A 229154-nucleotide genomic window follows, 5' to 3' on the forward strand; every position below is an offset into this window, starting at 1 on the left:
ATGACGGATCCTCGTCGTCGGCGGGACGTGGGCTACACCACGGTCAGTCTGCGGTCGGGAAGATGGCCGGTGAGTGCGACGGTCGGGCCGTGGGACAGCACGGACGGGTCCGGTACGAGAGAGGGCATCGGAATGTCCGCCGCGATCGCCCGGTCCTGCGCGCCGGGCGGCGGCGGGAAGGGAGCCGCCGTCTCGATCAGGTGCCGGTAGTAGTCGAGCGACTTGGCCATGTCGACGGTGACAGCGGCGGTGACCCGCCCCTGGTAGCCGTAGACCATGGCCAGGCGACGTGCCTCCAGGGAGCCCTGGGCGATGACCACGTGGTCGGAGTAGGTGGGTACGCCCACGGACTTGATGTTGAGTCCGAACTGGGTCGACCAGAACGACGGGACGGCCAGGTGCGGTCGCTGCAGCGGCCCGGGATTGACCATGTTGTGGGCCGCCACCCCGGCCTGCTCCACCGCGTTTCCCCAGTGCTCCAGGGACAGCATCTGATAGCCGAACAGCGGGTGGGGGAATCGGGAGACGTCGCCGGCCACGAAGACGTCGTCGGTGACGATCCCGTACATGTTGAAGGCCCGGCACCCGGCGTCGCAGGCGATCCCGCGCGGGCCTGCCGCAAGGCCGGAGTCCGCCAGCCATTCGACATTGCGGATCGCACCCAGCGCGACGACGCACACGTCCGCGTCCACGCGGCTGCCGTCGGACAGCTCCGCGCCGGTGAAGCCGCCGTTCCCGCGCAGGGCGGTGACCGTCACCCCGGTGCGCAGGTCCACGCCGTGGTTGCGCTGCATCACCGCGGCGAGTTTCGACAAGGTGCCGCCGAGAGCGCCGACCAGGGGCGCGGGGCCGCGTTCGGTGACCGTGACCTCGAGCTCCAGCTCCCGGCAGGCCGAGGCGATCTCCGAGCCGGTGAAGCCGCCGCCGATCACCAGCACCCGCCCCGGCCTCGCATCCAGCCGTTCGGCCAGCCCGGCGGCGTCCTCCCGGGTGCGCAGGGTGAACACCCCGTCCAGGTCGGCTTCCTCCCGGTTGGGCCAGGGCCGCGCCCGGGTGCCGGTGGCGATCAGCAGCCGGTCGTACGGCAGTGACTCCCCGTCCTCCAGCTGCACCTGTTTCGCCAGCAGATCAACACCTGTGGCGCGGACGCCGAGGCGCCACTCGGCGTCCGGGTCCCGGCGCATGGGCAGCTCGGTGGTATCGGCCGTCGCCTGGCCGAGGAGCACCTGCTTGGACAATGGCGGCCGGTCGTAGGGCGCATGGGGTTCGTCGCCGACCACGGTCAGTGAACCGGTGAAGCCCTCCTCGCGCAGCGCCTCGGCTGCCCGCAACCCGGCCAGCGACGCGCCGACGATGACGATACGGCCGTGCTTCAGCTCATCGTGCACCAGTGCTCACCTCTTCCCCGAGCAGGATCGCCTGGACCGGGCACGCCGCCGCGGCCTGACGCACGCGTTCGACCTGGTCGTCGGGGACGGCCGTGGCGTACAGCAGTCCCTCCTCGCCGTGCAGCTCGAACATCTCCGGGGCGAGGAACACGCACTGTGCATAGCCCTGGCAGCGCGTGAGGTCGACAACGGTCCGCATATCCACCACTTCCTCCGTTGTCTCCCCCCTCGTTTCCAGCATGGGCCTGGAATCACAGGCCCGCACGTCGCGGCTGCGGAACGCACACTCCGGCGCACCGATGAGGCGAGCATCGCCAACTCTCCTGAGAAAAGCGTCCGTTGTCGCCCCCGGTCAGCTCCGGCCAGCTCCGTGACCCATGCCACTTCGACCATTCCATACAACGTATGGTATTAATGAAAGAGAGGTTCCGTACAACGTATGGAAACTCTGACCCGGACCACGCCAGGCGTCACATCGCCTGCCTGTACGACCGGTCGGCACACCTCACGCCGGCCGGGAAGGAAAGATCATGAAGAAGCTCACGAAGCGCATCGCTGTCACCGCTTCCTCCATGGCGGTCGCGGGTGCCGCCGTGCTCGGTGCCGGGGGCACCGCTTCGGCCGCGACTCCTGCGTCCGCACACGCCCACCGCCCGCCCGTCAGCGTCAAGGCCGCCGACCACCGGTGGGACCACGGAGTCGGCTACCTGCTCGAACAGGGCTACTCCTGCGACGCGATCCGCGGCCGGCACCAGGAATACAGCCGGAACCACGGTGAGTGGTGAGGCAGGATCCGCTCGCGGCCAGGGGCCCAGGCCGTTTCCGCCGCCTTGAAGTCCGTCGGCGACAGGGACCGCTCGCCGGTCAGGGATCAGCGGTCCCTGACCCCCGCCCGGGCCCTGCTGCAACACCCCTTCCTCCGCCGCCTCTTCGTCGCCGGCCGGGCGGCGCGGCGGCCGAGGCGGAGGGGCCTAGGAGTGAATGCCGATGACATCCTTGAAGACCGTCGTGCGGGATGTGGCCGCGCGGCTTGTCGTCTCACACGAGCACTCCCTGCCCCTGTGTATGCGCCTGTGCTACGAACCCACCGACCCCTATGTCGTCCGTGCCCTCTTCTTCGTCCACGGTGATGAGCCGGTCGAATGGGTCCTCGGTCGCGACCTTCTGAGCAACGGTCTGACGGGTTCCGCAGGCGAGGGAGATGTCCGGGCCCGGCCGGCCGTTGATCACGGCCTCGAGGCGATGCACATCACCCTCGGGTCTTCCGCGGGTACCGCCTTGCTCGAGGTTCCCGCGCAGGACATCAGGTCCTTCCTGGAGAACACGGAGGCGCTGGTGCCACGAGGCACCGAGTCCGGACGCATCGACTGGGACACCGAACTGGCGTTCCTCCTCTCGCAAGGCTGACCGCCATCCATCCACGCCCCGAAGAAAAGGAACGAAGATTCATGTCCCAGTACCAGCTTCGTGTCTACACCTTGCGCAGCCCTGAGTCGCTCGCCGCCTACGAGAACATCTGGGCCAAGCACATTCCCGGTATGGCAAAGCACCGGATCACCACTCACGGCGTCTGGACGGTGCCCGCAGCGCCCGCGAGCGAGGCTCCCCAGCTGTACGCCCTCGTTTCCTACAGGGACGCCGACGACATGCAGGAGCGACTGGAGGCGTACTTGTCGAGCCCTGAATTCCGCGCGGACATGGAAGGCTTCGACATCACCCAGATCGTCGGCATCGCCGAGTCCGTGCTGACGCCCACCGCCGACTCGCCCTTGCGATGACCGAGGCGATCAGCTGCGTGCCCAGCCGGGGCCCTGGCTGTCATGTCCGGCGGCAAGCCGGCTTTCCAGGCCCGCGATGAGCGTGTCCATCACCATGCGAAACCTGCGGTCCTGGACAGACCCTGACGGGTCCGCGTCGGTGGACTCGTCTTCGCCGGCGGCGAGACCGGGGGGCTTGAGGCTCGCCCACTGGTGAAGCGAGCCGTTGAGTTCGGCGGTGAGGACACCGACGACGACGGCGACCACCAGAGCGGCGGCCTCCGAGACCTCCGGCTCCGGCACTCCCGCGGCGGCCACGATCGCCGTGAGCGCGGTCCAGAACGGATCGTCGGACTGGATGAAGTCCGGCTGGTGGCTGAACGAGTAGGCCATCAGGTTGGGATGACGGTGCGCCAGGGTCCGGAAATCCGTGGCGAGCAGGCGAATGCGCTCCTGCCAGGGAGCATCCTGAAGCGTCACGGTGCGGAACTGGGCGCCGACCATTCTCGCCACGCCGCGCAGCACGGCTTCCTTGTTCGGCACGTGGTGGTACAGCGACATCGGGTTCGCATCGAGCACGGTGGCGAGTTTGCGCATGGTGAGCGCCTCGACCCCCTCCTCGTCGATGAGCCGCAGCGCGGCGGCATGGATCCCGGCCTCGGTCAGCGGCACGTCCCTCTTCCTCGTTCCCCGCGGGGGACGCCTCACCTTCTTTTCCATACCTCGTACGGTACCAGTTTCGTACGTCGTACGGAAATGACCTTGATCACAGCGGTCGGCCGCGCCGACCAGGGTTGCACCGAGTTTCCATACGACGTACGGTACCAATTCCATACGGCGTATGTTTCCGTGCGGCGCCACGGCATCGACCAGCGCACCGCGCCCTTGCCCACCCCCTCCCACACAGGAGCGAGCCATGACCACGAACTCCGCGAACGACCTCCGCCCCATCCGGTCCCCGCGCGGGGTACCCCTGCTCGGCCACACACCGCAGATCCCCGACACCAACCCCGTCGAGTACTTCAACGAGCTGTCCAAGCAGTTCCCCGAGGGCATCTACGGCATGGACATCGCCGGCATCGAGCAGGTCTTCGTCTACGACCCGGACCTGGTGGCCGAGGTCTGCGACGAGACGCGGTTCTTCAAGCAGATCGAGAAGACGCCGCTGACCCATGTGCGGGACTACACCGGGGCGGGGCTGTTCACGGCCCACCAGCACGAAGAGGAATGGGCCATGGCCCACCGGATCCTCCTGCCGGCCTTCAGCCAGCGAGCCATGAAGACCTACTACGGGCAGATGCTGGAGATCGCCCAGAACCTGGTCGGCAAATGGGAGAGCCGGGAGGGTCAGCCGGTCGCCATCACCGACGACTACACGCGGCTCACCCTCGACACCATCGCCCTTTCCGGGTTCGGCTACCGCTTCCAGTCCTTCGGCAAGGAGGAGCTGCACCCCTTCCTCAACGCGCTGCTGGAGGCGCTGACCGAGTCGATGCGGCGCTCCCAGGAGCTGCCGGTGATGACCAGGCTCCGGAAGGCGGACGACAGGAAGTACCGCGAGAACATCCGGCTGATGCGTGACCTGGTCGAGAGCGTGATCAAGGAGCGCCGTGAGGGGAAGGGCAGCGGCGAGGAGGACCTGCTCGGCCTCATGCTGGAGGCCACCGACCCGGAGACCGGCGAGCTGCTGGCGGACGACAACGTCCGCGACCAGGTGGTGACCTTCCTGATCGCCGGTCACGAGACCACCAGCGGCCTGCTGTCGTTCGCCACGTACTCGCTGATGCGCAACCCGCACGTCCTGGCGCAGGCGTACGCCGAGGTGGACCGCCTGCTGCCCGGTGACACGGTCCCGGACTACGACACCATCATGCAGCTCGACGTCATCCCGCGGATCCTGGAGGAGACCCTGCGCCTGTGGGCCCCCATCCCGATGATCGCCAAGGCGCCCATCGACGGCACCGTCATCGGTGACCGGTACGAGCTGAAGAAGGGGACCAGGGCCAACATCCTCATGGGCGCACTGCACTCCCACCCCAAGGCGTGGGACCGCCCGGAGGAGTTCGACATCGACCGGTGGCTGCCGGAGAACCGCGCCGAGCAGCACCCGCACGCCTACAAGCCGTTCGGCAACGGTGTACGTGCCTGCATCGGCCGGCAGTTCGCGCTCACCGAGGCCCGCCTGGCGCTCGCGCTGGTACTGCAGAAGTTCCGGTTCTCCGACACCACCGACTACCGGATGGACGTCCGCGAGGCGCTGACCCGCAAGCCCGGCGACTTCCAGCTGGTCGTCCGCAGGCGTCAGGAGCACCAGCGGACCGTCTTCGGCGCCGCCGACCTGCAGGCCGGCGACACACAGGCGCAGACAGCGGTCAGCGGCGTCGGGGTGAACCTGACCGTCGCCTACGGCTCCAGCCTCGGCTCCTGCGAGGACCTGGCGCGGACCATCGCCGACCGCGGTGAGCGCTCCGGGTTCGGCACCACGCTGACGAGCCTGGACGACCTCGGCGACAACCTGCCCACCGAGGGCCTGCTCGTCGTCGTCGCCGCCAGCTACAACGGCAAGGCCCCCGACAACGCCCAGCGCTTCGACGACCTGCTCGCCGCCGGCCTGCCCGAGGGTTCACTGTCCGACGTGCGGTTCGCGCTGCTCGGTGCCGGCAACACCCAGTGGGTGGCCACCTTCCAGGCATTCCCCAAGCGGATCGAGGAAGGTCTGCTGGCCGCCGGCGCCACGCCCGTCGTCGAGCGCGGCATCGCGGACGCCGCCGGTGACTTCGACGGCATGGCCAGTCGCTGGATGGACACGCTGTGGGCCACCCTGGCCGAGGAGTACGCCGCCGACACCTCCGCGGCGAGCGGCCCGCGTTACCAGGTCCAGTTGCTCACCGAGTCCGACGTGCGCCCCGCCATCGTCTCCGAGCAGGCATACCCGCTCACGGTGGTCGCCAACGAGGAGCTCGTGGCCGACGCGACCGGCTTGTGGGACTTCCGGATCGAGCCGCCGCGCCCGTCCGCGAAGTCCATCACCGTCGAGCTGCCCGAGGGCGTCACCTACGACACCGGCAACCACCTGGCCGTCTTCGCCAAGAACGAAGCCGCCCTGGTGGAGCGCGCACTGCGGCGGCTCGGTGTCGAGTACGGCCAGGTGCTCCGGCTCGACCAGCCCGGCGGCGGCCGCACGCACCTGCCGGTCGGTGTGCCCGTCACCGCCGGCATCCTGCTCACCGAGTTCCTGGAGCTGCAGGACGTGGCCACCCGCTCCCAGATCCAGACCCTGGCCGAGTACACCCAGTGCCCGTGGACCCGTCCGCAGCTCCAGGCGTACGCGGCCGACACCCAGGAGGCCGAGGAGCACTACCAGAAGGAGATCCTCGGCAAGCGGGTCTCGGTGCTGGGCCTGCTGGAGCGCTTCCCCGCGGTCGAGCTGCCGCTGGCGGTGTTCCTGGAGATGATGGGGCCGATCCGTCCGCGCTTCTACTCCATCTCCTCCGCCCCGTCGGCCAACCCGCGCCATGTGCGCCTGACCGTCGGCCTGCTGGAGGGTCCGGCCCTGTCCGGCGACGGCCAGTACCGCGGCACCTGCTCCTCCTACATCGCCGGCCTCGAGCCCGGTGACGTCGTCTACGGGTATGTCCGCGTGCCCTCCCCCACGTTCGCCCCGCCGGCCGACCCCGCCACTGCGCTGATCCTGATCGGCCCCGGCACCGGCATCGCGCCGCTGCGCGGCTTCCTGGAGGAGCGGGCCTGGCAGCACGCCAACGGCACCGAGGTCGGCCTGTCGCAGGTCTTCGTCGGCTGCCGCCACCCGGAGCACGACTACTTCTACCAGCAGGAGATGCAGGACTGGGAGCAGACCGGGATCGCACGGATCCACACCGCCTTCTCCGCGGTGACCGGCCACCCGGCCCGGTTCGTGCAGAACGCCATCGCCCATGCCGCCGACACGGTGTGGCAGGCCATCGAGGACGGCGCGTACATCTACGTCTGCGGTGACGGCCGCCGTATGGCCCCCGCCGTCCGCGAGGCCCTCGCCGCCATCCACCGTCAGAAGACCGGAAGCGACGACGCGGTCGCCCAGCAGTGGCTCGCCCAGCTCGAGGCCGACGAGCGCTACCAGCAGGACGTCTTCGCCTGACCGTCGCATGCCGTCAAGGCGTGCGACGCCCAGCCGCCGGGAGGCGTGCGGCATCCCCGCTGCCGGCCGTACGCCTCCCGGCCACCACAAGCCCCTCGGACACCCCGTGGCACCCATCGGCCCGAACCGCCGAGTGCCGCTCACAGAAAGCAGCTACTCATGGACACCATGCTCGCCGGACGCTTCCACCTGGACAGCAAGAAGTTCGCCGTGGAGGAGGTCCCCATCCCCGTACCCGGCCCGGGCGAGGTACTCATCGAGGTCAAGGCCGCCGGCGTCTGCCTCTCCGACGTCCACCTCCTCGACGGCTCCCTCGTCCCGCTGTTCGCCACCTCCGACACGGTCACCGTCGGCCACGAGGTCTCCGGTGTGATCCACACCCTCGGCCCCGACCTCCGGCGCGGCCTGACCCCCGGCACCCGCGTCACCCTGGAGGCCGGCAAGACCTGCGGTAGGTGCGCCGGCTGCGTGCGCCGCCGCCCCTGCACCCAGATGCTCACCGCCGGCATCGACTACGACGGCGGCTGGGCCGAGTACGTGACAGCCCGCGAGGACACCCTCATCCCCATCCCGGACAGCCTGCCCTTCGACCAGGCCGCGATCATCCCCGACGCGGTGTCCACCCCCTACGCCGCCGTCGTCGCCACCGCGGGCGTCCGTCCCGCGCAGTCGGTCGGCATCTGGGGCGTGGGCGGAGTCGGCGCGCACAACGTGCGCCTCGCCCGCCTGGTCGGCGCCGCACCCATCATCGCCGTCGACCCGCTGCCCAGCGCCCGTGAGCGCGCCCTGGCCTTCGGCGCGGACCACGCCCTGGACCCGGCCGCCCCCGACTTCGCCGAGCAGGTCCGCGCGGCCACCGACGGACGGGGCCTGGACTTCGCCTTCGACTGCGCCGGCGTACCCGCCGTCCGCGAGCAGGCCGCCTCCGTGCTCGGCCTGGGCGGCTCCCTGATCCTGGTGGGCATCACGCCCAGGCCGCTCACCATCACCGAGGGCCTGACCTTCAACTACCTGCAGAAGCAGGTGCGCGGTCACTACGGCGGCTTCCCGGAGTCGGTCTCCGAGCTGGTGCGGCTGGCCGCAGCCGGACGCCTCGACCTGGCCCCCTCCATCACGGACCACATCCCGCTCGTCGACGCGGCCGACGCGGTCAGCCGCCTGGAGAACAAGATCGGCGACCCGATCCGCCTCATCCTCGTCCCCTGACACCCGTCAGCAGGACACCAAGCCACCTCGGGCAGGGGTGAGTGGGCGCCGGTGCGTGAGGGAGCACCGGCGCCCACGGTTTTCCGGCAGCAGAACCGTGCAGGGACGGCGCCATGCGGACGAACGACACCCCGGGCAGCACTCCGCAGCGCAGGGACGCTCACTGGAACCGCAGACGGATCCTCGCGGCCGCTCGCCGGAAAGGTGAGGCCGCCGCCACCGCGTTCCCCGTCGCCGCCGGCGTGGCACCGCAGGCGGCTGCGCTCCAGGTGCAGGACGTTGTCAGGCGAGGTCCGGCAGCGGGCGTCGGGTGACCTCATGGGCGTCGTCCGGAGGGACGCCGAGCATGCGCAGGACCATCTCGGCCAGGTCGGAGGCGGCCTCGTCCCCGTCGAGGTCGGGGCGGGCCAGTCGTAGCGCCACCAGGGACATCAGGGTGCCGCCCACGGCGGACAGGGCGGTGGTCGCGTTGCCGCAGGTGAAACGGCCCGACGCGATGCCGATCTCCAGGTCGCGCAAGGCACGCGGGGAGAGACCGCTGTCCGAGTGGATGTGGGACAGGCCGCGGTCGCGCAGGATCCGCATGAGTTCCGGATGGGAGTCGGCCATCCGGGCGGTGAGCCGGAAACCGGCGGCGACCAGCTCGGCCGGGTCGTCGATGCCTTCCACGCGCTCGTCGATGACCTGCCCGAACTCCTCCAGGGCGTCCGTCACCGCGGCGTCGAACAGCTCCGTCTTGGACTCGAAATGGTTGTAGAAGGAGCCGAAACCGACATCGGCGCGCTCGGCGATGGCCTGGATGCTGGCGCTGGTGTCCCCGGTCTCCGCGAGGATCTGCCGGGCCGCACGGACGAGCGCCTGACGGGTCTCGGCGCGGCGCCGCTCGAATCGGTTCTTGGGTGGGGCTGACGTCGGCATACGGCTGAGTGTAACCGCCGCGACGATGACCCCGCCATTACTGATGAGATCCTCAATTATTTGGGCTGCACCTATTGACGATGAGAAACAGCAGAGTTGATGATTTCCTCATTACAGCAGTGTTGCCTGGAGGACACCATGTCCCACATCCCCGTTGACAAGGGCGGTCCTCTGACGCCCCACCAAGACCTCCACAGCGAGCAGGGCGCCCTGCGCGGAGAGCATCCCGGACGAGCCCGCAACCCCGTGGTCAAGGTCGCGGACCTGGCCTGGCTGGAGTTCGAGAAGCCGGACCTGGACCGGGCCGAGGTGTTCGCCCGTGACTTCGGGTTCGCGATCGCCGCCCGCACCCGGCACGAACTGTGGCTGCGCGGCACATTCGCGGGTTCTCCCTGCATGGTCATCCGGCGTGGGAGTGCCTCCCGCTTCCTCGGACCGGCGTTCCGTGCGGCCGAGCCGTCCGATGTGGACCGGCTGGCCGCGGCCGTCGGGCACACCGTCCGGGACATCGACGTACCGGGTGGCGGCCGGTCGGTCGCCCTGTTCGATCCGTCGGGCCTGCCGGTCCGGGTGGTGCACTGTGCCGAGCCGCTGCCCGCACTGCCCGGGCAGGAGCCGCTGGTCCTCAACTTCGGTTCCGGTCACCGTCGTACGAACGCCACCCAGCGTCCGCCCCGCGAGCCGTCCCGCATCCAGCGTCTCGGCCATGTGGTGCTGGAGACACGGACGTTCACCCGCACCCTGGACTGGTACCTGGACACCCTCGGCATGATCGTGTCCGACTTCCTGTTCCTGGACGGGCAGCGCGAGCGCGGTCCCACCATGGCGTTCATCCGCTGCGACCAGGGCAGCACGCCCGTGGACCACCACACCCTCGCCCTGCACCTCGGACCAGGCACCGGCTACGTCCACTCCGCCTACCAGGTCACCGACCTCGACGCCATCGCCGCCGGCGGGGAGTACCTGGCCGAGCGCGGCTACCGGCGCAGCTGGGGCATCGGCCGGCACATCCAGGGCAGCCAGCTCTTCGACTACTGGCGCGACCCCGACCGCTTCATGCTGGAGCACTTCGCCGACGGCGACCTGTTCTCCCGCGACCTCGAACCCGGATGGGCGCCGATGTCGGCGAGCGGTCTGGCCCAGTGGGGCCCGCCCGTCACCCGCGACTTCCTGGGCACCAACCCCTCCCCCGCCAAGCTCCGCGAGGTCATGACGGCCCTGCGCGACGACAACGAACTCGACCCCGCACGCCTGCTGGGCCTGATGAAAGCGATGAGCTCATGAGCACCAACGTTCTGCGCACCACCGACGGCTGGTGGGTCGTCCTTCCCCAAGCTCCCGACTCCGCTCGACCAGGGGAGACCCCGACCGGGTGCGCCGTCCGCATCGACACCAAGGCGGTCACCACCGCCGACCTGCTCGCCGACCGGGACGCGGTCCGCGAGGCCGCCGCCTCCGCCGAGAGCGGCACGCCCGTCGCCGACCTGGTGGCACTGCCCCCTGTCACGACCCCGTGCCGTGTGGTTGCCCAGATGGTCAACTACCGCAGTCACGCAAAGGATTCCGGGTTCACCGGGGACATCCCGCCCACCTTCTTCCGCAAGGCGTCCGGCTCGGTCAGCGGCCCGCACGAGGCGATCGTCCGCCCGGCGCACGTGAGGTTCCTCGACTACGAGGTGGAACTCGGCCTCGTCATGGGTGCGCCGCTGCCGGTGGGCACCGTCGTGGAAGAGCGGGACCTGCCTTCGTATGTCGCCGGTCTGGTCCTGACCAACGACGTCAGCGCCCGCGACGTGCAGCTGACCAAGACGCAGTTCTACGAGAGCAAGTCCTACCCGACCTTCACACCGACCGGCCCGTACCTGGCCCTGCTGGAGCCCGAGGACTTCGACCGTCTGCTCGACCTGAGGCTGCGGCTGTCGGTCAACGGCGTGCCGCGTCAGGACCGCACACTCGCGGACATGATCGTACGGCCGGCGCAGGCGCTCACCCTGCTCGCCCGCTTCCAGACCCTCGACCCGGGTGACCTGCTGCTCACCGGCACTCCCGGCGGCACAGCCCTGAAGGCCCCACCCAAGCCGGTCGAGAAGATCGCCGCTCTGCTACCGCCCGCGCTGAAGTGGAAGGCGTTCTTCAACGGCCAGGCCAAGAACCCCCGGTACCTGCGCAACGGCGACCTCGTCACGGCCACGATCTCCACCCCCGACGGCCACATCGACCTGGGCGAGCAGCGGACCACCGTGGCGGACGCGACGTGAGCGCCACGTCCCGGCGACCGGTGGTGATCATCGGTGCGGGGCCCGTCGGCGTCACGGCCGCGCTCCTGCTCGCCCGGCACGGGGTGCCCAGCCTCGTCCTGGAACGCCACCAGGACGTCTACCCCCTGCCGCGCGCCGTCGTCGTGGACGACGAGGTGCGCCGGATCCTGCAGAGTGCCGGCATCCACGAGGAGTTCGCCGCCCTCGCCCGACCGGCACGCGGCCTGCGGCTGCTGGACTCCCGGCACCGCGTGATCGCCGAGTTCGCGCGGTCGCAGCACGGTCACCACGGCTTCCCCCAGACGAGCATGTTCGACCAGCCGGAGCTGGAGCGCCTGCTGCGCGCCGCTCTTGCCCGCCGCCCGCAGTGCGAGCTGTGGGGCGGGGTGGAGGTCTTGTCCGTCACCCAGGACACCGGCGGTACGGCTCCGGTCCGGGTGACCTTCCGACGGGAGGGCGGCACCGACGAGGAGCACGTATGGGCCGACGCCGTCCTCGGCTGTGACGGCGCCGGCAGTCTCACCCGTGACGCCATCGGCGCCGTGTGGGAGGACCTGCACTTCGAGGAGAGCTGGCGGGTCATCGACGTACGCACCAGCCGCCCGGTGCGCACCTGGGAGGGCGTCGACCAGATCTGCTGCCCCACCCAGCCCGCCACTTTCATGCGCCTCGGCGAGGACCGCTACCGCTGGGAGTTCCGGCTGCCCGCCGACGTACACCTGGACGGCCCGGACGGCCGGGGACTCCTGCGGGAGCTGGTCGCCCCCTGGGTGGACGTGCCGTCCGACGCCTCGGGGGGCGACGACTTCGAGGTGATCCGGCAGGCGCAGTACACCTTCCGGGCCCGCCTCGCCGACCGGTGGCGCCGGGGGCGCGTCTTCCTGCTCGGCGACGCCGCCCACCTCACCCCGCCCTTCATCGGGCAGGGCCTGTGCGCGGGCCTGCGCGACGCCCGCAACCTGACCTGGAAACTCGCCCGCGTTCTCCGGCAGGGCGCGGACGACAGGCTGCTGGACACATACGAGGGCGAGCGCAAACCGCACGCCCGCCATGTGATCCGGCTCGCGGTGGCCATGGGCTGGGCCATGACGGGTGGACAGGACCACGCCGCGGCGCTCCGCCGGGCCGCCGTGGGCATGGCCTGCCGCGTGCCCGGAGTGACCTCTGCGGTGAGCCGTGACCTCAGCCCGGCGCTGACCGCCGGCCCGCTCGTCCGGCACCGCCCCGGGCTCATCGGACGCGGGCCGGCCGGCACCCTCTGCCCACAGCCCTGGGTGATCACCGACGGCAGGCGAGTCCGCCTGGACGACGTACTGGGAGACTCCTTCACCGTCCTGACCGCCGTCCCGCCCACCCCGCAGATGACGGCCGTGGCCATGGCGCTGGACGCACCGACGGTCCACGTCGACGACCTCGACGACGGCACCCTGGCCGACTGGCTGCTTCGGGGCCGGGCGGATGCGGTTCTGCTGCGGCCCGACCGCGTCGTGATGAGCACCGTCCCTGCCGGCACCGGTGCCTTCCCTGACTCCACCGCCTGGGCCTCCCTGCTGCACCCGGCCCGCCGTACCACCGAAGCCCGGACCGTCCCCCTGCCGAGGAGCACCGCGCCATGACCACCCAGCACCCCACGCCGTATCCGGAACCGTTCCTGTCGCCCGACCCGAAACGGGCCGCCGGCAGCCGCATCGCGGACTTCGCCCGCTGGGCCGCCGGGCAACAGCGTGCCGAAGGGATCCAGGACCCCACCGACTACCGGGCCCTGCACCATTGGTCCGTCACCGACCTGGAGGGCTTCTGGGCCGCGGTGTGGGAGTACTTCGACGTCGACGCGACCACCCCGTACGAGCGGGTACTGGCCGAGGAGACCATGCCCGGCGCGCGCTGGTTCCCCGGCGCCACCCTCAACTACGCCCACCACGCGCTGCGCAACCTGCACCCGGACGCTCCCGCGATCACCGCGCTGGACGAGAACGGCTCCGGCTACGAGATCACGGGCCGACAGCTGCGTGCCCGGGTCGCCTCCGTCGCGGCCACCCTGCGTGACCTGGGGGTGGGGACGGGCGACCGGGTGGTCGGCTACCTGCCGAACACCCCGCATGCCGTCATCGCCTTCCTCGCCACCGCCAGCCTGGGCGCCGTGTGGTCGGTGTGCGGCCAGGACTACGCACCCAGGGCCGCCGCCGACCGCTTCGCCCAGCTCGAACCCACGGTGCTCATCACGGCGGACGGCTACCTCTTCAACGGCACCCGGCACGACCGCCGCGCCGCCTCACTCGACCTCGCCGGAGCCCTTCCCACGCTGAAGGCCACGGTGCTCGTGGACCACCTGGGTCTCGGCCGGCCCGAGACCCGGCACACGGGCCTGACGGTCCCATGGGACGACGCCGCCACCCGCACCGAGTACCTCACCGTCACCCCGGTGCCGTTCGACCACCCCCTGTGGATCGTCTTCTCCTCCGGCACCACGGGCTTGCCGAAGGGCATCGTCCACGGGCACGGCGGCGTCCTGCTCGAACACCTCAAGATCCTCGGCCTGCACTGCGACCTGGGCGTCGGGGACCGCCTGCTGTGGTACACCACCACCCACTGGATGATGTGGAACCTGGTCGTCTCCACCCTGCTGACCGGCGCCACCACCTGCACCTACGACGGCAGCCCCGCCCCGGTGGCACGCCCCGACGTCCTGTGGGAGCTGGCGGCCCGCCACAAGGTCACCGTCTTCGGCACCAGCCCCCAGTACCTGCTGGCCATGAACAAACTGGGCCTCGAACCCACCGTGCACGACCTGTCGGCCGTCCGCGCCATCGGCAGCACCGGCTCCGCCCTGCCCGCCTCCGCCTACCCCTGGGTCCGAGACCACGTGGGCGCGGGAATCCAGCTGGCCTCCACCAGCGGCGGCACCGACGTCGTCTCGGCCTTCGCCGGCAGCGCCCCCACGACCCCCGTCTGGGCCGGCGAACTGTCCGCCCCCAACCTCGGCGTCGCGCTCGCGGCGTACGACGACACGGGACGGCCGGTCGTCGACCAGGTGGGCGAACTGGTCGTCACCCGTCCCATGCCCTCCATGCCGCTGTACTTCTGGAACGACCCCGACGGCAGTCGCTACCGCGACACCTACTTCGGCGCGTACCCGGGCGTGTGGCGGCACGGCGACTGGATCACCCTCACCTCCCACGGCTCGGTGATCGTCCACGGCCGCTCCGACGCCACCCTCAACCGCAACGGCGTGCGCCTGGGCAGCGCCGACATCCACGACATCGTCGAACGCCTCCCCGAGATCACCGAGGCTCTCGTCATCGGCACGGAGGAACCCGGCGGCGGCTACTGGATGCCGCTGTTCGTGGTCCTTGCCGACGGGGTCGGACTGGACGAGTCCCTGCGCGACCGGATCCGCGACGCCATCCGCACCGGCGCCTCCCCCCGTCACGTCCCCGACGAGATCATCGCGGTGCCGGCCATCCCGCACACCAGGACCGGCAAGAAACTCGAAGTCCCGGTCAAGCGCCTCCTCCAGGGCGCGCCCGCCGAGAAGGTCCTCAATCCCTCGGCGGTCGACAACCCGGACCTCGTCGCCTACTTCGCCCGCCTGGGAACAGAACGCCGCCAGGCCCGCCACCCGCACACCGCCAAGGACGCCTCATGAGCCTCTCCGCCACCCTGGCCTGTCTCATCGTGCTGATCTTCGCCCTGCTCGGCGGGGCCAAGATCATGGCGCTCGGCCCGATGCCCGGGCTGGCCGCCCACGCCGGCTTCACCCCCGCGGGCTACCGGGTGGTCGGTGCGCTGGAGCTGGCAGGCGCCGTCGGCGTGGCCCTCGGACCGGTCCTGCCGCTGTTCGGAGAGCTGGCCGGCGCCGGGCTCCTGATACTTCTCGCCGGGGCTGTGACCACGCATGTGCGCAAGCAAGACAGGCTGCCGAAACTCGTACCCGCGGTGGTGTGCGCCGCACTGGTCGCCTGGCATCTCGTGCTCCTGGTCGGTATCCACTCATGACATGAACCCGCGCCGGAGGTCCCTGAGTCCTATGAGCGTGCCCACGCCGGGGCTGGCACACTGAATCTGTGGTTCCGCTGATGACCGCGGCCGATCAGGCCGCGTTCTCATCACTCACAGGCGCCGGCGTGGTGTCGGTCTGCGCACTGCTCTTCACCGTCGCGTCGTTCTGGTGGCTCAACGCCAGACAGGGGCGCCTGAAGACATGGGAGCCTCATGCCTTCGCAGCGATCGTCCACTCGTCCACGGCCCGCCTGCGGCTCCCTCTCGTCCTTCACAACACCGGCCCCAAGCCGATAGTCGTCCAGGACCTCATCCTGACGTTCCCCGACGAGCCCGCTTCCCACCTGCCGCTTCTGTGGGTGTCCTCACCCTCGCGCCTCCAGCCGGGGCCGGACGAGGATGCGAAGCTGCCGGCCGGCTTCGTCGTGCGCGGCAGAGAAGCGCAACAACTCTTCGTCGAGTTCGAGGCACCGTTCTCCGGGTTCATGCCGGAGGCTCGTGACTACAAGGTCCAGCTGCAAGCCCGGGTCGGTCACCGCAAGGGGTGGCGCCGCCTGCTGACGTTCACCCTGCGGGCCGCCAACATCATCGATCCGAGTCGCTACACCGTCTACAACAACGCGCCGGTCGAGCTGACGAAGGAAGACCAGAAGAGGGCGGATGCCGCGCTCCTCGAACTGTTGGAGGAGAAGGGCGACGACTCCGCTCCGGGCGGCGGGAGACAGCGGAATTCTCCACATGACGATGGCGACACCGGCACGAGCCGCTGACGCAACACCCGCCGGCCGAGCGCGGATCGCGACTCTGCCCAGCCGAAGAGGCGCACCGGGGACACAGCAGCGGCGTGCCGGCGTCCGCTTCCGCCGCCGCCCCGGGGCGGGGTGGCTTTGTCCACGAGAATGGGCAGCACACTGTGTGCAGCCGGCGGGCAAGCCGGCAAGGGTTGCTTGCGTCCGGGGACGGGAGCCGTCACGCTCATCTCCGAACTGGAGGCGCAGGGGTGAACCGCCCCGAAGAAGGTCGGCGCAGCCCGATTGCGGTGACTGCCGTGGCTGCCCGTCAGGCGCGGCTCGGGGTCGGCACCGGTTCGAGTTGCGGAGCGGGGGGTGCCGGGCCGAGAGCAGGTAGCCGGCCGCCGGCGCCGCCCCGGCCCTCGGGCTGCTCTCGGATCCGCGCCCCAGTTCGTCCTGCCCCTCGCCGGCGGTTAGTCGCGCACGTGCAGCCCGAAACCCGTGCGGCCCGCGGGCTCCAGTCCCTCCTTCAGGTGCAGCGAGGGGATCTCGTAGTCGCCGAAGTTCTGCCGCCGGAACGCGATCGGCTCGGTCGACTCCAGGGTGAGCAGGCGCTGCTCCCAGGCCTTGGCGACGTCCGGGTAGTCCTCGCCGGTCATCCGGTCGGTGCCGTACAGCACGAACGGCGGCAGCACCTCGATGCCCGGGTAGTAGAGGATGCCGTGGTGGATCGGGAACAGCAGGTCGTCGATGGGGCCGTTGATCCCGCGAGCGGCGTAATGCGACTCCGGGCCGCCGGCGGTCACCGACAGCAGGGCCTTCCTGCCCGCGAGGGTGCCTTCGCCGAACCGCTCACCGTACTTAGTGTCGCTGTGCTCGCCGACGCCGTACGCGAAGTGGAAGGTGAACACCCGGTCCACCCAACCCTTGAGGATGGCGGGCATCGTGTACCACCACAGCGGGAACTGGAAAATGATCGTGTCGGCCCACAGCAGCTTCTCCTGCTCGGCGCGGACGTCCGGGGTGAGCGTCCCGGCGTCGAAGGCCCGGCCCGAGTCCCGGGCGACCTTCAGCGGAGCCGAGGCGTCGGGGCCGTAGTCCGCGGCATCTACGATCGCCTTCCAGTTCATCGCGTACAGATCGCTCACCCGTACCTCGTACCCGGCGTTCTCCAATGTGGACACCGCGAGGTCCTTCAGCGAGCCGTTGAGCGACTTCGGCTCCGGGTGGGCGTAGACGATCAGCGTCTTCACGGGAACTCCTTCGGATCGGATGCCTTCGATCCTGGGCGTCGCGGCGCCCGTTGTTCAGGGGCGCCTCTTCCGTCGGACGGGACTTCCTGGTACCGGCAGGGCCACCTTCATGGGCTCCACCGAGGCGATACTGGGGGCATGGACGATCTTGCGGGCTTCCTGCGGACCCGGCGTTCCCGGGTCGACCCGGCGGCCGTCGGCATCCCCACCGACAGCCGCCGCCGGGTCGAAGGGCTGCGCCGCGAAGAGGTCGCGCACCTGTCCGGCGTCAGCGTCGACTACTACGTACGCCTTGAGCAGGGCCGCGCGACCCAGCCCTCCGAGCAGGTCCTTGACGCGCTCGCCCGCGTCCTCGGCCTCGACGAGACCGAACGCGGGCACCTCGACCGGCTCGCCCGGCAGCGCCGGTGCCGCGCGAAGGCGCCGGGCGGGCGGGTTCGGCCGGAGCTGCTGCGCGTCCTCGGCCTGGTCGCCGACGCACCCGCGCTGATCATGGACCACCGCTTGGACGTGCTCGCCGGGAACCGGCTCGCCGGGCTCCTCTTCGGCCGTCCGATGCCGGGTCTGAACACCGCCCGGCACATCTTCCTCGAGGAGGCTGAGCGCGGCCTTTACGCGGACTGGGAGAAATGCACCCTCGACGTGGTCGGGCACCTGCGCCTGGCCGCCGGGAAATACCCCGAGGACCCCCGACTGGCCTCGCTCATCGGCGAGCTGGCGATGGGCAGCGAGCGCTTTCGCCGCCTCTGGGCCCGCGCGGACGTGCGCGCCCGCACGCATGGACGCAAGGCGTACCGGCACCCGCTGGTCGGACTGCTGGAACTGCACCAGGAGAACTTCGCACTACCGGACGAATCAGGCATGGAGCTGCTGGTGCTGTCCGCGGCCCCCGGCAGCCCCGCCGAGGACGGGCTGCGCCTGCTCGCGGGCCTGGGCGCGCCCAGCGGTGACGCACACCCCACAGTGCACGCTCAGGTCCGCGAGCAACGCAACGACACCCGCCCACCGCCGGGAGCGCCTCAACGCTGACCACTTTCCGGCCCCCGGACTACGGGAGACCGCTCTGGGATGTGATCATGATGGAAGACTCTCGAAACGGCACCCGGCTCGAGGGGCACTTGGTTCCGGGAGGGACACCGCTCCTGAACAGGATCAGCGAGTTCCAAGTGCTACGAGAGGTCTCACAGCACACCGATACGAAAATGCGGCAGGTCTCCGAACTGATCGTGAACTGGGTCCACGGCGAACAGCTGCCCGACGAGATCCGCACCGCTCTACGCAAGGCACTGGCCAGCGCACGGTTCGTCTGGAACACAGCACAGCCCTGCCGCCCGCGATCTGAGCCGGACGGCAGGGCGGGCGGACGAATTGAATGCCAGCTCACTTCCGAACCCGCACGCGACGCGGCCTCCGCCCCACGTGTCCCCGAACCCATCTGACCGAAACGTCTCGCACGCCGGACTTCCGGCGGTCGCTGATCACGCCTGGAGCTTTCCAGCAGGTTCTCAAAGCCTGTTCCCCCGACGAGGTCGTTCCGTGAAGCGGACCGCATCCCGCAAGGCCCTTGCCACCGGGAAACCCCTGTCCGTCTCGGGAAGATCCGCCGTGGCAGGCTCAGCGCATGGCTGATCCACCTTGAGCGCTGTCCTCCAGCAGCGCCGCGAAAGCAGCCGCCTCTGCGGTGTCGCCGTCGGCGTCGGTCGGGTCGGGCTGCTGCCCGGTACCGCGCATCACCGCAGGGCCGCCAGGAAGGTACGGATGGCCTGGTTGGTGGCCTCGGGCGCGGACAGGTGCGGGCAGTGCCCGGTCGCATCGAGAGTCACCAGGGTCGAGCCGGGGATCGCCTGGTGGACGAAGGCGCCGACTTCCCGGGGGGCGATGACGTCCTGGGTGCATTCCAGCACCAGCGTCGGCACCTGCACGCTCTTCAAGTCGTCCCGGGAGTCCGACAGGAAGGTGGTGCGGGCGAAGACGCGCGCCATGTCCGGGTCGGTGGCGCAGAAGCTGTTCTTCAGTTCCTCCCCCAGCTCCGGCCGCTCCGCATTGCCCATGATCACCGGAGCCATCGCCACCGACCAGCCCAGATAATTCGACTCCAGCGAGGCCAGCAGCTCGTCGATGTCCTCGGCGCTGAACCCGCCCCGGTAGCCGTCATCGTCGATGTACCGCGGCGACGGAGCGACCATCACCAGCGCACCGATCCGCTCCGGAGCCGTGTCCGCGGCCAGCACGCCGATCATCGCGCTGACCGAATGCCCCACGAACACTGCATCGCGCAGGTCGAGCGCTTCACACACCTCCACCACGTCCCGGGCGTACCCGTCCAGCGAGGCGTAACGATCCTCCGAGAAGGCGGACGGATCCGCACGGCCCGAACCCACGTAGTCGAACAGCACCACCCGATAATTTTCGACCAGAGTCGGCACCGTCAGCCGCCACATGTTCTGATCACAGCCGAAGCCGTGCGCCAGTACCACCGTCCGCCCCTGCGGGTTGCCCACGACGCTGACGTTGTTCCTGCGGCTGATATCCATCCGGCCAGTCTCGCAGGCCCCGCTCATCGACAGGCCACGGCAGCGGGCTCACTTCCCCCCGGTCCACACGCCGCCTCCACAGACACCACCGGCCGGCTGGTCTCAGACCACCGCATTCCTGACCGGCCACCCCGGCCTGCGCGGTGATGCAGCTCACCCGACCACCGATCTCCAAGGCGGCACCGTGTCTGCGTGCGCGGAGAGCATGAAGCTCAGGCTGCGCGGAGGGTAGTCGCTTGGCGGATGCCTGGCCTCGATCTTGCGTGAGGGTCCGTGGACGGAGTCGGTGGACCGAGTCGGAGCACCCGAACAGCACGGCGAAGGGCTGTTGGGACGGTGCGATCTCGGCACGACGGCTGGCGTCCTGATCGGGGTGTTCGGGGCGCCGCCGACCTCTTGGTGCTTCTCGGTGCTCGCTGTTCGTCGTCGGCTGATGCGGCGGGCGAGGTCGGCTTCGGGTCGGACCGTCGGCTCAGGGCGGGGTGAGGGAGTCCAGTTGCGCGGCGAGGTCGGGATGAGTGGTGGCCAGGTGGGGGCGGGTGGCGTTGAGGGGGTGGATGAGCTCGGCGGGGTCGTCGTGGGCGAGGGCTTCGTTGAGCTGGCTGAGCGGGTTGCGGGCCGCGGTGGGCAGGTCGGTGAGGGCGGTGATCTGGCCGGCGATGCGGCGCAGATCGGCTGCGTTGTCGCGGGCCCAGGTGACCGTGGTGCGTTCGGCGGCGCGGCGTTCGCGGGTGGCCTGGACGCGTTGTTCGCCGGTGGTTCCGGCGGGGCCGGGCCGGCCTCGCAGGTAGCGGCGTTCGGCGGCCTGGCGGCTGGCGACCCCGAGCGGGCGAGCGAGGTCCGCCCAGCTGGCGCCTGCCTGGCGGGCGGTTTCGATCAGGCCGGTTTCCCAGCCGGCGAGCTGCTCGCGCACCTGCCGCAGCAGCAGAAGCGAGGCCAGGGCCTGCTCGGCGTCGACGTCGTGTGTCTCGGCGTCGACGTCGTGTGTCTCGGCAGTGCCGGGGGCTTGGCGCCGGGCGGCACGCAGGGCGTCGTCTATGGCGTGCAGAGCTGTCGCGGCGGCGAGGAACGACGCCGGGCTGGGTGCGTCGGCGCTGGACGCTGCCGGCGGGTCGGCCGGGGTCATGGGCACCTCCCTTGAGCGGTCATCTTCTGGATGACATCGAGTTTGTCATCCAATGGATGACATGTTACAACGGTGTCAGTGAGGCGCATTGGCAGCAACTGCCTGAACCTGCTGGAGGTGTTTTCACGATGTTGATGCGCACCGACCCCTTCCGTGAGCTGGACCGGCTGGCGCAGCAGCTGATGGGCCCGGGCACCTGGTCCCGGCCGTCCCCGATGCCGATGGACGCCTACCGCGAGGGCGACGAGTACGTGGTGGCCTTCGACCTTCCCGGCGTGAGCGCGGACGCGATCGACATCGACGTCGAGCGCAACATGCTGACCGTCAAGGCCGAGCGGCGGCCCATGGCGAAGGCCGACGACGTGCAGATGGAACTGTCCGAGCGGCCGCTGGGCGTCTTCTCCCGCCAGATCGTGCTCGCCGACACCCTCGACACCGAGCACATCCAGGCCGACTACGACGCAGGCGTGCTCACCCTGCGCATCCCGATCGCCGAGCGAGCCAAGCCCCGCAAGATCTCCATCGGCGTCGGATCCGGCCGCAAGGAAATCTCCGGCTGAGCCGGACAGACGAGGGCTGAACAGCGGCGGAGGACGGGTACCTGACCCCCCTCACCCGTCCTTCGCACTCCCAGTACTCGGAATCGGAAGGCGTGACGGCCGACAGGACCTGGCCTGGGACGTCAGCGCCGCCCTCTCCACGGTCGCCGGCATTGTCGGGCGACGACAGGGCTGTCGCCCGCTCGCGTCGACGTGCCGTCGGTCCCCGCATGAGATCCCGGCCGCTCGTTGCAACGAAATGACACATCACGCAGAAAGAACCGGCTGACCAGTGGCATCAGGTGCTTGATGCCCGGGTGCAGCCGGTCAGGAGGCGAGCATGCCGGAGCAGGGGCAGGACGATTCTTCACAGTTCGACGCCGACCACCCGGGGCCGGAAGAGCTTGCTCGAAAGATCGGCCAGTTGCAGCGGGAAATCGGCCAGCTCCAAACAGCCGTGGTCTCGCATGCGGTGATTGACCAGGCCATCGGCGTGATCGTATCTGTCGGCGGCCTTCCTCCCGATCAGGGCTTCGGTGTTCTGCGGTCGGTTTCCCAGACAACGAACATCAAGCTGCGGGAGGTCGCGGAGCAAATTGTCAGCTGGCCCGCCAGCAAAGAGCTGTCCGAGGACATCCGGCAGGCCCTGAAGGCTGCTCTCTCCAAGCCGGGCTCTGCCTGAACACGTGCACGAGCCAGTTTCGGCAGCGGCTCTTCCGTGTACAGCGACCGCCCGCCGGGTGTGCAGCGACTCCCCCGGCTCGTTGGACTGAACCGGAGGAGCCTGAGTCGAGCCAGCCCCATGGATACGCTGCTGAACGCGGCCTACACCCCGGGTCCCCCTTCACGAGTTCCCCACACCGAAATGCCGCTCCCCCACCGGGAAAAGCGCAGGTCCTTGCCCGCCCGCGGCGCACGGCCCGGCCGGCCGACCCGGAGCGGCCCGCGGCCACACCAGCCTTTTCACGGTCCGACGATGCGCATCGACGCGGCTGCCGACCTCGTCAGGCAACGGCCTCCCTCTCGGCCCCATGCCTCGTGCTCTCGACCCCATGCCTCGTCGGCGGTACGACCAGGACGAGCCATCCGGCAGGTATCCAGCATCATGTTCTCGGTCGGAGCCTCGGCGCGGAGGCGGGGAAGTGACAAATCCCCTCTGTCGTCGCTGCCGCCGTTCCCACAGGCGAGACCCCCGGCTACGCCTGGCCCGCAACGTGCACAGGGGTCTGCGCACGTTGCGGGCCACTGCACGGGGCGCGCGAGTGATCAGCGCTCAGAGTGCTGCGAAGCGGCCGGATCTCGGGACTGACCGACTCAGCCGCCGCTCTTGCGCCTGAACGACCGCTGGCTCGCAGCCGGGCCGTGCGCCGCACGCACCTTCGACGCATCGGAGTTGGCGGCGACATCAGCGGCGTCCGCCTGCGCACCGCGCTTGCGCGCCAGGGCTTCCCGGAACTTGCGTTTGAGGTCGTAGTTGCCGTCGCTGTCCGGCGCCAGAGGGGACGTCTCCGGGGCAGCCGGCTCCGAACCTTCCGTGGATACGGGCTCTGCGGTCATGGTGACCTCCTGGGTTCGGGGGGGGTGGGCAAGCACAGCTTGTCATGCCGGGCGCAGTGCGGGCGCCGGCAACATCATCCTCCTCCGTTTCGACGGGCATCCTCTCGCGGTCGAGGGCTTCGCTCCGTAGGTGGATGCGCAGGACGGCCCTCGAGCCGGGCCGGGGATCGTCGAGCCCGTCGCCAGGACATTCACTGCCAGGGCAACGGCTCTCAGCTGTTGCGACGCACGAGGGCGGCCTTGCGGGCCTCGGCGAGCTTGCGGGCCTCGCCGGCCTTTCGTGACTTGCCGCCGGCGCCCCGGGAGGTGTCCTTGCTGGTGCCGAGGCCACGGAAGGGAGCGTTGGTGTTCTTGGGCCGGGGCGCGGCGGGCCCGCCGTCGAGCGGGATCCCGGAGGGAGTTTTGGCGCCGGTGATCCGGCTCAGCTCCGCCTCGCCCGAGCGCACCTTGGTGACGGTCGGCTCGATGCCGGCCCCGGCCATCATGCGGCTCGTCTCGCGGCGCCGGCCTGCCGACACGAGCGTGACCACGCTGCCGGACTCACCGGCGCGGGCGGTGCGGCCCGCCCGGTGCACATAGTCCTTGGCGTCGGTGGGCGGGTCGACGTTGACCACGAGATCGAGGTCGTCCACGTGCAGGCCACGGGCCGCGACATCGGTCGCCACCAGAGCGGTGATCTGGCCGTTCTTGAACTGCGCCAGGGTCCGTGTGCGCTGTGGCTGGGACTTGCCGCTGTGCAGGGCCCCGGCGTTCACCCCACTGGCCCGCAGATGCCGGGTCAGCTGGTCGACGGCGTGCTTGGTGTCGAGGAACAGCAGTACGCGGCCGTCGCGGGCGGCGATCTCCGTGGTGACGGCGTAGCGGTCAGGGCCGTGGACGACCAGAACGTGGTGCTCCATCGTCGAGACCGTGCCCGCGGGCGGGTCGACGGAGTGGACGACGGGGTCGTGGAGGTAGCGGCGCACCAGCTGATCGACGTCGCGATCCAGAGTGGCCGAGAACAGCATCCGCTGACCGTCGGGGTGCACCTGGTCGAGCGCGTCGACCACCTGCGGCAGGAATCCCAGGTCGCACATCTGGTCGGCCTCGTCCAGCACGGTGATCCTCACCCGGCCCAGGCGGCAGGCGTTGCGCTCGATCAGGTCGTGCAGGCGTCCGGGGGTGGCGACGACCACCTCGGCTCCTTGGCGCAGCGCGCCGATCTGCCGGCCGATCGACGTGCCGCCGACGACCGTGGCCATCCGCAGCCGCAGTGCCTCGGCATACGGCGCCAGCGCCTCGGTGACCTGTTGGGCCAGCTCCCGGGTGGGCACGAGGATCAGGGCGAGGGGCTGCTTCGGTTCGGCGCGTCGCCCGGCCGTACGTGTCAGCAGCGGCAGGCCGAAGGCGAGCGTCTTGCCCGATCCGGTACGCCCGCGTCCCAGGACGTCGCGCCCCTGCAGGGCATCGGGCAGCGTGGCCGCCTGGATCGGAAAGGGTTCGCGCACCCCGAGTCCGCTCAGTGTCCGCAGCACCTCCACCGGCAGTTCCAGACCGGCGAAGGAGACGGCCGGGGGCAGCGCCGCGGTCGCGGCCGCGGGCTGGGCGGAACCGCCGTGAGCGGTGCCGGAGTCATCGGGATGCTTCATGGACAGCCTTCCGCAGGGAAACGTACCGAGGAAGGCCCGGCAGGATGGAACGGCCCGCACAAGCGGAACCGAACAGGCAGAATCGCCCACCGCGACGACCACGCAAACGAGTGATACTAACACAAGGCACAACAACGCGCCGTGGTACCGATCACCCCTCCCGCATCGACAACCCGTCGCGATCCGACACCCCTTCCGGCATACCTGGTCCAGGCTCCCAACTCACCGAGATCCGCCGACGCATCACCGGGGTGACCGCCTCACACACCTCCCAGCAACAGGGGCATACTCACGGCGAGATCGCGACCGTCCGAGGCGGCATCGCGTCCGAGGGCGGCGTCCTCGGCGCCGATGAACTCCAATTCGCTGGACAGTCCGACTGTTACGCCTGGCGCCTGGTGTTCATCACGCGCGGCCCCGTCCGTTTCCGGCACGGCACCGAACGGCTCAGACCTTCGCGGGAGTGAAGGCGATCTGCTTGATCACCGTGGGGTCCTTGGACGTGGGGCTGGGGTCGGCGTGGCCGAAGGTGAACGACACGACGGCCAGACCCGGCGGCGCCTGATAGGTGAGCTGGGTGGCGGCACCGGCCTGGGACCTGCCGTCGGCAGCGGCCTTGCTGCCGTCGGAGAGCTGGGCGACCAGGGCGTACTGGGCGCCCTTGCCCGAGAAGGTGACGCGCACGGTGCCGGCGGGCTTGGCGAGGTCGACCTCGACGGGGATGGTGTTGCAGAGGTCGACCCCGACAGGGCGCGCGCTGGTGAGGAAGCTGCCGAGACCGGTGACCGTCCGCAGGGCCAGCGCGGAGGCGTCTGCGCACTGCTCGGGGGCCTGCTCCAGAACCGTGGAGAGGGTGATGCCCTGCTTGGTGTAGCGGTCGGCGGGGACGAGCTGGTCCCCGCGCTCCTTGCTGAAGTCGACGATCGTGGCCCTGCCCGCGGGCGTCGACGGAGTCGGCGGACGGGACACCGGGGGCGAGGGCGTGGGGGTGGGCAGGGCCGCCGGTCTGCCGCCTCGGACCAGGAGCGCGGCGCCGAGCACGGAGCCGGCCGTGATCAGCACGCCGGCGGCCAGTCCGGCGGCCTTGAGCAGTCCGCCCCTGATCCTGGGGCTCTGTACGAAAGTGGCCTGCTGCTCGGCCCTGGCCTCGGCCGCGGCGGCGGTGATCTTGAGCGTCCGGCGCAGCTGGGTACCGGACCAGGGCGCCGCGGCCTCCACGGCCATGTCCACGGGGACCCCGGCTCCGGGGGGCACGCTGACGGCGCGCGGGGTGAAGGTGAAGGTGACCTTGTTCTCCGGATCACTCGCGCTCAGCGTCACCGGCAGCGCGGTGTTCCCCGTGTTGCGGACGTCCACCGTGAAGCGGGCGGACGGGCCCCCCTCCGCGATCTCGGGGCGTACCGCGGCGGTCAGGGCGGGAACGGGCGGCACGGTCAGGGCCAGTTCCTCGCACCGGGAAGCGGGCTGGTCCCCGACCGCGCGCACCAGGATCCCCAGCACGTGCCGCCCCGCGAACGGCTCTCCCTGAGCAGGCACCACGATCCGCACGGAGACGGTACCGGTCTGCTTGGGGTTGAGCTCCACCTGCGGCGGCTCGGCCCGGAAGTGTTCCGTGCCGGGAAGTCCCACGACGGTGGTCTCGTAGTGGCTGACCAGGCTGCCGGTGTTGACGACGCTCACGGAGACGTCGACGGACTCCCCCGGCCGCACCGTGATCTCCGCCGGTGCCACGGTCACCGTCGGCGTGCCGGCCATCGGGCCGGCGCCTCCTTCCGGGATCTTTCCGGCCACCGCGCTAGCCCTCGATCCTCGGGTTCACCCAGGAGCACCAGTCCTGGTCCGCCTTCGCGCCCGCCTCGGCCCGCAGGCGGATCTTGGTCGCACCGGCCGCTCCGCTCAGATCGACGTCCAGGGGGCGCATGGTCCCGTCGTCACCACGGTCGTGGGTGCGGCTGACCTCCAGCACGGAACCGTTGGGGAACACCGCCTGCACGACGAAGTCGGCCTCGCCCGCCGACGGCGGGTCGGCCACCGCCATGAAACCGAGCGTGGTCCGGAACCTGTCGCCCGGGACCACCGGCACGGGCAGGGTGAAGTCGCCCTCGATCCAGCCGTTGTTCACCCATTGCGGATGCGTCTCCATGTATTCGGGGTTGGTGTTGTCCTCGAGCAGGAAGCTGCCGGCCGGACGCAGCAGCGCGAAGCCGTCGGGGTTGGCGTCCGGGCCGCCGTTGACGTCGGAGGTGCCGCTCCAGGGGATGGTGCCCGCCCCCGTTCGCCACGCGGCCGTGGGCGCGAGCGGGATCAGCGCCAGAGAGTTCCTCGCGAACCGGACCGACACCGTCTTGTCGGCGTCCATCGTCACCGCGCAGGTGGCCGCCGTACCCGAGCAGGCGCCACCCCAGCCGAGGACCCGGAATCCGGCGGACGGCTGGGCGGTGAGCGTGATCGTCTGCCCCGGCTCGGCGGCCTTGGTGCACGTAGGTGCGCAGTCGATGCCGCCGCCGGTGACCTTGCCGCCGAGGGGCGTCTGCACGGTCAGCACCGGGCGCTCCGTGATCTGGACCGAGGCGGCGGCCACCGCCGTCCGGCCACCGGGGAACGTCGCGGTCACATTGATCTGGAAGGTGCCCGGTGTCGTCCACGCGTGGCTGGTGCGCACTCCGGAGCCGGTCTTGCCGTCACCGAAGGTCCACGCGGCGCCGGTCGGGGCCGGTTTGCCGGCCGGGGCGGTCGCCTGCAGCGTCACCGGTTCGTCCGTCTTCGCGGTCGGTTCGGACAGGGAGACGGATACGGTCGGCGGGCCCGACGGCGGTGGGGTCGTCGGCGGGGGTGAGGTCGTCGGCGGCGGGGTGGACGGGCCCGACGGACCGGTCGACGGCAGGGGGTTGGACGGCCCGGGGTAGGGGCCTGCGGTGGACGGTTGTGACGAGGGTGTCCCGCCGGAGTGCGGCGGCGGCGAGCCGCCGGGGGGCATGGTCGAGTTGGAGGACGGTGTCGGGGCCGGTTCCGACTCCGGGTCGTCGGGCCGCTCGGTGGGCGGTTCGGACGAGGAGCCGCCTTCGTCGTCGGGTCGCTCGGTGAGGCCCTTGTCCTGGTTTTCGGGGTCGTACTTCGGCACCTTCAGGACATCGCCGTCCAGCCGGATGACGCCCGCCCGTTCGCTGGCGGGATCGTTGAAGAAGACCATGCCGTCACGAGTGAGCAACTGGAACCGGGTCGGCGGGTCGAGCACCTGCGGCTGGGCCATCACCTTCGAGGTGGCGAGGTCGACGATCCAGACCCGGCCGGTGGCGTAGTTGGGTACGAACAATCGCTCACCGCTCTCCACCGCCGCCCCGAATCCGTCACCGGAGCGGCCCAGCGTGATCGCACGGCCGCAGTGGGAGGACCGCAGCTCGCAGATCGACAGCACGCCCCGGGACACCACGTACAGACGTGTGGAGTGCGGCGAGCCGCTGATCGCCACCTCGTCCCCGTCGCGCAGCTCCAGGGGCACGGTCGAGGCCCGCGCACCGGACTCCCGGTCCAGCATCGACGCCGTACGTGTGGCCATGTCGACCAGTACCGGCACACCGTCCGCCGCCACCAGCCGGCCCGGACCCGGCGCCTTCACCCCGCGCCGGGTCACCCGGTGCCCGGCCTCGACGATGTTCAGGTCGCCCGTCCTGACGTCCAGGGCCCACAGCGCGCCGTCCTCGTCGAGCATCGTGGACTCCGGGGCCGCATCGGCCGCCAGGGGCTGCAGATCACCGCGACGAGCCAGGGTCACCGGGTCGGTCCGGGCGAGAACGCCGTGCTCGGTGTCCACCGCGTACACCGCGTTCGGGGCCGCGAAGACGCGCAGTCCCCTGCCCGCGTCGGGAACGGGCCTGGCGCCCGCTGCGCCACGGGTGAGGGCGGGGGTGACCGCCAGCGTGGCGCCGTCGACGCGCCGTACGAACCCCTGCGAGGTGTTCACCACGTAGGCGTGGGAACCCTGCTGGACGACGTCCAGGTCGTCGCCGCCCGAGGAGACCTTCACCTGCGCGGCGACCTCTGCCGTCGAGCCGTCCAGGAGTGCGAGCTGGCCCGCCTTCGTGGACGGCAGCCATGCCGCGCCGGACAGCAGCCGGGGCCGCTTGGCGGCGTAGCCGTCGTCGGCGCCCGCGACGGCCACCACGCCCAGGGCGAGTGCCCCGGCGAGCGTCCAGGCGATCATGACCGCGTGCCGGCCGCGCAGCAGCGACCGGGCTCCCTTACCCCGCCATGCCCTCGTAATCCGTGCCCTGGCCATGTCCTATCCCCCTTGGAGTCTCTTCAGCGCCTGTCGTGACCGCCGGTTCCCCTGCCGTCCGACGATGAGTGGGCGTGGGTCGAACCACGCCGCCACCGTGGCCGCCGTACCCCGCTTGCGGCGCAGCGCGTCCCGTAGCGCGGTGTCCGCCTGCCAGGCCAGGGCGACCGCCTCGGGCGAGGGTTCCGACGGGCTGAACACCGCCTCGGTGACGAGTGGTGCGAGCACGGCGACCGGTGCGGCGGTGTCGCCGAGCCTGCGTTCCGCCCGGCCTGCCACCTCCAGGGCGGTCAGCGACGGGGGCACCGCCATGCCGGTCTCCCTCAGCCGGTCCGTGCTGTTGCGCCACGCCCCGACGATCTGCCGCGACGGCGGACCGGTGCGCCGTCCCCGCCGTCTGCGCCATTTCTCCAGGGCGATCAGCGTGGGCAGCGTGATCGCGAGGGCGATCAGAACCCCGACGACGATCAGCGCCCAGTCCCGCGCCGACCGTCCGCCACCGGTGACGGGGATGTTCGGGATCGTCCCCTGGTCGTTCGCCGCGCTGTCCGAGGGGTCGGGCGTCCGGCCGCCGGCGCGGTCGGGCTTTTTCTCGTCCCGCTTGTCGGTCGGCTTGCGGGTGGGGTCGGTCGGGTCGAAAGCCATCCAGCCGTAGCCGGTCATACAGACCTCGGCCCAGGCGTAGGCATCGCTGGAGCGGACCGTGTACGTGTGGCCCTTGCGCTCGTCGGGGCGCAGCAGATAGCCGGTGGCGACGCGGGCCGGGAAACCCTGGGACCGGGCCAGCACCGCGAACGCGGCGGCGTACTGCTCCGCGTACCCGACCGCGTCCTCCGGCTTGTCGCCGAACAGTCTGCGCAGGGCGTCCAGGGAGTGTCCGGGCCGGGCAGACAGACTGTACGGGGAGGAGCGCAGCCGTTTCTCCAGCGCGACCAGTTTGGCGTACGGCTCGTCGGCGCGGCCGGTGATCTCGACCGCGGCCCGGGTCAGTTCGGGGGGCAGCTCGGCGGGCACGGCGGTGTACCGCGTGGTGTCGGGCGTCAGACGGGGCGTCGCCAGCCTGGCACCGCTGTCGCGCGGCCGCACCGCGCCGACCAGGTCGTAGGTGAGGCGGTTGCGCGTGCGCGCTCCCGCCGCGAGCACGCCCGAGTCGGCGCTGAAGCCGATTCCACCGGTGGTGACCTGCTCGGGCCAGCCGACGGCGGGCAGATACGGATGGTCGAGCTGCTTGATCTCGACATGCAGCGCGACCCGTGCCGCGGGGGTGAGCCCGGGGTCGGGCGCCAGGGTGTGCCCGGCGACCAGGAACTGGTCCGTGGAGGTCCACAGAGCGCCGTCATAGGTGTCCAGTGCCGCGGTGCGTACCCGGTCGAGCCGTCCGCCCAAGGGGTTGCTGTCGACCCGGACGGTGAACAGCTCGCGCGGTTTCTTCTCCTCGAGCTGGCTCTTGAGGGTGGCCAGGGGGGTGAGGGTGTCCTCCACCTCCACCGGCAGGGGCACCGCGTCCCGGGGGTCGAACCGGTTCTGCCCGGTGGCCAGCGGCACCGCCTGGGCCAGCGCGACACCCACCACGGCGACGATCACCACGACGGGCAGACCGAACAGGGCCCGTCCCGCGCTGCCGCGCACCGAGCCGCCGCTTTCGGGCCCGGTCATGACGTCGGCCTGGTCCAGGCGTACCGCCCGGATGAGCAGGAGCAGCAGCAGGAGCAGCAGGAGGACGCCGGTCAGTGTCAGTTCGTCGTCGGGGCGTGCCGCGGTCAGCAGCAGCGCGACGACCAGTGAGAGGACCGGCGCTCCCAGGGGGCCGAGCAGCGAACGGGTACGCAGGGTCACGCTCACCGTGACGAACGCCGCGGTGAACAGCACCAGCGCCGGGGTCATCAGCAGCTCGCCGCTGACATCGGCGGGCAGGCCCACGCTCAGCATCCGTGCCCAGCCGCGCAGTACGCCGGAACGCAGGGTGTCCAGGGTGTCGAGGGTGGGGATGCCGTGCCGGAGGGTGGGCGTCAGTACCGCGTAGACCGCCACCACGACGAACCCGACGACCGCGACCAGCACGGTTGTCGGGGTCCGACGGCGCAGCAGCGCCGTGACGGTGGCCAGCACCGCGGCGCTCGCCGTGGTGGCCAGGAGCGGGACCAGATGACCCTTGGTGGCGAACAGTTCGCCGTAGACCAGTGCGGTGGCCGCGACCGAGAGGGTCACCAGGGTGAGTTCGGCGTAGTGCAGGGCGGTGACCGGCTCGCCGGTCCTCACGGTGGCCTTCATCGTCGTACCAGCTCGTTCCACGTGGCGGCGAACTCCTCGCGGCTGCGGACGTTCATCGACACCACGCCGTGCAGCGCGCTCGGGGGCGCCGCATAGGTGTCGGCGAACTGCACCAGACTGATCATCATGAACCGGGAGCGCACCTGTGGCAGCGCGGTGAGCAGCGCGGGTTCGGGCTGTCCCGTGATCACACCGAGCGATACGGCGCCCTGCTCGGGCACCATCGAGGGCAGCGCGGCCAGCCCCGGGTCCTGGCGGCCGCGCTCGACACCGGCCAGCAGATCGAGGGTGGGTGTGAGGCCCTCGCCGGTCTGGTCGGCGGCGGTCGTTCCGCCGCCGGTGGTGCGCAGTTCGAGCGGGAACCCGGAGCGGATCGCCGCCACGCAGAGCGAGGCGGCGGCGCTCACCGCGTCCTCGAAGGACTTCTCCGTGTACGGGCTCTCGCTGGTGTCCAGCACGATCATCAGCCGCGGTTCGTTCGGGACGACGTTGTGACGGACCATCAACTGACCGGTGCGGGCGCTGGACTTCCAGTGGATCAGCCGCCAGTCGTCGCCGGCGACATAGTCCCGCAGGCTGTGGAAGGCGATGCCGCCCTGCGGGGCGAGGCTGGAGGTGGGGCCGTCCTGATCGCGGCTCTGACCCGTGGGCACCGGCTGCACCGGATCGGTGTGCGGATGCACGTACAGAGTCGACTCGGTCGCGTACTGCTTGGCGACCGCCATCAGCCGCAGCGGATCGGTGTGCCCGATGGTGAGCGGGCCCACCCGGTAGACCCCGCGCCGGGACGTGGGCAGTTCATAGGTCATGGTGTGGCTCGCCCGGGGGGCGAGGCTGGGGACCGGCACACCGATGCTTCGGCCGGCCACCCGTTCGGCCGCCGTGATCGGCGGGCAGCGCCGGGACATCTCGTTGGTCACGGTGATGACGCCGACCGCAGCCTCCCCCTCGGTCACCCGGTTGGGACGGATCTGCCGGCGCACCAGCAGATCCGGTTTGGCGAGCATCCACAGGGCGGCGGCGAGGATCGCGATCAGGCCGGCGAACCCGAGCAGCGCCAGTTCCGGGTAGTCCAGCAGGGCGCCCGCGGCCAGCAGAAGGACGGCCGCGAGCGAGACCGTGAGCCCGGATCGGGTCAGCATCGTGGCCTCACAGACCTGCGGACGCCTGCGGCACCGGAACCGAGGCGAGGATCTCGTCCACGACCGAGGACGTGGTCACACCCTTGATCGAAGCCTCCGGGGTGAGGATGATCCGGTGGCACAGCACCGGGTGAGCCATCGCCTTCACATCGTCGGCGGTGACGTACGAGCGGCCGTCCACCGTGGCCCTGGCCTGGGCGGCCACCGCAAGGGCGTTGCTGGCTCGGGGACTTGCGCCGAGGCGCACCTTCTCCCTGAGGGCGCGGGTGCCGCCGACGACCGTGACGATGTACGAGCGGACCGCGTCGGCGACATGCGTGCTGCGGACGACCTGGATCATCTTCGTCAGCTCGGCGACATTGGTCACCGCGGTGAGCTGCTCGGGCAGCCGCCGTGCGATGGCGTCGCCGATGACTCTGGCCTCCTGCTCCGGGCTGGGATAGCCGAGGTGCAACTGCATCATGAAGCGGTCGAGTTGCGCCTCGGGCAGGGTGTACGTGCCCTGATGGTCGTGCGGGTTCTGGGTGGCGATCACGAAGTGCGGCGAATTGAGTTCGTAGGTCTCGCCGTCCACGGTGACCTGTCGTTCGCCCATCGCCTCCAGCAGTGCCGACTGTGTCTTCGGCGAGGCCCGGTTGATCTCGTCGCCGAGCACGATATTGGCGAATACCGGCCCGGCATGGAATTCGAACTTCTGCTTGCTGTTGTCGAAGATGTTCACGCCGACAACGTCCGAGGGCAGCAGGTCCGGAGTGAACTGGATCCGGCGCAACTGCCCGCTGATCGAATGCGCTATCGCCTTGGCCAGCGTGGTTTTCGCGACGCCGGGCACCCCCTCGATGAGCAAGTGACCCTCGGCCAGCAGACAGACGACGGCATTGCGCACGACCTGTGCATTGCCATGGACGACTTGCTCGATGTTACGGATCAGGTCGTCGACCCGACGCTGAACCCAGGAGGCGTCGATCGCCCCCGGGTCAACGGGCATTGACATAGGTGCCCCTTTTGACTTGCGGACTGTGCAAGCAGTGATGACAGGGTTTTTCCGAGAAGCCGACCGCGGCCGCCCGCAGGCTACTTCACTACTGAGCCAACTGTGGGAGTTTCAGGCGGACTTGCTGGTTATCCACCGGATTGTCATGTTCCAGTTGGAGCTGTCGGGACGGCCGTCACCGCAGTCGGTGCCCCAGGCGGCCAGGGGGAGACCAACCGTCGACGTGACCGCGCCCCTGCCCCACCGTTCCTGTTCCATGAGAGCCGTCCCCCAAGTGCTCTGAGCCCGCCTGTCCGCGCCGCGGTTGCCCCGTGGCGAGAAGTAGGGCGCGGTCGGAGTTCCCGGCCGCCGTCACGGTCCTCCGAACTCCGCCCATACCCCCTGGTCACAGCCAATATGATGGCAGTTCAGGCTGTATACCGATTCATCTTAGCCATTTACGCAGGGCTCAGGAAAGGTCGGAATGTTTCCTCTCGGAATTGATCTTGGCACCACCTTCACCGGCGCCGCGCTGTGGCGCAGCGGTCGTGCCGAGACGGTGCCGCTCGGCCAGCATTCGCACGGCTCCGACCTCGTACCGTCGGTGCTGTACCGGGCCGCGGACGGCACACTCCTCGTCGGGGAGAGCGCCCGGTTCAAGGGCGCCACCGACCCGCAGCGCATGGCCCAGCGCTTCAAACCGCTGATGGGTGAGGACTATCCGGTACTCATGGGCGGGGCGGGATATCCGCCCCATGAACTCACCGGCCACCTGTTGCGCTGGGTACTGGACACCGTGTCCGGCCTCGAAGGCGCCCGGCCCGGCCATGTGGTGCTCACCCACCCCGCCGGGTGGGAAGGGCACCGGCGTCAGGCGCTGGTCGACGCGGCCTCCATCGCGGGGCTCAGCGATGTCGGCCTGCTGCCCGAGCCCATCGCCGCCGGTACGTTCTACGTGTCCCAGCAGCGCATAGTGCCGGTGCGCCCCGGCGCCCTGATCGGCATCTACGACCTCGGCGGTGGCACCTTCGACGCCACCCTGGTGCGCAAGTCGGAGACCGGTGTGGAGATCAACGGCGAACCGGCCGGTGACGACCATGTGGGCGGCATCCACTTCGACGCGCTGCTGATGGACCATGTCGAGGAGATCGCCGGAGCCGCCGGCCGCTTCGACCCGGACGACCCCGCCGTCGAAGCCGACCTGTTGCGGCTGCAGGCCGAGGTGATCGCGGCCAAGGAGATGCTGTCCGTCGTGCCGGAGGCGGTGGTGCATGTCCGGCTGCCGGGTGTGTCCCGGGACGTGGAGGTCACCCGCAGCGGGTTCGAGGCGCTGATCCGGCCGATGCTCATGGGCACGATCGGCATGTTCGCCGATGTGCTCGACCAGGCGGGCGTTCGGCCGGATCAGCTCGACGCCGTGCTGCTGGTCGGCGGGTCCAGCCGCATCCCCCTGGTCGCCCGGCTGCTGGAGACCGAGCTGGGAGTCTCCGTCAAGACCGACGCGCACTCCAAGCACGTGGTGAGCCTGGGTGCTGCGATCGCCGCGGCGCCCCGGCAGACGGTGACGGAGCCGAAGGTACTCATCCCTCCGGTACGCCCGCCCCAACCCCAGGGCACGCCCGAACAGGGCCCGGAGCTGACCGTCGTCACCGACCTGGAGCGCACCGGCCTGACGACGGCCACCGACACCAAGGTGCACGTACCCGAGTCTCCGCTCCGCAACGTTCCATGGATCATCCCCGGGAACGAGACCGTCACGGTCCGGACGGTGGACGGCGGGACCGGACGCGGCGGGCTCGGCGTACTCGTCGTGGTCCTGCTGGTGTTGGCGGTGCTGGTACTGATCGCGCTGTTCGCCTTCCGGGCCCGCACGGCGTGAGAGGTCCGGCGTCGTCGTCGCCCCGCACCTCCCGTCCGGCGGTGAGGACCGGGACGCCGTCCTCACTGACCGCTCGGTCGCCGAGGGAGGAATCCGAGCCACCGGCGGCCGTGGGTGTGCACGCCCACGGCCGTCACGACGCCCGGGCCCGGTGCGGAGACATGGGTCCATACGACTCCCGTCGCCCGTCGCCCCTTGAGCGAGGACCGGATACCGGCCCCCTGTGCGGTCCTCGTCATGACTCGTCCTCGTGCCGCGCGGCCAGCACCTCGCAGCTGCGGACCGCGACCCTGGCCGCGCGGGCGAGGTCCGGCTTGGTGAGGGGGTGGCGGGCCAGCCGCCCCCAGTAGGCGTGTTCGACGCCGATGGCCTCACGGATCCGGTCCCCGGCGGCGGCGGCCGGGAGGTTCAGACGGGCGGTGACGCCGGTGCCCTCGCCTCCCAGCAGCCGTTCCACCCTGGCCAGTTGGGCGGGCTTGGCCGGGATACGGGCGGTGCGCAGATACGTCAGCATCCGGATCTCCGTCAGCTCATGGGCGTTCACCCGGACATGCTCCATGCGCCTGCGCAGCGCGGCCGCCTCCGGAACAGGATCGGCGCCGGTCACCGCGTCGATCACGCGCAGCGCGGACTCCGCCTTGAGCACGTCGCGCCGCTCGGCGAACTGGGACGACAACAGGGCGCGCAGTCCGGTCAGTCCGCTGTGCTCGGCGAGCGCCACGCACAGCTCGTCCCGGGTCAGGCGCGGGTTGTCCGACAGCAGGCGCAGGCCGAAGCGGATCCCGTACAGGCCGAGGCGGCGCAGCAACGCCTCCCGGTCGGCGCCGGAAAGGACGGCGCGTCTGGCGGGGTCGAGGAAACGCGAGGTGGAGACCAGCAGCGGCACGGTGACCGAGGGGCCCGCCGCGGCCAGCGCGGTCAGTCCGGCGAACTCCTTGGGCTCCATCGTCCCGGACGCCTCCGCGAGCAGTCCGGCCAACGGGACGACGGTGTGCACCAGTGAGCGTACGCGGCTGTTGCCGCGGTAGTCGGCCGCGACGCGGTCGGCGTGGGCGAGGGCGTCATCGTCGCCGCCGCCCATTTCGTCGGCCCGGGACAGGATGCCCATCGCGGTCACCGGACTGCCGCCGTTGGCTCCGGCCTCGGCCGTCATACGGAGGAAGTCGACGTCGGACGAGTGCAGTTGGCGCATGAGATACAGCACCGCGTCCACCGTGCCGCCGTCGGAGGGCCGGCTGAAGAACCGTTCGGTGCGAGCGCCCGCGGTCAGGGTCAGGGACCCTGTGCCGGGGGTGTCGATCAGCGTCATCGACGTCAGCCACGGTGCCGGCAACTGCACCCGCAGCCGGTCCAGTTCCTCGATCCGGGTGCGCGGCGGCAGCATGACCGGCGCCGTCGCCGTCAGCGGAATCGGCTCACCCGTCCTCGGATCGGCCCAGGCCGCGGGGTGGTCGCCGTGGCTGTACCAGGTGACGATCCGCGTGCACTCGCCGGCGTCGGTCGCCGCGACCCGTTGTCCCACCAGCGCGTTGAGCAGGGTCGACTTACCGGCCTTCACCCGCCCGGCGATCGCCACCTTCAGCGGTTCCGCCAGATGCGCGGTCACCGCCTCGACGGCCGGCTCCCCGGGTCGGCCCCGGTACACCAGTCGTGCCTCCCTGAGCAGCTCGCCCACGGCGGTGATCAGGTTCATGGGTGCCGCCTCCTCGGGAACCCGGAGTGGGCCGCCGCCGCGGTCGCGGAGTCGAGCAGCGTCCGTACCCGGCTCAGGTCCGCAGGCGGGGGCGGGGTGGCGGAGGTGGCCGCACGGTAGCTGCGTTCGGTGGTTTCACGGAGTTCGGCGGCGCGGTCCAGGTAGTAGTCACGCAGTCGGACCTGGCAGGTGCGGATCAGGTCGGCGCCCGCGTTGGCGGCGAAACTGTGCTGCTGGCGGAGGTAGTTGACCACCGCGGCGACACCCTCACGCCGGGACTGTTCCATGCGTGCCGTCTTCTGGTCTCGTACGGACTTCAAGGCGAACACCGTTCCGAACGTCGCGGTGATGGGCAGCAGCACCCACAGCGCCGGATGCATGGTGGTGATCAGCAAGGTGGTGATCACGGAACTGCTCAGCGACCAGCCGCGGGCGGCCTGCATGCCCACCTCGATCCGGCCGGCGGCCTTCGTGGTCGGGGTGCCGAGCTGGACGCTGGCGCTGGCTCCGACCAGTCCAGGGCGGTGGGCGCGCAGGATCTCACCGGACTCGTCGGTGAACGCCTGGGCCACGTCCGCTCCCAGGTCCTCGATCGCCGCGAGAGTGCGCTGGTGGCAGTCGGTCAGTTCCTCGTTCGTGCGCTGGTAGAGCCAGGGCACGAACTCGTCCCACTCCCGCAGCGGGTCCAGGGCGTTGACCCGGGCGACCGCCTGCTGTTCCAGCCGGAGCATCCGGTCCTGCAGCTCGTTGCGGGTACGGGCGTTGACGTCGGCGAACCGGTCGTTGACCAGGTTCATCCACCGTGCCGTCGGGGCGGCCAGTTGCACGGCCTTCTGTCTGGCCTGCTCGGCCCGGGAGCGGTCCTCTCCCCGCTGTCCGGCCGACAGCGTGTGCGCGATCTGCCCGAGGGTGTCGGCGACGACCGCCACCGCCCGCCCGGACGCCGAGGCCCTGCTGCCGGCCAGCCGTGAGCGCAGCCGCTCCACCAGGACGGGGAAACCGGATTCGGCGTTGAGCCCGGCGTCCCCGGAGTCCAGGGCGAGCTCCCGCAGCCGGGCGGACACCGGAACGATCTCCACGCTCAGCCCGGCCGTTGCGAGATGCCTGCGGTTGATCTCCAGGATGCGCCGCCAGTCCAGGTACAGATCGGTTTTGGTCAGCACGCAGAGGGTGTTGGGGCACGTCTCGATCACGTGCCGGAGGAAGTCGACCTCGGCCGCGGTGAACTCCTGGCTCGCGTCGGTGACCACGAGCACGGCGTCGGCCAGCGACACGGCCCGCATCGCGGCGGACGCCTGCGCCGAGGCGAACCCGCCCCCCATACCGGGGCTGTCCACGAGAGTGAGGCCGGTCGACAGCAGGGCGCGCGGCAGCCCGACCTCGATCGCCGCCAGCCGGCGCCCGGCGCCGTCGAGCCCCGAAGTGGAGTACCCGGCCACCTCGCGAGGGTCGACCGGGGTGGTCCGCTCGGCGTCCACCGAGGTGACCAGCTCGGCACGGGCGGTGGCGGCGTGACCGACCAGCACCGGCACCGTGGTGAACCCGGTCGGGTCGGTACCGCAGACCGGAACCCCGACCAGCCCGTTGACCAGGCTGCTCTTGCCTTTCTTGAACTCGCCGGCGACCAGCACCTGGAACGGCCCCGCGCTCAGCTCGCGGGCCTCGGCGGTGAGCCGGGCCGCGAGGTCGGGCCTGCCGTTGCGGTGTGCCTCGCCGATGGCCTCGGCCAGCAGCCGGTGGGCTTGCTGATCGGTCGTCGTCACGGTGCGGTCAGTGCCCTCCGTGCGTGACGTCATGGCCGGGGTCCGGATCGGCTCCATGGTGGTGGGTGCCGAGATCGACGTGGATGACGGTGGGCTGCGGTACGTCGTGGAAGCCGCCCGTCTCGTCGAACCCGCCGGCCCCCGCGTCATCCGTGAACGACGCGTCGGCCAGGGCCGCATGGTGCGGGTCCGGCGCCGCCGGCGCATCGTGCAGGCCCGGGACGACCGCAGGCGCCGTCGGGCCGGTGAACTCCAGGCTGGCCGGGAGCGTGTGCTGGTCCAGGGAGAAGGGGTCGGCGGCCAGCCGGCGATCGAAGTCGTCGGGCTCCGCGGCCGCGGGCCCGGCGCTGAACTCGTGGCCGTCCGCCTGCACATCGGACGACGCGGCGGCGGCGGTGGGCTCGGCGGCCGGGGCGGGCGCGTCGAGCCCCGCCGTGTGAGCGGGCTCGGCCGGCTCCGCTGCCCGGTGCTCCTCCTGTGCCGCCACGGCGGTTGCGTGATCGGCCGGTGCGGCGGTGTGTGAGCCACCGCCCGCCGTGCCGGGAATCATGCCGGCGTAGTTGAAGCGTCTGGTGCCGGCCTCGAAAATGCGCACGCCGTCACGGGGGTTGGCCGCCTCGATGGTCCGTCCGTCGCCGAGGCTGATCGCCACGTGCTGACCCGAGGGCTCGCCGGTCAGCGGGTCGCTGGAGAACTTGAAGAGCAGTGCCCCCCGGGTGTGGATGGCGTCCTCGACCGACATCTCGGTGCCCGCCCGGTGGAGTTGCCGGTACTGCGCCGACGAGCCGTCGGTGATCTGCAGTCCGGCCTGGTGCGCCGCCCATTCCACGAGTTCGGAGCAGTCGAAGGCGTTCGGGTTCGGATCGCCCGGGCGTGTCTCGGCACCGTAGATGTACTGGTCCCCGTTCTGGGCGAGCGCCGCCTCGACGAACCGGTCCAGCTTGCCGTCGTCCGCGTGTGCTGCCGGTTGCACCGTCCCGGTCTCGGTCGCGCCGCCCGGCCGGCCGGCCGGAGACCCACCCGGCCGGCCGGCCGGAGGCACACCCGGCTGCGCGGTTGCGGCATCGTGGCCATCCGCCGCCCGGAGGGGCAGCCCGTACTCCCGGCCGGTGTCCGGCACGCCGCTCTCCAGCGGGATGCCGTACTCGGCGCCCAGGCGGCCGGCCGGCACAGCCTGCTCCGGGGCGGCGCCGGCTCCGGTGTCCGCCGGGGTGGCGTGGTCCACGGCCGGGGTCACCGCGGGCTGCGCGGTGCCGGCGTCCGCAGGCATCGCCTGCTGCCCGTCGTCGGACCCGGCGCTCCGGCGGTCGCCATAGCCGGAGGTGCCGGTCCACACGCCGAGCCCGGCTCCGTCGCCGTGGGCGACCGCGGCCGCCTGGGCCTCCTCCTGGAAGCGCAGATAACGCGCGGACGGGCCATGGTGCGTGGTCGTCCACGGCGAGAAGTCGCCGCCGTGCCGGGAGATCTGGAAGGCGGCCCTCGCGTTGCCCACCGGGTCGTAGAGGTCGAACCGCTCGGCCAGGTCCGGATGGGCGCGTGCGTTGATCTGCCACAGCCCTCTGCTGTCCTCACCGACCGGGTTGTGCGCCCGGCTGTCACCGCCCGACTCCGCGAGGGCGACGGCGGTCATGGTGGTGGCCTGGTCGGGTGAGAAGCCTGCCTGACGGGCAAAAGCGTAGATCTGCTCTGCGGAGAAGCGGGGCATGCCGCCAGAGTACGGCCGTGACGGACACTCCGCCCATGAGTCCGTCTTTCTCACGATAACCGTCGATGGCCGACGCTAGGATGACGGCCCCACGGCGGACGTGACGAGCTCACGTGCGACGGGGTACGGGCTGGGGACGGACTCAGGAGAGTGGTTCCGGCGGACGAGACGGACGAGGCTGAGGACGCGGCGCACGAGGCGCACAAGGCGCACGAGTCCGAGGCCGTGGCGCCCTGGAAGGTGCTGGCGGACACGCTGTTGCAGCGAGAGGCGCTGATCTGCCGGGTGGGCGAGGGTGCGGTACCACACGACTTCGCCGGGCTCTATGTCGCCCGCGAGGACCTCGACCGTGTGCTGCGTACGCTGCCCGGCCTCGACGGCCCCGACCGTTCGGCGGTGCGCGGCGTACGCGACCACCTGGCGCCCGGACTGGCCGCTGCCAGGAAGCTGTTCGCCGCGTCACTGGACGGGGACGGCGGCGACACCTTCACCGCCCTGGTACGCCGCGCCGGGCTGACGGCCCCTCAGGCGGAGTTGCTCGCCGTGGTCTGTGCGGTGGACGTGTCCCCGGCCCGGATGAAGCTGCTGTCCTATGTCCAGGACAGTGTGCAGCTGCCGAGGCTGACCCTGTCCACGGTGACGCGCATGTTCGGCTCGGCGTGCGCCGCGGCGCACGGCTCCCGGCTGCTCACGGCCGCGCTCGTCGGAGTCGGCGCCGAAGGACCGTGGGCCACCCGGATGCTCGTCCCGGCGGACCGGGTGATCTGGGCACTGGCCGGGGACGAAACACCCGATCCCGGCCTGCCGCCCGGCGCCCGGCGCCTTCCCGGTACCGCTCCCCGGTCCGCAGCGCCGGAACTGCTCCTGGTGTCGGGCCCGGACACGGCCAGCCGGCTGCGCGCGGTGACCGGTCACCGCCCGGGCCAGGGCCTGCTGATCAGTCCCGTACCGGGCAGCCCCGCCGCCTGGGAGGCGCTGGTGCGTGAGGCCACGATCGGTGAACTGGCGGTGGTGCTGGAGCTGACCGGGCCGCCGGACGGGGAGATCTGTGACCGGATCGACCGCGCGGGCCATCTGACCTGGGTGCTGAGCTCCGGTACGGAGCTGCCGCTGGACGTGCTGCCGCACCGCGCCTTCACGGAGCTGCCGGTCGACTCCGGAGCCGCCGACGCCGCCGACTGGGCGGCCGCGTTCGGCACCGGCCCGGAAGCGGGCGTACGTCTGACCCGTGACCAGCTCGGGCTGGTCGCGGCGGCGGCCGGGGGCCGGGTCGCCGAGCTGCCCGCCGGTATCCGCCGGCTGGCAGGCGGACACCTGGACCGGCTCGCGGTCCGGGTGAGTCCGCAGCGCGGCTGGGACGACCTGGTGCTGCCCTCCGACCAGACTCGCCGGCTGCGCGAGATCGTGACCCGGCACCAGCAACGCTCCCTGGTCTACCAGGAGTGGGGTTTCTCGCCACTGCCGTCGAGCGGTGTCGTCGCGCTGTTCTCCGGGCCGTCGGGGACCGGCAAGACACTGGCCGCCGAGATCATCGCGCGCGAGCTCCAGCTGGATCTGTACAAGGTCAGTCTGTCGTCGGTGGTCAGCAAGTACATCGGGGAGACCGAGAAGAACCTGGAGCGGATCTTCGGGGCGGCGGCCGCGGGCGACCTCGTGCTGTTCTTCGACGAGGCCGACGCGCTGTTCGGCAAGCGCTCCGAGGTCAGCGACTCGCGTGACCGTTACGCCAATATCGAGGTGGCGTACCTGCTGCAGCGGCTGGAGTCGTACGACGGCATCGTGGTGCTGGCGACGAACCTGCAGCGCAACATCGACGACGCCTTTCTGCGGCGCATCTCGGTCGGGGTGGACTTCGAGGCTCCCGACGAGGCCGATCGGCGCCGTATCTGGCAGCGGGCGTTCCCGGGCTCCGCCCCGGTGTCGGAACTGGATCTGGACTTCCTGGCCGGGCAGTTCCGGATCACGGGCGGCATCATCCGCAACGCCGCGCTCGGGGCGGCGTTCCGGGCCGCCGGGGACGACGGGCCGATCACCATGGAACGGGTGGTCCTCGCCCTGCGCAGGGAGTTCCAGAAGATCGGACGGCTGTGCACGGAGGCGGAGTTCGGCAGGTACTTCGATCTGGTGGACGCCGCACATGAATGAGGGGGAGGGATCCGTTGCTCGATCTGCTCGACCGGGCCCTGGAGTCGTTTCTCCGGGCCACGGTGCCGCTGGGCAAGGACATCGCGATCGCGTTCGAGGCGCCGGACCGGGAATGGGCGGCCAGGACATCCGGCAGGCCGACGATCGATCTGTATCTCTGGGACGTCCGCCGCAACCTCGGACAGCGCGAGGGCGGAATGGACATCGTCGTCGACGACGAAGGACGCAAGCACCGCCGCCGGCCGCTGCCCAGGGTCGACTGCCGGTATCTCATCACGGCTTTCACCAGTGACGTACGCGACGAACACTCGCTGCTCGGCCGGGTGATGACGGCGCTGCTGACGCACCACGAGATCGGTGCCGAGCATCTGCCCGGGGCGCTGTCACAGCTGCGGCCGCTGCCGTCGGTCGAGATCGCGGCCGGCGACGGCCAGGACAACTCGGATTTCTGGTCCGCGCTCGGCGGCCAGCTCAAGCCGGGACTCGACGTGTTGGTCACCGCCACCGTCGATGCCGCCGTACTGGCCGAAGCCGCACCCGATGTGCACCGTTACGTCATCCGCACCGCGCAGGACGGTGTCCCCGCGGAGGAACGGGAGTTGGTCGCCGGCTGTACCGACGAGCCCGAGGGCACGCTGATCACCACACCGCGCGGCACCGCCAGGGTGAGCGACAAGCAGACGTTCCTCGTGCCGGGCCATCCCGGTGACGAGGTGTCGACCGAGCGGGGGCAAGGCGTGGTCCCGGAGCGGGGACCGGTCATCTGGACCCGGGATCCGGGGGATTCCGACGACTGATCCCAAAGCCGGGAGCCGGTGCTCACGCGCCCCGTTCAACCGGTGCTCACGCGTCCCGTTCAAACGGACGAAAACGCACCTTGCATGAAGTCCTGCGAAGAGTCAGGAGACATGGTCATACTGGCCCTGTGCCGGTTGGACGCCGTTTGTCTTTAACACCTGATTGTGTCGCTGATGAGCGGTCGGCAGGTGCGCGTTCGCGCGTGAGCAGTACGCCGGTGGTGTCGATGCGGGCGGTGGGCCGACTGCTGTCCGGGGGCGCCCCGGCCGGTGCGGCCCACGTCGTGCTGCCGGCGTCGGGGAGCGGCAACGCGATGGTCGCGCGGCTGCTGGAATCCGGCGAATCCGCACCCGCCTCGAGCCCCGACGTCGCGGCGCGGATCACCGCGCTGAAGGGCGGCGGCAAGCCGCTCCCCGCCGAGTTGCGTGCGGAGGCCGAGAGCGGATTCGGACAACCGCTCGGGGACGTACGCCTGCACGACGACGCCGAGGCCGCCGAACTGGCGAGTCTGCTGGGAGCCCGCGCGTTCACCAGCGGCAGCGACATCTTCTTCAACACCGGCGAGTACAAGCCGTCCACGCCGGACGGGTACGAACTGCTGGCGCACGAGCTGACCCACACCCTCCAGCAGTCGTCGGGCCCCGTGCAGGGGCGGGCGGCGGCTCCCGGGCTGCTGGTCAGCGAGCCGCAGGACCGTGACGAGCAGGTCGCGTACGCCACCGCGCGGGTGCTGCGCAGCGCACGGGAGTCGGCGGACGCGGGGCTGAGTGCGAGTGCGGGTCCGGGTGCGGCCGTCGGGCCGGGCGCGGGCCGGGTGGTCGACCGGGCGGTCGCGCCCGGGACTTCGGCTCCTGCGGCACCCGTGGTCCAGCGGGCGGCCGAGGGACCGGTGACAGCACCGGTGACAGGGCTGGTGGAGGTCGCGCGGGAGGGCAGCGGCGACACATCACTGCTCGACGACCTCATACCGGACTTCGTCGTGGACGGCGTGAAGTCGGCGGTCTCCGCGATCCCCGGCTACACCATGCTCACCCAGGTCATCGGCAGCGACCCGATCACTCACCAGCCGGTGCAGGCCGGTCCCGAGCAACTGGTCGAGTCCGTACTGACCTTCGGGCCCTTCGGCGAGGCGACCGGGCGGCTGCTGCGCACCGTCGGCGTCGTCGACGAGGTGCTCGACGCGGTCCAGGCCCGGCTGGCCGCACACCGTCTGACTCTGAGCAGGATCGTCGCCGAGGTCGAGAAGGCCTGGGACGAGCTCTCGGTCACCGCGGGCATCCACGGCAACGTCGCGGTCGTCCGCCGCCATCTCGACGCCGTCCTCGCCGACGCACGCGCGGCGGTCTCCGAGCTCGTGGACCAGGTCATCGAGGCGGTGCGGTCGGTCATCGCCGAGGTGGCCGAACCACTGCTGCAGCGGCCCGAGGTGCGGCCGGTGTGGGACCTGGTCAAGAAGGTGCTGCACTACGACCCGTTACGTGGCACCGAGGTCAACGCGCCGACGGTGGAGATCCTCGCCGACTTCCTGAAGCTCATCGGCAAGGAACAGACGCTCGGGCAACTGCGCGAACGCGGCACTCTCCAGCAGGCCGCCGACTGGCTGGACACACAGTTCGCGACCTTCATCGGCATCAAGAACGACCTGGTGCAGCTGTTCGCCGACGCCTGGCAGGCGATCCAGCCGCAGAACCTGCCACGACTGCTGGACACCCTGCCCGGCCTGGCCGGGCGGGCCGTCGCCCTCGCCCGCCGGATCCTCGGCTTCGGCGCCACGATCATGGCCAAGGCCCTGGAACTGGTCAAGCAGGCCCTCCTCGGCCCGCTCGGCGCACACGCCCGGCTCATCCACGGCTTCCCCCTGCTCACCGTGATCATCGGCCAGGACCCGTTCACCGGCGAGGCGGTGCCGCGCAACGCGGAGAACCTGATCCGGGGCTTCATCAGCCTGCTCCCCGACGGCGACGCCACCTACAGCCGGCTCGCCGAGTCCGGGGTGATCGGCCAGGCCGCCGCCCGCATCGAGGGCGAGCTGGCACGGCTCGGCATCTCCGCCGACCTGATCGTCAACACCTTCCGCGGCATCTGGAACACCCTGACCCTGGAGGATCTGCTCGACCCCGTCGGGGCGTTCCAGCGGATCCTGCACCAGTTCGGCGAACCGCTCTCGCGGATCGTCGAGTTCGTCGGCGTCGTCCTCGAAGTCGTCGTCACGATGATCATCAAGTCGATGAACTTCCCGGCCGAGCTGGTCGGGCACATCATCGGCAACGCCATGCAGGCGATCGAGGACATCAAGAAAGACCCGGTCCAGTTCCTGCTCAACATGCTGCAGGCGCTCAAGACCGGCTTCCTGGGCTTCATCGACGGGATCGGCACGTACCTGCTGCAGGGCCTGGGCACGTGGCTGACGCGCGGCCTCGGCCAGATGGGCATCGCCGTTCCCGCCGAACTCAATGCCTCCGCCATGCTCGACGTGGCGCTCCGGGTGCTCGGGGTGAGCCCGGAGACCCTGTGGCAGAAGCTCGGCGCCCGCATCGGCGAGGAGAAGGTCCGGCAACTGCGCGCCGGCATCGACGCGTTGACCGGGGCCTGGGCCTTCGTCAAGGACGTCCAGGACAGGGGCGTCCCGGCGCTCTACGACTACGTCGCCGACAAGCTCGGCGACCTGTGGAAGACCGTGCTGGACATGGCCGTGGAGTGGGTCACCAAGCAGGTGATCGAGAAGGCCGTGACCCGGCTCGTCTCCATGCTGGACCCGACCGGCATCATGGCGGTCATCCGCAGCTGCCAGGCCTTCTTCAACGCGGTGCAGTCCGCGGTCGAGTACATCCGCGAGATCCTCCAGATCGTCGACCAGTACACGCAGACCGTCGCGCAGGTGGCGAAGGGCAACATCCAGCCGGGCGCCGAAAAGATCACCAAGGGCTTCGCAGAGGCCGTCCCGGTGGCGATCGGCTTCCTGGCCAACCAGGTGGGGCTGGGGAACGTCCCGGAACAGGTCGTGGAGATCATCAAGGGCCTGCGGAAACTGGTGGACGAGGCGCTGGAGTGGTTGTTCGACAAGGCGATGCGGCTGGGCCAGGCCGCACTCAATGCGCTGGGAGTCGGCGTTGGTGCGAGCGGACAGCGCGAGGAGATCCGAGTCGATGACATCGTGCAGAACGAGGGCTTCGACCTGGGCCCTGAGCACCACACATTGGTCGCGGGGGTCGACCCGGCCCAGCTCACTGTCCACTCGAGCCCGGTGCTCATCACCGTGTTGATCACGCAGTATGCGTCAGCGGAGCTACAGACGAAATACACGGAGTACTGCACGGCGGTCGTGGACTTCAAGACAGCGGTACAGCAGCGCGAGGCAGCGCAAGTAGGCCCGGCGCCAGTAGGGCCAGCGCAGGAAGCACTGACAGCCCAGGCAAGACAGAAGAAAAAGCAGGTCAATGAGTCACTCAAGGCCGTGATCCGCACGATCATGACCTTGAAGGGCTTCGATCCGAACCGTCCGGGAGCCAGTGCGCCGGGGATCGGCACCATAGACAGGCACGGCGACCAGCAGCTCAGGCTGACCAAATCAGTCGACGGTAAGAAGGGATCGCCGAACGCACCAGAAGTACCGCTGTGGGCGATGGAGTCCGAGCACGTCCTGCCGTTCTCAACGATCTTCAAGGTGTACGCCGCCGCCGGTTTCGACGTCAAAGAACGTGACGATCACCCCGACGAAGACAAGTACATGACCACAATCCTGATGTACGAGGGCGCCTCGGACAAGAAGACCCACGGCAGCGCGGGCGACCTGGCGGAAATCGAGAAGTTCAAACAGCGCATCGACGCCGACGCAGCCAAGCGCCGAGCCATCGAAGGGTTTTCCGGTCCAGTATCGAAGTTCGGCGGACGGCTCGATAACCAGGCCGACAACATCCTCGTGGAAATGCAGGAGGAAGTCTTCGAACAGCTCATGACCATGAGCAGGCAGGCCCTGCACCGGGCCAGAGCGGGCGTCGCCGCCGAAAACGCCCTCAACGGAGCTGCCCGTGGACAGGCGTCGCCCGAGCCGCCGACCCCATCGGGCGCGGATCTGCGCCGCGCTCTCGACCTGCAGTTGCAGGACATCGGAGTGATCACCCGCAGATTGCCGAGAAAAAGGGACGACGACTGACAGCCAGTCGCAGGATGCAACGACCAGTAGTACGAGACAGGAGTGGATTAAATGGCAGTTGGGGGGGCTCCCGGCGTCTACGTCGAGGAGCAGGTCAGCGGTTCCATGCCGTTGCAAGGTGTCGGTACCGCCGTCGCCGCGTTCGTCGGGTTCACCGAGACGTACGACCAGGAGAACGGTGACGCCACCGATCCCGAGGGTGTCAAGCCGCAGTTGGTGACCAGCTGGCCGCAGTACGAGCGGGTCTACGGCGGTTTCGCGCCGGACATCGTGCTGCCGCACGCCGTGAAGGGGTTCTTCGAGAACGGCGGCAGCAGCTGCTACATCGTCCGTATTCCGACCGGCTCCTCCGGCACCGCCCAGCGCGCGCTCCCCGCCGCCGGGCGGCCCGAGGTCGAGTCGATGGTGGTGGCGGCCCGGAAGGCCGGCGGCGTGCTGGACGTCGTCGTGGAGTCCGAACCCCCCGCCGAGGGCGAGCAGCCGCAGAGCTTCGCCCTCAAGGTCAACCGGGACGGCACGACGAAGGAGCATTTTCCCAGCCTCACCCTCGGCAAGGGAACCCAGAATGTCGTGAGGGTCGTCAACGACCAGTCCGAGCTGATCCGTGTAGAGACCCGCACCATTCCCGGCCTCACCCCCGCCGACCGCATCCCCGCCCCCGGCGTCTACGCCATCGAACCGAGCGCCCCCACCGTCATCACCGCCACCCCGGCGGATCTGGCCGGCTCGGAGACGACCCGCACCGGGTACGAGGGGCTGGCCATCGCCGAGGACGTGTCCATCGTGGCGGTCCCGGACCTGATCACGGTGTGCCGCCGGGACGACGGGACCCTCGACGAGGAGCTCTACCTCGCGGCCCAGCGCAAGCTGGTCGACTGGTGCGAGCTGAAGCGCTCCATGATGGCGATCGTCGATGCACCGCCCGGCCTCAACGCCCAGCAGGCCCTGGCCTGGCGGCAACGGCTGGGAGTGGACAGCGCGTTCGGCGCCGCCTACTACCCGCACGTCGTGGTCGCCAATCCGAAGGCCCGGCCCGGCGCGACCAACGGTGAGCGGTTCCTGACCATCCCGCCGAGCGGTCACGTGGCCGGCGTGTGGGCGCGCACCGACGGGGCGCGGGGTGTCTGGAAGGCGCCGGCCAACGAGGTCATCCGGGGCATCGCCCGCCTGGAGACCGAGGTGACCACCGGAGAGCAGGACGCCCTCAATCCCGAGCAGGTCAACTGCCTGCGCTCGTTCGGCGCGAACGGCATGCGCATCTGGGGGGCGCGGACCCTGGCGTCGCAGGACCAGAGCTGGCGCTACGTCAACGTACGGCGGCTGTTCATCTACATCGAGGAGACCATCCGCCGGGGCACCCAGTGGGTGGTCTTCGAGCCCAACGACAGCGACCTGTGGGGCCGGGTCAACCGCACCATCGGTGCGTTCCTGCACAACCTCTGGATGCGCGGCGCGCTCGTAGGCGCCACCCCGGAGCAGGCGTTCTTCGTGCTGTGCGACGAGACCAACAACCCGCAGAGCTCCATCGACGAGGGCAAGCTGATCGTCGACGTCGGCATCGCGCCGGTCAAACCCGCCGAGTACGTGATCTTCAGGATCAGCCAGTGGCAGGGCGGCGCCACCACCAGCGAATGACCGGCACGGGATCCCCGGTAGAAGAAGGCCAGTAGACACCAGTGGACAAAGGACTGCGGCATGTCTGATCTGCTCACCACGTTCACGTTCGTCCTCGAGATCGACAGCGTCGAGGTCGGCAGCTTCCGCAAGGTCTCCGGTATCGAGTCCGAGACCGAGACGATCGAGTACAAGGAAGTCAACAAGGACGGCAAGATGATCATCCGGAAGCAGCCGGGTGCGATGAAGTGGTCCGACATCACCCTGGAGCGCCGGATCGATGTCTCCCAGGTGCTGTGGAACTGGCGCAAGGAGATCATCCAGGGCGATGTCGACAAGGGCCGCCGCAACGGCGCGATCCTGGCCAAGGACTCCAAGGGCGAGACCGTGGCGCGCTGGGAGTTCGTCGCGGGATGGCCGTCGAAGTGGAGCGGCGCGGACTTCGACGCGGGTGCCAACGACATCGCCACCGAGAAGGTCGTCATCACCCACGAGGGTCTGGTCCGCGTCAAATGAGCCTGCACACCGAGTACCCGTTCATGCTGCCCAAGGGGTACGTCGACGAGGAGGGCACCCTCCACCGCACCGGCATCATGCGGCTGGCCTGCGCGCGCGACGAGATCGAGCCGCTGCGTGACCCCCGGGTCAAGGAGAACGAGTCCTACGGCACGGTCATCGTGCTCGCCCGGGTGATCACCGAGCTGGGCACGCTGCCCCGGGTGAACACCAGCGTGGTGGAGCGCATGTTCGCCAGCGATTTCGCCTATCTCCAGGACTTCTACCGCGTGATCAATTTCGGTGATCCCTCCGTGCTGGAGGAGCTGGAGCCGGGCGCCCCTTTCCCCCCGGCATCGCTGGAGGCGGGCTAGGCAGATACGCGCAGGACGAGCTCTGGCAGGAGATCACGTACCTCGCGTACCACCTGCACTGGAGCCTCGACGAACTGCTCGGACTCGAACACGGCGACCGGATCCGGTTTCTCCGGCAGGTCGCCGTGCTGAACGAACGATCCTGGGAGGGGGTCATCAATGGGTAGCGAGGACCGGACCATGGATCCGCCCTGGAGCGGCCGGTTCGTGTTCACCGTCGACGACTTGGACATCGGGACCTTCACGGAGGTCGGCGGGCTGACCGTGTCGATCGAGGTGGAGGAGTACGCCGAGGGCGGGCAGAACCAGTACACGCACAAGCTGCCGGGGCGTATGAAATGGCCCAACCTGGTGTTCAAACGCGGAATGACCAACGCGGACAACCTGTTCGCCTGGTTCGCCGCCAGCTCGGGCGAGGGGTTCGCCAAGGCGGGCAACAAGCTGACGCACCGCAATGGCGCGATCACCCTGAAGGACGCCAAGGGGCGGTCCGTCGCGACGTGGAAGTTCACTGGCGCCTACCCGGTGAAGTGGACCGGACCGCGGCTCGCCGCGACCTCCAAGGACCTCGCTGTCGAGGAGTTGGAGGTGGCTCACTGTGGATTCCGCATGGAGGGGCACCGATAGCGGCCTACCGGACCGACGAGCCTCCCTGGTCCGGCGCCCGGTACGGACCGCCCGGTGGTTCACGCTGAGGCCGGCCGGACCGGTGCCGACCGGGCAGGACGTGCCCGGTCTGCCGGTGCGCTCCCCGTGGTGGCTACGCGTCCGCCGGGTGCTCCTCCTCCGCAGGCGGCCCGGCCTCACGGCGGGCGCCGGGGCTCATACGGCCACCCGGTACGCCGTCGCGCCACGCGCGCTGCCCCGGCTCGGGGACAGCACGCGCAGGAGTCCGACAGGTCTGGGCCGGGGGCGCAGGTGGGCGCCGACGACCGCGAAGGGCCCGGCCAGGGTCGCGTTGATCAGGACCGGAGGATCGGGTCCGGGGCCCGTGGTCGGCGGGGTCAGCGATGTGGCGTATCTGCGGGTACTGGGCGGGGGTGCGGTCTCGCCCGCCCACGGCGGCTTCCACCCGGAGATCGTGCCGACACCGCCGTCACGTGGCCCGATCTCACCCTCCTCAGTACCAGGACCACCGCAGAGCAGGCCGCCTGCCATCGCCTCGGCCGGTCCCGTGGCAGTGGCGCGGCATCCCCTGACCGAGCGTCAGCAAGGCATGACGGGTTTGCGGCCGGACAGAGCCGGGCCGCCTGCCACCGTGCCACGCGTGCAGCCGCTGTCGCGGGCTGCACGCTCCGGGGACCGCGGCTCCGCCGCACGATGGGCCCCACCGGTGCCCGCCGCACGATGGGGCCCGTCGATGTCCACGGTGTCCACGGGGCCCGCGGCGGCCGAGCGACGGATGACCGGGCGCGGGTCCGCGTCCGGCACGGGCCACGCCGCGCCGGGTACGGACCACGCCGCGTCGGGTGCGGGAGGGTGGCCGGGACGAGCGGCCCCGGCCACGCTCCTGGGACTCGGATCGCAGTCTGTGCCGGTACGGTTCTCGGGCCCAGCCCGAGGTCCGGCCCGGGGGGCGTCCCCTGGGCCTTCGACGATCCACCCATCAGCGATCCACCCATCGGCCGTGCACCCGTTGCCGATGCACCCGCACACACGCTCGTACGCCTCCCGGCATGCGGCGGAGCCGATGACCGGCCCGGCCTCGGCGGCGTCCTCCGCGTCCTCCTCGTCCTCCCCGGGCGCCGCCCGGCCGTCCGCGGCCGGCATCCCGGAAGCACGCTGGAAGGCGGCAGTGGCCCGCTCACCACTGGAGTCCCCGCGGGCCTTCCCCGGCAGGCTGCTTCCACTGGTCCAGGCGGTCACCGGCGCGACCACCGCCACCTACACCACCGGCCCGGCGACACGGCTGGCCCTGGCGGCGGCCGGGGCGCACGGTGCGACCACACGGACGACCGTGCACCTGCCCGCCGAGCCCGGCCGGACCGATCCCGCCCTGCTCGCCCATGAGCTGAGCCACGCGCGGAGCGCTCTGGTCAGGCCCAGGTTCTCGTTGCGGGCCCCCGTCGGCGCCGCCGACGCGGACGAACGCACCGCGCAGGCGGCGGGGTTCGCTGTGCGGCGTGCCGTCGACGACGGGCTCGGGGGCCTGGCCGGCACGTTGCCGGTCGGCGGGGCCTCCGCGGGCGCGACGGCGCTGGTGGACGCGGCGACCCGGGTGGCGCGGGACGCGGTGCGCGAGGAGGTGGAGCGGGTGCTGTCCGTGGCGGACCGGGCGGGGACGGGGGCGGCCGCGGGGATGCCGGCCCTCGGTGGCGCCGACGGGTATGCGGGCGGTGTGCCCGACGGCCGCACGGCGCCTCAGGGCGCGCCCACGGCCGCGGTCACCACGGGACCAGGCGTTGCACCCGGCACGGCGGGCGGCTCCGCCGGCCCCGCCGGACAGCCGTCGCTGGAGGAGATCGTGCGGGCGGTCGAGGAACGGGTGCTGCTTCAGCTCGAACGGCGCGGCGGCCGGTACGCGGGAACATTCTGAGGGGGCAGGTCCATGAGTGAGATGAACGAGCAGCCGTCCAAGGCCTATCTCGAGGTCGAGGGCAGCGGTGAGAAGATCGAGTGTCTGTTCAACCCGGCGGAGCTGACGATCAGCAAGTCCAACTCCTGGCAGGCGGGCGACGCCAAAGGCGTCAACGCGCCGGCACTGCGGTTCCAGGCCGGTCAGTCCGCGACACTGGCGCTCACCTTGATGTTCGACACCACCCGGGACGGAAAGGACGTCACGTTCCACACCTCCAGGCTGCTCGATCTGCTAAAGGTCGACGAGGACCTGCCCGCCTCCGACCGCAGCCGGGGATCCGGACGGCCGCCGTGGGTGAAGTTCCACTGGGGTGACCTGCACTCCTTCAAAGCGGTCGTGGACCGGCTCCAGGTGCGGTTCACATACTTCGCCAGCACCGGGAAGCCCTTGCGGGCGAAGGCGGACCTGACCCTCAAACAGTGGCAGGACGAGGGCATTCAGCCGTTGCAGAACCCCACTTCCTCCACGCCGACGCTGCACTCCGTCCATGTCGTACGCCCGGGTGAGACCCTGGACCGGATCGCCGCCGCGCGCTACCGCGACCCCACGCGGTGGCGGCTGATCGCGGAGGCCAATGACATCCTCGACCCGCTGGCCCTGACCGCGGGTACTCCCCTGATCATCCCCGAGCAGCCGGTGCGCCGCCGTGCCTGAGCCGCGGAGCCTCGACAGTGTCGTGATCACGGTGGACGGCGCGCCGCTCACGGCGGCGTTGTATCCGAGGATCACCCAGGTGCGGGTGGAGGAGTCGGTGCATCTGCCGGACGCCTTCACCATCCGTTTCGAGGACGCCCACTTCGAGCTGTTCGACGAGGACCGCTTCCGGCTGGGCACCCGTATCGAGATCGCCTTCCGCGCCGACGGCGATCCGGTCGTGGTGACGGCGGGCGAGGTGACCGCGGTATCGGTGACGCCCGGAGTCTCCGGCCGCCATGAACTGGTGCTCAACGGGCTCGATCTGACTCACCGGCTGGCCCGGGGGCCGAAGACGAGGAGCTTTCTGCGGATGTCGGAGGCGGACATCGCCATCCGTATCGCCGGTGAGTACGGGCTGGACACCGACGTGGACTCCACGAACGACACCAGGGAATACGTGCTGCAGGCCGCCGAGACCGACTACGCGTTTCTGCGCGGGCTGGCCGATCGAATCGGTTTCGACCTGTGGGTGAGCGACCGGAAGCTGCACTTCAAGCGGCGTCCGTCCAGCAGGACTTCGCCTCCGGCCCTGCGCTGGGGCGAGAACCTGCTGGATTTCACCGTGCGCTGTGCCTCGGCGGAACACTGCGACGAGGTGATCGTCACCGCCTGGGACCCCGTCGACAAGCGCACCATCACCGGTCGTGCCACCGAGCCCGACCACGGCACCGACGCCCCCGTCGCCACCGGCATGGCCGAGGCGGCGCGCCGGGCCTTCGGGCGGGTGTCCCGGCGCGCCGGTCATGTCCCGGCGTCGAGCCAGGCGGAGGCCGACGCCTTCGCGCGTTCGCTGCTGCTGCGCGCCTCCGGTGCGGAGGTGGTGCTGCGGGGCGAGGCAGCCGGCAATCCGCTGATCGCCGCCGGAGCGGACATCACTCTGGAACGGGTGGGCAACCGGCTGGCCGGCACGTACCGGGTGACCAGCGTCGAACACGACTACGGCAGCGGCCGCCCGTACACCAGCCGGTTCGTCTGCGGCGCCAAGGACGCCGGTGAACTGGCCGATCTCCTCGGCGGGAGGGGCCCGGGGGCTGCCGGGCAGCCCGGCGGCGGGCAGCCCGGCGGCGCGGGTCTGATCGTCGGAATCGTCACCGGCAACGACGACCTGGAGCAACTGGGGCGGGTGCGGGTGAAGTTTCCGACGCTGTCCGCGGAGGACGAGAGCGCCTGGGCCCGGGTGGCCGCTCCCGGGGCGGGCCCTGAGCGCGGAGTGCAATGGCTGCCAGAGGTCGGCGACGAGGTGCTGGTCGGCTTCGAATTCGGCGACCGGACACGCCCGTTCGTCCTGGGCGGCCTGTGGAACCGCGGGGAGACCCCGCCCGAGCCCGCTCCCACCCGGGGCGGGCAGGTGACCCAGCGGCTGCTGGCCAGCCGCAAGGACCACCGTCTGGTGTTCACCGACGACCCGGCAAGCGCGATCGAGCTGTCGCTGGGCGACGCCGACTGCGCGCTGACGCTGGAGAAGTCGGAGTCCTCGCTCGCCGCGGAGCAGAAACTGACCGTCAGCGCGCAGCAGATCGAGATCTCGGCGACACGGAAGCTGGTGCTCAGCGCGCCGCAGATCGAGATTTCCGCACAGTCCGAGCTCAAGGCCAGCGGTAGACCGATCCGGCTCAACTAGGTCCCGTCCGGCCGGATCCGGCCGGACCGGAATCCGCCACAGACGAGAAAGGCGCGCCGCATGCCACAGCCTGCCGCCCGGCAGGGTGACCCGGTGACCGGGACCGATATGCACCTGGTGTGGGTGCCGACGCCCGGTGGGGCACCGGCCCAGGTGCCCCAGCCGCTGCGGTTCAGCGGAACACTGGTGTCGAATCTGTCCACCGACGTCCTCATCAACGACAAACCGGCGGCCACCGTGGGCAGCGTCGCCCGGAACCAGGCTCCGCATCTGCCGATCCCGCCGGGCACCAGCCTCGTGGTCCCGCCCACCGACCAGGGGCAGGTGCAGATGGGCGCCCCCACGGTGCTCGTCAACGGCAAACCGCTGGCCCGGGTCGGCGACCAGGTGCTGAGCTGCTTCGACCTGCCGGGTCCGCCGTCCCTGATCACCGCCGGCTCGCCGAATGTGGTGGTCGCGTGACCGACCTCATCGGCTCAGGCTGGTCGTTCCCGGCGGCGCTGACCCCGGCCGGCACGGTGCGGCTGGTCGGTGGGGGTGAGGAGATCGACGCGGCCGTGCGGATGATCCTGGCCACTGCACCCGGGGAACGGGTGATGCGGCCCGATTTCGGGTGTGCGATGTGGGAGCAGGTCTTCGCCCCGATGAACTCCGCCACGCTCGGCCTGATCGAGCAGTGCGTCCGGGAGGCGCTGGCCCGGTGGGAGCCGCGCATCGTCCTGGAGGACGTGTCCGCCATGAGCGACGGCGACTCCATGGTCCGGATCGAGGTCGCGTACCGCGTGCGGGCCACCAACGACCACCGCAATCTCGTGTACCCCTTCTATGTGATTCCCGGTGAGGAGCAAGCTCCGTGACCCTGCCCGCGCCCCATCTCGACGACCGGCGCTTCCAGGACATCGTCGACGAGGCGAAGCGGCGGATCGCCCTGCGCTGCCCCGACTGGACCGCCCACAACGTGTCGGACCCGGGCGTGGCTCTGATCGAGTTGTTCGCCTGGATGACCGAGATGATCCTGTATCGCCTCAACCAGGTGCCCGACCGGCTCTATCTGAAGTTCCTGGAGCTGGTGGGCGTCTCCCTCTACTCGGCCGCTCCCGCCCGCACCGATCTGCTCTTCGAACTGACCGGCCCGGCGAAGGACACGATCGTGGTGCGCAAGGGCACCCGCGTCGGCACCGAACGGGACCAGACCGGGGACCAGGTCGTCTTCATGACCGAGGCCGATCTGGGGATCGTCCCGCCGGAGCTCGTGGCCTGCCGGACCAGGGGCGGCGGCAGCGACGAGGACCGCACGTCCGCGCTGGGCAGCGGGGCGGAGATCGCGGTGTTCCCGGCGGTGACCGAGGGCGACGCCCTGTATCTGGGCTTCCGGCAGGGCCTGGCCGGCAATCTGGTGAGGCTCGACGTCACGGTGGCCGACGCCCACGGCGCGGGCATCGACCCGGACCGTCCGCCCCGGGTGTGGCAGACCTGGGACGGCAAGGCGTGGCGGGACACACGGGTGCTGACCGACACCAGCGGCGGCTTCAACAGCACGGGCCAGGTGAGCCTGTTGCTGCCTGAGGCGCACGAGCAGCTCGCGGTCGGTGGCGTGACGGCGTACTGGCTGCGATGTGTGCTGAGACGGGACGACGGGCAGCCGGCCTACCACGCCTCCCCGCTGTTGCAGTCGCTGACCGTGAGCAGTCATGGCGGCGTGGTGAAGGCCCATCACGCCGAGACCGCGCCCGCGGAACTTCTCGGCATCAGCACCGGCCGTCCGGGCCAGCACTTCGTCGTCCGCCGGGCTCCGGTGCTGCCGCGCACGCCCGACGAGACGGTGCAGGTGATCGCCGGCCGGTCCGACGGGGCGGCGCAGATCTGGTACGAGGTCAGGGACTTCACCGGCGCCGGCGAGGAGGACCGGGTCTTCACCTGGTCCGGGGCGACCGGCGAGATCCGGTTCGGCCCGCGGGTCACGGCCAAGAACGGCGAGACACGCCAGTACGGCGCCGTCCCTCCCGAGAACGCGCAGATCACGGTCACCGGCTATCGCTACGGCGGCGGCAGCCGCGGCAATGTCGGCGTCGGCAAGCTCACCGTCCTGCTGACCTCGGTCCCGCAGGTCGGATCCGTGCGCAACGTCGATCCGGCGACCGGCGGCGTCGACGCGGAGACCGTGGAGAACGCGAAGCTCCGCGGGCCCCTGGAGCTTCGGGGCGGTCAACGGGCCGTGACCGCGGATGATTTCGAGCGGCTGACCCTGGAGGGCGCGCCGGGGGTGGCGCGCGCCCGCTGTCTGCCTCCGGAGAGGGCAGGTGAGCCGGTGCGGCTGCTCGTCGTGCCCAAGGTCTTCGACTCTCCGCGCTCTCTGAACATCGATCAGCTGGAGCCCGGGCCGGACGTCTGCGAGGACATCAAGCGCCATCTGGACGGCCGGCGGCTGCTGACCACCCAGGTCCGTATCAAGGCGCCGTTCTACCAGGGCATCTCGGTCAAGGCCGTGGTACGGGCCGCGGCCACGGTACAGCCGGACTGGCTCCGGTCGGCGGCGGAGGAGGAGCTGTACCGGTTCATCAACCCGGTCAGCGGCGGCCCGGACGGCAGCGGCTGGCCGTTCGGCCAAGGGCTGTCCATCGGCGACGTCTACGCGGTTCTCAGGGCGGTGCAGGGGGTCAGGAGCGTGGGGTCGGTGGAGATGCTCAAGACCGATCTGTGGGGTGAGCGGGCACCGGTGAACGCCGGGCAGGAGGCCCAGCTCCCTCCGGGCGCGCTGTTCATGTCCGACCGGCATGAGGTGGAGGTGAGCCAGTGAGCGGCTGGCTGCTGGCCCAGCTCCCGCAGGCGATGGTCCGCGACCAGGTGCTCGCGGGATTCGTGCTGGGGTGCGAGGAGACCGTGGACTCGGTCGTGCAGCACCTCGACGACCTGGAGTACAAACTGGACATCGAGCTGGCGTCGCCGGAGATGATCGCCTACCTGGCCGGCTGGCTGGGCATCGAGCTGCAGGCCCTGAGCGTGGCGGCCGACAGCGAGGAGGGTCGCGTCGGCCAGCGGCGGCTGATCCGCGCGGTCGGCGAGAGCCTGGGCCGGCGGGGCACGGCCATCGGGCTCGAGACGCTGCTCGCCGCGCTGACCGGGGGCCGGGCCGAGGTGTCGGACTCGGGTGGGATCTTCGGTCCCGACGACCCCGTCCCCGCACCGGACTCCACGGTACGGATCAGGCTCGACCACGTCGGCCGGCTGTCGGAACGGCAGATCCGGGCCGTCATCGAGAACGAGCTGCCGATCGGCGTCGGCTACAGCCTGTCCATTCGCGACGGAGGCACGTGATGAGCGACCCGTACGACGGAGCGTTGCGCCGTCCTCGTGGCGGCCCGGGTGGCGGAGAGTCCGACGGCCCCGGCACCGGAAGAGCGCAGCCGGTCCCGAAGAGGCAGGTGCCCGGTCCGCGTTGTCCGGCCTGCCACCATGGCAACCCCACCACCCGGGTGCGCTGCGAGATCTGCGGCCACGAGCTCTGGCGCGGCGGCGCCAGTACGCTGGCCCCGGCTCCGGCTCCGCCGCCCCTGCCACCGGAACCGGAGCCCCGCGGTGGGTCGGGACGCCTCCTGGCCCTGGTCCTGGCACCGGTCGTGGTGATGGCCGCCCTGATCGCGCTGCTCCGTCTCCTCGGCTGACCGACGGCCCGGGAGGGCCGTGCGGACGACACCGCGGGCGGGAGCCGGCTGCGGGTCGAAGGGTGCGAGGCGGCGCACGACGGCGAGGCCGACGCGTCCGGCAGCAACTGAGCCGTGCGCCCGGGCACACCCCGAGCACCGGCACCTCGGCCTCCGGCGCCGCCCGTGGCAGCGCCGGCTCACCAGAACGCGACCTCGGCCCGGTGCTGGGGCCGGGCGAGAAGGTCGGGCAGCCTCAGCCGGGCCGGACGGGCGGGGTCGCCGGTGGGGACGAGTTCCGCCACCTGTCCGGCGGCCGTACCGGCGGCTGCGAGGGACTGACTCACGGGCCACCACCTCCCCGGACGACCGTACCCGTACGCCCGTCATGTACAAACGCATATGCCATGCCAGTGGATGAATGGTTCGGCTCATGCGAAGCGACAAGAGACTTTCCCCTTGCATCTGCGGCAGTATTCTCGGCGTATGCACACCTACCGGATCGGGGACGCGGCCGTCTTACTCGGCGTCAGCGCCGACACCGTGAGGCGCCTGGTCGACGGCGGAAAACCGACCGCCGAACGCGACGGGCTGGGCCGCCGGATCATCCCGGGGCCGGCCCTCGCGGCCTACGCCCGGCAGCTGCACCGGGCGGAACGGGAGTCCACCGGCTCCTCGGCCCGCAACCGGTTCACCGGCATCGTCACCGACGTGATCCTCGGGGACGTGTCGGCGCAGGTGGAGATCCAGGCCGGCCCGTTCCGGGTGGTGGCGACGGTCAGCCGCGAGTCGGCTGAGGAGTTGGAGCTGGAGCCCGGTGTTCCGGCGATTGCCGTGATCAAGTCGACCCATGTGGTCGTCGAGAGACCGTAGATGAGTCCGTTGAGGACCAGAGGGAGTGGACCCCTGATGACCCGTTCCGCGTGCCGGACCCGCCGGATGCTTCAAGCGACCGGCGCAGGTGCCGCCGCCCTGCTGGCCCTGAGCGCCTGCTCCTCGTCCGACAGCTCCTCGCCGGAGAGGTCCGGCTCCTCGGCGTCCTCGTCGCCGAAGCTGTCCGGCACGGTGACGGTCTTCGCTGCCGCCTCGCTCAAGGAGAGCTTCACGACCCTGGGCAAGGAGTTCGAGCAGGCCCACCCGGGTACCAAGGTCACCTTCAACTTCGGCGGCAGCGACACCCTCGCCGCAAGCATCACCGGCGGCGCCCCGGCGGACGTCTTCGCCGCCGCCAGCCCCAAGACGATGAAGATCGTGACGGACGAGCAGGACGTGGTGGGCACCCCGGCCACCTTCGTCCGCAACCAGCTGGAGATCGCCGCCCTGCCGGGGAACCCCGACAAGGTGTCCTCCTTGAAGGACCTCACCAAGCCCGGTCTGAAGGTCGTCCTGTGCGACAAGACGGTGCCCTGCGGTGCCGCCGCGCAGAAGGCCCTGGACGCCAGCGGTCTCGAGCTCACTCCCGTCTCCTACGAGGAGGACGTCAAGTCCGCCCTGAACAAGGTGGTGCTGAAGGAGGCCGACGCAGCGGTCGTCTACAAGACCGATGTGAAGGCGGCGGGTGACAAGGTGGAGGGCGTGGAGTTCCCCGAGGCCGCCAAGGCCATCAACGATTACCCGATCGCCCTGCTCAAGGATGCGGGCAACGCCGAGACCGCCAAGGCGTTCATCGCCCTCGTACAGTCCGCCGAGGGTCAGAAGGTCCTGAGCCAGGCCGGCTTCCTCAAGCCGTGACCTCGTTCCGCAGGACCGGCGCCGCGGCCGGCCACCGCACGGGTGGGCCGCGGCGCTGCCGCGTTCGCGGCGGCGCGTCCCCCGCTCGAACGCCGGCCCGCTCACCTCACACGACCCCGCTGCGGCGTGTGCGAGGGGCGTAACCCTCAACGCGCCTGACGTGTGACGGGCCGGAAATTCGATCTTCCTACGGTGCTGGTCATGGGGCTGCCCTCCACAGGCGGGACAGCCCCCGCCCGGGAAGGCACACACACCGCGGGGTGGAGTTGCAGTGGCATCTGGCTCGAGGGACGGCAGTGTCCGTACGGTCTGCTCGTACTGCGGGGTCGGCTGCGGGATCGTGCTGGAGCTGAAGCGGGAACCCGCCGACGGCCGCCGACGTGCCGCGAAGGCGTCCGGGGACAAGGCGCACCCCACCAACTTCGGGCGCCTGTGCACGAAGGGGGCGACCAGCGCGGACATGATGGCCGCCCCCGGACGGCTGGGGAAGGCTCTGGTGCGTCCCGAGCGGGGCGCCGAGGCGGTCGAGACGGATGTCGACGAGGTCGTGGCATCGCTCGCAGGGCGACTGCGAGCGATCCTGGACGAGCACGGGCCGGACGCCCTGTCCTTCTACGTGTCCGGACAGATGTCCCTGGAGGCCCAGTACCTGGCGAACAAGCTGGCGAAGGGCTTCGTGCGCACCAACCGGATCGAGTCGAACTCCCGGCTGTGCATGGCGTCCGCCGGGTCCGGTTACAAGCTGTCGCTGGGCGCGGACGGCCCGCCCGGCTCCTATGAGGACTTCGACCGTGCGGACGTGTTCTTCGTCATCGGCGCCAACATGGCCGACTGCCACCCGATCCTCTTCCTGCGCATGATGGACCGCGTGAAGTCGGCGGGCGCCAAGCTGATCGTGGTCGACCCGCGCCGCAACGCCACCGCCGACAAGGCCGGCCTCTTCCTGCAGATCAAGCCCGGCACGGACCTCGCCCTGCTGAACGGTCTGCTGCACCTGCTGGTCGCGAACGGCCACACCGACGAGGAGTTCATCGCTCGGTCCACCGACGGCTGGGAGGAGATGCCCGCCTTCCTCGCGGACTACCCGCCCGAGAAGGTCGCGGAGATCACCGGCATTCCCGAGGGCGACATCCGGAAGGCCGCGCAGTGGATCGGCGAGGCCGGCGAGTGGATGAGCTGCTGGACCATGGGCCTGAACCAGTCCACGCACGGCACCTGGAACACCAACGCCCTGGTCAACCTGCACCTCGCCACCGGCGCCATCTGCCGCCCGGGCTCCGGCCCGTTCTCGCTGACGGGCCAGCCCAATGCGATGGGTGGCCGCGAGATGGGCTACATGGGCCCCGGTCTGCCCGGTCAGCGCTCCGTCCTGGTCGACGCCGAACGCGCCTTCGTCGAGAACCTGTGGAACATCCCCGAAGGCTCCCTGCGCACCGACGTCGGGCGCGGCACGGTCGAGATGTTCGAGCAGATGGCCGCCGGGGACATCAAGGCGTGCTGGATCATCTGTACCAATCCCGTCGCCTCGGTCGCCAACCGCAAGACGGTCATCGCCGGTCTGGAGGCCGCGGAACTCGTCATCACGCAGGACGTGTTCGCCGAGACCGAGACCAACGCCTACGCCGATGTGGTCCTGCCCGCGACGCTGTGGGCGGAGTCCGACGGCATCATGATCAACTCTGAGCGCAATCTCACGCTGGTACAAGGGGTCGTCGACCCGCCCGGACAGGCGCTGCCCGACTGGCAGCTGATCGCCCGGGTGGCCTGCGCGATGGGCTTCGCCGACGGCTTCACCTACGGCTCCGCCGAGGAGGTCTTCGAAGAGCTGAAGCAGGCATGGAATCCCAGGACGGGGTGGGACCTGCGCGGGGTGACCTACGACCGGCTGCGCACCACCCCCGTCCAGTGGCCGGCAGCCACCGCCGACGGCCCGGACCGCAACCCCATTCGCTACCTCAACGACGGTGTCAGCCAGACCCTGCTGGAACACGAGGACGGCACCCGCCCCCGCTTGGCCTTCCCCACCGCGAGCGGACGCGCCCAGTTCTTCGCACGCCCGCACCTGCCTGCGTCCGAACTCCCCGACGACGACTACCCGTTCGCCCTCAACACCGGCCGCCTCCAGCACCAGTGGCACACCATGACCAAGACGGGCAAGGTCGCCAAGCTCACCAAACTCGACCCCGGTCCGTTCGTGGAGGTCCACCCCGAGGACGCCAGGGCTCTGGGCGTCGTCGAGGGCGACCATCTGGAGGTCGCCTCCCGCCGCGGACGTGCCGTACTGCCCGCTGTGGTCACCGACCGCGTCCGGCCCGGCACCTGCTTCGCCCCCTTCCACTGGAACGACCTGTTCGGCGAATACCTCAGCATCAACGCCGTCACCAACGACGCCATCGACCCGATCTCCTTCCAGCCCGCGTTCAAAATCTGTGCCGTCGCCCTCGCCAAGACTGCCGCCCCTGTCCCAGCGGCCCGTCCGAGCACCCAGCCGGAGGTCACACCGGTGGCCCCCGCACCCGTGCCCGTACCGGCCTCCGCAGCGACCGCCCCGGCGGACTCCCCCGTCCACGCCCTCGCCACGCTGTTCGGCATCACCGACCTCGCCCCCGCGGCCCTGGCCGAGCCGGAGCGCCAGTACCTCTCCGGCTACCTCTCCGGCCTCGTGGCCGCCCCTCCCGACGGGCGCGTCCCCGTCCTGCCGCCGGGCGCTCCCTTCGACCCGGGCCACGCCCTGTGGGTCGACGGCGTCCTCGCCGGGATGTTCTCCCGCACCGCCACCGCCACCGACGCGCCCGCTCCGGTACTCGCGCAGACCGGCGCACCGGCCCCCGAAGCCGTCGTACCGGCCCGCCGTCTGGTCATCCTGTGGGCCTCGCAGACCGGCAATGCCGAGGAGTTCGCGGCGGGCGCCGCCACACACCTCACCCAGGCGGGCCGTACCCCCGAACTGCTGCCCATGGCCGAGGCGACACCGGCCCAGCTCACCACCGACACCGACGTCCTTCTCGTCACGAGCACCTTCGGCGACGGCGACGCCCCCGACAACGGCGCCGACTTCTGGCAGTCCCTGTCCGCTCCCGACACCCCGCGCCTGGAGGGCGTCCGGTACGCGGTCCTCGCCCTCGGCGACTCCGCCTACGACGACTTCTGCGGCCATGGCCGCCGGCTCGACGAACGCCTCGACGCCCTCGGCGCCACCCGCCTCGTCCCCCGCGCCGACTGCGAACCCGAATTCGAGGAAACCGCCGAGCAGTGGCTCGGCGAGGTGACCGCCGCCCTGGAACCGGCCGGCGGCCGCCGGCCGGTTCCAGCCGGCGCTACCGCGCCCGACCCCTCCGGCACCGCCACACCGGTCGTCGGCACCCCGGCGTCCGCTCCTGCACCGGCCGGTCACACCAAGGCGTCACCGTTCGCCACCCTGCTCATCGGCAACAGGCTGCTGAGTCTGCCCGGTTCCGAGAAGGAGGTACGGCAGTTCGCCTTCGACACCCGGGACGGCGAACTCGCCTACGACGTCGGTGACGCCCTCGGCGTCTGGCCGGTCAACGGCGCCGGACTCGTCGCCGAGTGGCTCGCCCTCACCGGCCTCGGCCCCGACGAACCCGTCGACCTCGGCGACGGCGCACCCCTCTGCCTCGAAGAGGCACTGCGCACCCGCCTCGACATCTCCCGCGTCACCACGGACCTGCTCAGGTTCGTGACGGACCGCACCGGAAACAACGACCTGAAGCGCCTGCTGCGCCAGGACAACAGGGACGCGCTCGCACGGTGGAGCTGGGGCCGCCAGGCAGCGGACGTCGTCGCCGAGTTCCCCGTCCGCGCCTCCGCCACGGACTGGGCCGGCGTGCTCAGACGACTGCAGCCCCGTCTGTACTCCATATCCTCCAGCCCGCTCGCGCACCCGAGCGAGGTCCGCCTGACGGTCTCCGTCGTCCGCTACAGCAACGATTTCGGCCGCGACCGCAAGGGCGTGTGCTCGACCTACCTCGCCGACTGCGCCGACGACGGCCCCGTGCAGGTCTTCGTCCAGCGCTCACCGCACTTCCGCCCGCCCTCCGACCCCACCACTCCCATGATCATGGTCGGTCCCGGGACCGGCGTGGCCCCCTTCGTCGGCTTCCTCGAAGACCGGCAGGCCCGCGGTCACACCGGCCCCAACTGGCTCTTCTTCGGCGAACAGCGCCAAGCCACCGACTTCTACCACCGCGAGGATCTGGAGGCGTACCAGGCGTCCGGCCACCTCGACCGCCTCGACCTCGCCTTCTCCCGCGACCAGCGCAACAAGATCTACGTCCAGGACCGGATGCGCGAACACGGTCCCCGACTCTGGCAGTGGCTCCAGGACGGCGCCCACTTCTACGTCTGCGGCGACGCGGGCCGCATGGCCAAAGACGTCGACCAGGCACTCAAGGACATCATCGCCACCCACGGGAACATGGCGACCGACGAAGCCACCGCCTACGTCAGACGCCTGTCCGCGGACAAACGCTACGTCCGCGACGTCTACTGACAGCGGCATCTGCCGGTGTGGCGTTCCCTACATTTCCTATCGGTTTACTAGGGAAGCGTTGACGTTCCCTCAGAGTGGTGCGCAGGATGAGGCACATGTCCCCCGCGCAGCAACGACTCGTTCGTCGTCGGCATGTCGACTTTGGTCACGTCGTCAGCGCCGCCTGCTGTCGCGCGTAAGGCACACGGCTGACACGTAGCAGCGTGCCGCTCCGCTCCTTCTCTCCCATCCCGGGCGATCAGGCGAGCCACTTCCGCTGCCCCTGATGTCCCGACGTCTTCCGAAGGACGACCGCCATGACCACGGCACTTCCAGCTCAGACCACCGCCCCATCGGGTTCACCCCTCCCCGACATGCGCCGTCTCCGTGTCGTCGGGGACAACGCGTGGGGCAACGACGAGGGACAAGGTGCCGCCCCTCTCGTCGGCTACCTCCTGCTCGTCCCCGAGGGCACCGATCCCACCGAGCTTTTCGCGAAGGACGTGAAACGGCCGGAGATCCGGCCGGTCGCCCCCACGGACTCGTCTCTCCTGCGGCAGAGGGGAAGCGACACCGTCCGCATCGATTCCGCGCGACGTGCGGCGGCGGTGGACGGACGCGAACTCGACCTCACCTACCTGGAGTTCGCGCTGCTGGAACACTTCGTCCGGCATCCCCACCAAGTGCACTCACGCGAGCAGCTGATGGTCGGCATATGGGGCTACGACCACATCGGTGACGGTCGTACCGTCGATGTGCATGTCGCTCGCCTGCGCCGCAAGCTGGGCGCAGCTCACCGCCACCAGATCGTCACCGTACGGCGCGTGGGCTACAAGTACGTGCCTGACCAGTAGAAGAGCCCCAACCCCCCACCACACCAGTGACCTTGAGGAGACCATCGTCATGGCCGTTGCCACTGCGCCGCCCGGCCCCGCTTCGGAGTCCGACCGGAACGGGCCAGGCCGTGCGCACTGGCTGCGTGTGGCCCGCGAGACGGCGGACGACCTGGCCACGGACGCAGCGGCCCGGGAGCAGGCGGGCAAGGCCCCGTTCGACGAGGTGTTCCGGCTGCGCGAGGCGGGGTTGCTGACACTCCTCGTACCGGCCGAGTCTGCGGGAGGCGGCGCGGACTGGCCCACGGCCTACGCCGTCGTCCGGGAGATCGCCGCAGCCGACGGCGCCATCGGCCAACTGCTCGGCTGTCACTACTTCCTGTCGTGGAGCGCCCGGTTCCTCACCGAGACCTCCCGCGCGGCCCGGCTCGAACGACAGTACGCGGCGGAGCAGTGGTGCTGGGGTGGCGGTCTGGGCCGCCAGGAATCCCCGCTGACCCTGACCAGGGCTCGCGGCGGCCATGTACTCCACGGCCGGCAGAGCTACTCCACCGGAGTCCTGGTCGCCGACCGCCTCGCCGTACGGGCCGTGCGGGCCGACACCGGCGAACCACTCGCCGTCGTCGTCGATCCCGCCCACCACGGAGTCGGTATCGATGGCGACGCGGATACGTTCGGCCAGCGCCTCGCGGCCGGCGCAAGTGTGGTGTTCGACGCCGTGCCTGTGGCCGCCGACGACATACTCGGTTCCCTGTCCGCGGACGAGGACATCCTGTCTCCCCTGGCAGCCCTGGCCTCTCCGGTCGGGCGTCTCCTCTCCGTCCAGCTCCGTCTCGGCATGGCCGAGGGAGTACTCGCCGAAGCCCGGGAGTACAGCCGGGCGAGTCGCTCGTCCCGGAACTCAGCCTGGCCGGGCGGCTCTCCCCAGGACCCGCAGGTGCTGGCCGCTTACGGGGAGCTCACCGTCCTCACCCGCTCCGCGTCCGCACTCACCGATCAGGCTCTGGAAGCCGTGCGCCGCGGGCTGACACGCGGCGAAGACCTCACCTACGACGAGTACGCCGACATCTCCGTCCTCGTGGCCATGGCCGAGGCCGCCGCCTCCCGGGCCGCGCAGGAGTCCACCGCCCGCGCCCTCGACATCGTCGGCGCCCACTCCGCATCCTCGCGGCTGGGCTTCGACCGCTTCTGGCGCAACGCCCGGACCCACACCCTGTACGAGCCCGTCGCTCACCGGCTCCGTGATGTGGGGGACTACTTCCTCAACGGCGCGCATCCGCCGTTCGTCCTGCCTGTCTGACCGTTACCGGTCGCCGCCCCAGAGCGCCGAACCAGCGGCATCCCGCACAAGTTCCCCGAAAGCAACCTGAACGACATGCGCCGGGGCGGTCTCGTCCTCAGCCGACGCGGCGGCAGCGGCGGCCACCGGCCGGCCGGGCCCGCCGGGTCCATCGGCACCGCCGAGCCGTCCTCCTCGTCCCAGAATGCGGGATGCAGCCGTCCATCATGCGAACACCCTCTTGGGGTGGGCGCCACCCTCTGCCACGATCCCTAGCAGCCAGGTAGGAAAACTAGGGAATGGGGGGTGAGGTCATGAGATCACCGGACCGCACACTCCTGTTGCTGCCCCTGCTGACCTCGCGCCGCCACATCGACTTCGGCCGCACCTCCAGCGCCATGTGTCAGCCTGCCTGAGCCGTCCGCAACCCGCAGGCACCGCACGGAAGACCCGGTGCTCCCCCACCGCCCGCCGGCTTCGGCGGGCGGGTGTCCTGCGCCTGGCAACACCGCCCGCGTTCCCCACCCGCATGCCCGAGGTGCGGCACGGCTGTGCCGGAGGCGCAACACCCGCCCACCGGTTCGCTCGCCGACCCGAGACGGCATGCGCTGCCGCGGGTCGGCACGTCGGGCAGAGGTGACCGCCCATGGCCCCGCCTCGCTCCGCCGTACCTCCCTGATCATCCGCTCCCTGAGAGGACACCCACGTGTCTGACGCAAGACCGCTCACCACCCTGCGCACCATCGCCGTCGTAGCGGCGCTCCCCGTCCTGCTGACCGCCTGCGGGTACGGTTCCGAGTCCACCGACGACGGGAAGAAGACCGCGGTCGCGGCGGGTGCCGAGAAGCTCTCCACCGACGAAGTGAAGATCGGCTACTTCCCCAATCTCACGCACGCCACCGCGCTCGTGGGCGTCCAGGAGGGCTTGTTCCAGAAGGAGCTCGGCGGCACCACGGTCAAGCCCTCCACCTTCAACGCCGGTCCCTCCGAGATCGAGGCGCTCAACGCCGGGTCCATCGACATCGGCTGGATCGGCCCCTCCCCCGCCATCAACGGCTACACGAAGTCCGACGGCAAGAACCTGCGGATCATCGGCGGTTCCGCCTCCGGCGGCGTGAAGCTGGTCGTGAACCCGAAGAAGATCAAGTCCCTGAAGGACGTCAAGGGCAAGAAGATCGCCACGCCGCAGCTCGGCAACACCCAGGACGTCGCGTTCCTCAACTGGATCGCCGGCCAGGGCTGGACGGTCGACGCCGAGAGCGGCAAGGGCGACGTCTCCGTCGTCCGCACCGACAACAAGATCACTCCGGACGCCTACAAGTCCGGCTCCATCGACGGGGCCTGGGTGCCCGAGCCGACCGCGTCCAAGCTGGTCGCCGAGGGCGCGAAGGTACTGCTCGACGAGTCGACACTGTGGCCCGCGGAGAAGTTCGTGATCACGAACATCGTGGTGCGACAGGACTTCCTCAAGAAGCACCCGGACGTCGTCGAGGCCGTACTGCGCGGCTCGGTGAAGACCAACGAGTGGATCAACGACAATCCGGACAAGGCGAAGGCGTCCGCCAACACGGCGCTGGAGCAGCTGTCGGGCAAGGCGCTGCCCGCGGACGTCATCGACCCGGCCTGGAAGTCCATCACCTTCCTCGACGACCCGCTGGCCTCGACTCTCACCACCGAGGCGGAACACGCGGTGACGGCCGGCCTGCTGGACAAGCCCAGCCTGAAGGGCATCTACGACCTCGCTCTGCTCAACAAGGTCCGCAGGGCCGAGGGCAAGGACAAGGTCGACGACGCCGGTCTCGGCACCGAGTAGCGACAGCCGGACCGATGCGTTCCCATGAGGCCGGGCAGCCGACCGGTGGTCCCGCACCCGCCGCCGTACTCGGCTCGGCTACCGGGATCCCGTACTCCGGCCCCGCCCCCGGGTCATCCGCTTCAGTTCGATGATGGTCGCGACGGCGCGCAGCCAGGTCGCCGCGGTGTCGTCGGCGGCGACCCCGCCCGCGAGTCCGGCGCCGGCCCGCAGCCATTCCCGTGCGAGGACGGCCGCCTCCCGGCGGGGCAGGGGCTCGGGCAGCTCCGCGGCGCGGGCGAGTCCGCCGGCGCGCACGGTGTCGGCGAGGAAGGCGACCGAGCGCGGCTCGGTGCCGAGGCGGTCGAGGATGACGGCCGCGGCCGCGGCGCCGTCGCCGAACAGTGCGGTGCGCCGGGTGCCGGGCTCGGCGGTGAGGCCGTAACGCAGCAGGACGGTGATGTCGAGCCGGGCCAGCTCGTCGTCCGTGCGGTCCGGCGGGTGAGGGGCGTCGTCGTTCATGGCGGGGCCTTGGGTGTCTCGTCTCATCCGGCTGGTACGCGGCGGCTCAGTCGACGGTGACGGTGTAGGTGATGCGCTCGGGGGCCCGGGAGGGGGTGGCTGCCCCGGTGGTCGGGGTGGCGGAGGCGCCGGTCGTCTCGGGGGGCAGGGTGGCGGTGTTGCCCTGGCAGGTGGTGAAGGTGCAGTGCAGCAGCGTGAACCGGGTGGTCCCCTTGCCCTGTGCCTCGAAGGTGAAGGTGAGCCGGCCGCCGGCACCGGCCACCGGCTCGTCGCCGGAGTCCGACACGTAGTCCTGGCCGCGGCTGACCAGCACCGAGCTGTCGGGCTCGGGGTCGACCAGGTACCAGTACTCGCGGGTGGAGGCGTTCTGGTCGACGGTGAGCGTGAAGCGCTCGCCCGGCTCGGCGGTGATGCTGGTGTCCTTCACCGGGTGGCTCGTCGGACGGCTCGCGGTACTGGTGGGGTGCCTCGCGGTGCCCGTGGGGTGATGCGCGGTGCCCGTGGAGTGGTTCGAGGTGCTGATGGAGCCGCCGGCCGGTTCGTCGGTGCCCGGGCCGCAGCCCGTGGCGAGAGCGAGCAGCGCGGCCGCCGCGATCACGGCACCGCCCCTGTTACCGCGGAAGATAGACACTGTACGCATTGGGGAGTTCACTCTTGGAAGCCTTGCCCATGTGACCGTTGATGAAATCGTCCTCGCTGACCCAGGTGGTCGAGCCCCAGGGGTTGTACACCTGAAGCTTGTCGCCCTCCTGGGCGATGATGGTCATCGCGTGGGCGCCCTCCTTGCCCGAGACGTCGACGGGCACCGGCCGCCCCTGCGCCACCGACTTCTCGACCTCGGTGAGGACGGCCCTGCGGTCGGCGGCGCTGTTCAGGTCCTGGCGCTCGTAGTCACTGCCGGTGGCACTGCCGACGACGGTGTCGTTGATCCGTTCCTGCCCCTCGGGCCCCATGCCGCCCCAGTTCTCGCCGCCGTCGCCTTCCGTGTGCAGCCGGTGCTGTTCGGCCACCAGGCGCTGCTTGAAGGCGTTGGGGTCGTCCTGCTGCCCGTCGGGGCCGCCGGTGAGGTCGAGCGCGTACAGGGGGTCGACCATGGCGCGGGACGTGACGGTGGACGAGGCCACGCAGGTGCCCTCGGAGCCGTCGCCGCCCTGGATCCACCGCTGGCCGTCGAAGGTGGCGTAGTCCTTGTTGTTGTTCGAGCCGTCCGGCGCCAGGCCCTCGTCGTTCATGCTGTCGGCGGCGGTGACCACCGGAGTGAGGTGCCGGCGCAGCCAGTCGGGGTCCTTGCCGTGGATCTTGGCCTGGAACTGCCTGATCTCGGCGACGCTGTGGCCGGCGGCCAGGGCCTTCATCAAGTAGGCCCGCTCCTGCGGGGTGCCCGACTTCGCCAGCATCCCCTCCATGGCCGTCTCGTCGTCGAGGCTCAGCAGGTCCATACGCGCCGACGCGCGCGTCAGGTCGCCTGCCGTGAGGATCTCGTTCAGCTCGGTGTCGGCGCCCGCGACGCCGGTGTCGGCGAGCATCAGCTTGTCGACGGCGGTGAGTTCGCTGGTCTCCATCTTCCCGGCCCGCGCCTCGGCGGCCCACTTGTTCAGGTCCCGGGCCGCGACCCGGGTGGCCTCCTGGGCGTCGGAGACGGCGGCGTGCATCAGGTCGACCGCGTAGGAGCCGAGGTGGGCGGCGTTCTTGCGGTCCCACTCCTCCTCGTCGTTCTCGTGCAGGTCGTCGAAGAAACCGTCCTTGCCACCGAGCGTCTTCTTCTGCTCCAGCAGTTGTCCGCGGCCCTGCTCGTCCTTGCGCTGCGCGGCGCCGATCGCGTCGGCCAGTGTCAGCAGCACCGTCGCGCAGCCCTGGAACGCCTCGCTCATCTGGGTCACGGACCGTCCGGCGGCGTTCACCACGTCCGAGGCGAGGACGCTCGTGTCGCCGACCCACACCTCGGGAAGACCCTTGCGGCCCACCTTGTCGACCTGGTCGAAGACGCTGCCGACCTGGTCGACCTGGCCGCGGTAGAGGCTTGCCAGGCCTTCCAGTACGCCTTGGTCGCCGCCCGGTTCGGGTACCGAGAGGGCGTTGTCGATCAGGTCGAGGAGCTCGTTCTTGCTGCCGGCACCGAGCATCTTCTTGGACAGCCCGGCGAGCCACGCGAGGCGGAAGGAAGGTGAGTCGAGCGGAGAGGAGAAGAAGGACACCGGCCCGTTCCTCAGTAGCCCGACAGGGCCGAGGTGCGCCCGCCCTGCGCCGATGTGCCGGTGAGGCTGCTCGTGCCACCGGCGGGGACGCTGTCCGCGCGCGTCTTCACCAGGCCGTCGGTGCTGTGGTAGGTCTTCTTGGCCAACTGCACCTTGCCGCCGAGTTCGTGCAACGCCGACGCCAGTGTCTTGGCCTCCGCCTCCCAGGCCTTGACGAACGCGTTCAGCGCGGACGCGGCGTCATCGCCGCCGGCATCGCCGTACGAGTAACTCGTGCGGGACTTGACGGCCGCACTGACGCCGTCCATGCCCGTTCCGGCGTCGTCGAGTTGCTGAGCCTGGCCGGTCATACCCGCCTTGACCTGGTAGCCGTCCGAGCCCACCATGCCTCCCCCGTACGTGTTCGATCGTGACCGCGGGCAGGCTAACACGCACCGGATTTGCGAACGATCACACATCGTCAGCCACACACACCTCCTCCACACCACCCACCCCACGGGCACGCATGGGCGCTCATTCCGGCCCAGCCGGTCGGCCGCAACTCCCCACGGGTGCGCGGCGCGTACGAGTCGACGCCGTGCCGGGGGTCCTCGCGCCGCGACCGGCCGGTGCCGCCGTGCCGGCCGGTCCCGCCACCGCGTCCCCCCTGCGGCGCCGGCGGCCTTTTCACCACGGCTCCACCCTCCTTCGCGTCACGTTCAGAGGCTGAGTGTGAGCGCAGCGGCCAAGCCGCCGAGACCGAGGGCGAAGCCGGCTGCCTTCCAGCCGCCGTCACCCCAGCGGAAGAAGCGGTCGGCCGCCAGCCGACCTGGACCGGTGGCGGCGAGGGCCAGTGCGACGACGGCGATGCAGACGCTGTATTCCACCCCACCGTCGGTTTCCCACAGGCCGTGGGCACCGGTCACCGTGGCCATCGCGTTGATCATGACGCCGATCAGGGCGGCTGCAGCCAGTGGCGTCAGCAGGCCGAGGGCCAGACCGAGGCCGCCCAGCAGCTCGGACAGTCCCCCGATCGCGGCGAAGAGCTTGCCCGGGTGATAGCCCAGGGCCTCGAACCCCTTGCCCGTTGCCGTAAGACCCCGGCCTCCGAAGAACCCGAAGACCTTCTGAGCACCATGGGCGGCCATCAAGAGGCCGAAGGTCAGCCTGAGAAGCAGCAGACCGAAATCGGCGGCGGTCGGCACCGCGGCGCGGTTGTCGGAGGCGGTGTCGGTGTGATGCGCCGCCGGTTCCGTGGACGGCGCAGAACGGTTCAGGATGCGCTTGAGCAACATGGCAGAACTCCGGTCGAACGCAAGAACGGGCGTTTCCCCCAGCTCGTACGGACATCGAGCAACCGGTGATGAGTGAGCCCCGCGCGGCACGGCAGGGTGCTCCCCCTGCGCGATGCTTCCGCTCGGGCAGCGTCGTGCGCCCTGGGGTGGCCCGCGCGGGCAGGCGGCCGGCGTCGCGTCAGCGGTCCTGTGCCATCTCGTCATCACGATCGGGGTCGCTCGGGCCCAGCCGCACGCAGCACTCCCCGGGCGCGGGAGCCAGGACGGCCTGGACCCCGTTGACCTGCAGGCCGTGCAGGTAGCCGGAGAGGAAGGCCTGGTTCATGCCGCACACCAGTTCAGGGGCTTTTGCGGCCAGCGGGTGGAAGGGGCAGTTGCGCAGCCGGAGCCAGGTGGGGCTTTCCCGGACGGGTTCGTAGCCGTACCGGTCCAGCAGCCGCTCGCAGGCAGTCAGCCCGCGCTCGGGGCCCAGGCGGCCCGGACGGGCCTCGTCCCGAGCCGCCTCGCCCAGCTGCCGGCCGCGCTGCTCGGCGGTCCGCATGGCTGCCTGCGTGGCGTTCTCGTCGGCGCCCTCGGTGAGGACGGCGTCCAGGAGCAGGTCGGCCAGGAGTTCGTGGCGCCGGTCGGGGATGCTCAGGGTGATCTGGGCGTCGCTGGGTTCGTACACCTTGGGTCGCCTGCCGACCTTGCGGATCCCGCCGGGCGTCTCGTAGCGCGCGCGCAGGAGGCCGGCGTCGACGAGCTTGTCGAGGTGGAAGGCGGCGAGCTTGCGGGAGATGCCGACGCTGGCGGCGGCCTCGTCGCGGGTGACGGCGCGGTGGGCTCGCCGGATGAAGGTGAACATGCGCCGGCGCGAGTCCTCACTGAGGACGCTGACGGAGTCGATGGCGCTGTCGGCCGCGTCGGCCTGCGCGCGCGGATCGGAAGCCACACGACCACGGTAACTCCCATAGGCGTGGGCACAAGCGTTCTCCACTCGCTGTGTGCTGCGGGTCTTGACATCACCACGCAATAAAACCAACGTTTGTTGGTGAAATCAGTGCAGGTTGCGATGGCCGGTGAGTCTCGACTTCAGGCGAAGCACGAGCCGTCCGCCCGCCCCCGTCGTCTTCGGCCTGACCGGAGCAGCCTCCTGACCGCGACGCCCCGCACGTCCGCACCAGGGCTCCGGCGGATCCCGGGCTGCCGTATTCGATTCGGCCTGCGCCGGAAATCGGCACGGGTACAGAAAAGCCGCCCCTTCTCTCCTGTCTGTCATACCGGGGTGCTCTGCGTGTTTCATGGAGGTGTGGTCTGCGGTGCGCGACCATACGGACGCGGCACAGCACATTTCCCAGCCGGTGGGCGCCCGGGCGCGCTGATGTGCGGTTCGACGTGTTCGACACCAGCAAAGCCAACGACGTAGAGCGGCAGCCGGCAGAAGGAACACCGAGACAGGAAGAAGGACGGGCATGTCCGGCAGTGAAAGCGAGAATCCAGCAATCCCTTCACCGACGCCCACACCGACTCGGCGGCCCAAGTCGATCCGGGACTGGTGGCCGAACCAACTGGACCTTCAGGTTCTCCACCAGCACTCGCCCCGGGCCAATCCGATGGACGAGGACTTCGACTACGCGAAGGAGTTCGCGACCCTCGACGTCGACGCGCTGAAGCGTGACGTCTTCGAGGTGATGACGACGTCCCAGAGCTGGTGGCCTGCCGACTACGGTCACTACGGGCCGCTCTTCATCCGGATGAGCTGGCATGCCGCGGGAACGTACCGCACCGCGGACGGCCGCGGCGGTGGCGGCAGCGGCGCACAGCGCTTCGCCCCCCTCAACAGCTGGCCGGACAACGCGAGCCTGGACAAGGCGCGCCGCCTGCTCTGGCCGGTCAAACAGAAGTACGGCCCGAAAATCTCCTGGGCCGATCTTCTGGTCTTCGCGGGAAACTGTGCCATGGAATCCATGGGGTTCAAAACGTTCGGGTTCGGTTTCGGACGGGAGGACATCTGGGAACCCGAGGAAATCTTCTGGGGCCCCGAGGACACATGGCTCGGAGATGAACGCTACAGCGGCGACAGGGAACTCACCGGTCCTTTCGCCGCCGTGCAGATGGGACTGATCTACGTCAATCCGGAGGGGCCCAACGGCAACCCGGATCCGATGGCCGCCGCCCGGGACATCCGTGAGACGTTCGGGCGCATGGCGATGAATGACGAGGAGACGGTCGCGCTCATCGTCGGCGGCCATACCTTCGGCAAGTGTCATGGCGCGGTCGACGCCAGCTACATCGGCCCCGAACCCGAGGCCGCCCCCATCGAGCAGCAGGGCCTCGGCTGGCGGAACACGTACGGCAGCGGGAAGGGTGCCGACACGCTCACCAGTGGCCTGGAGGGCGCATGGACCACCGAGCCGACCAGGTGGGACAACGGGTACCTGGACAACCTGTACGGGTACGACTGGGAGCTGACGAGCAGCCCCGCCGGCGCCCACCAGTGGACTCCCACGGATCCCGCGGCCGGGAACACCGTGCCCGACGCCCATGATCCGTCGAAGCGGCACGCCCCGATGATGCTGACGACGGACCTGGCGCTGAAGGTGGACCCGGTCTACGGGCCGATCACGAAGCGGTTCCATGAGAACCCGGACGAGCTGGCGGTGGCGTTCGCCAAGGCGTGGTACAAACTGCTGCACCGCGACATGGGACCCGTCTCGCGTTATCTCGGCCCGTGGATTCCCGAGCCGCAGCTGTGGCAGGACCCGGTCCCCGGCGTCGACCACGAGCTGGTCGGGGACGAGGACATCGCCGCCCTCAAGGGCACGGTCCTCGCCTCGGGTCTTTCCCTCTCCCAACTGGTCACCACCGCCTGGGCGTCGGCGGCGAGCTTCCGCGGCACCGACAAGCGCGGCGGGGCGAACGGGGCACGGATCCGGCTCGCGCCGCAGAAGGACTGGGAGCTCAACGACCTCCCGGAGGTGACCGAGGTGCTGGGGACGCTCGAGCGGATCCAGCGGGACTTCAACCTCTCCCAGACCGGCGCCACGCGGATCTCCCTCGCCGACCTGATCGTCCTCGGCGGGTGCGCGGCCGTCGAGCAGGCCGCGAAGAACGCCGGGTACGACATCGCGGTCCCGTTCACACCGGGGCGTACGGACGCCTCGCAGGAGCAGACCGACGCGGCGTCGTTCGCCGTTCTGGAGCCCAAGGCGGACGCGTTCCGCAACTACCTTCCGGCGGGCGAGAAGCTGTCCCCGGAGACCCTCATGCTGGACCGCGCCAACCTGCTGACACTGACCGCTCCCGAGATGACGGTGCTGATCGGCGGCATGCGGGCACTGAACACCGGCTTCAAGGGGTCCCCGCACGGCGTCTTCACCCACCGGCCGGGAATGCTGACCAACGACTTCTTCGTGAACCTGCTCGACATGGGCACGGAGTGGCAGGCGTCGGCCACGGACGAGAACGTGTTCGAAGTCCGGGACCGTGTCACGGGCGAGGTCAAGTGGACCGCCACCGCCGTCGACCTGATCTTCGGTGCGCACTCCCAGCTCCGAGCCATCGCGGAGGTCTACGCGGCGCAGGATGCGGGAGAGAAGTTCGCACGTGACTTCGTGGCGGCGTGGAACAAGGTGATGAACCTCGACCGGTTCGACCTCGCCTGAGCCCGACGTCCCGGCCGGCCCTCGTCGGCCGGCCGGGACGTGTCGAAGCACGGCACTGCGCGGTGCTGAGCCGGGATGCCTGCGTGAGCGGGTCGGCTCGGCATCGCCGTCCGCTCCTGGGTCCGGGTGCGGACGTGGACGGCGCGCAGGGCGCGCTCGACGGTCTCCTGGTGCTCGCCGACCGGCGCGACGTAGCCGATGACGTCGGGCGCGGTCTCCTCCCCTGCCCGGCTCCCTCGCGCAGCCCTCACCCGAAGGAATGATCATGCGCTTCGCCTATTCGACGATTCAGACCCGGGAGGACCGGCCCCCTCAACCTCATCGGTGTCGACCTCGTCCGTGACCTCGTCTCACTCGTCGGCACGCTGTACACCGATCCTGGTGACGTGCGAGTCGTCGTCATCGACAGCGCCTCCCCCGAATTCTTCTCGGCGCACGTGGACCTCACGGCGATCCCGCAGTACACGGCAGAGGCCGCGAAGGCCGGCGGCCCCGGAGACGCCTCGCTCGGCATGTTCCTGCACCGGCTGGCACACGTCCCGGTGATCACCATCGCCAAGGTGCGCGGCAGGGCCCGCGGCGGCGGCAACGAACTCGCCCTGGCCTGCGACATGATCTTCGCCGCGCGCGAGAACGCGGTCTTCGGACAGTTCGAGTCCGGCACCGGCGCCCTGCCCGGCGCCGGCGGAGTACAGCACCTGACCCGGCGCCTGGGCAGGACTCGCGCCATCGAGGCCATCACCGGCGCCGACGACTTCGACGCCGCTCTCGCCGAACGCTACGGCTGGATCAACCGCGCCCTGCCCGACGCCGAACTGGACCCTTTCGTCGAGCGGCTGGCCAAGCGCATCGCCGGCTTTCCGCCCGCGGGGGTCAAGGCAGCGAAGCGCGCGATCAACGACCTCACGCTGCCCCACCCGGCGAACGTCCGCTCCGACTCGGCCACGTTCCTCGGCCTGGTCGCACTGCCCGAGACCCGGGAGCGCCTGGACCACCTGGCGGACCGGGGCCTCCAGTCGCCCGGTGAACTCGAACGGGACCTCGGCAGGGCCGTGGCGGAGTTCGCCCGCCGAGGCGACTCGGTCAGCGGCTGACGGGATCCACCGTGACCCGGCGCGAGGGCTGGGTGCGATGCCACGGGTCGCGGCGGGAGGCATACGGCTCACCCGCGACGACCCGGCCGGACCCCGGTGACGCTATGACCGCTGTCGGGGAGGGGGCGAGGTCGCGGGCGGGAGCGTCTGCTCGGCCCAGACGGTCTTGCCGTCGCCGGAGTAACGGACGCCCCAGTTCCGTGCGAGTTGGGCGATGATGAACAGGCCGCGCCCGCCTTCGTCGATGGTCTTCGCGTGGCGCAGCCGCGGCGTGAGGGAAGTGCCGTCGTGGACTTCGCAGGTGAGCGTGCGGTCCTTGATGAGCCGCAACTGCACAGGCGGTACGCCGTAGCGGATCGCGTTGGTCACCAGTTCACTGACGATCATTTCCGTGGTGTAGGCGGTTTCCTCATCCACTCCCCAGCGGGTGAGCCGGCGGCGGGTGTGGGCGCGGGCCGTGGCGACAGCTTCGGGGTGGTGGTCGAGATGCCACGTGGCGACCTGGTCGGCGGGGAATTCGTGGATGCGGGCGAGGAGGAGGATGACGTCGCCGTGGTGGGTGTCGTTCCGCAGCCGGTAGAACACGTCGTCGCACAGATCCTGCAGTGGCCGGTCACCGTGGGCCAGCACCTGCTGGAGGCTGTCCGGGGACTGGGAGGCGTGCAGGAGGGACGGGGTGTAGAAAGCGAGGACACTGCCGTCGGAGACGGGGACCGTGGTGGCAGCGAAGGGGGGCCCTTCGGTACTCCCCAGGGGAGGTCCGCTCGGCAGGTGAGGGATCTCGGTACGCCCGTCGGGGTGAGCGATCACCGGTGGGGGGTGGCCGGCCAGTGCGATGGTGCAGGTCTGGGCGAGCGGATCGTGAACCGCGTACACGCAGCTTCCCATGAGCGGCATGGGGTCGCCGAGCGGTGCAGCCGCGCGTTCTTGGGCCAGGGTTGTCGCGGTGTCGTTGAGGTGGGCGAGGAGCTCGTCGGGCTCCAGGCCCAGCGCGGCCAGGGAGTGCGTGGCGGTCCGTATCTGTCCCAGGGTGGTGGCCGCGTGGATGCCCTGGCCGGCTACTTCGCCGACCACCAGTGCGGTGCGGGCGCCGGACAGGGCGAAGGTGTCGAACCCGCCGCCTCCGCCCGCCTCGGAGGGGACGTGCATGTGCGCGGTTTCCACGGTCGTCGGCGTCGCGGGCTGGGGCAGCAGCAGGTGGCGCTGGATCGTCAACGCGATGGTGTGTTCGCGGGTGTAACGGCGGGCGTTGTCGATGCACAGCGCGGTGTGAGCGGCCACCGCGACGGCGAGGGTGACATCGCCCTTGTCGTAGAGGTCACCCTGGCCGGTTCGGTAGAGGCTCATCAGTCCCAGCACCGTTCCCCGCAGTGTCAGGGGTGTGGTGATGAGGCTGTGGGCACCGGAGGCCCGGATCGCCTCGGCGCGCGTCGGGTCGGCCGCCAGCCAGGGCGTGTCGGACTCCAGGGTGACGAGGCGCGGCTTGAGGTCGGTCAGCGTCTGGGCGTAAGGCGTCGGGAACGGCAGAGCGCGCACGTCACCCACCGGATGTGCCTGAACCTGCTCCTCACCACCGCTGCGGCCGAAAGCGGCACGGCGCAGCGGCACCTCCCGGCCGAGAGGACTCGGCGGAGGTTCCTCGCCACGCACGACTGCGTCCACCACTTCCACCACGGCGATGTCGGCGAGGTCCGGCACCACCGCCTGCACCAGTTCCTCGCAGGTGGCCACCACGTCGAGGGTCTGTCCCACGTGCTCGCGCACCGAGCCGAGGACACGAAGACGGACGCGTATCCTTTCGCGTTCGGTGACATCGAGTATCTCCGCCAGCACCCCGAGGATCCTCCCCTGCGCGTCCTCGAGGCGGGACGCCGAGACGGAGAACAGGTACTCCAGCCCCGGCGCGCCCCTCGGGCGCACCCCCACCAGTCGCCCCCGTGCGGGCGCGCCGCTCTCCAGCACGCCGCGCAGCATCGCCTCGACCTCACCGGGCGCGGAGAGGTCGTACACGTCGGTGAAGCGCCGGCCCACGATCTTTTCGAGGGGCGCTGTGTGCAGGACCGGCGTGCTGACGTTGATCCGTAGGATGCGCAGCTGCGTGTCCAGGACCATCAGGCCGGTCGGGGACTGGTGGAACAGGGCTTCCAGTACTGCCGCACCGTCGACGGGCGGAACGGCTTCGTTGTGCGCCACGCAACCCACCTCCCCTATCCAGCCTGCTCCTGGCTCCGGTGCGCCGCCCCCTCACATCGCGAGCCCGTCGGACGTGCCGCCGCCGTCGCGGTGCTGCCGCGCGCTCGCCGATGGTGCCCGGGCCGGAAGGAGCGCATGGCGTGCGGGGTGATCATCTCGCTCCGTGTTGCTCTTCACCGTCGGTGCGGGGCACGTGGACGGCCAGGACGGCGGTGTCGTCGTCCACTCCGGTGCCGAGTGTGTCGAGGAGGTCGCGGACGGCCGCGATGGTGTGCCGGGCGGTGGTGGGGGCCAGGGCGCGGCCGAAGTCGAGGAGGGCTTCATCGCCGTAGCGGTCGCCGCGGATGGCGGTGTGGGCTTCGGTGAGGCCGTCGCTGTGCAGGAGGAGGGTGTCGCCGGGATCGAGGCGGAAGGTGGTGGTGGCGATGTAGGCGTCGGGCAGTACGCCGATGAGCTGGCCGCCAGGGGTGGGCAGGTAGTCGGCGGTGCCGTCCGCGCGGAGCAGCAGCGCCGGAGGGTGGCCGCCGCTGGCGAGCGTGATGCGGAATCCGCCCTGGTCGCCGTCGGGGGTGAGCAGGCCGAAGATGACGGTGCAGAACCGGGGGTCGGTTCCGTTGTACTCGTGGTTGAGGACGGTGTTGAGGTTGCGCAGGACCGCGGCCGGGTCGGGGTCGTAGACGGCGGCGGCGCGCAGGGTGTAGCGGGCCAGGGAGGTGACGGCCGCTGCCTCGGCGCCCTTGCCGCACACGTCTCCGAGGAAGAGTCCCCAGGTTCCGGCGGTCAGGGGGAAGAGGTCGTAGAAGTCGCCGCCGACCTCGTCGGCGGAGGCGATGTGGTAGTACGCGGCCACGTCCAGACCGGGCACGTTCTCCAGTGCCGGTGGCAGCAGCGTTTTCTGCAGAGTGGTGGCGAGCTGCTGGAGGCGTTCGCGTTCATGCTCGGCCTCCTGGCGGGTGCGCAGCAGCTCCTGCTCGTAGGCGCGGCGGTCACGGGCGTCGAAGACGGTGGTGCGGATCAGCAGTGGCTGTCCGTCGCTGCCGGTCTTGACGGTGGAGGTCACCAGGACCGGTAGCCGGCTGCCGTCGGCCGCTTCCAGCTCCAGCGCGATGCCGCTGATCTCGCCCTGCATGCGCAGCAGCGGCGCGAAGTGCGTCTCGTGGTACAGCCGGCCGCCGACGGTGAGGAGGTCGGAGAAGCTCCTTCGGCCGACCAGGTCGGTGCGCGTGTAGCCCAGCCAGTTCAGCAGGGTGGTGTTGACCTTGGCGATCTGCCCGTCCAGCAGGGTGGAGAGGTATCCGCACGGGGCGTTCTCGTACAGGTCCTCGGTGCTGTCTTCCAGCAGGGCGGAGAAGGTCTGGTCGTCGTCCGGGCGCTCTTCGGGGTCCGGGTCGGAGTCCTGGTCGCCGTCGGTGCGGCTCATCATCGCAGTGTCCTTGCGAATGCGGCGATCGCCTGGGCGGTCTCCTCGGGGGCGCTGAGCTGGGGGCAGTGCCCGGTGGCGTTCAGGGTGATCAGGCGGCTGCCCTTGATCCGGGCCTGGACGAAGGCGCCGACCTCCGGCGGGGCGATGGCGTCGCTGGAGCACTGGGCGACCAGGGTGGGCACCGCCACCTGTGCCAGGTCGGTGCGGTTGTCGGACAGGAACGTCACGCGGGCGAAGACCCGGGCGATGTCCGGGTCGGTGGCGCAGAAGCTGTTGGTCAGCTCCTGCCCCAGTTCCGGGCGCTCGGGATTGCCCATGATGACCGGGGCCATCGCCCCCGACCAGCCCAAGTAGTTGGCGTCCAGGGACTGCAGCAGCTCTTCGATGTCCTCGGCACTGAATCCGCCGCGGTACCCGGCCGCGGGATCGTCGATGAAGCAGGGCGAGGGGGCGAGCAGCACCAGCCCCGCGAAGTACTCGGGGTGCCGGGCTGCGGCCAGCACGCCCATCATCGCGCTGACCGAGTGGCCCACGAACGTCACCGGGCCGAGGTCCAGCTCGCGGCAGATCGTCAGCACGTCGTCCATGTAACCGTCCAGGCTGGAGTAGCGCTCCTCGCTCCACGCCGACAGGTCCGAGCGGCCCGCCCCCACATGGTCGAAGAGCACCACCGTGAACTCGCGCTCCAGCGCCGGCACCACCAGGCGCCACATGTTCTGGTCGCATCCGAACCCGTGCGCAAGCATCACCACAGGCCCGTCCGGCTGCCCGGACACCCGCACCCGGTTCCTGCTTCGCACGTCCACACGGTTCATCCTCGCAGACCTGGGACGCCGGGAACCGGCCGGCGACACATGGTGACGCCCCTCCCTGCGACGACGGGCCTGCGGGGAGGGGCCTGGCCTGCCGGGGTGTCAGCTGGTGGTGAGCATGCCTTCGCGCAACCGGGCCAGGCAGCGGGAGAGCAGGCGGGAGACGTGCATCTGGGAGACGCCGAGGTGTTCGCCGATCTGTGCCTGGGTGAGTTCGTCGACGAACCGCATGTGAATGATCTGCCGGTCACGCTCGTCCAGCGCGGCGATCATCGGGGCGAGCGCGTGGAAGTCCTCGACCAGTTCCAACGCCTGGTCGTCGACGCCGATGAAGTCCGCCAGGGCGGTCTCCCCGTCCTCGCTCGTGCTCAGGGCCGCGTCCAGCGAGGTGGAGTTGTAGCCGTTGGAGGCAAGCCGGGCCTCCACGACTTCCTCTTCGGGAAGACTCATCAGCTCCGACAGCTCCTTCACCGTCGGCGTGCGGCCGAGACGGCTGCGGAGTTCCTCGGTGGCGCGGGCGAGCTGGACGCGGGCCTCCTGCAGGCGGCGCGGCACGTGCACGGCCCAGGTGGTGTCGCGGAAGAACCGCTTGATCTCGCCGACGATGTAGGGGATGGCGAAGGAGGTGAACTCCACCTCCCGTGTCAGCTCGAACCGGTCGATCGCCTTGATCAGTCCGATCATGCCGACCTGGACGATGTCCTCCATCTCCTCCGCGCCGCGGCTGCGGAACCGGCCGGCCGCGAAGCGGACGAGGGACATGTTCATCTCGATCAGCGTGTTACGAGCGTAGCTGTACTCGGGCGTGCCCTCTTCCAGCGTCGCCAGCTGGTCGAAGAACAGTCGGGACATTTCACGGGCATCCTTGGGTGCCACCTTCGTCGGGTCGGCAACCTCCGGCAGGCTCGCTGTCTCCGTGTCCGTACCGGACGCTGTCACTGTCGCCATGTTGCTGCCCTCCCCATTCGTACCCCCGTGCTCAGCCGGCCCGCCACGAGCCGACGACAAGCCGCCTACCCCCACCACCTGGGAACATTCCCGCCTGCCCGGTGGAAGGGGCGTGGCCTTCCCGAACCGGAAGGCCCGTTCCGGCATTTCCGGCCGATGCCGTCATCTCTCGTCAGGCCATTTCGGGTTGTGGCGAGAGGGAGGCGGTGGCGGATGTCATCGGCATCGGTCGGACCGGCAGCAGCAGCGCGTTCTGCCGCATCGACCGGGCCACCGGCCAGAATCATCACGGTCGGGGCCGCAGCGGTGGCCGCGGCGCAGGCGGTCGGCCGGCAAGGCCGGTGAGCAGACGCGTGCACACGTCGCGGAGCTTGAGGTTGGTCTGCTGTGACAGCCGCTGCAGCTGGTCGAACGCTTCTTCCGCGGTGCACTTGCGTTGCTGCATGACGCTGCCGATGGCCTGGTCGATGACATGGCGGGAGGCGAGTGCGGTCTGCAGGTCGCGGGTGAAGTCCTCGGTGTCGGCCAGCCGCTGCGCCAGCGCGATACCGCCACCGGCCTGCGCGGCGAACGATGCCAGCGTCTGCCGGTCCTCTTCCGTGAAGGCGTCCGGACCGGCAGCGTAGAAGTTCAGAGCTCCGGCGGTGTGTGTGCCCACCGGAATCGGCAGGGACAGCGAGGAGCGGATGCCGAGGTCGGCCGCGAATGACGGATAGGAACCCCAGCGGCTTTCCTGCACCGTGTCGGGGACGTGCACGACCCGGCCGGTGCGCAGGGCCTGGAGGCAGGGGCCGTCGTCCTGGCCGTACTGCTTCTCGTCCAGTTTGTCCGCCACTCCCCCGGTGCTGACCACGGTCAGCGGCCGCCGACGCCGCTGCAGCGTCACCCCGCAGCCATCTGCGCCCGAGCTGCTGACGGCGTCGTCCACGAGGTGCTGCAGGAACTCGCGTACGGAGGCGGTAGCCAGCAGCCAGTCAATCATGAGCGCGTGCTGATTGCCGTCGAGCCGATCCACCGTCTGTCACCTCCCACGGTCTGGGTCTGCCTCAGGTCGGAGCCATCTGTGCTGATACCCGCTGAACGCGGGGATTCGGCACGGACGCCACTGTGCGGAACGGCACAGGAGCCCTCGCCTCACGCGACCCCGGCAATCCCGTCTCCGGCGGTTGACCCCTGCGGCATCGGTCTCGGACACGACGGCCAGGTGCTGTACGTCGTCGTCGTTGCCGCCGCACGGCACTGCCGCCAGTTGCGCGCCGCTGTACTGCCTTGGGCTGAGATCCCGTGCGGCGGCAGGGGTTCTGCGGCACGAGGAGCCACAATCCTGATCATCCGTTTCGTGGCGGTGCCCAGAAAGGACAGGTCATGGATGCCAGGCTCGCCCTCCGGATCCGGACGTTCCGGGACACCGGTCAGGTCAGCCCGCAGGTGGCCGATTTCGTCACCACCGAGCTGGAGGCACTGGCCGCCGAGGGGGCCACGGTCACCGAGGACACCGCCGGCATGCTGACCAGCCATCTCATGATGGCCCTCACCCGGTTGCTGGACGGCCGGGCGGTCGAGCGGTTCCCCACCGACAGGTACGTCGCCTCGGAGTTGGACAACCACCCCGAGGCGGTGTCCCGCGCCCGCTCCGTATCGGCACGAGCCGAGCGCACGCTCGGCGCCGCACTCCCCGAATCCGAGATCAACTTCCTCGGCCTGCACCTCGCCGTCCTGGCGCAGTACTCGCCGGCTTCCTGACCCCCTCCACGCCCCCTCGTCAGCCGCTTCAACCTCTTCACTCACGTCAACCGCTCCGGCTTCCTTGGGCCTCTTGGCCTCTTGAGCGCACGAGAACAGGACACACCATGGCGAAGATCCTCACTGGCGGCGTCGGCAAGGCCGAGGTTGCCCGGACCGTCGATGAGCTGGCCCTGGGTGGCGTCGAAGTCAGCGTCTCCAACGACATGGACGCGGCCGTGAAGCTGCGCGCCGGCCAGGCCGACTACTTCCTGGGCACCTGCCACACCGGGGCCGGCGCCTCTCTTGGTGTCCTCGTCGGCCTCCTGGGCCGGCAGACCTGCCACACCTTCGGGCGCTCCGTCCCCACCCCCGAGGAGGTGCGGGAGCTGCTCGTCGGCGGCAAGAAGGTCTTCGGCTTCGCAGTCGACCAGATCGATCTGATCGCACCCGTCCTCGTCCATGCCATTGCGGCCAGGACCGCGTAGCCGCCCACCGACGCAACCGCGTACCACGAAGGCCTGTCACCGTGCACCCATCGGCGCTCCTCGCCTCCGCCGGCCAGAGTTCCCTCCGCCTCACGCCGCTCCAGATCGCGCTCGTCGTGGCGGTCTGCGCCCTGTCGGCGCTGCTGGTCAACATGGCGGTCGCCGTGTTCCACGACGGCGTGCGCCCCTTCATGCTCGACCACCGGCAAGGGCGGATGAAGCGCCGGGAGATCACTCCCCTCGCGTTCAGCCTCTCCGCGGGATTCGTCTTCGGCCTGGGCGCGCCGATGGCGTTCTCCACCGGAGTGCTCAACCCCTGGATCCTCTTCCTCCCCACGGACGTCCTCGGCCTGCTGGCGTCCAGGCGATGGATGGCACTCGTGCTGGGTGCCGTGTGGGCGTTGCTGGTGGTGTTCGGTCTCTCCCAGGCGACCCAGGCGGCACAGTCACTGCCTGTCGACTTCCTCACGGCCATGCAGTCGCTGTCCGACCCGGTGATGTACCTGTTCGCCTTCTTCCCGGCGGTCGCTGTCGCGTACCAGTTCGGCAAGGCACGTGGCGCGGTCGCCTTCGCCGTCGAGGGCGTTCTCATGCTCGCCTCCGCGCACGTCTGGAAGGGCATCTTCCCGGGCGCGCTCTCCATGGCTGTCGGGATGCTGCTGCTCGTAGGTCTCGCCGTCCGCCGCGACCTGGTGCATCGGCGCGCGGCACGCGAGGAGGCACGGGCCCGGGGCGCGGAGCAGTCGGTTCCGGACACCTCCGCGGCCGATTCCCTCTTCGGTGCCAACGCCAAGCGCCTCCGCACCCACCTGCCTTGGCTGATGGCACTGGGCGGACTGGTCGGCACGCTGTGCGCGACGGGCGCTTTCGCCGGCGGTGAAGCCACCAGCTACCTCGTGCAGCACGGCGACATGGTCAATGCGGCCCAGGTCGACTTCTACCGCACGTTCGGCTTCATTCCGCTGATCGGTCTGACCTCTCTCGCCTCGGGTACCTTCGCGACCAACGGCGTCAACTTCGTCTACGCCGCGGGCTACATCGCACCGAACGTGATCATCGCCGCGCTGGCCGGAGCCGCCGTCTTCACCGTCGAAGTGCTGGCTCTGACCCAGTTGGGAAAGTTCTTCGCCCACGTTCCCTCGGTCCAGGACGCCGCCGACCACATCCGCCACGCGATCAACCAGGTCCTGGAACTCGGGGTGCTGTTCGGCTCGGTCCTGGCCGGCATGCGGATGGCCGGCGGGACGGGGATCGCCCTGGTCGGAGGCATGTACGTACTGAACGAGGCCATGGGCCGGCCCGTGATCCGGCTGGCCGCCGCGCCCGTCGCGATCATCTGCACCGGGCTGCTGCTCAACGTCGGGTACTGGTCCCACCTGTTCACGCCGCTCAAGGGCTGAGCGATGGCGACCACCGGGGAAAGCCACTCCATGACGGCCGGGAGGCACCACTTCGCGGCCACGCAGGGACACCACTCCGCGGCCGCCGAGGCACGCCCTTGCGCGACGGCCGGGGCACACCCCTCCACGACCGCCCGAGCATGCCCCTCCACGACCACCCGAGGCTGCGCCTCCACGACCGCCCGAGAATGTCCCTCCCCGACCGTCCAGGAATGCCTCTCCACGACCGCCCAGGAACGCCCCTCCACCCGCCACGTCCACACGGTCACCGGACCGGTCTGCCCGTCCCGCATCCGCGGCCCGGTACTCGCCCACGAACACCTGGCCCTCGACCTCAGCCGGGACACCGATCCGGACGCGGTGCTGCTCCCCGCCACGCACGGCCCGTCCGTCGTCGCCGAACTGGCAGCCCTGCGTGAGGAGTTCGGCCTCGCCCTCGTCATCGAGCTGACCTGCCGGGGCATGGGAGGTGACCCTCGCGCACTGGCCCGTATGTCCGCCGCGTCGGGAGTCGCGGTGGTCGCCGGCACCGGCTGGTACTACGAGCGGTTCCACCCGGACGGGCTCGGCCGTGCCGGTGTCGAGGAACTCACCGACGTGCTGGTGCGCGACATCGACCACGGAATCGGACCCCCCGGCGTCCGGCCCGGCGTCATCGGTGAGGTCGGCAGCCACGGCGAACAGCCCGCCGAGCCGGAGGTGCGGGTCCTCGTCGCGGCTGCCCGCGCTGCCGTGGCCACGGGGCTGTCGGTGGCCACCCATGCGCAGCTGGGCGTGGGCGGTCCGGGCCAGCTCGGCGTGCTCGTCGGCGCGGGCCTGCCAGCCCACCGGATCAGCATCGGGCACCAGGACCTGCTCGACGACCCCGCCGCCCACCGCGAGCTGGCCGCCTCCGGCGCCTACGTCGCCTTCGACACCATCGGGAAGCAGGACTACCAGAGCGACGCAAGCCGGCTGCGGCTGCTGCTGGCCCTGCTGGAGGCCGGGCACGCCGACCGGGTGCTGCTCAGCTGCGACATCTCCCGGCACCGTTACCTCCTGAGCGAAGGAGGCCACGGCTACGGACATCTGTTCCGCTCCTTCCTGCCCGGTCTGCGTGCGAGGGGCGTCGACGAGGAGCTGATCGACCTGATGACCCGCCGCAATCCGCTGCGCTTCCTGACCGGAGCGTGGGACGGGAAGGCCTGATCCGATGGATGGAGCCGGGATGCACCGCATCGACGCCGGTCTGCCGCAGACCTTCCCCCTGCCCACGGTGCCGTTGCAGGAGGCGACGGCCACGCAGTTCCGGCTGCTGGAGTGCACCGCACGCCACTTCGAGGGGCAGCAGCTCTTCGCGGCCGACTCGGGCGTCGTACCGGGTCTGGGCCGGCCCCGCACCACGGCGAAGGTGGAAGCCGTCCTCGCCGACTTCTTCTCCTGCGAGGCGGCGGCCCTCGTCCAGGGCGCGGGCACCGGTGCCATCCGTGCCGCCCTCACCGCCACGGTCCGGTCGGGGGATCCGCTGCTCATCCACCGCGCACCGGTCTACCGCAGCACCGAGGTCACGCTGCGCGCATTGGGCGTCAGGACGGCGGAGGTCGACTTCAACGACCGGCGGGCGCTGGACGCGGCCCTCGCTTCGGCGCGGTTCTCCTGGGCGTACGTCCAGCACACGCGTCAGCGCCTGACCGACTCCTACGATCCGGCCGTGGTGCTGGCCGCCTGCCGGTCGGCGGGCGTGCGGACCATCGTGGACGACAACTACGCGGTGCTGCGGGTGCCCGCCTGCGGGGTCGAACTCGGCGCCGACGCCTCGTGCTTCTCGCTCTTCAAACTGCACGGCCCGGAGGGCATCGGCGTGGTCCTGGGCACCCGCGACGTCGTCGACCGGGTCCGCGCCGACAACTACTCCGGCGGCGGGCAGGTCCAGGGCCACCAGGCACTCGACGCTCTGCGCGCCCTCACCCACGTCCCCGTCATGTGGTCGGTGCAGTCCCAGGTCGTCGCCGATGCGGCGCAGCGGCTGGCCGCGGGGGAGGTGCCGGGCGTCGCCGAGGTCCGCGTCGCCAACGCACAGGACCGCTGCCTGCTCGTACGTCTCGACCGGCCCGTCGCCCGTCACGTTCCCCGAGCCGCGGCCCGGCACGGTGCGGCGCCCTATCCGGTGGGCTGCAACTCCCGCTACGAGGTGGCCCCGCTGTTCTACCGGCTGTCCGGCTCCGTGCTCGACGCCGCCCCGGAACTCGCCGACACGACCGTGCGGATCAACCCCATGCGGGCCGGCGCCGATCTCGTGCTGGACATCCTCCGCCGCTCGCTGACCGACCTGCACCAGGGCAAGGACGACTGACCGTGTTCCTCGACACCGTGCTCACCCGCAACCCCCGGCTCGTCCAGACCGCCGCCGCGCTGCACCGGCGTGGCGCGATCCCGCCCAACACCTACGTCATCGACCTCGACGCCGTCGAAGCCAATGCGCACCTGCTCGCCGTGGAGGCCGAACGGCTGGGTCTGACCCTCTGGTTCGTGGTCAAGCACGTCGGGCGCAACCCCGAACTGATCAAGGCCATCGCCCGGCACATCCCGAGGTACGCGGCCATCGACCCCCCGGAAGCACGCGTCCTGCACGCGGCCGGAGCGGCGGCCGGGAACGTCGGCCACCTGGTCCAGATCCCGGGCCGTGCCCTGGACGAGGTCCTCGCGTGGCGCCCGGAAGCCGTCACGGTCTACGACGCGGCCAACGCCCGCGCCGTCTCCGCGGCGGCCGAGCGGCTCGGCATCGTCCAGGACGTGCTCGTCCGCCTGGAGGGGGCGCCGGGCGCGGTCCACCCCGGGCAGGAAGGCGGAGTCCCGTTGAGCGGGCTGACGGCCTTCGCCACGGAGGTGGAACGGATGCCCGGCGTACGGGTCGCCGGCGTCACCGCATTTCCCTGTGTGCTGTGCGACCCGGCCTCGGGCACTCCGCGGCCCACGCCGAACCTCGGCCTCGCGCTGACCGCCCGCGACATGCTCGCCGCCCGTGGCCACACAGACCTCAAACTGAGCGCCCCCAGCGCGACGTCGATGGCCTCCCTGCCCCTGCTCGCGCAGCTCGGCGCCACGCACGCGGAACCCGGCCACTGTCTCACCGGCACCACGCCCCTGCACGCGGTGGACCCGCGGCAGCCGGAGCAGCCGGCGTACGTCTACGTCAGCGAGGTCGCCCACACCCTCGCCGACGGCCGTCCGGCCCTGCACGGCGGCGGCTTCTACCCCCGGTCCGGCGTCAGGGAGGCCCTGCTGCCGCGTACGGGCGTGCGGCTGGCGGTGCAGGCCGCGCCCGCCGAGAACATCGACTACTACCGGACACTCGACGCCCCCGCGGGCGCCCACAAGGCGCGGCTCGGCGACACCGCCGTCCTCGCCTTCCGCACGCAGATCTTCGTCACACGCAGCTACGTCGCTGTCGTGGCCGGGCTGTCCCACGGCAGAGGGCGGCCCGTCGGTCTGTACGACGCTCTCGGCCGGGCCGTCTGAGGAGCACGCTTCATGACCAGGACCGTCATCGTCGTCGTCGACGGCTTCGGCGTCGGCGCCATGCCCGATGCGGGCACGCTGCGCCCGGGCGATCAGGGAGCCGACACCTGCGGGCACGTCCTCGACCACTGCCGGCGGGCGAACGGCCGGCCACTGCGGCTGGGGGCGTTCGGCGCCCTCGGCCTCGGCCTGGTCCACCCGCACCCGGATCTCGCCGGCCGGACCGGTCTGCCGGTGTCCGTGGGCCTCGCTCCCCTCGGCTACCCGGGCGCCGACACCTACGCGGGCCACCAGACCATGATGGGGGCCGACTTCGGCGACGTGACCGTGGCCCCGCTGAGCGACCACCTCGACGAGATCACCGGTGCCCTGCGTGCCGCCGGGCACTCGGTGGAGCCGCTGGACGACAAGCCGGTGCTGGTGGTGGACGGAACAGCACTCGTCCACGACAACCTGGAGGCCGACCCCGGCGTCAACTGGAACGTCTCGGGGCGCCTGGACGACATGCCCTTCCACCGGATCGTGGCCATCGCCCGGAAGGTCCGGGCCGTCGCCCCGGTCGCGCGCGTCATCGCGGTCGGGGGGCACACGGATGCTCCGCTGACCGCCTTCGTGCGTGCCGGGGACGGCGGAACCGTCGGGCTCGACACCCCGGCGTCCGGTTTCTACCGCAACGGCGGCCTGGAAGTGCGGCACCTGGGCGCGCCGCTGGACCACACCCGGCAACTGCCGGATGTGGCGGCCCGCGCCGGGATCCCCGTCACGCTGGTCGGCAAGGCCGCGGACATCCTCGCGTGCGAGGCGGCGGTGCGCCGCCCGGCGGTGCGGACCGCCGACGTGCTCGCGCACACCCTCGGCGCCCTCCGCGCCACCAGGGACGCCCTGGTCGTCGCCAACGTCCAGGAGACGGACCTGGCCGGACACCAGCAGGACGCGGCGCGCTACGGCGCCGTCCTGGAACAGGTCGATGCGGGACTGGGCGAGCTCATCGCCCTCCTGGACACGCCCGGTGACCGCCTCATCGTCACGGGTGACCACGGGAACGATCCCACCATCGGGCACGCCCACCACACGCGCGAATTCGTGCCCGTGCTGATGCGCCGGCCGGAGTCCGCCGGGCCGGAGTTCCTGCCCGAAGCGGCCGGCCTGGCCGACGTGGGCGCCACGGCCGCCGCCTCGCTGGGGCTGGACCCGGCCGGGCTGGCGAACGGGTCCGCACTGTGGCCGACGGGACGAGCGGTCGGGCGAGAAGTCCCCTCGGGGTGAACGGGGCCGACCGCACGTACGGCCTCCACCGCAGCGGCAAACATGGCTCAAACCAGCTCGGGCTGCGGTTCCGGTTGTGGCACGAGTGCGGCCTTCGGTTCCCAGAGTCTGGTGGTCCGCACATAACTGTGGATCACCGATCCCATCGCCAGAACGACAAGCGGTCCGAACAACCAGGGATATGCGGCCATCTGCACCGGCAGAAAGCGATACGACACCAGGAGCGCCACGAAGACCGTTGCACCGTGGGCGACCAACTGCATTCCGGACCGCTCCCAGCCGCGTGCGAGCGAGCGCAGAGCACCCTCGATCGTGAGGGTGAACACCACACCGGCGACGATGTCCGCGCCGTAGTGGTAACCGAAGCCCAGCGTCGCGCCGAGTGTGGCAATCAGCCAGAACGTGCCGAGGTATCGCAGAATGCGGGGGCCCCGGCGGGAATGGATGAAGATCGCGGTGGCCCACGCCGTATGCAGGCTGGGCATGCAGTTGCGCGGGGTGAACTCGTCGAACGGCATGGCATGCGGAACGGCGCCCGGCGGCGTGTCCGGCCACAGGTCGGCCACCGCCCAGTGCCCGCCGTCGGCGCCGTAGGCGAAGATCGGTCCGACCACCGGGAAGATCATGTAGATGCCCGGTCCGAGCAGGCCGATCACCAGGAAGGTGCGCACCAGGTGATGGCGCGGGAACCGGCGCTCCACCGCCACGTTGCGCAGCTGGTAGAGCGTGACGACGACCGCGGCCACCGCGAGCTGGATGTAGACGTAGTCCAGCACGTGGGCGCCGACGGAACCCGTGGCCCTGACGATCCGGCCCGCGATCCACGACGGGTTGCCCAGTGCGTGGTCGGCGGTGGCGACGTACTGGTCGAGCACCGTGGGGCGGGTCTTCGAGGTGATGAGCAGCCAGGTGTCGCCGGTCTTGCGGCCGGCCACCAGCAGCAGGCCGAGCCCGACGCCCTTCAGCAGCAGGACGCGTTCGCGGCCGGTGCGGCGCGTGACGGCGATGACCGCACAGCCCAGCAGCACCCAGAGGGCGCCGTTGCCGAAGGGGTGGCCGTACCCATGGGGGACCTCGGCGTCGACCGCCCACCGCACCAGCGCGAACACGACGTCGATGCCGACCGCGGCGCCGAGCGCGATGAACCGTTGCCGCCAGGTGAACACCACCATCATCAGCGCCATGCTGGCGTACAGCAGCGGCCCTGATTTAGGGGCAAAAATCACCTCTTTCGCCTGGTTGGTGATCGGCCCCGGCACGCCGTACCGTCGCGCTGCGAACTCCAGCGCCACGAGGAATCCGAGGGTCACCAAAACCGCCGCGCCCCACAGAACGACCCGCGGTTCACGCCAGGCGACGGACGTGATTCTTCCCTTTATTCGCGAAAACACCCGCGATGCTATAGATGTCAATTTTTTGGCCGATGTGTTTTATTTAGTTGACCAGGTCACTGTTTGTGCCGGACGGTATTGCGGTGGAGACGCGCGATGAGGGTGATCACCGCATGGTCGAACATGTTATCGGAGTGGTGTCGGCGAAGTGTCTCGGGGATGACTACCAGGTTCTGACGCCCGATGGACAGTAAGGGCGTGTCGCGGGCGGCCGTCCCGCGGTCCTGTGCACCGGATCGAGCCACGTGCGCAAGGCGGCCTCACCTCCGGCAGGCGTGCGAACACCGCCCGGGCGTCCGGGCCGGCCCGGCGTCCCGTTCCGCGGCGGCCGGCTCGTGTCCGGGGCCGGGACGTCGCGGGGACCAACTTCCCTGGTCACAGAATCCATTGATCCTTCCCTGTTAAGCTGACCGAACCGTCCGTCGGTCGCCGTGAGCCGATGTCCAGGACGCCCCGTCCCCCGGCCTGTCGGCACGTGACACGTCCGTGGCCGGCGGATCGATCCGGCCGGCGGGGCTCTCCGCGAAAGGCTTCGATGTCGATCACTCCCGCCGATGAGCTGCAGTCGCGCACGGTGGCCGCACTGCGCGGTGCCGGATGCGTGTTCGCCGAGGAGGAGGCGGAGCTGCTCCTCGAAGCCGCCGCGACATCGGCCGAGCTGGACGTGCTGGTGCACCGCCGCGTCGTCGGTGAACCCCTCGAAGTCATCCTCGGGTGGGCCGGATTCTGCGGTCTGCGGGTCCGCGTGGACGCCGGTGTGTTCGTCCCGCGTCAGCGCACCCGGTTCCTTGTCGACCTCGCGGCGGAACTGGCCCGGCCGGGCGCGGTCGTGGTCGATCTGTGCTGCGGGACCGGCGCGATCGGCGCCGCCGTCGCCGCGCGGGTCCCCGGGATCGAGCTGTCGTGCGCCGATGTCGATCCGGACGCGGTCCGCTGCGCCCGGCTGAACGTCGGCCCCGAGGCGCAGGTGTACGAGGGCGACCTCTACGACGCGCTCCCGGACTCGCTGCGCGGCCGCGTGGACGTCCTGGTAGTCAACGCCCCGTACGTGCCGACGGACGAGATCGCGATGATGCCGCCCGAGGCACGCGACCACGAACCGAAGCACGCGCTCGACGGCGGCGCGGACGGTGTCGAGGTGCACCGGCGGGTCGCCGCCGGCGCACGGACCTGGCTGGCTTCGGGCGGCACCCTGCTCATCGAGACCAGCGAGGAACAGGCGCCGCTCACCGCGCGTGCGATGGCCGACCACGGCCTCGTCCCGCGCGTGTCGACGAACGACGAGATGTACTGCACGGTCGTCACGGGAACCCGTACGGCCGACTAGCGGGCCCCGGGCACCGGGCCGCCGGAGCACCAGGCCGTGGGTCGCCGAGCCGCCGGGGCACCGGGTCAGGTCACCGGGCCACCGGTCACCAGGTCAGGTCACCGGGACCCTGATCCGTCGGGGGCCGGTGCCTGTTCCCTGCGTGGGGCGCGGTAGCGGTCGGGGTCGACCACGGTGGTCAGGCCGTTGAGCAGGAGCCGGGTGCCGCCGCGCAGGTGGGCGAGGTCGTGGCTGCCGTCGCCGGTGGGAACCAGCCAGGTGTACTGCTCGGTCCAGGTCAGACGGGAACCCGCGGCCCCGTCGGCCAGTTCGACGGTGACGAGGGAGATCCAGCGGCGCCGTCCGTCGACCTCGGCCTCGTAGACGTGGACGATCCGGGTGTCCGGCACGATGTCGAGGAACCGTGACCGGTAGGCGAGGCGCTCCTCGGTCTCCCCGGAGACGAAGACGTTGCGGGCGGTCTCGCCACCGCCGACCCGGAAGTCGAGCTGGTGCTCGGCGCCGGCGGAGCTGCCGGGGAGCCGGAACCAGCGTCGGCGCAGGGCCGGGTCGGCGAAGCCCTGGAAGACCTCGGCCCGCGGCACCGTGAAGTCCAGGCCGAGGGAGAAGGAGCCGTGCCGTGCGGGTGGTGCCGGGTCACCGGGCGGTGCGCCAAGGGCCCCTCCGCCTGCTTCCGCCTGACCGGCTTCCCCGGTGTGCGTCTGCGTGAGGTGACCAGCAGCGTCCATGGGTTCAACGTAACACGGGGCGTGTGGCGCCCCGTTGGACTCAGGAGCGGCCCGCTCGGCTGGCCAGCAGGTCGCGCAGCTCCCGGGCGTTACGGCGGCTGACGGCGAGGACCCGGTCGCCGATCCGGACGGTCAGGTTGCCTCCGTCCACTCGGAGTTCCTCGATCCGGCCGAGGGCGACGAGTCGGCTGCGGTGGATCCGTACGAAGCCGCGGGAGCGCCACTGTTCCTCCAGGGTGGACAGCGGGATCCGCACCAGATGGCTGCCGCGGCCGGTGTGCAGCCGCGCATAGTCGCCCTGCGCCTCGACATAGGCGATGTCGGCGACCGGCACGAACCGGGTCACCCCGCCCAGTTCCACCGGGACCTGGTCGCCGTGGACGGGCACCGCAGCGGGTGCGGTCGTCGGGGCGGCGGCCGGGCGGGGCCCCTGACCGGCCCGCACCAGCTCGGCGACCCGTCGTACGGCCTCGGCGAAGCGTTCCTTGCGAAGGGGCTTGAGGAGATAGTCGACGGCCTTGAGGTCGAAGGCCCGTACGGCGAAGTCCTCGTGGGCGGTGACGAAGACGATCAGCGGCGGGGTGGCGAACCTGCCCAGCAGACGGGCCAGTTCGAGTCCGCCGAGGCCGGGCATGTTGATGTCGAGGAAGACGACGTCGAAGGCCTCCGTGCCGTCCGGGCCCTCCTCCGTGGCCCGGCTCAGCCTGCGCAGTGCCTCGGTGGCCTCCTGGGCGGGCACGACGGTGCCGACGTGCTCGTCCTCCCCCAGCAGGTACAGCAGCTCTTCGAGCGCGGGTTCCTCGTCGTCCACGGCCAGGACGCGCAAGGGCGCGTCGATCACCCTCATGTCCGGCAGCTCCTCTCGCCCTCGGCCACCACCCGTCCCGGCGAGTGGTGAGGGACGGTGTCGGGCCCATCACTGTGCGGGTGACCAGGGGACCCGGGCAAGAGCCTCACGCCAGGCCGTACCGTCCGCCACCATCGTCCGGAGCGCTGGTTCCGCCGTGCGGGTCACTCCGATGCCCGATCATGCTCCATCCTCACCTGAACGGCGCAAGGGAGGGCGGTCCGGAGATGCCGGGTGACCGAAGCGTCCTCAGGATTGAGTGGTGATGCGCCGTGTCATGTCCGGCGCCCTCCCCGCCTCCGCGCATCCGAGCCGGAGGCTGACAGGCAGGAATCACGTCATGGCAAAGAAGAACCAGCCTGGCAACCGCAAGGGTTCGCCCAGCAGCTCCAAGGCGACCGCCAAGCCCGACATGCAACCTCCCGAGAACGCCGAGATCGCCGAGAACGCCGAGACCCCCGAGCGCTCGGGCGCCGAGAGGCAGCCGGGCAAGCAGAAGTCCCCGTCGCGCAGCGGGCGCCAGCAGGGGGGCGGCAACACCAGGTAGAGCCGGCGAGCAGCTGCCCGCGAGGAAGCTCGCGGGCAGCTGCTCCTGCCGTGGCCCGTGCTCCGTCACGGAGAGCGGGTGTGCTACGGCGCCACGGGATCGCCGTCACCCAGTTGCAGCCACCACACGTCGTCGTGGTCACGGCTGAGCCCGAGCGTCTGCCGCTGCCCGTCGCCGAAGCGCAGCTCGACAGCGGCCAGGTCCGGTACGGCGGGGTCCTGCACGACCGCGTCCACCGTTTCGCCGGCGTGCGCGCCGTAGCGGCTGATCAGCTTCCGTGCGGCCCGGTCGCGTCCGGTGTACCAGGGGGCACCGAGATCGGAGAGGCCGGCGGTGTCACCGGCCTCCAGCCGCTGGACGTACACCTTGAGGAGCAGATCGACCTCGTCGGCGACCTCCTCGGCGTCGGGATAGTCCGACTTCACGGCGTGCACGGTGACCTCCACCGCCGGCGTCCCGCTCAGTGCGTAGGGGGCAGGGTCGCGGAGGAGCCACCACGTGACCACCGCCGTTGCCAGGACCGCCAGAGCCGCAGCCTTCTTCATGTACGGGGACCTCGATGCACAGATACTCGACAGAGTTCAAAGGATCTTCACAGGGCCGAGTCATCATGTCCATGCTCCGCAGATGAGAGCCACGGCACACGCCCGGGCGTACACCGACGGCAGATCATTGCCAAATTCCCAGACATGCCAGTAAATTTCGGGCAATCGCTTGGAGATGTCACCGGCAGACGGGGCCCCACGGATGAGCACGCACGACCGCGTCACGGTGACGACCGGGATCGCGCGACTGCACGCGTCGCCCCGGCTCGCCGGACCCGGCCGGCTCGGGCTGGTGACCAACCACACCGGCGTCCTCCCCGACCTGCGCCCGGCCGCGCCCGCGCTGCTCGGGGCCGGTGCGCGGCTGGTCGCCCTGTTCGGCCCCGAGCACGGGCTGCACGGCACCGGCCAGGCCGGCCGGAGCGAGGCCGCTCGGACCGACCCCGCCACCGGTCTGCCGGTCCACGACACCTACCGGTGCAGCGGCGAACGCCTCGACGGACTGCTGACCGACAGCGGCGTGGACGCCCTGGTGTACGACCTCCAGGACATCGGAGCGAGGTTCTACACCTATGTGTGGACCATGTTCGACCTGATGGTCTCGGCGGCGCGTACGGGCGTACGGTTCGTGGTCGCCGACCGGCCGAACCCCCTCGGCGGACTCGTCAGCGAGGGCCCGCTGCTCGACCCGGCGTGTTCCAGCTTCGTCGGGCGCGCCCCGGTCCCGGTCCGGCACGGCCTCACCTGCGGTGAACTCGCCCGGCAGCTCAACGCTTCGACGGTGCCGCAAGTCGCGGGCGCACCTGTCGAGTTGACGGTCATCGAAGCCCTCGGGTGGCAGCGCGCCATGGACGCGGACGCCACCGGTCTGCCCTGGGTCGCGCCCTCGCCGAACATCCCGACACCGGCCACCGCCGGCGTCTACCCCGGCACCTGCCTCTTCGAGGGCACGAATCTCTCCGAGGGCCGAGGCACCACGCAGCCCTTCGAGATCGTCGGGGCCCCGTACATCGACGCGCGGTTCGCACCCGCGCTCGCCGAACTCGCCCTGCCCGGAGTGCACTTCCGTGATCTGCGGTACGTACCGACCTTCCACAAACACGCCGGACGGCCGCTGCGCGGGGTCCAGCTCCACATCACCGATCGCGAGGCGTTCGCTCCCGTACGCACCGCCGTCGCGATGCTCGCCACGCTACGGCGGCTCTACCCGGACGACTTCGCCTGGCACACCGACGACGGCGGCGCGGAGGGGACCGGCCACCGGCACTTCATCGACCTGCTGTGGGGATCCGACCGGTTGCGGCGCGCCGTCGACGCGGGCGACGACCCGCTGCCGCTGTGCGCTCCGCCGGCGCCGCCCGGCCGTTGGGCCGGTGACGACGTACTGCTCTACCGCTGAGCCCTCCGGCCCGCCGCGCGGCCTGCGCATGGAAGGACGACCCCGTCGATGACCGACCGCACGACGACGACAGCCCGGGTGGCGGTGCGTGGCTTCCGCCCGGGCGACGGCCCGCAGGTGGTGGAGGCGTGGCGCAGAAGCGCACCGGCCGACCCGATCAGCCCGGACCGCTTCCGCTCCCTGGTGCTGCTCGACGCCAATTTCGACCCGGAGGGGCTCCGGGTCGCCGTCGACGGCGGCCGTGTCGTCGGCGCCGCCTACGCGGTGCGCCGGCTGACGCCGGTGACCGGCACCGACCTGGAACCGGAGCAGGGCTGGATCCCGTTCTTCTTCGTCGACCCGGCCGCCCGTGGCCGGGGGCTCGGCCGCCGGCTGCTGACCGACGCCCTCGACTGGCTGCACGGCCACGGGCGCACCCGGGTGGACTTCTCCTCGTACACCCCGAACTACATCCTGCCCGGCCTCGACCCCGAGGCGTACCCGGAAGCGGCCGCGCTCCTCGGCTCCCTGGGCTTTCGCACGCTGTACGAGGCGGCGGCGATGGACCGCGGACTGGTCGGCTACCGCTTCCCGGACGACGTCGCGGGCCGGCTGGACGGGCTGACGGCACAGGGCCACCGGTTCGCCACGCCGTCCGACGACGACCTGGTGGACCTGGTCGCGCTCGCCGGGAACCACTTCAACCCGGACTGGGCGCGCGCGATCCGGCAGTGTCTGACCGCGGGCGCGCCGCTCGACCGGATCATCGTCGCCCGGGCCCCTTCGGGCCGTCTGGCCGGCTGGGCGATGCACGGCGCGTACGAGTCGGCGGTGGAGCGCTTCGGCCCGTTCGGCGTGCTGGAGGAGTCGCGCGGCACCGGGCTCGGCGAGGTCCTGCTGCACCTGGTCCTGGAGCGGATGCGGGCGCGCGGTGCGCACTCCGCGTGGTTCCTGTGGACCGGCGAGCACTCGCCCGCGGGCCGGCTGTACCGCAAGGCGGGTTTCACCACGACCCGGCTGTTCCGCGTGCTGCGCCGGGAGGCCGCGTGATGACGCCCGCGCGCCGTACGGACGGCCGGGGCCGCCGGCGCGAGGGCCGCCTGAGCCGCCGTCACTTCGCCCTCGGTGTCCCCTCCGCCCTGTTGGCCTCGGGATGCGCCGCGCCGCACCAGGGCACCGGGCGGCCCGGTGATCCGATCGTCTTGACGCTGCTCTCCCACTATGCGAGCGGGGAACTCAAAGCGGCCCTGCAGGGCCCGGTCGACGAGTGGAACGCCGGGCACGACCGGGTGAAGGTGCGGACGAAGGCCGTGGAGTTCTCCGACCTGCTCACCACGTTCATGGTCCGCCAGGCCGCGGGCCAGGGTGCCGACATCATCCACCCGTACTGCCTGTGGAACGGCCAGCTCGTCCGGGCCGGTGTCCTGCGGCCCGCTCCGCCCGAGCACGCCGCCGAGATCGGACGCGGTTACAGCGAGGCCACGGTCCGCGCCGCGTCGGTGGACGGCAAGGTCTACGGCTACCCCACCGAGGTGCAGACGTACGCCCTCTACTACAACAAGCGGCTGCTGCGCGAGGCCGGCGTCGGCGGACCTCCGCGCACCTGGCGGGAACTGGAGGAGACCGCGTACCGCACCAGCAAGCGGGACCGGTACGGCAACACGCTGGTCCAGGGGTTCGGGCTGTCGGTCTACGACGACTCCACCACCGTCGGCCAGACGCTCGCCCTGCTCAACGCCGCCGGCGGACGGTTCGTCTCCGCGGACGGCAGGAGCGCCGCCATCGACTCGCCGGCCGGCCGGGCCGTGTTCGACCTCGAGCACCGCCTCGTCGCCGCGGGAGCCAGCGCCCCCGGCGTCAACGTCTACCGGGCGTTCCCGTCCGGCCAGGTGGCCATGGTGGTGAGCGCCGGCTGGTGGACCGGGAGCCTGAGGACCTTGATGGGCAAGGACTACCGGGACGTCGGTGTCGCGCCGGTGCCCGTCCCCGGGAAGGACGACGAGCGCGCCACACTCTCCACCGGCTTCATGCTGGGGGTCAACGCGGCCAGCAGGTACCCGCGGGAGGCCTGGGACTTCCTGCGCTGGCTCAACACCGAGAAGGTGGGCGCGAAGGGTGCGACAGCGACCCGGATGAGCCGCCTGCAGGTGTCGGTCGGCACCCTGACCGGCCGCGCCGACGACATGCGGACGCTCCTCGGCGAAGGCGGCGATCCGAACCTGCGTCCGTTCCTGGAGGCGCTGGCGTACGCGGTGCCCGAGCCGAACACGCCGGGCGCGCAGCAGGCCAAGTCGCTGCTGCGCAAGAACATCGAGGCCTTGTGGACCGGTCAACGGTCGGTCGACGAGGCTCTGCGCATCACCTGCCGCCAGGTCGACCAGGAGGTGTCACGGTCATGGTGAACGTCCTGGCGCCGGAGGCGACCGAACGGGCGCCCGGACCGGAGTCCGCCGGGCGGCCCGCCGTCGGCGCGCGCGGCCGGGCCCGGCGCCGCCAGGCTGTCGTCGCGTATCTCTTCCTGGCACCGGCACTGCTGTTCTTCGCGGTCTTCCTGGTCCTGCCGCTCGGCTTCGCACTGCTGCTGTCGATGTCCCGCTGGGCCGGGTTCAGGCTCGGTGACATCGAGCCGGTCGGCCTGGACAACTTCGCCGGGCTCTTCGCGGACGGCTCGACGTTCCTGACGCCGGTCCTCACCAACACCCTGCTGTTCGCCCTGGGCACCGTGGCCCTCGCACTGGCCGGCTCCGTGCTCGTCGCCACCTGCATCGACAAGCTGCGGTTCCAGGGGCTGTGGCGCACGCTGTACTTCCTGCCGATCGTCACGACCGTCGTCGCCGTCGGCAACGTGTGGAAGTACATGTACGAGCCGGGCGGACTGGTCAACGGGGTCCTCAACGCCGCCGGTCTCGGCTCGGTGGCGTTCCTCCAGGACCCGGACACCGCGCTGCCCTCGGTCGTGGTCGTGCAGGCCTGGGCCTCGGTCGGCTCGGCGATCCTCATCCTGACCGCCGGTCTGAAGTCGATCCCCGGCTCGTACTACGAGGCAGCCGCGCTGGACGGCGCCGGGCCCCTCGTCGTCTTCTTCAAGATCACCCTGCCGTTGCTGCGGCCGTCCCTGCTGTTCGTGTGCATCACCCAGTTCCTCACCGGACTGCAGTCGTTCGCGCTGATCATCGTGATGACCAAGGGCGGTCCGGGGGACGCGACCGAGGTGGCCGCGCTGGAGATGTACCGGCAGGCCTTCAGCCACGGCGACTGGGGCACGGCGAGCGCTGCCGCGTTCGTGCTGTTCGTGGTGGTCCTCACGGTCACCCTGGTGCAGTTGTGGATCTTCCGTCGCAAGGGGGAGGACGCGTGAAGCGCCGCCGTTTCCCGTGGCTGTCGTATCTGGTGGTCGTGACCGGTGCCGTGCTCACGGTGGTGCCGTTCCTCGACATGGTGATGACGTCCTTCAAGGGGCCCGGCGAGGCCGGCAGGCTGCCGTACCGGTTCCTGCCCGAGGCGTTCGGTCTGTCCAACTACCGGGCTGCAGTGAGCCAGTTGAATCTGCCGGTGCTCTTCCGCAACAGCGTCGTCGCCACCGCCCTGATCACCGGGTCGGTGCTGCTCACGTCGTCCCTCGCCGGCTACGCGCTGGCCAAACTCCGTTTCCGCGGGCGGGACTTCGTCTTCCGTCTGGTGCTGTCGACGATGATGTTCCCGCCGTTCCTGTTCTTCGTCCCGCACTTCCTGATCCTGGTGCACTGGCCGCTGGCGGGCGGCAACGACCTGTCCGGGCGCGGCGGCGCGGGCCTGACCGTCAGCATCGTGGCGCTCGCCATGCCGTTCCTCGTCAACGGCTTCGGGATCTTCCTGATGCGCCAGTTCATGGTCGCGATCCCGGACGAGGTGCTGGAGGCCGCGCGCATCGACGGGGCCGGCGAGTTCACCGTGTGGTGGCGGATCGTGGTACCGCAGACCAAGCCGGTGCTGGTGACGCTCGGACTGCTGACCTTCGTCGACGCCTGGAACGAGTACATCTGGGCGCTGCTCGTCTCGACCGCCGACCCGGACGTGATGACCCTGCCCGTCGGCATCCAGCTCCTGCAGGACTACGTCGACCCGACCCGCACCATGCCCATCGTCATGGCCGGCCTCGTCCTGAGCATCCTGCCCGTGCTGATCCTCTTCCTCCTGCTGCAGAAGCACTACATCCGCGGGGTCATGCTCAGCGGCCTCAAGTGAGGAGCGAGTCCGGGGTGCGCCCTCATCGGCGGCGTTCACTCCGGCAGCACCAGCCGGGCCGTCTCCCCCGGCCCGACCGGTACCACGCGGTCCCGCAGACGGACGTCGATGGGTGACTGGTCGGAGTCCGGCACCTCGATCTCCAGCAGGCCGCTGCGCAGGCGCAGGTGGACGCCCCAGTGGCCGTGGTAGCGGAGGGAGAAGCCGTAGGAGGAGAGTTCGGGCAGCGGGACCGGATCGAGGCACAGGGCGCCGCCCCGGGTGTCCAGGCCGGTCAGTCCGCGCTGGACGAGGTCGAGGGTGCCGGCCATCGCGCCGAGGTGGATGCCCTCGCCGGTGGTACCGCCCTGGAGGTCGGCGATGTCGCCGCGCAGGGCCTCCTGGACGAAGGCCCAGGCGTCCGTGCGACGGGCACGGGCCAGGATCCAGCCGTGGACCAGACCGCTGAGGGTGGAGCCGTGGCTGGTGCGGTGCAGATAGTGGTCCACGGTCGCGGACCAGGTGTGCTCGTCGAGCGGGCAGCCCAACTGCTCGAAGATGCTCCGGAGTTCGGGGGGCGAGAAGAGGTACCCGAGCATCAGCACATCGGCTTGTTTGGACGCCTTGTAGCGGTTGACGGTGTCGCCCTCGGCCTCCAGGATCCGGTCCAGGCGCCGGATGTCGTCGTACCGCTCGCGGTAGCCGTTCCAGTCCAGCTCGGCGAGGTCGCCGTACCCGTCGAACTGGCTGATCACCCCGTCGTGGAAGGGTACGTGCAGCCTGCGGGAGACGTCCTCCCAGCGGGCGGGCTCGTCCGTGGCGACGCCGATGTGCTCGGTGAGTTCGCGGCGGCGCGGCTCGGGCAGACCGTGCAGCACCTCCAGGGTGCGGCTGAGCACCCAGGCGGCGGTGACATTGGTGTACGCGTTGTCGTCCAGGCCCGGCCGGGCGGCGCCGGGGTAGGCGTCGTGGTACTCGTCGGGTCCGACCACGCCCCGGATGCGGTACCGGCCGAGGTGGTCGTCCCAGGTCGCCGAGTCCGCCCAGAAGCGGGCGATCTGCAGGAGCATCTCGGCGCCCTCGCCCTGCCGGAACTCGGTGTCGCCGGTCGCCTCGCAGTACTCCCACACGTTGTACGCCACGGCCGAGCCGACGTGGTGCTGGAGCCGGGAGTGGTCCGGGATCCAGCGGCCGGAGCGCGGGTTGAGGTGCAGTTGCTGGGTCTCCTCGCGGCCGTCGCTGCCGCTCTGCCACGGATAGAGCGCGCCGCGCCGGCCGATGTCGTGGGCGGCGCGGCAGGCGGCGTCCAGGCGGCGGTGGCGGTAGTGGAGCAGCGCCCGGGAGACCTCGGGGAGGTGCAGGTTGAGGTAGGGCAGGACGAAGAGTTCGTCCCAGAAGACATGGCCCCGGTAGGACTCACCGTGCAGTCCGCGGGCGGGGACTCCGACGTCCAGGTCGGCCGTGTGCGGCGAGAGGGTCTGCAGCACGTGGAAGAGGTGCAGGCGCAGGATGCTGCCCGCCTCGCCGGGCACGTCGAGCGCGGTGCGGCGCCACAGCTGCTCCCAGGCCACCCGGTGCGTCTGCTGCAGCTCGTCGAACCCGGGGGCGGCCCGGACCCGGTCGACGGCCGCGCGCAGCGGGTCGCTGATGGCGGGATCGCGGGAGGTGTGCAGGGCGACGGTCTTGTCGACGGTGACGGTCACGCCGGTCGGCAGCCGCAGGCGCAGCCGCTGTACGGCACGGTGGGTCTCGTTCGCGTGCGTGAGCGGGCCCTCGGCGGTGAGCCGGGCGGCCAGTCCGAGGCCCAGGTCGGAGGTGCGGGTACGGCAGCGCAGCCACACCGTGCCGGGTGCGCCGGTGCCGGTGTGCACATGGGTGAGGTGCCTGCCGTCCAGGTCCCGGTAGCGGGCCACACCGGAGTTGCTGACGTTGCCGTCGAGCGCGGATTCCACCTCCAGGTCGACCGGGTGTTCCGGGGCGGTGAACTCGGTGCGCAGAGCGGCGAGATGGGGGTCACCCAGGTGGACCAGGCGCAGCTGCCGGACGAGGAGCGTGCCGTCGCCCAGTGCGTAGCGGGTGCGGCGCTCCAGCAGTCCGGGGTCGAGGTGCAGGAGCTGGTGGTGCTCGGTGACGGCGGCGGTGTCCGGGGTGAGCCACTGACCGCCGGCGGGCCGGAAGCGCAGCGGCAGCCAGTTGGGCAGGTTGACCATGTCCTCGTTCTCGACCCGGCGCCCGGCGACCTCGGAGGTGAGCCGGTTGTAGCCGCCGGCCGCATAGGTGCCCGGGTAGTGGACGTCGTCGGCGGTGCACTCGGGCAGCGCGCCGCGGGTGGCGAAGTAGCCGTTGCCGAGGGTGCACAGGGACTCCCGCAGGCGTTCCTCGGCCGGCCGGTAGCCGTCGTACTCCCAGGTGGGCCCGGTCACCGTCACCGCTCGGAGAGCAGGCCGGCGAGGACCCGGTCGGGGGTGAGGGGGAGTTCGCGGAAGCGGATGCCGGTGGCGTGGTGGACGGCGTTGCCGAGGGCGGCCGCGGTGCCGACGATGCCGATCTCGCCGATGCCCTTGCTGCCCATGGGGTTGAGGTGGGGGTCGTCCTCGTCGATCCAGTCGGCCTCGATGTCGGTGATGTCGGCGTGCACGGGCACGTGGTAGGAGGCCAGGTCGGACTCGGGGAAGTCGCCGAACGCCGGGTCCAGGGTGCTGCTCTCGGTGAGGGCCATGCCGAGCCCCATGACCAGGGCGCCGGTGAACTGGGAGCGGGCGGTGCGGGCGTTGAGGATGCGTCCGGCGGCGAAGATGCCGAGGAGCCGGCGGACCCGGACCTCCCCGGTGACGGTGTCGACGGCGACCTCGGCGAAGTGGGCGCCGAACGCGTGCCGCGCCCAGGGGCTGTCGGCGTCGGCCTTTCCGGTGGTGTCCGCGCGGGTCTCGATGCCCTCGGCGGGCAGCGGTCCCGTGTGCGCGGCCAGCCGGGACGCCAGTGCGGCGCAGGCCTCGTGTACGGCCCAGCCCCAGGAGGCGGTGCCCATGGAGCCGCCAGCCAGCGGGGCCGGGGGCAGGTCGCTGTGGCCGATCTCGGTGCGCACCCGGTCCAGGGGCACGCCGAGGGCGTCGGCGGCCACCTGGGCGAGGACGGTACGGGCCCCGGTGCCGATGTCCGCCGCGTTGATCCGGACCACGAAGCCGCCGTCGGGCAGCGCCTGGGCGGTGGCGGTGGACGGGGAGACCTGCACGGGGTAGGTGGCGGCGGCCACGCCGGTGCCGAGCAGGAAGGGGCCCTCGCGGCGGACGCCGGGGCGCGGGTCCCGGCCCTCCCAGCCGAAGCGGCGGGCGCCCTCGCGCAGGCACTGCACGACGTGCCGGCTGCTGAACGGTTTGCCGCTGCCCGGCTCCTCCGCCGGTTCGTTGCGGACCCGCAGCTCCACCGGGTCCAGGCCGAGCACGTCGGCGAGTTCGTCCACGGCGGACTCCAGGGCGTACATGCCGGGTGCCTCGCCGGGGGCTCGCATCCAGGACGGTGTGGGCACGTCCAGCGGTACCACGCGGTGGGAGCTGAGGAGGTTCGGGACGGCGTACATGACGCGGGAGACGACCGCGGCGTACTCCACGAACTCCTTCACCCGGGAGATGGGGCTGGTCGTCTCGTGCAGCAGGGCGGTGAGCCGGCCGTCCCGGCCGGCCCCGAGCCGCAGCCGCTGCACCGTGGGGGCGCGGTAACCGACGACGGTCGGCAGGTGCCGGCGGGCGTAGGCGAGAGTGACGGGCCGGCCGGTGTGCCGGGCGGCCATGGCGGCCAGGACGACGTCCGGGCGCGGGGTGCCCTTGGAGCCGAAGCCGCCGCCGACGTGCTCGGCGACCACGGTGATCCGCTCCTCGGGCAGCCGGAACAGCTGGGCGAGCGTGGCCCGCACCGTCGTACCGCCCTGGCTGGAGGTGTACACGGTGAGCCGGTCGCCGTCCCAGTGGGCGGTGCTGGCGTGCGGCTCCATGGGGTGGTTGTGCAGGGGCGGCACCCGGTAGGTGACGTCGACGCGGACGTCGGCCCCGGCGAAGGCGGCCTCGGGGTCGCCGTGCTCGACGCGGCCGGGCTCGCCGCCCGCCTCCTGCGGTGCGTAGCCGTCCCGGTGGTCCTCGGTGAACGCGGCGTCGTGGGATGCGGTGTCGTACGTGACCCGGACGGCCCGGGCGGCGGCGCGGGCCTGCTCCAGGGTCTCGGCGACGGCCAGGGCGACGCACCAGCCCCGGTGCGGCACGTCCGGGCCCTGCAGCACGGCGAGGGTGTGGTCCTCGGGCTCGGCGAGCCGGGGCGCGTCGGCGGGGGTGAGGACGGCGAGGACGCCGGGCAGGGCGAGGGCGGCCGAGGTGTCGACGGCGCGGACCCGGCCGCGGGCCACCGCGGCGGGCACCGGCCAGGCCTGGGCGCGGCCGGGCAGGGTGTACTCGGCGGCGTAGCGGGCGGCGCCGGTGACCTTCTGGCGCCCCTCGCGGCGCTCGGCGGGGGCGCCCAGGGCGGTGCCGGTCGTGCCGGTCGTGCCGGTCATGGGGATCCTCCTGCTCCTGCGGGGGCGGCTCAGGCCGGGGCGGGGGCCGGGGCGAGACGGTTAAGGACGTCCAGCGCGAGGTTGCGGGCGAGGGACACCTTGTAGGCGTTGTCCCGCAGCGGCTCGGCGTGCGCGAGTTCGAGGGCCACGGCGCCCTCGAAGGCGGCGGGGGTGGCGTGGGCGCCCAGCAGGGCGAGCTCGGTGTGCCGGGCCCGCCAGGGGCGGTGTGCGAGCCCGCCGAAGGCGATGCCCGCCTGGTGGACGACGCCGTCCGTGACCCGCAGCAGCACGGCCACTGAGGCGAGGGCGAAGGCGTACGACGCCCGGTCCCGGGCCTTGCGGTAGGCGGACGGGACGCCGGCGGTAGCGGCCGGGAGCACGATGCCGGTGATCAGTTCGCCGGGGCGGATCCAGGTGTCCCGTTCGGGGTGCTCGCCGGGTAGCCGGTGGAAGTCGGCCGCCGGCAGGCGCCGGGGGCCCTCGGTGCCGTACAGCTCGACCTGGGCGTCCAGGGCGGCCAGCGCGACGGCCATGTCGGACGGGTTCGTGGCGATGCACTGCGCGGAGTGGCCGAGGACGGCGTGGTCGCGGTGGACGCCGTCCCGGGCGCCGCAGCCGCTGCCCGGCTCCCGTTTGTTGCAGGGTTTGTCCAGGTCCTGGAAGTAGGGGCAGCGGGTGCGCTGGAGCAGGTTGCCGCCGGTGGTGGCGGCGTTGCGCAGCTGTGCGGAGGCGCCCGCCAGGAGCGCCTGGGACAGCGCCGGCCAGCGTGCGCGGACCCGCCGGTCGGCGGCCAGGTCGCTGTTGCGGACGGTGGCGCCGACCCGCGTGGAGCCGTCGGGCAGCTCCTCGATGCCGTCCAGCGGCAGCCGGCCGACGTCGATGAGGGCGGTGGGCCGTTCCACGCCGAGTTTCATCAGGTCGACCAGGTTGGTGCCGCCGGCGAGGTAGCGGGCGCCGGGGTGGGCGGCGTACGCCTCGACGGCCTCCTGGACGCTGGCGGGCCTGAGGTATCCGAAGCCGTTCACTCAGATCACGTCCTCGATCGCCTCGACGATGCGCGGGTAGGCGCCGCAGCGGCACAGGTTGCCGCTCATCCGCTCGCGGATCTCGGTCCGGTCCAGCGGTACGGGCGGCCCTGCGGGGGTCCGCGGGTCGGTGACGTGGGAGGGGTGGCCGGCCGCGGCCTCGGCGAGCATGCCCACGGCGGAGCAGAGCTGGCCGGGGGTGCAGTAGCCGCACTGGAAGGCATCACGGTCCAGGAAGGCCCGCTGCAGCGGGTGCGGCTCCTCGCCGTCCCCGGCCAGACCCTCGACGGTGGTGATCTCGCTGCCGTCGAGGGCGACCGCGAGGAGCAGACAGCTGTTGAGGCGGCGCCCGTCGACCAGCACGGTGCAGGCGCCGCACTGGCCGTGGTCGCAGCCCTTCTTGGTGCCGGTGAGATCCAGGTCCTCGCGCAGCAGGTCCAGCAGGACGCGCCGGTGGTCGATGAGCACGGTGTGGGGTTTGCCGTTGACCCGCAGGGTGACCTGGGAGTGGTGGCCGGGTGTGGGTGCGCTGGTCATGGCGGGGATGACCTTCCGGACGGACGGTGCTGCCGTGCTGACCGCGTATCCAGGTCGGCCCGGCTCACACGTCCGGAAGGTCATCCGCTGGTCACGGGTAGCGGACCAGGTTCGCGACGTTGGTCGTCGCGTCGGAGGGGCCTCCGGTGTTGTTGATGACGTGACCGATGGTGCCGGTGCCGCCGAGGGAGACGGTCACCATGCTGGTGAAGCGGACGTTCGGGCTGGCCGGTGCCTCGATGGCGCGGGCGGCCTTGACGCTCGGGTCGACGTTGAAGTAGCAGTAGCTGCCGAGGCCGTACGCCTGGTGGCTGGTGACCGAGTCGGCGACCTTGTAGGCGGCGTAGCCCTGGGTGGAGCCGTTCGTCCAGGAGGACTGGTTCGGCGGGTCGTAGGGCATCTCGTTCTGGAAGAAGTAGGTACGGCCGCCGTTGCCGTTCCAGAGCGTCTGGTACTTCTGGAAGTGCTCCACGAACAGCCCGTACATGGTCACGTCGTCCCCGTTGACCACGATTCCGGTGTCCGCGGTGTTGCTGGTCCAGCCGACGCCGCTGCCGTGGTCGGCGCGCCAGATCCACATGTGGTCGCCGATGACGTTCCTGCTGTTGACGACGAGGCTGGTGACCGCCTTGCCGACGCCGGCGCCGCCGACGCGGAAGTAGACGTCGTGCAGGGAGGTCGGGTCGGTCGCATGGGAGGCGGTGGAACCGGCCGGCCCGACCTCGACGAGGGTCTTCGAGCTGGTGGTGCCGGCGTCGAAGAGCACGCCCGCGATCTTGACGCCGTCGACGTCGGCGACGGTCATCGCGGTGACGCCGTTGTCCGGGACGAAGGTGGCGAGGCCGAGACCGAGGACGACGGTGTCGGGGCGGGTCACCTTCAGGGTCTGGTCGAGGTGGTAGACACCGGGGGTGACGAGCAGGTTCTGCCCGGCGGCGAGGGCCGCGTTGATCTGGGCGGCGGTGGCGCCGGGCTTGACGACGTGGAACTGGCTCAGCGGCAGCGAGGTGCCGGCCGGGCTGCCGCCCGCCCAGCTGGTGGCCGTGGAGTCGGTGCGGGTGGAGGGCACGAACACCTGGTACTTCCCGGAGCCGTCGACGTACAGGAACGGCTTCTCTCGGGTGACCGGGCTCTGCGCGACCGTGGTGTGCGGCGGGTGGGGGAAGCTGGTGCCGGGGACGCCCTGGCTGCCGACGAAGACCATGTTCCAGTTCGATCCGGTCCAGCTGCCGAGCTGGGAGTTGCGGGTCAGCCACTGCTGCTGGCTGCCGGAGCCGACCTGGCCGTCGATCTTGCTGTCGGCGAGGTAGCCCCCGGACGACCAGCCGTTGTCGTCGAGGGCGAGGTTGCCGCGCAGGTGCATGCGCCGGTACGGAGCCGCCTGCGAGACCGCCCAGCGGTCGCTGCCGTTCCTCGGGGTGACCGACAGGTTCTCGGCGCCGCGCCAGAAGTTCTGGGTGGCGTTGCCCTGGAACCAGTCGGCCTCGGCGTGCACCGCACCGTTGACGTTGACGGCGTCCGGGGTCAGGCCGAGGCCGAGGACCTGGGTGTAGAAGCCGACGTTGACATCGGCGTCGTAGGTGCCGGGCTTGAACAGCACGGCGTAGCGCTGGGAGCCGAACTGGTTGGTCTCCTGCTGCCTGAAGATCGTGTCCAGCCTGCTCTGGATGGTGGCGGAGGACATCGACGGGTCGAACAGGACCACGTTGGGGCCGAGGTCGGGGTCGTCGGAGTTCTGGGACACCGGGGTCACCTGGAAGCGCTGGGCGGCGGTGCCGTTGCAGGTGTACTGGACGAACTGCACGCTGTCGGCGGTGGATGCGGCGGGGTCGTCCAGGCACTTGCCGCTGCCCCGGTTGACGAAGTGGAAGGCGCCGCCGCCGTCGTCCACGGGCAGCCACTGCTGGTTGGCGCCGCCGCCGTAGGTCCACAGGTGGACCGGGGCGTTGTCGGCCGTGGACACGTCGGCGACGTCGGCCACCTGGTTGGTGTCGTTGCGGTTGCCGATGCGGACGTAGCCGCCGCCCGCGTCGGTGAAGCTCCACTGCTGGGCGGTGGTGCCGTTGCACGTGTACTGCTGCACCACCGTGCCGTTGGCGGTGGCGGCGGCCTTGGCGTCCAGGCACTTGCCGCTCGCCGCGTTCACGACGGTGGCGAAGCCGGTGGGCAGGGCGGCGGCCTGCGCCGGTGCCGGTGCGGCGGTGAGCGCAGACACGGCCATGGCGGCGACCAGTCCGGCCGCGGTGAGTCCGCGGCGGCGTGAGAGGGGGAACACGGGTTCTCCTAGCGGACGGGGTCAGCCGGTGTAGCCGGCGAAGACGCGGGTGTAGTCCCAGGCGGACTGGGAGACGCCGGAGCAGCTGTCGGCCGGGCCGCCGGTGCAGGGGCGGTCGCGGTTGGCGGACCAGAAGGTGAGCCGGGCCAGGTGGTGCGTCTGGGCATAGGCGAGGATGGTCCGGAAGTCGTTGACCGTGACCGTCTCGTTCTGGTCGGTGATGCCGTTCATGGACGAGATGCCCATGTCCCGGTAGGCCTGGTCGTCGCTGTAGTGGTAGGCGTTCTTCAGCGCGTTCTTCAGGCCCTCGGCCGCCCGGGTGGTGAGGCTGCCCATGTTCTGTCCGGCGCCGCCGAAGTCGAACGGCATGATGGCCCAGGCGTCGACGGTCAGCCCGGAGGCGGCGGCCCGGTTGATGAGGCTGGTGTCGGGGCCGCTCTGCCCGGTGCCGATGGTGATGTACACCTTCAGGCCGGGATTGTTCGCCTTCACTGTCTTCAGCGCGTCCACCGTGCGCTGCTGCACGGTGCCGTTGCTGTACGCGTCGGCTTCGAGGTCGATGTCGATGGCCTTCAGGCCGTAGGCGTCGACGACCTTCTGGTAGGCGGCGGCGAGTTCGCCCGCGCTGGAGCAGGAGCTTTCCAGTTTATTGCCGCTGTAGCCGCCGAAGGACGGGATGACATCGCCGCCGTTCGCGCGCACGGTACCGATGGTCTGCTGGTCGACCCCGCCGGTCAGCGGGCGGCTGCCGTCCCACTGCGGGTTGCAGTAGCCGTTGCTGAGCACGAAGGCGAGGGTGAAGTACTTGACCCCGGTGGCGTTGGTGATCGTGCTGGGGCTGGGCGGGCTGCCCCAGCCGTTGTAGAGGTAGGGCGCCACGGCCATCGGCGCGGACGGTGTGGTGCCGCCGTCGGCCGCGGGGGCGTTCCACTTCTGGTTGGCGCCGCCGCTGCAGCTCCAGATCTGTGTACGGGTGCCGTTGGCGGAGTTGTTGTCGCTCACGTCCAGGCACTTGCCGGCCTGCGGGTTGACGATGTCGTGGGCGGCGGTGACGGTCCACTTCTGGTTGGCGCCGCCGGTACAGGACCACAGCTGCACCTTGGCACCGTCGGCCGTGGAATTTCCGGTGACGTCCAGGCACTTGCCGAGGGCGCGCAGGGTGCCGTCGCTGCCGTGGGTCCACTGCTGGGCGTTCGTGCCGTTGCAGTCGTAGAGCTGGACGGGTGTGCCGTCGGCGGAGTTGGCGCCGGCCACGTCCAGGCACTTGCCGGCGAGACCGGTGACGGTTCCGGTGGCGGCCTGGGCGGGGGAGGCGGTGAGCAGGCCGGCGGAGAGGGACAGGACGGCGAGGGAGAGCACCGCGGGGAGAGGTCGGGCCATGTGCGGGCGGCCTTTCGCGTGGGGGGTGACCCAACGCCTCTGCAAAAGGGAGGCGTTGGGGTGTCCATAGGCTTTGTTTAAGGCGTGAAGCTAAAGGTACGGACCAGACGAGTCAAGGGGTACGACACCAACTGGCGCCTCCGGCCGCCCCGATGGCCGCGGAAACTGCGCGACCGGCCGCAACGGACGCGCAGCAGACGGCGATCCGCGGCCCTACGGCCGGCTTCCGCGGCTCCTCACGCCGGGCCCGCCTCAGGTCAACGGCACCTGTGCCACCGCCGCCGAGTCCGGGCCGGTGCCCGCGAACTGCGTCCGGTACAGCTCGGCGTACCGTCCCTCCGCCGCCAGAAGCGATTCGTGCGTGCCCCGTTCCACGATCCGGCCGGCCTCCACGACCAGGATCTGGTCCGCGGCCCGGACCGTGGACAGCCGGTGGGCGATCACCACGGCGGTACGGCCCGCCAGGGCCTCGGTGAGCGCCTCCTGGACGGCCGCCTCGGAGGTGTTGTCCAGGTGGGCGGTGGCCTCGTCCAGGATGACCACGCGCTGGCGGGCCAGCAGCAGCCGGGCGATGGTCATGCGCTGGCGCTCGCCGCCGGAGAGCCGGTAGCCGCGCTCGCCGACGACGGTGTCCAGTCCGTCGGGCAGGGACCGTACGACCTCGGCGAGGCGGGCGCGGCCGAGGGCGTCCCACAGCTCCTCGTCCGTGGCACCGGGCCGGGCCAGCAGCAGGTTGGCGCGGACGGTGTCGTGGAAGAGGTGGCCGTCCTGGGTGACCATGCCGAGGGTGGCCCGCAGGGACGCGGCGGTCAGGTCCCGCACGTCGATGCCGCCGATGCGGACCGCGCCCTCGTCGACGTCGTACAGCCGCGGCAGGAGCTGGGCGATGGTCGACTTGCCGGCGCCGGACGAGCCGACCAGGGCGACGGTCTGCCCGGGCGTGGCGTGGAAGGAGACGCCGTGCAGGACCTCGGAGCCGCCTCGGGTGTCGAGCGCGGCGACCTCCTCCAGGGAGGCGAGCGAGACCTGGTCGGCGGACGGGTAGGCGAAGCGGACGTCCTCGAACTCCACGGCCACCGGGCCCTCGGGGACCTCGCGGGCGTCCGGCTTCTCCTCGATGAGCGGCTTCAGGTCCAGCACCTCGAAGACCCGCTCGAAGCTGACGAGCGCACTCATCACCTCGACCCGGGCCCCGGCGAGCGCGGTCAGCGGGGCGTACAGGCGGGTCAGCAGCAGGGCGAGGGCCACCACGGCACCGGGCTCCAGGCTGCCGCGCAGGGCGAACCAGCCGCCGAGTCCGTAGACGAGGGCCAGGGCGAGGGCGGAGACCAGGGTGAGGGAGGTGATGAAGACGGACTGGGCGGTCGCCGTGCGCACGCCGATGTCCCGCACCCGGGCGGCCCGGGCCGCGAACTCCGCGGACTCCTCCTCCGGGCGGCCGAACAGCTTGACCAGCGTGGCGCCGGGCGCGGAGAAGCGCTCGGTCATCCGGGTGCCCATGGCCGCGTTCAGCGTCGCCGCCTCCCGCTGCATCCGGGCCATCCGGCTGCCCATGCGGCGGGCGGGCAACACGAACACCGGCAGCAGCACCAGCGCGAGCAGGGTGATCTGCCAGGACAGGGTGAGCATCACCGCGAGCGTGAGCACCAGGGTGACCAGGTTGCTGACGACACCGGAGAGGGTGTTGGCGAACGCCCGCTGCGCTCCGATCACGTCGTTGTTGAGCCGGCTGACCAGTGCGCCCGTACGCGTACGTGTGAAGAACGCGACAGGCATGCGCTGCACATGATCGAACACAGCCGTTCTGAGGTCGAGGATGAGTCCCTCCCCGAGCGTCGCCGACAGGCGCCGGGTGAGCACGCCGAGCCCCGCCTCCACGAGGGCGACGAGCGCGATGAGCAGGGAGAGCCGCACCACGGTGCCGGTGTCGTGCCCCGCCACGATCGCGTCGACGACGCGGCCGGCGAGCACGGGGGTCGCCACGGCGAGCAGGGCCGTCACCACCCCGAGCAGCACGAACCGGACGAGGCCGGCGCGGTGGGGCCGGGCGAAGGCGGCGATGCGGCGCAGCGTCGCGCGGGCGAGGGGACGGCGTTCGGACTGCGCGTTCATCACGCTGTGCAGCTGCATCCATGCGGTCGTTTCCATGCTCATGCGACAGAACGTAGAACCTCAAGCTTCGTTGAGGTCAATGTCCGCGCTTTTTCACCCGCACCGGCGCCCCCTTGTCCGAAGGCCCCGATGACCTCACCCCGTAAGCCGCCGTCCTCGATTCCGCCACCTGCCGTTGGGGCGGCACGGCGACCCTGTGCCGATGTGACCGCCGTCCCGCTCCCCCCGCTTCCCCGCAGACGCCTCCCCCGACGGCTCCCCCGTCGCGTCCCCGTCCGCCAGGCGCTGTGCCTGGTTCCGCTCGTGCTCGTCGCCGTGGCCGCCGTGCGGCACCGTTCGGTGCTCACCGAGGGCTTCGGCCAGCTGCGCACCGCCTCCTGGCCGTGGCTGCTCGCCGCGGCCGGGGCCACCTGCCTGACCTGGGTGGCCGCCGCGGTCACCCGCCAGGGAGCGGTGGTGCAGCCGCTGCCCAAAGCGCGCCTGCTCGCCACCCAGTTCGCGGCCGGTGCGGCCAACCATCTGCTGCCGACCGGGCTCGGCGCGGGCGCCGTGAACCTGCGCTTCATGACCGTGTGCGGAGTGCCGCTCGCGCGTTCCTCGGCCGCGCTGGCCCTGTATCTGCTGGCCGAGTGCGTGGGCCGGCTCGGTCTGCTGGCGGCGCTGCTGATCGCCTTCCCGGACGCGCTGCGGCTCGGTGCCCTGCTGCCGGACGGCTCGGTGCTCCCGCTGCTGCTCGGCGCGGCCGGCGTGCTGGCGGTGGCGGTGGCCGTCGTGACGCTGGTACGGCGGCTGCGCACGCGCGTGGTCGCGTTCCTGCGGGACGCCCTCGGCGAGGCGCGGTCGGTGCACACCCGGCCGGCCCGCGCCCTGGCCCTGTGGGGCGGCTCGCTGGCCTTCCCGGCGCTCCAGGCGGCGGGGCTCGCCGCGGTCGGGCAGGCACTGCGGCTGCCGGTGCCGCCCGCGCACATGGTGCTGGCCTACCTCGCCGCGACGGTGGCGGTGGCCCTGGTGCCCACGCCGGGCGGGCTGGGATCCGTGGAGGCGGCGCTGATCGTGGCACTGGTCGCGGTGGGCGGCCCGGCCGCGGTGGCCACGGCGGTGGTGCTGGCGTACCGGATCATCACCGTGTGGGTGCCGCTGGTGCCGGGGGCGCTCACGCTGGGGGCGCTGGTGCGGCTGAAGGTCATCTGAGGCAGAGTGGGCCCTTCGAGCCGCCGCCCGAGAAGGAGCACCCCACCGCGTGGGTGCCGCTGGTACCGAGGGCGCTCACGCTCGGGGCGCTGGTGCGGCTGAAGGTCATCTGAGGCAGAGTGGGCCCTTCGAGCCGCCGCCCGAGAAGGAGCACCCCACCGTGCCGGTCCGCGTGGAACGCAAGGGTTACGTGACCACGGTCGTCCTCTCCCGGCCGGAGGCCCGCAACGCCGTGGACGGCCCCACGGCCGCCGAACTCGCCGCCGCGTTCCGGGCGTTCGAGGCGGACGACGAGGCCCGGGTGGCGGTCCTGTGGGGCGAGGGCGGCACCTTCTGCGCGGGCGCGGACTTGAAGGCCGTCGGCACGGAACGCGGCAACCGGGTGGCGGAGGACGGCGACGGGCCGATGGGGCCGACGCGGATGCGGCTGTCCAAGCCGGTGATCGCGGCGGTGGCCGGGCATGCGGTCGCGGGCGGCCTCGAACTCGCCCTGTGGTGCGATCTGCGGGTCGCCGAGGAGGACGCGGTCTTCGGGGTGTTCTGCCGCCGCTGGGGCGTGCCCCTGATCGACGGCGGCACGGTACGGCTGCCCCGGCTGATCGGCACCAGCCGGGCCATGGACATGATCCTGACCGGCCGCCCGGTCCCCGCTCCGGAGGCCTACGCGTCGGGCCTCGCCAACCGCCTGGTGCCGAGCGGGCGTGCCCGCGCCGAGGCCGAGGCGCTCGCGGCGCAGATCGCCCGCTTCCCGCAGGCCTGCCTGCGCAGCGACCGTGCCTCGGTCCTCGACCAGGACGGGGCGACGGAGGAGGCGGCCCTGCTCGGTGAACTCCGGCACGGGGTCGGCGTGCTGGCGCAGAGCGCGGAGGGCGCCGCCCGCTTCGCCTCGGGCTCCGGACGCCACGGCTCGTTCACCGACCTGTGACCCGCCCGCAGCCCGTGCACCCCTCGCACCGCCACTTCCCCGGCCGGCCGTAACCGCGCGGCCCAGCCGGTGCTCACGCACGCTTTTCCACCCCCGGAGCCCACGCATCCTCCGTGCCGCCACCTCCCCGGCCCGGCAGCTCAGCCCGTGCTCGCGCGCACCTTTCCACCCCCGGAGCCCACGCGTCCTCCGTGCCACCGCCTCCCCGGCCCGGCGTAGCCGCACGGCTCAGCCCGTGCTCACCCTTACCTCCCCGCCCGCGGGGTCGACGCGGTCGTGCCAGCGGGCGGGGAGGGTCAGGGTGCGGTTGGGCAGGGCGGTGCCGGGGCCGAGCCGCTCGTGGTGCAGCAGGCGGCCGTCCTGGCGGACGTACAGGACCGGGCGGGTCAGCGGGGTGCCGGTGCGCAGGACGTGGCGAGCGGGCCGGGCGGCCGGTGTGACGCGGTTGGGGGCGATCCAGCGCAGCGGCGCCTCGACGGTGACGGGTACGCCCGGGTCCGGCCAGGGCGCGCCCGCCAGGAAGGCCAGGACGGCACCGGCCGCCCGGGCGCCCTCGCGGGCCGCGGTACCGGCGGGCTCCACTGCGTGCAGGACGTTGCCGGCGGCGAAGACACCGGGGCGCGAGGTGTGCAGGGAGCCGGCGACGGCGGGGCCGCGGGTACCGGGGTCCAGGGCGAGTCCGCCTCGCCGGGCGAGTTCGTGGTCGGGGACGAAGTCGCCGGTGAACACGACGGTGTCGCAGGGCAGTACGGCCGTGCGGCCGTGCCGGTGGCGGACGCGGACGCCGGAGAGCCTGCCCCGGCCGAGCAGTTCGGTGACCGTCGTGCCGGTCAGCAGCGGGATGCCGTGGGCCAGCCGGGCCGCCTGGGCGCGGCTGCGGCCGGTCTGGGCGCGCGGGTGCTCCGTGACCAGGGCGACGACCTCGGCGCCGGCCGCGCGGACGGTGCCCGCGGCGGCGTAGGAGACGTCCTCCGCGCCGGCCACTACCACGCGGGTGCCGATGTGCTGCCCGAACAGGTGGACCGCCTGCTGGAGTTCGCCGGTGGTGCAGACACCGGCGGGGCGGGTGCCGGGCACCAGGCGGGCGCTGCGGGGGCGTTCTCGGGCCCCGGTGGCGAGGACGACCGCCCGGGCCTCGATCGTCTCCGGTCCGCCGGGGCCGACGGCCGTGAGCACGGGCCCGGTGCCCCAGTCCAGTGCTGTCGTCCCGGTGCGCAGCACGGCGCCGGCCCGCTCGGCGGCCTCCGTGAGGAGACGGGCGTAGCCGGGACCGGTGAGCGGGCGGGTCCAGGTGCCGAAGCCGCCGTGCACGCAGTACCGGGGCACTCCGCCGGGCTGTGTCTCCCGCTCCAGCACCTCCACCCGCCCGGCGCCGGCGGCGGCCAGCCGTGCGGCGGCGGCGAGCCCGGCGGGACCGGCACCGACGACGAGAACGTCCACGCGGCGCACTGTCGTCATCCTCTGTTCCCTCCACCCGGCCCCCGCTCGAACAACTCCCGCACCGCCGCACCGCAGTAGAACCCCTGGCAGCGGCCCGCCCGGACACGGGTGCGGCGGCGCAGGCCGTCCAGGGTGCGGGGCGGGATCGTGCTGCCGAGGGCGTCGCGGATCTCGCCGCGGGAGACGCGCTCGCAGTGGCAGACGAGGGTGCCGTACTCGGGGTCGGCGGCAACGAGATCGGGCCGCTGGCAGGGGCGCGGGGCGGCCTCGCCGAGGTCGGGCATGGTCAGAGGCTCCAGGTCCGCCGCCGGGCCGAGACCGAGGCCGGTGTCGGCCAGCAGGCCGGTGACATGGGCGGCGATGGCCAGGGACGCGGTGAGGCCGGTGGAGCGGATGCCGCCGACGGTGACGTACGCCTGCTCGGGGTGGGCCACGATTCTGTAGTCCTCGTGCTCGGTGGCCGCCCGCAGCCCGGCATAGACGGCGGTGACCTCCTCGTCGAGCAGGGCGGGCAGGATGTGCCGGCCCTTCTCCCGAAGCGCGGCGAGACCTTCGGCGGTGGAGCCGGTGGCCCGCTTGTCGTGCAGGTCCTCGGCGGTCGGGCCGAGCAGGACGTTGCCGTGGACGGTGGGGGCGACCAGCACGCCCTTGCCGAGGGCGGTCGGCACGGGCAGGAGGATGTGCCGCACGAGCGGGCGGGCGAGCTTGTCGTACACGAGGAGCTGGCCGCGGCGGGGTGTCACGGTGAAGTCCTGGTGGCCCAGACCGCGGTCCAGGGTATCGGCGTGCAGCCCGGCCGCATTGACCAGGTGGCGGGCGTGCAGGGTGCCGCGGCTCGTGGTCAGCCGGTGTCCGTCCGCCCGCGTCGTCTGCTGAACAGCCGCGTTCAGGTGCAGGTCGACGCCGGCACGGACCGCCTGGGTGGCGTACGCCAGGGTGGTCGTCCAGGGGCAGATGATGCTCTCACCGGGGACGTGCAGGGCGCCGAGCGCGCCGGGGCCGAGGTGCGGTTCGCGGGCGTACAGCTCCCCGGCGCCCAGCAGGCGGGTCTCGCCGTAGCCGTTGCGTCCGGCCTTTCCGGCCAGCTCGGGCAGCGCGGCGAACTGCTCCTCGTCCCAGGCGACCAGCAGCGCGCCGACCCGTTCCACGGGGATGCCGGTCTCGGCGGCGTAGGCGCCGAGCCGGTGGTACCCCTCGCGGACCAGCCGGGCCTCCAGGGTGCCGGGGGTCGCGTCGAAACCGGTGTGCAGGATCGCGGTGTTGGCCTTGGACGTGCCCTGGCCGACGTCGTCCTGGGCCTCGACGAGGGCGATGCCGAGCCGCGGATGACGGGCGAGTTCGCGGGCGATGGCGCAGCCGACCACACCGGCCCCGACGATCGCCACGTCGTACGTCTTGTCCGGCAGCGGGCCGTCCGCCGTGACCGTCACGAGCCGAGGAGGGCCGTGACGGCGGTACGGAAGCGGGCCCGGCGTTCGGCGGCCCGGTCGGCCGGGATGCGGGGCTCGTACACGGCGGCGGGCTTCCAGTCGGGCAGGGCCGCTTCGACGCTCAGGCCGGGATCGGCGCCGAGGCGGGCGAGCACGGCGGCGCCGAGCGCCGTGGCATCGGGCAGCGCGGAGACCTCGACCGGGCGCTGCAACAGGTCGGCCTGGGTCTGCATGAGGAGCGCGGAACGGGTGAGCCCGCCGTCGACGCGGAGCGTGTCCAGGGGCGCGCCGAGGTCGGCGGCGGCGGCCTCGGCGAGTTCGGCGACCTGCGCGGCGATGCCCTCGCACAGCGCGCGCACCAGGTGTCCGGCGGTGGTGTCGAGTCCGAGTCCGGTGAGGGAACCGCGCAGATCGCCGCGCCACCAGGGGGCCGCGAGTCCGGCGAGGGCCGGGACGAAGGTGACGCCGCCGCTGTCGGGGACGGCGCCGCCCACCGGGTCGAGGTCGGCGGCCGAGGAGATGACGCCCAGGTCGGTGAGCCAGCGGACCGCGGACGCTGCCGTGTAGACCTGGCCGTCCAGGCAGTAGCCGGTGCGTCCGGCGAGCCGCCAGGCCACGCAGCTGACCAGGCCCGAGCTGCCGCGCCGGGGGCGGTCGCCGGTGTGCGCGAGCAGGAACGCCCCGGTGCCGTAGGTGCACTTGGCGGCACCCGGCCCGGTGATGCGCTGGGCGAGCAGGGCGGCCTGCTGGTCGACGATCAGTCCGGTCACCGGGATCTCGGTCCCGAACGCCCGTGTCGTGCCCACGGTCCGGGCGGCGTCCGTCACCTCGGGCAGTCGCTCGCCGGACAGCCCGTAGAGGTCGAGGGCGCGCGGGGACCATTCGACGCGGTCCAGGTCCAGCAGCTGGGTGCGGCCGGCGGTGGCGGCGTCGGTGACGAAGGCACCGGTGAGACGGTGCACCAGCCAGGAGTCGGAGGTGGTGACGACGCCCTCGCCGGTGAGGTGACGGCGAATCCAGGCCATCTTGGGCGCGGCGAAGTACGGATCGAGGGGCAGGCCGGTCAGCTGCTGCAACTCCTCGGCGTGGGCGGCGAGTTCGGTGCAGATGCTCTCGGCGCGCCGGTCCTGCCACACCAGGGCGTCGGTGATCGGCCGGCCGGTGCCGGGGTCCCAGGCGAGGACGGTCTCGCCCTGGTTGGCGAGGCCGAGCGCGACGACGTCCTCACCGGCCTCGGCGAGCGCACGGCCTCCGGCCTCGACCACCGAGTCGTACAGCTCGGCCGGGTCGACCTCGACCAGCCCTCCGGGCAGGTACCGCGGCCTGACCTCGGCGAACCCGGTGCCGAGTACGCCGCGTTCCGGGCAGACGACGAGCGCCTTGGTACCGGACGTGCCCTGGTCGACGGCGAGCACCGGCCCCGTCATCGTGCGTCCTCCGCTCCGGCCGTGAAGATCACCACGCCAGCCTGCCGCCGTACCGGACCCGGCGTCAAGGTTTTCCGGCGGTCGGTCAACTCGCCCGGCAGATGGTTGACTTGGCAACAATGGTACGGCGGAACCTCCACCTCTATAGTGACCGCCGACCACACGTGAGATCTCCATCACCGCCCAGGGGAGGGCTGTTGCTACGTCACCCCGCCACCACGCCCCTGCGCCAGTGGACCGGGGCCGGCGGCTGATGGCCAGAGACGGAGCCCGCCCCTCCTACGACCCCGCCGGCCCCGACCACGCGCTGCGCGCCGCCCTCCAGGACCTGCGCACCGGCCGCTGGATGGCCATGCGCACCCTCCTCGCGGACACCACGGACTGGGGGCAGTGGACCCGGCGCACCCAGGTCCTCGCGGCGGCCGCGGCCGGCACCGACGTGGTGCGGGCCTGGCACGCCGAGGAACCGGGGAACGCTCATGTGACGGTGATGCACGCCCGGGTCGGCGTGGAGCGCGCGCTGCGTGCCAGGCGCGAACGGCACCGCCGCACCCATGAGCTGTGGATCGAGGCGTGGGACGTCGCCCAGTCCGCGACCGCGGCCGCCCCACGGGACCCCGTGCCCTGGGTGTGTCTGCTGGCACTGGCCCAGCTCGATCCGGAGCAGCGCTGGGAGGAGCACCGGGCCGCGGCGCCGGAGCCGATGCTGCCGCCGGGGCCGTGGGGGCTGCTGGCCGAGGCCGGCAAGCGGGACCCGTTCAACCGCGAGGCCCACCACCGGATGCTGCAGTTCCTCTACGCGCGTGGCGGTCCGGGCCGGCCGGCCGAGGCCGCCGGGTACGCGCAGTGGGCCGCCGGCCAGGCCCCGCCCGGCTCCGCGCTGCACCTGCTGCCGCTGTACGTCCGCGTGGAGCGTTACCGCCGGGACAGCGGGCACGACGCGGCGCTGGACCTGCACTGGGTGGTGGAGGAAGCGGCCCGCGAGGCGCGGCGCGCCCTGCACTCGTGGTTCGAGCACACGCAGGGCGCCGAACGCTCGCTGCTGGACCTCAACCACTTGGCCCACGCCCTGTGGGGGTCGCTCCAGTTCCCCGACGCCGCACGGGTTTTCGACGCGATCGGCCCGTACTTCACACCGCCGCCCTGGATGTACCGCACACCGGACAGGGACCGCGCGGTGGACATCTTCGTCCAGGCCCGGGAACGCTGCCGGGCCGCCGGGGAGGGCGCACACTTCTGACCGCCCCGGACAGCGGGCCGGAGCCCCGGCACCCGCGCCCGAACGCTCCTGCGCGCCACCTCCTGCACGGCCCCGCGCACCACCTGCCCAACCCACCGCACCCCCTGCACCGCCCCGCCGCACCCCTGCACCGCCTGCGCTCCACCCCCGCACGGCCCTCCGCACCACCCGCACCGCCTCCGCACCACCCCCGCACGGCCCTCCGCACCACCCCTGAACGTCCCCGTTCGACACCCGTTGATCCCGGAGGTCTCCACGTGTCCCCCACCCCCGATCCCTCGCCCACCCCTTCCCCCGGTGTGCTGCAGCAGGACGAGGAGCAGCGTCTGCGCGAACTCGGTTACCGGCCGGTGCTGGCCCGTCGCATGGGCGGGTTCGGCAACTTCGCGATCAGCTTCTCGGTGATCTCGATCCTGTCCGGCTGCATGACCCTGTACGGCTTCGGCCTGAACACCGGCGGTCCCGCCGTGATGCTGTGGGGCTGGGCGGGCGTCGGCCTGTTCGTGCTGTGCGTCGGTCTCGCGCTCGCCGAGGTCACCAGCGCCTACCCGACCTCCGGCGCCCTGTACTACATGGCCGACCGGCTCGGCGGCCGGCGCTGGGGCTGGTACACGGGCTGGCTGAACCTCCTCGGTCTGCTCGGCGCCATCGCCGGCATCGACTACGGCGCCGCCCTGTTCACCGGCGCGTTCGCGAACCTCCAGTGGGGCTTCGAGCCGACGCCCGGCAAGACCATGCTCATCTTCTGCGCCATCCTGCTGCTGCACGCCGTGCTGAACCTCTTCGGGGTCCGCCTGGTCAGCGTGCTCAACTCGGTCAGCGTGTGGTGGCACCTGGGAGGCGTCGCCCTGATCGTCGGCGCGCTGGCGATCGTCCCCGACCACCACCAGTCGCCGTCCTTCGTGTTCACCGGGTTCGTCAACGAGACCGGGTGGGACAACCCGCTGTACGTGGCGGCGATCGGCCTGCTCCTCGCGCAGTACACCTTCTCCGGCTACGACGCCTCCGCCCACCTGTCCGAGGAGACCTCGCACGCCTCGGTGGCCGCCTCCCGGGGCATCGTCCGCGCCATCTGGGTGTCCTGGCTCGCCGGCTTCGTGCTGCTGGCCGGCCTGACCTTCGCCATCCAGGACTACGACGCCACGCGCGCCACGGACACCGGCGTACCGCCCGCCCAGATCCTGCTCGACGGCCTCGGCACCGACGGCGCCAGCGCGCTGCTGCTCGTCGTGATCACCGCCCAGCTGTTCTGCGGGAACGCCGAGGTCGCCGCCGCCAGCCGGATGGTGTTCGCGTTCAGCCGGGACGGGGCGCTGCCCGGCTCGCACCTGTGGCGCAAGGTGAGCGGCCGCACCCAGACCCCGGTCGCCGCAGTCTGGCTGTCCGTCGTCGTGGCCTGCGTACTCGCCCTGCCGTCGCTGTACTCGGCGACGGCGTACAACGCGGTGACCGCCATCAACGTCATCGGCATCACCCCCGCCTACGCCATCCCCGTGTATCTGCGGCTGCGCGCGGGCGACCGGTTCCAGCCGGGGCCGTGGCAACTGGGCCGCTGGAGCAAGCCGATCGGCTGGATCGCGGTCGTGTGGGTGGCCTGCGTGACGGTCCTGTTCTGCCTGCCGCAGGGGTCACCGGTCACCGTCGACACCATGAACTACGCGTCGGTGGCGCTCGCCGTGGTCCTGGTCCTCGCCAGCGTCTGGTGGTACGTCGCCCGCCGGTCGTACGGCACTCCCACCACCGCGGCCTACGGCAGCGACCGCGACCAGGCCGAATTCGCCGAGGGCATCGTCTGAGCCGTCCGAGGAGCACCGGTCCGGGTACGAACTGCAGTGCCGGATACGGCAGGATGAACGAGCGCGCCGGTCACCGGAGTTCCGGGGCCGGCGCGGTCGCACATTCCGGACATCGAGCAGGTGGCAACGTGACGAGACTTCACAGCTGGCTCTCCGCAGCAGTTCTGCGCCCCGGGGGTGACCGGTGAACCGCGCGCTGACCCTGGACGACCTCGTCCTCGCCGGCATCGCCCTGGCGGCGGGCCTGGTGCTCGCCGTCCTGTCGCGCACCCTCCTGCGCTGGCTGGCCAAGCACGCCAAGCGGACCCGCTGGAGCGGCGACGACGTCATCGTGGACGCGCTGCGCTCGGTCGTCCCCTGGGCGGCGATCGCGGGCGGCGCGTCGGCGGCGGCGGCCGTACTGCCGCTCACCCGGTCCGTCCAGCACCACGTCAACCAGGTGCTCCAGGTCTGGCTGATCGTCGTGGTGACGTTCTCCGCGGCCCGGGTCGTCGCCGGCCTGGTCCGCTCGGTCACCCAGTCCCGCTCCGGCGTCGCGGGCTCGGCGACCATCTTCGTCAACATCACCCGCGTCCTGGTCCTGGCGATCGGCTTCCTGGTCGTCCTGCAGACCCTCGGCATCTCCATAGCGCCGTTGCTCACCGCCCTGGGAGTCGGCGGCCTGGCGGTGGCCCTCGCCCTGCAGGACACGCTCGCCAATCTGTTCGCGGGCGTCCACATCCTCGCCTCCAAGACGGTTCAGCCGGGCGACTACATCCGGCTGAGCAGTGGCGAGGAGGGGTACGTCGTCGACATCAACTGGCGCCAGACGACGGTCCGCCAGCTGTCCAACAACCTGGTGGTCATCCCCAACGGCCAGCTCGCCAAGGCCAACATGACCAACTACACGCGGCCCGAGCAGGAGCTGACCGTGCTGGTGCAGGCCGGCGTGAGCTACGACTCCGACCTGGAGCACGTCGAGCGGGTGACCGCGGAGGTGGTCACGGACGTCATGACGGACGTCACGGGCGCCGTCCCGGACCATGAGCCGGCCATCCGCTTCCACACTTTCGGCGACTCCCGGATCGGCTTCACGGTCATCCTCGGTGTGGGCGAGTTCAGCGACCAGTACCGGATCAAGCACGAGTTCATCAAGCGCCTGCACCGCCGCTACCGCGAGGAGGGCATCCGCATACCGGCCCCCACCCGCACGGTGGCCCTGCAGCAGGGCTCGGTGCTGATCCCGCAGCAGCGCAGCGGCGACGACGCACCCACCGGATCCCCCGTCGCCGAATAGGGCCCCGGGCGGTCCGGCCCGCGGGTGCGGGCGGTCGTATGCTCGGAAGGGCATGAACGTCTCCCCCGATCCCACGGATCCCGGGCCGCGCCGTCGCGACGCCGGCCGGCCCGACCTCGACGCGCGTCTCGACGCGCTCGCAGGGCAGCCGTTCCGGGCGAAGTTCCACCTGCGCGGGCGGGACCGGGCGACCGCTGGGCTGAAGGGCCCGGCCACGATCCGGTGGCACGCGTACGACCTGATCGCCAAGCGGCTGGCGCCGGCCGCGCCGTACAAGGACGGCAAGCAGACGCCGTACCGCGGCCACCCGGTGTTCGTGGCCCAGCACGCGACCGCCACCTGCTGCCGGACCTGCCTGGAGCGCTGGCACGGCATCCCGAAGGGACGCGAGCTGACCCGCACCGAACACGTGTACGTAGTGGAGGTGATCTGCAGATGGATCGCGCGTGAGATGACGGACGGCACATTTTCCGGACAGGACCCCTGTCGAGCCGACCCCGGTCACGAGATATCTTGATGTCGAGCAATGTTGCAGACGTGGAGCGGAGCACCCGGTGACTGACTCGACCATCATCTACACCTACACAGACGAGGCCCCGGCCCTGGCGACGCATTCGTTCCTGCCGGTGATCCAGGCGTACGCCTCGCAGGCCGGTGTGCCCGTGACGACCCGGGACATCTCGCTGGCCGGGCGCATCATCGCCGTCTTCCCGGAGTACCTGAACGAGGACCAGCGCATCCCCGACGCGCTGACCGAGCTGGGCGAGCTGGCCAAGACCCCCGCGGCCAACATCATCAAGCTGCCGAACATCTCGGCGTCCATTCCGCAGCTGAAGGCCGCCGTCGCCGAGCTGCAGGCCAAGGGCTACGCGCTGCCGGACTACCCGGACGAGCCGAAGACCGACGAGGAGCGCGAGATCCGCGCCCGCTACGACAAGATCAAGGGCTCCGCGGTCAACCCGGTGCTGCGCGAGGGCAACTCCGACCGCCGTGCCCCGGCGTCGGTGAAGAACTACGCCAAGACCCACCCGCACCGCATGGGCGCCTGGACCTCCGAGTCCAGGACGAACGTGGCGACCATGGGTGAGAACGACTTCCGCTCCACCGAGAAGTCCGTGGTGATCTCCGAGGCCGGCAAGCTGAAGATCGAGCTGGTCGCCGAGGACGGCACCACCACGGTGCTGAAGGAGTCCGTACCGGTCCTGGAGGGCGAGGTCGTCGACGCCTCCGTCCTGCACGTCGCCGAGCTGGAGCAGTTCCTCGCCGCGCAGGTCGCCCGCGCCAAGCAGGAGGGCGTCCTGTTCTCGGTGCACCTGAAGGCCACGATGATGAAGGTCTCCGACCCGATCATCTTCGGTCACGTGGTGCGCGCCTTCTTCCCGAAGACGTTCGCGAAGTACGGCCAGACCCTCAAGGCGGCCGGCCTCACCCCGAACGACGGCCTCGGCGGCATCCTCAAGGGCCTGGAGAACCTGCCCGAGGGCGCCGAGATCAAGGCCTCCTTCGACGCCGAGATCGCCGAGGGCCCGGCCCTCGCCATGGTCGACTCGGACAAGGGCATCACCAACCTGCACGTGCCGTCGGACGTCATCATCGACGCCTCCATGCCGGCGATGATCCGCACGTCCGGCCACATGTGGGGCCCGGACGGCCAGGAGCACGACGCCCTCGCCGTGATCCCGGACTCCTCCTACGCCGGTGTCTACCAGGCCGTCATCGAGGACTGCCGGGCCAACGGCGCCTACGACCCGTCGACCATGGGCTCCGTCCCGAACGTCGGCCTGATGGCGCAGAAGGCCGAGGAGTACGGCTCCCACGACAAGACCTTCGAACTGCCGGCCGCAGGCACCGTCCGCGTGCTCGACCAGGCCGGCAACGTCCTGATCGAGCAGCCGGTCGCGCAGGGCGACATCTTCCGCGCCTGCCAGACCAAGGACGCCCCGATCCGCGACTGGGTCAAGCTGGCCGTCACCCGCGCCCGCGCCACCGGCGACCCGGCCGTGTTCTGGCTGGACGAGGGCCGCGCCCACGACGCCAACCTGATCGCCAAGGTCCGGCAGTACCTGCAGGAGCACGACACCGAGGGCCTGGACATCAGGATCCTGTCCCCGGTCGAGGCCACCAAGCTGTCGGTGGAGCGCATCCGCCGCGGCGAGAACACCATCTCGGTGACCGGCAACGTGCTGCGTGACTACCTGACCGACCTGTTCCCGATCCTGGAGCTGGGCACCAGCGCCAAGATGCTGTCGGTCGTCCCGCTGATGGCGGGCGGCGGCCTGTTCGAGACGGGCGCCGGCGGCAGCGCGCCGAAGCACGTCCAGCAGCTGGTCAAGGAGAACTACCTGCGCTGGGACTCGCTCGGCGAGTTCTTCGCGCTCGTCCCGTCCTTCGAGCAGTACGCGGCGGCCACCGGCAACACCCGCGCCAAGGTCCTCGCCGACACCCTGGACCGCGCCACGGCGACCTTCCTCAACGAGGACAAGTCCCCGACCCGTCGCGTCGGCGGCATCGACAACCGCGGCAGCCACTTCTACCTGTCCCTGTACTGGGCGCAGGAGCTGGCCCGGCAGACCGACGACGCCGACCTGGCCAAGGCCTTCGCGCCGTTCGCCGAGACCCTCGCCGCGAACGAGCAGAAGATCGTGGACGAGCTGAACGCCGTCCAGGGCAAGCCGGCCGACATCGGCGGCTACTACCAGGTCGACAAGGCCAAGGCCGACGCGGTCATGCGCCCCTCGTCCACCTGGAACGAGGCCCTGGCGTCCCTGAGCTGACGCCCGCGGCCCGGCGGTCCCCTGCGGCCCGACGGTCCCTGACGACTCCGCCCCGGTCGGCACTGCCCGGCCGGGGCGGAGTCGTTCAACCCGGCCGCCCGCCCGCACCGCCCACCCGAGCCGCCAGCCCGTACCGCCCACCCGAGCCGCCGCCCGCACCGTTCGCCCGAGGCGCTCACCCGTGCCGCTCGGTGCGGGCTCGCCGCGGAGCCCTCGTTGTCGGTGCCGTATGACACCTTGATCGTGTACGACGCCGCAGACGACCACCTCCGGAGCAGCCCGTGACCGAGCCCGCCGCCTCCTTCGAACTTCTCCCCGGTGCCGCCGAGTCGCCCGTGCTGCTGCATGTGCCGCACTCGGCGCGGGCCATACCCGCGGACGTCCGCGACGGCATCGTGCTGGACGACACCGCGCTGGCACGGGAACTGGACCACATCACGGACGCGCACACCGCCGAGATCGCCCGCCGGGCCGCCGAGCTGGCGGGGCTCACCCCCTGGCGGTTCGTGAACCGGCTGTCCCGGCTGGTGGTGGACCCGGAGCGGTTCCCGGACGAGCGGGAGGAGATGGCGGCCGTCGGGATGAGCGCCGTGTACACGCGGACCACGCACCGCGGCGAGCTGCGGCCCGCGGACACCGACCCCGAGCCGCTGCTCGCCCGCTACTTCCGGCCGTACGCCGAGGCCATGACGGAGGCGGTGGCCGGCCGGCTGGCCGCGACCGGACGCGCCGTGATCGTCGACGTGCACTCGTACCCGTCCGAGCCGCTCCCCTACGAACTCCACGGGACCGGCCCGCGCCCGCCGGTGTGTCTGGGCACGGACGCCTTCCACACCCCGCGGGAGCTGACCGAGGCCGCGCGGAAGGCGTTCGCCGGGTGCGGGGAGACGGGACTGGACAGCCCGTTCGCGGGCACCTACGTGCCGCTGGAGTTCTACGGCACGGACGCCCGGGTCGGTGCGCTGATGGTGGAGATCCGGCGGGACACCTACATGTCCGAGCCGGGCGGGCCGGCCGGGCCGGGACTGGACCGACTCGCCACCGCCCTGGCCGCCCTCGTCGACGCCGTGTAGCCCACGGGCCGGAGCACGTCACCCGGCCCGCACGGCACACACGCCGGCCACTCCCTCCGACGCCCTGTGGTCCACCGACCCGGAGCGCGCTCCCGCCCCCCACTGCACACGCGGTCGGCCGCCCCCTCCGACGCCCTGTGGTCCAAGGACCGGGCACGGTCCCCGGCCCGTGGCTCCTCTCCGGCGTGTGGCGTCCGGCAACGGACGAACGCGCATGCGGCACCGGTGCCTTCAGGCCCGGAGCCACTCCGTGACGATCACCTCCGCGCCGGTGCTGAGCCGCAGGGCGAACGGGCCGGCCGGTGGGGCGGCGCTGGTGAACCGGCCGAGGGGGTCGGCCGTGACCGTGCGGGCGCTCTGCGGGCCGCCGAGCACCTCGATGCGCGCCGACTGCGGCGGGAGCACCTGGCCGATCAGCCCGTCCGGCGTGACCTCCACGTCGACGGTCGTCCGGCCCGCGCGGAACGTCAGCATGCGCGACACGTCCGTGACGCCCCTGACCGGCAGGGCGTCCACGAGCGAGTCGAAGGTCAGCTCGGCCAGCCGGGCGTCCAGATCACGCAACGCGAAGGCCTCCAGCGCCGATTGCAGCAGCTCGGCCGGTACCGGGTCCAGGACGGCGGCGGCCTGGCGCAGCTCCTCCTCCAGCAGCGCGTCCGCGAACTGGTCCCGGTCCGCGCCCGGTCGGCCGGGCATCGGGTTCTCGTCGTCACCGTTCACAGCGCACCTCGCGCGTCCATCCGGGCCCGCAGCCGGCGCAGACAGCGCTGGCGCAGCGGGCCGATACTGCCGACCGCGATACCGAGGGCGGCCGAGATCTCTCCGTAGCTGGGCGGCGGCGAGGCCATCAGCACGCGCAGCAACTGCCGGCAGCGCTCGCCCAGTCCGTCCAGCTCCTGCCACAGCCGGCGGACCCGCTCGGCCCGGTCCGCCGCATCCTCCGAATCGATCAGCGTCTCTTCCGGCGTGCGCTCCTGGCTGGCCCGGTCGAGCACCTGCGGATCGTCGGTCAGGGTCAGCCGCGCCAGTCCTCTGAGCACCTTCAGGCACTCGTGGCGGGCCGTGCTGGCCAGCCAGGCACCGGCCTTGTCGGGTTCCCGGATCCGGCTCAGGTGCTGGGCGAAGCGGAACCACACGGTCTGGAAGACCTCGTGCCCGTCGGCGTCCGACAGCCGGTGGGCGCGGACCACCGACCACACCAGCGGACTCAGCCCTTCCACCAGCGCCTTCCAGGCCGCCGCGTCGCCGTCGACGGCGGACTGGACCAACGCGCCGACCTCTGTTCGGTCCACGGTTCCACCCCTCGTGTACGGCACGTCATCGTACGCCGCGGAGCGGAGGGTTCCGGCCCTCATGCGGGCAGAGCCGGGATCACGACCGGGACGGGGCGCCAGGTCGGCGGAAAGAGCGCCGGGACGTGCGCCCCGCGCACCTCGGCCCGGTCCGTGGTGGCTGCGAGCAACCGGGCGCCGGCCGTGCGCGGGTCGCGCTCCCCGTACGCCGTCATACGGGCGGCGACGAGCCCGGCGGCGACCGGCGTGGCGAAGGAGGTGCCGCTCCACTGGGCGAGGCCGTCGAACATCACCTGGTCCGGCTTGGCCCCGGTGCTCTCCCGCCCCTCGCTCAGCACGCCGGTGTGGCGCGGGTACTGGCAGGTGCAGGCGTAGTCGGCGCCGTACCGGCAGCTGTCGTAGCTGGAGTGCTGGTAGACGTACGGCACGGGCACGGTGAATCCGGTGAGGGCGCTGGTGAGGCGCTCGCCGGGGGCGTGGACGCGTACCCAGGGGCCGTGGTTGCTGAAGCAGGCCCCGGACTCGCCGTCCGTGCGCAGCGCACCGACCGACAGGACGCTGTCGGCGTACTCGGGCAGGGCGGCGTAGGCGGCGGGCCAGAACGGGGTGTCGCTGCCGTTGTTGCCGGCGGCGGCCACCAGCAGGGTGCGCTGGACGCTCAGTTCCTGCATGAACGCGTCCAGGCCGATCAGGCCGTCGGTGTCCTCGCTGGCGGCGCCCGCGGAGAGGCTGATGATGTCGGGCCAGCCGTCCCGGTCGACCGCCTCGAAGAGCTTGGCGGCGAAGTCGGACTCCAGGACGGCACCGGCGTCGTCGAGCGTGCCGCGGACGGTGATGTCGGTGTTGGGCGCGACGGCCGCGAGGATGCCGGCGATGAACGTGCCGTGGCCGACGTACTGATGGAGCACGCCGTCGCCGTCGGTCTCGGTCAGCTGGGCGTCGCCGGTGGTGTGGGCGAGCAGCGGGCAGGAGAGGTGGTCGTGCACCAGGCCGGTGTCGACCACGAGGACACCGACCGCGGTGGCCGGGTCGTAACTGCCCTCGGCCGGAGCGGGGTTGGCGGGCTCGGTGCGCGGAACGGGCACCGGCTCGTCGCCCGGGCAGGCGTTGACCGCGATGTGCACCACATGGTTGCGGCCGACCAGCCGGCGGCCCTGGCGACCCTCCGCTTCCCGCACCGCGCGCAGGGCGTGCGGCACGGTGTCCTCGCCCTCGGCCGGGTCGCCGACCCGGATGCGGGTGACGCCGGTGCGGCCGGCCTGCGGGCCCATGCGGCGCACATGGTCGGGGACGAGGCCCGCGGTCTCGGTGAAGTGCGTGCGCACGGTGTCCTCCACGAACCGGGCCTCCTCGCCGTCCCGGACGAGGACGACGCCCTTCTCGTAGAGGAGCCCGGCGGCGTCGTCCGGCCCCATGGTCAGGGGAACGTCGCGCAGGGAGCGCTGGATGTGGTGGAACTGCTCGTGGAATCGCTGTGGTGCCATGTGGTGTCCTCCCCCTCAAGACGCTGTTCGACAGTGAGAGTCGCGGCGTCACCGTCTGATACAGCAGGCCACTACCATGCGAGACGTGACAGCGGGAAGCGAGCCGGTTCTCGAACTGCTGCCCATGGTGTTCGCCGACCCGGGCGAGGCCCGGGCACGTGCCGAACACGTGCTGCGCGGGGGCCCGACGCCCTTGTACGCCAGCGTGGCCCATCAGGTGCTCGGCATCTGGCAGCGGGACTTCGGCGATCTGCGGATCGCGCTGCGGCATCTGCGGCGGGCCCGGGATCTGGCCGCCCGCGCCGAGTCCGCCGACCGCGAGGCCGATGTGCTCGCGACGCTGGGGGTCGCACTGGTGCACGCGGGGCGCACGCGGCAGGGGCTCGCATCCTTCGACCGGGGTGTCGCCCGGGGCTCCGGACACACCCGGGCCCGGGTGCTGTACCGGCGGGCGTACGTCTGGTGGGTGCTGGGGCATCACCGGGAGGCGCTGGAGGACGTACGGCGGGCGCTGCCGGTGCTGCGGCAGGCCGCCGACGACATCTGGACCGCGCGGGCGCTGACCCTGCGGGCCACGGTGCATCTGGCGCTCGGCGCCGTGGACCGGGCGGTCGCGGACTTCACGGCGGCGGAACGGTTGTGGGGCACCACCGGCCAGGAGCACGACAAGGCGGACGCGGTGGAGAGCCGGGGGCTCGCCGCCTTCCGGTCCGGGGACATCCCCGCGGCACTGCGGCTGCTGGACGAGGCCGAGGAACGCTACGCCAAGCTGGGCACCCCGACGTACAACCTGTCGACCCGGCGCTGCGAGGTCCTGATGGCGGCGGGGCTCGCCCCGGAGGCGCTGGCCGAGGCGGACGCGGCGATCGCGCTGCTGGACCGGATCGGCGGGCAGTCCACGCGCAAGGCCGAGCTGCTGCACGCCGCCGCCCGGGCCGCCCGCTCGGCCGGCGACGCGCACACCGCGATAGCCCGGGCCGCCCTCGCCGTACGGCTGTTCGCGGCGCAGCGCAGGACGTGGTGGGAGACGCACGCCCGGCTGGTGCTGATCGAGGCACGGGTGGCGGCCGGGCGCCGGTCGGGGCGGATGGTCGCGGACGCGGCGGCGGTCGCCGAGAAGCTGGCCGCATTCGGCTCGCCCGCCGCGCCGGAGGCCTCGCTGCTCGCGGGCCGGATCGCGCTGGCGCTGGGCTGGACCGCGGACGCGGAACGGCATCTGGCGGTGGCCGCGCGCAGCCGGCACGGCGGGCCGCCGCCGGCCCGGATGACGGGCTGGGCGGCACAGGCGCTGCGGGCACGGGCGGCCGGCTCGCAGCGGGGTGTGCTGGAGGCGTGCCGGCGCGGCCTGGACGTGCTGGACGATCACCGGATGACGCTGGGCGCCTCGGAGCTGCGCGCCCACGCGACCGCGCAGGGCGCCGAACTGGCCGCCCTGGCCCAGGAGGTGAGCCTCGCCCAGGGCAGCCCGCGGCGGCTGCTCGCGTGGAGCGAGCGGTGGCGGGCCACCGTGCTGTCGGCGCCGCCGACCCGGCCGCCCGACGATCCGGCGCTGCTGAGCGGGCTGACCGCCTACCGGGAGATCGCGGCCCGTGCGGAGGCCGCCCGGATGGAGGGCCGCCCGGTGCCGGCGCTGGAGCGCGAACAGCGGCGCCTGGAACGGGAGATTCGCTCCCGGACGCGCCACATGGGCGGCGCCGGCACCGACGCCGGCGACCGGTTCGACGCGGCCCGGCTGCTGGACCGGCTCGGTGACGGGCGGCTGGCCGAACTGGCCGTGGTCGACGGCCGGGTGCACGTCCTGCTGTGCGGGCAGGGCAGGGTACGGCGGTTCACGGGCGGGTCGTTGGCGGAAGCGGTGGCGGAGGCCGAGCATGTCCAGGCGGGGCTGCGCCGGCTCGCGCACCCCGGGGCCGAGGCACGGCTGCCGCTCGTGGAGGCGGCCGGACGGCGGCTGCAGGAGCTGCTGCTGGCCGGTGCCGCGGCACAGCTCGGCCCGGGACCGGTGGTGATCGTGCCGCCGGGGGCGCTGCACCGGGTGCCGTGGGCGCTGCTGCCGGCGCTGCGGGAGCGGGTGCTCAGCGTGTCGCCGTCGGCGGGCAGCTGGCTGCGCGCCCGGGAGACGGCGCCGCCACCGGACGGGCGGCCGGTGCTGGTACGCGGCCCCGGACTCGCGACGGGCGGCGCGGAAGTGCCCGAACTGGCCGGCCGGTACGGCACGGCGACGGTCCTGGAGGGCGACGACGCCCAGGTGCCCCGGGTCCTGGCGGAACTCGACGGCGCGGGTCTCGCGCACCTCGCGGCCCACGGCACGTTCCGGGCCGACAGCCCCCTGTTCTCCGCGCTGCGGATGGCCGACGGTCCGCTGATCGTGCACGACTTCGAGCGCCTGGCCCGCAGTCCGTACCGGATCATCCTCTCCAGCTGCGACACCGCCCGCCTGGCCTCGGTCGGCGCGGACGAACTCCTCGGCCTCGTCACGGCGTTGCTGCCGCTGGGCACTGCCGGTGTGGTGGCCAGCAGCGCACCGGTCAACGACGCGGCGGTGGTCCCCCTGATGCTCGCCCTGCACAAGGGACTCGGCGCGGGACTCTCCCTGGCCGAGGCCCTGCGCGACGCCCGCGCGGCCCTGCCCGGGGACGCGGTGCACCAGGCGACGGGCTGGGCTTTCGCGGCGTTCGGAGCGGCGTGAGAAGGCACGCCTGACCGAGCGGACGCCGCACCTTTACTACGCGGTATCTCTCTCCGGCCCGGCCACCAGGCAGGGCAACGCGCCCCGGTCCCCCGTACCGAGTCGCGTGTACGCGCTGTACAGGTGATTGCCGACCGTCCGCACCGACAGCGTCAGCCTGTCGGCGATCTCACGGTTGCTCAGGCCGGCCGCAGCGAGTGCGACGATCTGCCGCTGGCGGGCGGTGAGTTCACCGAGGACGAGTCCGGTCAGGGCGGGTGTGCGGGCGCCCTCGCACCGCCGGGCCAGTGCCAGCGCCCGGGTACGGGAGCGCCGCGCGGCCCGTGGGTCCCGGTGGACGCGTACGGCCTGTGCGTGCGCCTCCGCCGCGTACAGCAGGAAACCCCGCTCGGCCAGGGCTTCCGCGGCCCGGTCCAGTGCGGCCGCGTCGCCGCGGGCGAGCGCGTCGGCGTGCCGGGCGAGCACGCTGCCGGCCGGCAACCGGCCGACCGCCCGCTCGGGAGCACCCGCGCGTACGGCGCCATAGACCCCGTGGACGCCGTCCGGCTCGGCCGCTTCGCCCGATGCGCCGTCGGCCAGCCGGAGTTCTCTTCGGCACCCGGGATCCGACGGCGTCCCCCGCAGTCCCTCCCGGGCCCACGCCGCCGCCTCCCGCAGTTCGCCGCGCAGCCGGGCGAACCGGGCACGGACCTCGGCGTACCGAGCCGGCAGCGGGCCGTCCTCCGCCACCAGCCACTCCCCCACCGGTGTCGGTACCGGCCGGACGTCGAACTGCTCCATCCGCCCTACCAGGGTGCGCTGTTCGGCCGCGAGGGCGGGGCCGTGGGCGTCGGCGGCGCGGGCCAGGCGCCGGGCCCGCAGGGTTCCGGTCGTGGCGCGCAGCGCGGGGCCGTGCAGCGGGTGGGCGAGGGTGACGGCACCCTGCTCGTCGACGTGGATCAGGCTGTCCGCCTCCAGGCCTTCGAGGACGTCCAGGTGCAGCTCGTCCAGCGGGACCGGAAGCGGCTCGGCGAACGCGAGGCGTTCCAGGACGGCGCGTTCGCCGGGCACGGACCGCTCCAGGGCGGGGGCGAGCCGCTCGCGGACGGCGGGTGTGACCGGCAGCGGACCCCGCCAGGACCGCTCGCCGGTACCCGGGACGGGTGTCAGCCGGCCGGACCCGGCGAGAGCGGTCACCAGGTCGCGCAGCAGCCGCAGATCACCCTGGCAGGCCCGGTGCAGCCGGCGCACGGTGAGCGGTTCGAGTTCCGAGCCGGCGAGCAGCCGGGCGGTGTCCGTGCGGGACAGCGGGTCGAGGGCCAGCCGGGGCAGCAGTTCCCCGGTCCACAGCCGGGACACCGCGCCCGGCGCGGGCACGCCGTCCGCCGCGGCCACGACCAGGCGTACGTGCCCGTGTACGGCCAGCTGGTGCACGAGGGCGGCAGAGGCCTCGTCCAGCAGCTGGGCGTCGTCCACGACGAGGAGCCGTACGCCGGACAGCATCCGCACCGCGCGGTGCAGCGAGACGGTGTCGGGCAGCAGGTGCGCGAACGCCGCGAAGGGCAGGTCCCGGGCCTCGGGGGTGCCCGTCACCCGGACGTGGTCCGTACCCCGCACCGCCTCCGTGATCAGCCGGGTCTTGCCGCGGCCCGCCGGGCCGGTCACCACGATGCCGGGCCGGCCGGCGGTCAGCGCACCGCGCACCAGGTCCAGTTCGTCGGCCCGGCCGGTGAACGGCCACGGCAGTTCCAGGGTCTTCGCGTCCTGTCCGTAAGTCCTCACATCGTCCTGAGCGCGCGTACTCAGGTTTGATACAGGGCGACTTGAGTAGCCCCCGACTCAGGCGTCCACGGCGGCGTGCGGGCACGCTGGCCGCATGACCCGACGCCTCTGCTCGCTCCCGCAGCAGCCGGCCCCGAGCTTCGCACCGGGGCTGACGGCCGAGCGGCTCGGCGCGCTGCAGGCCGGACGGCGGATGTGGGTCAACGGCACGGTGCTGCACTACTGCTTCCTGGACGCTCCCTCCGATGCCTCGGCCATCCCGGTTCCGGGGACCGGCGAGCTGCGCCGGGTGCCGTGGGCCGGCGGCGAGGAACAGCGGAACGTGGTCCGCGCGTGCTTGCGCGAATGGCAGGATCTCGGCATCGGCATCACGTTCACCGAGGTCGGCGACCGGCTCGAGGCAGAGCTGCGGATCGGGTTCCAGGCCGGTGCCGGGTCCTGGTCGGCGATCGGCCGGGACGCACTGTCGGTCGGCCGGGGCGAGCGCACCATGAACCTCGGCTGGGACGTGACCGCGCCCGGGGAGCGCGGGACCGTCCTGCACCAGATCGGGCATGCGCTCGGCATGGTGCACGAGCACCAGAGTCCGCACGCCGGGCTCCACTGGGACGACGAGGCCGTGTACGCCGAGCTGGCGGGCCCGCCGAACCACTGGAGCCGGGAGACGACGTACAGGAACGTGCTGCGCCGGCTGGACGCCTGTGAGGCGGGCGGCCCGGTGTGGGACCCGCAGTCGGTCATGACACTGCCGTTCGGGCCGGGGCTGGTGCTGGAGCCGGAGCAGTACCGCGGGGGGCTGTGTCCGCCCGGCACCGCCTCCCCGGCCGACAAGGAGTTCGTGCTCCGCTGGTACCCGCCCACCGGTCCGGCCGGGCCGGCCGCGCTGGTACCGTTCCGGTCCGCGCCGCTCGGGCTCGGACCGGGTGAGCAGGCCGACTTCACCGTCGAGCCGCCGGAGACCCGCGACTACACCGTGGGCACCTTCGGCGACGCCGACACCGTGCTGGTGGTCCTGGAGGAGCGCGACGGGGAACCGCGCTTCCTCGCGGGACACGACGACGGCGGCACGCCGGACAACGCCGCCGTCCGGGTCAGGCTCGTCAAGGGCCGCCGCTATGCCGTCCGGGTCCGCCTGTACTCCACGTGGGGGTCGGGAGAGACGGCGGTCATGTGCTGGTGACGGCACACGGACGGCACAGAGCCACAGTCCGGCACCGGGGGAGCGGGCGTGGACGTCACCTACGGGGGAGGTGACGTCCACGCCCACGCCGTTGTCCCACCGCGACCCCGTGACGCCGGGCTCCCGCCGCCGTCGCGTGACTCACGACCCCGCCTCACGAGCGCTGCGTGGTCGCGGGGTTCACGACGCGGCCCGCTCCGCGGAGTCGCCGGCCCGGTGGTCGGGGTGGGCGAGGCCCAGGTGGTCGCGCAGGGTCGTGCCCTCGTAGTCGGCGCGGAACACGCCCTGCTCCTGGAGCAGCGGGACCACCTTGTCGGCGAACGGGTCGAGTCCGCCGGGGGTGAGGTGCGGGACGAGGATGAAGCCGTCGGCGGCGTCCGCCTGCACGAAGTCGTTGACGGTCCGGGCCACGGTGGCCGCGGAACCGACGAAGGTCTGCCGGTTGCCGGTGTTGATGACCAGGTCCCGGATGGACCACTTGTTCGCCTCGGCGAGCTGCCGCCACTCACGGGCGACGGCGACCGGGTCGCGGTACATCCGTACCTGGGCGCGTCCCCGCGAGATGTGCTCGTCGCTGACCACCGGTTCGACGTCGGGCAGCGGGCCCTCGGGGTCGTACGCCGACAGGTCCCGGTTCCAGACGAACTCCAGGTGCTTGATGGCGGTGGCGCCGCTGACCTGCTGCCGGCGGACCTCGCGCGCGAGTTCGGCGGCCTCCTGGTCGGTGTCGCCGAGGACGAAGGTCGCGGCGGGCAGGATGAGCAACTGGTCGGGCCGGCGGCCGTACTTGGCGAGGCGGCCCTTGACGTCCGTGTAGAAGGCCCGGCCCTGTTGCAGTGTGGCGTGCCGGCTGAAGATGGCGTCGGCACTGGAGGCGGCGAACTCGCGGCCGTCCTCGGAGTCGCCCGCCTGGAAGATCACCGGACGGCCCTGCGGGGAGCGCGGCACGTTGAACCGGCCGTGGATGTCGAAGTGCTGTCCGCGGTGCACGAAGGCGCCGGCCTTGGCGTCCCGCAGGAAGGCGCCGGTGGCCTGGTCGGCGAGTATCTCGTCGCCGCGCCAGGAGTCGAAGAGTTCGTGGGCGGTGGCGAGGAACTCCTCGGCGCGGCTGTAGCGCTCCTCCTGCGGCAGGAAACCGCCGCGGCGGAAGTTCTCGCCGGTGAAGGCGTCCCAGGAGGTGACGACGTTCCACGCGGAGCGGCCGTCGGAGAGGTGGTCGAGGCTCGCGAACTGCCGGGCGACCTCGTAGGGCTCGTTGAAGGTGGAGTTGATGGTGCCGGTCAGGCCGAGCCGCTCGGTGACGGCGGCGAGCGCGGCCAGCACGGTGAAGGTGTCGGGGCGGCCGACCACGTCGAGGTCGTAGATCTCGCCGCCCTGTTCGCGCAGCCTGAGGCCTTCGGCGAGGAACAGGAAGTCGAACTTGGCGCGTTCGGCGGTCTGTGCGAAGTGCACGAAGGAGCTGAACTCGATGTGGCTGCCGGCGGCCGGGTCGCTCCACACGGTGGTGTTGTTGACGCCGGGGAAGTGGGCGGCCAGGTGGATCTGCTTCAGCGGCTTGCTCATGGCGTACGGTCGTCCTCTCCGGCTGTCAGGCTGCTGCGTGGCGGTTGGCGGGGCGGGCGAGGCCGAGGAGGCCGCGCAGGGTGCCGGCTTCGTAGGCGTTGCGGAAGCGGCGGCGGCGCTGCAGTTCGGGGACCAGTTCCCGGGTGATCCGGGGCAGGTCGTGGCCGGCGACGGCGGGCCGCAGCCGGAAGCCGGTCAGCCCTCCGTCGGCCAGGTCCTCCAGCAGATCGGCGAGCCGGCTCGCGGTGCCGGTGAAGATCCGGGCGTCGCTGGTCCAGGGCTCGCCCGCGAGCGCGTCGAGGCGGTCCCGGCGGGCCTCGGCCTCCGCCCGGCTGTCGTCGAGGAAGACCACGAGGTCCCCGAAGACGTGCAGGGTCTCCCCGGCCCGGCCCGCCGCCTCCTGCGCGGCGCGGATCTCGGCGACGATCGCGCGGGCCTCGGCCACGTCGTGCGGGGTGACGTGGCCGATGTCGGCCTGGCGGGCCACCAGCCGGTACGGGACGCTCTGGTGGGCGAGGGCGGTCACCAGCGGCTGGCCCTGCGGCGGGCGGGGCGTGATGGACGGGCCCTTGACGCTGAAGAAGCGGCCCTCGAAGTCGATGTAGTGCAGCTTGTCCCGGTCGATGAAGCGACCGGTCGCCGCGTCCCGGATCTCGGCGTCGTCCTCCCAGCTGTCCCAGAGCCGGCGCACCACTTCCACATGATCGGCGGCCTCGTCGAACAGCTCGCTGATCACCTCCTGGCCGGACGCGGTGTCGAAGGCCTCGATCCGGCGGATGGTACGGCGGCCGAAGTGCGCGGCCTCGTCCTGGCGGGCGGTGATCCGCACGCGCAGGCCCGCGCGCCCGCCGCTGACGTGGTCGAGGGTGGCGATCGCCTTGGAGATGTGGAACGGCTCGGTGTGCGTGGCCACCACGGTCGGGACCAGGCCTATGTGCCGGGTGAGTGGCGCGACGCGGGAGGCGATGAGGACCGCGTCGAGCCGGCCGCGGACCCGGTCGGTGCGCTCGTCGGCCGCCAGAGGGTGGTCGGACTGCGGGCCGAGGCCGTCCTCGATGGTGACGAAGTCGAGCAGGCCGTGTTCGGCCTCGGCGACGAGGTCGGTCCAGTAGCCGGCGGTGAACAGGTCCCGGGGGCGGGCGACCGGCTCGCGCCAGGACGCGGGATGCCAGCCGGTGCCGTCCAGGGCGACGGCGAGATGCAGGTGTGCGCGAGGAGTCGAGGACACGTCGGTGCCTTCCTTGATGTCCGTACGAGAGACACCGGCTCCGCGCGGCGGACGCCCGGGCGGGCGGGCGTCGGCCGGCGGCGAGCACGGCGGGAGGAGATCCCGGCCCCGGAGGGCCGGGCAGCAGACGTCAGTGGCGACAGAGGGCGGCGGACACGCGCTGGAGGTCTATGTGCGGCCGGGAGTACAGACGGACGGAGCGGTACGGACGCGGGAGGCACAGCCTGCTTGCGTGCGGGGATCGCAGCAGGTGCGTGTGCGGGAGGCACAGCGGTCGGGCTTGCGGGACGCACAGCCGGCGTGTCTGCGGGAGTGCTCGGGTCACGGCCTTCTCCTCCCTCCGTCGGACGCGGCGTGCCTGGTCGGTGTCCGCCTGTCGGATCTCGTCATGACACTCAACGCCCGGCCGGGGCCGGGTGTTCCCGGCCCGCGGAACATGCGGATGCGGACCGGGGTGCGGATGCGGATGCGGTGTGGATCCGCATGGGGTGCGGATGCGGGTACCGATCCGGGTACGGATGCGGATGCGGATGCGGATGCGGGTACGGAGCCGAATGCGGGTGGGGGTACGGATACGGGTGGGGGTACGGATACGGATGCGCCGAGTCGTCCCCCAGCCTGCTGCCCCGGCCGCTGAACGCCCTCAGGAATTGGTCAGCGGCAGACCGGGCGGATTGACCTCGGACTTGGCCACGGCCTCGGCGGAGAGGTTGTAGGCGGCAAGCCACTTGGCGTACTGCCCGTGCTCGATCAGGTAGTTGATGGCGTCAGCGATGGGCTCGGCCAGCCCGCTGTCCTTCTTGGTGGTGGCCGCGATGAGCCCCTGGACGCTCGCGCCGGCGCCCGAGTAGGTGCCGGCGCTGCGGGTGGGGTTCGGGGAGTCGGCGGCCTGGGTGATGTGGTAGGCGACACCGGGGTTGGCGGCGAGGTAGGCGTCGATCTTGCCGCCGGTCAGCGCCAGGTGGGTGGCGTTCTTGCTCGGGTAGTGCTTGACGGTGAGGGCCTTGCCCTCCTTCTTCAGTCTGGCCTGCCACTCCAGGAGGATCTTCTCCTGGTTGGTGCCGTTGTCGACGGCGACCGTCCGGCCCGCGAGGTTGCGGTAGTCGCCGTCGAAGTTCCAGGTGCTCTTCTTCAGCACCTCGAAGCCCACCTCGTCCTTGCGGTAGGAGGCGAAGTCGTACTTCTTCTTGCGTTCCTCGGTGTCGGTGATGTTGGCGAAGCCGACGTCGGCCTTGCCGCTGTCGATGCCGACGAACATGTTCTCCCAGGTGGCGTTGGACAGTTCGGGTTCTAGGCCGAGGACCGCGGCGACCAGGCGGCCGAAGTCGGGTTCGGCGCCGGTGAGGGTCTTCTGGTCGCCGCCGATGTAGGCGAGCGGCGGGAAGCCGTCGGGCAGGGCGCCCACCACGATCTTCAGGGTGCCGTTCCGGCGGACGGAGGCGGGCAGTTCGGCGCTGATGGACTTCACCTCGGAGACCTTCAGCGTGGTCTCCTTCGCCGCGCCGTTGGACACCCTGCCCACGGTCACCGTGCCGGCGGAGTCGGTCGTGACGGCGGCGTCGCCGTCACCTCCGCAGGCGGCGAGCCCGCCGGCGAGGGAGGCGGCGACGGTCGCCGCGGTGAGGCCGCGGATCAGGCTGCGTCGGGAGAACTGGGTGGGCATGGCTGTCCTTGTCGTTCGGGAGGTTGTCGGCGGAGGGAGCAACGGGCGGGCGGCGGTCAGAGGACCTTGGCGAGGAAGTCGCGGGTGCGGTCGTGCCGGGGGCGGTCCAGCACCTCGGCGGGCGGCCCCTGCTCGACGATCCGTCCGCCGTCGATGAAGACGATCCGGTCGGCGACCTCGCGGGCGAAGCCGATCTCGTGGGTGACGATGACCAGGGTGGTGCCGCTGGTCGCGAGGTCCTTGATGACGGAGAGCACCTCGCCGACCAGTTCCGGGTCGAGGGCGGAGGTCGGTTCGTCGAAGAGGATGATGCCGGGGCGCAGGGCGAGCGCGCGGGCGATGGCGACCCGCTGCTGCTGGCCGCCGGACAGCTGCCGTGGATAGGCGCCGGTGCGGTCGCCGAGGCCGACCCGGGTGAGCAGTTCCCGGGCGAGTTCGCGGGCCTCGGGCCGGTCGAGCCGGCCGGTGGCGACGGGCGCGGCGGCGACGTTGTCGAGGACGGTCAGGTGCGGGAAGAGGTTGAAGTTCTGGAAGACGAAGCCGATCCGGCTGCGCTGGGCGAGGATGGCGCGCTCGCTCAGCTCCTTGAGCCGGCCGCCGCTGCCGCGCCGGACACCGATCAGTTCGCCGCCGACGCTGACGTGGCCGATCTCCGGCTTCTCCAGGTGGTTGATGACCCGGAGGAGGGTGGACTTGCCGGAGCCGGAGGGGCCGATGACGACGGTGACCTCGCCGGGGCGCACGGTCAGATCGATGCCGTCGAGGACGCGGTGGGTGCCGTACCACTTGTGGACGTCGTGCACCTCCAGTGCGGCCGGAGCCGGTTCCAGGGTGTCGGTGGCGGTGGCGGTCATACGGCGGCCTCCCTGCGCAGCCGGGCCCGGAAGCCGGTGAGGGCCCGCCGCGCCTTCTGCAGCGGGGTCGGCGGCAGGCTGCGGGTGGCGCCCCGCGCGAAGTACCGCTCGACGTAGAACTGGACGACGGACACGGCGCTGGTGAGGATCAGGTACCAGACGGTGGCCACCAGCAGCAGCGGCACGATGTCGCCGGGGTAGGTGCTGCCCATGGTCTGCACGGTGCCGAACAGGTCGAGCAGCGACACGTAGAACACCAGGGACGTGCTCTTGATCAGGCCGATGAGCTGGTTGACGTAGTTCGGGGTGATGGACCGCAGGGCCTGCGGGAAGACGATCCGGGTGAACTGGTAGCGCCTGGGCAGCCCGAGCGCCGCCGCGGCCTCGTGCTGGCCCTGGTCGACGGAGAGGATGCCGCCGCGGACCACCTCGGAGGCGTAGGCCGCCTCGTTGAGGCTGAGCCCGAGCACGGCGACCGCCATGTCGGTGGCCAGTTCCGACTCGTCGAAGGAGACGAAGGCGGGGCCGAAGGGGATGCCGAGGCTCACCGTCTTGTACAGGGCGCTGAAGTTGTACAGGAAGATCAGTACGACGATGAGCGGCACCGAGCGGAACAGCCAGGTGTAGGTCCAGCTCACGGCGCGCAGTACGGGGCTGCCGGACTGCCGGCCGAGGGCCAGCAGGATGCCGCCGAGGAGGCCCAGCACCGCGCTGAGGACGGTGACTTCGAGGGTGACGAGGAGACCGTCGAGGAGGGTGGGGCGCAGGAACCAGTAGCGGAAGCGGTCCCACTGGTAGAAGGGGTTGGTGGCCAGCCCGTGCACGACCTGTGCGACGAGGACGAGCACCAGGGCTCCGGCGAACCACCGGCCGGGGCGGCGCAGCGGCTGAACCCGTTGGGCGACAGGCGGCTTTGACGGGGTGTCGGCAGGTGGCGCCTCGGCGAAGGAGACGGCGGCACCTGAGAGTTCACTCATGGCGGGCTCCGGCGGAGTGGGTCACCCCGGGACCGCGGACGAACGGGTGCGGCCACCACGGCGCTACGGCACGGGGCGGCGCACGGGCATGCGCGGAAACCGGGGGCTGGGCGGACAACGGCACACGGCATAGACGGTGTGCGGCAAAGACGCTGGGGCTGGGAGAGACGTCAGCCCCGACAGCGGGCAGAGCCCGGTGCGGTACACAGCGCGCTGTTCACGCGGAGCAGGTCGACGGCTCGGTCGGCGACGAGGAGGGCGGCGTAGGACGGCACGCAGCCCTGGGGACGGCTCGCGGCCGTCCTGGGAGCTGCGTCCATGGCGTCACCTGTCACTGTTCCGGCCCCGTGGGGCCTCGCGCTTACCGAATGCGTCGTCCGGTCCGGTCGTCACCTGGGGCACCCCACCGCGGTGCGAGGGTTGCCGGTCAGCGAGCCAGGGCTTGGCGCTGACGCTCATGACCGTTCTGGGCCGTAAGTAAGGCAGTTGCTCGTTGGAATGTCAACGGCCGTCCGCTCAATGGACGGGTGGCGGCCCGCTCTCACCTGCGGGAAGCGTCGGATCCGTCCGTCGCGTGCAGTGCCCAGTCCAGGATCTGGACGGCGGCTCCGGCGGCCTCCAGGCCCCGGCAGCGGCCGTGGTGACGGCGGGCGATGCCGTCGAGGTCGAGGTGGCGGCCGAAGGCCGGGTGGCCGGCCAGCCGGCGGGCATAGGCCCACAGGGCCCGGTGGCCGGCGATGCGGTGCACGGCGGAGGCGTCGAGGTGGTAGCGGTGGACGGTGTCCAACTGCACCAGGGACACCCAGAGTCCGATGTCGGCGGCGGTGAGCCGGTCGTCGGCCAGGTACTCCCCGCCGTCGAGTCCCCGTTCCAGCCGGCCCAGGGTGTCGAGCAGCACCTGCAGGGCGGCGGCTCGTTCGGCCGGGCCGGTGCCGGCCCGGCCGGCGCGCTGCGCGGCCTCCTCGATGCCCTCGGCACACATCCGTTCGACGGCCTCGATGACGGACTCCAGGCCGGAGGGGTACAGGCAGGTGTGACCGTCGTGCCGGAACCGGTCAAGATCGCGCAGGATGTCGGGGGCGTGGGTGCTGACGATCCGTCCGGACCAGTCGTCACTGAGGACGGGTCCGAGCGCCGGGCCCGTGTAGTGGTGGGCGCTCGCCTGGTACAGCGGGCGCAGCGCCGTGTGACCGCCGTCGGGACGGTCCGGGACGGCGGGCAGAAGAGTGACCGGACAGCCGGCGTCCAGGCCGAGCAGGCTGTGTCCGACGGCGAGGCGCAGCCCGTCGGGACAGGCCGTCGACAGATGGAGCCGGTAGCGGTGCGGCACGGCGTAGTGGCCGCTGCGCGCGTCCTGGCCGATCCGCCCCCGGAACGCGGGGGCGGCGCGGTGGGCGGACGGTACGGCGGCGAGCGGAGCGATGGACATACGTCTCCCTTGGTCGTGGGCGTGCGAACGGGCGCGTCGACGTCCACGTGCCCGGACGGTGGGTTCGATGGGCGTGACCGGTGAGTTCGGTGGGCGTGAGGGGCCGCAGGGGGTTCGGTGGGCGTGACCCGATGGGTTCGGTGGGCGTGAGCGGCTGCGGTGGGTTCGGTGGGCGGCGGGGGCCCCTGTGGGTTCCGTGGGCGGCGGGGCCCCGCTCAGCGGCGCGGTCCGATCGCGCTGCAGACGCGCAGCAGGTCGATGTGGCGGCGGGAGGTGAGCAGGGGTTCGCGCAACGGCGTGCGGCCTGCCCGGCCGCCGACCGTTCCGAGGCGCACCATCATTCCCTACCCCATCGCTAGGATTCCCTGTCCGGCAGTGTCGAGCCGGCTTCCTGCGACGTCAAGGGGGCGCCCACGCCCGGGATTCGGGATGCGCCCGTCCGGGGGCCGAGGTCTCCCCACGTCGCGGTCCAGGGTCTCCTCAGCGAGAGAAACATGTGACATAGTACTGCGCGTGACGAAGCGACTGACCTGCGACGTCGTGGTCGTGGGGGCCGGAATGGTGGGCGCGGCCTGTGCGCTGTACGCCGCCCGGGCCGGTCTCGACGTACGGCTGGTGGACCGGGGCCCGGTGGCCGGAGGCACCACCGGCGCGGGCGAGGGGAACCTGCTCGTCTCCGACAAGGAACCGGGCCCGGAACTCGAACTCGCCCTGTTGTCGGCCCGGTTGTGGGGCGCTCTCGCGGAGGAACTGGGTGCCTCGATCGAGTACGAGCCCAAGGGCGGCCTCGTGGTCGCCTCCACGCCCGGCACCCTGACGGCGCTGGAGGGGTTCGCCGCGGGCCAACGGGACGCCGGGGTCACGGCCGTACCGGTCGACGGTGACCGACTCCGCGAGCTGGAACCGCACTTGGCGTGCGGCATGGCGGGCGGGGTGCACTACCCCCAGGACGCCCAGGTCATGCCGGCGCTGGCCGCCGCCCACCTGGCCCGCGCCTCCGGCGCCCGGCTCCACCTGGGCCGCTCCGTGACCGGGGTGCTGCGCACGGCGGACGGCGCCGTGCTCGGCGTGCGCACCAGCGGGGGCGACATCCACGCGCCGGCAGTGGTGAACGCGGCCGGCACCTGGGGCGGTGACCTCGCGGCGCTCGCGGGCGTACGGCTGCCGGTGCTCCCCCGGCGCGGTTTCGTGCTGGTCACCGAGCCGCTGCCGCGAATGATCCGGCACAAGGTGTACGCCGCCGACTACGTGGCCGACGTGGCGAGCGACTCGGCCGCCCTGCGCACCTCGCCGGTGGTGGAGGGCACGGCTGCCGGTCCGGTGCTGATCGGCGCGACCCGCGAACGGGTGGGCTTCGACCGCTCCTTGTCGCTTCCCGCGGTACGTGCGCTGGCTGCCGGGGCGACCGGACTGTTCCCGTTCCTGGAGCGAGTGCGCGCGCTGCGCACGTACGCGGGATTCCGGCCGTACCTGCCCGATCACCTGCCGGCGATCGGCCCCGACCCACGGGTGCCCGGGCTGTTCCACGCCTGCGGGCACGAGGGCGCCGGCATCGGACTAGCCCCCGCCACCGGACGGCTGACCGCGCAGGTGCTCACCGGGAAGACGCCGGAGCTGGACCTCACGCCGTTCCGGCCGGAGCGGTTCGACACGGATGGAGGCAGCACGCCGTGAATCCGCTGGAGTTGACCCGGGCCAGGCCCGGTGAGGCCTTCACCGTCACCTTCGACGGCCGGCCCGTGACGGCGCTGCCCGGGCAGACGGTCGCCGCCGCCCTGTGGGCCGCGGGCGTGACGGCCTGGCGCAGCACCCGCGGCACGGGCCGGCCGCGCGGGGTCTTCTGCGGGATCGGGGTGTGCTTCGACTGCCTGGTGACCGTCAACGGCCGCCCCGGCCTGCGTGCCTGCCTCGTTGCCGTGCACCCGGGCGATGTGATCCGCACCCAGGAGGGAACGGGACGGGGCGATGCGCGACCGGAGGAGGGGCCGGACCATGACTGAGCAACCGCACCTCGCCGTCGTCGGCGCGGGTCCGGCGGGCCTCGCTGCGGCCCTGGCGGCTGCCGCGCGGGGCGTGCGCGTGACCCTCGTCGACGCGGCCGACCAGGCCGGCGGACAGTTCTACCGGCAGCCCGCCCCGGCCCTCGGCGCCCGCCGGCCGCAGGCCCTGCACCATCAGTGGCGCACCTGGGAGCGGCTGCGGGACGGCCTCGCCCGGCACCGCACGGCCGGGCGGATCGTGCACCTGAGGGACCACCACGTGTGGTGTGCCGAGCGGGTCTCCGGCGCCGGCGGGTTCCGCGTCCACGCCCTGTGCGGCCCCGCGCAGGAGGACGGCAGCAGCGTGGACGCCGACGCTGTCCTGCTGGCCACCGGCGGCTACGAGCGGGTGCTGCCCTTCCCCGGCTGGACGCTGCCCGGGGTCGTCACGGCGGGCGGCGCGCAGGCCATGCTCAAGGGTGGCCTGGTGCTGCCCGGCCGGACGGCCGTGGTGGCCGGAACGGGCCCGCTGCTGCTGCCGGTGGCCGCCGGGCTCGCCGCGGCCGGCGCCCGGGTCGCCGCGCTGGTCGAGTCCGCCGGCCCCGCGGCGCTGCTGCGCCGGGCGCCGGCCCTGGCCGCCCAGCCCGGCAAGCTCGCCGAAGGCGGCGGTTACGCGGCCCGGTTGCTGCGGCACGGCGTACCCGGCCTGGTCCGGCACACCGTCGTGGCGGCGCACGGCACCGGACGGCTGGAAGCGGTGTCGGTGGCCGCGCTCGACCGGAACGGGCACGTCCGGCCCGGCAGCACCCGGCGCATCCCCTGCGACACCCTCGCCGTCGGTCACGGCATGCTGCCGCACACCGACCTCGCCGAGACCCTCGGCTGCACGCTGTCCGGCACCGCCGTGCGGGTCGACGGCGAGCAGCGCACCGACGTGCCCGGCGTGTGGGCCGCCGGGGAGGCCACCGGCATCGGCGGTGCGGCCCTCGCGCTCGCCGAGGGGTACATCGCCGGCCGCTCGATCGCCGCCCGCCTGCACGGCACCGCTCCCGACCCCGGCCGGTGGGGCACCGCCGCCCGGACCCGGGCCCGGCTGCGGGAGTTCGCCGCGGCACTCGACGCGGTGTACGCACCGCCGGCGGGCTGGGCGGAGCGGGTCACCGACGACACGGTGGTGTGCCGCTGCGAGGAGGTCACCGCCGGTCGGGTCCGCGAGGCCGTCGGCACGCTCGGCGCGGGCGACCTGCGCACCGTGAAGCTGCTGACCCGGGCAGGGATGGGCTGGTGCCAGGGCAGGATGTGCGCGCCCGCGGTCGCGGGCCTGACCGGCTGCCCGCTCACCCCCGCACGCCGGCCCTTCGCGCGACCGGTGCCCCTGGGCGTCCTGGCCGCGCTGCCCGAGCCGGAGTGAGTCCGGCACCCCGCCGGAGTCCACACGAGCCGTACCACAGTAATATGTCACACCCTACTGAATGGGGAACCCAGTGTCCGACGTACCCGACCGTCCCTGGCGCGGCATCCTCGTCGCCACCGCGCTCCCGCTGCGCGGCGACCTCTCCGTCGACCACGACCGCTACGCCGAGCACTGCGCCTGGCTCGTCGCGAACGGCTGTGACGGTGTCGTGCCCAACGGCTCGCTCGGCGAGTACCAGGTGCTCACGGCCGAGGAGCGCGCCCGGGTGGTGGAGACCGCCGTGGCCGCGATCGGCGGGGAACGGGTGATGCCGGGCGTCGCCGCGTACGGCTCCGCCGAGGCCCGCCGCTGGGCCGAGCAGGCGGGCGAGGCCGGCTGCGCGTCGGTGATGCTGCTGCCGCCCAACGCCTACCGGGCCGACGACCGGTCCGTCCTCGCCCACTACGCCGAGGTGGCGAAGGCAGGCCTGCCGGTGGTGGCGTACAACAACCCGGTCGACACGAAGGTCGACCTGGTGCCCGAACTCCTCGCCCGGCTGCACGGCGAGGGCCTGATCCACGCCGTCAAGGAGTTCTCCGGCGACGTCCGCCGCGCCTACCGCATCGCCGAACTCGCCCCCGGGCTGGACCTGTTGGCCGGTGCCGACGACGTGCTGCTGGAGCTGGCGACGGCCGGCGCCAAGGGCTGGGTGGCCGGGTACCCCAACGCGCTCCCGCGCGCCTCGGCCGAGCTGTACCGGGCCGCGGTGGCCGGGGACCTCACCACCGCGCTCCCGCTCTACCGGCAGCTGCACCCACTGCTGCGCTGGGACTCGAAGGTGGAGTTCGTGCAGGCGATCAAGCTCTCCATGGACGTCGTCGGACGGTACGGCGGCCCGGTGCGCCCGCCGCGCGTCCCGCTGCTGCCCGGGCAGGCGGCCGCGGTCCGCACGGCCACCGAGAAGGCCGTCGCCGCGGGCCTCGGATAAGGGAGCCGGACCGATGCGCAGCAACCTCGTCCTGCACGCCGTCGACTCGCACACCGAGGGCATGCCGACCCGGGTGATCACCGGCGGGATCGGCACCGTCCCGGGAACGACGATGAACGAGCGGCGGCTGTACTTCCGGGAACACCGCGATCACATCAGACAGTTGCTGATGAACGAGCCACGCGGCCACTCCGCGATGAGCGGCGCCGTCCTGCAGCCGCCGGCCCGGCCCGACTGCGACTGGGGCGTCATCTACATCGAGGTGTCCGGCTATCTGCCGATGTGCGGTCACGGCACGATCGGGGTGGCGACCGTGCTGGTCGAGACCGGCATGGTGGAGGTCGTGGAGCCGGTGACCACGATCCGGCTGGACACTCCGGCGGGGGTGGTGGTCGCCGAGGTGGCGGTGGAGAACGGCGCCGCGCGGAACGTGACGCTGCAGAACGTGCCCTCGTTCGCCGCCGGCCTGGACCGCGAGATCACCCTCCCCGACGGCCGCACGGTGACCTACGACCTCGCCTACGGCGGCAACTTCTACGCCATCCTGCCGCTGGACGCCTTCGGGCTGCCCTTCGACCGGGCGCGCAAGGACGACATCCTGGCGGCGGGCCTGGCGCTGATGCGGGCGATCAACGAGCAGGAGGAGCCCGTGCATCCTGAGGATCCGTCGATCCGCGGCTGCCACCACGTCCACCTCCACGCGCCCGGCGCCACGGCCCGGCACTCGCGCCACGCCATGGCCATTCATCCGGGCTGGTTCGACCGTTCGCCGTGCGGCACGGGGACGAGCGCGCGCATGGCGCAGTTGCACGCGCGCGGTGAACTCCCTTTGCACACCGAGTTCGTGAACGAGTCGTTCATCGGGACCCGGTTCACCGGGCGGCTGCTGGGGACGACGGAGGTCGCCGGCGTTCCGGCCGTGCTGCCCAGTTTCACCGGACGCGCCTGGGTCACCGGCACCGCTCAGTATCTGCTGGACCCCACCGACCCGTTCCCGGAAGGGTTCGTCCTCTAGACTCACCGGGTGATGCGTGACATGGCACCGGACCGGCAGGATGCTGACCTGCCCGCGCTCCCCCGGCTGGGCGGCCGGCGGAGCAGCTACCGCGAGCGGGTCGCCGACGCGCTGCGCGCCGCGCTGATCGCGGGCGAGCTGCGGCCCGGCGAGGTGTACTCGGCGCCCTCGCTCGCCACCCGCTTCGGCGTCTCGGCGACGCCGGTGCGGGAGGCGATGCTGGACCTGGCCAAGGAAGGACTGGTCGACACGGTGCCCAACAAGGGCTTCCGGGTCACTGCCGTCTCCGACAAGCAACTGGACGAGTACACGCACATCCGCTCGCTCGTCGAGATCCCCACCGTGGTGGAGCTGGCCCGCACGGCCGACCGGGTCTCGCTGGAGGCACTGCGCCCGGCGGCCCGGGAGATCGTCACCGCCGCGGTGGCGGGCGACCTGATCGCCTATGTCGAGGCCGACACCCGCTTCCACCTCGGTCTGCTCGCCCTGGCGGGCAACGCCCACCTGGTCGAGGTGGTCGCCGACCTGCGCGGCCGCTCCCGCCTGTACGGCCTGACCGCGCTGGTGCAGGCGGGCCGGCTGCTCGCCTCCGCCGAGGAGCACCTGGAACTGCTGGACGCGCTGCTGGAGCGGGACGAGAAGGCCGTGCACGCGATCATGACGCGGCATCTGGGGCACGTCCGCAGCCTGTGGGCGTCCGCGGACTGACCGGGCCCGGACCCCGGCACGCCCCGCAGGCAGGTGCCGGACATCTGGCGGCGCGAAGGCCGTGACACGACGTTTTTTGCACGATCGGACCGCCTCCGCGGGACAAGGAGCGGCGATTTTGCTCCACATCGGTGCATCCCCGACCATGACCCGGTCCCGGTGATCCCGGGAACGTCAGTTCCATGAGAGGCGCACCACCCATGCACAGCACCGGAACCGCCACGCCGTCGGCTCCGGCCCCCGCGGAGACCCCCGCGGCTCACATCGAGGACCCGCACGGCAACGCCGGCAGGCATGCCCGCAGGTTCGGGCTGCCCGTCGCCACCGCGCTGGTCATGGGCAACATCATCGGCGGCGGCATCTTCCTGCTCCCCGCGTCCATCGCCCCGTACGGCACGGTCAGCCTGGTCGCCTTCGTGGTCCTGACCGTCGGCGCCATCGCGCTCGCCCTCGTCTTCGGCCGGCTCGCCGCCCGCGACCCGCGCACCGGCGGGCCCTACATCTACGCACGTGAGGCGTTCGGTGACTTCGCGGGTTTTCTCGCCGCCTGGTCGTACTGGATCACCACCTGGGTGTCGAACGCGGCGCTCGCCGTCGCCGCCGTCGGCTATCTGGACGTGCTGATCCCGGTCGACGGACACCGCTGGACCGCCTGTCTGGCCGCCCTGACCCTCCAGTGGCTGCCCGCCCTCGCCAACTTCGCCGGCACCCGCTACGTGGGCGCCGTCCAGCTGGTGTCCACGGTGCTGAAGTTCGTGCCGTTGCTGCTCGTCGCGGTCGGCGGGCTGTTCTTCTTCGACCCGTCCAGGCTCGGGCCGTTCAACGCCGGCGGGCACAGCGCGACCGGCGCCGTGTCGGCCGCCGCCGCCCTGCTGCTCTTCTCCTACCTGGGCGTGGAGTCGGCCGCGGTCAGCGCGGGCGAGGTCCGGGACGCCCGCCGCAACGTGGGGCGCGCCACTGTCATCGGCACCGCGGGCGCCGCCCTGGTGTATCTGCTGGGCACGCTGTCCGTCTTCGGCACGGTCCCGCACGAGCGTCTGGTGACCTCGACCGCGCCGTTCTCGGACGCCGTGAACACCATGTTCGGCGGCAGCTGGGGCGGTACGGCCGTGGCGCTCGCCGCGCTCGTGTCGATGACCGGCTGCCTCAACGGCTGGACGCTGCTGAGCGCCCAGACGCCGTACGCGGCGGCCCGCGACGGGCTGTTCCCGAGCGCCTTCACGCGCCGGCGGCGGGGCGTGCCCACGGTCGGCGTGGGTGTGACCGTCGTCCTCGCCTCCCTGCTCACCGTCTACAACTACTCCTCGGGCTCGGGCAAGGTCTTCGAGATCCTGGTCCTCGTCACCACGTTCACCGCGACCGTGCCGTACCTGCTGGCCGCCGCCGCGCAGATCTTCCACCTCGTCGCCGGCGGACCCGGGGCGGTCGACAAGGGACGCCTGGTACGGGACACGGTGATCACCGCGGTGGCCGCGGTCTTCTCGCTGTGGCTGATGGCGGGCGCCGGGTACGCGGCGGTCTACCAGGGCGTGCTGTTCCTGTTCGCCGGGATCATCGTCTACGCGGTGATGGCGGCCCGGCGCCGGCGGAAGCAGACGCCGGCGACCGAGGCGCCATAACTCGCTGGCGTTCTCCCGGCGTGCGGCGGGATGATCCGACGCGGGTGCCGCCGCCCCGGAGAGGGACTGCCATGACGAGTACCGCGTGTGAACCGTCCGCCGCCGAGCCCCGGGTCCGCGTCACCGCGGGGGCCCTGCGCGGAAGCACGGAGCAAGGCGTGGCGGTGTTCCGGGGCATCCCGTTCGCCACGCCGCCGGTGGGGTCCGACCGCTTCGCCGCGCCCCGGCCGGCGGACGGCTGGGAGGGCGTACGGCCCGCGACGGCGTACGGTCCGCCGCCCCCGCAGGCCGGTTACTTCGGTATGGACGCGCTGTCCCGGGGCGCGGCGTCCGACTGGCTGACGGTCAACGTCTGGTCGCCCGAGCCGCGTCCGGGAGCGGGGCTGCCCGTGCTGGTGTGGATCCAGGGCGGCGCCTACGCCGTCGGCACCTCGGGCCTGCCCGAGTACGACGGGGTCCGCCTCGCTCGGGAGGGCGGGCTCGTCGTGGTGACCTTCAACCACCGGGTGGGCATCGAGGGCTTCGCGCAGATCGAGGGGGCGCCCGCCAACCGGGGCCTGCTCGACCAGGCGGCCGCACTGGAATGGGTGCGGGACGAGATCCGGGCGTTCGGCGGTGATCCGGACCGGGTCACGGTCTTCGGTCAGTCGGCGGGCGCCGGATCGATCGCCGCGCTGCTGGCGATGCCGCGCGCGGCCGGGCTGTTCCACCGGGCGATCCTCCAGAGTGCGCCGGGGACCTACTTCTCGCCCGCGCTGGCCGCGGACATCGCCGCCGCCTTCGCCGCCGAGCTGGGGCTGCGGTCCACGGTGGCCGACCTGGCGTCCGTGCCGCCGGACCGGCTGCCTGCCGCGGGTGACGCGGTCGCGGCCGCCTCCGCCTCCTACGCGGAGCGCTGGGGCCTGCCCGCGCTCGGATCGATCCCCTTCGCCCCCGTGGTCGACGGTGACGTCCTGCCGGTCACCCCATGGGAGGCACTGGCCGGGGGCGCCGGCCGGGGCGTCGATCTGATCGTCGGGCACACCCGGGACGAGCAGCGGCTGCTCATGGCGCTCGACGGCACGCTCGGCCGGGTGACGCAGGAGCAGGCGGAGGACGCGCTGCGGGACTTCGGCCCGGGCCCGGACAGTGCGCACCGCTACCGCGCCGGCTTCCCGGCCGCGGGACCGCAGGAGCTGTACGAACTGGTCCGCTCCGACTGGCTGTTCCGCATGCCGAGCCTCCGGCTCGCCGAGGCACAGCTCGCCGGCGGCGGACGCGCCCACCTGTACGAACTGACCTGGGACGCGCCGGGCATGGGCGGTGTGCTCGGCGCGTGCCACGGGCTGGACGTACCGCTCGTGTTCGGGAACCTGGGCAGCGGCCAGGCGGCCGCGCTGATCGGCGAGAGCCCGTCCCCCGCCGCGGAGGAGCTGTCCGCCGCCATCCGGGCCGCGTGGACGGCGTTCGCCACCCACGGCGACCCCGGCTGGCCCTCCTACGACGGCGAACAGCGCCTCGCCCGCCTGTTCGGCACCCGGCCGGCCGTGGCCGCCTACCCGGAGGAGGCCTCGCGCCGGATCTGGCGCGACCACTCCTTCACGGCGCTGCCGCTGCCGGGGTCAGCGTGACGCGGTGTGCGGGGGCGCGCTGTGCACGCCGGGCCGGTACTTGGGGATGCGGATCGTGATCCTCATCCCGGCTCCGACGCCGGTCTCGATCACCAGACCGTGGTCGTCTCCGTAGACCTGCCGCAGCCGGTCGTCCACGTTGCGCAGCCCGGTGCCGGCCGAGGCGCCGTCCTCGCCGCTCAGGATCCGGCGGAGCCGGTCCGGTTCCATGCCGACGCCGTTGTCCTCGATGACGATACGGGCCAGGGCCCCTTCGTCCTGCGCGGTGATGCTGATCCGGCTGCGCTCGACGCTCTCCTCCAGCCCGTGCTTGACGGCGTTCTCGACCAGCGGCTGCAGGCACAGGAAAGGCACCGCGACGGGCAGCACCTCGGGGGCTATCTGCAGGGTCACCTCCAGCCGCTGCCCGAACCGGGCGCGGACCAGTTCCAGGAACTGCTCGATGGAGCGCAACTCCTCGGCCAGCGTGGTGAAGTCACCATGACGGCGGAAGGAGTAGCGGGTGAAGTCGGCGAACTCCAGCAGGAGTTCGCGGGCCCGTTCGGGGTCGGTGCGGACGAACGAGGCGATGGCCGCCAGGGAGTTGTAGACGAAGTGCGGGGAGATCTGTGCGCGCAGGGCCCGGATCTCCGCTTCGATCAGCCCCGTGCGGGTCCGGTCGAGGTCGGCGAGTTCGAGCTGCACGGAGACCCAGCGAGCGACTTCCTCGGTGGCCCGGACCGCGGACGCCGAGTCCCCGACGCCCAGCACGACGAGGGCGCCGAGCACCCGCCGGTCGACGGTGAGCGGCGCCGCGGCGCCCCGGCGCACCGGGCACCGCGGGTCCGTGCAGTCGACGGCGAAGGTCTGGGTGCGGCCGGTGTCCAGCACCTGGCGGACCCGGTCCAGCGCCGTCTCCTCGTGGTGCCGGCCCGGCCCGTCCCAGGCCAGCAGCCTGTCTTCGGCGGTGAGACAGAGCGCGGCCCGGCCGAACAGCGGTCGTAGCCGTCGTACCGCCTTGCGGGCCGCGTCCTCGGTGAGACCGGCGCGCAGCGGGGGCGCGGCGACGGAGGCGGTGTGCAGGGTGTGGAAGGTGACGCGTTGCACGGGCGTGCCGAGGTCCGTTCCTTCCCCGGTGGCCCGGCGTGCCAGGAGCCGTCCGGCGGCGAGGCCCGCGGCGAAGAGCAGGGCGCCGATCACGGCGCCGAGGAGCCCGGTCACGGGCGGGTCCGAGGGGCCGCGGTCCGGCGGGGCGTCACGGGGGGTGTCATGGGGGGTTTCACGGGAGATGCCACGGGGGGTGTCATGGGGGGTGTCATGGGGGGCGTCGCTCCTCGGCGGGTGGCGGGCGCGCCCTGGCCGGCCTGGCGTTCGGGCAGGTGAAGGCGGGCCATGGCCGCGTCGGTGCCGGCCGGGATCCGGTCCCGGGTGGCCAGCGAGACCAGCACCATGGTCAGGAATCCGAGCGGCACCGACCACACCGCCGGCCAGGCGAGCAGGGTGTGCAGCCAGCCGTCGGCGAACGGCCCGGCGATGGTCAGGGCGACCGCGGCGAGGGCGCTCCCCCCTCCGGTGAGGAGCCCGGCGATCGCGCCCGGCGCGGTGAGTCCGCGCCACCAGATGCCGAGCACCAGCAGCGGGCAGAAGGACGAGGCGGCCACCGCGAAGGCGAGTCCCACGGCATTGGCGACGGGGAGTTTGCCCGCGGCGGTGCTCACGGTGACGGGAACGGCGACCGCCAGCAGGGTCGCCAGCCGGAAGTGGCGGACGCCGAGCGAGGGCAGCACGTCCTGGCTGAGCACGCCCGCGACGGACAGGGTGAGCCCGGAGGCGGTGGAGAGGAAGGCGGCACAGGCACCGGCGGCGATCAGGGCGCCGAGGAGGTCACCGCCGGCACCGCCCACGAGGCGTTCGGGCAGGACGAGGACGGCGGCGTCGGTGTTGCCGGTGAGCAGCAGGTCGGGGGCGTAGATCCGGCCGAGGAGACCGTAGAGGGGCGGCAGCAGGTAGAAGGTGCCGACCAGGGCGAGCACGATCACGGTGGTGCGCCGGGCGGCGCGGCCGTCGGGGTTGGTGTAGAAGCGGACGAGCACGTGGGGCAGCCCCATGGTGCCGAGGAAGGTCGCGAAGATCAGCCCGTACGTCGTGTACAGCGGGTGGTCGTCCCTGCCGCCCGCCAGCGGTGACGCCCAGCTGGAGGCTCCGCTGCGCCGGCCGTCGCCCGTCTCGCGCTCGGGCACCGGGGCGCCCGGCGGAAAGCGGAGTGTCGTCCCGGCCCGGACCTCGTACACGCCCGGATCCAGCGCCAGGCGGTCGTTGTCGTAGCTCTCGCCGTCCACGGCACCGGTCGCGACGGCCCGCAACGGTTCCCGGATCCTGAGGCGGACGGTGTCGTCGACGGTGACCTGGGTGAGCCGGCGGAAGGCGGGCGGCTCGTCCAGGGCGGCGCCGGGGCGGGGGTCGCCGTGCCAGGCGAGGACCAGGAAGACCGCGGGCACCAGGAGCGCGGCCAGCTTCAGGCAGTACTGGAACGCCTGGACGAACGTGATGCTGCGCATGCCTCCGGCGGCCACGGCCAGGGCGACGACGACGGCGACGAGCACTCCCCCGAGCCAGCGCGGTGCACCGGTGACCAGGCCGAGGGTGAGCCCGGCGCCCTGGAGCTGGGGCAGCAGGTAGAGCCAGCCGACACCGACGACGAGTACGCTGGCGACGCGCCGGGCGGCCCTGGACTCCAGCCGTGAGTCGGCGAAGTCGGGCAGCGTGTAGGCCCCGGACCGGCGCAGCGGGGCGGCGACGAAGGCGAGCAGCACGAGGTAGCCGGCGGCGTAGCCGACGGGGAACCAGAGCATCTCCACGCCCTGCGCGACGACGAGGCCCGCGATGCCGAGGAAGGAGGCCGCCGAGAGGTACTCCCCGCTGATGGCCATGGCGTTGAGGTACGGCGGAACGGTGCGCGAGGCGACATAGAAGTCCGAGGTGGTGCGGGAGATGCGCAGTCCCGTCGAACCGATCACGAGGGTCACGACGACCGCCGCCGACACGGCCACGACGCCGTACGTCCGGTTCACCCGGCGGCCCCAGGTCCGCGGCCGGGCCCGCGCGGCTGGGCGTCGGTCACCGTCAGGCCCTTTCGACGAGGTCCGCGCCGTCCCGTTCGTTGCGTTCGGCCCGTACGACGTACCACCGGCCCACGAGTACGAGGGCGGGGTAGACGGCGACGCCGAGGACGGCCCAGACGATCAGGGCGCTGCCCGGCCAGGCCGCGGGGTCGGGCAGGGCGGTGAAGGCGAGGGGCAGGAAACCGATCAGGGCGACGATCAGGCCGAACGCCGTGGCTGCCAACCGGAACTGACGTCGTATCAGGGCGCGGACGGCACCGGAGTCGACGGCGGGGGCCTCCGCGTGCGGGCGGGCGGGTCCGCGGACCGCGCGTGTGGTCAGCGGTGCTCCCGTGACCACTTCACGTCGAGGAGTCCCAGGTGCACCCATGCCGCGTCCTCCGGCCCACGATGATCACACTTCGCAGTGGAGTGTACGCATCAAGAAACCCGAGGGACAGCTTCCGGTCACGCCTCGGCCCGGGATGTGGCCGCCCGCGCGACGCCTGCGCGCTGCGCCCTGCGCCCTGCGCCCTGCGCCCTGCGCGAGAGTTGCGGTCCGATCGGTCCACGCCGGCCACGACAACGGGTGGGGGCAGGCCTTCCGGTAGGGAGCGATCCGTCCGTCACCGGTCCAGTGGTGCGTCACGGGGGTGTAGGACGTGCCGGAAGTGGGTGGTCGACTGCCCGGAGTCGTCGAGGACGTGGAAAGCGAGAGCGGGTGGGTGGTCCAGGTGGACATGGTCCTCGGGGTGCGCACGGTTCTCCCAGGGGAGGCGGAGAGTGGAGACGACTCCGGGCGCCACCAGCAGCGGGCGTCCGGCGAAGACGGTCGCCGCGGCCGTGTGGGCGTGGCCGCACACGAACGCCGCGATGTTGCGGTGCCGGCCGGCGAGGTCCGCGAGCCGCTCGGCACCGAACTGGCGGATACCGTCGATGAAGGGGACGTGCAGCTGCGCCGGCGGATGATGGAAGCCGATGAGCACGGGCGTCCGGTCGGAGGTCCGGTCCAGGACTTCCCCGAGCCACGCCAGGGTTTCGTCCGCGAGGAAACCCTCGTCCTTGCCCGGCACCGATGAGTCGCACATCGCGATGACCAGGTCGGCGCGCCGATGTACCTGGTTGACCGGAGCCGTCGAACTCGCCTGCCCCAGAAGGTGCGTGCGAAAGGCGTCGCGCCTGTCGTGGTTGCCGGGACAGAACATCACCGGATGCCGCGAGGAGAAGAGGCGACGGGCCTGCTCGTACTCGGCCGGCAGACCGTGATCGGTGATGTCGCCGGTCACCAGGACCGCGTCCAGGTCGTAGGGCAGGTCCTCCAGGTAGCGCATGACAGCCCGGGTGCGCTCGACGCTGCGCGGCTCACCGTCGATGTGGGTGTCGCTGACGTGGGCTGTGACGATCATCGAGGTACGTCCTGTCGCTCGGGGTTTGTTGATCACTCGGGCCGAGGCTAGGAGGGCACTGGACCAGGAGTAAGATCCGGTTCCGTGCGGAAAACCTGGTCCGGTTCGCGTGTCGACCTTCACATCGATCTCGACGCATCGAAAGGCCGGCGTGCAGCCCTGGAATCGGCGTTGCGCGACGCGATCCGGCAGGGGCGCCTCGGCGCAGGGACGCTCCTGCCCTCCACCAGGGGACTGGCCGCCGAACTCGGCCTGGCCCGCGGCACGGTGACCGCCGCCTACGACCAACTCACCGAAGAGGGCTACCTGACCACCCGGCCCGGGTCGGGCACCACGGTGGCGGACGTGCCGCCGAAGGCCGTGGCCTCCCCGTCGGCCACACCGATTCCGGCGGTTCCTCGCCATGACCTGCGTCCAGGGCTGCCGGATGTCAGCGCCTTCCCCGCCCGGGCCTGGCTCGCGGCCACGCGCCGGGTCGTCGCGGGCGCACGCCCGGCGGTGCTCGGAGCCGGAGACCCGCAAGGCCGGATCGAACTGCGTGCCGCGGTCGCCGACTACCTCGGCCGCACCCGTGGTGTGCTCACGAGCCCTGACCGCATCGTCATCACCTCCGGTTACTACCAGGGCCTCGGCCTGCTCAGTGGCGTGCTGGCCCGGAGCGGCACCGGGACCGTGGCCGTCGAGGATCCCAGCCACAACGTCTTCCGCGCCGTCGTCCAGCGCGCCGGACTCGTCACCGCGCCGCTGCCCGTCGACGCCCACGGCGCCTGCGTGGACGCGCTGACGCACGAGACCGGCGCCGTACTGCTCACGCCCTCGCACCAGTACCCGACCGGTGTCCCCCTCCACCCCGGCCGGCGTCAGGCCGTCGGCGCCTGGACACGCACCACGGGCGGGCTGGTCATCGAGGACGACTACGACGGCGAGTACCGCTACGACCGCCAGCCCGTCGGCGCTCTCCAGGGCATCGCTCCCCAGCGGACCGTCTACTGCGGCACCGCGTCCAAGACCCTCGGCCCGGCGCTGCGCCTGGCCTGGCTGGCTCTGCCTCCCCAGCTGGTGAAGCCGGTGGTCGAAGCCAAGCAGGAAGCCGATCTCTACACCGAGAGCCTCTCCCAGCTCGTCCTCGCCGATCTGATCACCACGCACGCGTACGACCGTCACATCCGCGCCACCCGCCTGCGCTACCGCCGACGCCGGGAACTGCTCCTGGCCCGCGTGTCCGGTGTCCCGGGGCTGGCATCCCACGGCGTCCCCGCCGGTCTGCACACCCTCCTGACCCTCCCCGCCGACCGGCCGACCGAAGACGAGATCCTCTCCGTCTGCGCCCGGCAGGGAGTTGCCCTGCGCGGCCTGTCCGAACTCCACGCCGACCCCCGAGGACGCCCAGGAGGTCTGCTCGTCGGTTTCGCGGCCCCACCCGAACACGCCTACCGGCCCGCTCTGGACACGCTGTTCGACACGCTCCACCAGCTGGTGACCGGCCGGAGGTGAACCGCCGCCGGCCCCCAGGAATGATCAAGAGGCCGTGCCGGATCACTCCGGCACGGCCTCCGACCTGCGTCTTCGCAACGTCGGGACGACAGGATTTGAACCTGCGACCCCTTGACCCCCAGTCAAGTGCGCTACCAAGCTGCGCCACGTCCCGTTGCGGTCTCACGCGAGTGGTACCGCGTGATCAAGCAGGTCAACCCTACCGCACCGGTGCGGGTGCGCGTGCCGTCTCCGGGGCGGCGGTCTCGGCCGGGTGGGCGGTGCGGCGGACCGGGACGAGGAGCGCGGCGCCTGCCGCGGCGAGGCAGAGCAGGGCGAGCAGCGCCCAGCCGTGGGTGTATCCGGATTCGTACGGCAGGCCCGAGGGCTGGAGCCGGCCGGTGACCAGGACGCTGGTGAGCGCGGCGCCGATGGAGCCGCCGATGGTGCGGATGTTGGCGTTCATGCCGGTAGCGGCGCCGGTCTGCTCGGGCGGCACGCTGCCGACGACGAGGTTGGCCATCGAGGCGAAGGCCAGGCCGATGCCGAGCCCGAACAGGCCCGCGACGACGGCTATCTGCCACTGCGCGTCATGCCAGAGGGTGAGGAATCCGCAGGCCAGCACACCGAGTGCGGCTCCCGTGGTGAGCAGCGCCTTCGCGCCGACGCGGGGCTCCAGGCGGCCCGAGAGGACACCGGAGAGGAACATCGCGACCAGCATCGGGAGCAACAGCAGGCCGGAGGCCGTGACACCGGCGCCGAAGCCGTAGCCGGCCGTGGACGGCGTCTGGAGGAAGCCGGGCAGGAAGGACCAGATGGCGTACATGCCCGCGCCGAACAGCAGGGCGGCCGCGTTGGTCGTCCACACCGCGGGCAGTCGCATCACGCGCAGGTCGATGAGCGGGGTGCGGGACCTGGCCTCGATGGTGAGCCACAGGGTGAACAGGGCGACGGCGGCGGCGAACAGGCCGAGCACCTTCGGCGAGCCCCAGCCCCAGCGACCGGCCTGACTCAGTGGCAGCAGCAGGGTCACCAGCCAGGCCGAGAGCAGTACGGCGCCCATCCAACTGATCTTCCCCTGGGCCCTCTTGGGCGACTCGGGGACGTAGCGCAGGGCGATCAGGACGGTCGCGGCGACGACGGCGACCGGGATCCAGAACAGCCAGCGGTAGTCGAGCGCGGAGACGATCGGGCCGGCGGCGACGATGCCGACACCGCCGCCCGCGGCGATCACCGCGGAGAGGTTGCTGATGCTGCCGCTGACCTCGCCCGGGGCGAACTCGTCCCGGATGATGCCGAAGGAGAGCGGGAACAGCGCACCACCGATGCCCTGGACGACCCGGGCGACGATGAGGACGCCGATGTTCGGGGCCAGCGCGGCGATGAGACATCCGGCGAGGACGACCAGCAGGACGGCGACGAGCGTGCGCTTCTTGCCGGCGAGGTCGCCGACCCGGCCGAGGATCGGCGTGAAGACCGAGGCGGACAGCAGATAGGCCGTCATCACCCAGGTCGCGGTGGACTGGGAGGTGTGCAGGGCGTGCTGGACGGTCGGCAGGGCCGGCGCGATCAGCGACTGCAGCATGGAGAAGACGCCGGCACCGGTCGCGAGGACCGCGAAGGTGAGGCGTGTGGATGTGCGGGGCATTCGGAGCCTCTCCGGGAGAGGGGAAGCGGAGGTTCGAGCAGGGGGGCACGGTCGTACGGATCGTGCGACGGATGCGGACGGCGCGGAGCGGGCAGGGCAGGGCAGGGCCACGACGGAGGCGCCCTCCGCACGGTAAAGTGGAGGTACCCCTCCACTGTAGCGGAGGTGACCCTCCGCTTCAATCGACGCCCTTCCGGGAGGCACCAGTGACGGCCACGCCGTTCCCCGTCAGCGAGCTCGTGGCGGCCCGCCGGCCGCACCGCAAGGACGCCGCCCGCAACTACGACGCCCTCCTCGACGCCGCCCGCGAGGCCTTCGCGGAGCACGGTTCCGACGCCTCCCTGGAGGACATCGCGCGCCGGGCCGGCGTCGGCATCGGCACCCTGTACCGGAACTTCCCGACCCGCCGCGACCTCTTCGAGAGCGTCTACGCGGACGAGGTCAACGCCCTGTGCCGGGCGGCGGTCGAGGTCGCTGACCGGGAGCCGTGGGAGGCCCTGACGTCCTGGCTCGACCGGTTCGCCGGATACATGGTCACCAAGCGCGCCGTCCGGGAGGCCCTCGACGGCGAGTCGGACATCTTCCAGGCCTGCCGCGATTCCATGTACGCGGCCGGCGGCCCGCTCCTGGCGCGCGCGCAGCAGGCCGGTGCCGCCCGGACGGACATGGACTTCGGGGACCTGTTGCGGATGGTCGCCGGGATCACGGCGACGGCGTTCGAGGACGGCGCCCAGCGCGACCGGGTCCTCGCGATCGCGCTGGACGGGGTACGCACCGGCCGCTGATCCCGTCCGGTACGGCAGCCCGCCTTCCACGCGCCCGCTCCCGCACGCCGGCCTGATAAGGCGTACGCGTGCCCGTACGCCTGGTGGTGAAGGCGTTCGCGCGCCCGTCCGCCTACTTGATGAAGGCGTTCGCCGCCACCACGACGAACCCGAGCAGCGCGTCCACCAGCCCGATGAGGACGGCGGCCGGCCAGCTCCGCGCCGACCAGCGGGCGGTGAGGACGCCGAGCGTGAAGAGGATCAGGATGTTGAGCGCGAACGCCGCGTACTCGATGCCGTTCGCGGCCCACCACTTCCACCGCGCGCCCGCGAGCAGGAAGACCGTGGGCAGCACGGCCGCCACGAGCGGCCACTCGTCGCGTACGGCGCGCAGGACGTCCCACCGCCGGTGCGGGGTGCGCTCGGCGATGTGGTGGGCGTATCCGTGGGCCAGGGCGGAGGCGCACGCGGTCACCAGCACCCAGGCGGCGTCGTAACCGCGGACGTCGGCGGACGTGTGCCCGTACCGGGTGAGCGCCGCGACCATCGAGCTGGCGAGGACGGCGCCGTACACCCCGCCGAAGAGGACGACCTCGCGCGTGTCGTGCTGCCGGTGCGGTGCACCGGCAGGCGCCGGTGAGTCAGCCATGTCCCCACGATCACCCGGGCCAGGCGCCCTCGCCAGTCCGCACTCCGCCCGTCGGCGCCCGACGAAGTGTCCTCCGACCAGGCCCGATGCCCCACACACTGTCCACGGCGGCACGGCTCGCGCGCCGACTAGGGTCGGCTGCATGACGCACAGCTTCGCGCTCCACATCCCCGACGCCGACCTCGAACCAGAGCCCCTCGACCCGGAGCAGATCGTGTCCGGGAACCCGGAGGTGACGGGGAAGGTGGTCTGGGAGTCGCCGGACGGACGGCAGATCCGCGGGATCTGGCAGATCACCCCGGGCGTGGTCACCGACACGGAGGCGGACGAACTGTTCGTGGTGCTCAGCGGGTCGGCGACGATCGAGGTCGAGGACGGGCCGACGCTCAGGGTGGGGCCCGGCGACATGGCGGTGCTCCGCGCGGGCGACCGTACGACATGGACCGTGCACGAGACGCTGCGCAAGGCCTACGCGATCAATCTCTGAACGGCCGGGGCGGACGCCTCAGTCGCAGGCGCGGGAGTCCGGGGAGCGCTGTACCTTCAGCGCGCCGGCCGGGGTGAAGCCCGGCGGCAGGCCGGGGGCGAAGATCCCGTAGGGATCGCCCCTGCGGGAGTCGATCAACGGCCGCCTGTCGTCGTAGCCCTTGGCCGAGAGCAGGTAGTCGGCCCAGCCCTTCGGGACGAACAGTGCGGTCACGCTGCCCTTGAGGTACTCGTCGGCGTTGCCCAGCCTGATGACCTTCGACCACGATGCCTGCCGGTCCGCCGGGAGACCGCCGGTGTCGGCCGGGCCCATCAGGTTGTACCGCGCTCCGCCGGTGTAGCGGACGGCGAACCACAGGCGAGTGCCGGAGGGTACGCGCGGTCCCCATGAGCGCGACTTCGCGGGCTCCGGCTTCGGGGACGGCGACTTCGTGGGCTCCGGCTCCGGTTCGCTGCCGACGAGCCAATGGACCGGGTTCCCGCCGAGGAGGACCCCCAGGGCCGTCAGCACCGCGGCAGCGCCGCCGAGCCCGCCCATCAGGGCGAACGACCGTACGGATCTGCGCAGTTCGGTGCCCCCTCGACCGGAGTCGGGTCCCGGTTCCTCCGGCGCGGTGTCGCCGCTTCCCGCCTCCGGCGTGCCGGATTCTCCCGGCGTGCCGTCCGACGACGTGGTGGCGGCCTGATCCGATGTCGGGTCGGGTGGATCGGCGGGCAGTGCGGACATCGAGTTCGACCCCCCGGTCCGGGCACGCCGGCCCGCGTGCTGATTCCTCGCGGATGGAACCTTTGTGACGGAAGCGGATGATGCTCCCCGACTTCTGCGGCCAAACGCTCGGCGGTCACGCACTTCGACTACGCCGAAACACCCTGTGCCGTACCTGCTGCGGCCGTACCCTCCGCCCGCCGCCCCGGGCAGAGGGCCCTAGCGAGCGGACTCGCCGGCGCCCCCGGCCGGCGGTCCCGTCGTCCCCCGCACCTGGAGCGTCGGCGACGACAGGTGGACGGCCCCCGTACCCCCGTGGCCGGCCAGGCGGTCCAGGAGACAGCGGGCGGCGCGCCGGCCGGCCTCGTGCGGGGCCGTGTCCACGGTGGTCAGCCAGAGGTGCCGCAGCCGGGAGATGCTGGTGTTGTCGTACCCGGCCACCGAGAGGTCGTGGGGCACCCGCAGGCCCAGCTCCCCGGCCGCGGAGAGGGCGCCCACCGCGGCCATGTCGTTGACGGCGAACAGCGCCGTGGGCGGCTCGGGGCGGCTGAGCAGGCGTACGGCCCCCCGGTGCCCGCCCTCCTCGGTCAGATCGCCCGGCTCCACGAGCGGCTCGGCGCCCTGTGCCCGCATCGCCGTCTCGAAGCCGCGTCGGCGCAGCGCGCCGACGGTGCCGTGCCCCGCGAGGTGCGCGATCCGGCGGTGGCCGAGCCCGAGCAGATGCTCGGTGGCGAGCCGGGCACCCTGCTCGTCGTCCCCGGCGACCACATCCACGCCCGGCGGCTGCGGTTCGCGGGCGCCCGCCACGACCACCGGCATCCGGCGCGCGAGCGCGCCGAGCTCGCCCGCGTCCGGGACCGTGCCGACCACCACCAGGCCGTCGACGCCCAGGTCAAGGAAGGGTTCGGCGAGGTCGTGGCCCATCCGCCGGTTCAGGCGGGCGTCCGCGAGGAGCATGTGCAGACCGGCCGCGTGCAGCAGCGAGTTGAGACCGTCGAGCAGCTCCACGAACCAGGGGTTGCGCAGATCGTCCAGAAGGACGCCGACGGTGCGGGTGCGCTGCTCGCTGAGGCTGCGGGCCGCCGCGTTGGGCCGGTAGCCCAGCTCGCGCACGGCCCGCAGGACCGCCTCCCGCTTCTCGGGGCGCACCGGTCCCGAGCCGCGCAGCACCAGGGAGACCAGCGACTTCGACACTCCGGCCCGTTCGGCCACATCCCGGATCGTCGGCGGTCGCATGCCATGGACCGTTCCATGCGGCGTGCCGCCCTGTCAAAGGGTTGACACCTCAGGTATGTCCGCACAAAGGTGAGCGGGACAGAAGATGGACCGGTCCAAACTGCTGGAAAGAGGCTGCCATGGTGGATGCGCTCGGTGTCGCCGTCGTCGGGTTCGGCTGGATGGGCCGGGTGCACACCCAGGCGTACGCCCGGCTTCCGCACCACTATCCGCACCTCCCGCTGCGGCCCCGGCTGGTCACCGTCGCCGAGGAGGTGCCGGGGCGGGCCGAGGAGGCCGCCGAGCGGTTCGGGTTCGCCTCGGCGACCCGCGACTGGCGCGAGGTGGTGGCCGACCCACGCGTACAGGCCGTCAGCGTCACCGCGCCGAACTTCCTGCACCGGGAGATCGGCGTGGCGATGGCCGAGGCCGGCAAGCACCTGTGGATCGAGAAGCCGGTCGGTCTGACCGCGGACGACGCCCGCGCGGTCGCCGACGCGGTCGCCAAGGCCGGCGTACAGGGTGCGGTCGGCTTCAACTACCGCAACGCGCCCGCCGTGGAGGCCGCCCGTGAACTGATCGCCTCCGGCGACATCGGCGCGGTCACCCATGTCCGCGTCCGCCTGTTCAGCGACTACGCGGCCCATCCGGACGGCGCCCTGACCTGGCGGTACGAGCGTGAGCGCGGCGGCAGGGGGGTGCTCGGCGACCTGGCGTCGCACGGCGCCGACCTGGCCCGCTTCCTGCTCGGTGACATCGCCTCGCTCACCGCCGACACCGCGATCTTTCTGCCGGAGCGCGCCCGTCCGGCAGGCGCGACAGCCGGCCACGCCCTGGCCTCGGGCGGCGAGCCGGGCCCGGTCGAGAACGAGGACTACGTCGGCTGCCTGCTGCGGTTCGACTCCGGCGCTCGCGGGGTCCTGGAGGCCTGCCGGGTCTCGGTCGGCGAGCAGAACAACTACGGCTTCGAGGTGCACGGCACCAGGGGCGCGGTGTTCTGGGACTTCCGCCGCATGAACGAACTCGCGGTGAGCCGCGGCACCACCTACCAGGACCAGCCTGTCAGCACGGTGTACGTCGGCCCGGGCGCCGGCGAGTTCGCCGCGTTCCAGCCCGGCGCGGCCAACGCGATGGGCTACGACGACCTGAAGGTGATCGAGGCCTACCGCTTCGTGCGCTCCGTCTCCGAGGGCACCCCGTACGGCGCCACGCTCGCCGACGCGGTGCACAGCGCGGCCGTGCTCGACGCCATGGCGGAGTCGGCGGAGAGCGGCCGATGGGTCAGCCCGTAGGCATGTTGTACGGGATGACCACCTGGATCGCCGACGGCAGCAGCGGTCCCGCGGGCGGCAGTGCGCCGTGGAAGCGCATCACCTCGTGACAGGCCTCGCGCAGGTCGTGCCGCAGGTCGTGGTGGAGCACCGCGGACAGCCGGTGCTCGCGCAGCAGGCGGGTGTTGTCGTGGTCGAGGTCGTGCGCGACGAACACCGCGCACGCCCGGCCGAGGTCGGCGAAGGCGCGCAGGGTGGCGTCGTTGCCGCCGCCGATGGAGTACACCGCCCGGATCTCCGGGTCGCGTTCCAGGGCGGCGCGCACCAGGTCGTACTGCGTGGCGTCCAGGCCCTGTCCCCCGGCGATCTCGACGAGCGTCCGCTCCGGGTAGCGGGCCCGCATCACACTGCGGAACCCCATCTCGCGCTCCTCCTCGTTGCGGAAGGAGCCGCTGCCGAGGCTGGTGAGCACATTGCCGGGCCGGTCGCCGAGCCATTGGCCGGTCAGGTAGGCGGCGGTGGCCCCGGCCGCCCGGTTGTCGATGCCGACGTAGGCGACGCGCCCGCTCGCGGGCAGGTCGGTGACGAGGGTGACGACCGGGATACCGGCGGCGGTGAGCCGGCCGACGGCCGCGGTGACCTCGGGGACGTCCGGGGCCTTGAGGATCACGCCCTGCGAGCCGCGCCGGGCGATCCGGTCCAGCGTCCTGACCTGCTCATCGGCGGGACCGGTCTCGCGGAAGTGGAACCGGGAGCGGACCACCGCCGGGTGCAGTGCCGGCAACTCGGCCTCCAGGGCGGCGCGTACGGCGGTGGTGAACCGCTCGGGTGCCTGCACCACGATGTCGACCATGAAGGAGCGGCCGACCAGCCGGACCTGGGTGCGCTGCCGGTCGAGATCGGCGATGGCCCGGTGCACCTCCTGCGCGGTGCTCTCGCGCACCCCTCCCCTGCCGTTCAGGACCCGGTCCACGGTGGCCTCGCTGAGTCCCGCCTGACGTGCGATCTCCCGGATCGGGAACGGATGGCCCACGGACCGGCTCCTTGAGGGGTTTTTGATGGCTGTCTGCTGATTGTTCGAGGGGTTTGTACTGACAAGAATGACAGGACCGAGTCGCTCCTGTGACCGAAAGAAGGACACCGATGTCCGTCACCTCCCCGCCCCGCCGTGCCTGGCTGTCCGAGCAGGACTGCGACCTCGATGCCTTCCGCGCCCTGGTGGACCGGACGACGCACCCCGCGGACTACCCGCACGCGCAGTCGGTGCGCGAGAACGTCCTCGTGTACGAGGGTGAGCGGCTGCGCACGGCCGCCGGCCGCGCTGCACTGCGGGCCGAGCTGGTGCGGGCGCTGACCGACGGCCCCGGGATCGTGGTCGTCCAGGGCGCCTTCCCCGATCCGGTGGTGGTCGACCGGGTCACGGCCGTGTTCGAGGCGCTGATCGCCGAACAGCGGGCCTGCGGCGTGCAGGCCGGCGACCACTTCGCCCGGCCCGGCGCCAACGACCGGGTGTGGAACGCGCTGGAGAAGACGGCCCTGTACGACCCGGAGGCGTTCGCCGGCTACTACGCGAACGAGGTCCTGGCGCTGGTGTCGGAAGCCTGGCTGGGCCCCGGCTACCAGGTCACCTCGCAGGTCAACGTCGTCAACCCGGGCGGCGCGGGCCAGACCGCGCACCGGGACTACCACCTCGGCTTCCTGAGCAACGCGGTGGCGGCCGCCTACCCGGCCCATGTGCACCGCCTCTCCCCCGTGCTCACCCTGCAGGGCGCGGTCGCCCACTGCGACATGCCGGTGGAGTCGGGTCCGACGCTGTACCTGCCGTACTCCCAGGCGTACGAGTCCGGCTATCTGGCCTGGCGGCTCCCGGCGTTCCAGGCGTACTTCGAGGAGCACCACGTGCAACTCCCGCTGGAGAAGGGCGACGCGGTCTTCTTCAACCCCGCGCTGTTCCACGCCGCCGGCACCAACCGGACGGCGGCCCTGCGGCGGACGGCCAACCTGCTCCAGGTGTCCTCCGCGTTCGGGCGCGCGATGGAGACCGTCGACCGCGAGGCGGTGGCGAACGCGGTCTTCCCGGTGCTGCTCAGGCGCAGGGCCGAGGGCGCTTCGCAGGAGTGGCTGGAGCACGTGATCGCCGCGAGCGCCGAGGGCTACCCGTTCCCCACCAATCTCGACAGCGATCCGCCGGTCGACGGATTGGCCCCGCCGTCACAGGCGGACCTGGTACGGCGGGCGGTGCGTGAGGCGTGGACGCCCGGGCGGCTGCGCGCGCGGCTCAGGGCCGCCGCCGAGCGGCGCGAGAGCTGAAGGGCGGACCGGGCATGGGACTTCTCGACCACAAGGTCGTGCTCGTCAACGGTGGCAGCCAGGGCGTGGGTGCCGCCGTCGCGCGGGCCTGCGTGCGCGAGGGTGCGGCCGTGGCGGTGACCGGACGGCGCCCCGAGCCGGGCGAGGCACTGGTGGCGGAGCTGGCGGCCACGGGCGGCAAGGCGATGTACCTCCAGGCGGACCTGTCGGACGCCGATCAGGCCAGGGCGTCGGTCGCCGAGGTGGTGGACGCCCACGGCCGCATCGACTGCCTGGTGAACTCGGCCGGGCTGACCTCGCGGGGCACGTTGCTGGACACCACGCCGGAGTTGTTCGACGCGCACATCGCGGTCAACCTCAAGGGGCCGTTCTTCGCGATGCAGGCGGCGGTCGCCGACATGACGGCCCGCAAGGCGCCGGGCACGATCGTCAACATCATCACCTCGTCGGCGCACGGCGGGCAGCCGTTCCTCGCGCCGTACGTCGCCGCCAAGGCCGGCCTGGTGGGCCTCACCCGTAACGCGGCGCACGCCCACCGCTGGGACCGGATCCGGATCAACGGCCTGAACATCGGCTGGACCGCGACGGAGGGCGAGGACGCCACCCAGCGCACCTTCCACGGCGCCGGTGACGGCTGGCAGGAGCAGGCCGCGGCCCGGCTGCCGATGCGCAGGCTCGGCCAGCCGGACGAAATCGCCGACTTCGTGGTCTTCCTGCTGTCCGACCGGTCCGGCGTGGTCACCGGCTCGGTGATCGACTGGGACCAGAACGTCCTGGGCGGGCTGGACTGAGGGGATGCGGCCCGTCCCGCGCTCGAGAGCGAGCCCGTGGACGGCGGCAGTGCGCGGCGCAGCCCCGGCGAGGGACAGGAACCAGGCACGCCGGGCAACGGTCGGCAACCAGCACGCCAGGCAGCGGGAAACAACGAAGCACGCCAGGCAACGGTCAGCAACAAGCACAAGGAGCAGCGGAGCACATGCGTATCGGAATCCTCGGCCTCGGCCGCATCGGCGCCTTCCACGCCGAGACCCTCTCCGGACTGGACGCCGTTCGGTCGCTCGTCGTCGCCGACCCGCTCGCGGACGCCGCCAAGGCCGCCGCCGAGCGGTTCGGGGCCGAGGTCGCGGACTCGCCGGAGGCCCTGCTGGCGGCCGGCGTGGACGGCCTCGTCGTCGCGGCGGCCACCGACGCCCATCCGGCGCTGATCCGGGCCGGTGTGCAGGCCGGGGTGCCGGTCTTCTGCGAGAAGCCGGTGGCCCGCACCATGGCGGAGGGCGTCGCGGTGCTGGAGGCCGTGCGGGACAGCGGCGTGCCCATCCAGATCGGCTACAACCGGCGCTTCGACGCGGGTTTCGCCGCCGCACGGGCCGCCGTACGGGCCGGCGAGCTGGGCAAGCTGCACACGGTCCGGTCCACGACCCTGGATCCGGCGCCGCCGCCCGCCGCGTACGTCGCCGCGTCGGGCGGCATCTTCCGGGACTGTTCCGTGCACGACTTCGACATCATCCGCTGGGTCACGGGCCGTGAGGTCACCGAGGTGTACGCGGTCGGCGGCAACCGGGGCGCCGACTACATCCGGGCTGCGGGCGACGCCGACAGCACCGGGGCGGTCCTCACCCTGGACGACGGCACGATCGCGGTGGTGTCCAACTCCCGGTACAACGGGCGCGGCCACGACGTCCGCATGGAGCTGCACGGCTTCACGGACTCCATCGCCGTCGGCCTGGACGACAAGCTGCCGCTGCGCTCGGTCGAGCCCGGCGTGACCTTCCCGTCCGGCACCCCGCACGACTTCTTCATGGACCGCTTCACCGACGCCTACCGCGCCGAACTGACCGCGTTCACCGAGGTCGTGGCGGGCACCCGGCCCTCCCCTTGCACCGTCGAGGACGCGCTGGAGGCCGGCTGGATCGCCGAGGCCTGCACCCTGTCCCTGCACGAGCACCGGCCGGTGACGCTGGCGGAGGTGCGCCAGGGCTGAGCCCGAGGGCGGAAGCGCGGTGCGGCGCCGGGGCGGATGCCCGGCGCCGCATGCGCGTCCAGGGGGGTGTCGGTGTGATCGGCCCGGGCCCGCGGCGCCCGCCACGGCACCTCTCCGCGTCGTCGGATCACCCGAGTACGCCCGGTACGCCGGAGGTCCCCCGCCTCGCGATGCACGGCACCGGACGCCGCGGCCTGGTCCGACCTGATCCGAACGACACCCCTAACCGCAGTACCGGATCAGCCATTCGTCCGGGTTGTACGTGTCCCGCGCCGGGTCCGGCACCGTCGCCGCCTTGGTCTCCACCGTGTCCTCCGGGCGTATCCGCTCGGGCAGCGAGCCGAAGCGGTCGCGTCGCGAGGACGCCGCGTCGGCGGCGTCCTGGGGCGTCTTGCGAGGTTCCGTGCGATGTGTCATCTCGTCCTCCCGTCTCCGCGGGCTCCCCCCGGTCACCCTCCACAACGCCCGCGTGCCCCGGTTGGTTCCCGGACACACGCGGGCCGAATCCGTCGCAACTGCGCAGGATCCGGCCCGTCCAAAGGGTGTCGCGGTCCGTCAGGCCCCGCAGGACCGCAGAAAACGCCGCGTGCGCACCGCGATCGGCAGCGGCTTGTCCGGCTCGCACGGGTACATGTCCTGCTCGACGATCGCGAACAGGTCCACGCCCAGTTCCTGCGCAGCCTCCAGCACCGGGCCCAGCTCCGGGACACCGGACGGCGGTTCGCACATCACCCCGCGCTGCACGGCCGGCCCGAACGGCACCCCCTGTGCGACGACCTCGGCGAGGACGTCCGGGTCGACCTGCTTGAGGTGCAGATAGCCGATGCGTTCACCGTAGGTCTCGATCAGTTTGACGCTGTCGCCGCCGCAGTAGGCGTAGTGCCCGGTGTCCAGGCAGAGGCTGACCAGTTCGGAGTCGGTCGAGTCCAGGAAGCGCTCGACGTGTTCCTCGGTGTCGATGTGGGTGTCGGCGTGCGGGTGCACGACGATGTCCAGGCCGTACGTCTCCTTGACCTCGTGGCCGAGCCGTTCCATGCCCTTGGTCAGGTGCGCCCACTGCTCGGCGGTCAGCTCGGGCGGCTCGAGGATCTCGGCGGTCTTGTCGTCCCGCCAGAAGGACGGGATCACCACCAGGTGCCCGGCCCCCGTCGCCTGTGTGAGCGCGGCGACCTGGCTGACGTGCGCCCAGGTCTCCTCCCAGACGGCGGGGCCGCGGTGCATGCCGGTGAAGACCGTGCCCGCCGAGACCTTCAGGTTCCGCCTGGCCACCTCCTCGGTCAACCGCGCCGGATCGGTGGGGAGGTAACCGTAGGGGCCTAGCTCGATCCAGTCGTAGCCGGCCTCGGAGACCTCGTCCAGGAAGCGTTCCCAGGGAACCTGCCGGGGGTCGTCGGGGAACCAGACGCCCCAGGAGTCGGGGGCCGAGCCGACCCGGATGCGGTCGAGCGGTGCGGAGTGCGCCATGGTCAGGTGGTTCCTTCCGGGGAGGTCGCCACGGGTGCGGTGAGGTCGCCCTCCTCGGGCAGTTCCTCCACGTCGACGCCGCGTACCTGCGCCAGTTCGTGCTTGAGCGCGGCGAGTTCGGCGCCGCCGGCCATGTGGTTGGTCAGTTCCTCCAGGCTGACCTGGTCGCGGGAGGCGGACAGTTCGAGGGTGCCCAGGCGCAGGACGCTGAAGTGGTCGCCGACCATGTAGGCGTGGTGGGGGTTGTGGGTGATGAAGATGACGCCCAGGCCGCGGTCGCGGGCGGCGGCGATGTACTTCAGGACCACGCCGGACTGTTTGACGCCGAGGGCGGCCGTGGGCTCGTCCAGGATGAGGACGCGGGCACCGAAGTAGACGGCGCGGGCGATGGCCACGCTCTGCCGCTGGCCGCCGGAGAGGGTGCCGATGGGCTGTTCCAGGTCGTCCAGGACGATGCCCATGTTGCGCAGTTCCTCGTCGGCCGTCTTCTTCATGCGGGCGATGTCGAGTCGGCGGACGGGCCAGGGGCCCCTGGTCATCTCGGAGCCGAGGAAGAAGTTCCGCCACACCGGCATGAGGGGGACGGTGGCCAGGTCCTGGTAGACGGTGGCGATGCCCCTGTCGAGGGCCTCGCGCGGGGTGGTGAAGCGCACCGGCTCTCCGTCCACCAGGAATTCGCCCTCGGTGTGCTGGTGCAGCCCCGAGATGATCTTGATGAGGGTGGACTTGCCGGCGCCGTTGTCACCGAGCACGCAGGTGACCTGACCGGCGTGCACCTTCAGGTCGACGCCGTGCAGGGCGCGGATGTTGCCGTAGGACTTGCCGGCGCCGCGCAGTTCGACCAGGGGACCGTCCGGGGCGGGGGTGCTGTCCTGGAGGACGGCGCCGTGGGTTCCGGTCGTTTTGTCAGTCATCGGTCACCTCCGGGTCGCCGTGCGCTGGACCCACAGATTGATCAGGACGGCGCCGAGCAGCATCACGCCGAGGAAGGCCTTGAACCAGTCCGGGTTCCAGCCGGCGTAGACGATGCCCTGCTGCACCATGCCGAACATGAACGCGCCGAAGACCGGGCCGATCGCGGAGCCGGCGCCGCCGGTGAGCAGACAGCCGCCGATGACGGCCGCGGCGATGTAGATCAGCTCCTGGCCGACGCCCTCGCCGGACTGCACGGTGTTGAACGAGAACAGGTTGTGCATGCCGACGAACCAGGCGCCGAAGCCGACCAGCATGAACAGGGTGATCTTGGTGAACTTCACCGGGACACCGACGGCGCGGGCGCTTTCCTTGTTGCCGCCGACGGCGAAGATCCAGTTGCCGTACTTGGTGCGCAGCAGCACCCAGGTGGCGAGGGCCGCGAAGACCAGCCACCAGACCACGGTGACCTTCACCTCGATCCCGCCGACGTCGAAGGACGACGCGAAGATCTGCTTGGCCTGGTCGAAGCCGTCCATGTCGCTGATGTCGTCGGTGGCGACGTTGCCGGTGACCGTCTTGGTCACGGCGAGGTTGACGCCCTGCAGGATCAGGAAGGTGCCGAGGGTGACCAGGAAGCTGGGCAACCCGGTCTTGACCACCATCCAGCCGTTGAAGGCCCCGATCGCGAGGGACACGATCAGTGCGACGATCACGCCGGTCCACACGTTGAGGGTCAGCTGGTAGCTGAGCATGCTCGCGGTGAGCGCCGAGGTGATCACGGCGACGCCGGACGAGAGGTCGAACTCGCCGCCGATCATCAGCAGGGCCACCGGGAGAGCCATGATCCCGATGGTCGAGGACTGGTAGAGCACCGTGGCCATCGAGCTGCCCTGGCGGACCGTGGGTGCTGCGATCAGGAAGAAGATCAGTACGGCGACGGCGCCGAGGAAGACGCCGACCTCGGGCCGGGCCAGCAGGCGCAGGGCCAGCGGGCGCCGGGCGGTGCGGCCGTCCTTGTCCTTCGGGCCGGACGCCGGCGGCCTGCCCACCGCCGGCTCAGCCTGCTGGGCCATGCTCATCACCGGGTGCCTTTCGCGGCGAACTCGGCGACCTTGTCGACGTTGGACTTGTCGACGAAGGCCGGGCCGGTCAGCACCGGCTGCTCACCGCCGCCGCTGTAGTTGCCGTTGTTCTTGTAGAGCCACAGCGAGTCGACCGCCAGGTAGCCCTGGAGATAGGGCTGCTGGTCGACGGCGAACTCGATGGTGCCGTCCTGGACGGCCTTGACCAGGTCCTTGTTGAGGTCGAAGGTGGCGACCTCGGCCTTGCTGCCCGCGTCGTCCACCGACTGGGCCGCGGTGAGGGCGAAGGGGGCGCCGAGCGTGACGACCGTGTCGATGGCGTTGTCCTGCTTCAGCTTCGCCGTGATCGTCGACTTCACGGACGGCATGTCCGTACCGTTCACGTACAGGGTGTCGGTGGTGCCCTTGAAGGTCTTCTTCACGCCGTCGCAGCGCTGGGTGAGGCCCACGTTGCCCTGCTCCTGGATCACGCAGACGATCTTCTTCGCGCCGGTGGTGTTGAGCTTCTTGCCGAACGCCTCGCCGGCCACGCTCTCGTCCTGTCCGAAGAACTCCAGCAGGCCGAGCTGCTTCCAGTCGCTCAGTCCCGAGTTGAGGCCGACCACGGGTATGCCGGCCTGTTGCGCCTTGGCGATCACGCCCTTCATCGCGTCGGGCTTGGCCAGCGTGACCGCGATGCCGTCCACCTTCTGGTCGATGGCGTTCTGCACATAGTTGGCCTGGTTGCCGGCGTTCGGGTCGGCGGAGTAGACGAGCTTGACGTTGTCCTTGGCCGCCGCGGCCTCGGCGCCCTTGCGGACGGTGTCCCAGAAGGTGTCACCGGGCGCCTGGTGGGTGATCAGCGCGACGGTCATGCGGGGTGTGTCGGCCTTGCCCGCGGAGGCGTTCGCCGCTCCCTCCTCGGCCTTCTTGCCGCCGGAGCTGCTGGAACAGCCGGCGAGGGTGAGGGCTGTCGCAGCGGCCAGGGCGACGACGGGGGCCAGTCTGCGGGAGCGGGGACGAGAAGAGCGGTCCATCTTTCCTGCACCTCACTGTGCGTGCGACGGGGCAAGGGACGCTGTTGCGTTGGGACGGGATACAAGCCTCTGCCGGGCCCGCTGTCAATACTTTGTTAAGACATCATTTCACGAGGTGGTCCGAATGTAAGTACAAACCATTGACACCCTCGCCTTCCCGGACCTACACCTGAGAGGCATGAGCCCAGTACACCGCACGCCACAGCGAACGGCACCGGGTGATCACGCACTCGACTCGCTCACCTTCACCCTGGACCGTTCGAGCCCGGTGCCGCTCTACCACCAGCTCGCCCGGCAACTGGAGGCGGCCATCGAGCGCGGGGCACTGACCCCCGGGAACCTCCTCGGCAACGAGATCGACCTGTCCGTGCGCCTCGGACTGTCCCGGCCCACCGTCCGCCAGGCGATCCAGAGCCTGGTCGACAAGGGGCTGCTGGTGCGCCGCCGCGGGGTCGGCACACAGGTCGTGCACAGCAAGGTCAGACGCCCGCTGGAGCTGAGCAGCCTCTACGACGACCTGGAGTCGGCCGGACAGGGACCGACCACCCGGGTACTGCGCAACGAGCGCATCCCGGCACCCGCCGACGTGGCCGCCGCCCTGGCCCTCGCAGAAGGCACCGAGGTCGTCCTGCTGGAGCGGCTGCGCTGCACCCACGGCCGGCCGGTGGCGTTCCTGCGCAACCATCTGCCGGCGTCCCTGCTCGAACTCGGCACCGGCCGGCTGGAGTCCACGGGCCTGTACCGCATGCTGCGCTCGGCCGGCATCTTCCTGCACAGCGCCCGCCAGTCCATCGGCGCCCGCGGCGCGGACGCCGAGGAGGCCGCCCTGCTGGACGAGACGGAGGGCGCGGCCCTGCTCACCATGGAGCGCACCGCCTACGACATCTCCGGCCGGCCGGTGGAGTACGGCAGTCACGTGTACCGGGCGTCCCGGTACGCCTTCGAGTTCCAGCTGCTGGTCAGGACCTGAAACGGAACCACCTCTTTCACACAGCCCCCGCGGCCTCCGGTGCCACGGGGGCCGTTTTGTCTGCTGTCCGCCAACGATGCAGGTGACAGTGACGATTACGTTTCGGGCAAGAGACACCCCAGTGCCACCGGAGCTATTGACGCATGAGCGGACATGGGGCTGTTATTACGCCCACGATGTTCGGTCGAGTTGGTTTCTGAGCGGTTTCGAAGACCTTCTGGTGATCAACTCATCCCCTTGGCCGAACCCTGTACCCCTCAGGAGCCGCCATGCGCCTCTCCCCCTCCGGTCTCTCCGTCCCGGGTCCCAGCCGTCGTTCACTGCTGCGCGGAGCGGGCGGCGCCGCCCTGCTCACCGGGGCGGGCATACCCCTGCTGTCCGCCTGCGGTGGCAGCGGTTCCTCCTCCGATCCGAAGACCGTCACCCTCGGCTCCAACGCCTCCGACGCGGTGCCGAAGAAGGCCTTCGAAAGCGTCTACGCGGCCTTCAAGAAGCAGTCCGGCATCACCGTCGATGTGAACACGAAGGACCACAACACCTTCCAGGAGCAGATCAACTCGTACCTGCAGGGCACTCCGGACGACGTGTTCAACTGGTTCGCGGGTTACCGCATGCAGTTCTTCGCGGCGAAGAAGCTGGCCATGCCGATCGACGACGTGTGGGCGACGATCGGGGACAACTTCCCCGAGGCGATGAAGAAGCTCAGCAAGGGCGAGGACGGCAAGTACTACTTCGTGCCGCTGACGACGTACCCCTGGGCGATCTTCTACCGCAAGAGCGTCTTCCAGCAGCACGGCTACCAAGTCCCCGCCACCTGGGACGACTTCGTCGCCCTGCTGAAGCAGATGAAGAAGGACGGCCTGGTCCCGCTCGCCTTCGGCGACAAGGACGCCTGGCCCGCGATGGGCACCTTCGACCAGATCAACTTCCGCCTCAACGGCTACGACTTCCACGTCGAGCTGATGGCCGGCAAGGCCTCCTGGACCGACGCCAAGGTGAAGGACGTCTTCGACCACTGGGCCGAGATCCTCCCCTATCACCAGGACGGCTTCATGGGCCGCACCTGGCAGGACGCCGCGCAGACCCTGGTGTCCAAGAAGGCGGGCATGTACCTCCTGGGCTCCTTCGTGGCCCAGCAGTTCACGAACAAGGCCGACCTGGACGACCTCGACTTCTTCCCCTTCCCGGAGATCAACTCCGCGTACGGCCAGGACACCGTGGAGGCGCCGACCGACGGCTTCATGGTCAGCAAGTCCCCGAAGAACCACGCCGGCGTCGTGAAGCTGCTGGAGTACCTGGGCAGCCCGGCGGCCGAGGAGCTGTATCTCAAGACCGACCCGAGCGTGGTGGCCGCCTCCGCCAAGGCCGACACCTCCGCGTACTCGGCGTTGCAGAAGAAGGCGTTCGAGATGATCGGCGGTGCCAAGAGCCTCACTCAGTTCATGGACCGCGACAGCCGCCCCGACTTCACCTCCACGGTGATGCAGCCCGGCCTGCAGAAGTTCCTCCAGAACCCCAAGGGCGTGGACGGCCTGTTGTCGTCCGTCGAGCGCCAGAAGAAGACGATCTTCGCGTCCTCGTGAGCGGCCCGATGACGACCGATACGACGACGAAGAGCCCGGAGACGGCGGCCGTGCCGGCTCCGGGCACCGCGCCCGAGAAGAAGCGGGTCACGCACGGCCACCGGCGCCTGCTGACCCGCCGTGACCGGTTCACGCTCGCCGTGATGGCCGGTGTGCCCACCGTCCTGCACGTGATCCTGGTCTGGGTCACCGCGATCGCCTCGGTCTTCCTCGCCTTCACCACCTGGGACGGCATCGGATTCGACTCGATCAAGTGGGTCGGCCTGGACAACTTCCGACAACTCTTCACCGAGAACCCGCAGTTCTGGCCGGCCGTCCAGCACAACGTCATCTGGTTCGTGGTGCTGATCCTGCTCCCGACGCCGTTCGGCCTGTTCCTCGCCGTCCAGCTGGACAAGCGGATCCGGTTCACCCGCGTCTACCAGACGGCGTTCTTCCTGCCCGTCGTCATCTCGATGGCGTGCATCGGCTTCGTCTGGCAGCTGGTGTACAACCCGGACACCGGGCTGATCAACAGCATCATCGGCGCCAACGAGCCCGGCCACTACATCGACTGGATCGGCGATCCCGACCTCAACCTGTGGGCGGTCCTGATCGCCGCGTCCTGGCGGCACACCGGCTACATGATGATCCTGTACCTGGCCGGTCTGAAGAGCGTCGACCCGTCGCTGCGCGAGGCGTCCGCGCTGGACGGCGCAGGCGAGTGGCAGACGTTCCGACACGTCATCTTCCCCACTCTGCGCCCGACCAACACGGTCGTCCTGGTGGTCACCATCATCGAGGCGCTGCGCGCCTTCGACCTGGTCTTCGTCTTCAACAAGGGCGCCCAGGGCACCGAGTTGCTGTCGATCCTGGTCACCAACAACATCATCGGCGAGTCCAGCCGCATCGGTTACGGGTCGGCCATCGCCGTCGTCCTGCTGGTCATCTCCCTCGCGGTGATCATCCCGTACCTGATCGCCACCTTCCGGAAGGAGCGGCGCGCATGAGCAGCACCACCGTCGTGCCGAAGCGGCGCGCCCCGGTCCGCCCCGCCCGCGTCCTGCTGCACGTCTTCCTCGCGGGTACCGCCCTGGCCTGGCTGGCGCCCCTGCTGTGGGCGGTCTTCTCGGCCCTGCGCCCGTACAGCGAGACCAGTGCCAAGGGCTACGTCTCCTGGCCGGACCGGCTGAGCTTCGAGAACTTCACGAACGCGTTCCAGCAGTCGGACATGATGCACTACTTCGGCAACACGCTGGTGATCGCGGTCCCGGCGGTCCTGCTGACGCTGTTCCTGTCCTCCTGTGTGGCCTTCTACGTCAGCCGGTTCGACTTCCGCGTCAACCTCGCCCTGCTGCTGGTGTTCACGGCGGGCAACCTGCTGCCGCAGCAGGTCGTCATCACCCCCCTGTACCGGCTGTACCTGCTCACGGACCTGCCGGGCATCACGGCGAGCGGCAAGCTGTACGACTCCGCGCTGGGCCTGGTCCTGATCCACGTGGCGTTCCAGTCCGGTTTCTGCGCCTTCGTGCTGAGCAACTACATGCGCTCGCTGCCCCACGAGCTGACGGAGGCCGCGCTGGTCGACGGCGCCTCGGTGTGGCGGCTGTACTGGCAGATCACACTGCCGCTGTGCAAGCCGGCGATGGCCGCCCTCGCGACGCTGCTGTCGATCTGGATCTACAACGACTTCTTCTGGGCCCTCGTCCTGATCTCCACCGGCGAGAACATGCCGGTCACCTCGGCCCTGAACAACCTCTCCGGCCAGTACTTCACCGACCCCAACCTGGTCGCCGCCGGTGCCCTGCTGACCGCGATCCCGACCCTGATCGTGTACTTCGTGCTCCAGCGCCAGTTCGTCAGCGGTCTGACCCTGGGTTCCAGCAAGGGCTGAGGGGCGCTGCCGGAGCCGGCCGCGGACGGTCAGCCGAAATACCTTCGCAGTCAAGGCACTTGAATACTTCCGCGGCTGCTGATGGGATGCGCGGCACCACGAACACCGTCGGCCCGGAGGTCTCCTGTGCTGCGAGCGATCCTGACGGCGAGCGCGGTCGTCGCCACGCTGCTTGCCCCCGTCGGCGCCCGTGCCGGGCAGACGGGGGGAGCCACGGAGGCCGGGTCGACCGCGAAGACCGGGCGGACGGCGAGGACCGCGCAGCCCCCGGCCGTCGAGACCGGGGTGAACGGGGTGGACGGGGTGGACGGGGTACCCCGGCTCACCGACCGTCAGGGGCGCACGCTCACTCTGCACGGCTGGAACATCGAGGACAAGACGCACCGCGGCGACGAGGCCCTGTCCGCCGTCACCGAACGCCATCTGCGCGACATGCGGGCCCAGGGCTTCGACTTCGCCCGGCTGCTTGTCTTCTGGGACGACCTGGAGCCGGCGCCGGGACGGTACAGCCGAGGTTACCTGCGCCGCATCGAACGTGTCCTGGACTGGGCCGAGCGTTACGACGTGAAGGTCGTCATCGACGCCCACCAGGACGTCTTCGGCCCCGCTTTCGGTCACCGCGGTGTCCCCGGATGGGCGACGAGAACCGACGGCCTGCCCTTCGACAGGCATCCGGAGGACTGGTTCGCCGAGTACTTCGAGCCCGCCGTGCAGCGCGCCTTCACCCACCTCTACGACGACCCGGACCTCCGCACCGCCCAGGCGCGGATGTGGCGGACACTCGCCGCACGTTTCGCCCGCCATCCCGCCGTACTCGGCTACGACCTCGTCAACGAGCCGATGGGCGAGCTGCGAGCGGGCGAGGATCTGGCGTCGGCGGCCCGCCGCATCGAACGCGACCAGCTCACCCCGATGTACAACCGCCTCGCGGACGCCGTCCGTTCACAGGACGAGGACGCCTGGGTGTTCGTCGAGCCGACCCCCGTCGTGGGCGAGGGCGTGCCGACCGGCCTCGGCCGCATCGACGATCCCCGGGTCGTGTACGCGCCGCACTTCTACAACAGCACGATGGAGGCGGGCGGCGACTACGATCCCGGTGCCGGCTGGATCGAGGCGTACGAGCGGGCCGTCACCGAGTACCCGAAGCGCTACCGGGTCCCGGTCGTGGTCGGCGAATGGGGTCCGCTGAACAACACCCTGCCGAACATGAACCGCTTCTACCGCGACGCGATGGCCTCCCTGGGCCGCTACTCCTCCGGCTGGGCGGGTTACGTGTGGTGCTACGGCGGCGGGTACTGCGCCGTGGACGACACCGGCGCCTTCCGCACCAACAAGGACCTGACCGCCGAGCCGTACGCCGAGACGGTGGCCGGCACGATCCGCTCGGCGGCGTACGACCCCGTCTCCGGCGTGTACCGGCTGACCTACCGGGCGGCGTCCCACGGCTCCCAGCTGACGGTGCTGTCCCTGCCGCGGGGCAGCCGGCGGATCACGGCCGAGGGTGGCGCGCGCGTCGTACGCAGGACAGCCGGCCGGGCGTGGCTGGCGGCCACCCCGGGCAGCCGGCCGACGATCACGGTCGAACGCGGCTGACCTCGCCCACTCCCCCCTGCATGTGGTGACCGACGTCATCGGCTTCACCGCGGCGAGGCGGCCGTCCGCGCAGGGGCCGCCGACACGTACCCGTGATCGGCCCGCCTCGTCGGAACTCGTGGTCCCGGTCCGGCGCCTCGGGTGGAAGTCGCGAAGGCCGTGGCGTGGTGCCGTCACGCCGCCGTCACCTGTCGCACGAACGCAACCAGCGGGTCTGCCAATGTCGGCAAACCCGCTGGTGAACAACGTCGGGACGACAGGATTTGAACCTGCGACCCCTTGACCCCCAGTCAAGTGCGCTACCAAGCTGCGCCACGTCCCGTTGCCCTCGCACGCGGTAGCCCGCGTGATCGTGCGAACAGCACTTTACCCCACGTCCCGGGGTGGGCCGAAGAAGGTCCGCACGGGGCGGGGGACAATCGGCCTATGACGAACGCGGGCGCATCGGATGCCAGGGACCGGGACACCGCCGGACGGGCCCGGAACGCGCGGCCCCGGGACGGACTGGGGCGCCCGCTGCCGTACGGCGCCGAGGGCGTGCCTCGGCAGCCGGAGGGGGTCCTGCGGGCGCCCGCGGAGACGGTCGCCGAGGCGCAGGCACTGCTGGCCGCGGGCAGGCCGTTCCACGCCCACGAGGTGTTCGAGGACGCCTGGAAGTCGGGCCCCGAGGACGAGCGCGCCCTGTGGCGGGGGCTCGCCCAGCTGGCGGTGGGGCTCACCCACGCGGCCCGCGGGAACACCGTCGGCGGGGCCCGGCTGCTGAGGCGCGGCGCGGGGGCGGTCGAGGAGTGGGAGACCGGGCGCGGCGAGGACCGGCCGTACGGGCTGGACCTGGCGGGCCTCGCCCGGTGGGCGCGGGAGCTGGCCGGGCGCGTGGAGCGGGACTCGGCGCCGGTGGACGCGCAGGCCGAGGCGCCCCGGCTGGGCCCCTGACCAGGGCGCCGTTGCCGGGCGTGCGGCGGCGGTGGACGCGCTGTCGGTGGGATGCGGCAGACTCGGGGGCGTGCGAAAGATTCATGTCATCGGTATCGGCGCGGGCGACCCGGACCAGCTGACCCTGCAGGCGGTCAAGGCGCTGCGGAGCACCGACGTGTTCTTCCTGCTCGACAAGGGCGAGGTGAAGAGCGATCTGACACAGCTGCGCCGGGACATGCTGGACGCGCATCTGCCGGCGGGGTCGTACCGGACGGTGGAGGCCCGTGACCCGGAGCGGGACCGGAAGGCGGGTGGCTCGGCCTACTCACCGGCCGTCGGGGACTGGCGCAGCGCCCGTGCCGGGATCTACGAGCGCTTGATCGCCGACGAGCTTGCCGAGGACGGCACGGGCGCCTTCCTGGTGTGGGGGGACCCCGCGCTGTACGACAGCACGCTGGCGATCCTCGAGGAGGTGCTGCAGCGCGGCGCGGTGGAGTTCTCGTACGACGTGGTGCCCGGCATCAGCAGTGTCTCCGCGCTGGCCGCCCGGCATCGCACGGGCCTGAACCGGGTGGCGCGGCCGGTGCAGATCACCACCGGGCGGCGGCTGGCCGAAGGTTTCCCGGACGGGGTGGACGACGTGGTCGTGATGCTGGACGCGCACCAGGCCTTCCGGGGGTACGCCGGGGAGGACATGGACATCTACTGGGGCGCCTACATCGGCACGCCGGACGAGATCCTCGTCTCGGGGCCGATCGCCGAGGCCGGTCCGCGCATCGAACGGGTGCGGGCCGAGGCGCGGGAGCGCAAGGGCTGGATCATGGACACGTATCTGCTGCGCCGGCATTCCGCCGGGGAACGGCCGGCGCAGGACTGAGGCCCGGCGCCCGCAGTACGCCCGCCACGCCGGCCACGTGCGAGGTCGTACGGGGGCGGCGGGCCGTCCGGGTCGCTACGGTCGGGGCATGGAGTCCATGGCGTCCGTGCGTGCCGTCCTGATCGACATCGACGGGGTCCTCACCGTGTCGTGGAAGCCGTTGCCCGGTGCGGTGGAGGCGCTGCGTGCCCTGCGTGCGGCCGGGCTCGGGATGGCCCTGGTGACCAACACGACCTCCCGGTCCCGGGCGTCGATCGCCGGGGCACTGTCGGAAGCCGGTTTCGAGGTGGCGGCCGAGGACGTCCTGACCGCGCCCGCCGTGACCGCCGCCCATCTGGCCGAGCACTTCCCGGGCGCCCGGGTCGCGCTGCTCAACAGCGGGGACATCGAGGCGGATCTGGGTGACGTCACCCTGGTCGAGGACCGGGCCGATGTGGTCGTGGTCGGCGGGGCCGGGCCCGGCTTCGACTATGCGGCGCTCAACCGGGCCTTCGGCCAGCTGCAGCGGGGTGCCCGGCTGGTCGCCATGCACCGCAACCTGTACTGGCGGACCGACGCGGGGCTGCAGCTGGACTCGGGTGCCTTTCTGCTGGGGCTGGAGCGGGCGGCGCGGGTGGAGGCGGAGGTCACGGGCAAGCCGTCCCGGGCGTTCTTCGAAGCGGCTCTGGCCCGGCTCGGGGTGGGGGCGGAGCAGGCGTTGATGGTCGGCGACGACATCGAGTCGGACGTGCTCGCGGCACAGCGGGCCGGGATCACCGGGGTGCTGGTGAAGACGGGGAAGTACCAGCCGGAGACGCACCGGAACGCGAGCGGCACCCCGGACCACGTGGTGGACTCCTTCGCGGAGGTCCCGGAGCTGCTGGGGCAGAAGCCCGGCAGTGCGGGCTAGGGGTGTCGTCGGGACCAGCCCGGGTCCGCGACGCACGGCACGGCCCCTCGCCGCGTCGTCGGATCACCCGAGTACGACCGGTACGTGGGGGATCCTCCGCCGCGCGAGGCACCGCACCGGACGCTGCGGCCTGATCCGACCTGATCCGGCCTGATCCGGACGCCACTTCCTAGCGCAGGAGCAGCTGCACGCCGCCCACGATCGTCGCCGCGATCACCAGTTGCTCGAAGAGCCGCTGGTTGATCCTGTTCACAGCCCACTTGCCGAACAGTGCACCGGGCACGACGAACACCGCGAGCGCCGCGTCGAGGAACAGCGAGCGGCCGTCGATCAGGCCCAGGCCCGCGCTGAACGGCACCTTCGCGACGTTCACGATGAGGAAGAAGAAGGCCGACGTGCCAAGGAAGCCCAGCTTCCGGAAACCGGCGGACAGCAGGTACAGGGACATCACCGGCCCGCCCGCGTTGGCGACCATCGTCGTGAACCCGCCGAGCACGCCGTACGACCGCGCCTTCACCCGGCCCGCCCGGGTCGTCACCGCATCCGGCTCGTCCGCCGTACCGCCGTCCTCGCGGCGGCGCCGCCACACGGTGACCCCGGCCATGAACAGCAGGATCGCACCGATCGAGGTCCGGACGATCCCGTCGTCGGCCCACATCAGGAACACCGTGCCGGCCACCACGCCCGCGGCGACCGCCGGGAACAGCCGCCACAGGGTGGGCCAGTGGGCGTGCCGCCGGTAGGTGAGGACGGCGAGCACGTCGCCCGCGATCAGCACGGGCAGCAGGACGCCGGTCGACGCGCGGGCGGGCAGGACGGCCGCGAAGATGGCGAGGCTGACCGTGTTGGCCCCGCTGACCGCGGTCTTGGAGAAGCCGACGAGCAGCGCCGCGAAGGCCAGGGCGGCGAACTCCCAGCCGGTTGTGTGCCAGAGCGTCATCGTGTTCATGCGGAGACCGATGGTAGGTGCATGCATGCGGACGCGTAAGGAGCGTCTCGCGGTTCGGTCCCCGCACCGGGTGCGGTTCCGTCCTAGCGGCCCGTGTACTGAGCCCGCAGCTCCCGCTTGAGCACCTTCATGCTCGGCCCGAGCGGCAGGGCGTCCGTGAACTCCACCCGGCGCGGGTACTTGTACCGGCCCAGGTGCTCCTTGGACCACTCGGTGACCGCGGCGGCGTCCGGTGCGCTGCCCTGCGCCGGGACGACGACCGCGCACACCTCCTCGCCGTGCAGGTCGTCGGGCAGGCCGATGACGGCGACCTGGGCGATCGCCGGGTGGCGCATCAGGACCTCCTCGACCTCCCGCGGGTAGACGTTGTAGCCGCCGCGGATGATGACGTCCTTCTTGCGGTCGACGATCCGCAGGAAGCCTTCGTCGTCCTTGGTGCCGAGGTCCCCGGTGCGGAACCAGCCGTCCACCAGTGCCTCTGCGGTGGCCTCGGGGCGGCCGAGGTAGCCGGAGAAGACGTTGTGGCCGCGGACGACGACCTCGCCCAGCTCGCCGGGCGGCAGCAGTTCGATGCGGCCCTCCACCTCGGCGCGGGCGATCTCCACGTCGATGCCCCACAGCGGGTGGCCGATGGTGCCGGCCCTGGTGCCGAAGAGGGGCTGGTTGACGGCGGCGGCCGGCGAGGTCTCCGACAGCCCGTAACCCTCGCAGACCTGCGCGCCGAACGCGGCCTCGAACCGCTCCAGTACGGCGACGGGCAGCGAGGCCCCGCCCGAGACGCAGACACGCAGCGCGGGGAGCGCGGGGGCGTCGGCGGCCGCGGCGGCGAGGGCGACGTACATGGTCGGCACGCCGTGGAAGGTGTTCACCCCTTCCCGCACCATCAGCTCGATCGCGCGCGCCGCGTCGAAGCGGGGCAGCAGGACCAGCGTGGCGCCGGCCCGCCAGGTGGAGTTGAGCGACACCGTCTGGCCGAAGGCGTGGAACAGGGGCAGCGCGCCGAGGGCGATGTCGTCCCTGCGGATGTCATGGGCGTCGAAGGCGTTGACCGTCGCGTTCATCACCAGGTTGAAGTGGCTGAGGACAGCGCCCTTGGGGACGCCGGTCGTACCGCTGGTGTAGAAGATCACGGCGGGGTCGTCGGCGGCCCGGGTGACGTACGACGGGAGCGGCTCGGCGTCGGCCGCGAGCTTCTCCAGCTCGCCGCCCAGGGTGACCACCGGCACGCCCACCGCCTCGGCGGCGGCCCGACCGGTCTCCTCCTTGGTGGGGTGGACGAGCAGCAGGGTGGCCTCGCTGTCCTTGAGCACGTGCTCGACCTCACCGGCCGACAGCAGCAGGTGCACGGGGACGACGACACCGCCGGCCGCGGCGATCGCGTAGTAGGCGACCGGGAACTCGGCGGTGTTGGGCGCCATCAGGGCGATCCGGTCGCCTGGCCGTACGCCGAGACCGGTGAGCGCACCTGCCTGGGCCAGCGCGCTGCGCCACGCTTCGGCGAAGGTCAGCCGCAGTTCTCCCTCGACGAGAGCGGTCTTGTCGGGGTGACGCCGGGCGTTCTCGGCGAGGATGGCGGCGACGGACAGGGTGGCCATGGGGTGCTGCTCCGTTTCCTTGCTGCGGCTCGTGGTACCGAATCCCCTTGCGGGGAGCCCCCGTCGAAGAACTCTCAGTGCCTCTCGACCAGCACCGCGCTCCCCTGCCCGACGCCCACGCACATGGTCGCCAGCCCGCGCTGCGCGCCGGTGCGCCGCATCCGGTGCAGCAGGGTGGTGAGGATGCGGGCGCCGGAGCAGCCGAGGGGGTGGCCGAGGGCGATGGCACCGCCGGTGGGATTGACCAGGTCCGGGTCGATGCCCAGCTGGTCGACGCACGCGAGTGCCTGCGCGGCGAACGCCTCGTTGAACTCGGCCTCCTGCAGGTCGGCGGTCTCCCAGCCGGCCCGGGCCAGCGCCTTGCGGGTGGCGGGGACCGGGCCGATGCCCATGACGTCGGGGTGGACGCCGGCGGAGGCGCCGGCGGCATAGCGCCCGAGGGATTCCAGTCCCAGCTCGTTCAGGGCCTCCTCGCTGACCAGCAGCAGACCGGCCGCACCGTCGTTCATCGGCGAGGCGTTGCCCGCGGTGACCGTGCCACCCTGCCGGAAGGCCGGCTTGAGCCGGGACAGCTTCTCCAGCGAGGTGTCCTCGCGGATGCACTCGTCCTGCTCGACCACGATGCCGTCCGGGCGCTCGACGGGCAGGAGTTCGTCGTCGAAGTAGCCGTTCTTGCGTGCGGCGGCCGCGCGTTGGTGGCTGCGCAGCGCGAACTCGTCCTGGCGCTCGCGGGAGACGCCGTAGCGTGCGGCGACCTCCTCGGCGGTCTCGCCCATGGAGAGCAGTCCGTGCAGGTCCTTCATGGCGGGGTTGACCAGCCGCCAGCCGAGCCGGGTGTCGTGGGTCTCGATGCGCGGCGGAAGGGCCTCGTCGGGGCGGGGCAGGACGAAGGGGGCGCGGCTCATGGACTCGGAGCCGCCGGCGATCACGATGTCGGCCTCGCCCGCGGCGATGGTCCGGGCGGCGGTGGTGACCGCTTCGAGTCCGGAGGCGCACAGCCGGTTGACGGTGGCGCCGGGCACGGAGTCGGGCAGTCCGGCGAGCAGAGCGGCCATGCGGGCGACATTGCGGTTGTCCTCGCCGGCCTGGTTGGCGGCGCCCCAGTAGACGTCGTCGATGCGGGCCGGGTCGAGCGCGGGCACCTCGGCCACCAGGTGGCGGATCACCGTTGCCGCGAGATCGTCGGGGCGGACGGACGACAGGGTTCCGCGCAGCTTGCCGATGGGGGTGCGGCGGGCGGCCGCGAAGTGGACGGGACGCACGGCTGTGACTCCTGACCTACGACGCTGTGGATCAGCATGGACCGATGCAGCACCTTAATTAGCACTGCTAGTTTTCGACTATAGACCTCCGACCGGCCCCAGGGAAGATTCCCCTGCGCCTTCCCGAGGCAGCGGGAGGAGAGATGTACCACGTCCGCGAGCACGCCCTCGCCGACGCGGCCGCCGGGCACGGCGCCGTCACGTTCGGCCCCCGCCACACGACACGGAGCCGCTGCGTTCGGCCCCGGCCACACCGGACACGGAGCCGTCGGTTCGGGCCCGGCCACACCGGCCTCGGCCGGTGTGACCGCAAGGACGCCGCACCCCCAGGACCGGCTGCCGCCCCCCTGATCAGCCTGTTTGCTGCCCCGTGAGGCCGGGCACCCGCCCTTTCGGACATCACCGCAGACAGCTGACGAAAGGGGATCCACCCACCATGACCGTGGTCAAGAGCACGCTGCCCGAGGAGGCGCTCGGCGTCACCGGGACCGCCCTGCAGGAGACCCTGGTCGACCTGCTCGGCCTGTCGCTGGTCGGCAAGCAGGCGCACTGGAACATCGTCGGTCCGCGATTCCGGTCGATCCACCTCCAGCTGGACGAGGTGGTCGCAACCGCCCGGGCTCATTCGGACACGGTCGCCGAACGCGCCGCCGCGCTGGGCGTGCCGCCGGACGGCCGGCCGGAGACCATCGCCGCGTCCTTCGCGCTGCCCGGCACCAAGGACGGCTGGCTGCGCGACACGGAGGTCGTGGAACTGATGGTGCAGTCGCTGGAGGCGGCCGCCGGCCGGCTGCGCGAGCGGATCGACGCGACCGAGAAGGCCGACCCGGTCACCCAGGACCTGCTGATCTCCATCACGGCCGACCTGGAGAAGCAGCGCTGGATGTTCCAGGCCGAGAACCATCCGCGCGACGACGCGTCCCGCTAATACGCCCACGCCCGCACGGAAGGGGAGACCCATGGCCGACGCCCTGGAGATGGAGGCGCTGTGGGAGGACTTCCACCGCGTCGTGAACATGACCTCGGCGGAACTCGCGGCCTGGCTGAGGGTCCGGGACGCGCACGAGGACACGGAACCGCTGCCGGAGGAGTCGGGCTCGCCCACCGGGCAGCACGTCCTCGCGATCCTGCAGAAGCGCCGCACCGACCTCACCGACGACGACGTCCGGGTGATGTACAAGGTCGTCGACACGGTCGGGGACCTCGTGGACATGGAGAACGAGCCCGAGCCGGAGAGCACGCCGCAGGACACCCGCCGCCGGCACCGGCTGATGACGCTCGGCCACGACCCGCTCAAGCCGTAGCCGCACCAACACGGCGGCCGGCCCGGCCGGTTCGGAGTCACCGGCCGGGCCGGCCGCCGCGTTGGTGCCGGCCGCGCTCGACGAGCAGGTGACCGAAGGCCGTCTGCGCCGCGCCGGGTGATCGTGTCAGACTGCTCCCCGCACATCCCGGAGCGACCACCGGGACCGGACGGGTGGAGGAGCAGCGCGTGACGGGGACCGGGCCGGGCATCCAGGACATCGACACCACGAGGCCGCATCCGGCGCGGGTGTACGACTGGTTCCTCGGCGGCAAGGACAACTACCCGGTCGACGAGCAGCTGGGCCGGCAGATCGCGGCGATCGACGGGGGCGCCGCCCCGAAGGCCGCCCGCGCCAACCGGGCGTTCATGCGCCGGACCACACGCGCACTGGCCGCGGAGGCCGGCATCCGCCAGTTCCTGGACATCGGCACCGGCATACCGACCGAGCCGAACCTGCACCAGATCGCGCAGTCCGTCGCCCCGGACGCCCGCGTGGTCTACGTCGACAACGACCCCATCGTGCTGGCCCACGCGAACGCGCTGCTGCGCGGCACTCCCGAGGGCGTGACGGAGTACGTGCAGGCCGACGCCCGCGATCCGCGCACCATCCTCGAACAGGCCGCCCGCGTGCTGGACTTCGGCCGCCCGGTGGCCCTCTCCCTCATCGCGCTGCTCCACTTCGTCGCAGACGACGACGGAGCCCGCGACCTGGTCGGCACCCTGGTCGGCGCGCTGGCACCGGGCAGTGCGCTGGTGCTGTCCACGATGACCGCCGACTTCGAACCGGAGAACGTGCAGCGGGGCATCGCCGCGTACGCGGCGGGCGGGGTGACCCTGGTGGCCCGCTCGCACGCCGAGGTCGGCGCGTTCTTCGCCGGCCTCGACCTGTTGGACCCCGGCATCGTCTCGGTGGCCGAGTGGCGCCCCGAGGACCCGTCCGACTCCCCGATCTCCTTGTACGGCGGAGTCGCACTCAAACCCTGATGCCCTGCTGCTTCCTGCTACTTCCTCTACGGGCCTGTACGGCTCCGAAGACGGCGAAAGCCGGAATGACGATTCCGCAGGACGGCCGGGAAGGGACACCGCTGGGTCCTGGCTCGGTCAACCGAGCACCCCGACGGCATAGAGCACGCCCATGATCGCGAGTGCTCCTCCGATCACTCGGAAAGCCACGGCGTTGCTTCTGTCGAACCGGGCGCCGGCGCCCCTTCTCACATCTTCGGAGAAGGCAGGACCGAAGACGGCCAGGGCCGCTCCGAAAGCGGCGACCAGCAGACCTGCCAGAGCATGCATGCATGACTGTCCTCCTCGATCAGCACTGTGGGCGCCCACGGAGGGCGCCCACAGACGTACTCCCTACCTGCCCCGTCGCCGGCTTCGGGTGTACAGGCCGATCATGACGATCGCGGCGAGGACGAAGATGCCGACCATCAGGTACGGGGACCAGGAAGGCCCGTCGGGCCCGTCGGCCAGTCGGAGAAGTCTCTGCACGGGGGTGCCTCCTGCTTCCTTAGAAGGTGTACTTGACCGTTCCCGAACACTTGCCGGTGCTTCCGCCCGTACCGACGCCTTCCGACCCGTCGGTGGCCACGGACAGTTCCGCGGGACCGAAGCCGCATGCCACTTCCCCGGTCCATCCCCGGCCCGCCGAGCCCGACGCCAGACTCAGGTCACCGCTCGCTCCCGGGGTTCCGGCTCCCGCCGCGAGGTACGGGTGGACACCGCCGTCCTCGTTGACGCTCACACCGGCGCCGAGGCACACCCAGAAGCAGGCCTCACCGCCCGCGTCGAGCGAGAGCAGCCCGCTCGGGTCGATGCGGTTGACGGGGTCGCCCTCGGCGTAGAGGTAGGGGTTCTGCTCCTGGCCTGAGGGGTCGGGCTGGGTGAAGCGGCCGACGTTGGCGTCGTAGTAGCGGGCCTTGAGGTGGTACAGGCCGGTGGGGTCCTGGTAGTTGCCGGCGAACCGGTAGGGCTGGGCGACCGGTTCGGACGACTGGGCCAGGATGCGTACACCGCGGGGGCTGTAGGCGTAGGTGTCGGCCTTGTTGCCGTCCTCGTCGGCGAGCGCGACGACACTGCCGATGGCGTCGGTGAGGTAGAAGTACGTCTTGCCCCCGGTCGTCATGGAGTTCAACGTGCCCCCGGGTTCGCGGTTGAAGCCCATGTCCACGCCGGCGGTCGTCCTGGCGGACAGGCCGAGGGGGCCGTTGTGGAAGTAGGTGTCGCCCAGGCGGACGCGTTCGCTCTGGTCGGTGGAGCCGTACTGGCCCGGGTAGGTCTTGCCGGCCACGGTGATCGAGGTCAGCTGGGAGTGGTCGGTGTAGCTCTCGCCGGTGCGGGTGTGGTCGTCGGTGGAGGCGCCGGCGGTCTCGTTGCCGATCGCGTCGTACGACCAGGCGCCGCTGGTGCTGGACTTGCCCGTCAGCTGCTGGGCGTCGTTGTAGGTGTAGGTGGTGCCGCGCGGGCAGCCGGGGTCGGTGCCCTGGGAGGTGAGGTTGCCGGCCAGGTCGTAGCAGTACTGCCAGGAGTCGGCGATCGTGCCGCCCTTCTCCTCCTTGGCGTAGGAGAAACGGCCCGCCCCGTCGTAGGAGTAGGTGCGCTTGGTCTTGCGGACGTTGTCGGTGCTGGTGCGGATCTTGGTGCCGTCGCTCTTGCCGTCGGTGCCGTAGTTGTAGGTGTAGCCGAGGTCGACCAGGGTGCCCTGGGGGGAGGTGGCCCTGATCGACGTGGGACGGCTGGAGTCGTCCACGTCGACCTTCTGCACCGTGCCGCCCGGGTAGGTGGTCGTGGTGCGCACGTCGTTCCTGTTGTACGCGTACGTCGTCACGCGGCCCTGCGGGTCCTTCAGCTCCGTGAGCTTGTTGACCTCGTTCCACTGGTAGTCGACCTTGCCGGCCGGGTCCTGGTAGTAGTCGACGTTGCCTGCCGGGGTGTAGGCGAGCAGGGTCTGCGAGCCGTCCTGCAGGGTGCGGACCGTCTCCCGCTGCAGCGGGTCGAACTCGTACTTGGTCGTGCCGGTGCCGTCGGAGCGCTGGACGAGGTTCCCGTCACCGTCGTACCAGTACTCCACCTTCACCGTGTTCGGCGAGGTGACCGTGCGGATGCGGTCGAGGTTGTCGTAGGTGTAGGAGACGGTCACCCCGCGTGCGTCCGTGACCGACTTGGTGCGGCCCAGGTCGTCGTGGGTGTACGTCGTCCTGTCCAGCGGTGCGGGCGGCTCGGCCCACTCCAGGTCGCCGTTGGCGTCGTAGTGGAATTCGGTGGTCACCGTCTTCGCCGACGTCATCTTCGTCTTCTCGGTGCAGCGTTGGCCCTCGAAGCCGCCGCAGGTCACGGTGGCGGAGTTGTAGGTGTAGGAGACGCTCCCGCCGCCGGTGCCGGTCTGCGCCACCGACGTGGTGTTGCCGGCCGTGTCGTAGGTGAAGGCGGTCTTCGCTCCGTCGGCGTCGGTGGAGTCCTTCGGGACGTCGCCGCCCGCGATGGTCTGCCAGCTGTTGACGGTCTTGCCGCCGGTCGGCACGGTGACGGTCGCCAGGTTGTTGCGGGAGTCGAAGCCGTAGTCGGTGACGTTGCCCGGTGTGGTCCCCGAACCCATCGCGTCGGTGGCGGTGTCGATGTTGTGGTTGGCGTCGAACTTCGTCGACCGTGAGCGGCCCTGGGCGTCGGTGACGTCGGTGACCTGACCGTCGCCGTCGTGCTTGTAGGTGGTGGCGTGCAGCTCCGGGTCCTTGGCCGTCGTACTGCCCGCCGCGGTCGGGGAAGTGGCGGTGTAGCTGTACGTCCAGATGGGGCCGGTGTGCCCGTCGCTGCCGAAGCCGGTCCCGCGCAGCATGCTCGTGACGCGGTTGACGTCGTCGTAGGTGAAGACCGTCACCCGGCCCTCGGATGTGGTGATCTTGTCGACGCGGCCGGAGGAGTCGTAGCGGAAGGTGACCGTCTTGCCCTCGGTGTCGGTGGTGGTGGTCAGGTTGCCGCCGGGGTCGAGGTTGTACACGGCGGTGCGGCCGGTGTTGTCCTTGGCCTGCCACTGCGACGGGTACGTCTTGTAGAGGTCGATCCAGCGCCCGGAGCGGTTCTCGGTGAGCTTGAAGCCCTTGTTCTCGCCGTTCTCGTCGTGCTGGGTGACGCTGATCGTGCCGTGGTTGCGATCGGTGACCTTCGTCAGCGATCCGTACTGGCTGTAGGTCTCCTTCGCACCCGACTTCCACTTCGTCAGGGTGTACGTGCCGTCCGCGTTCTTCTTCAGGTCCTCGGAACGGCCCTTCGGGGTGGTGAAGGTGCCGTCGCTGTTCTTCTCGAATCTCACCGTCGCGCCCGAGGCGTCGTAGAAGATCACTTCGGTGCCGGAGACGGACAGGTAGCGCTCGTACTGCTGCCACCAGCGCTGTGAGACCCGGCCCCAGGGGGCGTCCAGCGAGTTGTACGTACGCGCGAGCCGAAGGCGCTGCCCCACTCCGGCGATGTCGAAGTCCGTCGCCGTCAGCATCAGGTTGCCGGTCGAGTAGTCGATCCTCGCCGTCAGGGCGTCCGTGATGGCGAAGCTCGTGTAGCGGTGCCAGGGCACGCTGCCCTGGCCCTCGGGCACCAGGGTCAGCACCGACGCGTCACCGGTGGCGGCCGCGGCGGACGGTGCCGCGGAACCGGTCTTGGCAGCCGGGTGCTCGGCGTGTTCGCGCTGCTCACGCAGCCACGGCAGGTATCTCTCGTGCGTCGGGTTCGTCGACGGCTCGGACTTCACCGGACGGTTGGGGCCGACCTTCACCGCCGGCATCGTGAAGTCCGGGCTCCCGGGGCCCCACACCGACGTCGGCTTCGTGTCCGCGGCCGCGGCGGTCGCCGCCGGGAGCGTGGACAGGGCCAGTGCGGCTGATGTGACGATGGCGAGGCCGGCCACCGTGGCTGATCTCTTGCGGGCACGCCGGAACGGCATGCCGAAGGCACGCGTGTGCATGACTTCCCCCACAGGAAGACGGACCCCGATGGCCCCACCGGCCACCGGGCGCCCACAAGTTGCCACGGAATTCGCACAGAAATCCGTGCCGTTCCCGCGAACTTCCTTCACATGCGGGCAGGAATCAGCCGCTCCTTTTCAGCCCCGCATACCGGGACAGAACCGCAGCGATTCCCGGGCGTCGTTCCGGTCGGTGAGACGCCGCAGGCCCGTATGGCCGCACATCCGGCTGAAAACGCTTCCATCGCCGAACACCATGGTCGGGGCACGCGTGATGCCGAGCGTGCGCCGGAGGCCGCGCGGGGCGGCGGTCTTGCCGGCGGTACGGCTCATGACGCCGGCCCGGTGCTCGCCGCAGACGACGACCGGTGGGTGCCGGCGAAGGCCTGCGGGGCCGGGGGCGGTGATGTGCCCGGCGCGGCCGAAGCCCAAGAGCGCCACCTGGATCACGTCGTCGTCGACGGTGGTGACGTCCTCGACGACGCGGTGCTCGGCGTGGTGCTTGCGCACCCGCGCCGGGAACGCCTCGTCGGTCCGCTTCACATACGCCGTCCGCCTGCCGCCGGTCACGGCGCCGGATGAAGAAGTGGCGCGCCGAGCCGGCGCCGGCCGCTCCGGTGCGCCGTTCGGCGCGGTGGCCGTGAAACCCTGAACCCCAGCACCGGGCGTATTCCGCCGAGGAGGACGCATGACCACTCTTGCCGACCCCCAGCCCGGCGGGCGCCCCGGCGATCTGCGCCGGGTCGCCGCTCTCACCGCCGGCCTGGCCGCCCGGGGCGTGCGCGGCATCGTGCTGGCGTACGTCGACACGGCGGGCGTCGCCCGGGTGAAGACCATCCCGACGGCCCGGCTGGAGGCGGCCGTCGCCTGGGGCGTCGGCATGTCCCCGGTGTTCGACACCTTCCTCGCCGGCGACTCGGTCGTCACCACCGACGTCCTCGGCTCCCCCGACGGCGACCTGCGGCTCTACCCGGACCTGGACCAGCTGGTCGTGCTGGCCGGCCAGCCCGGCTGGGCATGGGCGCCGGTGGACCGGATCACCCAGGAGGGCGCCCGGCACCCCGGCTGTGCCCGGACCTTTCTGCGCCGGACCGTCGCCGACGCGGCCGGGCGGCACGGCATCGCCTTCAAGGCGGCGGTCGAGATCGAGTGGGCGGTCGGGCTCGGCTCGGCGCCCGCCGGGGAGTTCGTGCCGGCGGTGTCCGGTCCGGCGTACGGCGCGATCCGGCAGGTCGAGCTGAGCGACTACACCGCCGACCTGCTGGCCGCACTCGACACCCAGGACGTGGACGTCGACCAGCTGCACCCCGAGTACGCGGCCGGCCAGTTCGAGATCTCGGTGGGTGCCCTGGACCCGGTGGCGGCAGCCGACCGCAGCGTACTGGTGCGGCAGACGATCCGGGCGGTGGCGCAGCGGCACCAGCTGCGGGTGTCCTTCGCACCCGCCTACCTTCCCGAGGGCGTCGGCAACGGCGGCCATCTGCATCTGTCCTGCTGGCGCGACGGCACGAACCTGCACGCCGGCGGCGACCGCCGGTACGGCATGACGGCCGGGGCGGAGGCCTTCGCGGCGGGGATCCTCGACCGCCTCCGCGCACTGACCGCGGTCACCGCCCCGAGCCCGGCCAGCTATCTGCGCCTCAAGCCGTCCCAGTGGGCGGGCGTGTTCGCCGCCTGGGGCCGCGAGACGCGCGAGGCGGCGCTGCGGCTGATCACCGGCACGGCAGGCCGGCACGACCAGGACGCCAACCTGGAGGTCAAACCGGTCGACCTGGCCGCCAATCCGTACCTGGCCCTCGGCTGCGTGATCGCCGCCGGACTCGACGGCATCACGGCGGACCGCACCCTGCCCGACGAGATCACCGGCGATCCGGCCCGCTACGGCCCCGACGAGGCAGCGGCCCTCGGCCTGCGGCGGCTGCCGCAGTCACTGCCGGAGGCCGTGGAGGCGTTCCGCGCGGACCCGGTACTGCGGGCCGCGCTGGGCCCCGTCCTGGCGGACGCGGTGACCGCGGTACGGCTCGGCGAGGCGGCGGCCACCCGTGGTCTCGACGACGCCCGGGTGGCGGCGGCCTACCGCTGGACGTACTGACGATGGCCATGCCGGGACCGCTCCACGAGACCCTTGCCGCGCTGCCGCTGGTGGACCACCACTGCCACGGCGCGGTGACCGCCGACCTGAGCGCCGGTGAGTTCGAGTCCCTGATCACCGAGGGCGAGGCCTGGCCCGGCATCTCGGCCTTCGACACCCCCGCGGGCGTGGCCGTCCGCCGCCACTGCGCTCCAGTGCTGGACCTCCCCCGGCACGCACCGCCCGCCGACTATCTGGCCCGCCGGGCGGAACTCGGCTGGCAGGAGGTCAACCGGCGCTTCCTGACCGCCGCCGGAACCGGCGTCTTCTGCCTGGACACCGGCTACGCCCCGCACCCGGTCACCTCCCCGGCGGAACTGGCGGCGGCGGCCGGCGCCACCGCCTGCGAGGTCGTACGGCTGGAGCAGATCGCCGAGTCGGTGGCCGCGCGGGGTGTGGAGGCGGGCGAGTACGCGGCCGTGTTCCGCGCCGCCGCCGAGGAGGCCGTACGCCGGCCGGGCGTGGTGGCGGTGAAGTCGGTCGCCGCGTACCGCACCGGCTTCGCCCTGGCCCCGGACCGCCCCACGGAGGCCGAGGTGACGGAAGCGGCCCGGTGCTGGCTGGCGCGGGGCGGCCGGCTCACCGACCCGGTCCTGGTCCGGCATCTGCTGTGGACCGCCGTCGGCCTGGAACTGCCGCTGCAGTTGCACACCGGTTTCGGCGACGCGGACGTACGGCTGCACCGCGCCGACCCCGTACTGCTCACCGACTGGCTGCACCGGACCGCCGGGACCATTCCGGTCCTGCTGCTGCACTGCTGGCCGTACCACCGCCAGGCCGCCTATCTGTCGGCGGTGTTCGAGCAGGTGTACCTCGACGTCGGCCTCGCCCTGCACCACACCGGACCGGCCCGCTGCCGTGCCGTGCTCGAGGAGGCACTGGAGATCACCCCGTTCCGCAAACTGCTGTACAGCTCCGACGCCTACGGTGTGGCCGAGTACCACCACCTGGGTGCCCTGTGCTTCCGGCGGGGCCTGGCCGATCTGCTGCAGCACCGTGTGGACGCCGACGAGTTGAGTCTGGCCGACGCCCTGCGGATCGCGGCATGGACGGGCCGCGACAACGCCCGCCGGCTGTACGGACCGCCCGTGTCCGAACCGGCCCGCGATCCCTGCGTGCGCCCCGCCCGGAAAGTATGATCAAGCAATGTCTGACATGACCGAGACCACGCCCGGCTGGCTGACCACGGACGAACTGGAAATGGCCAGGGCCCGGATGCCGATCCTGTACGTCGAGGCCGTGCCCGTGCGCGTGGACGACAGCGGCGAAGTCACCAGCATCGGAGTGCTGCTGCGCATCGGCCCGGACGGAACGGTCAGCCGGACCCTGGTCTCCGGCCGGGTCCTGCACCACGAGCGGGTCCGTGACGCGCTGCTGCGCCACCTGGAGAAGGACCTCGGCCCGGTCGCCCTGCCGCGCGTCCCCGCCTCCCTGCAGCCCTTCACGGTCGCCGAGTACTTCCCGACGGCCGGCATCACGCCGTACCACGACCCGCGCCAGCACGCGGTGTCCCTGGCGTACATCGTGCCCGTCACCGGCGACTGCCGGCCCCGCCAGGACGCGCTGGACCTGGTCTGGTTCAGCCCCCAGGAGGCCGCCTCCCCGGCGGTGCAGAACGAGATGCCGGGCGGCCACGGCGTCCTGCTGAAGCAGGCGCTCGCGCACGTGGGCCTGGCGTTCTGATCTCTGGGACACGGCGGACGGCAATGCCACAATCGAAGACGACACAGTGGACGGGAGTTGTGTCGGGAGGCCGGGATGTACGGCTGGTTCGAAGGGCTTGCCGGGCGGATCCGCCGTGATCCGCGGGCGGCCCCGGCCCGGTCCCCGGGCCGTGCGGCGTCCGTGATCGCGGGGAAGCACTGATGGCCGGTGAGAAGCCGTGGATGCAACCGCGGCAGCCCCTCCCCGACCTGCACCTGCGGCTGCGTTCCGAGCTGGGACGCATCGACGAGCAGCTGCGTGCCCTGCTGTCGTCCATGGACCGGCTGCAGGGCCTTCTGGACGCGGTGGTCGCCATCAGCCGGGAGGTGGAACTGCCCGCGGTGCTCCGCCGCATCGTGACCACCGCCATGGATCTGGTCGGTTCCCGCTATGGGGCGCTGGGGGTGCTGGACGAGTCGGGCGAGCGCCTGGAGCAGTTCATCTCGGCCGGTCTGTCCGAGCAGGAACGCCATGACCTGGCCTTGGTGGGTCTGCCGCGTGGTCTGGGTGTCCTCGGCCACCTGATCCGCTACCCCGAACCGCTCCGGGTCGACGACATCCCGGCCCATCCGTCCTCCGCCGGGTTCCCGCCGGGCCACCCGCGCCTGCGCACCCTGCTCGGCGTCGCCATCAGCGTGCGCGGCGAGATCTACGGCGATCTCTACCTCTCCGAGCGCATCGACGGCCGGCCCTTCGACGTGCATGACGAGAACATCGTCATCGCCCTGGCCGGGGCCGCCGGTATCGCGATCGAGAACGTCCGCCTGTTCGAGCGGGTGCGTGTCGGAGCCGAACAGTTCCAGCGGCTTCTGCTGCCCACCCTGCCCGACCTGCGGCCCTTCACCGCCGCCGCCATCTACCGGCCGGCCGCCGAGCCCAGCAGGCTCGGCGGGGACTGGTACGACGCCGTCCCCCTGCCCGACCACGTGGTCGCCGTCGTCATCGGTGACGTGGTCGGTCATGATCTGCGGGCCGCGGCCGCGATGGCGGCCACCCGCAACATGCTGCGCGCCCTGCTGCTCGACCGGAGCAGTCCGCCCGGCGCGGTCCTCACGCGGCTCGACCGGGCCCTGGAGGCCGTCACCGACCATCCCGTCACGACCACCACACTGGCCCACATCGAACCTGACGGGCCGGGCTGGCGACTGTGCTGGAGCACGGCGGGCCACGTGCCGCCCCTGGTGATCACACGTGACCGCCGCGCCACATATCTGCTCGCCGAGCCCGGGCTGCCGCTCGGCGTGGACACCGAGCAGCCCCGCCCCGACCACTCCCGCTTCCTGCCTCCGGACGCCACCGTCGTCTTCTTCACGGACGGACTCGTCGAGCATCCCGGCCACTCCATCGACCAGAGCCTGAACCAGCTCGCCGAGCTCGCCGCGGCGCACGCCTCGCTGCCCCTGCCGGAGTTCGTCCGGCTGCTGGCCGACCGGCATCCCAGCGACGGGCACGACGACATGGCCATCCTCGCCCTGCGCACCCCGCCCGCCTGACCTCCTGGCTCCGGCACCCGTGGCCGGTGCCGGACCGGCCGCGCCGCGAAGCGGGCTCCCGGCCCCGCGGCCCAGGGGTGGCGTGGAGGATCCGCCGGTTCCGGCGGATGATGGGCCTCGGGGCGATGCGAGACGGAGGTCGCCCGATGGCTGACGCCCGGCACGCGCGACTGCGGCGCAGTGGCTTGGCCGCCTTGCAGATCTGTGGTGTCGCGGCCCTGTACTTCGGTTCGGCCGAGGCGGGACTGCTGCAACAGCTTGTGCGCAGCCAGGTCACTCCGCTGTGGCCGCCGAGCGGTATCGCGGTGGCGAGCCTGCTGCTCTGCCGGTTGCGGATCTGGCCGGGTATCGCCCTCGGTGCCTTCCTGGCCAACATCTCGCTCGGGCCGTCACCCGCGGCCGTGCTCGCGATCACGGCGGGAAACACCCTGGCGCCCCTGTGTTCCTATCTGCTGCTGCGCCGTGCGGGCTTCCGTACCGAACTGGACCGACTGCGAGACGCGCTGGCCCTGATCTTTCTCGGTGCGTTCACCGGGATGCTGGTCAGCGCGACGGCGGGCAGCACGACCCTGCTCCTCGCCGGAGCGCTGAGCAGTCACGGCTTCTGGCCGACCTGGTCGGTGTGGTGGACCGGTGACGCGATGGGCGTGCTGGTGGTCACACCGGTCCTGCTCGTCCTGCGCTCGGTGCACCGGGCGAGGCACGTGCGGCCGTCCCGGTGGGTGGAGGGGCTGCTGCTCGTGGCGGCCACCGCCTGCGTCGGTCTGGTCGACACCAGCAGTACGCCGCTGCTGTTCCTCGGCTATCCGCTGCTGATCTGGGCTGCTTTCCGCTTCCAGCTGGCCGGGGCCGCACCCTGCGCGCTGGCCGTGTCGACCTTCGCGATCGTCGCCGCTGCCCGCAGGACGGGCCCGTTCGCGGGGCACGACCTCGTCACCAACATGATCACCCTGCAGGCGTTCAACGGCTCCGCCGCGCTGACCGCGCTGCTGCTCGCGGCGGTCATCGGTGAGCGCAACCAGACCGAGCGGGAGATCGCGCGAGCCTGCAACGAGCTGGCCCGGATGGTCACCAGGATCTCGACGGGCGACCAGCGCCCGGAGCTGCCCGGCCAGGAGAGCGAGCAGGAGGAGCAGACACGACAAAGGCCGTCTCCTCTGAGTTGAGAAGACGGCCTCCGACCGGCCAGAAGCTGGTCGGGACGACAGGATTTGAACCTGCGACCCCTTGACCCCCAGTCAAGTGCGCTACCAAGCTGCGCCACGTCCCGGTGCCGTTTGACCTGGGCTTTCCCCGGCCGAACGCGCAGAGAAACAATACCGCACTCGGATCGGTGGTCGCGCGCCACTTTCTCCCGTTGACCTCAAGCTTGGTCGAGGTTGCACGATCGTCTGCATGACGATCACAGCGGACGAAGGCCGTGTGTACGGCTACGACGACCTGTCCCGGCTGATGGGCACGATGACCGGTGACGAGAAGCACGGCCCGGCGGCCACCTCCACCCTCGACGTGCTGTGGGTGCTCTACGACCGTGTGCTCCGGGTCGCCCCGCACCAGCGTGACGACCCGGCGCGGGACCGCTTCCTGCTGAGCAAGGGGCACGGCCCCATGGCCTACTACGCGGTGCTGGCAGCCAAGGGATTCGTCCCGGTGGAGTGGCTGCCGGGCTTCGGGTCGTACGACTCCCCGCTCGGCCATCACCCGGACCGGGTGCTGGTGCCGGGCGCCGAGATCGGCAGCGGGTCGCTCGGGCACGGGCTGCCGATCGCCGTGGGCACCGCGCTGGGCCTGCGGGCGCAGGGGCTGGACGATCCGGCGGTCTGGGTGCTGATCGGGGACGCCGAGCTGGACGAGGGCAGCAACCACGAGGCGATCGCGTTCGCCGGGCCTGCCGGGCTGGACCGCCTGCACACCGTGGTGATCGACAACTCGTCCGCGAGCCATGCGCTGCCCGGCGGGATCGCCGGCCGGTTCGAGGCCGCGGGCTGGTCCGTGATGACCGTCGACGGGCGCAACCACGATGAGTTGTACGCCGCGTTCACCGCGCCGCATCCGGGCCGGCCGCACGTGGTCGTGGCCCGCGTCGAGCCGAAGAACGCCTGACCCCGTCGCTGCGCCGCGGCACCAGGTCGCTGCGCCGCGTGCACCCCCTCGCCCCGTCGCCTCAGCCGTATCTGCCTCCTCAGCCGTATCTGCCCCCTCAGCCCTCTTGCCTCAAGGAAAGGGTCCTCCGATGGACACCATGCGTGACCGCTTCGCCCCCGTCGTCTCCCGGATGCTGGATGAGGACCCGCGGGTCGCCGTCGTCCTCGCCGAGATCGGTGCCGCCGGCTTCCAGGAGGCGATGCGCCGACATCCCGACCGGGTGATCAACGTCGGCATCCGGGAACAGCTGATGGTCGGGGCGGCGGCGGGGCTGGCGCTCACCGGACTGCGGCCCGTCGTGCACACCTTCGCCAGCTTCCTCGTGGAGCGGCCGTTCGAGCAGGTCAAGCTGGATCTGGGGCACCAGGACACCGGGGCGGTGCTGGTCAGCGCCGCCGCCTCCTTCGACTGGCCGGCCGGCGGCTTCACTCACATGGCCCCGGGCGACGTGGCCCTCCTGGACACGCTGGACGGCTGGACCGTGCATGTGCCGGGGCATCCGGACGAGGCCGAGACACTGCTGCACCACGCGGTCGCCGCGGGCGACGACAGGGTGTACGTGCGGCTGTCCGTGCAGTCCAACAGGGCGGGGCGGGTGATCGACGGGCAGCATTTCCTCCCGGTCCGTCAGGGCCGCTCCGGTGTGGTCGTCGCCGTCGGACCGATGCTGGACGCGGTCGTCGACGCCACGGAGGGCCTGGACGTGACCGTGCTGTACGCGACGACCGTACGGCCCTTCGACGCGGCCGGCCTGCGCCGCGCGACGGAGGCGGCGGGCACGGACGTCGTGCTGGTCGAGCCGTACCTCGCCGGGACGTCGACGGCCGCGGTGAGCGAGGCACTGTCCGACGTCCCGCACCGGGTGCTCGGTCTTGGCGTGGGCCGCCGCGAGCTGCGCCGCTACGGCACGATCGAGGAGCACGTGGCCGCGCACGGCCTGGACCCGGCGTCCCTGCGGGAACGGATCGGCCGCTTCGTGGCAGCCGGGCGGGTGACGGCCGTCGGGTGACACCGGGGGGCAGGGGGTGGGTGCGGTGGCGGAGGGAAACCGGGACCACGGGGGCTGGTGACGGCGGCCCGGCGGCGCCTGGGCTCAGGGGGCACGTGCGGTGACCGGAAGAACCCCGTGGGCTCGGGGGCGCATGGCGGCCGTCGGACGAAACCCCGGGCTCGGTGGACGGATGGCTGCGGACCGTAGGCCCCGGGCTCAGTGGGCCGGCGGGTTCGTGTCGGCGCGGACCAGGTTGCGTATCGCCGGGACCGCGAGCAGGGCGGCCGCCACGACCAGGCTCGTCGCGCCGGCGATCAGCAGCACCCGGTCGGCGCCCAGTGCCCCGGCCGCCGGGCCCGCGAGGGCCTGGCCGACCGGCATCATGGCGAGCGAGCCGGCGACGTCGTAGGCGTGGATGCGATTGAGGACGTCGGCCGGAACCTGGGTCTGGACGCTGGTCGCCCACATCACGCTCCAGAACGACAGGCCTGCGCCGGCGAGAGCGGCCCCGGCCGCCATGGCCGGTACGCCGAGGCCGGCGCCGACGGCCGCAGGGAAGCCGAAGAAGGCGAAGAGGGAGATGCCGCCCGCGCGGAGCATGTGGCGGGGCCGGAGCCGGAGGGCGAGCAGACCACCGACGACCGTGCCCGCGCCGAGCGCAGAGTTGACCAGACCGTAGACGCCCGGGCCGTGCTGCCGGACCACCTCGGTCGCCACCAGCGGCACGGTCGGCCCCCATACGGCGATCATGTAGAGACACCAGACCGCGATCACCCCCCACAGCCACGTGCGGGAGCGGAACTCCCGCCAGCCGTCGACGAGATCGGCGCGGAAGGCGCGCAGTCCGGAGCCGGTGGCGGCGCGGACGGCCGCAGGGAGCGGGGGCAGGCGGAGCAGCAGCAGGCACAGGGCGCTGACCGCGTACGTGGCGGCGTGCGCGGCGAAGACACCGCCCGGTGCGGCCAGGCCGACCAGGACTCCGGCGACGGCCGGTCCGGCCAGCTGTGCGGCGGACTCGGCGATGCGGATCGCGCCGTTCGCGCCCTGGACGTCGACGGCGAGGCGGGGCACCGTGCTCGCGACGCCCGGCTGGAACACGGCACCGGCCGCGCCGTTGGCGACACCTATGGCGCAGATCTGCCACAGCACCACGTGACCGGTGAAGAACAGGCCCGCGGCGAGCGCCTGGGTGCCGAGCCGGACGAGGTCGGCACCGATCATCAGCCTGCGTGTGCTGAACCGGTCGGCGATGACCCCGCCGAAGACGACCAGGCCGGCGAACGCGGCCGCCGTGGAGGCCATGGCGAGGCCGACCGCGCCCGCGCCGTACCCGTGCTCCAGCAGGCCGGCCGCGAGGGCCACGGGCAGCATGGTGTCGCCGAGACGGGCGACGGCCCGGGCCACGAAGAACAGCGCGAAGTCCCGCGACCAGACGGCAGGGACCCCGCCGGCGTCCCTGCGCACACCGCGGGCTGCGATGCCGCGCCGTGAATCCGTTCCGGTCATCCCGAGTGCTCCCCTCCCTGCCCGGCGGCGCGGCCCGGCCGCTGCCTCGGCCGTCAGGCGTCAGGCGTCAGGCGTCAGGCGTCAGACCATCGAACCCCTGGGCCGACAAGCCCGCTTCATCGGTGCCGCGTACTGTTCCCACCCCGCCGGTACCACGCCTCCCGCACCTCCCACGCGCGGGATCATGCCACGCCCCGGCCCGCGCCCACCGGGATTTTCATGCCTCGGTCGGCAGCCCCAACTCGGGGTGGGCGTCCAGGAGTCGGGGCGGGGCGGCCTGGCGCCAGGAGTCGGCGAGGATGTCCCGCAGCTCGCCCTCGTCCTCCAGGGCGGTGAGTCTCACTCTCACCCAGGCGAACTGGGCCTCGTGTTCGGCGATCCAGAACTTCTCCGGTTCCGCCAGGACCAGTTCGTCGCGCTCCTCCTTGGGACACCGCACGGCGATGGAGGTCTCGTCCTCGGGCAGGGTCGCGAACATCTTGGCGGCCACCCGGAACGTGGGCATGCTCCAGGCGATCTTCTCCGTGGTGTCCGGCAGGGACAGGGCGATTCGGCGTACGTCTTCGGCATCCGGCATGCAACGCACCGTAGCCCCTGCCACTGACAGTCACCCCCGCCGGAGCCCACAGCCGCTGGTGGCAGAGGGGTGTGGGACACGGTTCGCCCGCCGGGCCGGCCGCATGGGGATGATGCCGGCCGAGCGGTACGGGTGCTCGGCCGGGCTGCCTGTCTCGGTGTCGAGTTGGAGCAGGGTGCGGCCGGCGGCCGCGGCGGCATGTACGGCGGTGCGCGGCGGCATGTACGGCGGTGCGCGGCGCAGACACGGTGCGGTTACGGAAGCCTCAGGCCTGCGCCGCCTCGCCCAGTGCCTGGAGCACCGGGCGGATCAGCGGGTGTTCCTCGGCCCCCCGGCGTACGGCCGCGAAGACCCTGCGGGTCGGGGCGACGCCGTCGACGGGGCGCACGACCACGCCGCTGAGGTCCATGCCGCGCAGCGCCGAGCGCGGCACGAGGGCCACGCCGACGTCGGCCGAGGCGAGGGCCACGACGGCCCGGAAGTCGTCGGAGGAGTGTTCCAGGCGCGGCTCGAACCCGGCGCTCTCGCAGGCGAGGACCACCACGTCGTGGCAGGGATTGCCGGGGTACGGGCCGATCCACGGATCCTTGGCCAGTTCGGCGAGGGGTACCTCGGGTGCGTCCGCCAGACGGTGTCCCACGGGGACGACCGCGTCGAACGGCTCGGCGTAGAGCGGCACGTGGGTCAGGCGGGGGTCGTCGGCGGGCGGTGCGCCCCGGTACTCGACGGCCACCGCGACGTCGACCTGCCGGTCCAGGACCATGGGCAGGCTGGCGTCGCCCTCGGCGTCCTGGACCCGGATCCGTATGCCGGGCGCGGCGGCGACGAGGCGGGCCACCGCCGGGGCCACGACCTGGGCGATGCCGGTCGCGAAGGCCGCCACGGTGACCGTGCCCGCCTCGCCCGAGCCGTACGCGGCCAGCTCGGCCTCGGCACGCTCCAGCTGGGCGAGGACCGCATGGGTGTGGTTGAGCAGGATCTCGCCGGCCGGGGTGAGCCGCACGCCCTTGGCGCCGCGCTCGACCAGGCGGTGCCCGGTCTCCTGCTCCAGGGCCGTGAGCTGCTGGGACACGGCGGAGGGGGTGAGATAGAGCGCGGCGGCTGCCGCCGTGACCGTGCGGTGGTCGGCCACCGCACGGAGGATGTGGAGCCGCCGTGCTTCGATCATGCCTTCCAGTATCCCAGGGCGGCCGCCCTGGTCAGGCCTCCAGCTGGGCGCGCGCCGCGATGAACGCGTCGACCGCGCGGTTGACGTCCGCCGTGGAGTGCGCGGCGGACAACTGGACGCGGATCCGGGCCTGGCCCTGCGGGACGACCGGGTAGGAGAAGCCGATCACGTAGACCCCGCGCTCCAGGAGCAGCTCGGCCATGCGGGCCGCCTTCGCCGCGTCGCCGATCATGACGGGCGCGATGGCGTGGTCGCCGGGGAGGATGTCGAAGCCCGCCTCGGTCATCCGGCTGCGGAACAGCTTGGTGTTGTCGGCGAGCCGGACGCGCAGGTCGTCGGCGGACTCCAGCAGGTCGAGGACCTTCAGGGAGGCGGCGGCGATCACCGGTGCGAGGGTGTTCGAGAACAGGTAGGGGCGGGAGCGCTGGCGCAGCAGGGCGACGATCTCGGCGCGGGCGGCGACATAGCCGCCGGAGGCGCCGCCGAGGGCCTTGCCGAGGGTGCCGGTGATGATGTCGACGCGGTCCATGACGCCGTGCAGCTCGGGGGTACCGCGGCCGGTCGGGCCGACGAAGCCGACGGCGTGCGAGTCGTCGACCATGACCATCGCGTCGTACCGGTCGGCGAGGTCGCAGATCTCGGCGAGGGGGGCCACGTAGCCGTCCATGGAGAAGACGCCGTCGGTGACGATCAGGCGGCGGCGGGCGTCGGACGCCTCCTTGAGCTTGGCCTCCAGGTCCGCGAGGTCGCGGTTGGCGTAGCGGAAGCGGCGGGCCTTGGACAGGCGGATGCCGTCGATGATGGAGGCGTGGTTGAGGGCGTCGGAGATCACCGCGTCCTCCTCGCCGAGCAGGGTCTCGAAGACACCGCCGTTGGCGTCGAAGCAGGAGGAGTACAGGATCGTGTCCTCCTGGCCGAGGAACGCCGACAGCCGGGCCTCCAGCTCCTTGTGCACCTCCTGGGTGCCGCAGATGAAGCGGACGGAGGCCATGCCGTAGCCCCAGCGGTCCAGGGCCTGGTGCGCGGCGGCGATGACCTCGGGGTGGTCGGCGAGGCCGAGGTAGTTGTTGGCGCAGAAGTTGAGGACCTCGCCGGGGCGGCCGCCGGCGCTGACGTTCACGGTCGCGGACTGCGGGGTGTCGATGACCCGCTCGGGCTTGTGCAGGCCGGCGGCGCGGATCTCGTCGAGGGTGGCGCGCAGGTCGTCGCGGACGGATTCGAACATGGGTGCTCCTGAAAGTGCTGACGGGTGAGGGAGTTCGCGGGCTACGGCTGAGGCGGTGCCACGGCTCACGCGGTCCAGTCGAGGATGACCTTGCCGCCCTTGCCGCTCGCGGCGTCGGCGAACGCGGCCTCGAAGTCGCGGTAGTCGTACCGGCCGGTGATCACCGGGGCGAGGTCGAGGCCGCCCTCCAGCAGCACCGACATGGCGTACCAGGTCTCGAACATCTCACGGCCGTAGATGCCCTTGATGGTGATCATCGAGGTGACGATCCGGGCCCAGTCGACCGGGAACTCCTGCGCGGGCAGGCCCAGCATGGCGATCCGGCCGCCGTGCGTCATGTTGGCGATCATGTCGCGCATGGCCTCGGGCCGGCCGGACATCTCCAGGCCGATGTCGAAGCCCTCGCGCAGGCTCAGCGCCCGCTGTCCGTCGGCGATGGTGGACTCGGCGACGTTCAGGGCGAGGCTCACCCCTATCTTGCGGGCGATCTCCAGGCGCTCCTCGCTGACGTCGGTGATGACGACGTTGCGGGCGCCGGCGTGGCGGGCCACGGCGGCGGCCATCAGGCCGATCGGGCCGGCGCCGGTGATCAGCACGTCCTCGCCGACCAGCGGGAAGGACAGGGCGGTGTGCACGGCGTTGCCGAAGGGGTCGAAGATCGCGGCGATGTCGAGGTCGACGGGGACGCGGTGCACCCAGACGTTGGGCGCGGGCAGGGCGACGTACTCGGCGAACGCGCCGTCGCGGCCGACACCGAGGCCCACGGTGGCGCGGCAGAGGTGGCGGCGGCCGGCCAGGCAGTTGCGGCACTTGCCGCACACCAGGTGGCCCTCACCGCTGACCCGGTCGCCGATGCGGATGTCGGTCACGTCGCGCCCGGTCTCGACGACCTGGCCGACGAACTCGTGTCCCACCACCAGCGGCGTGCGAATGGCCTGCTGGGCCCAGCCGTCCCAGGACCGGATGTGCAGGTCGGTACCGCAGATACCGGTCCGCATGACCTTGATCAGTACGTCACCGGGGCCGATGGCGGGCTCCGGGACGTCCGTCAGCCAGAGCCCCGGCTCCGCCTTCTGCTTGACCAGCGCCTTCAACGCAACGGCTCCTGTGGGTGAGGCCCGGGCCGTGGGCATGCCGAAGAAGCCCGCACCGGGTCAGAGGGGTGGAATCACCTTGCAATCTGCCGTACGCGCGGGCGGGGGTCCATCGAGCTTTTCTTAACCGCCGCCTCAGCTTTCCTTCATGCCCCTCGCACTTCCCCGCGAACTGCCCTTCGCACGGCCTTCGCACGGCCCCTCCCGGTGTCTCTCCATGTCCCCCGTTCAGCGGCGCAGTCCGCCGTTCAGCGGTGCGGTCCCACGTTCAGCGACGCAGTCCGCCGTTCAGAGGGGCAGGCCCGCGTCAGAGGGGCAGGCCGTCCTCTGCGCTCCGTTCGAGGCGTACGACGAGGTCGGCGGCGAGCGCCTTGATGGTGTCCAGGCCCGTCCTGCCCCACACCCGCGGCTCGGTGTCGGCGGCGCACACGGTGCCGAGCGCCATGCCGGAGCTGTCGATGAGCGGAGCGCCCAGATAGGAGCGGATGCCGTAGTCGTCGACGACCGGGTTGCCCGCGAACCGGGGATAGTCGCGGACGTCCTCCAGGACCAGTGCCTTGTGGCGCACCACCACATGGGGGCAGAAACCATGGTCGCGCGGCAGCATCCGGCCGATCTCGGCTCTGCTGCCGTCCTCCCGCACGACCGGGGCGGTGGCGGGGGCGCTCAGGCCGGCGAAGAACTGATGGTCCTCGCCGATGAAGTTGACCATGGCGTAGAGCGCGCCGGTGAGCTGGGCCAGATGGCCCGCGAACGCGTCGAGCACCGGGTCGGGCCGGTCCGTCAGGCCGAGGCGGCGCAGCCGGTGCATGCGGGCGGGGGCCTCCTTGTCCTCGGGGGTGAGCAGCAGACCCCGGACCGGCCGGGGCGGCTCGTAGCTCATGGCCGGGCTCCGGCGCTGTAGACGTCTCTCATATAGCGGCTCCGTGGGCGGTAGGGCGGGATCACATGTGGGCGCCATGGCTGGGGGTGGGCGCGGGAGCGTGGGCGAGGAGATGGCGTACGAGAGTGAGCAGGGTCTGGACGCCGGAGCTGGAGATGCGGGCGTCGCAGCGCACCACCGGGACCTCCGGGTCGAGGTCGATGGCGGTCCGCACCTCGTCGGGGTCGTAGCGGAGGGAGCCGTCGAATTCGTTGATGGCGATGATGAAGGCGAGCCCGCGCTCCTCGAAGAAGTCCACGGCGGCGAAGCAGTCCTGCAGGCGCCGGGTGTCGGCGAGGATCACCGCGCCGAGCGCGCCCTCGGACAGCTCGTCCCACATGAACCAGAACCGCTCCTGTCCTGGCGTGCCGAACAGGTACAGCACATGTTCCGGATCGAGGGTGATCCGGCCGAAGTCCATGGCGACCGTGGTCTCCATCTTGTTCTCGATGCCGTCGAGACTGTCCGTGCCGACGCTGACCGTGGTGAGCAGCTCCTCCGTGCTGAGCGGTGCGATCTCGCTGACCGCACCCACGAAGGTCGTTTTGCCGACTCCGAACCCGCCCGCCACAAGGATCTTGAGCGCGGTGGGGAACGGGTCAGAGCTGTCGTCGTAGTCCATCGAGCACTGCCTCCAGCAGAGACCGGTCAGTGGGTGTGTGGTGGTAGGCGGGCGGCTTGGTGGTCAGCGCACCGCAGTCGACGAGGTCCGAGAGCAGCACCTTGGTGACCACGGCGGGCAGTTTCAGCTGGGCGGCGGCCTCGGCGACCGAGACGGGTGCGCGGCACAGGTCGAGTGCCTGCGCGTGCTCGGGTCCGAGGTAGCCCAGCGGGGTGACGCCGGTGGCCATCACCTGCGACATCAGGTCGAGGGCGATGCTGGGCTCGGTGCGGCCGTTGCTGATCGTGAAGGGGCGCACCAGCCGCCCGGCAGCATCGTCCAGCCAGGGCCCGTCGCCGGCTGCGGCCACGCTCAAGGCCTCGTCGCCGTGGCATCGACGGCGTGCTGCCGGGGTGCGGTCACCAGGTAGGGGCGGACACTCTTGACCAGCATCGCCATCTCGTAGCCGAGCACCGCCGCGTCGGCCTCCCGGCCGGCGAGCACGGCGAGGCAGGTGCCGGAGCCTGCGGTGGTGACGAACAGCAGCGTCTTGTCGAGTTCGACGACGACCTGGCGGACGTCGCCGCCGTCCCCGAACCGGACGCCCGCGCTGCGGCCGAGGGAGTACAGACCGGAGGCCAGGGCCGCCATGTGGTCGGCGCTGTCGAGGTCCAGGCCGTGCACGGACTTCACCAGTCCGTCGCAGGACAGGAGCACCGCGCTGGAGGTGTGCGGTACGCGCTGCACGAGGCCGCTCAGCAGCCAGTCGAGGTCGGTTGCGTGGGCGGTCGGCGCATCGCTGGCCATGATGGATCGACTCCTTGGGGTACGAAGCTCGTCGGGAGCGCTGGGGGTGGGGGTACGACGTGCGGGTGCGGGAACGGTCATCCGGCCGGTGTGCTCCCCTCGGTCCGGCCGGTGCCGCGGGTGCCGTCGGTTGCGGGCACAGGGGCGTGCGCCTGGGGTATGGGGGCCGGCGCCATGTGTTCCGAGACCTCGTGTTCGGGGCGTGTGCGTGCCGGTTCGGTGGATTCCGGCGCGGCGGACTGGAGGTGGCCTGCGTACTCCGGGTACTCCGGCTCGAGGTGATGCTGGGCCTCGGCGAGTCCGATCCCGCGCTGGAAGGCGGCCATGAGGCCGGGGTCGTGGCCGGCGACCGTGTCGGCGTCCTGGCGGGGCGCGGGGCCGCCGCGCAGCTGGGGCACGATGTGCTGCTGGGCGCGGCGGCGCGGGAGTTGGGGCTTGTCCATGGTGCCGCGGACGGTGCCGTCGCGGGGGGTGGGCGCGATGCCCGCGTGTGCCTCCACCACCGGCCGGTCCTCGGCGCTGATGCCGGGCACGGCGTCGGCGGGGGTGAGCCGGGTCTCGTGCGCGCCGCGCACCGGAAGCGGGGCGGGGGCGGCTCCGAGCCGCCCTGGCGCAGCGCTCTCGGTCCCGCGCGGACCGGCTCCGTTGCCGACACCGGGTCGTCCGGCTGCACTGTCGACGCCGGGTCGTCCGGCTCCACTGTCGGCGCCGGGTCGTGCGGCTGCCCTGTCGTCGCCGGCTCGTCCTGCTTCGCTGTCGGTGCCGGGTCGTCCGGCTCCGCCGTCCGCGCCACGCCGCCCCGGCCCGCGCTGCGCGTGCCGCCGCCGCCCGGTGGCCGGAGCCTGCCCGGGGCCCGCCGCGCCCCCTGCACCTGCACCGCCGGCACCGGCAGCACCTGCACCCGCTCCGGCTCCTTCTCCGGCTCCTGCACTGACCGCAGAGCCGCCTCCGGGCCCGCTGACGCCCCCGCCCGCGCCCGGCGACCCGCCCTGGGCAGGAACCCCGCTCCCCCTCCGTGCGACCGCTGCCTGTGCGGGCGGCGGTGGCGCGGCCGCACCGGCCGGCTGCTGCTGTCCGGTCCCCGCCGGACCCTGGAGCTGCGCCACGCCGGCCCCTGCACCCGCGCCCGCTGCGCCCGGCGCGTTCCCCAGCAGCGCCTGGGGGACGACGAGGACGGCCTGCACACCGCCGTAGATGTTGGTCTGCAGGCGTACGTGGATGCCGTGCCGGCGGGCGAGTTGGGAGACGACGTAGAGGCCGATGCGGCCGTCGGCCAGCAGGCTGGCGACGTTGACCTGGTCGGGGTCGGCGAGCAGGGCGTTCATCCGGTTCTGCTCGGCGACGGGCATGCCGAGCCCGCGGTCCTCCACCTCCACGGCGAGTCCGGAGGTGACGAGGTTGGCGCGGAGCAGCACCTGGGTGTGCGGGGCGGAGAACACCGAGGCGTTCTCGATGAGTTCGGCGAGCAGGTGGATGACGTCGGCGACGGCGTGGCCACGCAGTTCGCCGTCGATCGGCGGGACCAGCTTCACCCGGGAGTACTGCTCGACCTCGGCGATGGCGGAGCGCAGCACCTCGGTCATGCTGACCGGGTTGCTCCACTGCCGCCGGGAGACCGCGCCGCCGAGCACGGCGAGGTTCTCGGCGTGCCGTCGGATGCGGGTGGCCAGGTGGTCCACGTGGAACAGGCCCTTGAGCAGGTCGGGGTCCTCGATCTCGTTCTCCAGGTCGTCGAGGATCGAGATCTCGCGGTGCACGAGGGACTGGAGCCGGCGCGCCAGGTTGACGAAGACCTCCAGCTTCTGTTCGCTGCCCGTCTGGCTGGAGAGCTGGGCGGCACGCACGACGGCGGTGACGGCGCCGTCGTGCGCGCGGGCCAGATCGGCGGCGAGCAGTTCGAAGTCGTCGGCGTCCACGGGCGGCCGACGGCGCTGGCTGCGCTGCGGCGGCGTCTCGCCCTGCCGGAGTGCGTCGACGAGCGCGTGCAGGTCGGCCTCGCCGTGGGCGGCTGTGCGGCGCAGCGCGTCGATGCGGTCGGCGACCGAGCGGGCGGCGCGGTCGGCGGCCACACCGGCGATCAGTATGCCGGCGACGGTCACGCTGACCGCTCCCGCGAGCACGGCCCACAGGGTGGGGCCGGGGCGTACGCCGGTGGAGCGGATGCTGAACAGGACTGCGGCGGTGGCGCTGAGCGCGACCGCGAGCGGCGGCAGCACGGCGAGCCGCATGAGCTGTGGCCGTATGTGCCTCTCGGGCAGTGCGGGAGCGGGTCGGGCGACCGGTCGCCCGTGCCGGCCGCCCTCGCGGCGGTCGGCCCGGGCGGCCGGTGCTCGGAGGTGAGACATCTGCGTCCTCGTACTGTCCGTCGGGCTCGTTTCCGTGCGGTGCGCGCAGCGGGCTTGGCGCCGGTGCCGGGCATGCGTCATCGCGGCGTCGTTCGACGGGACCGGTGACCCGGCCGTGCGCCGTCCGACGGACACTCACAGTAGTTGCCTGCGCATCATGTGCGGTGGGCAGTTGCCAAACTCCCCCGCGCAGCGTCCCGCTCTGGTATGAGGCTTCGTACGAAAGACCGATGACCCGGCCGGGCGTCCCCGACCGATCCGAAAAAACACCGTTAGGACCTGGTCAGAAGCGGTCTGAAAAAGAAAGCGGCGGATGACGGTCAGGCGCGCTCGCGCCTTTCGTCATCCGCCCGTTTTCCGGCAGTTGTCTGCTCGCGGCCTCGCGTCGGACCGCCCGCCCCGGACGCCCGGGTCATCCTCGCCGCGAGCACGCAGAGTAATGCCCTTGGCCTGACCCCTGGCCGGACCTGTGCTTTCCCCGCCCAGATACGACCCGGCCGAGCGTCAGCCGCGCTTGGGCGGCTCGGCGATGAACGCGCCGACCGAGCGCCAGGTCCGCCGGGTGGCCCCGGAGGCGCTCCGCCACCACGCCTCCGCGGGCAGCTTGCCGGCCGGTTCGAAGGGCTCGCCGGGACGGGGCAGGGCCACCGCCTGGCCGGCCTCCTCGGCGGCCTCCTTGGTCCACTCCCCCGGCTCGGCCCAGGGGTGCGGGGCGAGGTTGAAGGTGCCCCAGTGGATCGGCAGCAGCACGCCGTGCGGCGCTCCGCCCTGCAGGTCGAGGTGGGCGCGCAGGCCCTCCTCCGGGGTCATGTGGATGTCGGGCCAGAACTCGCTGTACGCCCCGATCTGGATCATCGTGGCGTCGAACGGGCCGTACGCGGCGCCGATGTCCTCGAAGCCGTCGAAGTAGCCGGTGTCACCGCTGTGGTAGAGCCGGTGTTCCTCACCGGCGACGACCCAGGACGCCCACAGGGTGTGCTGGGTGTTGCGCAGGCCGCGGCCGCAGAAGTGGCGGGCCGGGGTGGCGGTGAGGGTGAGCCCGCCGACGCGGGTGGACTCGTGCCAGTCCAGTTCGCGCAGCCGGTCCGGGGAGACGCCCCAGTGCTCGAGGTGGGCGCCGACGCCGAGCGGCACGGCGAACAGGGTGTCCGTGCCGGCCAGGGCCTTGATCGTGGGCAGGTCCAGGTGGTCGTAGTGGTCGTGCGAGATGACGACGATGTCGACCGGACCGAGGGCGGCCAGCGGCAGCGGCACCGGGTGCAGCCGCTTGGGTCCGGCGAACGGGAACGGGGAGCAGCGCTCGCCCCAGACGGGGTCGAACAGGACCCGGTGGCCGTCGATCTCCGCGAGCACGCTGGAGTGGCCCATCCAGGTCAGCCGGAGCCCGGTGGCGGGCGGCTCGGCCAGGTCGGCGTAGGTCGTGGGATGGACCGGGACGGTGCCCTGGGGGGCGCGCAGCGGCCGGGTGTCCTTGTCCAGGAACACCTTCGCGAGATCCAGCGTGGAACCGGAGGGCCGGGTGCGGGCGGGACCGCCGGGGTTCTGGAAGACGCCGTCCTTGAAGTGCGGCGAACGGCGGATGCGTGCCAGGCGCTCACCGCCCGGGTCCGCGCCGAAGGCCGCGGGCCGCAGCGCACGGATCCCGGAGTTCGGGGAACGCAGTCCGGACACGGTACCTCCCGGGTGGAGTGGGTGAGGCCCTCCATTATGGTCGGCCCCTCCGACCGTCCCGGCACGGCGGGTACGGCGCGGCACCACGAAGGGTCCGACCGGCGCGTTGACAGGCCCGCGACCGACTCCGGATACTGACTCACTGTTCAGTAGCCGCCGGTTCGGCACGCGTCGTCGTCGCACTCTCCCGAGAGCAGCGCGCTGCTCCACCCCTGATCGCCGTCCCCGAGGAGAGCCCATGACCACCCCCCTGATGTCGCTCGTGTGGACCGACCACGTCACCGGCCGCCGGGGATTCCTGGTTGTGGACCGCCTGGTGCGGGGCGTGGCCAGCGGCGGTCTGCGGATGCGGCCCGGCTGCACGCCGGAGGAGGTGGCGGGCCTCGCCCGCGGGATGACGATGAAAGAGGCCCTGCACTACAACCCCGGGAGCCGGTACGTCCCGCTCGGCGGCGCGAAGGGCGGCATCGACTGCGACCCGCGGGACCCGCAGGCGTACGGGCTCCTCGTGCGCTATCTGCGGGCGATGCGGCCGTACATCGAGAGCTTCTGGGCCACCGGCGAGGACCTGGGCCTCACCCAGGACCTGGTGGACCGGGCGGCGGCCGAGGCGGGCCTGGTCTCCTCCGTCCAGGCGGTGTATCCGCTGCTCGACGACGAGGCAGCGGCCCGCAAGCGGCTCGCGGACGCCTTCGCGGTGGAGGTGGACGGCATCGGCCTGGACGAACTGGCCGGCGGCTGCGGGGTCGCCGAGTCGGTGCTCGCGGCCCTGGACCGGGCGGCGGTGCCGCACCCGGGCACCCGGATCGCGGTGCAGGGTCTGGGCACGATGGGCGGAGCCACCGCGCGCTTCCTCGCGCGCGCGGGCCTGACGGTGGTGGCCGTCGCCGACGTCAAGGGCACCATCGCCAACCCGGCCGGGCTCGACGTCGAGGCGCTGCTGGCCGCGCGGGACGGCTACGGCACCGTCGACCGCGGGGTGCTGCGCCCCAGCGACCGCGAACTGCCCGGCGACGCCTGGCTGTCCGTGGACGCGGAGGTGCTGGTGCCGGCGGCCGTGTCGTACGCCGTCGACACCACGAACCAGGAGCGGATCGGTGCCCGCTGGATCGTCGAGGCCGCCAACATGCCTGTCATGCCCGAGGCGGAGGCGCTGCTGGCCGCGCGCGGGGTGACCGTACTGCCGGACGTGGTGGTCAACTCCGGGACGAACGCCTGGTGGTGGTGGACCCTGTTCGGCGACATCGGTGCCGACGCCGACGAGGCGTTCGCCCGCATCCGGCGTTCGATGCGCGCCCTGGTCGGCCTGATGCTCGACCGCGCGGCGGCCGACGGCACGACCCCGCGCGCGGCCGCGCACGCTCTGGTGACCGACCGGCTGCCGGTGATCGCGGAGCGGTTCGGGTGGTACCGGTGACAGGGGCCGTCCCGGTCGTACGGCTGTCCCGGCCGAGCGGCACCCTCGCCCGACCGGACCGCCCGGACGTCCACGGTGCGGGGCACTGTTCCCCGCTCTCGCGCGTCCGCGGCCGAACCGGGGCGGACCGACGACTTAGGCGGCACCGGCGGCAGCGACTAGGGTGACCGCGTGGCGAGAGTGCGGTTGAGCGTGGCGGAGCGGCGGGAGGAGCTGCTGCGGGCTGCCATCGAGCAGATCGAGGTGCGGGGCGTTGCGGCGGTGAGGATCGCCGACGTGGCCGCGGCCCTCGGTGTGAGCAACGCGCTGGTGCTGTACCACTTCTCCACGAAGGAGAAGCTGGTCGCCGCAGCGTTCACCTTCGCGGCCAAGGACGATCTCGCGCATCTGCGCAAGCTGCTGGACCGGCGGACGTCGGCGCTGCGCCGGCTGCGGTCCGCGGTGCGCTGGTACGCGCCGACCGGACAGGCCAAGGGGTGGCGGCTGTGGATCGAGGGCTGGGCGGTGGCCCTGCGCGAGCCCGCCCTGCGCGAAGTCACCCGGGATCTGGACAAGCAGTGGAAGGCGGCGATCACGGAGGTCATCGCCGAGGGCGTGGCGGCCGGCGAGTTCGTCTGCCCGGACCCGGCCGGTGCGGCGCTGCGGCTGACCGCGCTGCTGGACGGGCTGGCCGTGCAGCTGACGTCGTACCCGGGCGGAGTGCCGCGGTCCCGGGCCCAGGAGTGGGTGGACGACGCCCTGGCCCGGGAACTGGGCCTGGACCGGCATGGGTTGACCGAACGGGAGCGGTGAGCGAACCGCCGGGGCGTCCGCGCACCGCGCCCCCCGGCCCGCTGCCGGTCCCGCCCCCCTTTCCGGGCCGCGACCGCGTGTCCCCCCACCCGCACCCACGGCCGGACCCCACGGGACGCGGGGGCACCGCGCCCCACCGTGCACGCCACCGTGCCCCGGCCCGCGCCTACGGCGGTCCGGGGCACGGCCGGGAAGCGTCAGGCGACCGACGCGATCCGCATCTTGATGTCGTCCGGCGACAGATGGCCCTTCGCGGTCACATGGTCCCCCGAGGACTCGCCGCGCAGCCGCCGCCCGATCCACGGGACGAGGTACTCACGCGCCCACTGGACGTCGTCGCGGCGGACCTCCAGGGTGCCCCGGGGAGGCAGCGGGGGCCACGCCTGCTCGGGGTCGGCCGGGACGTCGAGGGCGAGGACCTGCCCGGCCCGGAGCGCCACGCGCGTGTGCCCCTCGGGCGAGAGGTGCAGCCGGTCGCTGTCCCAGGCCCGGCGGTCCTGCACGGACTTCAGGGACCACAGGTCGAGCACGGGGCAGCCGTACCGGTCGGCGATGGCGCGGACGTGCCCGTTGTAGGTCGCGATCTTGCCCCGCAGGTGCTTGAGCAGGGGGACGCCCCGGGTGTCGAAACCGGTCGTCACCATCACCGTGCCGGCAGCCTCGGTCAGCCTGGCCACGGCACGCTCGAACCGCTCGGCCACCTCGTCCGGGTCGGTGCCCGGGCGGATGATGTCGTTGCCGCCGGCACAGAAGGAGACCAGGTCCGGGGCCAGTTCGGCGGCCTTGGGGACCTGGTCGGCCACGATCTGGTCCAGCAGCTTTCCGCGTACGGCGAGGTTGGTGTACTGGAAGTCGCCCTCGGGACGCCGGTCGGCGAGCAGCACCGCGAAACGGTCGGCCCACCCTACGAACGCCCCGTCGGGACCGTGGTCGCCGACGCCCTCGGTGAAGCTGTCCCCCACCGCCACGTACGACCCGATCACTGATCTGTTGTCATTCTTCGAATCGTCTGCCACGTCGGACCATGATTCACCTTCGGATGTGACCTACGCGACCGTAGGCCGGGGTTGACGAACGGTGAGATGAGACACTCTTAAATAATTTGCCAATCAGGGAATACCGAAGGCCGGACCCGGGGGTCGGGGGTCCGGCCTTCGCTGGCGTGTCAGGCAGGTGGTGTTCGCGCGGGGCGCCGCTCAGCCGACGGGGACGCCGTGCTGGCGAAGGTAGCCGACCGGGTCGATGTCGGAGCCGTAGTCGGGCGTGGTGCGGATCTCGAAGTGCAGGTGCGGGCCGGTCACGTTGCCGGTGGCGCCGGAGAGGCCGACCTGCTGGCCCGCGGTCACCCTCTGGCCGGCCGAGACGGAGAGCTGCGACAGGTGGCCGTACTGGGCGTAGTAGCCGTCGTCGAGCTTGATGACGACCTGGTTGCCGTACGCGCCGCCCCAGCCGGCGGAGACGACGGTGCCCGCGGCGACGGCCTTGAGGGAGGTGCCCGTCGGGACGACGAAGTCGACACCGGTGTGGTAGCCGCTGGACCACATGCTGCCGGCCGTGTGGTAGGCGGTGCCGATGGTGGCACCGGCGACCGGGAGGGTGTAGCCGGTGGCCTTCGCCTGCGGGGCGGCGGAGGCGGGCGGCTGGGCGGGCTGGGAGGCGGCGGACCGGGCGGGCTTCGCAGCGGCCGAGGTGTGCTGCGGGGCGGCGGACTCGGTGCGGGGCTGCGCGGCCTTCTTGCCGACGCTGAGCTTCAGGCCCGGGCGGATCAGCGAGGGGTCGGCGCCGACGGTCTGGCGGTTGTCGTCGTACAGCCGGTGCCAGCCACCGGCGACGTGCTGCTCGTCGGCGATCTTCGAGAGGCAGTCACCGCTCCGCACGGTGTAGGTGCGCACGCTCGAATCCGGCTGTGCGGGGGCCTTCTTCACCGTGTTCGGAACGGACTGCACGGCCTTTCCGGAAACGGGCTGCGCGGGGGTCGCGGCGTGCGCTCCGGCGGCCCCGAAGAGCGGGAGGGCCAGTGCGGCGCCGCCGGTTCCGGCGACGGCGACGGAGCGGGAAAAACGCTGGGTCTTGGGGCGTCGGTGCTTACCCTTGGCGGGCATGGCGCAATTCCTCTCCGGCGCCTGCGAGGTCAGCTGTCGGGTTCGGACTGGAGCTGCCCGGCCGCGCGCTGCACGGCTTCACCCCTAGCCTGTCGCGGAGACCGGGACAGGCAGTCGTACCTGATGGGTCCCCCGCTCCTGCCGTACACGGGTCAAGTGTGTGGGGACTCCGGGCGGCGGCAGGATTCGGCATTCCGTCCGGATTGGTGGCGAACGTAAGCGAGCCGAACACACGGAAACAAGCAGCCGGTTCCGCTTGTTCGGGTTTCGGGTGATCGGATACGGGAATTCATGGTCACCCTCCGTGAATTCCCGCCTCCTTCAGCCTTCGATTTCCCTTTTCGGCGCCGCTATTGCATGGACATGACGCGCCACTCACGGTCACGGATATGACCCTCCTCACGCCACGTGCCACCATGACCCCTTATTCCACAGCGAGTTGTGATGAAGACCGCTAATTCGGACAGAAAGCTCAGATGCGGCGCAGACGGAGAACCGTCGCATCCAGGTCGCCCGTGAGTCCGGTGCACAGCCCGTGGTGCAGCAGCACCGCCCCTCTGTGAATTTCGCCTGTTTCGCGGCATTCGTACGATGCCGTCGCATCGAGTCCGCGCAGCCGCACCGCCGGCACCGGTTCGCCGTAGCTCTGCGCCTGCAGCCACGCCAGGACCACGGTCTCCTCGCCGAGTACGTACTGGACGGCGCTCAGGCCACCCGTCGGAGGGCGCAGCCGGTACAAGTCGCCGCGCTGCACGACGGGGCGGATCTCCTTGTACAGCTCCACCCAGTGCCGGGCCTCCGCCAGTTCCGCGTCGGTCCACTCGGTGAGGTCGCCGCCGACGCCGAGGACGCCCGCCATGGCACTGACGAACCGGAAGCGCAGCGAGCTGACCCGCCCGTTGAGCTGGGTGTTCGGACTGTCGGTGACCCAGGCGGACATCACGCGCGCGGGGTGGATCTGGGTGAAGCCGTGCTGGATGGCCAGCCGGTCGAGCGGGTCGGTGTTGTCGGAGGTCCACACCTCGTCGGTACGGCTCAGCACTCCCAGGTCGATCCGGCCGCCACCGCCCGAGCAGGACTCGAAGGCGACCCCCGGATGGGCCGCGCGCAACCGGTCCAGCAGGCCGTACAGGGCGTGCACGTGGTCCACCCACAGGCGCTGCGGATACGGGTCCCCCGGCCAGCCGGCGTCGGTGAAGCAGCGGTTGAAATCCCACTTCACGTAGTCGATGGGGGCGCTGGACAGCAGGGCGTCCAGCCGGTCCCAGAGATATTCCCGGACGTCCTCGCGGGCGAGGTTGAGGACGAGTTGATTGCGCAGTTCTGTCCGCTTGCGTCCCGTTTGGTACTGCACCCAGTCGGGATGGGACCGGTAGAGATCGCTGTCCGGGTTGACCATCTCCGGCTCGACCCAGATGCCGAACTGCATGCCGAGGCCGTGCACCTGGTCGGCGAGGGGCCCCAGGCCGTGCGGGAAGCGGTCCGGGTTGGGCGTCCAGTCGCCGAGGCCGGCCCGGTCGCTGGTACGGGCGCCGAACCAGCCGTCGTCCACCACGAACAGCTCGACGCCGATCTCCGCGGCGCGCCGGGCGAGGACGGCCTGCTGCTCCTCGGAGATGCCGAAGTTCGTCGCCTCCCAGGAGTTGAACAGCACCGGACGGTCCCGCTCCGCGTCCGGGATGACACAGGTGCGCTGGTAGGCGTGCCAGGTGCGGCTCGCGCCGCCGAAACCGCCGTCGCTCCACAGGCCCCCGAATACCGGGGTGGTGTACGACTCCCCCGGCTCCAGGCGCAGCAGGCCCGAGTCGTCGTAGCCGGCGCCGCCGGTGATCTGCACGCGCGCGTCCGGGAGCTGGGCGACCGCGATGCGCCAGGAGCCGGACCAGCCGAGCGCGCAGCCGTAGACCTCGCCGCGTTCCTCGGTGGCGTCGGTGTCGAGGGCGACCCAGGGCAGGTGCTGGTGGCCGGTGTGGCCGCGGCGGCTGCCGATGACCTTCTCTCCGTAGGTGAGGGGAGCGGTGGTGAGCCGGGACTCGGCGGCCCAGCGGCCGTGCAGCTGGGACAGCCGCCAGCCCTCACGGTCGGGCAGGGTCCAGGTGGCCGCGTCGGCGCGCAGCAGTTCCACGCGCGCGTGACCGCCGTTCTCGACGGTCACCCAGCGCTCGACGACATCGCCGCGCATCCGGTAGTGCAGGGTGATCCCCACGCCGTCGTCGTCGAAACGAAGGCGCAGGTCCGCGCCCTCGGTGTCGTGCGACACGAAGCGCCACTGCGTCCCGCGCCGCTCCTCGGTGCGCACGGAGAGGGCGGGGCGGACGAAGCGGGGACCGCCCTCGACGGGGTACTCCTCGCGGCCGTCGAGCGGGGACTCGAAGGGCCAGTAGCCGGGCAGCGGGCTCACCGCGAGGGCCTCGGCGTCGGCGAGGGCGATGCGCGGACCCCAGTGCAGGTGCAGCAGTTCGTCCGCGTCGGTGAGATGCAGGGCATAACTGCTGCTCGGGCCCGACAGGAGCCAGGTACGACCGTCTTCGGCGATGTCCACCATCGAGACCTCACAGGTGTCAACAGATCCGCTCAAGTGCCAACATCATCAAGGGCCACGGACCTGCCTGACAATGCCTGTGGACAACTCATTGCCTGAGGAAATCGATGCCGTATGGTCGACGGAGCGCCCGTCGACGAGCCGCGCCGGCGGGGCCGACCGGGAGGAGTACCCGTGACGCAGCAGGTCCCGTCGACCGAGCCGGAACTGGCCGGAGTGCGTAATTTCCGTGACGTGGGCGGGCTGCCGACCGTGGACGGCCGGCGGGTGCGCTACGGCGTCCTGTTCCGCAGCGGGCACCTGGCACACGCGACCGAGAAGGACGCGGCATTCCTGGCCTCCCTGGACCTGCACACGATCTTCGACTTCCGCAACACCGCCGACCAGAAGCTGGAGGGCCCCGACGTCGAGCTGCCCGGCGTGCGGAACGTGAACCTTCCGCTGAGCGACCCGGCCGACGGCGCCGAGTTCTGGAAGATGGTCCGCGACGGCGACCTGGACCAGTTGCGGGAGATTCTCGACGACGGCAAGGCGGCGGGCCGGATGATCGCCTCCTACCGCAAGATCGTCAAGGAGCGCACCGCCGAGCACTCCCAGGTGCTGCATGCGCTCGCCGGGGACAGCGTGCCCGCGCTGATGCACTGTGCCGCGGGCAAGGACCGCGCGGGCATCTCGATCGCCGTCACCCTCCTCGCCCTGGGCGTGGAGCGGGACGCCATCGTCACGGACTACCTGGAGTCCAACGCCAGACACCGCCGCTACAAGGTCCACCGCAGCGGCAGTGCGGACACGGCGTACACCCCCGAGGTGATGGAACTGCTCAGCCCGCTCTTCGACGCCCGCGCCGAGTACCTCGCGGCGGCCTTCGACAGCATCGAGGAGACCTGGGGCGGCATCGACACCTACCTGGAGCAGGGCCTGCGCCTCTCCCCCGGGAACCGGGACCGGCTGCGGGAGCGCCTGCTGGACTGAGCTGCGACCGGCGGCCCGGTCGGGTCAGCCCTTGGCACCCACCGCGAACAGCAGGTACAGGAACGCGGCCAGGACATGCCCGAGGGCGATGTAGATGATCAGTCGGATCCACAGGGCACGGGGGAACTTTTCTTCGAAGTTGCTCATGACAGCTCTCCGGTCAGCGGCCCCAGGCACAGTGCGGCCGTGGGACTCTGCAGCAGGGTGTGGACGAACAGCAGCTCCACGCCGTCGTGGTCCTCGGCGGCGAGGCGGTGCGGGGTGAGCGAGTCGAAGTGCGCACTGTCGCCGGGCGCGAGCAGGTGCACGGTGTCGCCGAGGCGCAGGCGCAGGCGTCCCTTGAGGACGTAGAGCCACTCCTCCCCGGGATGGACGCGGACGATGTCGCCCTGCGAGCCGTACGGAACGCGGACCCGCAGGGCCTGCATGCCGCGGCCGGGGGCGCCGGCCTGGACGTAGGTCCAGCCGCCCGCCCGGGTCGGTTCCATGTCGGCGGCCCGCACGATCGCGTCCCGGTCGGCGACCGTCTCGCCGAGCAGCTCGGAGACGGTCGTACCGTAGATACGGGCGAGTGCGAGCAGCATCGGCAGCGAAGGCTGACGATGCCCGGTCTCCAAACGGGAGAGGTGCGCCGGCGAGAGTCCGGCGGCCCGGGCGGCGGCCTCCAGGGTGAGGCCCCCGCGCCGGCGCAGGGCACGCAGCTGTGGCGCGACGGCGGGCAGCTCGTCGCCCGGTCCGGCCGGGGGCGCCGCGTCTGAGGCGTTCATGCCTCTATTCAGCCCGGTTTTTGCCTGGGCGGCAATTTCCTTGCCTCTGAGGCAAAGGGCCCCGGGCATCCGGGCGCCCCTATGCACCCTGCTACGATCAAGCCCTGGATTTGAACACGTTCAAACCAAGGGGGATCTCATGCCTGCGAGCACTACGACCGACCCGTCCGGCACACCCGCCGGCGCCCTCGGTCCCACCGCACTCGTCTTCGGGGTCATGGCCGCGGTGGGCGTGTGGCCGACGCTCACGTTCGGCCTGCTGCCCCTGATGATCATCGCCGGGGGACTCGCCGTCACGTTCGGTCTGATGGGCGTCCACTACGCCCGCCGTGGCAGCGGCCGGCTGTGGACCGCCGTGACGGGAGCCGTACTCGGCACCATCGGACTGCTCTACCCCTTCGCCCTCCTCGCGGTGCTCTTCTACTGAGCCCTGACGGTCAGCGGTTCGCCACCGCCTGCTTGATCAGGGTCTTGCCGAAGTCCCACACCAGCCCTCCGCCGCCGTGCGCGTCGTCCATCACCGCGGTGAACGCGCCCACGAACCGGTCCACGTCGGCCTCGTCGAGGACCAGCGGCGGAATGAGCTTGATCACCTCCAGGTGGTCGCCCGAGACCTGGGTGAGGATGCGGTGCTTCTGCAGCAGCGGTACGACGACCATCTGCGCGAACAGGCCCTTGCGTGCCGCCTGGAGCATGCTCCAGCGGCTGCGCAGCTTCAGTGACGAGGGCCTGCCGAACTCGATGCCGATCATCAGGCCCCGGCCACGGACGTCGGCGAGCAGCTCGTAGTTGTCGACGAGCGCGGCCAGCCGGGACCTGAGCAGCTCACCGGTCGTCCGCACGCCGGCGACGATCTGCTCGTTCTCCATGACCGACAGCACGGCGAGACCGCACGCCATCGCCTGGGCGTTGGCACCGAAGCTCGCCGAGTGGACCAGGACACGGTCCATGGACGAGTAGACCTTCTTGAAGATCCACTCCCTGCCCAGGGTGGCGCCGACCGGGACGTAGCCGCCGGACAGCGCCTTGGCCACACACACCAGGTCGGGTTCCACACCGTCCTCGTGCTGGTAGGCGTAGAAGTCGCCGGTGCGGCCGAGACCGGTCTGCACCTCGTCGGCGATGAGCAGCGCCTTGTGTGCCCGCAGCAGCTCCTGCGCGGCGCGCAGATAGCCGGGCGGGGCCTCGTGCACGCCCTTGCCCTGGATCGGCTCCACGATCAGGGCGGCCACGTCACCCTTCTTCAGCTCCCGGGCGAGGGCGTCGAGATCGCCGAGGGGTACGGCGGTGTCGGGCAGCAACGGGGCGAAGCCGTCCCGGAACCCGCTCTCGCCGTTGACCGACAGCGAGCCGGTGGTCAGACCGTGGAAGGCGTGGTCGCAGTAGAGGACCCGCGGTCTGCCGGTGGCGTACCGGGCGAACTTCAGGGCCGTCTCCACCGCTTCGGTACCGCTGTTGCCGAAGAACACCCGGTCCAGGTGCGGGCTGTGGGCGAGGAGCCGCTCGGCGAGCAGGCCGGGCAGCGGCTGGCAGTCGAAGCGGGTGAGGTCGGCGAGGTCCAGGTCGAGCACGTCGTGCAGCGCCTTGCGGACGACCGGATGATGGCGGCCCAGGCCCATCACCCCGAACCCGGCGAGCATGTCCAGGTAGTCGTTGCCGTCCGCGTCGAAGAAGTGGGCACCCTGGCCGCGCTTGTAGACCTTGTCGAAGCCGATGGTGTGCAGCATGCGCGGCAGCTGCGGGTTGAGGTACTTGGCATGCAGCTCGTAGCGTTCGGCTCCACGCTCGGCGAGCAGGGCGCCGAGGTCGAACTCCGTGCTCATTCCTTCTCCTTGTCAGCGCCCCGAAGGAGCGCGGGGAACGGCGCGACCAGCTCCGGCGGCGCCGCGGACGCGATCCGGCCTTCCCCGGCGCTTCCCTGCGCGCACTCGTCGTCCCGCACCGCGAGACTCGCGCTGATCCGCCCGGCGATCTCGACGGGCGTGAGACCGATGTCGGCCAGCACCTCGCTGCGTTTGGCGTGCGCGAGGAACTGTTCCGGGATGCCGAAGCGCCGCACCGGCACGTCGACCTCGGCATCGGCGAGAGCCAGCGCCACGGCCGCACCGACACCGGCCGCACGGCTGTTGTCCTCCACGACGGCCACCAGGCGGTGTCCGGCCGCGAGACCGGGCAGAGCGGGATCGACCGGCTTGACCCACCTGGGGTCGACCACCGTGCAGCCGATGCCCCGGGCCTGCAGCAGTCCGGCGGCCTGCAGGCACACCGGCGCCATCACGCCGACGGCCACCAGCAGCACCTCGGGACCATCGGTGCGGTGCAGGACGTCCATGCCGCCGACCCGGCCGAGAGCCGGGAGGGCCGGGCCGACGGACTCCTTCGGGAAGCGGACCAGGGTGGGTGCGTCGTCCACGGCGACCGCCTCGCGCAGCTGGGCGCGCAGCTGGTCGGCGTCGCGCGGGGCGGCGATCCGCAGGCCCGGGACGACCTGGAGGATCGACATGTCCCACATGCCGTTGTGGGAGGCGCCGTCGGTGCCGGTGACCCCGGCCCGGTCCAGCACGAACGTGACCCCGCAGCGGTGCAGGGCGACGTCCATCAGCAGCTGGTCGAAGGCGCGGTTGAGGAACGTGGCGTAGACGGCGACGACCGGGTGCAGTCCGCCGGTGGCGAGGCCGGCCGCCGACACGGCCGCGTGCTGCTCGGCGATGCCCACGTCCCAGACCCGGTCCGGGAAGCGCTCGGCGAAGCGGCCGAGGCCGACCGGGTGCAGCATGGCCGCCGTGATCGCCACGACGTCCTCGCGCTCCTCCCCGATCCTCACCATCTCGTCGCCGAAGACCGAGGTCCAGGACGGCCCGCGGGACGGGGCGAGCGGCTCGCAGGTGAGCGGGTCCATCACGCCGACGGTGTGGAAGTGGTCCTCCTCGTGCGCGAGGGCGGGCTCGTAGCCGCGGCCCTTCTCGGTGAGGCAGTGGACCAGGACGGGACCGTGGAAGCGCTTCGCGCGGCGCAGCGCCGACTCGACGGCCTTGATGTCGTGGCCGTCGATCGGGCCGAGGTACTTCAGGCCCAGGTCCTCGAACATGCCCTGCGGGGCGAAGGCGTCCTTGAAGCCCTTCTTGGCGCCGTGCAGGGACTCGTAGAGTGTGCTGCCGACGACAGGGGTGCGCTGAAGCACGTCCTTGCCCCAGGCGAGCATCTTCTCGTAGCCGTCGGTCGTGCGCAGGGTGGTCAGGTGGTTGGCGAGGCCGCCGATGGTGGGAGCGTACGAGCGCTCGTTGTCGTTGACGACGATGATGAGCGGGCGGTCCTTGGCGGCGGCGATGTTGTTCAGCGCCTCCCAGGCCATGCCGCCGGTCAGCGCGCCGTCGCCGATGACCGCGACCACATGGCCCGTCTCCCCCCGCACCTGGTTGGCCTTGGCGAGGCCGTCGGCCCAGCCGAGCGCGGTGGAGGCGTGGCTGTTCTCGATGACGTCGTGCTCGGACTCCTCGCGCGAGGGGTAGCCGGACAGACCGCCCTTGCCGCGCAGCTTCGAGAAGTCCTGACGGCCGGTCAGCAGCTTGTGCACATAGCTCTGGTGGCCGGTGTCCCACAGGATGCGGTCGGCCGGTGACTCGAAGACCCGGTGGAGTGCGACGGAGAGTTCCACCACCCCCAGATTGGGCCCGAGGTGACCGCCGGTTCTCGACACCGCGTGCACCAGGAACTCACGTATTTCCTCGACCAGTTCGCCGAGTTCCGCCTCGGCCAGCGCCTTCAGGTCGCGTGGTCCCCGGATGGTCTCCAGAATGCTCACGCTCGGGCCCCCTCTCGGTCCGTGCCTTGTCTCAACTCAACTGTTCTGCGGGGCCCGTCCGCTCGGCGAGCTTCATGGCCTCCTCGATGAGGGTCGCCACGATCTTCGACTCGGGGACGGTCTTGACGACCTCGCCCTTCACGAAGATCTGCCCCTTGCCGTTGCCCGAGGCAACCCCGAGGTCGGCCTCCCGGGCCTCCCCCGGACCGTTGACCACGCACCCCATCACCGCCACCCTGAGCGGCACTTCCATGCCGTCCAGGCCCGCGGTGACCTCCTCCGCAAGTTTGTACACGTCCACCTGAGCCCGGCCGCAGGACGGACACGAGACGATCTCCAGGCGCCGCTGCCGCAGCCCGAGGGACTCCAGGATCTGGATGCCGACCTTGACCTCCTCGGCGGGCGGCGCGCTCAGCGACACGCGGACGGTGTCGCCGATGCCCCGGGACAGCAACGCCCCGAACGCCACGGCCGACTTGACCGTGCCCTGGAACGCCGGGCCGGCCTCCGTGACCCCCAGGTGCAGCGGGTAGTCACAGCTCTCGGCGAGCTGCGTGTACGCCGCGATCATCACGACCGGGTCGTTGTGCTTGACGGAGATCTTGATGTCCCGGAAGCCGTGCTCCTCGAAGAGCGACGCCTCCCACAGAGCGCTCTCCACCAGCGCCTCGGGGGTCGCCCGGCCGTGCTTGCGCAGCAGCCGACTGTCCAGCGAGCCGGCGTTGACCCCGATACGGATCGGCGTGCCGTGGTCCCTGGCGGCGCGCGCGATCTCCTTGACCTGGTCGTCGAACTTCTTGATGTTGCCCGGGTTGACGCGCACCGCCGCGCAGCCCGCCTCGATGGCCGCGAACACGTACTTCGGCTGGAAGTGGATGTCCGCGATCACCGGGATCCGGGACTTGCGGGCGATGGCCGCGAGGGCGTCCGCGTCGTCCTGCGTGGGGCAGGCGACGCGGACGATCTGACAGCCGGAGGCGGTGAGTTCCGCGATCTGCTGCAGGGTGGCACCGATGTCTGACGTACGGGTCGTCGTCATCGACTGCACCGACACCGGGGCTCCGCCCCCGACCGCCACCGGCCCGACGTGGATCTGCCGCGACTGCCGTCGCGGCGCGACCGGACGGGCCGGCACCTCGGGAACGCCCAAGGGAACGGCGGTCACCGCGTCACTCCCGGTTTCCGGACACGGTCTCGCGCATGGCCCGCAGGGACTCCTTCAGGGAACCCATGGTGGCGAGGACGGCGGTCGGTTCGTAGCCGCAGTGCGCCATGCAGTTGTCGCAGCGCGGGTCCTTTCCGCGGCCGTACTTGTCCCAGTCGGTCTTCTCCACCAGTTCCCGGTACGTCGGCACGTACCCGTCGCTCATCAGATAGCAGGGGCGCTGCCAGCCGAAGAGGGAGTAGTTCGGGATCGCCCACGCGGTGCACGGGAAGTCGACCTTGCCCTCCAGGAAGTCCAGGAAGAGCGGGGAGTGGTTGAGCCGCCACTTCTTGCGGTTGCCGCCCGCGAAGGCCTTTTTGAACAGCTCGCGGGTCTGCTCGACACCGAGGAAGTGCTCCTGGTCGGGGGCCTTCTCGTAGGCGTAGGCGGGCGAGATCATCATCTCGTCCACCTTGAGATCGTCGTTGAGGAAGTTGAGCACCTCGATGACGGTCTGCGGGGTGTCGGTGTTGAAGAAGGTGGAGTTGGTGGTCACCCGGAAGCCGCGCCGCTTGGCCTCCTTGATGGCCTCCACCGCCTCGTCGAACACTCCCTCCTTCGCGACGGACTCGTCGTGCCGCTCGCGCAGCCCGTCGATGTGCACCGCGAAGGCGAAGTAGGGCGAGGGCTTGAACAGCTCCATCTTCTTGCGCATC

Annotated in this window: 197 protein-coding genes, 3 tRNA genes, 2 pseudogenes and 2 riboswitches (2 of these 204 cut by a window edge); of the genes and pseudogenes, 101 read left to right on the top strand and 101 right to left on the bottom strand. The window is 71.5% G+C overall.

Translation table 11 applies throughout. From position 1 onward, the window contains the following. The 3 genes in view from ACZ4SF_RS10105 to ACZ4SF_RS10115 are tightly spaced (at most 30 nt apart) and all read right to left on the bottom strand, a layout consistent with a single transcriptional unit that may run on beyond the window. Positions 1 to 2 carry a 2-nt sliver of a cytochrome P450 gene (locus ACZ4SF_RS10105; RefSeq protein ID WP_468380871.1) on the bottom strand. 1183 nt of this gene lie to the left of the window's left edge, so a 2-nt sliver of its 1185-nt coding sequence is all that appears in the window; the start codon is cut by the window's left edge — 2 of its three bases fall inside, at positions 1 to 2; its stop codon lies off the left edge, out of view. 30 nt (positions 3 to 32) lie between these two features. Further along, complete coding sequence (locus tag ACZ4SF_RS10110; RefSeq protein ID WP_468380873.1) at positions 33 to 1388, bottom strand: NAD(P)/FAD-dependent oxidoreductase; 1356 nt, start codon at positions 1386 to 1388, stop codon at positions 33 to 35. Continuing rightward, on the bottom strand, positions 1378 to 1587 hold the full coding sequence (locus tag ACZ4SF_RS10115) for a ferredoxin (RefSeq protein ID WP_468380876.1): 210 nt from the start codon (positions 1585 to 1587) through the stop codon (positions 1378 to 1380). Before ACZ4SF_RS10115 ends, ACZ4SF_RS10110 begins: the two co-directional genes overlap by 11 nt. Positions 1588 to 1918: 331 nt before the next feature. On the opposite strand from ACZ4SF_RS10115, the gene ACZ4SF_RS10120 reads away from it, so the two are divergent. The 3 genes from ACZ4SF_RS10120 to ACZ4SF_RS10130 all read left to right on the top strand — a co-directional run bounded on the left by ACZ4SF_RS10120 (position 1919) and on the right by ACZ4SF_RS10130 (position 3166). Further along, positions 1919 to 2173, top strand: a complete 255-nt coding sequence (locus ACZ4SF_RS10120; protein WP_468380879.1) for a hypothetical protein — start codon at positions 1919 to 1921, stop codon at positions 2171 to 2173. Between the two features lie 202 nt (positions 2174 to 2375). Continuing rightward, positions 2376 to 2795 (top strand): SsgA family sporulation/cell division regulator, encoded by a 420-nt coding sequence (locus ACZ4SF_RS10125; RefSeq protein ID WP_468380882.1) that lies wholly within the window; start codon positions 2376 to 2378, stop codon positions 2793 to 2795. Between the two features lie 41 nt (positions 2796 to 2836). Next, positions 2837 to 3166: an NIPSNAP family protein gene (locus ACZ4SF_RS10130; protein ID WP_468380884.1), complete on the top strand. Its 330-nt coding sequence runs from the start codon at positions 2837 to 2839 to the stop codon at positions 3164 to 3166. Between the two features lie 9 nt (positions 3167 to 3175). On the opposite strand, the gene ACZ4SF_RS10135 is transcribed toward ACZ4SF_RS10130, so the two are convergent. Beyond that, complete coding sequence (locus tag ACZ4SF_RS10135; protein WP_468380886.1) at positions 3176 to 3817, bottom strand: TetR/AcrR family transcriptional regulator; 642 nt, start codon at positions 3815 to 3817, stop codon at positions 3176 to 3178. 244 nt (positions 3818 to 4061) lie between these two features. Between ACZ4SF_RS10135 and ACZ4SF_RS10140 the strand changes: the two genes are divergently transcribed. Both ACZ4SF_RS10140 and ACZ4SF_RS10145 read left to right on the top strand, forming a co-directional pair. After that, entirely contained in the window at positions 4062 to 7283 is a 3222-nt protein-coding gene (locus ACZ4SF_RS10140) for a bifunctional cytochrome P450/NADPH--P450 reductase (protein ID WP_468380889.1), read from the top strand. A gap of 159 nt (positions 7284 to 7442) precedes the next feature. Beyond that, positions 7443 to 8489 (top strand): zinc-binding dehydrogenase, encoded by a 1047-nt coding sequence (locus ACZ4SF_RS10145; protein WP_468380892.1) that lies wholly within the window; start codon positions 7443 to 7445, stop codon positions 8487 to 8489. Between the two features lie 282 nt (positions 8490 to 8771). On the opposite strand, the gene ACZ4SF_RS10150 is transcribed toward ACZ4SF_RS10145, so the two are convergent. Then, positions 8772 to 9407 (bottom strand): TetR/AcrR family transcriptional regulator, encoded by a 636-nt coding sequence (locus tag ACZ4SF_RS10150; protein WP_468380895.1) that lies wholly within the window; start codon positions 9405 to 9407, stop codon positions 8772 to 8774. A 138-nt stretch (positions 9408 to 9545) separates the two neighbouring features. On the opposite strand from ACZ4SF_RS10150, the gene ACZ4SF_RS10155 reads away from it, so the two are divergent. The 6 genes from ACZ4SF_RS10155 (at position 9546) to ACZ4SF_RS10180 (ending at position 16434) form a co-directional block, all read left to right on the top strand. Further along, the gene (locus ACZ4SF_RS10155; RefSeq protein ID WP_468380898.1) at positions 9546 to 10691 is read left to right on the top strand and encodes a VOC family protein; all 1146 of its coding nucleotides are present in this window, start codon (positions 9546 to 9548) and stop codon (positions 10689 to 10691) included. Then, positions 10688 to 11665, top strand: a complete 978-nt coding sequence (locus ACZ4SF_RS10160) for a fumarylacetoacetate hydrolase family protein (RefSeq protein ID WP_468380901.1) — start codon at positions 10688 to 10690, stop codon at positions 11663 to 11665. The genes ACZ4SF_RS10155 and ACZ4SF_RS10160 overlap by 4 nt, the downstream gene beginning before the upstream one ends. Then, on the top strand, positions 11662 to 13281 hold the full coding sequence (mhpA, locus tag ACZ4SF_RS10165; RefSeq protein ID WP_468380904.1) for a bifunctional 3-(3-hydroxy-phenyl)propionate/3-hydroxycinnamic acid hydroxylase MhpA: 1620 nt from the start codon (positions 11662 to 11664) through the stop codon (positions 13279 to 13281). The genes ACZ4SF_RS10160 and mhpA overlap by 4 nt, the downstream gene beginning before the upstream one ends. Next, positions 13278 to 15311: an acetoacetate--CoA ligase gene (locus ACZ4SF_RS10170; RefSeq protein ID WP_468380907.1), complete on the top strand. Its 2034-nt coding sequence runs from the start codon at positions 13278 to 13280 to the stop codon at positions 15309 to 15311. Before mhpA ends, ACZ4SF_RS10170 begins: the two co-directional genes overlap by 4 nt. Further along, positions 15308 to 15661 (top strand): DoxX family protein, encoded by a 354-nt coding sequence (locus tag ACZ4SF_RS10175; protein ID WP_468380910.1) that lies wholly within the window; start codon positions 15308 to 15310, stop codon positions 15659 to 15661. Before ACZ4SF_RS10170 ends, ACZ4SF_RS10175 begins: the two co-directional genes overlap by 4 nt. Positions 15662 to 15729: 68 nt before the next feature. After that, complete coding sequence (locus ACZ4SF_RS10180; protein WP_468380912.1) at positions 15730 to 16434, top strand: hypothetical protein; 705 nt, start codon at positions 15730 to 15732, stop codon at positions 16432 to 16434. 434 nt (positions 16435 to 16868) lie between these two features. Here the strand turns inward: ACZ4SF_RS10180 and ACZ4SF_RS10185 are convergent, their stop codons facing one another. Further along, on the bottom strand, positions 16869 to 17648 hold the full coding sequence (locus ACZ4SF_RS10185) for an NAD(P)H-dependent oxidoreductase (protein ID WP_468380915.1): 780 nt from the start codon (positions 17646 to 17648) through the stop codon (positions 16869 to 16871). 138 nt (positions 17649 to 17786) lie between these two features. Between ACZ4SF_RS10185 and ACZ4SF_RS10190 the strand changes: the two genes are divergently transcribed. Then, positions 17787 to 18677: a helix-turn-helix transcriptional regulator gene (locus tag ACZ4SF_RS10190; protein ID WP_468380918.1), complete on the top strand. Its 891-nt coding sequence runs from the start codon at positions 17787 to 17789 to the stop codon at positions 18675 to 18677. Between the two features lie 701 nt (positions 18678 to 19378). Here the strand turns inward: ACZ4SF_RS10190 and ACZ4SF_RS10195 are convergent. From ACZ4SF_RS10195 to ACZ4SF_RS10205, 3 genes and pseudogenes are all read right to left on the bottom strand, one after another. Further along, positions 19379 to 20182, bottom strand: a complete 804-nt coding sequence (locus tag ACZ4SF_RS10195; RefSeq protein WP_468380920.1) for an alpha/beta fold hydrolase — start codon at positions 20180 to 20182, stop codon at positions 19379 to 19381. A gap of 292 nt (positions 20183 to 20474) precedes the next feature. Then, positions 20475 to 20564, bottom strand: a pseudogene (locus ACZ4SF_RS10200) (carbonic anhydrase); the annotation flags it as partial. A 90-nt stretch (positions 20565 to 20654) separates the two neighbouring features. Next, entirely contained in the window at positions 20655 to 21308 is a 654-nt protein-coding gene (locus tag ACZ4SF_RS10205) for a type III effector protein (RefSeq protein ID WP_468380922.1), read from the bottom strand. Positions 21309 to 21436: 128 nt separating this feature from the next. On the opposite strand from ACZ4SF_RS10205, the gene ACZ4SF_RS10210 reads away from it, so the two are divergent. Both ACZ4SF_RS10210 and ACZ4SF_RS10215 read left to right on the top strand, forming a co-directional pair. Then, the gene (locus tag ACZ4SF_RS10210; protein WP_468380925.1) at positions 21437 to 21868 is read left to right on the top strand and encodes an Hsp20/alpha crystallin family protein; all 432 of its coding nucleotides are present in this window, start codon (positions 21437 to 21439) and stop codon (positions 21866 to 21868) included. Positions 21869 to 22187: 319 nt separating this feature from the next. Next, positions 22188 to 22529, top strand: a complete 342-nt coding sequence (locus tag ACZ4SF_RS10215; RefSeq protein ID WP_468380928.1) for an ANTAR domain-containing protein — start codon at positions 22188 to 22190, stop codon at positions 22527 to 22529. Positions 22530 to 23161: 632 nt separating this feature from the next. Here ACZ4SF_RS10215 and ACZ4SF_RS10220 read toward each other — a convergent pair. The 7 genes from ACZ4SF_RS10220 to ACZ4SF_RS10250 all read right to left on the bottom strand — a co-directional run bounded on the left by ACZ4SF_RS10220 (position 23162) and on the right by ACZ4SF_RS10250 (position 33715). After that, positions 23162 to 23404: a DUF5302 domain-containing protein gene (locus ACZ4SF_RS10220; protein WP_468380931.1), complete on the bottom strand. Its 243-nt coding sequence runs from the start codon at positions 23402 to 23404 to the stop codon at positions 23162 to 23164. Positions 23405 to 23616: 212 nt separating this feature from the next. Further along, positions 23617 to 25032: a DEAD/DEAH box helicase gene (locus ACZ4SF_RS10225; protein ID WP_468380933.1), complete on the bottom strand. Its 1416-nt coding sequence runs from the start codon at positions 25030 to 25032 to the stop codon at positions 23617 to 23619. 447 nt (positions 25033 to 25479) lie between these two features. After that, positions 25480 to 26787: a COG1470 family protein gene (locus tag ACZ4SF_RS10230; protein ID WP_468380936.1), complete on the bottom strand. Its 1308-nt coding sequence runs from the start codon at positions 26785 to 26787 to the stop codon at positions 25480 to 25482. A gap of 40 nt (positions 26788 to 26827) precedes the next feature. Next, on the bottom strand, positions 26828 to 29308 hold the full coding sequence (locus tag ACZ4SF_RS10235) for an InlB B-repeat-containing protein (RefSeq protein WP_468380938.1): 2481 nt from the start codon (positions 29306 to 29308) through the stop codon (positions 26828 to 26830). Positions 29309 to 29311: 3 nt separating this feature from the next. Beyond that, entirely contained in the window at positions 29312 to 31600 is a 2289-nt protein-coding gene (locus tag ACZ4SF_RS10240; protein ID WP_468380941.1) for a transglutaminase domain-containing protein, read from the bottom strand. Then, positions 31576 to 32721 carry a DUF58 domain-containing protein gene (locus ACZ4SF_RS10245; protein ID WP_468380943.1) on the bottom strand — a complete coding sequence of 382 codons (1146 nt, stop codon included), beginning with the start codon at positions 32719 to 32721 and terminating at the stop codon, positions 31576 to 31578. Before ACZ4SF_RS10245 ends, ACZ4SF_RS10240 begins: the two co-directional genes overlap by 25 nt. A gap of 7 nt (positions 32722 to 32728) precedes the next feature. Beyond that, positions 32729 to 33715, bottom strand: coding sequence for an AAA family ATPase (locus ACZ4SF_RS10250; protein ID WP_468380945.1), 987 nt, complete (start codon positions 33713 to 33715; stop codon positions 32729 to 32731). A gap of 463 nt (positions 33716 to 34178) precedes the next feature. Between ACZ4SF_RS10250 and ACZ4SF_RS10255 the strand changes: the two genes are divergently transcribed. Further along, positions 34179 to 35573, top strand: a complete 1395-nt coding sequence (locus ACZ4SF_RS10255; protein WP_468380948.1) for an Hsp70 family protein — start codon at positions 34179 to 34181, stop codon at positions 35571 to 35573. Between the two features lie 235 nt (positions 35574 to 35808). Here the strand turns inward: ACZ4SF_RS10255 and ACZ4SF_RS10260 are convergent, their stop codons facing one another. Genes ACZ4SF_RS10260 through ACZ4SF_RS10270 form a run of 3 tightly spaced genes read right to left on the bottom strand, consistent with a single transcriptional unit; the run spans position 35809 to position 40734 of the window. Continuing rightward, the gene (locus ACZ4SF_RS10260) at positions 35809 to 37266 is read right to left on the bottom strand and encodes a dynamin family protein (protein WP_468380950.1); all 1458 of its coding nucleotides are present in this window, start codon (positions 37264 to 37266) and stop codon (positions 35809 to 35811) included. After that, a complete protein-coding gene (locus tag ACZ4SF_RS10265; RefSeq protein ID WP_468380952.1) occupies positions 37263 to 39029 on the bottom strand; it encodes a dynamin family protein in 1767 nt (588 codons plus the stop codon). Before ACZ4SF_RS10265 ends, ACZ4SF_RS10260 begins: the two co-directional genes overlap by 4 nt. Before the next feature lie 7 nt (positions 39030 to 39036). Further along, entirely contained in the window at positions 39037 to 40734 is a 1698-nt protein-coding gene (locus tag ACZ4SF_RS10270) for an NlpC/P60 family protein (protein ID WP_468380955.1), read from the bottom strand. A gap of 150 nt (positions 40735 to 40884) precedes the next feature. Here ACZ4SF_RS10270 and ACZ4SF_RS10275 point away from each other — a divergent pair, with 150 nt between their 5' ends. The 16 genes and pseudogenes from ACZ4SF_RS10275 (at position 40885) to ACZ4SF_RS10350 (ending at position 58870) form a co-directional block, all read left to right on the top strand. Next, a complete protein-coding gene (locus ACZ4SF_RS10275; RefSeq protein WP_468380958.1) occupies positions 40885 to 42879 on the top strand; it encodes an ATP-binding protein in 1995 nt (664 codons plus the stop codon). A 14-nt stretch (positions 42880 to 42893) separates the two neighbouring features. After that, complete coding sequence (locus ACZ4SF_RS10280; RefSeq protein WP_468380960.1) at positions 42894 to 43676, top strand: Pvc16 family protein; 783 nt, start codon at positions 42894 to 42896, stop codon at positions 43674 to 43676. A gap of 128 nt (positions 43677 to 43804) precedes the next feature. Continuing rightward, entirely contained in the window at positions 43805 to 47830 is a 4026-nt protein-coding gene (locus ACZ4SF_RS10285) for an eCIS core domain-containing protein (protein WP_468380963.1), read from the top strand. Positions 47831 to 47881: 51 nt separating this feature from the next. Next, positions 47882 to 49465: a phage tail sheath family protein gene (locus ACZ4SF_RS10290; protein WP_468380965.1), complete on the top strand. Its 1584-nt coding sequence runs from the start codon at positions 47882 to 47884 to the stop codon at positions 49463 to 49465. Between the two features lie 60 nt (positions 49466 to 49525). Continuing rightward, the gene (locus ACZ4SF_RS10295; RefSeq protein ID WP_100829481.1) at positions 49526 to 49960 is read left to right on the top strand and encodes a phage tail protein; all 435 of its coding nucleotides are present in this window, start codon (positions 49526 to 49528) and stop codon (positions 49958 to 49960) included. Between the two features lie 2 nt (positions 49961 to 49962). Further along, positions 49963 to 50238, top strand: a pseudogene (locus ACZ4SF_RS10300) (hypothetical protein); the annotation flags it as partial. A 56-nt stretch (positions 50239 to 50294) separates the two neighbouring features. Continuing rightward, complete coding sequence (locus tag ACZ4SF_RS10305) at positions 50295 to 50480, top strand: DUF6760 family protein (RefSeq protein ID WP_468382444.1); 186 nt, start codon at positions 50295 to 50297, stop codon at positions 50478 to 50480. Positions 50481 to 50493: 13 nt separating this feature from the next. Continuing rightward, a complete protein-coding gene (locus ACZ4SF_RS10310) occupies positions 50494 to 50940 on the top strand; it encodes a phage tail protein (RefSeq protein WP_468380968.1) in 447 nt (148 codons plus the stop codon). A gap of 1015 nt (positions 50941 to 51955) precedes the next feature. Continuing rightward, positions 51956 to 52849, top strand: a complete 894-nt coding sequence (locus tag ACZ4SF_RS10315) for a hypothetical protein (protein WP_468380970.1) — start codon at positions 51956 to 51958, stop codon at positions 52847 to 52849. A 12-nt stretch (positions 52850 to 52861) separates the two neighbouring features. Further along, on the top strand, positions 52862 to 53545 hold the full coding sequence (locus ACZ4SF_RS10320; protein WP_468380971.1) for a CIS tube protein: 684 nt from the start codon (positions 52862 to 52864) through the stop codon (positions 53543 to 53545). Then, entirely contained in the window at positions 53538 to 55208 is a 1671-nt protein-coding gene (locus ACZ4SF_RS10325; protein WP_468380974.1) for a VgrG-related protein, read from the top strand. The genes ACZ4SF_RS10320 and ACZ4SF_RS10325 overlap by 8 nt, the downstream gene beginning before the upstream one ends. 93 nt (positions 55209 to 55301) lie before the next feature. Continuing rightward, positions 55302 to 55670: a PAAR domain-containing protein gene (locus ACZ4SF_RS10330; RefSeq protein ID WP_468380977.1), complete on the top strand. Its 369-nt coding sequence runs from the start codon at positions 55302 to 55304 to the stop codon at positions 55668 to 55670. Beyond that, positions 55667 to 56065 (top strand): GPW/gp25 family protein, encoded by a 399-nt coding sequence (locus ACZ4SF_RS10335; RefSeq protein ID WP_468380980.1) that lies wholly within the window; start codon positions 55667 to 55669, stop codon positions 56063 to 56065. The genes ACZ4SF_RS10330 and ACZ4SF_RS10335 overlap by 4 nt, the downstream gene beginning before the upstream one ends. Next, a complete protein-coding gene (locus tag ACZ4SF_RS10340; RefSeq protein WP_468380982.1) occupies positions 56062 to 58005 on the top strand; it encodes a putative baseplate assembly protein in 1944 nt (647 codons plus the stop codon). Before ACZ4SF_RS10335 ends, ACZ4SF_RS10340 begins: the two co-directional genes overlap by 4 nt. After that, entirely contained in the window at positions 58002 to 58523 is a 522-nt protein-coding gene (locus ACZ4SF_RS10345) for a hypothetical protein (protein ID WP_468380984.1), read from the top strand. Before ACZ4SF_RS10340 ends, ACZ4SF_RS10345 begins: the two co-directional genes overlap by 4 nt. Further along, positions 58523 to 58870 (top strand): hypothetical protein, encoded by a 348-nt coding sequence (locus tag ACZ4SF_RS10350; RefSeq protein WP_468380986.1) that lies wholly within the window; start codon positions 58523 to 58525, stop codon positions 58868 to 58870. Before ACZ4SF_RS10345 ends, ACZ4SF_RS10350 begins: the two co-directional genes overlap by 1 nt. 179 nt (positions 58871 to 59049) lie before the next feature. Here the strand turns inward: ACZ4SF_RS10350 and ACZ4SF_RS10355 are convergent, their stop codons facing one another. Continuing rightward, positions 59050 to 59196 (bottom strand): hypothetical protein, encoded by a 147-nt coding sequence (locus ACZ4SF_RS10355; protein ID WP_468380989.1) that lies wholly within the window; start codon positions 59194 to 59196, stop codon positions 59050 to 59052. 139 nt (positions 59197 to 59335) lie between these two features. Between ACZ4SF_RS10355 and ACZ4SF_RS10360 the strand changes: the two genes are divergently transcribed. From ACZ4SF_RS10360 to ACZ4SF_RS10390, 7 genes are all read left to right on the top strand, one after another. Next, positions 59336 to 59722: a TOBE domain-containing protein gene (locus tag ACZ4SF_RS10360; protein WP_468380991.1), complete on the top strand. Its 387-nt coding sequence runs from the start codon at positions 59336 to 59338 to the stop codon at positions 59720 to 59722. Positions 59723 to 59758: 36 nt separating this feature from the next. After that, positions 59759 to 60580 (top strand): molybdate ABC transporter substrate-binding protein, encoded by an 822-nt coding sequence (modA, locus tag ACZ4SF_RS10365; RefSeq protein WP_468380993.1) that lies wholly within the window; start codon positions 59759 to 59761, stop codon positions 60578 to 60580. Positions 60581 to 60851: 271 nt separating this feature from the next. Further along, entirely contained in the window at positions 60852 to 65090 is a 4239-nt protein-coding gene (locus ACZ4SF_RS10370; protein WP_468380996.1) for a molybdopterin-dependent oxidoreductase, read from the top strand. 296 nt (positions 65091 to 65386) lie between these two features. Then, entirely contained in the window at positions 65387 to 65923 is a 537-nt protein-coding gene (locus tag ACZ4SF_RS10375) for a winged helix-turn-helix domain-containing protein (protein WP_468380998.1), read from the top strand. Between the two features lie 49 nt (positions 65924 to 65972). Then, entirely contained in the window at positions 65973 to 67202 is a 1230-nt protein-coding gene (locus ACZ4SF_RS10380; protein WP_468381001.1) for an acyl-CoA dehydrogenase family protein, read from the top strand. A gap of 293 nt (positions 67203 to 67495) precedes the next feature. Next, entirely contained in the window at positions 67496 to 67597 is a 102-nt protein-coding gene (locus tag ACZ4SF_RS10385) for a putative leader peptide (protein ID WP_468381004.1), read from the top strand. A 290-nt stretch (positions 67598 to 67887) separates the two neighbouring features. After that, the gene (locus tag ACZ4SF_RS10390) at positions 67888 to 68994 is read left to right on the top strand and encodes an ABC transporter substrate-binding protein (protein WP_468381006.1); all 1107 of its coding nucleotides are present in this window, start codon (positions 67888 to 67890) and stop codon (positions 68992 to 68994) included. A 78-nt stretch (positions 68995 to 69072) separates the two neighbouring features. Here ACZ4SF_RS10390 and ACZ4SF_RS10395 read toward each other — a convergent pair whose 3' ends face one another. From ACZ4SF_RS10395 to ACZ4SF_RS10420, 6 genes are all read right to left on the bottom strand, one after another. Continuing rightward, positions 69073 to 69495 (bottom strand): hypothetical protein, encoded by a 423-nt coding sequence (locus ACZ4SF_RS10395; RefSeq protein ID WP_468381008.1) that lies wholly within the window; start codon positions 69493 to 69495, stop codon positions 69073 to 69075. Positions 69496 to 69541: 46 nt separating this feature from the next. Further along, positions 69542 to 70135 carry a protease inhibitor I42 family protein gene (locus tag ACZ4SF_RS10400; protein WP_468381011.1) on the bottom strand — a complete coding sequence of 198 codons (594 nt, stop codon included), beginning with the start codon at positions 70133 to 70135 and terminating at the stop codon, positions 69542 to 69544. Beyond that, positions 70107 to 71690, bottom strand: coding sequence for a peptidoglycan-binding protein (locus ACZ4SF_RS10405; protein ID WP_468381014.1), 1584 nt, complete (start codon positions 71688 to 71690; stop codon positions 70107 to 70109). The genes ACZ4SF_RS10400 and ACZ4SF_RS10405 overlap by 29 nt, the downstream gene beginning before the upstream one ends. Positions 71691 to 71701: 11 nt before the next feature. Then, positions 71702 to 72076, bottom strand: coding sequence for a hypothetical protein (locus ACZ4SF_RS10410; protein ID WP_468381016.1), 375 nt, complete (start codon positions 72074 to 72076; stop codon positions 71702 to 71704). A gap of 312 nt (positions 72077 to 72388) precedes the next feature. After that, positions 72389 to 72964: a DoxX family membrane protein gene (locus ACZ4SF_RS10415; protein WP_468382447.1), complete on the bottom strand. Its 576-nt coding sequence runs from the start codon at positions 72962 to 72964 to the stop codon at positions 72389 to 72391. 178 nt (positions 72965 to 73142) lie between these two features. Beyond that, positions 73143 to 73895, bottom strand: a complete 753-nt coding sequence (locus ACZ4SF_RS10420; protein ID WP_468381018.1) for a helix-turn-helix transcriptional regulator — start codon at positions 73893 to 73895, stop codon at positions 73143 to 73145. Between the two features lie 520 nt (positions 73896 to 74415). Here ACZ4SF_RS10420 and katG point away from each other — a divergent pair. Together katG and ACZ4SF_RS10430 are read left to right on the top strand one after the other, a co-directional pair. Then, positions 74416 to 76608 carry a catalase/peroxidase HPI gene (gene katG / locus ACZ4SF_RS10425; RefSeq protein ID WP_468381020.1) on the top strand — a complete coding sequence of 731 codons (2193 nt, stop codon included), beginning with the start codon at positions 74416 to 74418 and terminating at the stop codon, positions 76606 to 76608. A 320-nt stretch (positions 76609 to 76928) separates the two neighbouring features. Continuing rightward, on the top strand, positions 76929 to 77702 hold the full coding sequence (locus ACZ4SF_RS10430; RefSeq protein WP_468382450.1) for an enoyl-CoA hydratase/isomerase family protein: 774 nt from the start codon (positions 76929 to 76931) through the stop codon (positions 77700 to 77702). A 102-nt stretch (positions 77703 to 77804) separates the two neighbouring features. On the opposite strand, the gene ACZ4SF_RS10435 is transcribed toward ACZ4SF_RS10430, so the two are convergent. The 5 genes from ACZ4SF_RS10435 to ACZ4SF_RS10455 form a co-directional block, all read right to left on the bottom strand. Next, entirely contained in the window at positions 77805 to 79895 is a 2091-nt protein-coding gene (locus tag ACZ4SF_RS10435; protein ID WP_468381023.1) for a SpoIIE family protein phosphatase, read from the bottom strand. 151 nt (positions 79896 to 80046) lie between these two features. Continuing rightward, the gene (locus tag ACZ4SF_RS10440; RefSeq protein WP_468381026.1) at positions 80047 to 81315 is read right to left on the bottom strand and encodes a PP2C family protein-serine/threonine phosphatase; all 1269 of its coding nucleotides are present in this window, start codon (positions 81313 to 81315) and stop codon (positions 80047 to 80049) included. Beyond that, a complete protein-coding gene (locus ACZ4SF_RS10445; RefSeq protein ID WP_468381029.1) occupies positions 81315 to 82124 on the bottom strand; it encodes an alpha/beta fold hydrolase in 810 nt (269 codons plus the stop codon). Before ACZ4SF_RS10445 ends, ACZ4SF_RS10440 begins: the two co-directional genes overlap by 1 nt. A gap of 108 nt (positions 82125 to 82232) precedes the next feature. Further along, positions 82233 to 83078: an RNA polymerase sigma factor SigF gene (locus tag ACZ4SF_RS10450; protein ID WP_468381032.1), complete on the bottom strand. Its 846-nt coding sequence runs from the start codon at positions 83076 to 83078 to the stop codon at positions 82233 to 82235. 286 nt (positions 83079 to 83364) lie between these two features. Continuing rightward, on the bottom strand, positions 83365 to 84060 hold the full coding sequence (locus ACZ4SF_RS10455) for a GAF and ANTAR domain-containing protein (RefSeq protein WP_468382453.1): 696 nt from the start codon (positions 84058 to 84060) through the stop codon (positions 83365 to 83367). 383 nt (positions 84061 to 84443) lie between these two features. Here ACZ4SF_RS10455 and ACZ4SF_RS10460 point away from each other — a divergent pair, with 383 nt between their 5' ends. The 7 genes from ACZ4SF_RS10460 (at position 84444) to ACZ4SF_RS10490 (ending at position 91452) form a co-directional block, all read left to right on the top strand. Continuing rightward, positions 84444 to 84821: a PRD domain-containing protein gene (locus tag ACZ4SF_RS10460; protein WP_468381035.1), complete on the top strand. Its 378-nt coding sequence runs from the start codon at positions 84444 to 84446 to the stop codon at positions 84819 to 84821. Positions 84822 to 84928: 107 nt separating this feature from the next. Beyond that, on the top strand, positions 84929 to 85288 hold the full coding sequence (locus ACZ4SF_RS10465) for a DUF2620 domain-containing protein (protein WP_468381038.1): 360 nt from the start codon (positions 84929 to 84931) through the stop codon (positions 85286 to 85288). Between the two features lie 41 nt (positions 85289 to 85329). Further along, positions 85330 to 86688 carry a YhfT family protein gene (locus tag ACZ4SF_RS10470; RefSeq protein ID WP_468381040.1) on the top strand — a complete coding sequence of 453 codons (1359 nt, stop codon included), beginning with the start codon at positions 85330 to 85332 and terminating at the stop codon, positions 86686 to 86688. 3 nt (positions 86689 to 86691) lie between these two features. Then, complete coding sequence (locus tag ACZ4SF_RS10475; protein ID WP_468381043.1) at positions 86692 to 87876, top strand: phosphotriesterase family protein; 1185 nt, start codon at positions 86692 to 86694, stop codon at positions 87874 to 87876. A gap of 19 nt (positions 87877 to 87895) precedes the next feature. Beyond that, the gene (locus tag ACZ4SF_RS10480; protein ID WP_468381046.1) at positions 87896 to 89020 is read left to right on the top strand and encodes an aminotransferase class V-fold PLP-dependent enzyme; all 1125 of its coding nucleotides are present in this window, start codon (positions 87896 to 87898) and stop codon (positions 89018 to 89020) included. A gap of 2 nt (positions 89021 to 89022) precedes the next feature. Next, positions 89023 to 90186 carry an alanine racemase gene (locus ACZ4SF_RS10485; RefSeq protein WP_468381048.1) on the top strand — a complete coding sequence of 388 codons (1164 nt, stop codon included), beginning with the start codon at positions 89023 to 89025 and terminating at the stop codon, positions 90184 to 90186. A gap of 12 nt (positions 90187 to 90198) precedes the next feature. Beyond that, positions 90199 to 91452 carry a phosphopentomutase gene (locus ACZ4SF_RS10490; protein WP_468381051.1) on the top strand — a complete coding sequence of 418 codons (1254 nt, stop codon included), beginning with the start codon at positions 90199 to 90201 and terminating at the stop codon, positions 91450 to 91452. A gap of 47 nt (positions 91453 to 91499) precedes the next feature. Here the strand turns inward: ACZ4SF_RS10490 and ACZ4SF_RS10495 are convergent, their stop codons facing one another. After that, on the bottom strand, positions 91500 to 92819 hold the full coding sequence (locus ACZ4SF_RS10495) for a phosphatase PAP2 family protein (RefSeq protein WP_468382456.1): 1320 nt from the start codon (positions 92817 to 92819) through the stop codon (positions 91500 to 91502). Between the two features lie 559 nt (positions 92820 to 93378). On the opposite strand from ACZ4SF_RS10495, the gene ACZ4SF_RS10500 reads away from it, so the two are divergent. After that, on the top strand, positions 93379 to 94170 hold the full coding sequence (locus tag ACZ4SF_RS10500; RefSeq protein ID WP_468381054.1) for a putative protein N(5)-glutamine methyltransferase: 792 nt from the start codon (positions 93379 to 93381) through the stop codon (positions 94168 to 94170). Between the two features lie 98 nt (positions 94171 to 94268). Here the strand turns inward: ACZ4SF_RS10500 and ACZ4SF_RS10505 are convergent, their stop codons facing one another. Continuing rightward, positions 94269 to 94898, bottom strand: a complete 630-nt coding sequence (locus tag ACZ4SF_RS10505) for an SRPBCC domain-containing protein (protein WP_468381057.1) — start codon at positions 94896 to 94898, stop codon at positions 94269 to 94271. A 40-nt stretch (positions 94899 to 94938) separates the two neighbouring features. Then, the gene (locus ACZ4SF_RS10510; protein ID WP_468381060.1) at positions 94939 to 95745 is read right to left on the bottom strand and encodes a LytR/AlgR family response regulator transcription factor; all 807 of its coding nucleotides are present in this window, start codon (positions 95743 to 95745) and stop codon (positions 94939 to 94941) included. A gap of 340 nt (positions 95746 to 96085) precedes the next feature. Between ACZ4SF_RS10510 and ACZ4SF_RS10515 the strand changes: the two genes are divergently transcribed. Continuing rightward, positions 96086 to 96292: a hypothetical protein gene (locus ACZ4SF_RS10515; protein ID WP_468381063.1), complete on the top strand. Its 207-nt coding sequence runs from the start codon at positions 96086 to 96088 to the stop codon at positions 96290 to 96292. 83 nt (positions 96293 to 96375) lie between these two features. Here ACZ4SF_RS10515 and ACZ4SF_RS10520 read toward each other — a convergent pair whose 3' ends face one another. Next, positions 96376 to 96837 carry a hypothetical protein gene (locus ACZ4SF_RS10520; RefSeq protein ID WP_468381065.1) on the bottom strand — a complete coding sequence of 154 codons (462 nt, stop codon included), beginning with the start codon at positions 96835 to 96837 and terminating at the stop codon, positions 96376 to 96378. A 202-nt stretch (positions 96838 to 97039) separates the two neighbouring features. On the opposite strand from ACZ4SF_RS10520, the gene ACZ4SF_RS10525 reads away from it, so the two are divergent. From ACZ4SF_RS10525 to ACZ4SF_RS10545, 5 genes are read left to right on the top strand one after another with little or no spacing between them, the layout of a single operon-like run. After that, positions 97040 to 98236, top strand: a complete 1197-nt coding sequence (locus tag ACZ4SF_RS10525; protein ID WP_468381067.1) for an exo-beta-N-acetylmuramidase NamZ family protein — start codon at positions 97040 to 97042, stop codon at positions 98234 to 98236. A 48-nt stretch (positions 98237 to 98284) separates the two neighbouring features. After that, positions 98285 to 99265, top strand: a complete 981-nt coding sequence (locus ACZ4SF_RS10530; RefSeq protein ID WP_468381069.1) for a GNAT family N-acetyltransferase — start codon at positions 98285 to 98287, stop codon at positions 99263 to 99265. Then, complete coding sequence (locus tag ACZ4SF_RS10535; protein ID WP_468382459.1) at positions 99265 to 100617, top strand: ABC transporter substrate-binding protein; 1353 nt, start codon at positions 99265 to 99267, stop codon at positions 100615 to 100617. The genes ACZ4SF_RS10530 and ACZ4SF_RS10535 overlap by 1 nt, the downstream gene beginning before the upstream one ends. Beyond that, positions 100611 to 101573 carry a carbohydrate ABC transporter permease gene (locus ACZ4SF_RS10540; protein ID WP_468381071.1) on the top strand — a complete coding sequence of 321 codons (963 nt, stop codon included), beginning with the start codon at positions 100611 to 100613 and terminating at the stop codon, positions 101571 to 101573. Before ACZ4SF_RS10535 ends, ACZ4SF_RS10540 begins: the two co-directional genes overlap by 7 nt. Next, on the top strand, positions 101570 to 102439 hold the full coding sequence (locus tag ACZ4SF_RS10545) for a carbohydrate ABC transporter permease (protein WP_468381074.1): 870 nt from the start codon (positions 101570 to 101572) through the stop codon (positions 102437 to 102439). Before ACZ4SF_RS10540 ends, ACZ4SF_RS10545 begins: the two co-directional genes overlap by 4 nt. Positions 102440 to 102474: 35 nt before the next feature. Here ACZ4SF_RS10545 and ACZ4SF_RS10550 read toward each other — a convergent pair whose 3' ends face one another. The 7 genes from ACZ4SF_RS10550 to ACZ4SF_RS10580 all read right to left on the bottom strand — a co-directional run bounded on the left by ACZ4SF_RS10550 (position 102475) and on the right by ACZ4SF_RS10580 (position 114323). Further along, positions 102475 to 104847 carry a glycoside hydrolase family 65 protein gene (locus ACZ4SF_RS10550; protein WP_468381076.1) on the bottom strand — a complete coding sequence of 791 codons (2373 nt, stop codon included), beginning with the start codon at positions 104845 to 104847 and terminating at the stop codon, positions 102475 to 102477. Beyond that, positions 104844 to 106958: a xanthine dehydrogenase family protein molybdopterin-binding subunit gene (locus ACZ4SF_RS10555; RefSeq protein ID WP_468381079.1), complete on the bottom strand. Its 2115-nt coding sequence runs from the start codon at positions 106956 to 106958 to the stop codon at positions 104844 to 104846. The genes ACZ4SF_RS10550 and ACZ4SF_RS10555 overlap by 4 nt, the downstream gene beginning before the upstream one ends. Before the next feature lie 29 nt (positions 106959 to 106987). Next, positions 106988 to 107983, bottom strand: a complete 996-nt coding sequence (locus ACZ4SF_RS10560; protein WP_468381082.1) for an FAD binding domain-containing protein — start codon at positions 107981 to 107983, stop codon at positions 106988 to 106990. Further along, positions 107984 to 108520, bottom strand: a complete 537-nt coding sequence (locus ACZ4SF_RS10565) for a 2Fe-2S iron-sulfur cluster-binding protein (protein WP_468381084.1) — start codon at positions 108518 to 108520, stop codon at positions 107984 to 107986. 91 nt (positions 108521 to 108611) lie between these two features. After that, positions 108612 to 110741, bottom strand: coding sequence for an RICIN domain-containing protein (locus tag ACZ4SF_RS10570; protein ID WP_468382462.1), 2130 nt, complete (start codon positions 110739 to 110741; stop codon positions 108612 to 108614). Between the two features lie 75 nt (positions 110742 to 110816). Then, a complete protein-coding gene (locus tag ACZ4SF_RS10575; RefSeq protein WP_468381087.1) occupies positions 110817 to 112175 on the bottom strand; it encodes a lectin in 1359 nt (452 codons plus the stop codon). Positions 112176 to 112427: 252 nt separating this feature from the next. After that, complete coding sequence (locus ACZ4SF_RS10580) at positions 112428 to 114323, bottom strand: ABC transporter ATP-binding protein (RefSeq protein ID WP_468382465.1); 1896 nt, start codon at positions 114321 to 114323, stop codon at positions 112428 to 112430. A 168-nt stretch (positions 114324 to 114491) separates the two neighbouring features. On the opposite strand from ACZ4SF_RS10580, the gene ACZ4SF_RS10585 reads away from it, so the two are divergent. Both ACZ4SF_RS10585 and ACZ4SF_RS10590 read left to right on the top strand, forming a co-directional pair. Then, positions 114492 to 115478 carry a lysylphosphatidylglycerol synthase transmembrane domain-containing protein gene (locus tag ACZ4SF_RS10585; RefSeq protein WP_468381090.1) on the top strand — a complete coding sequence of 329 codons (987 nt, stop codon included), beginning with the start codon at positions 114492 to 114494 and terminating at the stop codon, positions 115476 to 115478. Between the two features lie 160 nt (positions 115479 to 115638). Beyond that, positions 115639 to 116403: a crotonase/enoyl-CoA hydratase family protein gene (locus tag ACZ4SF_RS10590; protein WP_468381092.1), complete on the top strand. Its 765-nt coding sequence runs from the start codon at positions 115639 to 115641 to the stop codon at positions 116401 to 116403. A 228-nt stretch (positions 116404 to 116631) separates the two neighbouring features. On the opposite strand, the gene ACZ4SF_RS10595 is transcribed toward ACZ4SF_RS10590, so the two are convergent. The 3 genes from ACZ4SF_RS10595 to ACZ4SF_RS10605 are packed head-to-tail and all read right to left on the bottom strand — an operon-like array spanning position 116632 to position 120700. Continuing rightward, positions 116632 to 117861, bottom strand: coding sequence for an NAD(P)/FAD-dependent oxidoreductase (locus ACZ4SF_RS10595; RefSeq protein WP_468381094.1), 1230 nt, complete (start codon positions 117859 to 117861; stop codon positions 116632 to 116634). Beyond that, complete coding sequence (locus ACZ4SF_RS10600; RefSeq protein ID WP_468381097.1) at positions 117858 to 119273, bottom strand: FAD-dependent oxidoreductase; 1416 nt, start codon at positions 119271 to 119273, stop codon at positions 117858 to 117860. The genes ACZ4SF_RS10595 and ACZ4SF_RS10600 overlap by 4 nt, the downstream gene beginning before the upstream one ends. After that, positions 119270 to 120700, bottom strand: a complete 1431-nt coding sequence (locus ACZ4SF_RS10605) for an FGGY family carbohydrate kinase (protein WP_468381100.1) — start codon at positions 120698 to 120700, stop codon at positions 119270 to 119272. The genes ACZ4SF_RS10600 and ACZ4SF_RS10605 overlap by 4 nt, the downstream gene beginning before the upstream one ends. 253 nt (positions 120701 to 120953) lie before the next feature. Between ACZ4SF_RS10605 and ACZ4SF_RS10610 the strand changes: the two genes are divergently transcribed. From ACZ4SF_RS10610 to ACZ4SF_RS10635, 6 genes are all read left to right on the top strand, one after another. Beyond that, on the top strand, positions 120954 to 121940 hold the full coding sequence (locus ACZ4SF_RS10610) for a hypothetical protein (protein WP_468381103.1): 987 nt from the start codon (positions 120954 to 120956) through the stop codon (positions 121938 to 121940). Positions 121941 to 122197: 257 nt separating this feature from the next. Beyond that, positions 122198 to 123736 (top strand): amino acid permease, encoded by a 1539-nt coding sequence (locus ACZ4SF_RS10615; RefSeq protein ID WP_468381106.1) that lies wholly within the window; start codon positions 122198 to 122200, stop codon positions 123734 to 123736. 184 nt (positions 123737 to 123920) lie between these two features. Next, on the top strand, positions 123921 to 125012 hold the full coding sequence (locus tag ACZ4SF_RS10620; RefSeq protein ID WP_468381109.1) for a mechanosensitive ion channel family protein: 1092 nt from the start codon (positions 123921 to 123923) through the stop codon (positions 125010 to 125012). Between the two features lie 52 nt (positions 125013 to 125064). Beyond that, on the top strand, positions 125065 to 125529 hold the full coding sequence (locus ACZ4SF_RS10625; RefSeq protein WP_468381112.1) for a DUF4186 domain-containing protein: 465 nt from the start codon (positions 125065 to 125067) through the stop codon (positions 125527 to 125529). Between the two features lie 37 nt (positions 125530 to 125566). Next, positions 125567 to 127786 carry an NADP-dependent isocitrate dehydrogenase gene (locus ACZ4SF_RS10630; RefSeq protein ID WP_468381115.1) on the top strand — a complete coding sequence of 740 codons (2220 nt, stop codon included), beginning with the start codon at positions 125567 to 125569 and terminating at the stop codon, positions 127784 to 127786. Positions 127787 to 128067: 281 nt separating this feature from the next. Then, on the top strand, positions 128068 to 128859 hold the full coding sequence (locus tag ACZ4SF_RS10635) for an N-formylglutamate amidohydrolase (protein WP_468381118.1): 792 nt from the start codon (positions 128068 to 128070) through the stop codon (positions 128857 to 128859). A 231-nt stretch (positions 128860 to 129090) separates the two neighbouring features. Here the strand turns inward: ACZ4SF_RS10635 and ACZ4SF_RS10640 are convergent, their stop codons facing one another. From ACZ4SF_RS10640 to ACZ4SF_RS10650, 3 genes are read right to left on the bottom strand one after another with little or no spacing between them, the layout of a single operon-like run. After that, positions 129091 to 129555: a hypothetical protein gene (locus ACZ4SF_RS10640; protein ID WP_468382468.1), complete on the bottom strand. Its 465-nt coding sequence runs from the start codon at positions 129553 to 129555 to the stop codon at positions 129091 to 129093. A gap of 20 nt (positions 129556 to 129575) precedes the next feature. Further along, positions 129576 to 130214 (bottom strand): RNA polymerase sigma factor, encoded by a 639-nt coding sequence (locus ACZ4SF_RS10645; protein ID WP_468381120.1) that lies wholly within the window; start codon positions 130212 to 130214, stop codon positions 129576 to 129578. Next, complete coding sequence (locus tag ACZ4SF_RS10650) at positions 130211 to 131635, bottom strand: S8/S53 family peptidase (protein ID WP_468381122.1); 1425 nt, start codon at positions 131633 to 131635, stop codon at positions 130211 to 130213. Before ACZ4SF_RS10650 ends, ACZ4SF_RS10645 begins: the two co-directional genes overlap by 4 nt. Positions 131636 to 131711: 76 nt before the next feature. On the opposite strand from ACZ4SF_RS10650, the gene ACZ4SF_RS10655 reads away from it, so the two are divergent. Next, positions 131712 to 134324, top strand: a complete 2613-nt coding sequence (locus ACZ4SF_RS10655; protein WP_468381124.1) for a CHAT domain-containing protein — start codon at positions 131712 to 131714, stop codon at positions 134322 to 134324. Positions 134325 to 134360: 36 nt separating this feature from the next. Here ACZ4SF_RS10655 and ACZ4SF_RS10660 read toward each other — a convergent pair whose 3' ends face one another. Next, positions 134361 to 136085, bottom strand: a complete 1725-nt coding sequence (locus ACZ4SF_RS10660) for a LuxR family transcriptional regulator AbsR2 (RefSeq protein WP_468381127.1) — start codon at positions 136083 to 136085, stop codon at positions 134361 to 134363. Positions 136086 to 136179: 94 nt separating this feature from the next. Here ACZ4SF_RS10660 and absR1 point away from each other — a divergent pair, with 94 nt between their 5' ends. Then, positions 136180 to 137265: a beta-glucuronidase AbsR1 gene (absR1, locus tag ACZ4SF_RS10665; RefSeq protein ID WP_468381130.1), complete on the top strand. Its 1086-nt coding sequence runs from the start codon at positions 136180 to 136182 to the stop codon at positions 137263 to 137265. A gap of 180 nt (positions 137266 to 137445) precedes the next feature. Here the strand turns inward: absR1 and ACZ4SF_RS10670 are convergent, their stop codons facing one another. The 8 genes from ACZ4SF_RS10670 to ACZ4SF_RS10705 all read right to left on the bottom strand — a co-directional run bounded on the left by ACZ4SF_RS10670 (position 137446) and on the right by ACZ4SF_RS10705 (position 145320). Next, on the bottom strand, positions 137446 to 138828 hold the full coding sequence (locus ACZ4SF_RS10670; protein WP_468381133.1) for an NtaA/DmoA family FMN-dependent monooxygenase: 1383 nt from the start codon (positions 138826 to 138828) through the stop codon (positions 137446 to 137448). Positions 138829 to 138853: 25 nt separating this feature from the next. Next, positions 138854 to 140056: an LLM class flavin-dependent oxidoreductase gene (locus ACZ4SF_RS10675; protein ID WP_468381136.1), complete on the bottom strand. Its 1203-nt coding sequence runs from the start codon at positions 140054 to 140056 to the stop codon at positions 138854 to 138856. Positions 140057 to 140186: 130 nt separating this feature from the next. Further along, positions 140187 to 140381 carry a putative leader peptide gene (locus tag ACZ4SF_RS10680; RefSeq protein ID WP_468381139.1) on the bottom strand — a complete coding sequence of 65 codons (195 nt, stop codon included), beginning with the start codon at positions 140379 to 140381 and terminating at the stop codon, positions 140187 to 140189. A 318-nt stretch (positions 140382 to 140699) separates the two neighbouring features. Beyond that, complete coding sequence (locus ACZ4SF_RS10685; protein WP_468381142.1) at positions 140700 to 141719, bottom strand: transporter substrate-binding domain-containing protein; 1020 nt, start codon at positions 141717 to 141719, stop codon at positions 140700 to 140702. Between the two features lie 56 nt (positions 141720 to 141775). Further along, positions 141776 to 142573, bottom strand: a complete 798-nt coding sequence (locus ACZ4SF_RS10690) for an amino acid ABC transporter ATP-binding protein (RefSeq protein ID WP_468381144.1) — start codon at positions 142571 to 142573, stop codon at positions 141776 to 141778. Further along, complete coding sequence (locus ACZ4SF_RS10695) at positions 142570 to 143550, bottom strand: amino acid ABC transporter permease (RefSeq protein WP_468381147.1); 981 nt, start codon at positions 143548 to 143550, stop codon at positions 142570 to 142572. The genes ACZ4SF_RS10690 and ACZ4SF_RS10695 overlap by 4 nt, the downstream gene beginning before the upstream one ends. 352 nt (positions 143551 to 143902) lie before the next feature. Further along, positions 143903 to 144013: riboswitch (SAM riboswitch) on the bottom strand. Positions 144014 to 144091: 78 nt separating this feature from the next. Then, the gene (locus ACZ4SF_RS10700) at positions 144092 to 144979 is read right to left on the bottom strand and encodes a glutathione S-transferase C-terminal domain-containing protein (protein ID WP_468381150.1); all 888 of its coding nucleotides are present in this window, start codon (positions 144977 to 144979) and stop codon (positions 144092 to 144094) included. A 215-nt stretch (positions 144980 to 145194) separates the two neighbouring features. After that, entirely contained in the window at positions 145195 to 145320 is a 126-nt protein-coding gene (locus ACZ4SF_RS10705; RefSeq protein WP_468381153.1) for a putative leader peptide, read from the bottom strand. A 172-nt stretch (positions 145321 to 145492) separates the two neighbouring features. Between ACZ4SF_RS10705 and ACZ4SF_RS10710 the strand changes: the two genes are divergently transcribed. From ACZ4SF_RS10710 to ACZ4SF_RS10745, 8 genes are all read left to right on the top strand, one after another. After that, on the top strand, positions 145493 to 146653 hold the full coding sequence (locus ACZ4SF_RS10710; RefSeq protein ID WP_468381156.1) for an NAD(P)/FAD-dependent oxidoreductase: 1161 nt from the start codon (positions 145493 to 145495) through the stop codon (positions 146651 to 146653). Continuing rightward, the gene (locus ACZ4SF_RS10715; RefSeq protein ID WP_468381158.1) at positions 146650 to 146979 is read left to right on the top strand and encodes a (2Fe-2S)-binding protein; all 330 of its coding nucleotides are present in this window, start codon (positions 146650 to 146652) and stop codon (positions 146977 to 146979) included. Before ACZ4SF_RS10710 ends, ACZ4SF_RS10715 begins: the two co-directional genes overlap by 4 nt. After that, positions 146972 to 148369, top strand: coding sequence for an FAD-dependent oxidoreductase (locus tag ACZ4SF_RS10720; protein ID WP_468381161.1), 1398 nt, complete (start codon positions 146972 to 146974; stop codon positions 148367 to 148369). The genes ACZ4SF_RS10715 and ACZ4SF_RS10720 overlap by 8 nt, the downstream gene beginning before the upstream one ends. 73 nt (positions 148370 to 148442) lie before the next feature. Beyond that, complete coding sequence (locus tag ACZ4SF_RS10725) at positions 148443 to 149339, top strand: dihydrodipicolinate synthase family protein (protein WP_468381163.1); 897 nt, start codon at positions 148443 to 148445, stop codon at positions 149337 to 149339. A 13-nt stretch (positions 149340 to 149352) separates the two neighbouring features. Further along, complete coding sequence (locus ACZ4SF_RS10730; RefSeq protein WP_468381165.1) at positions 149353 to 150354, top strand: proline racemase family protein; 1002 nt, start codon at positions 149353 to 149355, stop codon at positions 150352 to 150354. Positions 150355 to 150366: 12 nt separating this feature from the next. Beyond that, positions 150367 to 151062 carry a GntR family transcriptional regulator gene (locus ACZ4SF_RS10735; RefSeq protein ID WP_468381167.1) on the top strand — a complete coding sequence of 232 codons (696 nt, stop codon included), beginning with the start codon at positions 150367 to 150369 and terminating at the stop codon, positions 151060 to 151062. Positions 151063 to 151262: 200 nt separating this feature from the next. Beyond that, on the top strand, positions 151263 to 152681 hold the full coding sequence (locus ACZ4SF_RS10740; RefSeq protein WP_468381170.1) for an amino acid permease: 1419 nt from the start codon (positions 151263 to 151265) through the stop codon (positions 152679 to 152681). Between the two features lie 71 nt (positions 152682 to 152752). Beyond that, positions 152753 to 154291 carry a carboxylesterase/lipase family protein gene (locus tag ACZ4SF_RS10745; protein ID WP_468381173.1) on the top strand — a complete coding sequence of 513 codons (1539 nt, stop codon included), beginning with the start codon at positions 152753 to 152755 and terminating at the stop codon, positions 154289 to 154291. Here the strand turns inward: ACZ4SF_RS10745 and ACZ4SF_RS10750 are convergent. The 4 genes from ACZ4SF_RS10750 to ACZ4SF_RS10765 form a co-directional block, all read right to left on the bottom strand. After that, the gene (locus tag ACZ4SF_RS10750) at positions 154283 to 155491 is read right to left on the bottom strand and encodes a sensor histidine kinase (protein WP_468381175.1); all 1209 of its coding nucleotides are present in this window, start codon (positions 155489 to 155491) and stop codon (positions 154283 to 154285) included. The two genes, ACZ4SF_RS10745 and ACZ4SF_RS10750, sit on opposite strands and share 9 nt — an antisense overlap. Then, on the bottom strand, positions 155488 to 157341 hold the full coding sequence (locus ACZ4SF_RS10755) for a sodium/solute symporter (protein ID WP_468381177.1): 1854 nt from the start codon (positions 157339 to 157341) through the stop codon (positions 155488 to 155490). Before ACZ4SF_RS10755 ends, ACZ4SF_RS10750 begins: the two co-directional genes overlap by 4 nt. Before the next feature lie 52 nt (positions 157342 to 157393). Beyond that, complete coding sequence (locus ACZ4SF_RS10760; protein WP_468381180.1) at positions 157394 to 157762, bottom strand: hypothetical protein; 369 nt, start codon at positions 157760 to 157762, stop codon at positions 157394 to 157396. Positions 157763 to 157997: 235 nt separating this feature from the next. Beyond that, positions 157998 to 158777, bottom strand: coding sequence for a metallophosphoesterase (locus ACZ4SF_RS10765; protein ID WP_468381183.1), 780 nt, complete (start codon positions 158775 to 158777; stop codon positions 157998 to 158000). Between the two features lie 171 nt (positions 158778 to 158948). Between ACZ4SF_RS10765 and pdxR the strand changes: the two genes are divergently transcribed. Continuing rightward, a complete protein-coding gene (gene pdxR / locus ACZ4SF_RS10770; RefSeq protein WP_468381186.1) occupies positions 158949 to 160271 on the top strand; it encodes a MocR-like pyridoxine biosynthesis transcription factor PdxR in 1323 nt (440 codons plus the stop codon). Between the two features lie 80 nt (positions 160272 to 160351). Here the strand turns inward: pdxR and ACZ4SF_RS10775 are convergent. After that, positions 160352 to 160425, bottom strand: a tRNA-Pro gene (locus ACZ4SF_RS10775). Positions 160426 to 160470: 45 nt separating this feature from the next. Further along, complete coding sequence (locus ACZ4SF_RS10780; protein WP_468381189.1) at positions 160471 to 161898, bottom strand: MFS transporter; 1428 nt, start codon at positions 161896 to 161898, stop codon at positions 160471 to 160473. A 206-nt stretch (positions 161899 to 162104) separates the two neighbouring features. Between ACZ4SF_RS10780 and ACZ4SF_RS10785 the strand changes: the two genes are divergently transcribed. Then, a complete protein-coding gene (locus ACZ4SF_RS10785; RefSeq protein WP_468381192.1) occupies positions 162105 to 162683 on the top strand; it encodes a TetR/AcrR family transcriptional regulator in 579 nt (192 codons plus the stop codon). Positions 162684 to 162795: 112 nt separating this feature from the next. On the opposite strand, the gene ACZ4SF_RS10790 is transcribed toward ACZ4SF_RS10785, so the two are convergent. Beyond that, positions 162796 to 163311, bottom strand: coding sequence for a hypothetical protein (locus ACZ4SF_RS10790; protein ID WP_468381195.1), 516 nt, complete (start codon positions 163309 to 163311; stop codon positions 162796 to 162798). 142 nt (positions 163312 to 163453) lie between these two features. Between ACZ4SF_RS10790 and ACZ4SF_RS10795 the strand changes: the two genes are divergently transcribed. Further along, positions 163454 to 163798 carry a cupin domain-containing protein gene (locus ACZ4SF_RS10795; RefSeq protein ID WP_468381197.1) on the top strand — a complete coding sequence of 115 codons (345 nt, stop codon included), beginning with the start codon at positions 163454 to 163456 and terminating at the stop codon, positions 163796 to 163798. Positions 163799 to 163816: 18 nt separating this feature from the next. Here ACZ4SF_RS10795 and ACZ4SF_RS10800 read toward each other — a convergent pair whose 3' ends face one another. Then, positions 163817 to 164524 carry a hypothetical protein gene (locus ACZ4SF_RS10800; RefSeq protein ID WP_468381200.1) on the bottom strand — a complete coding sequence of 236 codons (708 nt, stop codon included), beginning with the start codon at positions 164522 to 164524 and terminating at the stop codon, positions 163817 to 163819. Positions 164525 to 164722: 198 nt separating this feature from the next. Further along, the gene (locus tag ACZ4SF_RS10805) at positions 164723 to 165739 is read right to left on the bottom strand and encodes a LacI family DNA-binding transcriptional regulator (RefSeq protein ID WP_468381203.1); all 1017 of its coding nucleotides are present in this window, start codon (positions 165737 to 165739) and stop codon (positions 164723 to 164725) included. A gap of 119 nt (positions 165740 to 165858) precedes the next feature. Here ACZ4SF_RS10805 and ACZ4SF_RS10810 point away from each other — a divergent pair, with 119 nt between their 5' ends. Further along, positions 165859 to 167010 (top strand): Gfo/Idh/MocA family protein, encoded by a 1152-nt coding sequence (locus tag ACZ4SF_RS10810; protein WP_468381206.1) that lies wholly within the window; start codon positions 165859 to 165861, stop codon positions 167008 to 167010. On the opposite strand, the gene ACZ4SF_RS10815 is transcribed toward ACZ4SF_RS10810, so the two are convergent. Then, positions 167000 to 168022, bottom strand: a complete 1023-nt coding sequence (locus tag ACZ4SF_RS10815; protein WP_468381209.1) for a LacI family DNA-binding transcriptional regulator — start codon at positions 168020 to 168022, stop codon at positions 167000 to 167002. The two genes, ACZ4SF_RS10810 and ACZ4SF_RS10815, sit on opposite strands and share 11 nt — an antisense overlap. A gap of 110 nt (positions 168023 to 168132) precedes the next feature. Here ACZ4SF_RS10815 and ACZ4SF_RS10820 point away from each other — a divergent pair, with 110 nt between their 5' ends. The 3 genes from ACZ4SF_RS10820 (at position 168133) to ACZ4SF_RS10830 (ending at position 171280) form a co-directional block, all read left to right on the top strand. Further along, positions 168133 to 169299, top strand: coding sequence for a phytanoyl-CoA dioxygenase family protein (locus tag ACZ4SF_RS10820; protein ID WP_468381212.1), 1167 nt, complete (start codon positions 168133 to 168135; stop codon positions 169297 to 169299). A gap of 14 nt (positions 169300 to 169313) precedes the next feature. Then, positions 169314 to 170090 carry an SDR family oxidoreductase gene (locus ACZ4SF_RS10825; RefSeq protein WP_468381214.1) on the top strand — a complete coding sequence of 259 codons (777 nt, stop codon included), beginning with the start codon at positions 169314 to 169316 and terminating at the stop codon, positions 170088 to 170090. 185 nt (positions 170091 to 170275) lie between these two features. Beyond that, the gene (locus ACZ4SF_RS10830) at positions 170276 to 171280 is read left to right on the top strand and encodes a Gfo/Idh/MocA family protein (RefSeq protein WP_468381217.1); all 1005 of its coding nucleotides are present in this window, start codon (positions 170276 to 170278) and stop codon (positions 171278 to 171280) included. A gap of 222 nt (positions 171281 to 171502) precedes the next feature. Here the strand turns inward: ACZ4SF_RS10830 and ACZ4SF_RS10835 are convergent, their stop codons facing one another. From ACZ4SF_RS10835 to ACZ4SF_RS10855, 5 genes are all read right to left on the bottom strand, one after another. Further along, a complete protein-coding gene (locus ACZ4SF_RS10835; protein WP_468381220.1) occupies positions 171503 to 171697 on the bottom strand; it encodes a hypothetical protein in 195 nt (64 codons plus the stop codon). A 138-nt stretch (positions 171698 to 171835) separates the two neighbouring features. Continuing rightward, complete coding sequence (locus ACZ4SF_RS10840; protein ID WP_468381223.1) at positions 171836 to 172744, bottom strand: sugar phosphate isomerase/epimerase family protein; 909 nt, start codon at positions 172742 to 172744, stop codon at positions 171836 to 171838. 2 nt (positions 172745 to 172746) lie between these two features. Next, positions 172747 to 173658: an ATP-binding cassette domain-containing protein gene (locus ACZ4SF_RS10845; protein ID WP_468381225.1), complete on the bottom strand. Its 912-nt coding sequence runs from the start codon at positions 173656 to 173658 to the stop codon at positions 172747 to 172749. A 3-nt stretch (positions 173659 to 173661) separates the two neighbouring features. Then, on the bottom strand, positions 173662 to 174738 hold the full coding sequence (locus ACZ4SF_RS10850; RefSeq protein ID WP_468381228.1) for an ABC transporter permease: 1077 nt from the start codon (positions 174736 to 174738) through the stop codon (positions 173662 to 173664). Next, entirely contained in the window at positions 174738 to 175757 is a 1020-nt protein-coding gene (locus ACZ4SF_RS10855; protein ID WP_468381230.1) for a sugar ABC transporter substrate-binding protein, read from the bottom strand. The genes ACZ4SF_RS10850 and ACZ4SF_RS10855 overlap by 1 nt, the downstream gene beginning before the upstream one ends. A gap of 178 nt (positions 175758 to 175935) precedes the next feature. Here ACZ4SF_RS10855 and ACZ4SF_RS10860 point away from each other — a divergent pair, with 178 nt between their 5' ends. From ACZ4SF_RS10860 to ACZ4SF_RS10880, 5 genes are all read left to right on the top strand, one after another. Continuing rightward, on the top strand, positions 175936 to 176727 hold the full coding sequence (locus ACZ4SF_RS10860; protein ID WP_468381233.1) for a GntR family transcriptional regulator: 792 nt from the start codon (positions 175936 to 175938) through the stop codon (positions 176725 to 176727). 269 nt (positions 176728 to 176996) lie between these two features. Beyond that, positions 176997 to 178310 (top strand): ABC transporter substrate-binding protein, encoded by a 1314-nt coding sequence (locus ACZ4SF_RS10865; protein ID WP_468381237.1) that lies wholly within the window; start codon positions 176997 to 176999, stop codon positions 178308 to 178310. Positions 178311 to 178318: 8 nt separating this feature from the next. Next, positions 178319 to 179299 (top strand): carbohydrate ABC transporter permease, encoded by a 981-nt coding sequence (locus ACZ4SF_RS10870; RefSeq protein WP_468381241.1) that lies wholly within the window; start codon positions 178319 to 178321, stop codon positions 179297 to 179299. Continuing rightward, a complete protein-coding gene (locus ACZ4SF_RS10875) occupies positions 179296 to 180183 on the top strand; it encodes a carbohydrate ABC transporter permease (protein ID WP_468381244.1) in 888 nt (295 codons plus the stop codon). The genes ACZ4SF_RS10870 and ACZ4SF_RS10875 overlap by 4 nt, the downstream gene beginning before the upstream one ends. A gap of 81 nt (positions 180184 to 180264) precedes the next feature. Further along, a complete protein-coding gene (locus ACZ4SF_RS10880) occupies positions 180265 to 181776 on the top strand; it encodes a cellulase family glycosylhydrolase (protein ID WP_468381247.1) in 1512 nt (503 codons plus the stop codon). 248 nt (positions 181777 to 182024) lie between these two features. On the opposite strand, the gene ACZ4SF_RS10885 is transcribed toward ACZ4SF_RS10880, so the two are convergent. Next, positions 182025 to 182098, bottom strand: a tRNA-Pro gene (locus ACZ4SF_RS10885). A 104-nt stretch (positions 182099 to 182202) separates the two neighbouring features. Between ACZ4SF_RS10885 and ACZ4SF_RS10890 the strand changes: the two genes are divergently transcribed. The 3 genes from ACZ4SF_RS10890 (at position 182203) to ACZ4SF_RS10900 (ending at position 184457) form a co-directional block, all read left to right on the top strand. Then, the gene (locus ACZ4SF_RS10890; protein WP_468381249.1) at positions 182203 to 182709 is read left to right on the top strand and encodes a DUF309 domain-containing protein; all 507 of its coding nucleotides are present in this window, start codon (positions 182203 to 182205) and stop codon (positions 182707 to 182709) included. 70 nt (positions 182710 to 182779) lie between these two features. After that, positions 182780 to 183568, top strand: a complete 789-nt coding sequence (gene cobF / locus ACZ4SF_RS10895; RefSeq protein WP_468381252.1) for a precorrin-6A synthase (deacetylating) — start codon at positions 182780 to 182782, stop codon at positions 183566 to 183568. 97 nt (positions 183569 to 183665) lie between these two features. Then, positions 183666 to 184457 carry a TIGR01458 family HAD-type hydrolase gene (locus ACZ4SF_RS10900; protein WP_468382471.1) on the top strand — a complete coding sequence of 264 codons (792 nt, stop codon included), beginning with the start codon at positions 183666 to 183668 and terminating at the stop codon, positions 184455 to 184457. A 169-nt stretch (positions 184458 to 184626) separates the two neighbouring features. Here ACZ4SF_RS10900 and ACZ4SF_RS10905 read toward each other — a convergent pair whose 3' ends face one another. The 3 genes from ACZ4SF_RS10905 to ACZ4SF_RS10915 all read right to left on the bottom strand — a co-directional run bounded on the left by ACZ4SF_RS10905 (position 184627) and on the right by ACZ4SF_RS10915 (position 188263). Further along, positions 184627 to 185406: a sulfite exporter TauE/SafE family protein gene (locus ACZ4SF_RS10905; RefSeq protein WP_468381256.1), complete on the bottom strand. Its 780-nt coding sequence runs from the start codon at positions 185404 to 185406 to the stop codon at positions 184627 to 184629. An 83-nt stretch (positions 185407 to 185489) separates the two neighbouring features. Beyond that, entirely contained in the window at positions 185490 to 187001 is a 1512-nt protein-coding gene (locus tag ACZ4SF_RS10910) for a long-chain-fatty-acid--CoA ligase (protein WP_468381259.1), read from the bottom strand. Between the two features lie 74 nt (positions 187002 to 187075). Then, positions 187076 to 188263 (bottom strand): thiolase family protein, encoded by a 1188-nt coding sequence (locus ACZ4SF_RS10915; protein ID WP_468381262.1) that lies wholly within the window; start codon positions 188261 to 188263, stop codon positions 187076 to 187078. Between the two features lie 436 nt (positions 188264 to 188699). On the opposite strand from ACZ4SF_RS10915, the gene ACZ4SF_RS10920 reads away from it, so the two are divergent. The 3 genes from ACZ4SF_RS10920 to ACZ4SF_RS10930 all read left to right on the top strand — a co-directional run bounded on the left by ACZ4SF_RS10920 (position 188700) and on the right by ACZ4SF_RS10930 (position 190553). Continuing rightward, positions 188700 to 189191, top strand: coding sequence for a Dps family protein (locus ACZ4SF_RS10920; RefSeq protein WP_468381264.1), 492 nt, complete (start codon positions 188700 to 188702; stop codon positions 189189 to 189191). 31 nt (positions 189192 to 189222) lie between these two features. Continuing rightward, the gene (locus ACZ4SF_RS10925; RefSeq protein ID WP_468381267.1) at positions 189223 to 189567 is read left to right on the top strand and encodes a DUF3140 domain-containing protein; all 345 of its coding nucleotides are present in this window, start codon (positions 189223 to 189225) and stop codon (positions 189565 to 189567) included. Positions 189568 to 189755: 188 nt separating this feature from the next. Beyond that, positions 189756 to 190553 carry an SAM-dependent methyltransferase gene (locus ACZ4SF_RS10930; protein ID WP_468381270.1) on the top strand — a complete coding sequence of 266 codons (798 nt, stop codon included), beginning with the start codon at positions 189756 to 189758 and terminating at the stop codon, positions 190551 to 190553. Positions 190554 to 190670: 117 nt separating this feature from the next. On the opposite strand, the gene ACZ4SF_RS10935 is transcribed toward ACZ4SF_RS10930, so the two are convergent. The 4 genes from ACZ4SF_RS10935 to ACZ4SF_RS10950 all read right to left on the bottom strand — a co-directional run bounded on the left by ACZ4SF_RS10935 (position 190671) and on the right by ACZ4SF_RS10950 (position 195063). Next, a complete protein-coding gene (locus tag ACZ4SF_RS10935; protein ID WP_468381273.1) occupies positions 190671 to 190862 on the bottom strand; it encodes a hypothetical protein in 192 nt (63 codons plus the stop codon). A gap of 63 nt (positions 190863 to 190925) precedes the next feature. Then, complete coding sequence (locus ACZ4SF_RS10940) at positions 190926 to 191060, bottom strand: hypothetical protein (RefSeq protein WP_468381276.1); 135 nt, start codon at positions 191058 to 191060, stop codon at positions 190926 to 190928. A gap of 19 nt (positions 191061 to 191079) precedes the next feature. After that, a complete protein-coding gene (locus ACZ4SF_RS10945) occupies positions 191080 to 194499 on the bottom strand; it encodes an RHS repeat-associated core domain-containing protein (protein ID WP_468382474.1) in 3420 nt (1139 codons plus the stop codon). A 159-nt stretch (positions 194500 to 194658) separates the two neighbouring features. After that, positions 194659 to 195063 carry a hypothetical protein gene (locus ACZ4SF_RS10950; protein WP_468381279.1) on the bottom strand — a complete coding sequence of 135 codons (405 nt, stop codon included), beginning with the start codon at positions 195061 to 195063 and terminating at the stop codon, positions 194659 to 194661. A gap of 145 nt (positions 195064 to 195208) precedes the next feature. On the opposite strand from ACZ4SF_RS10950, the gene ACZ4SF_RS10955 reads away from it, so the two are divergent. From ACZ4SF_RS10955 to ACZ4SF_RS10975, 5 genes are all read left to right on the top strand, one after another. Continuing rightward, positions 195209 to 196612: a type I glutamate--ammonia ligase gene (locus ACZ4SF_RS10955; protein WP_468381281.1), complete on the top strand. Its 1404-nt coding sequence runs from the start codon at positions 195209 to 195211 to the stop codon at positions 196610 to 196612. A gap of 2 nt (positions 196613 to 196614) precedes the next feature. Beyond that, complete coding sequence (locus ACZ4SF_RS10960) at positions 196615 to 197790, top strand: amidohydrolase family protein (protein WP_468381284.1); 1176 nt, start codon at positions 196615 to 196617, stop codon at positions 197788 to 197790. Positions 197791 to 197797: 7 nt separating this feature from the next. Further along, positions 197798 to 198334, top strand: a complete 537-nt coding sequence (locus tag ACZ4SF_RS10965) for an NUDIX hydrolase family protein (RefSeq protein ID WP_189889529.1) — start codon at positions 197798 to 197800, stop codon at positions 198332 to 198334. A gap of 203 nt (positions 198335 to 198537) precedes the next feature. Next, the gene (locus ACZ4SF_RS10970) at positions 198538 to 199848 is read left to right on the top strand and encodes a PP2C family protein-serine/threonine phosphatase (protein ID WP_468381287.1); all 1311 of its coding nucleotides are present in this window, start codon (positions 198538 to 198540) and stop codon (positions 199846 to 199848) included. Between the two features lie 146 nt (positions 199849 to 199994). Next, positions 199995 to 201014 (top strand): MASE1 domain-containing protein, encoded by a 1020-nt coding sequence (locus ACZ4SF_RS10975; protein ID WP_468381290.1) that lies wholly within the window; start codon positions 199995 to 199997, stop codon positions 201012 to 201014. A 27-nt stretch (positions 201015 to 201041) separates the two neighbouring features. Here ACZ4SF_RS10975 and ACZ4SF_RS10980 read toward each other — a convergent pair. Further along, positions 201042 to 201118 (bottom strand) — tRNA-Pro (locus tag ACZ4SF_RS10980). A 125-nt stretch (positions 201119 to 201243) separates the two neighbouring features. Between ACZ4SF_RS10980 and ACZ4SF_RS10985 the strand changes: the two genes are divergently transcribed. Then, positions 201244 to 201951 (top strand): transketolase, encoded by a 708-nt coding sequence (locus tag ACZ4SF_RS10985; protein WP_468381293.1) that lies wholly within the window; start codon positions 201244 to 201246, stop codon positions 201949 to 201951. A 130-nt stretch (positions 201952 to 202081) separates the two neighbouring features. Then, positions 202082 to 203002 (top strand): transketolase family protein, encoded by a 921-nt coding sequence (locus tag ACZ4SF_RS10990; RefSeq protein ID WP_468381296.1) that lies wholly within the window; start codon positions 202082 to 202084, stop codon positions 203000 to 203002. 198 nt (positions 203003 to 203200) lie between these two features. Here ACZ4SF_RS10990 and ACZ4SF_RS10995 read toward each other — a convergent pair whose 3' ends face one another. From ACZ4SF_RS10995 to ACZ4SF_RS11045, 11 genes are all read right to left on the bottom strand, one after another. Beyond that, entirely contained in the window at positions 203201 to 204490 is a 1290-nt protein-coding gene (locus tag ACZ4SF_RS10995; RefSeq protein WP_468381299.1) for an MFS transporter, read from the bottom strand. 217 nt (positions 204491 to 204707) lie between these two features. Beyond that, positions 204708 to 205067 carry an MmcQ/YjbR family DNA-binding protein gene (locus ACZ4SF_RS11000; RefSeq protein ID WP_468381301.1) on the bottom strand — a complete coding sequence of 120 codons (360 nt, stop codon included), beginning with the start codon at positions 205065 to 205067 and terminating at the stop codon, positions 204708 to 204710. A gap of 265 nt (positions 205068 to 205332) precedes the next feature. Beyond that, on the bottom strand, positions 205333 to 206235 hold the full coding sequence (locus ACZ4SF_RS11005; RefSeq protein ID WP_201841770.1) for a LysR family transcriptional regulator: 903 nt from the start codon (positions 206233 to 206235) through the stop codon (positions 205333 to 205335). 31 nt (positions 206236 to 206266) lie between these two features. Then, positions 206267 to 207460, bottom strand: a complete 1194-nt coding sequence (locus ACZ4SF_RS11010; RefSeq protein WP_468381304.1) for a glycine C-acetyltransferase — start codon at positions 207458 to 207460, stop codon at positions 206267 to 206269. Positions 207461 to 207525: 65 nt separating this feature from the next. Continuing rightward, complete coding sequence (tdh, locus tag ACZ4SF_RS11015) at positions 207526 to 208554, bottom strand: L-threonine 3-dehydrogenase (protein WP_468381306.1); 1029 nt, start codon at positions 208552 to 208554, stop codon at positions 207526 to 207528. Positions 208555 to 208861: 307 nt separating this feature from the next. Continuing rightward, the gene (locus ACZ4SF_RS11020) at positions 208862 to 209437 is read right to left on the bottom strand and encodes a GAF domain-containing protein (RefSeq protein WP_468381309.1); all 576 of its coding nucleotides are present in this window, start codon (positions 209435 to 209437) and stop codon (positions 208862 to 208864) included. Positions 209438 to 209498: 61 nt separating this feature from the next. Continuing rightward, positions 209499 to 210098, bottom strand: a complete 600-nt coding sequence (locus ACZ4SF_RS11025) for a GTP-binding protein (RefSeq protein ID WP_468381312.1) — start codon at positions 210096 to 210098, stop codon at positions 209499 to 209501. Further along, a complete protein-coding gene (locus ACZ4SF_RS11030; protein WP_468381315.1) occupies positions 210076 to 210447 on the bottom strand; it encodes a DUF742 domain-containing protein in 372 nt (123 codons plus the stop codon). The genes ACZ4SF_RS11025 and ACZ4SF_RS11030 overlap by 23 nt, the downstream gene beginning before the upstream one ends. A gap of 2 nt (positions 210448 to 210449) precedes the next feature. Then, positions 210450 to 210884 (bottom strand): roadblock/LC7 domain-containing protein, encoded by a 435-nt coding sequence (locus tag ACZ4SF_RS11035; RefSeq protein ID WP_468381318.1) that lies wholly within the window; start codon positions 210882 to 210884, stop codon positions 210450 to 210452. A gap of 77 nt (positions 210885 to 210961) precedes the next feature. Next, the gene (locus ACZ4SF_RS11040; RefSeq protein ID WP_468381321.1) at positions 210962 to 213229 is read right to left on the bottom strand and encodes a sensor histidine kinase; all 2268 of its coding nucleotides are present in this window, start codon (positions 213227 to 213229) and stop codon (positions 210962 to 210964) included. Positions 213230 to 213733: 504 nt separating this feature from the next. Further along, on the bottom strand, positions 213734 to 214900 hold the full coding sequence (locus ACZ4SF_RS11045; RefSeq protein ID WP_468381325.1) for an MBL fold metallo-hydrolase: 1167 nt from the start codon (positions 214898 to 214900) through the stop codon (positions 213734 to 213736). A 238-nt stretch (positions 214901 to 215138) separates the two neighbouring features. On the opposite strand from ACZ4SF_RS11045, the gene ACZ4SF_RS11050 reads away from it, so the two are divergent. Together ACZ4SF_RS11050 and ACZ4SF_RS11055 are read left to right on the top strand one after the other, a co-directional pair. Further along, positions 215139 to 216317 (top strand): glutamate dehydrogenase, encoded by a 1179-nt coding sequence (locus tag ACZ4SF_RS11050; RefSeq protein ID WP_468381328.1) that lies wholly within the window; start codon positions 215139 to 215141, stop codon positions 216315 to 216317. 171 nt (positions 216318 to 216488) lie between these two features. Then, entirely contained in the window at positions 216489 to 217109 is a 621-nt protein-coding gene (locus tag ACZ4SF_RS11055) for a TetR/AcrR family transcriptional regulator (protein ID WP_468381331.1), read from the top strand. Positions 217110 to 217306: 197 nt separating this feature from the next. On the opposite strand, the gene ACZ4SF_RS11060 is transcribed toward ACZ4SF_RS11055, so the two are convergent. From ACZ4SF_RS11060 to ACZ4SF_RS11070, 3 genes are all read right to left on the bottom strand, one after another. Beyond that, the gene (locus ACZ4SF_RS11060) at positions 217307 to 218092 is read right to left on the bottom strand and encodes an SGNH/GDSL hydrolase family protein (RefSeq protein WP_468382478.1); all 786 of its coding nucleotides are present in this window, start codon (positions 218090 to 218092) and stop codon (positions 217307 to 217309) included. Between the two features lie 213 nt (positions 218093 to 218305). Beyond that, entirely contained in the window at positions 218306 to 219211 is a 906-nt protein-coding gene (locus tag ACZ4SF_RS11065; RefSeq protein WP_468381334.1) for a M23 family metallopeptidase, read from the bottom strand. A 3-nt stretch (positions 219212 to 219214) separates the two neighbouring features. Continuing rightward, a riboswitch (cyclic di-AMP (ydaO/yuaA leader) is annotated at positions 219215 to 219380 on the bottom strand. 303 nt (positions 219381 to 219683) lie between these two features. Continuing rightward, complete coding sequence (locus tag ACZ4SF_RS11070; protein ID WP_468382481.1) at positions 219684 to 221756, bottom strand: alpha-galactosidase; 2073 nt, start codon at positions 221754 to 221756, stop codon at positions 219684 to 219686. 171 nt (positions 221757 to 221927) lie between these two features. Between ACZ4SF_RS11070 and ACZ4SF_RS11075 the strand changes: the two genes are divergently transcribed. Continuing rightward, positions 221928 to 222725 carry a tyrosine-protein phosphatase gene (locus tag ACZ4SF_RS11075; RefSeq protein WP_468381337.1) on the top strand — a complete coding sequence of 266 codons (798 nt, stop codon included), beginning with the start codon at positions 221928 to 221930 and terminating at the stop codon, positions 222723 to 222725. 24 nt (positions 222726 to 222749) lie between these two features. Here ACZ4SF_RS11075 and ACZ4SF_RS11080 read toward each other — a convergent pair whose 3' ends face one another. Continuing rightward, entirely contained in the window at positions 222750 to 222872 is a 123-nt protein-coding gene (locus ACZ4SF_RS11080) for a DUF6126 family protein (RefSeq protein ID WP_468381340.1), read from the bottom strand. Beyond that, on the bottom strand, positions 222869 to 223492 hold the full coding sequence (locus ACZ4SF_RS11085) for a helix-turn-helix domain-containing protein (RefSeq protein WP_468381343.1): 624 nt from the start codon (positions 223490 to 223492) through the stop codon (positions 222869 to 222871). The genes ACZ4SF_RS11080 and ACZ4SF_RS11085 overlap by 4 nt, the downstream gene beginning before the upstream one ends. Before the next feature lie 139 nt (positions 223493 to 223631). On the opposite strand from ACZ4SF_RS11085, the gene ACZ4SF_RS11090 reads away from it, so the two are divergent. After that, positions 223632 to 223919 carry a hypothetical protein gene (locus tag ACZ4SF_RS11090; protein ID WP_468381346.1) on the top strand — a complete coding sequence of 96 codons (288 nt, stop codon included), beginning with the start codon at positions 223632 to 223634 and terminating at the stop codon, positions 223917 to 223919. 10 nt (positions 223920 to 223929) lie between these two features. On the opposite strand, the gene ACZ4SF_RS11095 is transcribed toward ACZ4SF_RS11090, so the two are convergent. The 4 genes in view from ACZ4SF_RS11095 to hpnH are tightly spaced (at most 31 nt apart) and all read right to left on the bottom strand, a layout consistent with a single transcriptional unit that may run on beyond the window. Beyond that, positions 223930 to 225315, bottom strand: coding sequence for an aspartate aminotransferase family protein (locus ACZ4SF_RS11095; protein WP_468381349.1), 1386 nt, complete (start codon positions 225313 to 225315; stop codon positions 223930 to 223932). Beyond that, positions 225312 to 227294, bottom strand: a complete 1983-nt coding sequence (gene dxs / locus ACZ4SF_RS11100; RefSeq protein WP_468381352.1) for a 1-deoxy-D-xylulose-5-phosphate synthase — start codon at positions 227292 to 227294, stop codon at positions 225312 to 225314. Before dxs ends, ACZ4SF_RS11095 begins: the two co-directional genes overlap by 4 nt. Before the next feature lie 31 nt (positions 227295 to 227325). Further along, positions 227326 to 228459 (bottom strand): flavodoxin-dependent (E)-4-hydroxy-3-methylbut-2-enyl-diphosphate synthase, encoded by a 1134-nt coding sequence (ispG, locus tag ACZ4SF_RS11105; protein ID WP_468381355.1) that lies wholly within the window; start codon positions 228457 to 228459, stop codon positions 227326 to 227328. 4 nt (positions 228460 to 228463) lie between these two features. Then, positions 228464 to 229154: the 3' portion of an adenosyl-hopene transferase HpnH gene (gene hpnH / locus ACZ4SF_RS11110; protein WP_468381358.1), read on the bottom strand. 332 nt of this gene lie beyond the right edge of the window; only the last 691 of its 1023 coding nucleotides appear in the window; its start codon lies beyond the right edge, outside the window; it ends in the stop codon at positions 228464 to 228466.

The sequence above is a fragment of the Streptomyces sp. NPDC027663 genome (assembly GCF_055566415.1).

Bases quoted from the DNA above. Each gene is read 5' to 3' on its own strand.
- ACZ4SF_RS10115 (WP_468380876.1), bottom strand. From the start codon at position 1,587: ATGCGGACCGTTGTCGACCTCACGCGCTGCCAGGGCTATGCACAGTGC.
- ACZ4SF_RS10120 (WP_468380879.1), top strand. From the start codon at position 1,919: ATGAAGAAGCTCACGAAGCGCATCGCTGTCACCGCTTCCTCCATGGCG.
- ACZ4SF_RS10125 (WP_468380882.1), top strand. From the start codon at position 2,376: ATGACATCCTTGAAGACCGTCGTGCGGGATGTGGCCGCGCGGCTTGTC.
- ACZ4SF_RS10130 (WP_468380884.1), top strand. From the start codon at position 2,837: ATGTCCCAGTACCAGCTTCGTGTCTACACCTTGCGCAGCCCTGAGTCG.
- ACZ4SF_RS10140 (WP_468380889.1), top strand. From the start codon at position 4,062: ATGACCACGAACTCCGCGAACGACCTCCGCCCCATCCGGTCCCCGCGC.
- ACZ4SF_RS10145 (WP_468380892.1), top strand. From the start codon at position 7,443: ATGGACACCATGCTCGCCGGACGCTTCCACCTGGACAGCAAGAAGTTC.
- ACZ4SF_RS10150 (WP_468380895.1), bottom strand. From the start codon at position 9,407: ATGCCGACGTCAGCCCCACCCAAGAACCGATTCGAGCGGCGCCGCGCC.
- ACZ4SF_RS10155 (WP_468380898.1), top strand. From the start codon at position 9,546: ATGTCCCACATCCCCGTTGACAAGGGCGGTCCTCTGACGCCCCACCAA.
- ACZ4SF_RS10160 (WP_468380901.1), top strand. From the start codon at position 10,688: ATGAGCACCAACGTTCTGCGCACCACCGACGGCTGGTGGGTCGTCCTT.
- ACZ4SF_RS10170 (WP_468380907.1), top strand. From the start codon at position 13,278: ATGACCACCCAGCACCCCACGCCGTATCCGGAACCGTTCCTGTCGCCC.
- ACZ4SF_RS10175 (WP_468380910.1), top strand. From the start codon at position 15,308: ATGAGCCTCTCCGCCACCCTGGCCTGTCTCATCGTGCTGATCTTCGCC.
- ACZ4SF_RS10190 (WP_468380918.1), top strand. From the start codon at position 17,787: ATGGACGATCTTGCGGGCTTCCTGCGGACCCGGCGTTCCCGGGTCGAC.
- ACZ4SF_RS10195 (WP_468380920.1), bottom strand. From the start codon at position 20,182: ATGGATATCAGCCGCAGGAACAACGTCAGCGTCGTGGGCAACCCGCAG.
- ACZ4SF_RS10205 (WP_468380922.1), bottom strand. From the start codon at position 21,308: ATGACCCCGGCCGACCCGCCGGCAGCGTCCAGCGCCGACGCACCCAGC.
- ACZ4SF_RS10210 (WP_468380925.1), top strand. From the start codon at position 21,437: ATGTTGATGCGCACCGACCCCTTCCGTGAGCTGGACCGGCTGGCGCAG.
- ACZ4SF_RS10215 (WP_468380928.1), top strand. From the start codon at position 22,188: ATGCCGGAGCAGGGGCAGGACGATTCTTCACAGTTCGACGCCGACCAC.
- ACZ4SF_RS10220 (WP_468380931.1), bottom strand. From the start codon at position 23,404: ATGACCGCAGAGCCCGTATCCACGGAAGGTTCGGAGCCGGCTGCCCCG.
- ACZ4SF_RS10225 (WP_468380933.1), bottom strand. From the start codon at position 25,032: ATGAAGCATCCCGATGACTCCGGCACCGCTCACGGCGGTTCCGCCCAG.
- ACZ4SF_RS10230 (WP_468380936.1), bottom strand. From the start codon at position 26,787: ATGGCCGGCACGCCGACGGTGACCGTGGCACCGGCGGAGATCACGGTG.
- ACZ4SF_RS10235 (WP_468380938.1), bottom strand. From the start codon at position 29,308: ATGGCCAGGGCACGGATTACGAGGGCATGGCGGGGTAAGGGAGCCCGG.
- ACZ4SF_RS10245 (WP_468380943.1), bottom strand. From the start codon at position 32,721: ATGCTGACCCGATCCGGGCTCACGGTCTCGCTCGCGGCCGTCCTTCTG.
- ACZ4SF_RS10250 (WP_468380945.1), bottom strand. From the start codon at position 33,715: ATGTCAATGCCCGTTGACCCGGGGGCGATCGACGCCTCCTGGGTTCAG.
- ACZ4SF_RS10255 (WP_468380948.1), top strand. From the start codon at position 34,179: ATGTTTCCTCTCGGAATTGATCTTGGCACCACCTTCACCGGCGCCGCG.
- ACZ4SF_RS10260 (WP_468380950.1), bottom strand. From the start codon at position 37,266: ATGAACCTGATCACCGCCGTGGGCGAGCTGCTCAGGGAGGCACGACTG.
- ACZ4SF_RS10270 (WP_468380955.1), bottom strand. From the start codon at position 40,734: ATGCCCCGCTTCTCCGCAGAGCAGATCTACGCTTTTGCCCGTCAGGCA.
- ACZ4SF_RS10290 (WP_468380965.1), top strand. From the start codon at position 47,882: ATGGCAGTTGGGGGGGCTCCCGGCGTCTACGTCGAGGAGCAGGTCAGC.
- ACZ4SF_RS10295 (WP_100829481.1), top strand. From the start codon at position 49,526: ATGTCTGATCTGCTCACCACGTTCACGTTCGTCCTCGAGATCGACAGC.
- ACZ4SF_RS10310 (WP_468380968.1), top strand. From the start codon at position 50,494: ATGGATCCGCCCTGGAGCGGCCGGTTCGTGTTCACCGTCGACGACTTG.
- ACZ4SF_RS10315 (WP_468380970.1), top strand. From the start codon at position 51,956: ATGCACCCGCACACACGCTCGTACGCCTCCCGGCATGCGGCGGAGCCG.
- ACZ4SF_RS10320 (WP_468380971.1), top strand. From the start codon at position 52,862: ATGAGTGAGATGAACGAGCAGCCGTCCAAGGCCTATCTCGAGGTCGAG.
- ACZ4SF_RS10350 (WP_468380986.1), top strand. From the start codon at position 58,523: ATGAGCGACCCGTACGACGGAGCGTTGCGCCGTCCTCGTGGCGGCCCG.
- ACZ4SF_RS10360 (WP_468380991.1), top strand. From the start codon at position 59,336: ATGCACACCTACCGGATCGGGGACGCGGCCGTCTTACTCGGCGTCAGC.
- modA (WP_468380993.1), top strand. From the start codon at position 59,759: ATGACCCGTTCCGCGTGCCGGACCCGCCGGATGCTTCAAGCGACCGGC.
- ACZ4SF_RS10375 (WP_468380998.1), top strand. From the start codon at position 65,387: ATGACCACGGCACTTCCAGCTCAGACCACCGCCCCATCGGGTTCACCC.
- ACZ4SF_RS10380 (WP_468381001.1), top strand. From the start codon at position 65,973: ATGGCCGTTGCCACTGCGCCGCCCGGCCCCGCTTCGGAGTCCGACCGG.
- ACZ4SF_RS10385 (WP_468381004.1), top strand. From the start codon at position 67,496: ATGAGATCACCGGACCGCACACTCCTGTTGCTGCCCCTGCTGACCTCG.
- ACZ4SF_RS10395 (WP_468381008.1), bottom strand. From the start codon at position 69,495: ATGAACGACGACGCCCCTCACCCGCCGGACCGCACGGACGACGAGCTG.
- ACZ4SF_RS10400 (WP_468381011.1), bottom strand. From the start codon at position 70,135: ATGCGTACAGTGTCTATCTTCCGCGGTAACAGGGGCGGTGCCGTGATC.
- ACZ4SF_RS10410 (WP_468381016.1), bottom strand. From the start codon at position 72,076: ATGGTGGGCTCGGACGGCTACCAGGTCAAGGCGGGTATGACCGGCCAG.
- ACZ4SF_RS10415 (WP_468382447.1), bottom strand. From the start codon at position 72,964: ATGTTGCTCAAGCGCATCCTGAACCGTTCTGCGCCGTCCACGGAACCG.
- katG (WP_468381020.1), top strand. From the start codon at position 74,416: ATGTCCGGCAGTGAAAGCGAGAATCCAGCAATCCCTTCACCGACGCCC.
- ACZ4SF_RS10440 (WP_468381026.1), bottom strand. From the start codon at position 81,315: ATGAGCCGCACCGACGGCGACCAGGACTCCGACCCGGACCCCGAAGAG.
- ACZ4SF_RS10450 (WP_468381032.1), bottom strand. From the start codon at position 83,078: ATGGCGACAGTGACAGCGTCCGGTACGGACACGGAGACAGCGAGCCTG.
- ACZ4SF_RS10455 (WP_468382453.1), bottom strand. From the start codon at position 84,060: ATGATTGACTGGCTGCTGGCTACCGCCTCCGTACGCGAGTTCCTGCAG.
- ACZ4SF_RS10460 (WP_468381035.1), top strand. From the start codon at position 84,444: ATGGATGCCAGGCTCGCCCTCCGGATCCGGACGTTCCGGGACACCGGT.
- ACZ4SF_RS10465 (WP_468381038.1), top strand. From the start codon at position 84,929: ATGGCGAAGATCCTCACTGGCGGCGTCGGCAAGGCCGAGGTTGCCCGG.
- ACZ4SF_RS10475 (WP_468381043.1), top strand. From the start codon at position 86,692: ATGGCGACCACCGGGGAAAGCCACTCCATGACGGCCGGGAGGCACCAC.
- ACZ4SF_RS10480 (WP_468381046.1), top strand. From the start codon at position 87,896: ATGCACCGCATCGACGCCGGTCTGCCGCAGACCTTCCCCCTGCCCACG.
- ACZ4SF_RS10490 (WP_468381051.1), top strand. From the start codon at position 90,199: ATGACCAGGACCGTCATCGTCGTCGTCGACGGCTTCGGCGTCGGCGCC.
- ACZ4SF_RS10500 (WP_468381054.1), top strand. From the start codon at position 93,379: ATGTCGATCACTCCCGCCGATGAGCTGCAGTCGCGCACGGTGGCCGCA.
- ACZ4SF_RS10505 (WP_468381057.1), bottom strand. From the start codon at position 94,898: ATGGACGCTGCTGGTCACCTCACGCAGACGCACACCGGGGAAGCCGGT.
- ACZ4SF_RS10510 (WP_468381060.1), bottom strand. From the start codon at position 95,745: ATGAGGGTGATCGACGCGCCCTTGCGCGTCCTGGCCGTGGACGACGAG.
- ACZ4SF_RS10515 (WP_468381063.1), top strand. From the start codon at position 96,086: ATGGCAAAGAAGAACCAGCCTGGCAACCGCAAGGGTTCGCCCAGCAGC.
- ACZ4SF_RS10520 (WP_468381065.1), bottom strand. From the start codon at position 96,837: ATGAAGAAGGCTGCGGCTCTGGCGGTCCTGGCAACGGCGGTGGTCACG.
- ACZ4SF_RS10525 (WP_468381067.1), top strand. From the start codon at position 97,040: ATGAGCACGCACGACCGCGTCACGGTGACGACCGGGATCGCGCGACTG.
- ACZ4SF_RS10530 (WP_468381069.1), top strand. From the start codon at position 98,285: ATGACCGACCGCACGACGACGACAGCCCGGGTGGCGGTGCGTGGCTTC.
- ACZ4SF_RS10535 (WP_468382459.1), top strand. From the start codon at position 99,265: ATGACGCCCGCGCGCCGTACGGACGGCCGGGGCCGCCGGCGCGAGGGC.
- ACZ4SF_RS10540 (WP_468381071.1), top strand. From the start codon at position 100,611: ATGGTGAACGTCCTGGCGCCGGAGGCGACCGAACGGGCGCCCGGACCG.
- ACZ4SF_RS10555 (WP_468381079.1), bottom strand. From the start codon at position 106,958: ATGACCGGCACGACCGGCACGACCGGCACCGCCCTGGGCGCCCCCGCC.
- ACZ4SF_RS10565 (WP_468381084.1), bottom strand. From the start codon at position 108,520: ATGACCAGCGCACCCACACCCGGCCACCACTCCCAGGTCACCCTGCGG.
- ACZ4SF_RS10570 (WP_468382462.1), bottom strand. From the start codon at position 110,741: ATGGCCGTGTCTGCGCTCACCGCCGCACCGGCACCGGCGCAGGCCGCC.
- ACZ4SF_RS10575 (WP_468381087.1), bottom strand. From the start codon at position 112,175: ATGGCCCGACCTCTCCCCGCGGTGCTCTCCCTCGCCGTCCTGTCCCTC.
- ACZ4SF_RS10580 (WP_468382465.1), bottom strand. From the start codon at position 114,323: ATGGAAACGACCGCATGGATGCAGCTGCACAGCGTGATGAACGCGCAG.
- ACZ4SF_RS10595 (WP_468381094.1), bottom strand. From the start codon at position 117,861: ATGACGACAGTGCGCCGCGTGGACGTTCTCGTCGTCGGTGCCGGTCCC.
- ACZ4SF_RS10605 (WP_468381100.1), bottom strand. From the start codon at position 120,700: ATGACGGGGCCGGTGCTCGCCGTCGACCAGGGCACGTCCGGTACCAAG.
- ACZ4SF_RS10610 (WP_468381103.1), top strand. From the start codon at position 120,954: ATGGCCAGAGACGGAGCCCGCCCCTCCTACGACCCCGCCGGCCCCGAC.
- ACZ4SF_RS10625 (WP_468381112.1), top strand. From the start codon at position 125,065: ATGAACGTCTCCCCCGATCCCACGGATCCCGGGCCGCGCCGTCGCGAC.
- ACZ4SF_RS10640 (WP_468382468.1), bottom strand. From the start codon at position 129,555: ATGCCCGGCCGACCGGGCGCGGACCGGGACCAGTTCGCGGACGCGCTG.
- ACZ4SF_RS10645 (WP_468381120.1), bottom strand. From the start codon at position 130,214: ATGAGGGCCGGAACCCTCCGCTCCGCGGCGTACGATGACGTGCCGTAC.
- ACZ4SF_RS10650 (WP_468381122.1), bottom strand. From the start codon at position 131,635: ATGGCACCACAGCGATTCCACGAGCAGTTCCACCACATCCAGCGCTCC.
- ACZ4SF_RS10655 (WP_468381124.1), top strand. From the start codon at position 131,712: ATGCGAGACGTGACAGCGGGAAGCGAGCCGGTTCTCGAACTGCTGCCC.
- absR1 (WP_468381130.1), top strand. From the start codon at position 136,180: ATGACCCGACGCCTCTGCTCGCTCCCGCAGCAGCCGGCCCCGAGCTTC.
- ACZ4SF_RS10670 (WP_468381133.1), bottom strand. From the start codon at position 138,828: ATGAGCAAGCCGCTGAAGCAGATCCACCTGGCCGCCCACTTCCCCGGC.
- ACZ4SF_RS10685 (WP_468381142.1), bottom strand. From the start codon at position 141,719: ATGCCCACCCAGTTCTCCCGACGCAGCCTGATCCGCGGCCTCACCGCG.
- ACZ4SF_RS10690 (WP_468381144.1), bottom strand. From the start codon at position 142,573: ATGACCGCCACCGCCACCGACACCCTGGAACCGGCTCCGGCCGCACTG.
- ACZ4SF_RS10695 (WP_468381147.1), bottom strand. From the start codon at position 143,550: ATGAGTGAACTCTCAGGTGCCGCCGTCTCCTTCGCCGAGGCGCCACCT.
- ACZ4SF_RS10700 (WP_468381150.1), bottom strand. From the start codon at position 144,979: ATGTCCATCGCTCCGCTCGCCGCCGTACCGTCCGCCCACCGCGCCGCC.
- ACZ4SF_RS10705 (WP_468381153.1), bottom strand. From the start codon at position 145,320: ATGATGGTGCGCCTCGGAACGGTCGGCGGCCGGGCAGGCCGCACGCCG.
- ACZ4SF_RS10720 (WP_468381161.1), top strand. From the start codon at position 146,972: ATGACTGAGCAACCGCACCTCGCCGTCGTCGGCGCGGGTCCGGCGGGC.
- ACZ4SF_RS10730 (WP_468381165.1), top strand. From the start codon at position 149,353: ATGCGCAGCAACCTCGTCCTGCACGCCGTCGACTCGCACACCGAGGGC.
- ACZ4SF_RS10735 (WP_468381167.1), top strand. From the start codon at position 150,367: ATGCGTGACATGGCACCGGACCGGCAGGATGCTGACCTGCCCGCGCTC.
- ACZ4SF_RS10740 (WP_468381170.1), top strand. From the start codon at position 151,263: ATGCACAGCACCGGAACCGCCACGCCGTCGGCTCCGGCCCCCGCGGAG.
- ACZ4SF_RS10745 (WP_468381173.1), top strand. From the start codon at position 152,753: ATGACGAGTACCGCGTGTGAACCGTCCGCCGCCGAGCCCCGGGTCCGC.
- ACZ4SF_RS10760 (WP_468381180.1), bottom strand. From the start codon at position 157,762: ATGGGTGCACCTGGGACTCCTCGACGTGAAGTGGTCACGGGAGCACCG.
- ACZ4SF_RS10765 (WP_468381183.1), bottom strand. From the start codon at position 158,777: ATGATCGTCACAGCCCACGTCAGCGACACCCACATCGACGGTGAGCCG.
- ACZ4SF_RS10780 (WP_468381189.1), bottom strand. From the start codon at position 161,898: ATGCCCCGCACATCCACACGCCTCACCTTCGCGGTCCTCGCGACCGGT.
- ACZ4SF_RS10790 (WP_468381195.1), bottom strand. From the start codon at position 163,311: ATGGCTGACTCACCGGCGCCTGCCGGTGCACCGCACCGGCAGCACGAC.
- ACZ4SF_RS10795 (WP_468381197.1), top strand. From the start codon at position 163,454: ATGACGCACAGCTTCGCGCTCCACATCCCCGACGCCGACCTCGAACCA.
- ACZ4SF_RS10800 (WP_468381200.1), bottom strand. From the start codon at position 164,524: ATGTCCGCACTGCCCGCCGATCCACCCGACCCGACATCGGATCAGGCC.
- ACZ4SF_RS10805 (WP_468381203.1), bottom strand. From the start codon at position 165,739: ATGCGACCGCCGACGATCCGGGATGTGGCCGAACGGGCCGGAGTGTCG.
- ACZ4SF_RS10810 (WP_468381206.1), top strand. From the start codon at position 165,859: ATGGTGGATGCGCTCGGTGTCGCCGTCGTCGGGTTCGGCTGGATGGGC.
- ACZ4SF_RS10820 (WP_468381212.1), top strand. From the start codon at position 168,133: ATGTCCGTCACCTCCCCGCCCCGCCGTGCCTGGCTGTCCGAGCAGGAC.
- ACZ4SF_RS10825 (WP_468381214.1), top strand. From the start codon at position 169,314: ATGGGACTTCTCGACCACAAGGTCGTGCTCGTCAACGGTGGCAGCCAG.
- ACZ4SF_RS10830 (WP_468381217.1), top strand. From the start codon at position 170,276: ATGCGTATCGGAATCCTCGGCCTCGGCCGCATCGGCGCCTTCCACGCC.
- ACZ4SF_RS10835 (WP_468381220.1), bottom strand. From the start codon at position 171,697: ATGACACATCGCACGGAACCTCGCAAGACGCCCCAGGACGCCGCCGAC.
- ACZ4SF_RS10840 (WP_468381223.1), bottom strand. From the start codon at position 172,744: ATGGCGCACTCCGCACCGCTCGACCGCATCCGGGTCGGCTCGGCCCCC.
- ACZ4SF_RS10845 (WP_468381225.1), bottom strand. From the start codon at position 173,658: ATGACTGACAAAACGACCGGAACCCACGGCGCCGTCCTCCAGGACAGC.
- ACZ4SF_RS10850 (WP_468381228.1), bottom strand. From the start codon at position 174,738: ATGAGCATGGCCCAGCAGGCTGAGCCGGCGGTGGGCAGGCCGCCGGCG.
- ACZ4SF_RS10855 (WP_468381230.1), bottom strand. From the start codon at position 175,757: ATGGACCGCTCTTCTCGTCCCCGCTCCCGCAGACTGGCCCCCGTCGTC.
- ACZ4SF_RS10860 (WP_468381233.1), top strand. From the start codon at position 175,936: ATGAGCCCAGTACACCGCACGCCACAGCGAACGGCACCGGGTGATCAC.
- ACZ4SF_RS10865 (WP_468381237.1), top strand. From the start codon at position 176,997: ATGCGCCTCTCCCCCTCCGGTCTCTCCGTCCCGGGTCCCAGCCGTCGT.
- ACZ4SF_RS10870 (WP_468381241.1), top strand. From the start codon at position 178,319: ATGACGACCGATACGACGACGAAGAGCCCGGAGACGGCGGCCGTGCCG.
- ACZ4SF_RS10875 (WP_468381244.1), top strand. From the start codon at position 179,296: ATGAGCAGCACCACCGTCGTGCCGAAGCGGCGCGCCCCGGTCCGCCCC.
- ACZ4SF_RS10880 (WP_468381247.1), top strand. From the start codon at position 180,265: ATGGGATGCGCGGCACCACGAACACCGTCGGCCCGGAGGTCTCCTGTG.
- ACZ4SF_RS10890 (WP_468381249.1), top strand. From the start codon at position 182,203: ATGACGAACGCGGGCGCATCGGATGCCAGGGACCGGGACACCGCCGGA.
- ACZ4SF_RS10900 (WP_468382471.1), top strand. From the start codon at position 183,666: ATGGCGTCCGTGCGTGCCGTCCTGATCGACATCGACGGGGTCCTCACC.
- ACZ4SF_RS10905 (WP_468381256.1), bottom strand. From the start codon at position 185,406: ATGAACACGATGACGCTCTGGCACACAACCGGCTGGGAGTTCGCCGCC.
- ACZ4SF_RS10910 (WP_468381259.1), bottom strand. From the start codon at position 187,001: ATGGCCACCCTGTCCGTCGCCGCCATCCTCGCCGAGAACGCCCGGCGT.
- ACZ4SF_RS10920 (WP_468381264.1), top strand. From the start codon at position 188,700: ATGACCGTGGTCAAGAGCACGCTGCCCGAGGAGGCGCTCGGCGTCACC.
- ACZ4SF_RS10925 (WP_468381267.1), top strand. From the start codon at position 189,223: ATGGCCGACGCCCTGGAGATGGAGGCGCTGTGGGAGGACTTCCACCGC.
- ACZ4SF_RS10935 (WP_468381273.1), bottom strand. From the start codon at position 190,862: ATGCATGCTCTGGCAGGTCTGCTGGTCGCCGCTTTCGGAGCGGCCCTG.
- ACZ4SF_RS10945 (WP_468382474.1), bottom strand. From the start codon at position 194,499: ATGCCGTTCCGGCGTGCCCGCAAGAGATCAGCCACGGTGGCCGGCCTC.
- ACZ4SF_RS10955 (WP_468381281.1), top strand. From the start codon at position 195,209: ATGACCACTCTTGCCGACCCCCAGCCCGGCGGGCGCCCCGGCGATCTG.
- ACZ4SF_RS10960 (WP_468381284.1), top strand. From the start codon at position 196,615: ATGGCCATGCCGGGACCGCTCCACGAGACCCTTGCCGCGCTGCCGCTG.
- ACZ4SF_RS10965 (WP_189889529.1), top strand. From the start codon at position 197,798: ATGTCTGACATGACCGAGACCACGCCCGGCTGGCTGACCACGGACGAA.
- ACZ4SF_RS10970 (WP_468381287.1), top strand. From the start codon at position 198,538: ATGCAACCGCGGCAGCCCCTCCCCGACCTGCACCTGCGGCTGCGTTCC.
- ACZ4SF_RS10975 (WP_468381290.1), top strand. From the start codon at position 199,995: ATGGCTGACGCCCGGCACGCGCGACTGCGGCGCAGTGGCTTGGCCGCC.
- ACZ4SF_RS10985 (WP_468381293.1), top strand. From the start codon at position 201,244: ATGACGATCACAGCGGACGAAGGCCGTGTGTACGGCTACGACGACCTG.
- ACZ4SF_RS10990 (WP_468381296.1), top strand. From the start codon at position 202,082: ATGGACACCATGCGTGACCGCTTCGCCCCCGTCGTCTCCCGGATGCTG.
- ACZ4SF_RS10995 (WP_468381299.1), bottom strand. From the start codon at position 204,490: ATGACCGGAACGGATTCACGGCGCGGCATCGCAGCCCGCGGTGTGCGC.
- ACZ4SF_RS11000 (WP_468381301.1), bottom strand. From the start codon at position 205,067: ATGCCGGATGCCGAAGACGTACGCCGAATCGCCCTGTCCCTGCCGGAC.
- ACZ4SF_RS11005 (WP_201841770.1), bottom strand. From the start codon at position 206,235: ATGATCGAAGCACGGCGGCTCCACATCCTCCGTGCGGTGGCCGACCAC.
- ACZ4SF_RS11010 (WP_468381304.1), bottom strand. From the start codon at position 207,460: ATGTTCGAATCCGTCCGCGACGACCTGCGCGCCACCCTCGACGAGATC.
- ACZ4SF_RS11020 (WP_468381309.1), bottom strand. From the start codon at position 209,437: ATGAGCTACGAGCCGCCCCGGCCGGTCCGGGGTCTGCTGCTCACCCCC.
- ACZ4SF_RS11025 (WP_468381312.1), bottom strand. From the start codon at position 210,098: ATGGACTACGACGACAGCTCTGACCCGTTCCCCACCGCGCTCAAGATC.
- ACZ4SF_RS11035 (WP_468381318.1), bottom strand. From the start codon at position 210,884: ATGGCCAGCGATGCGCCGACCGCCCACGCAACCGACCTCGACTGGCTG.
- ACZ4SF_RS11040 (WP_468381321.1), bottom strand. From the start codon at position 213,229: ATGTCTCACCTCCGAGCACCGGCCGCCCGGGCCGACCGCCGCGAGGGC.
- ACZ4SF_RS11050 (WP_468381328.1), top strand. From the start codon at position 215,139: ATGACCACCCCCCTGATGTCGCTCGTGTGGACCGACCACGTCACCGGC.
- ACZ4SF_RS11065 (WP_468381334.1), bottom strand. From the start codon at position 219,211: ATGCCCGCCAAGGGTAAGCACCGACGCCCCAAGACCCAGCGTTTTTCC.
- ACZ4SF_RS11070 (WP_468382481.1), bottom strand. From the start codon at position 221,756: ATGGTGGACATCGCCGAAGACGGTCGTACCTGGCTCCTGTCGGGCCCG.
- ACZ4SF_RS11080 (WP_468381340.1), bottom strand. From the start codon at position 222,872: ATGAGCAACTTCGAAGAAAAGTTCCCCCGTGCCCTGTGGATCCGACTG.
- ACZ4SF_RS11085 (WP_468381343.1), bottom strand. From the start codon at position 223,492: ATGAACGCCTCAGACGCGGCGCCCCCGGCCGGACCGGGCGACGAGCTG.
- ACZ4SF_RS11090 (WP_468381346.1), top strand. From the start codon at position 223,632: ATGCCTGCGAGCACTACGACCGACCCGTCCGGCACACCCGCCGGCGCC.
- ACZ4SF_RS11095 (WP_468381349.1), bottom strand. From the start codon at position 225,315: ATGAGCACGGAGTTCGACCTCGGCGCCCTGCTCGCCGAGCGTGGAGCC.